Genomic DNA, 224,312 nt, shown 5'->3' with positions numbered 1-224,312 from the left:
CATCCTGGACAAGGCGGAAACGCACGCGCAAGACAAGAAAATCGACCCGAACGCCCTGCTGCAATTCCGTTTATTCCCGGACATGCTGCCGTTCGTGCGCCAGATCCAGATCGCCACCGACTTCGCCAAAGGCTGCGGCGCGCGCCTGGCCGGCGTGGCCGTGCCGCCGTATGAAGACAGCGAACAGAGCTTTGCGGAACTGAAAGCGCGCATCGTGAAAACCATCGCCTTCCTGGAAAGCCTGCCGCAAGCGGACATCGACGGCAGCGAAACGCGCGCCATCACCACCGGCAGCGGCGAAAAGACCAAGCATTTCACAGGCCAGACCTATCTGTTCCACTACGCGCTGCCGCACTTCTTCTTCCACGCGACGACGGCGTACGACATCCTGCGCCACAATGGCATCGAAGTGGGCAAGAAGGATTTTATCGGCAGTTTCTGAGACGCATAAGCAAATCTACTGCGCGGCGCGCTTTGCGGCCTGCGATGCTCGCCGTACTAAAGTACGGCTGCGCTTCTTAGCCACAAATCATCGCCGCTCGCTACGATTTGCTTAAGCGTCGACGCTTTGGAGTAATACCGCTTGATATTGCTCTATTGCGTCGCTATTTAAGTATTCCGGCGCGGATACCCCTGCGCCAGGATGCGCACCCACACCACTTCCTTCTCCTCGTCCGTCATCGACACCCAGTGGGCCACTTCCACCACGGTGCGGCCGCAGCCGCGGCAGATTTCATCGAAGGTCGTCGAGCACACAGCCACGCAGGGCGTGTCTGGACGCGGCGGCAATTCCTTGTCACCCATCAGGATACCTTCGGCAAGCCGAGTTTTTCCCAGCCTTCGACGCCCAACGCTTCCAGCGTGGCAATATTCTTGTCGAAAATTTCGGACGCTTCCGGGAATGCCTCGACGGCGCGCTCGATGCTGTCTTCGCGCAGCAAGTGCAGCGTCGGGTAGGGCGAGCGGTTGGTGTAGTTGCTGATGTCGTCCTCGAACGTCTCGGCAAACTGGTAATTCGGGTGGAAACTGGCCACCTGCAGTTCGCCGGCCAGGTGCATGTCTTCCACGGCCGCGTCGGCCACATCGAGGAACTCGTTGTAGTCGAGGAAATCGTTCAGGGTGTACGGGTGGATCAGCAGGGTCGTGTCGATCTGCTCGGGGTCCGTGTCGGCCAGGGTTTGCAGCTCGTCCATCAGCATTGCCAGCAAATCTTCCGGATTGCTCGATTCGCACACGACATAGCGGATCTGCTTCTTGACGTGCACGGCCTTGGCGAACGGGCACAGGTTCAGGCCGATCACGGCCTTTTCCAGCCAGGCGACGGTATTGGCGATGATGACGGCGTTGTCGTCGTCGTGGCGCGGCGGGGTGTTCATATACTTGACTCTCTATCAATAAGGCGGCCGGCAGCCGAATGGCCGGCCAAAGCCAAATTGTACGCACTCTTTGCGCAGTCTCATACCGGACCGCTGCCAAGCTTGCGCCAGCCTCCACGCCATGTATGCTATAACAGCGGCCGAATCACGCATTGGGCAAATTAAATTTGCAATAATGACAGCATTTGCGAATGGAAACCCAGCCGTTTCCTGCTTATTGCCGCTTATTTCCTGTCATCATGCTGACATAATTCTTGACTCCGGCATGTGGATATACGTACACTCGCAGCTTGATCATGGGTCTGTCCGATGTTTCTCCGACGACAACAATGGAACACTATGCACGAAAACTCCTTTAAATCTATCGTCCTGGCGGCGTTGGCCCTGGCGCTTGCGCCCGCCCTCAGCCAGGCGTACGAAGCCGGTGTTGAGAGCGATAACGCGCCAGTCGCCGCCACCACGCCGGCCTTGATCCCGATGACCGCCCAGGTCACGGCGAAACTCCCCACCCTCGACAACCGCCTGCAAAAGACCGACCGTCTGCTGAAAAACCTCAGCGACAATTCCGATCCGCTGCGCGAAGCCGACGTCTGGGGCCGCATCCGCAGCGGCTATGCGATTCCCGACATCAACAACCAGCTGGTCGCCAACCACGTCAACTGGTACGCCACCCGCCCCGACTACATCGCCCGCACCACGGCGCGCGCCTCGCGCTACATCTTCCACGTGGTGCAGGAACTGGAAAAGCGCGGCATGCCGACGGAGCTGGCCTTGCTGCCGTTCATCGAATCCGCCTTCAACCCGCAAGCGTTTTCCAGCGCCAATGCGGCCGGCATGTGGCAATTCGTGCCCGCCACGGGGCGCGATTTCAACCTCAAGCAAAACATGTTCAAGGACGAGCGCCGCGGCGTGCTGGCCTCGACCGATGCGGCCCTGACGTACCTGCAGCGCCTGTATGACATGTTTGGCGACTGGCAACTGGCCCTGGCCGCCTACAACTGGGGCGAAGGCTCGGTGCAGCGCGCCATCAAGAAAAACCAGGCGCTGGGCAAACCGACCGACTTCGAAAGCCTGGCCGACCTGATGCCGGCCGAAACGCGCAACTACGTGCCCAAGCTGCAAGCGGTCAAAAACATCATCGCCAATCCGGCCCAGTTCGGCCTGACCCTGCCCGTGGTCGACAACCAGCCCTACTTCACGGCCATCGACAAAACCAGCGACATCGACATCACCGTCGCCGCCCAGCTGGCCGAACTGTCGATGGATGAATTCAAGGCCTTGAATCCGCAATTTAACCGCCCCGTCATCATCGGCGGCGAAAAGACCAAGATTCTGTTGCCCCAGGAAAACGCCGCCAAGTTCACCACCAACCTGGCGCAATGGGGCCATGCATTGTCGAGCTGGACCACGCACAAGATCACCAATGCGCGTGAACGCATCGAAACCCTGGCGTCGAAATTCGGCACCACGGCCGACGTGCTGCGCCAGGCCAACAACATTCCCCAGCGCACCAGCCTGCGCGCGGGCTCGACCATCCTCGTGCCGAAAACCTCGGCCACGATGAATAACGACATCACCCAGGAAATCGCCGACAGCGCCACCATGCTGCTGGAAGCGGACCGTCCTGAACGGGCCGCCAAAGCACTGCGCCGCGCTGCCAAGGGCGGCAAGGTGCAGGCCGCGCCAATTTCCCTGGTGAAACCACGCATCCAGCGCGGCGGCAACCACCGCGCCAAGGCCCGACACTGATCGCCTGATCTGTATAGAGCTACCTCGCCGGCCGCCACAGCATTGCTGTCGCGGCCGGTTGCACATCCGCCCCACCTATCCAGACAGGAGTCGTCATGGCTTTCTTGCAAGGCAAAAAAATCCTCATCACGGGCTTGCTGTCGAACCGCTCCATCGCCTATGGCATCGCCAAGGCTTGCCACCGCGAAGGCGCGACCCTCGCCTTCACGTACGTGGGCGAACGCTTCAAGGAGCGCATCACGGAGTTTGCGGCCGAATTCGGCAGCGAACTGGTGTTCGACTGCGACGTGTCCAGCGATGAACAGATCAGCGCCGTCTTCAGCGACCTGGCCCGGCACTGGGAACATCTGGATGGCCTCGTGCACGCCATCGGTTTCGCGCCGCGCGAGGCGATCGCGGGCGACTTCCTCGACGGCTTGTCGCGCGACAGCTTCCGCATCGCGCACGACATTTCCGCCTACAGTTTTCCCGCCATGGCCAAGGCCGCCCTGCCCCTGCTGCAGCCGGGCGCGTCGATCCTGACCCTGACCTACCTGGGCGCCGTGCGCGCCGTGCCCTACTACAACACCATGGGCCTGGCCAAGGCGTCGCTGGAAGCATCCGTACGTTACCTGGCCGAGTCGCTGGGCCCGCGCGGCATCCGTGCCAACGGCATTTCCGCCGGCCCCATCAAGACCCTGGCCGCCTCCGGCATCAAGGATTTCAGCAAGTTGCTGGGCTTCGTCGCCGAGCACGCCCCGCTGCGCCGCAACGTCACCATCGAAGAAGTCGGCAACACGGCAGCCTTCCTGCTGTCCGACCTGGCGTCGGGCATCACGGGCGAGATTACCTACGTCGATGGCGGCTTTTCACAAGTGATGGCCGTCAATCCCGAAGTAGAGTAAGGCGGTGATGGCCGATATTCTTCGGTTGTCACTTGACAACCGTGAATTATCGACCTACATTGGAGGCATCACATGGCGCGCTCCCCGCATCCGAAGAAGGAAATCGAAGCGGCGCTGCGCCACGCGGAAAGCCAGGGCTGGCGCGTGGAAACGGGCGGCAGCCATGCCTGGGGCAAGATATATTGTCCCTACAACGACGGTGGCTGCCGCTGCGGCGAATTCTGCATCGCCTGCATCTGGAGCACGCCGAAAAATCCCGGCAACCACGCGCGGGCGATCCGTCGGGTGGTAGATAATTGCACTTTCAACAAGCTGATGCACGACTGCATGCAACGCAAGGGATAGCCATCATGGATTACATCTTTACGCTCAAGTACCGCCTGCCCGACCACGAAACCGACCTCGACGCGCTGGCCGAGCGCCTGGGCGGCGGCGGCTGCGACGACGCCCTGGCCGGCATCGGGCAAGCGGGACGCCTGGCGCTGGAATTCACGCGCGAGGCCAGCAATGCCAACGCAGCGCTGCTCAGCGCCCTGGCCGACGTCAAGGCCATCGTGCCCGAGGCCGTGCTGGTCGAGGCCGCGCCCGACTTCGTGGGCCTGACGGATGTGGCGCAGGTACTGGGCCTGTCCCGGCAAAACCTGCACAAGCTGATGAACAAGCACCGCCACAGCTTCCCCGTGCCCGTGCATGAGGGCAGCGCCACCATCTGGCACCTGGCCGACGTACTGGCGTGGCTGAAAGCAAAGGGAACGTATCGGCTGGAACGCAGCCTGGTCGAACTGGCGCAGGTCACCCGGCAAATCAATCTGGCCAGGGAAACGCAACAGGCGCCGCCGCTGCCCGCCGACATCGTGGCCATGCTCAACTAAACGGACGAAACCTACGTATTTATACTGATATCAGATAGGAAACACCGACAAAACGTGGTAGGACTTGCCTTACTTCCCGGTTTCTTCCCATTTAGGCCGTGCAAAACGGCGGCAAATACGGTATAGTGTCGTTGTGCGCTGCAATATGTTCCCTTGAAGCGATGGCAACACCGCAGTCATGCACTACAAACTTAGCAGCTTCGCAAGCCTTAGCGCATCCACAGGATGCCGCTTATAAAGCCCTCCCGCCTTGTGTGTCGCACCTGACACCGTCCCGGCGCAAAGCTTTTGTGCCGAAATTTCTTTCTAGTTGAGTCATTTCGTTTTGGTTGGCGTTGCTATTTTGCGTTCTGCTTTTTGCAAGAACGCTGATTTTTACGAAAGAAAAGAATGACATTTGAATCCTTAGGCCTGCATCCGTCCATCATCGCCGCTCTGACCGAATCGGGCTACACCGCGCCAACCGCGGTACAGTCGCAAGCGATTCCAGCCGCGATTGAAGGCCGTGACCTGCTGGTCTCGTCGCAGACCGGTTCGGGCAAGACCGCAGCTTTCATGCTGCCGTCGCTGCACAAACTGGCCAGCGCCGAACAAAGCGCTGCCGGCAAGACGCCAAACCAGGAAATGCAAGCATCGCGCGCCCGCGGCGAGCGTCCACGCTTCAAGGCTGCCCAGCCAAAAATGCTGGTGCTGACGCCAACGCGCGAACTGGCCCTGCAAGTGACCACCAATACCGACAAGTACAGCACCGGCATCCGCCGCATCAAGGCTGTGTCGATCCTGGGCGGCATGCCTTACCCGAAACAGATGCAATTGCTGGCCAAGAATCCTGAGATTCTGGTCGCGACCCCTGGCCGTCTGATCGACCACATGGATTCGGGCAAGATCGACTTCTCGCAACTGGAAATCCTGGTGCTGGACGAAGCCGACCGCATGCTGGACATGGGTTTCATCGACGACATCGAAAAGATCGTCGAAGCGACGCCGGAAGGCCGTCAAACGATGCTGTTCTCGGCAACGCTCGATGGCGTGGTCGGCAACATGGCCCGTCGCATCACGAAAAACCCGCTGGTCATCCAGGTGGCAAGCTCGAGCAACAAGCATGAAAACATCACCCAGCGCGTCCACTTCGTCGACGATCTGTCGCACAAGAATCGCCTGCTGGATCACCTGCTGCGCGATGAAACCCTGGACCAGGCTGTCGTGTTCACCGCCACCAAGCGTGACGCCGACACCATCGCCGACCGTCTGAACATCGCCGGTTTCTCGGCTGCGGCCTTGCACGGCGACATGCATCAGGGCGCGCGTAACCGCACCCTGGACGGCATGCGCCGCGGCCAGGTCAAGGTGCTGGTTGCCACCGACGTTGCCGCCCGCGGTATCGACGTGCCGACGATTACCCACGTGTTCAACTACGATCTGCCGAAGTTCCCGGAAGACTACGTCCACCGCATCGGCCGTACCGGCCGCGCTGGCCGCAATGGCCTGGCCATCTCGCTGGTGAACCACGCTGAAGGCATGAACGTCAAGCGTATCGAACGCTTCACCAAGCAATTGATCCCGGTCAATGTCATCGAAGGTTTCGAGCCGAAGAAAACGGCATCGGCACCACGTTCGAGCGCCCGTCCAGGCGGCTGGAAACCAGGCGACAACCGCGGCGGCGCGAAGCCAGGCCAGCGCACGTTCAGCAAGCCGGGCGCACCACGCAAGGACGGCGCACCGAGCACCGGCGGCGGCTACAAGGGTTCCAACCCGCGCAGCACCGACGGCGCACGCCGCAGCTACGGCGACCGTTAATCACGGCGCCATGCCGCCAGCAGGCGGCAGGCAATAAAAAAACGGCCACCAGAGCGATCTGGCGGCCGTTTTTTATGCCGATTGCGTTTACTTCTTCGACACTTTCTGGCGCGACAGCTTGCGCAGCTTGGCTTGCTCGAAGCGCGCATGCTGCTCCGGCGTCTCGAGCACCAGCGGCGGCACGGCCACCGGCTTGCGGTTGGCGTCCACGGCCACCATCGTGAAATAGCAGCTGTTGGCGTGGCGTACCAGGCGCTGCTGGATGTTTTCCGTTACCACGCGGATACCCACTTCCATCGACGTCGTGCCCGTGTAATTGATCGAGGCCAGGAACGTCACCAACTCGCCCACGTGGATAGGCTGCAGGAACATCACCTGGTCCACGGACAAGGTCACCACGTAGCTGCCCGAATAGCGGCTGGCGCAGGCGTAGGCGACGCTGTCGAGATATTTCAGGATGGTGCCGCCGTGCACGTTGCCGGAAAAGTTGGCCATATCGGGCGTCATCAAGACCGTCATCGTCAGTTCGTGGGCCGACCAGTTCATCGCGCTGTCCAAAGTGTTCTCCAAGGGGAAATAAAAGTGAGGGGAATGTGAAAACCGGCCACTGGGGCCGGTTACCGGGACAGGCTGTTACAGTCCCAGGGTGTCGATGTCGGCCAGCGATTCGCGGCCCTTGTCGGAAATATCGTGGCCCTCGCCTTCGGCGCGCGCCACGATGTGGGCTTTCTTGCCCAGGAAATATGCCACTTCCGTGTCCAGCTTGGTCAGCGGATCGGCGGCCACGGCGCGCAAGCCCATGATGCAGCGGCGCAGGAACAGCAGTTGTTGCGCCTTGTCGGTGATGGACAGACGGCCATCGCGTGCATAGCTGAGCAGCTTCAGGCCGGACAGGCGCTTGGCATTGCGGGCAACGCAAGCGCTGGGGCGCTCGGTCTTGATGCCGCGTGCAACTTGCTCCAGCGCGTCATATTCATCGGTTGTTAATTTCTCGTTCTTCATTGCTTTTCCATAAAAGGCCAGGTGTTCGGCCCCCATGGTACGCGCCCCGCTGCGCATCGGCAACAGGCAACGTGAATCTGCCGCCGCCCGCCATGCGGCCAGGCGGCTGAAACACGGGCAAGACGGCGCTTATTTGTAGCTGCGCAGCAGCAGCCAGGCCAGGCCGCAGCCAGCCACGGCGCCCGCCAGTGCCAGCGCTGCGAGGTTCTTGCTGGTGATCACAGGGCGACGGCCCAGGTAGATTTTGTTATGCAAGGAATTGCCCATGATGGTCTCCTGTACAAGAATTTTTATGATGTCTCATTATAAGAACAGAATCGTGACGGCCGCATGACACTCGGCAGTTCGTGCTTGATTTGTATCCACTCGGCAACATTTATTAGTGTTTTTGTTGTTTAAATGGCGTGGCGATACCGCCACGCATGGGTTCCATTTCCGACTGGAAATAAACCACACGGCGGCAGCTGGCGCGGCACGCAGCCTGCCGCTTATCCCATCTTGACGGGCGGTGGCGGCGGCGTCGGCTCCTCGACCGGCACGGGGTCGATGTGCGGCGGCTGTTCCGGCGGCGGCGCGAGAGGATCGCCTTCCGGCGGTGGCGGCATATCGGGTTCGGGCGTGCTGTGCGCACGCAGCGGGGCAAGACGGAATCGTGGCTGCATGGTGGCCTCCTTTTGCCCCACTGTAGCCGATGCCGCAAATGCCCGGCGCCCGCCTGTGGCATGCCTCGGGAACTAAACGGCGCGGCGCCGCTCCAACTTGAGAAGCATCCCCTACGATACGAGTGCAAGCGATCCCCACACGATGGCGCGCAAGAAAATCTTATTCATGGCCGAGGCAGTGACCCTGGCCCATGTTGGCCGCCCCCTGAGCCTGGCCCAGGGCCTGGCCGAGGAAGAGTACGAAGTGCATTTTGCCTGCGCCGATGGCTATGATTTTTGTTTCAAGCAAGTCGCCTTCCGGCGCTGGCGCATCGACAGCATTTCGTCGCTGCAATTCCTGCAAGCGCTGGCCCACGGCAAGCCCGTCTACACGGAAAGCACCCTGCACGCGTACGTGGAAGACGACTTGCGCCTGCTTAATGCCGTCCAGCCCGACCTGGTGATCGGCGACTTCCGCCTGTCGCTGTCCGTCAGCGCGCGCCTGCAGCGCATTCCCTACATCACCCTCAGCAACGCCTACTGGAGTCCCTGGGTGCGCCAGCACTACACGGTGCCCAGCCTGCCCCTGACGAGCGTGCTGCCCATCTGGCTGGCCGATCCCCTGTTCCGCCTGATCCGCCCGCTGGCCTTCGCCTCGCACGCCGTGCCCCTGAACCGCGTGCGCCGCCGCCATGGCCTGCCCTCACTGGGCGGCGACCTGCGGCGCATCTACACCGATGCCGACCGCACCTTGTACGCGGATATTCCGCAACTGTTCCCGCCGCACGCCATGCCGCCCACGCACGACTACCTGGGCCCCGTCATCTGGGCGCCGCCGCTCGACTTGCCGGACTGGTGGCAGCGCCCGGAACTGAGCAGCGGACGCCCCATCATCTATGTCACCCTGGGCAGCTCGGGCCAGGGGCAATTGCTGCCGCACGTGCTGCGCGCGCTGGCGCCCCTGCCCGTCACCGTGCTGGCGGCCACGGCCGGCACCATCCGCGTCGATGCCGTGCCGCCGAATGCCTATGTCGCGCCCTTTTTACCTGGCGACGCGGCCGCCCGCCGCGCCAGCCTGGTGATCTGCAACGGCGGCAGCCCCACCAGCCAGCAGGCGCTGACGGCGGGCGTGCCCGTCATTGGCATCGCCGGCAACCTCGATCAATTCCTCAACATGCACGGCATCGCGGGCGCTGGCGCAGGACTGCTGCTGCGCGCCGACCGTTTCCAGGAAACCACCCTGCGCCATGCCGCCACGCGCATGCTCGACGATGGCCGGGCCAGGCTGGCGGCGCGCCAACTGGCCACGGCCATGCGCGACTATGTGCCAGGGCAACGCCTGCTGCCCCATCTGCACGCCCTGCTGGGCTCCTTGCCGCAAGACGGGCCGCGTTGAGCGGCGGCGTCGGTTTTTCTTACACCGCATCCGGCAACACCTGCACCACGTCAACACAAGCACGCCAAGTCATTGATTTCAAAAGAACCTCATGCGTTGGCATGGAAGTCGCTAGGTACTGGCCATGAGCACCTGCCGACAGGACTCAGGCAAGACTTCCAAACTCACTCAACCACGAGGTGAATGACATGAAACTTTCTAAACTGAAACTGCTCCCGGCGGTTGCGACACTGGCCATGCTGTGCGCGGCCGGTAGCGCACAAGCGGGCGCCTACGGCTATTCCTACAACAATATCTTCGGCCTGGTGATCGCCGTGCCGACGGGCCAGATCACGGTGGCCAACAGCACCACCATCTCGCGCAGCACGGCCACCCTGAACGGCGTGAGCGTCATCAACGGCGGCGCGGGCTCGCTCGACGCGCCGCGCGCCAACGTCGGCGCCGTGACCAAGGGCGAGAACGACTTCACGCAGCAAGGCCCCGCCGGCAACTACTCGCGCGGCGATGCGCAGATCGTCAGCACGCAGTTCCCCTCGTTCCCGCCCGGCTCCACCTCCACCCAGGCCGTCAACGTCGCCGAAGCCCACCTGGACGGGCCTGCCGGCACGGCCGATGCGTCCGGGCGCAACGGTTCGACCACGGGCTTCTCCGTCGATTTCGTCGTCGGCTCACCCACGGCGACGCTGAGCTTTGACTTCCTGGCATCGCCCTTCATGCAAGTCTTCCTGCAAAGCACCGTGGGCGTGCTGTCCACGGCGACGGCCAACCTGGTGGTCACCTTCACCATCACCGATGCCAATGGCGCGACCGTCTTCAACTGGACGCCCGATGGCGTGATCGGCTCGGGCATCTTCGGCGGCACGGAAAACACCGATGGCGCCAACCTGAACACCAGCCTGGCGACCAATTTCCTGACGCGCGGCAACCTGTTCACCTATGACCCATCCGGCTGCGGCACGCCCGCGGGCACGGGCGTGGGCACGGGCTGCGGCAGCAACTTCAGCGCCGTCAGCAATGCTTTAACGGCCGGCAACTACACCTTGACCTTGAATGCGGTGGAAAGCGTGGACCTGGTGAAACAGGCGGCGACACCCGAACCGGGCACGCTCGCTTTGCTGGGCCTGGGCCTGGCTGGCCTGGGCTATGCCCGCCGCCGCAAGATTGCCGCCTGAACCAGGCAACAGGGGGGATTCACAGGCGAGGGAGTCTCCTCGCCTTTTTTATGTGGCAAGCCTGTCGGTTTTCCTTACAACGCGGCCGACCGGCAGATGAGGATTTTCATGACTACATTTTCTTGTATCCGGTTGCCAACGGTCCTGCTGGCATTGCTGTTGCTGGCAGGCAGCGGCACTGCCAGCGCCGCCGCCTATGGCTATTCGTACACCAGCGTCTTCGGCCTGGTCATCAGCAATCCCACCGGCTCCACCACCTTGATCAGCAACATCGACCTGTCGCGCACCACCGCCACGCTCAACGGCAGCAGCGTCATCCACGGCGGCAGCAACGAGATCGATGCGCCGCAAGCGACGCGCGGCGCCGTCACCAAGGGGGAAAATGATTTTACGCAGCAAGGCATGGGCACGGCCTCGTTTGCACGCGGCGAGGCGCAGATCGTCACCTCGCAAATCCCGCCCTTTCCACCGGGCTCGACCAGTACGCATACGGTGAATGCGGCGGAAACCTTCCTCGCGGGCGGCGGCAGCGCCGACGCCTCGGGACGCAACGGTTCCAGCACGGCCATGGCCGTCAATTTCGTCGTCGGCCAACCGGGCGCCACCTTGGCCTTCGACTTCCAGGCCCTGCCCTACATGCAGCTGTACCTCGATGCCCTGGCCGGCACGGGCTCGGCGGCCACCACGAATATGGCGCTGACGTTTACCATCATCGATGAACATGGCCAGATCGTCTTCAACTGGGCACCCGACGGCAGCCTGGGCTCCGGCATCCTGGGCGGCACCGAACTGGCCGACGCCGCCAGCCTCAATACGGGTTACGCGCAAACGCCGCTGACCAGCGGCAGCGTGTTCACCTATGACCCCAGCGGCTGCGGCGCGCCCACGGGCACGGGCATCGGCACGACGTGCGGCGGACAGTATGGCGCCGTCACGGACAACCTGGTGGCGGGCAGCTATACCCTGGTGTTGAACATGCTCAACAGCTCCGAACTGGCGTATGTGCCGACGGACACGCCGATACCGCTACCGGGCACCTTGCCGCTGCTGGCGGCGGGCCTGGCAGCGCTGGCCCTGGCGCCACGGCGGCGCCGCTGACGCGCAGGGAGCCACGTCTCACGGCCCAGCCGTGGGCGCCACCAGCAAGTCTTGCAGCGGACGGCGCAGCGAGCGCGCACTGGCCGCCGGCCCTGCGCCGATGCGCCCAAGGAACACGGCCCGCTCGACCGCCGCCGCCCCCAGCACGGCCTGGCATTGCACGGCCAGTTCCTGCGCCATTTCCTGCATGCCATCGGTGCGTGAAAAGGTGCGACGTTCGCGCACGTAGCGGGCAAAGATCAGCGGCGTCAGTTCCGGCTGCAATTGCAGTCCCAGCTGCGTGGCCGTCAGCCAGAAGCGCTGCATGGCGCGGCCGGCCGCCACGTAATCGTCGATATGGCGCGGCGGCGCATCGGCCAGCAGCACGAAATGCGCGGCACAATACAGGCCGGGCAGCAAGTCCATCTGCAGCCGCGGGGCAATGGTGCCGCCCAGCCAGGTATTGAAAAAATCCACGCGGCGCCAGCTCTGCATGACCCAGCGCATCAGCCGCGCCGTCATCGGGTCGACACCGAGCGCCTGCTCCGGGATGCGGTCGGCACTGAAGCGCGCGCCCCATTCGATCACGTCGCGGTGCACCTTGTGCGCTTCGGGCATGGTCAGGCGCAGCTTCGCATTGTCGGACATCAGGCGCGCGCAGGCCAGACGCGCGCGCCCGCCTTCGAACCACTGCACGCCGTAACCGGGCGGCAAGCTGGCCGCCAGCGCCGCCTTTTCGCTGGCGCGCAGGCGGCGCGTGCTGAGCCGGCGCCGCTGCACGCTGCGGCGCGGCAGGAAGGCCGCCAGCGGATCGGGCAGCATGCCGGGACTGTCAACCAGCCGTACGTCGAAGGTGGGCAGGGTCTCGGGCATGGCCGTGCGCCGGCGCGCTTCCATGCGCAAGCCGTGACAGCTGGCCGCCAGTGCCATGCTTTCAAGCAAGGCGCCCAGCGACAGCTGGCTGGGATGGCCGTCGAGGTCGTACACGCAGTGGCTGCGCGTATCGAAGCCATGCACGACCACGTGCCGTGGCTCCACGACTTCAAAGCGCCACGGCTGCGTGTTGTCGCCGCTGGGCGCCCAGCGCGCCTGTTCGAGGATATTTTCCAGCACAGAATCGATCTGCGCGATCTGCGGTACTTGCGCCATTTATGCCCCCTGCGCGGCGCGGCGCCGCTTGATGATGGCCATCGCCAGCCGTTGCAGCGGATGCCGGTTACCACCGGGACGCCAGGTATGCACGAGCTTGTTGCGGTAGGCGTCGAAATGCACGCCGTGCGGCGCCGCCATGACCTTGCCCCGTTTTAGCAAAATTTTCAAGGCTTCCGTGGCGGCCGCGCCCGCGCACAGCTGGCAGCCCATGATGGTCGACGGCCCGCGCCGCTCCTTCAGGTTGATGGCGGACGGGTCGACCAGATAGGGGCCGTGCAAGCCGGCCGGCGCCAGGCCGACGAGAAAGCGCAGGGCCTTCTCTTCCTCGGGCAAGTCGCCCCAGCCAAAGTACTCTTCGAACGTCATGCCGCCCGGCATGAAGCTGAGCACGGCCGTGCCCATGCCCAGCGGCGCGGCCGTGATGGCGGGAATGCCCAGGCGGGCGCACGTGGCGAAGGTGGCCTGGCGCGCGGGGAAGGCGAAGAAATCGAGGCCGTCCACGTACAGGTCGACGCCGGCAAAGAACTCGGCCAGGTTGCTGTCGTGTATGCCGTCGGGAAATTGTTTAATCCCCAGTTCGGGATTGATGTCCATCGCCATCTGCGCCAGCACGGCCACCTTGGGCTGCCCCAGGGTGGAAACCATGGCGCCGGCCTGGCGGTTGAAGTTGGCGATATCGAAGGTGTCGAAATCGGCGATGTGGAAGGCGCCGATGCCCAGCCGCGCCAGGGTCAGCAAGTGCACGCCGCCCACGCCGCCCATGCCCGCGATGGCCACGCGCTTGCCGCGCAAGCTGTCCTGCTCCGCCTGCGTGACCCAGCCCAGGTTGCGGGCAAATGCCGCGTGATAGGAAAAACCTTCTGTCATGCTCACCTCTTCTGTGCATCCATTGCGGACGAAAAAGTTTGGACAGGTGAGCCGGGGATAAGTTCCCCCGTGACAGAAAAAAGGCGGCTAGCGCGCCAGGCGCCGCTGCGCCGCGGCCGGCGCCACGGCGCCCACCTTGAACACGCTGACGATCTGCGCCAGCCCGGCCGCCTGCTCGTTCATCGCTTGCGCCGCCGCCGATGCCTGTTCGACCAGGGCCGAGTTTTGCTGCGTCATGTTATCCATCTCGACGATGGCCTGGTTGATCTGCTCGATGCCGGCGCTCTGCTCGGCGCTGGCGGAGGAAATCTCGGCCACGATATCGGTCACGTGCTGCACGCTGGAGACGACTTTTTCCATCGTTTCGCCCGCCAGCGCCACCAGTTTTTCACCGGCGCCCACTTGTTCGGCGGAACTGTCGATCAATTGCTTGATCTCCTTGGCGGCACTGGCTGAACGCTGGGCCAGGTTGCGCACCTCGCTGGCGACGACGGCGAAGCCACGGCCCTGCTCGCCCGCGCGCGCCGCTTCCACGGCCGCATTCAGGGCCAGGATATTCGTCTGGAAGGCGATGCCGTCGATGACGGCGATGATGTCGCCGATCTTTTTCGACGAGGCATTGATGGCGCCCATGGTGTCGACCACCTGGCTCACCACGCCGCCCGCCTGGCTCGCCACTTGCGAGGCGGAAATGGCCAGCTGGTTGGCCTGGCGCGCATTGTCCGCATTCTGGCGCACGGTCGAGGTCATTTCTTCCATGGTCGAGGCCGTTTCTTCCAAGGAACCCGCCTGCTGCTCCGTGCGCGCCGACAGGTCGTGGTTGCCGGAAGCGATCTCGCCCGATGCCGTGGAAATGGATTCCGCATCGCTGCGCACCTGGCTCACCAGGTGCGCCAGGTTGTCGCGCATGGCCTTGATCGCCATCAACAGACTGGACGTGTCGCCGGGACGCGTATCGATCTGCGTGGTCAGGTCGCCCTGGGCGATCTGCGCCACGATGGCGGCCGCATAGTCGGGTTCGCCGCCGAGCTGGGCCAGGATGCGGCGCAGCATCAGGGCCGCCAGGGCGCCCACCACCAGCATCAGCGCGCCGCCGATGGCCAGCAGCACGCCCGCCTGGGCCCAGAACTTGTGGTTGATGTCATCGATATACGTGCCCGTGCCGATCAGCCAGTCCCACGGCGCAAATTTCACCACGGCATACATCTTCGCCACCGGGTCGGGCACGCCCGGACGCGTGCCGTCCGCCTGCACCAGGCCGATGCGGCTGTTGGCCAGCGCGGCGCGGTAGCGGTCGCCCGACTGCTTCATGTTCTTTTGCGGCACGCCGATGCGCGACGCATTCGGGTGCACGTACAGCAAGTCCGTGCTGAAATCGCGCACGAAATAATACATCTCGTCCTTGACGAAGCTGCCGATGGCCAGCTTGGCCTGCTGCTGCGCCTGCTCACGCGTGAGCTTGCCCGATTGTTCCAGCGCATATGCCTTTTCCACGGATGCGTTGGCCAGTTCGACCAGCACCGTCAATTGCTCGACGCGCTCGGCCATCATGGTCTGGCGCAGCGAATACAGGGAGAAGGAAGCGATGAGGACGATGCCCAGCAAGGTGCTGAAACACAGGAGGAGAATGCGCGAACGGAGTGTCATGGGTGCCTGGAGTGAAGGAGATATTTAATTGCCCGATGGAAATCTTTTCAGAAAAGCAAAACGGGCGGCGCTACCGGGCTGTGCCCGGCAGGCACCGCCCGCTGTAAGTCGTGTTTGGAAGGTCAGGCCAAGGCTTCCTTGGCCGCCTCTTCCGGCGTCAAGCCGTCGTAGAACTGGTCGGTAAACCACTCGACCTGCTCTTCGATGTGGTCCTGCGCCTGCGCCACGGTGGCGCCGCCGGCCACGAGGAAGCCTTCGACCTCGATGCACCAGTTGATCAACTCCAGGGTTTCCGGATCGAGTTCTTCTTTCTTCGCCATCGTATTTCCTTGCTTGTTAAATTGCGATATCACATCAATTAGCAGCAGTTTAACAGCTTCGGCACGCCACCGCCCCGGCAACTCCACCATGAAGATTACTTGGTTGCAACGTTTTTACGTTCCGGATACAGCACCACCTGCACATAATTGTGCATGTCCAGGTAGCGCTGCGCCGCCAGTTTGACGGCTTGCGGCGTGATGGCGCGCACGCGCTGCTCGTACTTCAGGATGTGCGCGGGATCGCGCCCCTGCGTCACCGAACCCATCAGCTGGTTCATCCAGTAGTTGTTTTCGCGCAAGGATTTCTGCTGGCGCGTGATCCAGTTCAGCTTGACCTTTTCCAGGTCCGCCACGGATGGCCCGTCCGCCTTCATCTTGTTGATTTCGGCAAAGGCCGCGGCGATCACCTTGTCCACGTTTTCCGGTCCCGTGGGCAAGTTCAGCGCCACCGAATAATGGCCGTACGGGTGCTGGCCCATCGAGGTTTCGAAACCGCCGCCATAGATCATGCTCATCTTTTCGCGCAGCACTTCGATCACTTTCAGGTTCAGCACCTCGCCCAGCGCCTGCAGGGTCAGCTTTTGCTCGTCCGAATACGCCGCGTCGCCATTGAAGGTGATGGAAATCGTGCTTTTGGGCTCGCTGCCCATGTAGATATCCTTCTTGACGACCCCGGTCACCGGGCGCATGCCCACGTCGCGGTAGGCGTGCGCCACCTCGGCCACGGGCAAGGTGCCCAGGTAGCTGGCGATCAGCGGCTTGATCTTGTCGAGCTCGAAGCTGCCCGCAAAGATGAAGGTCATGTCGCGCGCGCTGGAAAAACGCTGGCGGAAGATGTCCAATGAGCGGTCCAGGCCCACCTTGTCGAAGTCGGCCGCGCGCGGCACGCCATCGACACGCGGGTTGTCGCCATACATGGCGTGCTGGATGGCATCGTAAAACACGGCTTCCGGCTGCGCCATGCTGTTTTTCGCCAGGTCCTGCTGCTTGCCGATGAAGGACTGGTACAGGCCCGCATCCTTGCGCACGTCATGGAAATACAGATATACCAGTTGCAGCATGGCTTCCACGTCGGCACTGCTGGCCGAGCCGCCAAAGCCTTCGCTCAGCTCGCCCAGCGAAGCGCCCACGTTGACCGTCTTGCCGGCCAGCACTTTCTGCAAGTCCAGCGGCGCCAGGTCTTTCAGGCCCATGCTGCCGACCACGGCGCTGGCATAGCGGGCGTTATAGATGTCGGCGTCGCCGAACAGCGACTGGCCGCCGAAGCGCGTCGAGCCCATCAGCACCTGGTCGTTCTTGAAATCCGTCGGTTTCAGCAACACGCGCACGCCATTGCCCAGGATCAGTTCCGTCACGCCGATAGCGCTGTTCAACTTTTCCGAGACGATGCTGCCGCCGGCCGGCGGACCGTCCATCAGTTTACTGGCAAGCACTTTTTCCGTGCGCGGCTCGACGGTTTGCCGCTCCGCTTGCGCCACGGCGTCGAGCAATTGCTGCTGCGTCGGCACAGTCGAGGCCGCATCGCCCGCTTTCGGCTCGGCGCCCATGAAAACCACCAGTTTCTTTTGCTGGTCGGGAATCACCTTGGCCACCGTCTCGTTGATTTCCTGCAGAGTTACCTGCGGCAAGAGTTCCTGCGCGTACAGCAATTCATTGGCGATGCCGGGGACGGCTTCCTGTTCCAGGAAATTGCGCGAATACTCGGCCACGAAGCCGGCCGAATCGGATTTGTCGCGTTCGCTGTACGCACGCTCGTAATTGCGCAGCATGTCCTTGCGCGCGCGGTCCAGCTCATCCTGGCTGAAACCGAAGCGGCGCGCCCGTTCGTCTTCCAGCACCAGCGCATCGACAGCCGGCTGCACGCCGCCCTTGCCCAGCAAGGCATACGCGCTGAACGATTCATAGCCGCGCACCAGCTTGCCCACGCTGCTGCCGCCCTGGATGAACGGCGGATTGGCTTGCTGCGTCAATTCCTGCATGCGCGCGCTGAGCATCTGGCCATACAGGTTTTCGATCATCTGGCGGCGGTAGTCGGCGATGGTGACGGGCTCCTGCGCGGCGCGGATCGGGTAGCGGATGAAGACGGAGTCGTCCGGCGCTTCCTTGTCCGTGATCACCAGCGCTTCCGTCTGCGAGCGCTGCGGCACTTCCGCATACAGGCGCGGACGCGGTTTTGCGGGATTTTTCAGCTTGCCGAAATGCTGCCGGATCAGCTTTTCAGCCTGTTTCGGCTCCACGTCGCCCACCACCATCACGGCCATCAGGTCGGGCCGGTACCAATCCTTGTAGAAACGCTTGATGGCTTCCGGTTTGAACGTCTTTAACACGGACTCCTTGCCGATCGGCATGCGTTCCGCATAGCGCGAACCGTTCAGCAGCTTCGGATACAGCACCTTGTTCATGCGGTCGCTGGCGCCCTTGCCCAGGCGCGCCTCTTCCAGCACGATGCCGCGCTCGCTGTTGATGTCGGCCGGATTGAATTTCAAGCCATGCGCCCAGTCTTCCAGCACGAGAAAACCCTTTTCCAGGTTTTCCTTCTTGTTCGTCGGAATCGGCAGCACGTAGACGGTTTCATCGAAGCTCGTGTAGGCGTTCAAGTCGGCGCCGAACTTCACGCCGATCGATTGCAAATAGGAAATCAGCTCATTGCGCTTGAAATGCGTGGAGCCATTGAAGGCCATGTGTTCCGTGAAATGCGCCAGGCCTTGCTGGTCGTCGTCTTCCAGGATGGAGCCGGCTTTGACCACCAGGCGCAATTCCACTTTCTGCGCGGGACGGGCATTTTTCTTGATGTAATAGGTCAAGCCGTTCGGCAATTTTCCGACGGTAACTTCTGGTGCCAGCGGCAGGGGATCGGTCAAACGGATTTCCGCCTGGGCCATGCAGGCGCACGCCAGCAAGACGGCGCCCGAGATCAGGCGTAATTTACTCAGCTTCATGTATTCTCAACGGTAAGATTCAGTAGGCATACCTTACACTGAAATCGTCTTTCCGCCATTAAAAACAGCTTAGGGAAAACTGCTTTTCCCGGGCAACTTTGCCGAATGACAAACTCAACAGTACCCTGCCAGCTTTTGTCAGTTGTGCTAAAGTATTGCCGCCGGTCATGTGGACCGGCACAACAATACGTCTTCGGGGCGGGGTGCGATTCCCCACCGGCGGTAAGACCGGCAACGGTCAAGCCCGCGAGCGCTTTCCAGGCACCGCTTGGCGAGGTCAGCAGATCCGGTGTGATTCCGGAGCCGACGGTATAGTCCGGATGAAAGAAGATGTGCAGTAGTGTGATGTCCCATCGCCACGGCGATGCGGCCAGTTGCGTCTATTCGCTTGCCCTGCAGCGTTTTTCGCCTATGCGAGGAGCGTTTCACCATGTTAGTCAACAGCTATACCCTGCTTTCCAACGACCTGGAAGGTCGCATCCAGTCCGCCCTGGCCGCCATGCGCGCCGGCATTCCCGTCATCCTGCTCGACGATTTCGACCGTGAAAACGAAGCCGACCTGATCCTGTCGGCCGAGAAACTCACGCACGAAACCATGGCTTTGCTGATCCGCGAATGCAGCGGCATCGTCTGCCTGTGCCTGCCGACGGATGTCGTCAGCGCGCTGGAATTGCCGCCCATGTCGCCCGACAACGGCAGCCGCTACGGCACGCCATTCACCGTCTCGATCGAGGCGCGCGACGGCGTCACGACGGGCGTGTCGGCCGCCGACCGGGTCACCACCATCCGCGCGGCCATCGCGCCGGACGCCAAGCCCGCCGACCTGGTGCGCCCCGGCCACGTCTTCCCCTTGCGCGCCGCGCCCGGCGGCGTGCTCGAACGCCGTGGCCACACGGAAGGCTCCGTCGACCTGTCGCGCATGGCGGGCCTGAATCCGGCCGCCGTGCTGTGCGAGCTGATGAACCCGGACGGCACCATGATGCGCGGCGACGATATCGAGCGCTTCGCCGAACTGCACGGCATGCCGATCCTCACCATCGAAGAACTGGTGGAATGGCGCAGCAAGCACGGAAAATAAGCGTACAGTAAGCGCTCACGCGGCGGCCACGGCCTTCGGCACATGCACGTGCCGGTAGACGAGGCCCGCCGCCAGGCCATACGCGGCGGCGATCGTCGCGTAGGCCAGCGGCAAGCGCAGCGACCAGTCGGGCAGCATATGCAGGATGCTGCCGATCAACGCCACGCCCACGAGGGCACCGATCTGGCGGTTGGCATTCAGGGCGGCCGCCGCGCTGTTCGCATGCCGCTTGCCGGCCACCCGCATCACGGTGGCCGTCATGGCGGGAATGGCGATGCCGATGGCCACATTCATGACGGCCGTGCCCAGCGCCAGCCAGCCATACGGCGTGCCCGGACGCAAGCCCATCAGCAGCAGGGCCATCCCGGCGCCCACCAGCAAGCCGGCCAGCATGGGCCAGCGCGTGCCATGACGCGCCGCAATACTTCCAGCCATAAAGTTCCCCACCGTATAGGCCGCCATCATGGGCAGCAGGCGCAAGCCCGACTGCAGGGCATCGGCGCCGCCCGACTGCTGCAAAAACAGGCTCAATAAAAACAGCTGGCCGAACACGCAGAAATTGATCAAAAAACCCACGCCATTGGCCGCGCCGAAACTGCTGCTGTGAAACAGTTCACGCGGCAACAGCGGATGGCTGCCGCTGCGCTCGCGCCGCAGCAATTGCCAGGCCGACAGCAGCGTCAATGCGCCCGCCGCCAGCACGCCGGGCGACAGCCAGCCCAGCACGGGCCCTTCGATCAGCACGAAACTCAGGCCCGCCAGCGCCGCCACGCCCAGCGCATGGCTGAACAGAGACAGATCGCGCGGCTGGCGCGCCGGCGCCACCAAGAGCAGTTGCGCCATGACGATGGCCAGCACGCCCAGCGGCACGTTGACCCAGAAGACGCTGCGCCAGCCGAACTGGTGCACAAGGATGCCGCCGATCAGTGGGCCGGACGCACCGGCCACGCCCACCAGCGCCGACCAGGCGCCCAGCATGCGCGTGCGTTCGCGCTCGTCGTCGAAACTGTGCGTGAGCAAACTCAGCGAACTGGGCATGAACAGGGCCGCGCCCGCGCCCTGCAGCAGGCGCGCGGCCGTCAAGAAATGCCCGTCGGGCGCGGCGCCGCACAGCACCGAGCCGAGGATGAAGATACCGAGGCCGCCCTGGTACACGGCTTTCGGCCCGTAGCGGTCGGCCAGCGCGCCGCCGGCCAGCAGCAGCGCGGCAAACGTCAGCGTGTAGCCGTCGACCACCCAGACCAGGCCCGTCAGCGGAATACGCAAGTCCAGGGCGATATCGGACAGCGCCACGTTGACGGCCGTGACGTCGAGCATGGCCATGACGAAGCCGAAGGCCAGGGTCAGCAGGATCAAGCCGCTGGCGCGGCGCGGTGGGGAAGCAGTCATCATATTTCCTTGCAGGGACAGCGGGGCCGCCATTATGCGAGCGTTGCACGATGCAGTAAACAGGCATAAACTCGGCACACTGATGCAAAAATGCATCGCCATATGCAATAGGAGAAGCAGCTTGGATTGGGATAACGCACGCATCTTTCTGGCCATCGGCCGGGCCGGCACCCTGCGCGGCGCGGCCGCCCTGCTGTGCATCGACCAGGCCACGTGCGGGCGCCGCCTGGCCGCGCTGGAAAGCTCGCTGGGCGCCACCCTGTTCCTGCGCACGCCATCGGGCTACGTGCCCACGCCCGCGGGCGAGCTGGCGCTCACGGCGGCCGAAGCGATGGAGCGGGCGGCCGACAAGCTGCAGCGCGAGATGCAGGGCGTCGACACCCGCCTGTCCGGCCTGGTGCGCGTGGCCACCACGGACACCATGGCCAGCCATTTCGTCATCCGCGCCATGCAGCAGCTGCACGCAGCCCACCCCGACATCCGCATCGTGCTCAACGTGGCGCCCGCGCTGGCCAGCCTGACGCGGCGCGAAGCGGACCTGGCCGTGCGCGGCGTGCGCCCCACCGACCCAGACCTCATTTCGCGCCACCTGGTCAAGCGCAGCCTGGGCCTGTACGCATCGAAAACCTATCTGGCGGAACGGGGCGAACCCGTGCGCGGCACGGCGCTGGCCGGCCACGACATCGTCATCTACCACCAGTCCGTGACGCCGCGCCATGGAGAGAAGATCGCCGGCGAGCCCGTCGCCAACGCCCGGGTCGCCATGGAAGTCAATTCGGCGGCCATGCTGCAGGAAGCCACGCGCGCCGGGCTGGGCGTGGCCGAGCTGGCCACCCACCTGGGCGACATCGACCCGCAGCTCGTGCGCATCTGGCCCGAGCGGGCGGAAAGCTACGACGTGTGGCTGGTCATGCATGCGGACCTGAACCGCTCGGCCCGCGTGCGCGCGGCGGCCGACGCCATCATCGCCAGCGTGGCCGTTCAATAGCGGGCCTGCCACGCACGGCTGCACTGCTGGACAATCAGTTGTATCGAACGCATCCAATGTTAAGATGCCATGATGACCCTATCCGTCTCCCTCATCATCAGCCTGCGCCGCCTGCACCGGGCCACCATGGCCTGGCTGGTCAGCTGGTGGCGCATGCTGCATTTCGCCATCCTCGTGTTTTCGCTGGCCCTGTCGCCGTCGAGCTATAACCGCGACAACCGCCCCATCCTCGCGCACCGGCTGGTGACGAACACGGCGCCCAACCTCGTGTGGTTCAGCGTCGCCTGCGCGCTCGTCAGCCTGGTGCTGATCCGCATCGTCGTCGTCAGCGCGCAAAGCTACGGCCTGTCGCGCTACGCGCTGGAAATGGTGGTGCGCGTGCTGGTGCTGGAACTGATACCGCTGACGGCCGCCCTGTTCGTGGCCCTGCGCCTGACCCTGCCCGACGGCATTGCGTTCGCGCAAATGCGCTCGTCCGGCATGCTCGATACCATGCAGCGCCAGGGCGTCGACCTGCTGCGCCGCGAATACTTTCCACGCGTCATGTCCGGCATCTTCGCCGTGTGGATGCTGGCCATCGTCAGCTGCGTCACCTCGCTGATCCTCGCCTATCTCACCATCTACGGTTTCACGCCGTGGGCGCTGCAAGGCTACACGCGGGTGGTGGGGCAAATCTTCAATCCGGCCGTGGCCCTGATCCTGATGCTCAAGGTGATCTTCTTCAGCTTTGCCGTGGCCCTGATTCCGCTGGCCTCCTCGTACTACCCGGAAGAGCCGCACGGCCGCCGCAACCGCCTGTGGGCCGCGCACGGCCTGTCCGAAATGCTGCGCCTGTTTTCCGTCATCCTGCTGGTCGAAGTGGCTTCGCTGATGGGCAATTACTACTGATGCCCCGCCCGCCACCGCCAGCGATCCCGAACCACCCATACGAGAGCCAGAAGCCATGAGCCAACCGCAAAATCCCGACCAGGTCGACGTCACGGCGCCCGCCGGTCTCACGCAAGACGCCGTATTGCCCGCGCCGCCGCCCGTGCGCCACGCCGAACTGAAGGCGGCCATCCTGCTCATCTTCATGTTCGTGCTGGTGGTCGGCTCCGTCGTCTACCTGATGTATGCGCGCGGCGCCTTCGAAGCCACGCAAACCCTGGTGCTGACGGCCGACGATTCCGACGGCGTGGGCGTCGGTGCCGACCTGACTTTTTCCGGCTTTCCCATCGGCCGCGTGCAGCGCATCGAACTGGCGCCGGACGGCCGCGCGCGCGTCATCGTCGACGTGCCGCGCAAGGATGCGCACTGGCTGCGCAGCAGCTCCATCTTCACCCTGGAGCGGGGCATCGTGGGCGGCGCCAAGCTGCGCGCCTACAGCGGCATCCTGACGGACCCGCCGCTGCCCGACGACGCCACGCGCGACTTGCTGGTGGGCGACATGGCGGCGGAAATCCCCCGCCTGCTGGCCGCCGCCAAGGATTTGCTGAACAACGTGGCCAGCCTGACGGGCAGCGATTCCGCGCTCGACGGCACCTTGCGCAACGTGCAGGCCGTGACGGGCAAGCTGAGCGGCCCGGGCGGCGCCATGGGCTTGCTGACGGGCGACGACAAGCAGTCGCGCCTGCTGGTCGAGCGGGCCAACGCCCTGCTCGTCACGGCCGACCAGCTGGCGCGCCGCACGGATGGCCTGGTGGCCAATGCCGATACGCGCGTCTTCGGCGACAAGGGCGTCATGACGGATGCGCAAGCGACCATCGTGCAGCTGAACGCGCTGCTGGCCGACACGCGCAACAGCCTGAAAAAAGTCGACGCCGTGCTGGTCGAGGCGCAAGCCGTGGGCGCCAACGCCAAGGCGGCGACCGCCGACCTGGGCCCGCTGCGCGCGGACGTGGAAAGCAATCTGCGCAAGGTCGAGCAGCTGGTCAATGACATCAACCGCAAATGGCCGTTCAAGCGCAATCCGGAGATCAAACTGCCATGAAAATGTCCCGCCCCGCCCTCGCCGCCCTGCTGTCCACCTTGCTTGCCGCCTGCTCCAGCGGCCCGCCCGTGCCCGACTGGAAGATGAATGCGCAAAGTTCCGTCGAACGCTTCCAGGCCGCCTACCTGAATGGCAACGCGCTGGTCGAGCAGACGGAATTCCGCCGCGCCCGCAGTCAGGTGGCGGGCACGGGCAAGCTCGAACTGGTGGCGCGCATCGAACTGCTGCGCTGCGCCGCGCGCGTGGCCAGCCTGGCCTTCGATGACTGCGCCGGCTTCGACGCCCTGCAGGCGGACGCGAACGACGCCGACCGCGCGTATGCGGCTTACCTGGCCGGCAAGGCGCAAGGGGCCGACGTCGCCCTGCTGCCGGAAGCGCAGCGGGAGGCAGCCGGCGCCGGCTCCGACACGGCCGCCGCCAGCGCCGTGGCGGCCATCAAGGACCCGCTGTCGCAGCTGGTGGCGGCCGGCGTGCTGCTGCGCTCGGGCCGCGCCACGCCGGAATTGCTCGACACGGCCGTGGCCACCGCCTCGGACCAGGGCTGGCGCCGTCCGCTGCTGGCGTGGCTGGGCGTGCAGCGCCTGCGCGCCGAACAGGCGGGCGACACGCAAGCGGCGCAGCGCATCGCGCGGCGCATGGCGATCGTCGAACAGCCGCTGGCCCCCTGAGCGCGCCGATGGCGGCCCAAAGCAGGCGGAATCAGGCATAGTCAGGCATAATTCAGCCAGGATGACAGCTATGCCGTGCAGGCAGCGAGGTGTGACGATGCAGTTCGAGGATTTCGACCTTTCCACCCCCGATACCGGCCGGCATGCCGGGGCGGCGCCTGATGCCGACGCGTCGGCGGACACGGCGGTGCGCCTGCAATACCTGCTCGACAATACGCCTTCCATCATCTATTGCACCGTGCCCAGCGGCGACTTCAAGATGACCTTTGTCAGCAACAATGCCTTGAATGTGCTGGGCTACCAGCCCGAGGAGATGGTGGCCGACCCCAATTTCTGGTTCGACCACATCCACCCCGACGATGCGCCCGGCATCTTTTCCAGCCTGGCGCAGATCTTCGTCGAAGGCGCGCGCGCCTATGAATACCGTTTCCGCGTGCGCGACGGCAGCTACCTGTGGATGCACGACAGCCTGCGCCTCGTGCGCGACGAGCACGGCGTGCCGTTCGAGGTGATCGGTTCGCTGACGGATATCACGGAACGCAAGCGCATGGAAGCGATGCTGCAGGCGCGCGGCGAGGAGCAGCAACTACTGATCAGCAAGTTGCAGGAGGCGCACGACCAGCTGCTGCAATCGGAAAAGATGGCCTCCATCGGCCAGCTGGCGGCCGGCATCGCGCATGAAATCAACAACCCGATCGGTTTCGTCAACTCCAACATGAGTTCGCTGCAAGGCTATGTCGGCACCCTGTTCGACGTCATCGCCCAGTATGAAGCGGCGATGCGCGAGCCGCTCGACGGCCCCGCCCTGGCCGACAGAGTGACCCAGGTGCGCGGCCAGGCCGACCTGGCCTTCCTGCAGGACGACATCGGAGACCTGGTGCGCGAGTCGATGGATGGCTTGAAGCGCGTGCGCGACATCGTGCAGGCGCTGAAGGATTTTTCCCACGTGGGCGAGACGGACTGGCAAGTGGCCAGCCTGCATGCGGGCCTGGACAGCACCCTCAATATCGTCGCCAACGAATTGAAATACAAGGCGCGCATCGAGAAGCACTATGGCGAGCTGCCGCAGATACTGTGCCTGGCCTCGCAGCTGAACCAGGTGTTCATGAACCTGCTCGTCAACGCGGGCCAGGCCATCAGCAGCGACGGCGTGATCAGCATCCGCACGGGCCACGCGGGCGACTGGGTGTGGGTGGAGATCGGCGACACGGGCGCCGGCATCGCGCCCGAGCACCTGAACCGCATCTTCGAGCCGTTCTTCACCACCAAGGCCGTGGGCAGCGGCACGGGCCTGGGCCTGTCGCTGTCATACGGCATCGTCAACAAGCACGGCGGACGCATCGAAGTGGCGTCGGAAGTGGGCCAGGGCACGCGCTTTACCGTGCACCTGCCCGTCGCGCCGCCCGCGGCCCAGGCAGCGCCCTAGGCTTCCTTCACGGGCGCGTACACGCGGATGCTCAGGCGTCCGCCATTCTTGCCTTCGAAATCGAGCAGCTGCGCGATCACGCGGGCCGTCAGCACGTGTTCGGCCGCCAGCAGCATCAGGCCGTCGCGGCTGATCAGGTCGCGCGACAGCACCATGCCCGGTTCCAGCTGGCCCGACAGCACGGTCAGGTCGCGCGACGGCGGCTCCGTCTCGTCCATGATGCTGCGGAAAGCGGCCACCACGGCCGGGTCGTAGCGCTTGCCCACGCTGTCGTAGATCAGGGTGCGGGCCTCGTCGGCGCGCAGGCTGCGCTGCACCATGGCGCCGATCTGCAAGCCGTCGTAGTCGGAAGCCAGCGCCAGGATGCGCGCGCCCATGGGAATGGCCAGGCCCACCAGGCCATCGGGAAAACCGCCGCCGTCGAAGCGCTCCAGCTGCGAGCGCAGGATGACGGAGACGGCGCGCAGCTCGTCGAGCGCCATCAGCAGCTGTTCGGCGCGCAGCGGATGCTTGCGGAACGCGGCCAGCTGCTCGCCCGTCCAGGCGCTGGCCGGCAATTCCAGTACGTCGTCGCTCAGGCTGAGCTTGCCGATATCCTTGAGCAGGGCGGCGATGAACACGTCGCGCGCTTCCTGCCCTTCCAGGCCCAGCGCCTGCGCCAACTTGCGCGACAGTTCCGCCACCCGCCGCGCATGGCCGGCCAGCTTGCCGCCGCGCATTTCAATCAGGTTGGAAAACACCTTGATCGTCGTCACGAACGTGGCCTTCAGGCGCTCGTTGGCCGCCTGCACCTCGTCGTGCGACTGTTTCAGCTGCTGCGTGCGCGTGGCCACCTTCGCTTCCAGGCTGGCGTTGAGCGCCTGCAGCTCCACGTTCTGGCTGGCCGTCAGCGCTTCCAGGCGCAGCTTTTCCTGTTCCAGCGCGCGCCGTTCCAGCGCGTGGCGCACCACCAGCACGATATCGTTCTCGTCCCACGGCTTGGTCACGTAGCGATAGATTTCGCCCTGGTTGATGGCGTCGAGGATGGACTGGATGTCGGCGTAGCCGGTCAGCAGCAGGCGTATGGTGCCGGGCCAGCGCTGGCGCACCTGCGCCAGGAACTGCGCGCCATCCATGTGCGGCATGCGCATGTCGGAAATGACCAGGTCCACCGTCTCGCTCTCGAGCAGGGCCAGGCCGGCCGCGCCGCCGTCGGCCGTCAGCACGCGGTAGCCGTGCGGGCGGAACAGCCGGCGCAGCGACGACAGGATATTCGGTTCGTCGTCGACGCACAGGATGGTGGGCGGCGCGGCCGCGGTGCTGGCGCTGGTACTTGTGCTCATGCTGTCCTGTTCGGTCATGGTGCAACGGCCTGCGCCTGGCGCACGGGCAAGGTGATGCGGAAGGTGGTGCCGCGGCCGATGATGCTGCGCACGTCGATGCGGCCATGGTGTTTTTGCACCGTCGTGTAGGCCAGCGACAGGCCCAGCCCCGTGCCCTTGCCGACGGCCTTGGTGGTGAAGAACGGATCGAAGATGCGCGACAGGTGTTCGGGCGCGATGCCGCCGCCCGTATCCTCGACCTCGATCCACACTTCCGTGGCGTTGTCGCTGCCCGTGCGCAGCGTGATGCGTCCGCGCGCCTCGCCCATGGCGTGGGCCGCGTTGACGACCAGGTTCATGATCACCTGATTCAGCTCGGAAGGCTGGCATTCGATGTCGGGAATGTCGCCATACTCGCGCACCACGTCGGCCTTGTACTTGACCTCGTTGTTCACGATGTTGAGCGTGGTATCGATGCCCTGGCGCAAGTCGGCCCAGACCCACTCCTGGTGCGCATCCGTGCGCGAAAAATCCTTCAGGTCCTGCACGATGCGGCGCACGCGCGCAATGCCTTCCTTCGACTCGCCCATCAGCATGGGAATGTCAGTGCGCAGGAAGTCCAGGTCGATCTGTTCGCGCAGCGCGCGCAGGCGCGCCGCCACCACGGGGTCGGCGACGGCCGGCTCGGCGTCCTCGTAGGCGTCGAGCATGCTGAACAGGTCATCCAGATAGCCTTCCAGGGTGCCGACATTGGAAAACACATAGCCGATGGGATTGTTGATCTCGTGCGCCACGCCGGCGGCCAGCTGCCCGATCGAGGCCAGCTTTTCCGACTGCAGCAGCTTTTGCTGGGCCAGCGACAGCTTGCTGTTCAATTCCGTCAGGGCCAGGTTGCGCTCGCGCAGTTCCAGATCGGCGATCTGGCGCTGGCGGATGTCGTCGGCCAGGCGCTCGTTCATTTCGGCAAGCTGGGCCGTGCGCTTGGCCACCAGGTGCTCCAGGTTGTCGTGCGCCTTGCGCAGCGCCAGTTCCGCCAGGCGCCGCTCGCTCACGTCGCGCAGGGTTTCGATGGCGCCCACCAGTCGGCCCTGGCGGTCGCGCAGGGGCGCCGCCGTGAAATGCAGCCAGTGGCCGTCGGGGCCGATATCGGCAAAGAAATCCTCGGCCTCGTAGGCGCCGGGGATCACGGGGGAGCGCTTCAGCTTGCCAAGGTAGAGGTCGTTTTCGCCGAGCGCGATATCGTCGGCCACCAGCAGGTCGGCCAGGCAGGCGCGCGGCTGCGGATAAAACGCCTTCCAGTGGTCGCGCGTGCCGACCATCTCGGCGGCCGTAAAGCCCAGCAGCTGTTCGCAGGCGCTGTTCCAGTGCGTCACCACGTGCTCCGTATTGATGGCGAAGGTGGCCACGGGATGGCCGTCGAAAAACGCCGATAGCGCGATGGAATCGCCCTGGCGGCGTTCCGGCATGGCGGGCAGCGCCTGTCCTGCATCTTTTTCCATGGCCTCTATCCTGTTCATGCCAGCATGATCCGCGACATTTCATCGAAGGTGTGTTCGGTTTGCGCCAGCAGCGCCAGCCAGGCCTGCTCGTCCAGGGCGATGCTGCGCCAGCCCGCCGGCGACAGGGGCGGCACCAGCGCATCGTCGACGCCGGCCAGGTCGAGCGCCAGGGCGACGGCATTGGCCATGTGCACGGCCAGCGGCAGGCCGCCCGCTTCCAGCCGGTCGATGGCGTGGTGGTCGGCCACCGCCTGCTGTATCGCCTCGGGAAACTTCCAGTAGGCGGCCAGGGCGCTGCCCACCTGCGCGTGATCGATGCCGATGACGGCCAGTTCCGCCTCGGCCATCTGGCAGTCGTGCGCCTGGCGGTAGCTGCGCACGAGCGCGTGCTCGGCCGGAAAGCGCGTCACCAGCACCAGGGTGCCCAGGTCATGCAGCAGGCCGGCCGTGAATGCCGTTTCGGGATTGACGCGCAGGTGCGGCGCCAGCAGGCGCGCGGCGATGGCCGTGGCCAGCGAATGGCGCCAGAACGCCTGGAAATCGAAGCCGCCGCTCACCGGTGCGAAGCTGCCCGTCAGGGCGCACGCCGTGACGACGGTGCGGATGCTGTGAAAGCCCAGCACGGAAACGGCTTGCGGAATGCTGGTGACCTTCGATTGCATGCCGTAGAACGAGGAATTGGCGATGCGCAGGGTCTTCGCCGCCAGGCCCTGGTCCAGCTCGATCTTTTGCGCCAGCACATGCACGTCCGTGTCGTCCTGGTCCATGCTCGACAGCAGTTCCAGCACGACCACCGGCAGCGAAGGCAGTTCCTGTATCTGGCGGATGATATGTTCAAAACTGAGCCGTGTCATGCCGCGCCCCCTTGCCGGTAGCGCTGCAGCAGCGCCAGCAGTTCGGCCCCGGCGGAATCGGGCGGCGTGGCGCGGAACAGCACGGCCAGCCGTTCCAGGCGGCGCGCCCTTTCCTGCTCGGCATGCGCCTGCGCGGCGGGGTCGGGTGCCTCGTCCATGACGACATGGCAGCGCTCCACATTGCGCCGGCGCAAGGCCGTCAGGTTCGCAGCCGTCAGGGTGGCGCCCTGGGCCAGCAGCACGGCGCCGCTGGCGTCGTTCAGCGCCTGCGCCAGCACCATGCCTTCCTGCGCCTGCTCCATGGAAATCTCACGTCCGCTTTCAATCATGTAGCCACTCCATGACGGCTCAAGGTTACCAGGCTGCCGCGCGAACGCGAATGCAGGCCCATGGGGTGGACCGCCACGGCGTAAGGCTGGCCATCGATGGCGGCCAGGCGGGGCGCGCCCTGCCCGTCGAACAGCTGCGGCAAGACGATCGCCGCCTCGTTGCCCAGCAGGGCCGCGCCCCGCTCGAACAGGTTGGCCGCCGCCGCGTTGATGAAGGCGATCATGCCGTCCTCGTCGAGCCCGATCACGGGCAGCGGCAGAAATTGCAGCAATTCGCGCGCGATGCCCAGGCTGACCTCGTCGCGGCTGATCTGGTGCTGCTGCTGGCGCACCAGCGCCTGCATGGCGGCATTGGCCGCCGCCAGCGCCTGGTTGACATCGCGCAACTGGGTATTGAGGCGCACATTGTCGTCGTCGATGCCCTTCAGGCGAAACGCTTCGGCGATATGCTCGCGCAACTGATGGTCTTCCCAGGGCTTGGTGAGGAACTTGAAGATGGCGCCCTCGTTGACTGCGTCCGTGACGGCCTGCAATTCGGTATAGCCCGACAGCATGATGCGGATGGTTTGCGGACACAGCAGCTTGGCCTTGCGCAGGAAATCGGCGCCCAGCATGCCCGGCATGCGCTGGTCCGACACGATCACGTCGACCGCATGGCTGGCCAGCACCTCCAGCCCTTCCTGGCCGCTGCCGGCCGTGAGGATATGGTAGCCATCGCGCCGCAGCAGGCGCTTGAGGGAAGCGAGGATATTCGGCTCGTCGTCGACCAGCAGCAAGGTGCGCGGCGGCGCCGCGGCCTGCTGCCCGGCGTCCGCCGCCAGCACCGCCGTACCCGGCATGCCATGCTCGTCATGCAAATCCATCGGACCACCTCTCATCGCCATGGCGATATCGGAGCTTGCCTGGAGGGAAAATCCGCCGCGCAAGTCAGTCTTGCGCGGCAGCCAGCCTGCGTTGAAATTATACGACTAAATATTCCGCCATAGAACTTATCCGCGCCGCGCCGGACAAGGCGTGTCGCGGTAAAACACAAAGCCGCCCAGGCCGATGGCTTGCGTGTCCGCCTTCACGGCGTACACCAGCGTGTTCTTGGTGGCCTCGACCCTCAGCAGGTTCTTGTGCAGCACCGTTTGCGCGTGCGACAGTTCCAATGATGGGGTCGGCGCCAGTTGCAGACGCAGTTCGGACGTGGCCGCGTCATACGTCCAGCGGCCCGGATTGAAGAAGGCAAAGCCGCCGTCGAAACGCAGGCTGCCATCCTTTAACTGGGTCAGGCAAATGCCGGGAAATTCGCTGGGCGGGTTGTACCAGGTGGCGGCCACGGCGGCATCGGCCGGCGTCTTGCCCGGCATCTGCATGCCGGTGCTGTCACTGTTGCCGCCCATGCCGGCGCAACCGGCCAGCGCCAGCGCGCCAGCCAAAGCACCCGCGCGTTTGATGAATGTCATGTGCATTCCCGTCCCCTTGCTTTATAGAAACACAATCTTAGTCCGGGAAGCGTGACTGTTCAAGCGGCTAGCGCACATAAGGCCGATTTAATTGCCTTCGGCCGCCTTCGCCGCCATGGCAGCCGCCTCGCGCGATTTGTCCTTCTTGCTCTTGCGCGCACCCTTCACGCCGCCGTTCACCGTGTCCGTGACGGGGTTCGCGGGCGCGGGCAGTTCCGTCGGCTCGAAACCGGCCACCACTTCGCGCACGATGCGCAAGTCGTTGCGGTTTTCGATCAGGCGGAAATGCGCTTCCGTGTCGGCCGTCACGAAACTGATGGCCGTGCCGCTTTCGCCGGCGCGGCCCGTGCGGCCGATGCGGTGCGTGTAGTCGACGGCCGAACGGGGCAAGTCGTAGTTGACGACGGCGGGCAGGCCGGCGATGTCGATGCCGCGCGCGGCCACGTCGGTGGCCACCAGCACCTGCAGCCGGCAAGCCTTGAAGTCGGCCAGCAGCTGGCTGCGCGTGCCCTGGCTGAATTCGCCGTGGAAGGCGCCCACGTGCAGGCCCGCGCGCTGCAGCTTGTCGGCCACGTGTTCGGCTGCGTACTTGGTGGCGACGAACACCAGCACCCGCTCCCACTGCTGCTGCAGGATCAGGTAGCGCAGCAGCTGCGTGCGGCGCGGCACGTCGACGGTGATGGCGCGCTGCACGATGTCAGGCTTGTCCTGCGGTTCGGACGCCACCTCGATGCGCACGGGGTCCGTGAGCAGGCTGTCGGCCAGCGCCTGCACGCTGTCGGGGAAGGTGGCGGAGAAAAACAGGTTTTGCCGCTGTTTGGGCAGCAGCGCCAGGATGGCGTTGATTTCCTCGCTAAAGCCCATGTCGAGCAAGCGGTCCGCTTCGTCGAGCACGCACAGCGACACACCGCCCAGCTTCACGGCATTTTGCCGCACCAGGTCCAGCAAGCGGCCCGGCGTGGCGACGACGATATCGGCGCCGCCGCGCAAGTCCATCATCTGCGGATTGATCGACACGCCGCCGAACAGCACGGAAATCTTCAGCTTGACCGGCAGCGGCTTGGCCAGCGCGTGCACCGTCTGCCCCACCTGCGCGGCCAGCTCGCGCGTGGGCACGAGGATCAGCGCGCGCACCTGGCGCGGGCCGGAAGCGGGCGCCATCAGCGCCTGCAGCAGCGGCAGCGCGTAGGCGGCCGTCTTGCCGGAACCCGTCTGCGCCGCGCCCAGCACGTCGCTGCCGCGCAGGATGGCGGGAATGGCGGCCGCCTGGATGGCCGTCGGTGCGGCATAGCCGGCCTTGTCGACGGCGCGGACCAGGGCGGGAATCAGACCCAAGGAGGAAAATGGCATAGCGGGCCTTCTTTATTCGTAAAGTGAGACCGGCCGCAATGTGCGGCCGGTCGGAATAACGACAGTATAAGGCAATGACCGTTAACGCCCAACCAAACCTGCTGCGCGTCGGCATAGGCGGCCTGAGATGCTCACTGTACTATTCGTACAGTTCCGCTTCTCGGCCACCTCTTCCTTCCGCTCGCTACGGTTTGATTGAGCGTCGTTGCGACAGTAGATCATTGCTTGGGCATTTGCAGCGCCGGAAAACCCGCGTCATCGTAGCCCGGCATGCCGCGCCGGATCGCGTGCGAAAAGTCCGCATCGTCGTTGGCGGCCCGCGCGCGCGCCGTGACGTGACCGCCATCGCGCAGCTGCTGGAAGGTCTGGCCCGGCACCAGGCCCTGGACGTCGAACAGGTAGCGGTCCAGGTAGCCCGAGGCCATCAGCCGGTAATCGAGCGGCAGGCCCGGCACGATGCGGCGCACCATCTCGAAGACGATGGTGGTGCAGTTGGCCGTCAGCGTGTTGTAGAACTGCGGCTGCGCCTTCAGCGCCTGCGCCTCGTCCAGGTAGGCGAGGAACAGCGAGCGCATGGCCGCTTTCGGCATCATCACGCGATACAGATGCATGTCCTCGCCGCGCGCATTCGTGCGCACGCGCAGGATGTCGCGCTCGTCGGCGGCGATCAGGCTCATCTCGAAATGCTTGAAAAAGCCGCCGATGGCGGAAAAGCTCTCACCCTTTTCCTTGCGGATCTCGATGGAAAACGTCAAAAAGCGCCCGTCGGCGAAGCCGAACGAGATCAGCGTATGCGCGATGTAGGGCCCCGTCCAGTACGACAGGGCCGTGTCCACCGTGCGCAGCTCGTCGAGGTCGTAGCTGCGCTGCTCCCACTTCACCGTGTAGTCGTCGTCGCTGCGCCAGTCGAAATTGCGCACATTGTCCAGGGTGACGGTGCTGCCCTTCACCGTGCCCGTCACATTGCGCGCCACGTCGTCGGCCCACACGCGCTGCTGTTTCGGCGCGATCAGGCTCCACCACACGAGCAGCAGGATAAAGCCGGCCGCATATGGCAGCAGCACGCGCGCGTCGCCGCGCGTCCACCACAGCGCGATGCTGGCCACGCCCAGCGCGCCCCACAGCAGCGCGCCGATGGCTTGCGCCGCCATGCCGCCGGACAGCTGGTACCACAGCGCCAGCGCGCCCCACAGTGCAGTCAACAGGAGAATCAGGGAAACGGCCATTTTGCCGAGGGTGCCCAGCACGGAGCGGGCACGATGTGATAAGAAAGTCATGCCTCAATTATAGAGGCAAGTGAAGATGTGCAAGTATTTCGGACGTGCCGGCCTGTCCTGGGACAGGCGCACCATATTATTTCGATGGCATAATGATTTCTTTTGCAATCAATTCTGCCTGCGCATGCAACTCCAAGGTTTTTCCATCGTCAAGGGCTGCACTAAAATCTTGCTTGAAGGGCAAGAACTTGACCTGCACAACGATTACGAATTCGCACATATCGACTACCGCATCGCCGTGCGGCAGCTGCAGCTGCATTGGGTACGCAGTAACGGCGACTGGGTCCGGCCCGGCATGCCACCTGCGCTGACGCTGGTCTGCGAAGGCGTGCATGTGCTGAAAATCCGGGAATCCGGCGACGGTGAGCACGTCAACGGAGATAAATGCCTTTCCTCCATCGGCTTCATGTGGAATGCCATGCGCGATGACATGGATGGCGTCGCGTCGCATGCACCGGGCGAAGACTGCACGGACCTCTCGTGCGTGTTCATGAGCGACCTGAGCATCAAGATTGCCGCCGCCGAGGCGCGCATCGTCGTTGGCGCCGGGCCGGCCAATCCGGCCGCAGCCATCACAACCCGGTAACAACCACGACATTCAGGTGACACCTTGCAGCATCAAGCGCTCTACGCCCTCGCCGGCAGCCTCAACTCGCTCTTCATCGTCGTCAGCCTGCTTGGCCTGTGGTCGCAGCTGAAAAAGATCTGGCAGCGCAAGCACGATGCCAGGGTCGGCGCCGGCAAGACGACGGACATCCTGTCGCTCAACCAGTTCACCGTCAGCTTCCTCGCCTACTGCGCGTTCTTTGTGTATGGCTATTCGATCACGCCGTTCAACCACTACATCGTCTGGCCGCGCCTGATCGCTTCGCTGATCGCGCTGGCCATCCTGTATGAGATCGACCGCGACCGCCGCAGCCTGGCGGCGCGCCATGCGCTGCTGGCCTGCGCGCTGCTGCTGGGCGCCGGCGTGGCGGGACTGGCCTTCGGCCCCACCTTCACGGACGAAAAGCGCGTGCTCTCACAAAGCCTGATCGTCGCCGTCACCATGCTGCTGGCGCAGGGCTATGCGCACCAGATCCGCCTGATCTGGCGCTCGGGCAGGACGGGCGCCGTGTCCCTGACGATGAGCCAGTTCATCCTGGCGATGGATGCCAGCACCATCTTCTTCGCCTGCGTCATGGGCCCGGAGACGGGCTGGCCCCTGCTGCTGCTGGCCTGCGTCAGCGCCACGACCAAGCTGATCATCATGTGGCTGTTCCGCTGGGAGAAGACCAGTCCCGCCGCACAGGTGAAGCGGCAGGCGCTGGCCTGAGGCTAGAATAGGGATCTTGCCACTTTTATGGAAAGGGCCGCCATGCAGCTGTCCCCCGCCATCCCCATCCTGCGCAGCTTTTCCGAAGCCAAGGCACGCGAGTTCTACCTCGATTTCCTCGGTTTTACCCTGGACTGGGAACACCGTTTCGAGCCCACGGCGCCGCTGTACCTGCAATTGACGCGCGGCGATCTCGTGCTGCACTTGAGCGAGCACTACGGCGACGCCACGCCCGGCGCGGCGCTGCTGATCCCCGTCGGCGACATCGCCGCCCTGCACGCGGAGCTGCAGGCCAGGGATTACCCGTATGCGCGGCCCGGCATCCGCGACGAGGACTGGGGCCGCATCCTGGAAGTGGCGGACCCGTTCGGCAACCGGCTGCGCTTCTGGCAGCGCAGCGAGTAAGGTCATTGCCCGCTCAGCGCCCGCATTTCCGCATACAGGTTCGCCTTGCCCTCGAAGCCGATGCCCACCAGGTCCGGCATGGTGATGTGACCATTTTCGACGCGTACGCCATCGGGAAAGCCGCCGAACGGCTGGAACAAATCCGGATACGATTCGTTACCGCCCAGGCCCAGGCCCGCCGCGATATTCAAGGACATCTGGTGGCCGCCGTGCGGGATGCAGCGGCTGCGCGACCAGCCGTGCTGGTGCAGCATGTCCAGCGTGCGCAAATATTCCACCAGGCCGTAGCTGAGGGCGCAGTCGAACTGCAGCCAGTCGCGGTCGGCGCGCATGCCGCCGTAGCGGATCAGGTTGCGCGCATCCTGCATGGAAAACAGGTTTTCCCCCGTCGCCATCGGCTTGTCGTAATAGCTGCGCAGGGTGGCCTGCAGCTCGAAGTCGAGCGGGTCGCCCGCCTCCTCGTACCAGAACAGGTCGTACTGGCGCAGCGCCTTGGCGTAGGCGATCGAGGTATCGAGGTCGAAGCGACCGTTGGCGTCCACGCACAGCTTCTGTCCATCCTGCAGCACCTCCATGATGGCGTCGATGCGGCGCAAGTCCTCGTCCAGCGAGGCGCCGCCGATCTTTTTCTTGACCACCGTGTAGCCGCGGTCGATATAGCTGCGCATCTCGTCCTGCAGGGCGGACAGGCTCTGGCCCGGGTAGTAATAGCCGCCCGCGGCGTACACAAAGACTTTTTTGTCGGCCACGCCCGTGCCGTGGCGCTCGGCCAGCAGCTGGAACAGCGGCTTGTTCTCGATCTTCGCCACGGCATCCCAGATGGCCATGTCGATGGTGCCGATGGCCACCGAGCGTTCGCCGTGGCCGCCCGGCTTCTCATTGGTGTACATGCAATCCCACACCTTGTGCGGGTCGAGGTTGGCGCCGTCATCCGCCACGAGGCTGGCGGGATCGGCATCGAGGATGCGGGGAATGAAACGCTCGCGCATCAGCATGCCCTGGCCGTAGCGGCCGTTCGAGTTGAAGCCGTAGCCGACGACGGGCTTGCCGTCGCGCATCACGTCGGTGACGACGGCCACCAGGCTCAAGGTCATCTTCGTGAAATCGATGTAGGCGTTGCGGATGGGGGAAGAAATGGGGATGGTTTTTTCGCGGATCTCGACGATTTTCATGCTGGTCTCCTGTGGGTGAAAAACAATGACGCCAGCTTACCCGCGATATGGAGTCATATAATCGATTCCAATTTAAACCATTATTCACTTGAGGTTAATAATGAAAAGCGATGCCACCACGGAAATGGCTTTCTTTGTGCTGCTGACCAAGCTGGGCAGCCTGTCGGCCACGGCGCGCGAACTGGGCATCACACCGCCCGCCGTCAGCAAGCGATTGGTGCTGATGGAGCAGCGCCTGGGCGTGCGCCTGCTCAACCGCAGCACGCGGCGCATCAGCCTGACGGGCGACGGGGAAAGCTATCTGCAGCAGGCGCGGCAAATCCTCGACGACATCCGCGCCATGGAAGAATCGCTGGCCAGCGGCAGCGCGGAACCGAAGGGATTACTGCGCGTCAACGCCACCCTGGGCTTCGGACGCACGGTGATCGCGCCCCTGCTGTCGCAATTCGCCCTGCGCCACCCGCAGCTGGAAGTGCAGCTGCAGCTGACGGACAGCCCCATCAACCTGGTCGAGCAGGCGTACGACCTGGGCATCCGTTTCGGCGAGCTGCCCGACACGCGTTTGTCGGCGCGCAAGATCATGTCGAACCGGCGCTTCCTGTGCGCCTCGCCCGCCTATCTGCAGGCGCACGGCACGCCGCACACCCCCGACGAGCTGGCGCGGCACCGCTGCATCGTGCACCGGCAGAATGACGACGCCTACGGCATCTGGCGTTTGAGCCGTGGCCGCGCCACCCACACGGTGAAGGTGCGCGGCACGGTGGCCAGCAACGATGGCGACGTGGTGCTGGGCTGGGCCCTGGACGGCCACGGCATCCTGCTGCGCTCGGAATGGGACCTGGCCCGCTACCTCGACAGCGGCCGCCTGCGCGTGGTGCTGGCCGACTACACGCTGGCGCCGGCCGACCTGTACGCCTACTACCCGAGCCGCCACCAGTTGCCCGCCAAAGTGCGCGCTTTTATCAATTTTCTGGGCCAGCAGCTTCAGCCGGACTCGGCCAATGCAGGCAAATCGGGTTACACTACAATATTGCGATATGGCAATATTATGAAGGAGTAGGTTTTGCTAGTCATACTCGGATTTCTCGTCGTGCTGTTTTCCGTCTTCGGCGGTTTCGCCATGCAGGGGGGCCATCTGGCGGCCCTGTTCCAGCCGCTGGAACTGCTGATGATCGGCGGCGCCGCGCTGGGCACTTTTTTTGTCGGCAATGACGCCAAGGCCATCCGCGCCACGTTCGCCGCCCTGCCCACCCTGTTCCACGGTTCGCAGTACACGAAGGCGCGCTACATGGAACTGATGGGGCTGATGTATGAAATCCTCAGCAAGATCCGCAAGGAAGGCCTGATGTCGGTCGAGGACGATATCGACGACCCTTACCGCAGCCCCATCTTCGTGAAATACCCATACACGCTCGGCGACGAGCACATCCTGGAATTCATCACCGATTATCTGCGCCTGATGGTGTCGGGCAATATGGACGCCTACCAGATCGAAAACCTGATGGATAACGAGATCGAGACGCACCATGAAGATGCGGAAATGCCGATCCAGACCATTTCGCAGCTGGCCGACGCCATGCCCGCCTTCGGCATCGTGGCCGCCGTGATGGGCGTCGTGCATACGATGGCCTCCGTCGGCTTGCCGCCGGCCGAGCTGGGCGTGCTGATCGCGCAGGCGCTGGTGGGCACCTTCATCGGCATTTTGCTGGCCTACGGCTTCATCGCCCCGCTGGCGAGCTTGCTGCGCCGCAAGCACCATGAAACGGCGAAGATGTACCAATGCGTGAAAGTGACCTTATTGGCAAGCCTGAACGGCTACGCCCCGGCGCTGGCCGTGGAATTCGGCCGCAAGGTCATTTCCGCCACGGAACGCCCCTCGTTCAGCGAGCTGGAAAACCACGTGCGCCAGGTGCGCACGAAGAACTAGGCACGATAGCTGCCCTCTCGGCCGGTGCTCAGGACGTGCCCCCGATGCCGGCGGCGGCGCTGGCGCGGGCCAGGCTTGAGCGCGCGCCAGCCACCGCCTGCAGGCGTTCTTCCAGGTAGGCGCTCACGCGCGGATGCTGGCTGAAGGCGACGTTGAAACGGATGTGCTGGTCGGGCGTGTCGTTGGCCGAAAACGCGGCGCCGCGCATCAGCAGGATCTTGTTGCGGTAGGCGTCCTGCACCAGCAAGTCCACGTCCAGCCCTTCGGGCATGGAGCCCCACAGGAAAATGCCCGCATCGCCTGGCTGCTCGAACAGCACGCCGGCCGCGCTCAGTTGCCGCGTGCTGGCGTTGCGCGCCACCATGATCTTGCGTTGCAGCCGCTCCAGGTGCTTGCGCAGGTTGCCGGCCTTGAGCACTTCCAGCAGCACGTATTCGTTCAGCGCGGGCAAAGTCATGATGGAATGGATCTTGGTGCGCATCAAGGGCTTGAGCAGGGCCGGCGCGGCAGCCAGGTAGCCCATGCGCAGGGCCGGGCTCAGCGCCTTGCACAGGCTGGAATAGTAGATCACGCCGTCCAGTCCCGACAGCGATGCCAGCCGCGTGCTGTGGCCCGGCTGGAAATGGCCGTGCACGTCGTCTTCGGCGATCAGGAAGCCATACTGCTGCGCCATGATCAGCACCTTGTGCAGGTTGGCGGCGCTGCTGCTCCACCCGGTGGGATTGTGCAAGGCCGTCTGCACGAACAGCAGGCGCGGACGGTGGGTGCGGCAGGCCGCTTCCAGCTCGTCCAGGTCGAGGCCATCGGGACGGCGCCGGATGGGCACCAGGCGCACGCCGTCCTGGCGCAACCGGCCAAACATCAGGAAGTATCCGGGGTCTTCCACCAGCACCGTATCGCCGGGCTGCAGGAAGGTGCGGCAGATCAGATCGATGGCATGGGTGCCGCCGAACGTGGTGAGGATGTGGCTGGCGTCCGCCGCGATGCCGATGCCGCGCATCAGCAGCGCGATCTGCTCGCGCAGTTCGGCCAGCCCTTGCGGCGGACAGCGCGAGGCCATGCCGGCCGCGCTGCGCGCCAGGCCGCGTTGCACGGCCGCCGCCGGCAGCGCATCCTGCAGCCAGGTGGGCGGCAAGGCGCCGCTGCTGGCCAGCAGCACGCCCGGCCGCTGGTCGTTCACTTGCTGGCTCAGCCAGACCGGCTCCTGCTCCTGGCCCGCTTCCAGCGCCACCTCGTCGGGAATGGCGCGGCTGGCGTCGGCCGGTGCACAAACGAAGAAGCCCGCCGTGCCGTGCGTATCGATGACGCCGGCGGCCACCAGCCTGTCATACGCGACCACGACGGTGTTGGTGCTGACCGCAAGCTGCGTGGCAAGCTGGCGGATCGACGGCAGCCTGGTCCCGCCAGGCAGGATGCGTTGCGCGATCTGCTGGCGCAATGCAGCCTCGATCTGCTGGAAGAGGGCGATGGGTGAGGAGCGGTCGATGGCGAACATGGCGCAAGTCTAGCGTAAAAACATCACGGCGAGGACCAGCAGGATGGCGCCCATCGTCAAATTGAAGATGCGCTGGTTGCGCGGCGCTTTCAGCACGCTGCGGATCGAGACGCCGAACAGCGCCCACATGGCGTTGCACGGCATGCCCACCACAGTGCCGATCACGGACACCAGCAGCGCGCTGGCGAGCATGTTGCCGTGCGCGGGCATGAAGACCGACGCCATGGTGATCGCCTTGAGCCAGCTCTTGGGGTTCAGCGCCTGAAACAGCGCCGCCTGCGCAAACGACACGGCCTTCGGCGCGCTGCTTCCCGCCACCGAGGCGCCGGCCAGCTTCCAGGCCAAAAACACCAGATACAGTGCGCCCGCGATCCGCAGTACCTGCTGCGCCATCGGATACGCGACGAACACGCTGCCCAACCCCACGCACATGAGCATGGTCTGCACAAAGATGCCGACCTGGATGCCGAGAATGACCGGCAGCGCCCCCCGATAGCCGAAATTGGCGCCGGTGGTGGCCAGCATGACGTTATTCGGCCCGGGCGTGGCGGACATTACAAAGCAATAGCTCATCAGGGGCAGGAGTTCGGTCATGGCAGGCAGTCGCAGCGTGGAGAAGGCCCCAGTCTAGAAGCGCGGCACGGCGGCGACAAGGCACAAGGCGGCGCGTACAGGCACATGCTGTATCAGTCGAACCACTGCTACAGCGGCGATACGAAAGTCAGGACTTTTGCGGCAACATCAGGCCGCTTTGAAACGCCAGCTTGATGTCCCTTTCGTTCGAGTAGGCGGAAGATTCCCACACCTCGCCTGCTTGAAGCCTGGTGAATGTCTGGATGATATTACGCCGCCACGGGGATGGCCTGGAAGCAACGTAGCCAGCGAAAAACCGCTGCGCCTGTTCCTGGGTCCCGAAGCACAACAAAAATGACAAAGGGGTAGGCGATGGATCGCAAATGGCGGGAAAGCCACTCCCATGCGACGCAAGATGTTCAAGCGCCCGCGCACGATCGGCGAACAAGGAGAAAAGCGGCAGGGCGCGTTCGGCAAGCAACTGGCACATCTGCTCAATCGAGGAACGCGCCGTCAAACCCGCCACCTGCCAGATCATGGCGCTGGCGTTTTTTTCGGGCCGAAGCAAGCCGCCGAACAGAATGGAGCCATCGTAACCAGCTCCGCCCCCCTTCTCCGCAAGCCATTTCTTGAGGGCTTTGCTGGCGATGGAGAGGTCGACCTTCATGCGCACATCGCTGCGGGAGTTATAGCGCTCGGACTCGAACGATACCTCAAAAACGGTGTCCTTGTCGGCAGCCGTCTTCTTCCAAACGGTTCCTGTCTTGTTGGGCTTGAAGCCATGCGGCGCGAGAAATTTCCCGACTTCCTGGCAGGCATGAAGAAACTGGGTTTTGGGATCGCGCTGCCGGTTGGCGGGATCGGCCGACCACGCTTGCCATTGGCTGTAGCGCTGGTCGAGGATGGGTTTCAGTAGATCGAATTTCTCCCAGGTATTCTCGACGTGATAGACGCTGGGATACTCAAAGCCGTGCGCGGCGGCGTGACGGTTGAATACGTCACAATAGTCTTGCAGAAAGCTCCCATGCTGCTGGGCAAATGCCGACTTTTTATCGTAATAGTCAACGGTGAAAGCATTGCCCTGATCGTTGAGATCGTCTTCCCATAGCTTGCCATCGCAGGCATCGAGCAGAAATTCAAGCCCGGTCATTTCCCGAGTTGCCAGACGCCTTAGCTCCTCGGCAGAATCTGTGCGGTGGAAATCGCCCGCCATATCCTGGTGCACCAACCAGGCCAGGAACATGCCGATATGGATGCCGCCATTCTCTTCCGGCAAATCATCGGGATATTTTCCGCCAGAATGCCAATCAATCCTGTCATACGCCATTGTGCAAACCTATAAAGATATCGAAACAATCACCTTGCGTTACTCCAGCATCATGACCAGCGTGCTTGCCAACGGCCTGACCTGGATAGCCATTCAGGGACCCGGCGCCGTCTCCTCCGGGCAGCTGAGCTCGTCCTCCTGCGTATACAAGGTCATCGGCACGCGCTGGCCATCGACTTCCAGCTCGCGCACTTTCGGCGGCACCAGCTGGAACTCGCCCGCCTGCAGTTTCTCGCGCAGGGGCTTGCAGCGCAGCGCGTCCGTGGGGATTTGCCCGCGCGCGGTCCAGCTGCCGTCGTCCTTTTCCGCCAGCAAGACCGACGAGGCGCGCGGGTCGTTGCTGATCAGCAGCACTTCCTGCTTGCCGTCGCCATCGAAATCGAGCAGGTAGGCGTCGCACTGCTGCCCTGCCCGCTTCAGGCAGGCCGGCAGGCGCCAGGCCGGGCTCACTTGCGTCCAGTCCTGGCGCAGGAAACTCTCCGGCAGCTTCGCCGTGGCCGGGCGCAGGGTCAGGTTGATCGACACGTCGCTCAGTGCGCCCGTCTCGTCGAGCCGGTTCTGGCGCTTGAGCATGGCTTCGGCGCGCGCCCGCACGATGGCCGCATCCGGTCCCGTCGTGCGTTTGCTCAATTCCTGCAGGGCCGCCTGGCCATAGCGGGCGCCCTGGAAGCGCAGGTATTCGAAATCGAACTTGTCCACGCCAACCTTGCCGCTGTCCAGGCGCGCCATCTGGCTGGCCACGGAAATGCGCGCCGGGTCGGCCAGCGGCGAGAACAGGGCGAACAGCACCAGCAGGGTGACAAAGGCGGTGGCCACGTTGACGTTGGCGATCAGGTGCAGCCAGTCGCCGTACTTGCTGGCCGCCCAGGCATAGCCGGCGGCGTAGCAGGTGGCGATCAAGAGGCAGGCGGCGGCGATCAGGCGGTCGGAAGTCCAGCCATGCGACATCACGCGCAGGGTCAGCGCATAAATGGCGATGCCGACCACCCACGGCAGCAGCAAACATGCCAGGCGCGTGCCCAGGCGGATGCCGCGCGCCACGCCATGGCCCACTTCGCCATTCTGGAAGGCGGCATTGATCAGCACCACCAGCACGCCGGCCATGCCCAGCAGCACGGAGGCCGCATGGCGCGTGGCCCACAGGCGCTCGAAGCCGATGAATGGCAGGGTCAGCAGGAAACCGGAAACGAGCACGGCGGCGATCGGCACCAGCCATGACAGCAGCACCAGCAGCAAGGTGCGGATGCCGCGCACGATGGATGGGCGCACGTCCGTGATGTGGATGGCGAACGAAAACGCGAAGCAGATGACGGGAATCACGAACCAGGCCTGGCCCAGCAGCTTTTTCAGGAAACTGAGCTTGATCAGCAGAAACAGCTGCCCGCCCAGCCACAGCACCAGCCACAGGCCCAGCACGAACAGCAGGGAAAACAGCAGCTGGATGCCCAGCTTCCAGGCGATTTCAAAGTAGGTGGGATAGCGCGCGATGCGCTGGCCATCCTGGGCGCTGGCCAGCACCAGCGCGTGGGCGATATACAAGCCCACGACGCAGAAGCCGAACAGCTGGGCGGAAATCACGCGCAGCGGCGCACCGGGCTTGTAATTACCCCAGATCACGTGTTCGGCGCCGCGCGCCACGTCGTGCCAGGCCAGCACGGCCAGCACGACGGCCGCGCCCGTCATCCACAGGGCGATGCGCTTGACCGACATGTGGCCCAGGCTGGACACCAGCAGGATGGGCAGCAGCAGGCCGATCAGCATCAATGGCGCCAGCAGGTAGGCTTCCGTCGCGGGCCACACCTTGTCTTGCGCCGTGCTGTACAGCCAGTACAGCAGCAAGCCTTGCAGCAGGCCCGCCACCAGGCGCGTTACCGCGATGCGCGGCGCCACCACCGGATCGAGCAACGCCATGTTTTTTCCTGCGGCATCCTGCTGCATAGTCATTCCTTTAATAGTCGTTTATTGCTGTAAAGCACGGCCATTATTGCATTTCGTTATATTCATCTCAACAGCGATTCGTGCGCGCGCCCTTCCCGCCCGCCTCCGGCGCCGCGCAGAGGCAGGCTTTGCGCGACGCCCCAGGCCAGTTCCGGCACGAGGAACAGCCACAGCACGGGCTGGCCCGTCACCAGCAAGGCCCACGCCATCCAGGTCGAAAACAGGTAGCGCGCCGCCGCGTCGTAGCGGCCGAAGCGCGGCTGCGGGTCAAGCATGCGTAGCACCGACCAGACCATCACCACGCTGCCAAACAAGCTGCTGATCAGCAGATGCAAGGGTTCGAAGAGCGGCAGCGGCGCGCCGCCCAGGCCCACGTTGATAACGTTCAAGTGCTCGCGCAGCTGCAAAAACGTCCACGGCGTGGTAAACGGGGCCGTCATGAGCACATCATAAATGGCGCTGGCGCGCACCACGCGGCGAAAAGCGGAAACGGACAACATGGGGGAACTCCTGTCAGTGGAAAGCGCCCATGATCGAGGCTGGAGTACACTCCAGGGTCAAGCATTTTATGAAAGAAAAAACCATGCAGATCGGCGAGATGGCACAGGCGACGGGCTTGAGCCGCGATACCCTGCGCTTCTATGAAAAACGGGGCTTGCTGCGCGCGCGGCGCGGCGCGAACGGCTACCGCGACTACCCGCCCGAGGCGGCCGACTGGCTGCGCTACCTGCGCACGGCGCAGCAGCTGGGCTTTACCCTGGCGGAAATCGAAGCCGACATGCCGCTGCTGGCGGCCGCCGGCGATCCCGCCACGGCGGACCAGCTGCGCGCGGCGCTGGCGCGCAAGCTCGGTGAAATCGATGCGCGCATCGATGGATTGACACAATTGCGCGGCGAATTGGTACGGCGTATGGGGGCGGCAGCGGCGGCGTGCCCGTTGCGTGGCGATGCCGATGCGAATCCCTGAACTGCTGCCCTGGCTATTCCTGCTGGGCGCGGGCGGCGCGCAAGACCCCTGACGTAAAAAAACCGCCTGTGCATGGCACCAGGCGGTTTGATGTCGGGCAACCCCGGCTTACTTGGCAGCCTTGCGGCGGCGCAGGAAACCCATCAGGCCCAGGCCGGCCAGCAGCATGGCGTAGGTTTCCGGTTCTGGCACGGCGCTCACCGACACGTTGTCGATGACGGCGCCCGAATAGTTGTCGAACGGCGTGCCGGCCTTGGCGGCGCTGGCGAACGACAGGGTCGCCAGGCCCGTGGAAGCGGCCGTGAAGCTCAGCGTGTTGCTGTACAAGGTGTTCGAGGCGGCAGCCGTCGAGTAGAAATTACCGGCCACGCCACCGAAAGTGACAGCCACGCCCTGGCCAGCGGGACCGCCGGAATTGCGCGCCATGTCAAAGCTCAGGTTGTACGTCTGGCCGGCAACGACATTGAAATTTTGCGACAGGAAACCAGGACCAGGCGTGCCCAGCATGTCGATGCTGTAGCCATCGATGGCATTGTACGCATTGCGGATCAGGTCGACGGAACTGGCGCCTACGGTCCAGCCCGTGATAGCCGACGAACCGTTGTTGACGACCTGGAAGCCACTGGAAAACGTGGAGCCGGGCGCAACCGTCTCAAAATTGCCATTCGTGATCAGATTGACGGGGCTGGCGCTGGCGGTGCCTGCGGCGAACAGGGCGACAACTGCTGCGATGGTGGCGATTTTCATGATCTGATTTCCTTGCCTTATAGGCATTAAAGTTACCTTAAGTGAAATCATATCTCAGCCATGATCAAAATCAAAGAACTTTGCAGAAATATATTGAATGTGGATAATTTGTAACGTTCCCTGGCGCCTTGCGCGGCACTGAGGGCATGGCGCGCCCCTCGCGCCGTCAATCGAGTTGTTGCCGCGCCACCAGAATGCCGTCCGCATCGGCGTAGATCCAGTCGCCCGGATGCACGGCCACGCCGCTGATCTGCACGCGTACGTCGCGCTGGCCGGCGCCCGTCTTGCCGCTCTTGCGCGGATGCGTGGCCAGGGCGCGCACGCCGATCTGGCAGACGTTGATTTCCTCGCTGTCGCGGATACAGCCATCGACGACGATGCCGGCCCAGCCGTTGCTTTCGGCCAGCACGCCCAGCTGGCCGCCCACCAGCGCGCGGCGCAGGCTGCCGCCGCCATCGATCACCAGCACGCGGCCCTGGCCCGGCGTTTCCAGGGTGCTGCGCACGAGGGCGTTGTCCTCGAACACTTGCAAGGTGGCGGCGGGACCGCTGAAGCGCATGCGCTGGCCGTAGGCGCGGTACACGGGCGGCAGCACGGCCAGGGTGCCATCGTCCAGCATGGCCGCATAGTCGTCGCACAGGTCGGTGGTGGCAAAGGTCATGGGGACTCCTTTCGTTGCAGATGGCAACGATTCTATGCCTTTTGCAGCGCCGCGGCACGCGTTTTGCCGCCCACGCCCACGGCCGTGGCAATCGCCAGCGCCTGGAACACGCCGATGAAGACGAACAACAGGGCCGGATGGTCGCCATCCATCAGCGCGCCAAAGAACAAAGGCCCCACGGCCAGGCCGCTGTCGAGGCCCGAATACACGACGCCATACACGCGTCCCGTGGCATTCTTAGGCGCCGCCGCGCGTATCATCAGGTCGCGCGACGGCCCCGCCACGCCCGACGTCAGGCCGATGGCACCCATCAGCACGACGGCGCCCCAGGCCGGCACGACGGCCAGGGACAGCAGCACGGCCAGCAGTGCGGCGGCGGAAAAGGCGATCGCCACGTTGCGGTCCGGCTGCTTGCTGCGCGCGCCCACCACGCCGCCGGCCAGCATCCCCACAGCCGAAGCCAGCATATAGGCCGTGTAGGCACTGGTGGCCAGCGCCAGGCTCATGTCGTACAGCTTGACGAGGGCCACGCTGGCAAAGCTCTGGATGCCGCCCAGGGCGATGGCGGTAATGAAGAAGAAGGCAAAGCACATCCACACGGCGGGCAGGCGCAGGAAATCCAGGGTGCCTTCGCCGCCAGCTTGCTGACCCGCTGCGGCCTTCTTGACCGGCTCGGGGCGGATGGCGTGGCGGTTCAGGAACAGGATCAGCAGCACGGCGAACGGCAGCACGGCCGCGCACTGCAGCGCGACCCGCCAGTCGTAATGGGTGGCGACATAGGTCATGAACAGGGGTGCCAGGGCCCAGCCGATGTTGCCGCTGATGCCATGCACGGAAAAGCCGTAGGCCACGCGGGCCGCCGAGACGCGCTGGTTGAGAATGGTATAGTCGGCCGGATGGAACACGCTGTTGCCCATGCCGGCCAGCATGGCGCCCAGCATCAGCGCCGCATAGCTGTGCGCGGTGGACAGGGCCAGCGCCGACACGCCCAGCAGGAAAATGCCGGAAAACAGCACGGCGCGGGCGCCGAAGCGGTCGACGACAAAGCCGGCCAGCGCCTGGCCCACGCCCGAGATGATGAAGAACACCGTCATCAGCAGGCCCAGTTCCGCATACGACAGGTCGAAGGCGGGTTTCAGCCAGACGAACAGGGCCGCGAGGATCAGGTGGTAGAAATGCGACACGCCATGCGCCAGCCCCACCAGGGCGATGACACGCGCATCGCCGCGCAAGGAGGGAAGTTCGGATGCCGAGTTAGTTGTTATCATGTCATACCCTGTCTTATACTGGTAAAACTCAAGTGTATGCAAAATACCATCGTCTGTTTTCCGACAGGACGACATAATTTATCGAATTAAGGCCAAGCTGATGGGTGTACCTATCCTCCACCATACCCGCATGTGTCCGCCGCGGGAAGCGCCCAGCGCGACCATCCCCGTGACGATGATCGCGCGCGACCTGCAAGCCGATGAATTCTTGTTACCGCATACCCACCCCTGGGGCCAGGTCACGATGGCGCTCGAAGGCGTGCTGCGCATTACCGCCAACAACAGCAGCTGGGTGCTGCCGCCCATGCGCGCCATCTGGATCGCGCCCAACGTGGAACATGCCGTCACGATACTGGAAAAAACCCGCTTGCGCCCCCTGTGCATCCATGCGGCGCGCGCGCCGTTCGCGGGGAACGACTGCAAGGTACTGGAAGTATCGAACCTGCTGCGCCAGCTGATCATGGCGCTGGAACAGCTGGACCCGGGCCAGGAACCGGCGCGCGAGGTCTTGCTGGCCGAACTGATCCTCGATGAATTGAAACGCTCGGCCACGCGCCCCATCCGCGTCCCCTTGCCCAGCGACAAGCGCCTGAAGACCCTGTGCGACAGCCTGATCGAGAAACCGGGCTGTAACCAGACCCTGGAACACTGGGCGCAGCTGGTCGGCGCCTCGGAGCGTACCCTGGCGCGGCTGTTCGAACGGGAGTTGGGCATGAGTTTTGGCCAGTGGCGCCAGCAGGTGCGCCTGGCGCACGCGGCGCCCCTGATCGCGCGCGGCGTGCCGCTGTCGCAGGTGGCCGAAGAACTGGGCTACGCCAGCCAGTCGGCCTTTTCCGCCATGTTCAAGAAGACTTTCGGCAGTTCACCGTCGGCGTTCTTTTCCCAGGGCGAACGCTCTTAAGCCATGAAGTCGAATAAAGAGTTCTTGCCCGTATAACCGGGAAGGGCCGAGTTCGCCCCCATCTGTTCCTGGGCCGAATACGCTTTCACCAGCGCCTGCGCCTGGGCCGTCAGCGCCTTGGCCAGCACGGCTTTCTTGTTGGTCAGCGTGGTGATCTCCTTGCCGACCGTCTGCACTTCCTTGCGGATGATGCTCGTTTCGCCCGTCAGCTCGCCGATCTTGCTGGCGAACTGGTCCGCCACGCCCTTACCGTTATTGGTAAACATCTTGCTGACGGCGTCCGGATCGGCCGCGATGGCCGCCTTGAGTTTCTTGTCGTCGAGCACCAGCTCGCCGCTCTTGCCCAAGGTCACGCCGGCGCTGCCCAGTACCGACGATGGCACGCCCGTGCTGGCCGTGCGCAGCACTTGCTCCATCTGCGAACGCACCTGGCCCAGGGCCGTGTCGGATTTCAAATCGCCCTGCTGCAGGCTCTGCAACTTGCTGTTGAGCTCATTGTAGGCCGTGACGAAGCTGGCCACGTTGGTCGCGATCTGGCTGCTGTCCTTGGCGATGACGAGGTCCGTCGTGCCCTTTTTCTTCAATTCGATGGTGACGCCCTCGACGGCCGTCGTCAGGGTATTCGTGGCGCTCTTGATCTCCTTGCCGTCGACGGTCAGCAGCGCGTCCTGCGCGGCGGCCGTCTGCTGCAGGCCCTTGCCGGCGCCGGGCGCATAGCTGAGCAGGTTGCTGACGGCCGCGTCGCCGGACACGCTGATGCGCATGCTGCTGTCGGCGCCGCTCTTGCCATTGATGGCCAGCGAGTAGCCATCGGCACCCTTGACCACGCTGGCGTCGATGCCCTGCTGCTTGAGCGCGGCGGCGATGCCGTCGAGGCTATTGTTGCTGCTGTCTATCGTCAGCGAAATGATCTTGCCGCTGCCGGGCGTAAATTGCTTGCCGTCGGCCGTGCCCACTTCGATCTTGACCAGCGCCGGCGCGCCCGTGCCGATGGCCGCGCTCGACGATTTCTGCACGCCGCTCTGCAGGGTCTGCCCCTGCGCCAGCTGCTTGACGTTCAGCTCATGGCTGCCGCTGACGGCCTTGTCGGTAGTAGTGGCGCTCAGCACATCCTTGGTGGTCGACGTGGCCGACGTGGCCAGGCCGCTGCCGGCCATGTTCTTGGCCACGGTCTGGAATTTCGCCAACGCCGATTGCAGCTGACCCAGGCCCGAGAACTTGGCCTGGTCGCGCGCCAGGCTGGCATTGAGCTTGACGACGCCCGTGTTCTGCGACTGCATCTGGCGCTCCACCTTCGCATACACATCGGCCGAGATATTGCCCTGCGTCGTCTGCTGCGTGTTGTTGGTGTAAGCCCTGCTGTTGATGGTCGAATTAAACATGGTAGGCGTTCCCGTCGGGTGTAAGGTCATGGCACACGGTTCAGGTCGTGACCGCGCGCAGCGCTCGAAACGGACCGCAGGCGCGCATGGCGCGGCAAGGTCCCTCTTCTGGTTGATAATTATGCAGTATTACCGGAATATCAAAACAGCGAACAGAACAGGTTTTTCCTGACTGCAAACCCATATGCACCATTTTAGCGCATTGTACTTGCCACTCCTCTGCGGGCATGCCTCAACGCATGAATTTCGAAATGGCGCTGCTGACAGCCATGTCCAGTTGCAGGAAAGTGAGTCCCACCTTGAAACCTGCACTGCTGAAAATGCAGTGCGAGACGGACACGCGCGCCTCGATGATGTGTGCCGAGCCGTCGTAAAACAGCTCGAACAGCACCTTGCCTTGCTTGCCTGTCGGCACCGGTTCAGCGATGACGGCCGACATGCCGCCCGGCCCCACATCGAGGGTGCGCGCCGCCACGGGGCCCGCGCCATCCATTACCAACATTGCCTTGGCACGCAATATCTTGCGTGCGCCCTGCCTTTGCTCAACTGACACTGTATTCCGCTTCTCTTTCTCTATTAATTCATTGTCGATGCGGATTCACCAGGGAATCCATCGGACAAATATTATAGTTCCAAACGGAAATTTTGTTTGACTTGTCTCAAGCTTGGCATTTAAACCATACCAACTTTTACTCCAGATCGCGCAATTTATTAAACGCTTCGTCGATGCGCTCCACGCCGATGACCTTGAGGCCTTCGATGACCTGCTTCGGCAGGTTGGACTTGGGCACCACGGCCAGGGTAAAGCCCAGCTTGGCCGCTTCGCGCAAGCGCTCCTGGCCCCGTGGCGCGGGACGGATTTCGCCAGCCAGCCCCACCTCGCCGAACACCACGAGTCCCCGCGGCAAGGGCTTGTTGCGCATCGACGAATTAATCGCCAGCAACACGGCCAGATCGGCCGCCGGTTCCGTGATCTTGACGCCGCCGACGGCGTTGATGAAGACGTCCTGGTCGAAGGCGGCGATGCCCGCGTGGCGGTGCGCCACGGCCAGCAGCATGGCCAGGCGGTTCTGTTCCAGGCCGACGGACAGCCGGCGCGCATTGGGCAAGTGGCTGGTGTCGACGAGGGCCTGGATTTCCACCAGCAAGGGGCGCGTACCTTCCTGCGTCACCATCACGCACGAGCCCGGCACCTGGTTGTCGTGCTGCGACAGGAACAGGGCCGACGGGTTCGACACCCCTTTCAAGCCCTTTTCCGTCATGGCGAACACACCCAGCTCATTGACGGCGCCGAAACGGTTCTTGATGGCGCGCACGAGGCGGAAGCTGGAATGGGCATCGCCCTCGAAATACAGCACCGTGTCGACGATGTGCTCGAGCACGCGGGGGCCGGCCAGCGCGCCCTCTTTCGTCACGTGGCCGACCAGAATGATGGTCACGCCCGTCTGCTTGGCCGCGCGCGTGAGCTGCGCCGCACATTCGCGCACTTGCGCCACGGAACCGGGCGCCGAACTGAGGGCGTCCGAATACACGGTCTGGATCGAGTCGATGACCACCACTTCCGGTTTCAGGTCATTCAAGGTGGAGAGGATCTTTTCCAGCTGGATCTCCGCCTGCAATTTGAGTTCCTTGGCATCGATGACGAGGCGCTTGGCGCGCAGGGCGATCTGCGCGCCCGATTCCTCGCCGCTGACGTACAGCACGCGCTTGTGGTGCGACATGTTGGCCAGCGCCTGCAGCAGCAGGGTCGACTTGCCGATGCCGGGGTCGCCGCCGATCAGCACCACGCCGCCCGCCACCATGCCGCCGCCCAGCACGCGGTCGAATTCCTCGATGCCCGTGCCGAAACGGGGCACGTCGATGGCGTCGATATCGTCGAGCGACAGCACGGGCGCCGTCTGCGCCAGCGACATATGCTGCGGGTTCGAATAGCGGTTGTTGCCGCCCGTCTCGGGCAGGGTTTCCACCATGGTATTCCACTGGTTGCACGAGGTGCACTGCCCCATCCATTTGTTGCTGATGGCGCCGCAATCGCTGCAGGTGTAGATGGTCTTGACTTTTGCCATGGTGTACTTTGCCCGGGTAAAATGAAACAGCTGGTTATATATACAGTATATACAAACCGCGCTTCCGCGTCACCTACGCTTCGCTCACCGGTACGCGCGGCGCCAGTGCACACATCAGCTCGTAGCCGATGGTGCCGGCGGCCAGGGCCACCTCGTCGATCGGCATGCCCTGGCCCCACAGGGTGACGGCGCTGCCGACCTTGGCGCCCGGCACGTGGGTCAGGTCGACCATCAGCATATCCATCGACACCCTGCCGATCAGCCCCGTGCGCACGCCGTCGACCAGCACGGGCGTGCCTTCGGGTGCGTGGCGCGGGTAGCCGTCCGCGTAGCCGCACGCCACCACGCCCACCTTGACATTGCCGGCCGCTTCGTAGCGGCTGCCGTAGCCCACCACGTCGCCAGCGGCGATGTCCTGGATGCCGATAATGCTGCTGCGCAAGGTCATCGTGGGCAGCAAGCCGAACGCCTGCGCGGACGTGCCACCGGGAGCGCCGCTGGGCGTGCCGCCGTACAGCATGATGCCGGGGCGCACCCAGTCGCTGTCCAGATGGTGCATCAGCAGGCCGGCCGAATTGCACAGGCTGCGCGGCAGCGGCGTACCGATGCTGGACGCGCCGGCTTCGAAACGCAACATCTGCTGGGCCAAAGGCAAGCGCGTGGGCCCCGCCTCGTCCGCATTGGCGAAATGCGTCATCAGGGTGATCGTGCCGATATGCGGCATGGCGCGCAGGCGTGCATACGCGGCGGCGATGGCGTGCGGCGTGAAGCCCAGGCGGTTCATGCCCGTATTCATTTTCAGGTGCACATCGATGGCGTGCGGCAAGCGCGCCGCTTCCAGCATGGCGATCTGTTCCTCGCAATGCACGCTGCCGTTCAAGCCATATTGGGCCATGACCGGCAAATCGCTGGCATCGAAAAACCCTTCCAGCAGCAAGATGGGCTTGCGCCAGCCCAGTTCGCGCAAGCGCACGGCATAATCGACCTCGACCAGCGCTAGGCCATCGGCCTCGGCAAAGCCCCGCATGGCCCGTTCCAGGCCGTGACCATAGGCATTTGCCTTGACGACGGCCCACACCTTGGCGCCGCGGGCGCCGGCACGGGCGCGCGCCAGATTGTGTTGCATGGCATCGAGATGGATGGTGGCGAGGAGTGGCCTGGGCATAAGCGTGACACACGGCAAGTGGGAAAGCCGTATTTTACCGGATGCGCAGTATGCGGACACTGCAGACACCCCAAGGTCGCATGCAGAGGACATCATTTATAAAATGCTCACATGTATGTGTATTTTTCTACGGCAGAATAATTAAGCTTCGCTTAGGCAAGACTATGCAAAGCAGCCCCGTCCAAACTTGGGGTTTGCCGTTTTTTCGTGGTATAAAGCAAGCCAGATATGATTTCAGGCATTCCAGAATGAATCGTGGTTTTTATACCATCATGGCGGCGCAGTTCTTTTCCTCGCTGGCCGATAACGCCCTCTTTTTTGTCGCCGTCGATTTATTGGTGTCCATGAAATCCCCGGCGTGGATCACGCCGCTACTTAAATTATCGTTCGTGCTGTTTTACGTGCTGTTGGCCGCTTTTGTCGGCGCCTTCGCGGATGCTTTGCCGAAAGGCAAGGTCATGTTCATCGCCAACATGGTCAAGATCTTTGGCTGCGCCCTCGTCTTCTTCCACGTGCATCCGCTGCTGGCCTACGCCGTCGTCGGTTTTGGCGCGGCCGTGTATTCGCCCGCCAAGTACGGCATCCTGACGGAACTGCTGCCGCCGGAAAAGCTCGTGGCGGCGAATGGCTGGATCGAAGGCTTGACCGTCACTTCCATCATCCTCGGCACCGTCATGGGCGGCGCGCTCGTCAGCGGCCACGTGTCCGACATGCTGCTCGCCATCGACATCCCCCTGATCGACACCGGCATCACCAACAAGACGGAAGCGGCCTTGTGCGTCGTGGTCGGCATCTATGCGCTGGCAACCCTGGCCAACCTGAAGATTCCCGACACAGGCTGCGTGTATCCGCACCAGGAACGCAATCCTATCAAACTGATCACCGATTTTGCCAATTGCTATTCCATCCTGTGGAAAGACAAGCTGGGCCAGATCACCCTGGCCGTGACGACCCTGTTCTGGGGCGCCGGCGCCACCTTGCAGCTGATCGTGCTGGAATGGGCCAAGCAATCGCTGAACATGCCGTTCGACAAGGCGACCAGCCTGGTGGGCGTGGTCGCCATCGGCGTGGCCGCCGGCGCCGTGCTGTCGGCGCGCTTCATACCCCTGCGCAAGTCGCTGACCGTCATTCCGCTCGGTATCGCCATGGGCGTGATCGTCATGATGATGACGCAAGTGCACTCCGTGTGGATCGCCTACCCGCTGCTGGTCCTGATCGGCGCCCTGTCCGGCTTCTTCGTCGTGCCGATGAATGCCCTGCTGCAACATCGCGGCCACGTCCTGATGAGTGCGGGCCATTCCATCGCCGTGCAGAACTTCAATGAAAACCTGTCGATTCTCACCATGCTGGCCGTGTATTCGATCATGATCCGTCTGCACCTGCCGCTCAACATCATCATCACCCTGTTCGGCCTGTTCGTCGCCGGCACCATGTACGCCATCATGCGCAAGCACAAGCTGAACCAGGCTGAGCATGACAATCTGTCGCTGATTGGCGAGCAAAAGCATTAACTTCTGGGGTCTGACCCGCCGGGTCTGACCCCAACATTACCCAGGCAGCGCGCCTGTCAGCCGCCGCGCGGCAGCCTGCTGCGTCCAGTCATGCGGCACGACAAAACCGCGCGTGCGCTCCACTTCCCAGCCTTCGACAGTATCCACGGTGGCCACCATCACCGGTTGCGCCAGATCAAACAACTGCGCGCGCAAGGCCTCCACGTCCAGCACGTCCACATCGCGGCCCTTGAACGGCGCCAGCCATTGCAGGCGCGGCAGCACGACATAGCGTTGCTGCGGCAATTGTGCGGGGGTGCACCAGAAACCATGACCATGCTCCGGGGAAATGCCGTCCATGGCGGGCGTCACGCCTGCCGCATAAAACAGCCAGCCCTTGACGAGCGCCTGCGCCGCGCGCACGGGCTGCGCCAGCAGGCTTTGCGCGGCCGGATGGCGGGACAGGGCCAGTTGCTTGTCGAGAATCTTGCGCATCTTCAAGCCCAGGGTGTCGGCCAGGTTGGGGCCGATCAAGTGGTTGAAGACGCCTGGATCGGGCGCCCCTTCCAGCAGGTAGAACTTGGTGGCAAATTCCCAGTGCAACAATTCATTCTCGTCACGCAGCAGGAAATCGAACTCGCCCACCGTGTCGTTGCGGTTCACCTGCACTTGCAAGCCATGCGCAGCCAGCAAGCCATGTTGCTCAAAATAAAAGGCCAGCAGCTTTTCAGCGTACAGGCCCAGGCGGGAATAGAATTTCGGCCCCAGCGCCGCATCGAGCGGCGACGGATCGTCCTGCAGCGCGCCCAGCCACGCCGCCACGACAGGCGTGACGGCAGGCAGACTGGCGACGCGCCCGCCCCAGTGGAGGCTGGACGGGTCCAGCAAGTCGGGCGAGTCGAGCAGCCAGGCCAGCGCACGCACGCGGGGGTGCGTCAGACGTCCCCAGCGCTGCTCGAAGCGGACCTGAAATGTCTCAACCACCGTGCGTGCTTTTCGCCAGACACAAATCGGCCCAGGCGCGCGCCTTGGCCTTGCCCGTCCCGTCCTGCAACAGTTGCTCTGGGTGGAAGGTAGCCACGACGGACGCACTGCCCAGCTGGCGCACCTTGCCCCGTACGGGCTTTTCGCCGGGATTGATGCCGGCAGCGGCCATCGAACCGAGCGTCAAAATAGTGCGCGGCTGCAGCAGGGCCAGTTCACGGTCGAAATACGGACGGCAGGCGGCGGACTCGGCCTCGGTGGGCAAGCGTTCCTGGCCCGCCTCGTCGAGCGGACGGCATTTCAGCAAGTGGGTAATATAGACATCGCTGTCCGCATCGACGGCGATGGCTTTCAGCATATTGTCGAGCAATTTGCCCTGTTCGCCCGGCAAGGCGCGCCCTTCCCGCTCTTCCAGCCGGGATGGGCTGCTGGCCAGCATCAGCCAGGCACCTTGGCGGTCGCCACGGCCCATGACGACGCCCTTGCGCGTCTTGCACAAGTCGCAGCGCGCGCATTTGGCCACGGCGGCCGTCAAGCCATCCCAGTCGAGGGCGGCGATATCGGCATCGCTGAGCTGCCTGGCGGGCGGCGGTGGCGGCGCGTCGTCGAACCAGGCAGTGTCGTCGGGCGCGGCGGCAGGCACTGGCGTAACGGCAACGGCGACGGGCGCCTCGGCCCTTAGCTCCGCGACCACCTCGGTCACTGCTTCAACGGCTTCAACGGCCTCGGCCACGGGCTCCGCCACGACGACTTCCACCTCCACGGCAGCCTCGACGACAATATCCACGACCTCGGGCGCCACGCCCTGGCGCAAGCGCCACAATGGCCCCACGCCCATTTCATCGAGGAAAACGGCGCTGCGGCTCATAAGGTATAACGCATCACGATGGCGTCCTCACGTTGCGAGTTGCTGGCCGGATAGTATCCCTTGCGCCGGCCTATCTGTTCAAATCCATAACGCTGGTAAATATCGAGTGCGCGCGTATTCGACGGGCGCACTTCCAGCAGCACCGATTCCATGCCCAGTTGGCGCGCGCAGGCGCAGGACTGGTTCAGCAGGAAGCGGCCCAGTCCCTGGCCCTGGATGGCGCCCTCGACGGCCACGTTCAGCAAGTGCGCCTCGTCGACGACCAGCATCAGCAAAAAGTAGCCGAGCAAGGTGCCGTCCACGTCGCGCAGCACCCAGGCCGGGTAGCCGCTCTGGAGGGAATCGACGAAGTTGCCGTGCGTCCAGGGATGCGGATACACGCGCCGTTCCAGCGCCAGCACTTCCTCCAAGTCCGCTTCCCGCATCGGCTGATAATCAAGGCGCAGCAAGTCCCAGCCTGCGGTCTTGTCCTTGCCCGCTTCCATCATTGCGCCGACTCCGCAGCGGCCTTGGCCTGTTGCATGTCGAGGCGCTCGGCACTGGTATAAGCGATCTTGTTGCGCAAATACAAAGGCTGCGCCTCGGCCGCCGTCACGCACTGGCCGGCGGCAAAGGCGATGCGCGCCAGCTGCGCCACTTGCACGGCGTGCGGCATGATGGCGGCATCGGCCGTGGCGGCGCACGGCAGCGCGGCCAGCGCTTCGGCATAGGCGCCAAAGCCGTTGCCGCAACCAACCACGTCGCCTTGCGGCGCCACGCCGGCCGGCGCGCTCAGGGCCGGCGGCAGGACGGCCTGTAAACCATTTTGATAGTCATATTGCGCCCAGTACACTTCGCCCATGCGGGCGTCGAGCACGGTCACGATGCGCTGCGCGCCATGCTGCTGGTGGCAGGCGAGCGCCATGGCGTCGAGCGTGACGACGGGCACGACGGGCAGCTTGGCGCCGTAGGCCAGGCCTTGCGCGATACCGCAGGCCGTGCGCACGCCCGTAAACGAGCCGGGGCCGGAGCCGTAGGCGATGGCGTCGACGTCGGCCAGGGTCACGCCCGCTTCGGCCAGCAATTCCTGCACCATCGGCAAGATCGACTGGGAATGGGTGCGCACGCCCGACGAGGCGCGGGACAGGACGACATCGCCGCACAACAAGGCGCAGGACGCGAGTTCGGACGATGTTTCAATGGCAAGCAGGGTGGGAAGTAAGGTAGACATAGCGTATTTTACCTTGCCAAGCCCGGGAGCGACATGCCGTGCAGGTCAACAACGCCCACTTGCACAGCCCGCGCCCGAGGACGGCTATAATAAAAGGCTAAGCTGATTGCTTGACCGGCGTCATTGCGCAATGCCAGGCAATCCATACGCGACACTATCACCCCACTCTTGCCCTGGTCCGCTCCGTGAATCCACTTCTTGCTAAACTGCAACCATATCCCTTCGAAAAGCTGCGCCAGCTGTTTGCCGGCGTGACGGTCAATCCCGAGTACGCGCCCATCAGCCTGGGCATGGGCGAACCCAAGCACCCGACGCCAGCCTTCATCGAGCAGGCGCTGGTCGACAATATCCACGGCCTGGCCAGCTATCCGACCACCATCGGTTCGGAAGCCTTGCGTACCGCCATCGCCGGCTGGCTCGAGCGCCGCTATGGCATCCCCAAGCTCAATCCTGCCACGCAAATCCTGCCCGTGAACGGTTCGCGCGAAGCGCTGTTTGCGCTGGCGCAAACGGTGATCGATCCGTCGGCCGGTTCGCTCGTGATCAGCCCGAATCCGTTCTACCAGATCTATGAAGGCGCGGCCTATCTGGCCGGCGCCGAACCGTATTTCGTCAATTCCGACCCGGCGCGCAATTTCGGCTGCGATTACGACAGCGTGCCCGCCTCGGTATGGGAAAAGGTCAAGCTGCTGTTCCTGTGTTCGCCGGGCAATCCGACGGGCGCCGTGCTGACCCTGACGGACTGGGAACACCTGTTCGCCCTGTCCGAGCGCTATGACTTCGTCATCGCCGCCGACGAGTGCTATTCCGAGATCTACCACGGCGACACGCCTCCGCTGGGCGCGCTGCAGGCGGCGCACATGCTGGGCCTGTCCACCATCGAGCGCCCGTATGCGCGCCTGGTGGTGTTTTCCAGCCTGTCGAAGCGCTCGAACGTGCCGGGCATGCGCTCGGGCTTTGTCGCCGGCGACGCGGAAGTACTGAAAAAATTCCTGCTCTACCGAACCTACCACGGCGGCGCCATGAGCCCCGCCGTGCAGGCGGCCTCCGTCGCGGCCTGGAACGACGAAACCCATGTCGAGGAAAATCGCGCCAAGTACCGCGCCAAGTTCGACGCCATCACGCCGCTGCTGCAATCGGTGATGGACGTGCAATTGCCGGACGCCGGCTTCTACCTGTGGGCCGACGTCAGCCGCACGGGACTGTCCGACACCGAATTCGCGCAACGCCTGTACGCCGAATATAATGTCACGGTATTGCCTGGCAGCTACCTGGCGCGCGACGCGCACGGCATCAATCCGGGCCGCAACCGCATCCGCATGGCCCTGGTGGCCGAAACGGCCGAAGGGCTGGAAGCGGCGTTGCGCATAGTAAAATTCTGCCAGCAGCTTTCCGCATCCGCATCAACCAACTAAATGAACAAGACATCATCATGAGCCAACAACTGCAAACCATCATCGACCAGGCCTGGGAAAACCGCGCCGAGATCAATCCGCGCAACGGCACGGCCGAACTGCGCGACGCCGTCTCCCACGTCATCAATGGCCTGGACAACGGCAGCATCCGCGTGGCGGAAAAAACCTCGGGCGACTGGGTCGTCAACCAGTGGGTCAAGAAAGCCGTGCTGCTGTCGTTCCGCCTGGAAGACAACGTCGTCCTGCCATCGGATGGCACGATGCAGTTCTACGACAAGGTGCCGACCAAGTTCGCCAACTACACGGCCGAAGACTTCGCCAAGGGCGGTTTCCGCGTGGTGCCGCCGGCCGTCGCCCGCCGCGGCAGCTTCATCGCCAAGAACGTCGTGCTGATGCCGTCCTACGTCAACATCGGCGCCTACGTCGATGAAGGCGCCATGGTCGACACCTGGGCCACCGTCGGTTCCTGCGCGCAGATCGGCAAGAACGTCCACCTGTCCGGCGGCGTCGGCATCGGCGGCGTGCTGGAACCGATGCAAGCGAACCCGACCATCATCGAAGACAACTGCTTCATCGGCGCCCGTTCGGAAATCGTCGAAGGCGTGATCGTCGAAGAAAACTCGGTCATCTCGATGGGCGTGTACATCGGCCAGTCGACCAAGATCTACGACCGTGCCACGGGCGAAGTGACCTACGGCCGCGTGCCGGCCGGCTCCGTCGTGGTCTCGGGCAACCTGCCTTCGGAAGACGGCAAGTACTCGCTGTACTGCGCCGTGATCGTCAAGCGCGTCGATGCAAAAACCCGCGCGAAAACGGGCATCAACGAATTGCTGCGCGGTATTTAATCAGCGTGCTGTAAGGCATTAGTAAGACCTGAATGTCCCGCTCCGGCGGGACATTTTCATTTCTAGAACACAAACTCAATCGTCGCGCAGCCCTTCCCCATCCTGTCCTATACTGGATGCATGAATACTCCTCCCGTATTGATCGTCGGCGCCGGTCCTACCGGCCTCATGCTTGCCTTGCGCCTGGCGCGCCATGGCGTCGATTGCCGCATCATCGATAAAAACAGCGGGCCGGGCCAGGCGTCGCGGGCCATGGCCGTGCATGCGCGCACCCTGGAGTTTTACCAGCAGCTGGGCTTTGCCGACGAACTGGTCAGCCTGGGCATCAAGATCAATGCCATGCACATCCATGAAGGCGGCGAGGAGCTGGTGAAACTGGCGCTGGGCGAGATCGGCGAAGGACTGAGTCCCTATCCTTTCGTGCTGAGCCTGCCCCAGGACGAGCATGAACGCTTTCTGATCAGCAAGCTGGCGGCGGCCGGCGTGCACGTGGAATGGAACGTCACGCTGGACTTGTGGACGCAGGACGATAGCGAAGTGCAAGCCATCCTGCTCAACAATGGCGAACGCCAATATTGCACGTTTGACTATATCTGCGGCTGCGACGGCGCCCGCAGCAAGGTGCGCGAGATCGCCGGCTTCGAGTTCTCGGGCGGTACCTACGACCACCTGTACTATGTGGCCGACGCGCAAGTGGCCGGCAGCAATACGGATCTGCACGCCCACCTGGGTGCGAACGCGTTCGCGCTGATGTTGCCCGTGCGCACCAGCGGCATGCAGCGCCTGATCGGCATCCTGCCCGACCGTCCCGATGGCGCGCCGGCGCCCGTCTTCGACGACGTGCGCGGCGACGTGGAAACCTTGCTGGGCATCCACGTCGAACACGTGAACTGGTTTTCCACCTATAAAGTCCATCACCGGGTGGCAGGCCAGTTCCGTGCGCGGCGCTGCTTCATCCTCGGCGACGCGGCCCATTTGCACAGCCCCGTGGGCGGCCAGGGCATGAACACGGGCCTGGGCGACGCCGTCAACCTGGCCTGGAAACTGGCGCAAAAGCTGCATGGCCAGAGCAACGACGCCCTGCTCGATACCTATGAAAGCGAGCGCATCGTGTTTGCCCGCAAGCTCGTCGCCACAACCGACCGCGCCTTCCAGGCCATCGTCGCGCAGGGCATGGCCGGGCAATTCCTGCGCCGTTGGCTGGTGCCGCACGCGCTGCCCTTCCTGTCCGGCTTCGCGCGGGCGCGCCGCTTGCTGTTCAAGACCGTGTCGCAAATCGAGATCAGCTATGAAGACAGCGCTTTGTCCGCCGGCCACGCGGAATACCTGCGCGGCGGCGACCGCCTGCCGTGGTTCTCGGACGGCACGCAAGACAATTTTATCGCCCTGCGCAGCATGGATTGGCAATTGCACATCTACGGCGAGCCTGCGCCCGAGCTGCTCGACGAGGCGCGCGTGCTGAAACTGCCCGTGCATTGCTATACCTATAACGTGGCCGCCAAGCTGGCCGGCCTGGGCCGCGACGCCGCCTACCTCGTACGCCCCGACGGCCACATCGCGCTGGCCCTGCATCTGCAGGAAAGCGGCGCCCTGCGCGCCCTGGCCTTGCGGCTGGGCCTGCATTTCGGTCCTGCCGAACCGGGCAAGGCGGCGCCACGGCCCGTGTAGGCCGCCGCACTCAAGGTTTGTGACAAGTCAAAGCGTGGATATTTAATCTCCTTGCTTTGTTTGCTTTGTTTGACTTCGTGTCCTATGCTGAAACATGCATTGCAAGGAGTTGGCCATGTCAAACACATCAAACACACGTCGCCCTGCCAGCAATGGCGACACCAGCACAATTGATGAGGCAGCCCCCGAAGCCCCGCAGGCTCCAGCCGCGCCCTCGCTGGCCAGGCAGCTGGCGGATACACTGGCTGCCAGCGCCACCGGCTTGCGCTTCAATATTGCGCAAGACACTTTCCAGGAGGCTTATGCATCGCTGCTGGACGCCGTGCCGCGTGACGACCGGCCCGCGCTGCTGGCGCAAATGCGGCGCGATCTCGATATCGTGGCCGAGCGCGAGCTGAGCATGGCTTCCGGCAACCATACGCAGACAGACCACGTCAGCACCCGGCAATTCATGCGCGGCCTGGAACAGCAGGAAAGCCAGCAGCGTGAAAAAGACGTGGCCTCGCACAGCTTGCTATCTGGCCCCGAATTGCGTGCCCGGCTGGCAGTCACGCCGCAGGCACTCAGTGCGGCACTGAAAGCCAGACGCCTGTTCGCCTTGCGCGGCGCCTCCGGCGAATATGTTTACCCGGCATTTTTCGCCGATCCCCGCCATGATCGCCACACCCTGGAAAAAATCAGCAAAATTCTCGGCGACTTGCCCGGCGCCGCCAAATGGGACTTTTTTACCGTCCCGCGCCTGTCGCTGGGCGGCAAGTCGCCGCTGGAAGCCTTGGCCAAAGGCAAACTCGATGCCGTGATGGCGGCCGCCCGCGCCTACGCTGACGAATAACAACACTACCGTGGCAACCTTGCGCCTGCCCCGTCTGCCGCAACTGCCCGCAGCGCTGCAGACGGTGCGCTGCGATCCCGCCACCTTGTACCGGGTTTCCGGCCACGCCACGGGCGAACCCTATTTTGGCAGGGCGAACACCTATCGCTTCGACGATCCCCAACCGCAAGCGGCCGCCCGCTTCGGCACTTGCTACCTGGGCGCGTCGCTGGCCGTGGCGCTGGCTGAAACACTGCTGCACGACCGCAAGCCCATCCGCAACCACTTCATCGTCGGCCTGGCCGTCATACAGGCGCGCTTTGTCATACGGTTCACGGGAGAGACACTCATCCTGGCCGACCTGACGGGTGCCGCCCTCAGGAAGCTGGGCGGCCACGCTGGACTCAGCGGCACATCATCGTATCAAACGACCCAAGCCTGGTCGGCCGCCATCCATGCGCATCCGGACGAGGTCGATGGCATGCTCTACATGTCGCGCCACAAGAATGATGAAACAGCCCTGGTGCTGTTCCACGGCGCCGCGTCCAAGCTGGCGATGGCATCGGCCACGCCGCTCCCGGTCCATCCGGACTTCGGTCAGGTGGCCACGCAACTGGGCATCCGCAGCGCCTGGCCTTGAACCTGCCCGGAACATGCAACCGTGTTGCACCGCCGCATCGACTGCGCATCGACTGTATAATGTCGGCTAACATCGCATATCGCGCCAGCGCAAGCGCCGCGATCAAGCGAACCGCATTCATTCCCCTTAGCCCTACCCATGACGACCATTACACTCTACGGTATCCCCAACTGCGATACCGTCAAAAAGGCCCGCACCTGGCTGGCCGCGCAGCAACTCGATTTCACCTTCCACGACTTCAAGAAGCAGGGCCTGGAACGCGCCACTGTGGAAGCGTGGCTCGGGCAATTGCCGTGGGATGTGCTGGTCAACAAGAAAGGCACGACCTGGCGCGCCCTGTCCGACGAACGCAAAGCCGCCACCGTCGATGCGGCCAGCGCCCTGGAACTGATGCTGGAAAACCCATCCATCATCAAGCGCCCCGTGCTGGACAAGGATGGAAAGTATAGCGTGGCGTTTTCCGATGCGCAGTACAAGACCATTTTTTCAGTTTAAACCCGATACCTGCAAGGCTGGGGTCGTACGGGGACGCCGAGTCCCAAGGGTACGCCCCCGCTCCACACCATGACCACCTCCAAAACCCTCGCCCTGACCGAAAAACTGATCGCCCTGTCCTCGGTCACGCCCGACGACAAGGGCTGCCAGCAGCACCTGATCGACCTCCTCACGCCGCTGGGCTTTGTCTGCGAGACGATACAGTCGAACGACGTCACCAATCTGTGGGCACGCCGCGGCACCACGTCCCCCGTATTCGTCTTTGCCGGCCATACGGACGTGGTGCCCACCGGCCCCGTCGAGCAATGGCGCTCGGAACCGTTCATTCCCACGCACCGCGACGGCAAGCTGTACGGCCGTGGCGCGGCCGACATGAAAACGTCCATTGCCGCCATGGTGGTGGCTTGCGAGGAATTCATCGCCGCCACGCCAGAGCACACGGGTTCCATCGCCTTTTTGATCACCAGCGACGAGGAAGGCCCGGCCACGGACGGCACCGTCATCGTCTGCGAGCAACTGAAAGCGCGCGGCGAGCAGATCGACTATTGCCTCGTGGGCGAGCCGACCTCGAGCGCGCAGTTGGGCGACATGATCAAGAACGGCCGCCGCGGTTCCCTGTCGGGCCGCCTGACGATCAAGGGCGTGCAAGGCCATATCGCCTATCCGCACCTGGCGAAAAACCCGATCCACGAAGCGGCGCAAGCGCTGGCCGACCTGGTCGAGGAAAAATGGGACGCCGGCAACGAGTATTACCTGCCGACCTCCTGGCAAATGTCGAATATCAACGCAGGCACGGGCGCCAACAATGTGATCCCGGGCGACATGGTAATCGACTTCAATTTCCGCTTTTCCACGGCCAGCACGGCCGAGGGCTTGCAGGAACGGGTCCACGCCATCCTCGACAAGCATGACTTGCAATACGATTTGCAGTGGACCCTGAGCGGCCTGCCCTTCCTCACGCCGCGCGGCACCTTGAGCGATGCGCTGTCCTCCGCCATCCTGGAGGAAACGGGCATCGCGACGGAGCTGTCGACCACGGGCGGCACCTCGGATGGCCGGTTTATCGCGCAAATCTGCCCCCAAGTGATAGAATTCGGGCCGCCCAATGCCAGTATTCACAAGATCGACGAGCACATCGAACTGCGCCACATCGATCCCCTGAAGAATATTTACCGGCGCACGCTGGAGCATTTGCTGCCCGTCTGAACCAGAATACCGAGGCCCGTCACGGCGGGCCAGAACACCGTCTTTTCGAGAATGCCATGACCCCGAACCCGTTTTCCACGCCACGCGACCTGCTGCGCTACGCCGTTACCCGTTTTAATACCGCCAAGCTGTTTTTCGGCCACGGCAGCGCCGAAGCGTTCGACGAAGCGGCCTATCTGATCCTGCACACGTTGAAGTTGCCGCTCGACAAGCTCGAACCGTTTCTCGACGCCAAATTGCTGCCGTCGGAAATCGCCAGCGTCATGACGGTCATCGACCGCCGCAGCATCGACCGCGTGCCGGCCGCCTACATCACCAAGGAAGGCTGGCTCGGCACCTACAATTTCTACGTGGACGAGCGCGTGATCGTGCCCCGCTCCTTCATCGCCGAGCTGATTCCTGAATACTTCTCGCCATGGGTGGCGGAACCGGAAGCCGTGGAAAACATCCTGGAACTGTGCACCGGTTCGGGCTGCCTGGCTATCATGATGGCCGATGCCTTCCCGAACGCCACCGTCGATGCCGTGGACATTTCCGCCGACGCGCTGGCCGTGGCCAAGCGCAACGTCGACACGTATAAACTGCAGGACCGCGTCAACCTGATCGAATCGGACCTGTACACCAACGTGCCGGCCAAGAAATATGATTTGATCATCAGCAACCCGCCGTACGTGAATTCCGCGTCGATGGGCGCCCTGCCCCAGGAATACCTGGCCGAACCGCAAATCGCCCTCGACGGCGGCAGCGACGGCATGGACCTGGTGCGCAAGATCATCGCCGGCGCGGCCGAGCGCCTGACGGACGACGGCATCCTGATGATTGAAATCGGCAACGAACGCGAATACGCGGAAGCGGCCTTCGGCGAGCTGGGCCTGACCTGGCTGACGACGAGCGCCGGCGACGACATGGTATTCCTGCTGACGGCCGAGCAGCTCAAGCTGGCATGAATGCCGGCGTAAGCGGCGCAGCGCCTTAATTTACAACACAAAGAAAAAAATGATACGTTTCCTACAAGTAAGCCTGATGCGCGGCATCAAACCGTTGCTCGAACAAGTCGATGTCACCCTCAATCCGGGCGACAAGATCGGCCTGATCGGCGCCAATGGCGCGGGCAAATCGAGCCTGTTCGCCATGATGCGCGGCGAATTGCACCCTGACCAGGGCGAGATCGATTTCCCGGCCAAATGGCGCGTGGCTTACGTGGCGCAGGAAACGCCGCCGCTGGACCGTGCGGCGCTCGACTATGCCATCGACGGCGACGTCACCCTGCGTAAACTCGAAGCGGAACTGGCGCGTCTGGAGTCCGAGCCGGCGACGTCGGAAAACGGCATCGCCATCGGCGAGATCTACAGCGCGCTGGCCGATGCCGACGCCTACACCGTGCAGTCGCGCGGCGAACAATTGCTGCTGGGCCTGGGCTTTACCCTGGACCAGATGCAGCAACCTGTGGCCAGTTTTTCCGGCGGCTGGCGCATGCGCTTGAACCTGGCGCAAGCGCTGATGTGTCCGTCCGACCTGCTGCTGCTCGATGAACCGACCAACCACCTGGATCTGGACGCCATCATCTGGCTGGAAGACTGGCTCAAGCGTTACGCCGGTACCTTGCTGATCATTTCCCATGACCGCGACTTCCTCGACGAAGTGGTCAACGTCGTCGTGCACATCGACGAGCGCAAGCTGAAGCGCTATTCGGGCAACTATTCGAGCTTCGAGCGCCAGCGCGCGGCGCAGATGATCCTGGCCGCCGGCGCGCTGGAAAAGCAGCAGCGCAAGCGCGCCCACCTGGAATCCTTCGTGAACCGCTTCAAGGCGCAAGCCTCGAAAGCGCGCCAGGCGCAAAGCCGCATGAAGGCGCTGGCGAAGATGGAAGAGCTGGCGCCGTTGCGCGCCGCCGCCGAATTCTCGTTCGAATTCCGCGAACCGCTGTCGGCCCCGAATCCGCTGCTGGTGATGGAAGACGTCGACGCGGGCTACAAGATCGAAAACGAAGCGACGGGCGAGATGACGCACAAGACCATCGTCAACGGCATCAAGTTTTCGCTGCAGATCGGCCAGCGTATCGGCTTGCTGGGCCAGAACGGCGCCGGCAAATCGACCCTGATCAAGACCATCGCCGGCGAACTGATGCCATTGACGGGCGACGCCACCATGGGCAAGGGCCTCAACATCGGCTACTTCGCCCAGCACCAGGTGGAAATGCTGCGCCACGACGAATCGCCGCTGTGGCATCTGGCCAAGATCGCCCCGACCGTGCGCGAGCAGGAATTGCGCAACTTCCTGGGCGGCTTCAACTTCCCCGGCAATATGGTCACCGCTTCCATCGCCCCGTTCTCGGGCGGCGAAAAAGCCCGCCTGGCGCTGGCCCTGATCGTCTGGCAGCGTCCGAATTTGCTGCTGCTCGATGAACCGACCAACCACCTGGACCTGGAAACGCGCGAAGCGCTGACGGAAGCGCTGGCGCAGTTCGAAGGCACGCTGGTCGTCGTATCCCATGATCGCCATTTGCTGCGCGCTACCACGGACGAATTCATCATCGTCGCCGACGGCAAGCTGCAACCGTTCGACGGCGACCTGGACGACTACAAGGATTGGCTGTTCAAGACCAAGCTGGGCAAGGGCACGGACGTGCTGCCGGCCGCCGGCAAGGCCAACAAGACAGACTTTCCTGTCGTTTCGCCGGTAGCCGCCGCCCCTGCCCCCGCCGCGCCCGTGCGCGACAAGCGCAAGGAAGCGGAAGAACGCCAGAAAACGGCCGCCCTGCGCAAGCCGATCGAAAACAAGATCAAGCGCCAGGAAGAGCAGATAGCCAAGCGCAACGCGCAAAAGGCGGAAACCGACGCCAAGCTGGGCGAGCCGACCATCTATGACGCCGCCAACAAGGCCAAGCTGAAACAGTTGCTGGCCGACCAGACCTTCTTCACCAAGGACCTGGCGCAGCTGGAAGCGGAATGGCTCGATCTGCAGGATCAGCTGGAAAAACTCGGTTAATCAAGTAGCGACAAAAGACGACCTCCGGGTCGTCTTTTTTTTAGGCGACCTGCATGGGACTGGGGCTGCGGATGGCCATCAGGCGGTCGATGTCGACGAGGATCAACCTGCGTCCCGCCACCGTGCCCAGGCCCAGCAGGTAATCGGCTTCCGCCTCGCCCAGGCCCGGTACGGCGGCGATGTCGGCGGGTGCCAGGCTGACGATATCGGTGACGCCATCGACCACCATGCCCATCACGCCGTTGCTCAGCTGCAGGATGATAACGTCGGTGGCCGGGTCGGGCGCGCCGTGGGCACTGCCGAACGCGGCGCGCATGTCGACGATGGGGATGATCACGCCGCGCGAAACGGCCACGCTGTGCAGCACTTCCCCTTCCGAGGAAAAACGGTCGAGCTCCTTCAGTGGACGCAATTCCCGCACGCAGCGGTAATCGAGGCCGTATTCCAGGCCGCCCAGCCGAAAGCTCAGATATTGGGCCGTTGCGGCGCCAGGCGTGGTCGTCGGCTGCATGGTGTTCCTTTCATCCGGTAAGCGCTGCCAGGATGCGCAGTGGCGCAACGTTGGCCCCATGCTAACCAGCATCGCCGCACCCGGCGTTGAGAAACATCAACTTTCCAGGAAGACATCATCGACTGGCTGCCCCGGCCTTGCGCCGGCGCAGCCAACTTCCCTTACAATAGCTGCATCGTTTCCCCACAGGCAGGCCATGCAACACCTCGTCAACCCCGCTGAAGTTGAATTTTCCGCCATCCGCGCCCAGGGCCCGGGCGGGCAGAACGTCAACAAGGTGTCCAGCGCCATCCATTTGCGCTTCCCCATCGCCGCCTCGTCGCTGCCGGAAGCGTACAAGGAGCGCCTGCTGGCCCTGCGCGACAGCCGCATCAGCAAGGACGGCGTGCTGGTGCTCAAGGCGCAGCAGTCGCGCAGCCAGGAGCAGAACAAGGAAGAAGCGCTGCGCCGGCTGCAGGAAATCATCGACAGCGTGACCTTCCTGCCCGCCGTGCGCCGTGCCACCAAGCCCACGCGCAGCTCGCAGCGGCGCCGCCTCGACAGCAAAAGCACGCACAGCGTGCTGAAACAGTCGCGCGGCAAGGTCACCGATTAAACGCTAGGGCGGCGGCACATACGTCCAGTCCAGGCTGCCTGTGCTGTCCGCAAACACGGCTTGCGTGGCCGGCGTGGCGCTGCGCAGCAAGGCCTTGATCTCTTTCGGCGGCCGGTCGTAGACCTTGAGCGGTCCGGGCGGCACGACCAGGGCGCGCACCGTCGTCTCGCCATCGACCAGGCCCAGGGTGCAGCGCGACTGGCCGGCCGTCGCCTGCCGCTCCTGGCGCAGTTGCTCCACCAGGACCAGCATCTGCGCGTGCAGGATTTCCGACTGCTTCACTTCCACGCGCAGGCGCGCCACTTCCTTCAGGACGGGAGCGATGCGCGCGGCCAGCTTGTCGTACTGTAACTGTTGCGTCGGCTGCAGCTGCAATTCGCCGCGCCGCAGCTGGCCCGCCAGGGTCAGGTAGTTGCGCACTTCCGGCAATTGCGCAATGGCATCGATTTCCTGCTGGCGCTTGTGCTGCAGCTGCTGGTACTGCGCGGCCTTCGCCACGCTTTCCGCGATTCTCTGCTCCAGGGCGCTCAAGTCGGGCACCAGCGGGAACAGCAGCATCTCCACCTGCCTGCGCGGGCCGGCGCTGCCGATGCGGATGGTGCGCGCCGCCACGGCGCAGCCTTCGGCCAGTTCGATGACGACTTCGTCGGCGATGATTTCGCAATTGCTGGCACTGTCGATCACCACGCGCGTACCAGCGATGACGCAGCTTTCCGCGCGCTTCACGTGCACTTCGCCGCTCAGCGCCTGCAGCACGGACCCGGAGGCGACGCCCTCGACGCGCACGTCGCCATGTTCATTCAACGCCGTGCCGCCCACCAGGTTGCGCTGTAGCCATATCAGTCCGCCATGCGAGTGCAGATGGCCGTACACATCGCCATGGATGGTGATGTCGCTGCCGTCGAGCTGGCGCTGCTCCTGCACTTCGCCATACTCCTCGTAGGCGGCGCGCAGCTTGAGGTTGCCCGTGGTGCGGCTGCTGACGCCTTCGCGGCTGACGATCCTGTTTTCGATGGAAATCTTGCCGCTCTCATCGACATTCACGTAGCCATCCTGGGTAGCCACGACGAAATCGCCATCGCTGAAGCGCTCGACCGTCGTGCCCACGCCAGCCACGGCGGCCAGATCCAGTTCCAGCGGCGCGGGCGGCGGCAGCACCGTGCCGGCCAGGTCGTAGCCGGGCAGGCCGGGGAACGATGGCAGCAGGCGCAGCAGGCGTGCATGTTTTTTCACTTGCGGAAAGCGGTTCTTGAAGCTGAGCAGGTCGAGCCGGCCATCGGGACGTTCGCGCGGCGCATCGTCGCGGTGGATGCCTTGCGACACCTCGACCAGCTGGGCGTCGCGCCCCGGCTGCGGCGCCAGCGCCCGCGCCACCGTGATGCGCTCGGCCTTGCCGCTGCCGAGAATGGCGCGCACGGCGGCACTATCAATGCCGTAGTGCACGCCTTTGCACCACAGGTCGGCCACCAGCTCGTCAAATTCGCGCCGCGCCGGCACCTGGCCATCCGCGTCGGGAAGCAATGCTTCGAAGTAAAACTCGGCGCTGTCGCCGCGGATCTTGACCTGTTTATACAGGGCGCGGCGCGGGGGCGGGAATGGCGCCGCGCGGACGGCGATGCGCAGCAAGGCGTCGCCCTTGGGCGCGGCGCGGGGCGTGGGGGCATGGAACAGGGTCAGCAGGAACAAACCGTAATCGAGTCCGGCCAGCAACTGCCCAGACTGGAACAGCTGGTCGACGGCGGCGCGCAGCTGCGCGGGCGCCAGCGACAGGTCGAGGCACACGCCCTCGTCGCGCTGGACGAGGCCATGCGGCAGGCCGCCTGCGGGCACCGCATCAGGAACGGGCGTGTCGTCGTCACTCACCACTAGCCTCCCCCCAGCAACACATTCAGAGAATTGTCTCAGTGCACTAGAACAATATCACGGGGCGTGGCCGTGTGCCTGACTGGGCAACAATGCAGGGGCCATATGCAAACAGGGCCATCTCCTGCGAGATGGCCCTGTCGGATGGGGTACGCGATGCCTAGCGGCGCGGCGGATTCGAGTAAATATCCTGGCCCACTTCGTTGATCTGGCGGCGCAGGTCGCGGCGCTCGTCGGGCGTCATGCGGCCCGTGCGGCGCGAAGCGTCGGCGCCTTCGCTGGCGCGCCGCTGCTCTTCGGCGCGCGTGTCGAAACTGCGTGCGTCACGCTGTTCGCGCAGTCGCGTATCATTGTTATTGCTGCGCTGTACCTGTTCGTACCGCTGAGCCTGCATTTGCTGCTGGTCGTCACGGCGTGGCGGCGGCTGGTTTTGCGCCAGCGCCAGGCTGGCAGCCAACACGGAACAAACGGCAAATGCGGACAGCACAGTCGTACGTGCGGCGATAGCTGCGCTGGGAGCGGCGTGAATTTTTTTAGTAAAGATATTCATTGGGTTCCTCTTCCGCGATGCCGTATAAACTTAAAGCTGATTTCCACTGTGGCCCCAGTGTATGATGCTTTACACGGTGCAGTAAGAGTAATTGGGTAAAGTTTGTAACACTTTGTAATGGGTCGCCACAGCCCCTTGCCGACGCCGCGCGAGGCGTTACTATAGCAACTAATATAAGATAACACGACACCCTAAATGACCACAACCTCCACTACCGGCAGCAATACAACAACGCAATCGATCCACGGCCACCAGGCAAAAATCATGGTGGTTGATGACGATGTGCGCCTGCGCGACCTGCTGCGGCGCTACCTGACCGAACAGGGCTTCAATGTCTTCACGGCAGAGAGCGCGACGGCCATGAACAAGCTGTGGCTGCGCGAACGCTACGACCTGCTGGTGCTCGACCTGATGCTGCCCGGCGAAGACGGTCTGTCGATCTGCCGCCGCCTGCGCGGCGCGGGCGACCAGACGCCGATCATCATGCTGACGGCCAAGGGCGAGGACGTGGACCGCATCGTGGGCCTGGAAATGGGTGCCGACGATTACCTGCCGAAGCCGTTCAACCCGCGCGAACTGGTAGCCCGCATCGGCGCCGTGCTGCGCCGCAAGGGTCCCGATGAAATCCCGGGCGCGCCGTCGGAAACGCCGCAAACCTTCGAATTCGGCGACTTCGTGCTGGACCTGGGCACGCGCACCCTGAAAAAGAATGGCGAAACGGTGCCGCTGACGACCGGTGAATTTTCCGTGCTGAAAGTGTTTGCCCGCCATGCGCGCCAGCCGCTGTCGCGCGAGAAACTGATGGAACTGGCGCGCGGACGCGAATACGAAGTGTTCGACCGCAGCCTGGACGTGCAGATCTCGCGCCTGCGCAAACTGATCGAACCAGATCCGTCGAGCCCGCTGTTCATCCAGACCGTGTGGGGCCTTGGCTACGTCTTCATCCCGGACGGACAGCCGCGCTGATCGCTGGCGAGGCATGATGAAGCTTGTTCCCGATATCAGCCTGGCGCGGCTGAAAAGCGGCCTGTTCTGGCGCACCTTTTTGCTGCTCGGCACCTTGACCACGGTCAGCATGATCACCTGGATCGGCATGATTTCCGTCATCCAACGCGAGCCGCAGGCGCAGCAGATTTCCGCCCAGATCATTTCCGTCGTCACCATCACGCATGCGGCCCTGACGCACTCGGCGCCCGAACTGCGCCGCGAGCTGCTGTTCGACCTCGTCAGCAATGAAGGCATCCGCATCTTCTCGCTGGAAGAGGACGACCGCATCGAGCCGCCGCCCGACAATTACCTGATGCCCGAGATCGAGGCGCAGGTGAAAGCCAAGCTGGGCAAGGACACGCGCTTTTCCGCGCGCGTCAACGGCGTGGCCGGCTTCTGGGTCAGCTTCAAGATCGACGACGACGAATACTGGCTGATGCTGGACCGCGAGCGCCTGCGCGGCCTGACGGGCTTCCAGTGGCTGGGCTGGGCCAGCCTGGTATCGCTGCTGTCCCTGCTGGGCGCGGCCATCATTTCCAGCCTGATCAATCTGCCGCTGTCACGTCTGACGGCGGCCGCGCGCGACATCGCCAAGGGCAAGCAGCCGGCGCCGCTGCCGGAAAAGGGCCCGATCGAAATCATCGAGGCGAACCGCAGCTTCAACCAGATGGTTGACGACCTGAAACAGGTGGAATCGGACCGCGCCGTGATCCTGGCCGGCATTTCGCACGACTTGCGCACGCCGCTGGCGCGCATGCAGCTGGAAGTGGAAATGGCCAACCTGTCGGACGAGGCGCGCGAAGGCATCCAGTCCGATATCGGGCAGATGGACGCCATCATCGGCCAATTCCTCGACTACGCCAAGCCGACGGAAGCGTCGAGCTTTACCGATGTCGACCTGAGCGGCTTGCTCAACGACATGACGCGCGAAGCGATGCGCCTGCCGGACGTGAAGATCAACGCCACCATCGCCGAGGGCGCGCATGCGCTGGGCAACCCCACCGACTTGCGCCGCGTGCTGAACAACCTGATCGAGAATGCGCGCCGCTATGGCAAGACGCCAGGCAGCGACGTGACGGAAATCGACATCGCCTGCCACGTGCGTACCAGCCACGGGGCGAAAAAGGTCATCATCGAAGTGCAGGACCACGGCACGGGCGTGCCGGCGGAAAAGATCGAGCAGCTGATGAAACCGTTCACCCGCCTCGACACGGCGCGCGGGCAAGCCAATGGCGCCGGGTTGGGCCTGGCCATCGTCGACCGCGTGCTGCTGCGCCACGGCGCCGAATTGCAAGTGCGCAACCGCGAAGGCGGCGGCCTGGCGTTTCAGATCAGTTTGCCGGCGGTATAAGCGGCGTTGGTCGGTGTAGGTCGGCTTAGCGCAAAGCGCGTAAGCCGACACCACCAGCGGCCTTGGCCAACAATGTGGTCGGATTACGCGAGGCAAGGCCTCGCTAATCCGACCTACGCCGCCCGATGCAGGCTCCGGCACCTACTGGTGTTTCAGATCAGTTTGCCGGCGGTGTAATTTATGTAGGTTGGATTAGCACGGCATCGCCGTGCGTAATCCAACGCCTACGCCGCCCGACAGCCATCAAGCCGACGCCTGCTCCTGCACCAGCAATTTACTCATCAACAATTCCGTCGCGCCATAGCCGTACAGGGAATCGCTTTCCATGCCCGGCGTGTCGAAGGGGATCGATTCCTCGCGGTCCAGCTTGGCCGGATCGGCGTCCGCATAGCTGGCGCGCCAGGCGCGCTGCAAGGATTCATTGCGGCGGATAAACGCCGGCATGGGCCACTCGTCGCGGTTCCAGTGGCGGCTGTCGCCCAACAGGGGCCAGCGCTCGTTGAGCAGGGCCATGTCGCCCGTGCGCAGGCGGCGCACGGCCTGTTCCGGCCGCAAGCCTTCGAGCTCATCGAGCTTCGGCAAGACATCGCGTCGTGGTCCGAACATATACGCCAGCATGATGCGCCCGGCAGGCGCCGTGCGCGCCACCACGCCGACGGCATAACCGCCGCCCGGCAAAGGCACGGCAAACCAGCTGCCTTCTCGGTATGGTAATGATTTCATTTCTGCAAACTCCCCCAAAATCGTGTTCGGGGCACAGTCTACGCGAAGCAAAGGCCATGTGGCGCATGGTACGCCACAACAACAAACCAATAGTTACAATATTTTCTCGTCATAGTGATATTGGGCAACAATCGGCCCCGCCTTGAACAGCGCCTCCTTCATGGCCGCGTCCAGGCGCGCGTCGCGGCGGCGCATCCATTCGAGCAGCATGGCCGCTTCCTTGCGGCTCGTGTCGCCCGCATGCGCGAGCACGCGGCGCAGTTCGGGATCCGTGCACGCCTCGAAACGCTGGCTGTTCAAGTCCAGCGCCTGCAGCGCGGCGATGGTGGCGCCGATGGCGCGGTGCATGTCGAGCGCGGTGGCCGGCAAGCCGGATTCTTCCAGTGGGACGGTGGTCATGCGCATTCCTTTTCGCGTGGTGGTGACATCGGCTGCATTCTCCACCGCGCGGGCGAAAAGCTCAAGCGTCCACGACACGATTTCACCCGTTCGGCCATAATCATGCCTCAGCAACAGCCTACACCTCGGCAGCGGGAGCCCCATGTTCAATTTCGATTTTTACAATCCGACGCAAATCCTCTTCGGCCAGGGCCAGATCGCCGCCATCGCCGGCCTGATCCCGCCCCAGGCGCGGGTCCTGATGACCTACGGCGGCGGCAGCATCAAGCAGAACGGCGTCTACGATGAAGTCAGGGCGGCGCTGGCCGGCCACACGGTGCTGGAATTTGCCGGCATCGAACCCAATCCCAGCTATGAAACCCTGATGCAGGCCGTGGCCATGGTGAAAAGCGAGCGCATCGATTTCCTGCTGGCCGTCGGCGGCGGCTCCGTGGTCGATGGCACCAAGTTCATCGCCGCCGCCGCCCTGCACGAGGGCGTAGCGTGGGACATCCTGGCGAAGGGCGGCAAGATCGTCGAGGCCGCCCTGCCCTTCGGCACGGTGCTCACTTTACCGGCCACGGGTTCCGAAATGAATGGCTCGGCCGTGATCACGCGCAAGGCCACGCAGGAAAAGCGCTCGTTCATGAGCCGCAAGGTGTATCCGAAATTCTCCGTGCTGGACCCGTCGAAGACGTTCACCTTGCCGCTGCGCCAGGTGGGCAATGGCGTCGTCGATGCGTTTGCGCATGTGATGGAACAGTATCTGACCTACCCCATGAACGCGTCCGTGCAGGACCGCTTCGCCGAAGGCATTTTATTGACCCTGATCGAGGAAGGCCCGAAAGCCCTGTCGCACCCGGACGACTACGACGTGCGCGCCAACGTGATGTGGAGCGCCACCCTGGCCTTGAACGGCCTGATCGGCGTGGGGGTACCGCAGGACTGGTCCACGCACGCCATCGGCCACGAATTGACGGCCCTGTATGAGCTCGATCATGCGCAGACGCTGGCCATCATCCTGCCCAGCATGCTGCGCGTGCGCAAGCAGGCCAAGCGCGCCAAGCTGTTGCAATACGCCGCCCGCGTGTGGGGCCTCGATGGCGGCGACGAGGATGGCCGCATCGAGGCGGCCATCGCGCGCACGGAATTTTTCTTCCGCCACATGGGCGTCAAGACGCGCCTGGCCGATTACGGCCTGAACCATGCCAGCGTGGACGCCGTCGTGGCCGCCCTGGAAGCGCACGGCATGACGGCGCTGGGCGAACAGCGCGACATCACGCCCGCCGTCAGCCGCAAGGTGCTGGAACTGAGTTTGTAGATTCGCACCACAGTGTTGTAAAACGGTCGGCCAGTGGGACAGCTGGCCGTGCTTCATGCTAAGCTGTCATTTCGCTAGGGGTCCTGGAGCAGTCATCCGGGTGAGAGATACCCTTCGTACCTGATCTGGATAATGCCAGCGAAGGAAAGCGCAAAGTACCTCCCTCCTTTGATAGCTCCTGCGTTGGCGCCAGCCGAACAAGCAGCCTGCCGTGCTCTTTCCAGAGACGGCTTGAACCACGAGCAATCTATGTCCACACCGAATTTATCTATTTCCGTCCTGACACTGGCCATCCTGCACGCGTTTGCCGCGCCTGCCTTCGCCGCGAATGACACCACCGAAGCGGCCGACCCGCAGGCGCAAAGCATGGCCGAAGTCGTCGTCACGGCCAGCAAGGCGCCGGCCGCCAAGCGCGCCTCCGTGGGCGGCTTTTCCGACGCGCCGCTGCTGCAGACGCCCGCGTCCGTTACCGTCATTTCGCAAAAGGACATGCAGGACTTGCAAATTCGCAATCTCAGCGATGCCGTCAAGCTCGACGCCAGCATCAACGATGCCTACAACGCCGTCGGCTATGCGGAACAGTTTACGATCCGCGGCTTCAAGCTCGACAACAATTCCAGCTACCGCAAGGATGGCGTAGCCATTCCTGGCGACACGCAAATTCCGCTGGAAAACAAGGAACGCATCGAAGTGCTGAAAGGCCTGGCCGGTTTGCAGGCAGGCGTGGCCGCGCCGGGCGGCGTGATCGACTTCATCGTCAAGCGCCCGACCGCCGCACCGCTGCGCACGGTGACCGTGGAAACGCGCGAACGGGGCACCCTGTACGGCGCCGTCGACCTGGGCGGACGCCTGGAAGACACGCGCTTCGGCTACCGCGTCAACGTGGCGGCCGAGCGCCTGCGCTCCTACATCAAGGGTGCGGACGGCAACCGCAAATTCATTTCCGGCGCCTTCGACTGGCAAATCTCGCCGCAAGCGCTGCTGCAGCTCGATGCTGACTACCAGGACAAGGCGCAGGCCACGGCGCCCGGCTTCCAGTTGCTGAACAATAAAACCTTGCCAACCGGTATCAGCGCCGACGCCATGCTCAACCTGCAGCCCTGGACGCGCCCCGTGGAAACCGTCACCAGCAATCTCGGCCTGCGCTTCCAGTACGCGTTCAATGACGACTGGCATGCCACCCTGTCGGCCAACCAGCACTCATTCAAGCGCGACGATTACACGGCCTTCCCGTATGGCTGTAGCGGACAGGACCTGTACCCCGGCTTCTGCGGCAATGGCGACTACGACGTGTATGACTACCGCAGCCTGGGCGAGACGAAAAAACCGCTGAGCGCGCAAGCCATGATCCAGGGCAAATTCGCCACCGGTTCCCTGCGCCATGACTTCACGGCCGGCGTCTCGACCTTCCGCCGCAAGGACCGCGCCGGCCTGTACGTGTACGATTGGGTGGGCGTGAGCAACATCTATCAGCCGCAGATCGTCGGCACGTCGCCCGGCGTCACGGGCCCCGTGCGCCTGGTGCGCAAGGATACGGAAAACTCCGTCTTCGTGCAGGATATCGTCAGCCTGGCGCCGAACTGGAAACTGCATGGCGGCTTGCGCCATATCAATGTCGACGGCTACCAGTACGTGCTCAAGGCCGACACGGAAATCCGCGCCAAGCACGACTTCCTGCTGCCGAATGTATCGCTCGTCTACACCCCGCTCGACAATGTGTCCGTGTATGCAGCATATTCGCAGGGCATGGAACATGGCGGCACGGCCGACCGCAAGGCGATGAATGCCAATGAAGAACTGTCGCCGAGCCGCTCGAAGCAGATCGAACTCGGCGCCAAGATGGATGTGACGCCGGACTTCATGCTGGCGGCCAGCCTGTTCCAGATCCGCAAGGGCCTGGAATTCCAGAACACGGCCGGCTACTTCGTGCGCGAAGGCCAGGCCCAGCACCGGGGCCTGGAATTGTCGGCCCAGGGCAAGGCATCGTCCAACCTGAGCCTGGGCGCTTCCGTGACGGCCCTGAACAGCCAGCAGTCGGGCACGGGCAATGCGGACCTCGACGGCAAGCGCGTGCCCAACGTGCCCGCCTTCAAGGCGGCCATGCATGCGGACTATGCGGTGCAACAGGTGGTGGGCTTGAGCGTGAACGGCAGCTGGGAATTTGCGGGCAAGAAAGCGTTTGAGTACAACAACACGACCTTCGTGCCGTCGTACCACGTGTTCAACCTGGGCGCCGCCTGGGCCACGCGCATCGCCGGCACGCGCGCCGTGCTGCGCGCCGCCGTCAACAACGTGGCCGACAAGTTCTACTGGCGCGACGTGACGCCGGAATCGGACGGCTATCTGTACCCGGGCGCCAGCCGCACGTTCAAAGTTTCCGCGCAGTTCGATTTTTAATTGAGGGAAATGGCAGGCGCTGCAGCAAGCGCCTGCTGCAGCAAGGGCGCCGCCTGTTCCAGGCGCGCTTCCAGGCTGTCGTGCAGCACGTGGTAGGCGATGCCGCGCGCGTCGAGCTCGTCGAGCAGGTAGCGGTAGATCAGCTGGCGCACGGCTTCCGATTCGCGCTGCAAGCCGTCGGCCACCCAGGGGCTGTCGGGCGCCGTGACCAGGGTCAGATCGTAGTGCGCGGCATCGGCCAGCGCCGCCAGTTGCGCATCGGCGCCGTGAAAATAATGACGGCTGTAGACCGCCGTCATCAGCGGCGTCGTATCGCAGAACAGATAGTTGCGGGCCTGCGCGGCGGCCGCGTCTTCGCGTTCAACTTGCGTACGCGCAATCCCATACTGGTCTTCCGCCACGGGCACCCTGCCCTGCGTGGCGACGAATTCACGTAAATACTCAGGCACCCAGACGGTGCCGTAGCGCTCGGCCAGGGCGGCCGCCAGGGTCGACTTGCCCGACGATTCCGCGCCCAGGATGGCCACGCGCACGCAAGGCGCCATCACTTGAGGACCATCGCATCGGGCGCGGCGGGCGCCGACTTTTTCCACGCCAGCAAGCCGATGACGGCCATCACGACGAAGAAGGCGTACAGCACGGCCGTCAGGGTCAGGCCCTTGTGCACATACAGCCACACATACAGCACGTCGACGATGATCCAGGCGATCCAGTTTTCCAGCTTCTTGCGCGACAACAGGAATTGCCCCACCAGGCTGCCTGCCGTGAGGAAACCATCCGCATGGGGTACGTCCGTGTCCGTCGTCGTCAGCAGCCAGGCGATGAGCAGGAAACCGGCCAGCCAGCCCGCGGCGCAGGCCAGCCAGCCGCGTCCATCGAGGCGCGTGACGGGCAAGGTCTTGCCGCCGCTGGCCGGATGCAGCCACTGATACCAGCCCCAGAACGAGACGCTGATGAACAGCAGTTGCAAGGCCATGTCGCCATACAGGCGCGACTCGAAAAACACGAAACCGTAGGCGGCAGAGGAAATGATGGCGAACAGCCACGCCCAGTGATTCTGGCGGATGTTCAGCGCAACGGTTGTCAGTGCCAGGACAAAGGAAATCAGTTCAAGCGGCGTGGTGGCAAAACCCAGCAGGAGAAGCGTATCGTTCATGGGAATCGTGATGAGGCTGGTGGTGCAGTATGCAATACCGGCCATGAATAAGCAAGATTGCCCTTGCCGTCAGACGCCCTCCCCGCCTCAGGCGAAGCCTGCCCTGGCCGCGCGCGCCAGTGAATGCCGCACGATCAGCTTGTGAAACGGCCGGATCAGCAGGATGTAGGCACGCCCCACCCGGTTATGGCAATGCACGACGCTGGAGACGGTCACGCAGCCATGCCGGCCCGCGTCGCGGTTGCGCAGCACCGACAGGCGAAAGTCCAGGTGGCTGTCATCCTCGCCCAGGATGATCTCGTCGTCGCTGACGGCATAGATGCGGAAAATGCCGATGCGCTTGCCAGGCCGCGCTTCCATCTGTTTTGCCGTCCGGATGCCGAAACGCGCCACGATGGCGTCGCGCAGCACCATCAGCTTGCGCGCCCAGCCCGGCTGCTTGCCCAGCAACTGGCGCGCCAGGCTCTGCATGTCCATCTGGCGCGCCTGCGCGGTGGGCAAATCGACGGCGTACGCGTCGGCCAGGTTGCTGCCGGGATACAGCGGGGCGATGCTGGCGCTTGGCGGCAACTCCACGGTACGGACGGCAATGTTCATCTCATGCATGTGCTCTCCATGTTTTCAGTGATAACATGCCCATCATACACGACAATGTGAACAGTGATAACATCGAATGACAACAACGAGCACCTACCATCATGGCAATCTGCGCGACACCCTGGTCGCCACCGTCATCGCGCAACTGGCGCAGCAGCACGACGCCGCCCTGTCGCTGCGCGAACTGGCGCGCACGGTGGGCGTCTCGGTCGCCGCCGTGTACCGCCACTTTCCCAGCAAGGAAGCCTTGCTGGCCGAGGTAGCGGCGGCCGGCTTCGCCAGCCTGATACAGAAATGGGAAACGCAGCTACCGCCGCCGAGCAGCTTGCCCGCCGAACAGCGCTTTCAATTGCTGGGCCAGCAATACATCGAATTCGCCCTGGCCGCGCCAGCCCACTACCGGCTGATGTTCGAGCACCAGGACGTGCGCCAGTTCCCCGCCCTGCAGGAAGCGGCGCAAGCGTGCTTTCAATATGTGCTGCAGACGGCAGGCGCGGCCGTGCGCGAAGCGGGCCTCGACCCGCGCTGGGACAAGGCCGCCGCCAGCGCCGGCTGGTCGCTGGGCCATGGCTACGTGATGCTGCTGCTGAGCGGCCGGCTGGCCATGACGGAGAGTGGCGACGAGCTGTCGCCGGCCATGGTGCCGCGCTTTTTTCAGTTGCCGGTGGAGGCGCTGATGCAGGCTGCCTTGCCAGGCGGGACAATCGCAATACGGCAACATTGAACTGGTTTTCGGCAGGCGCCACCTTCAGGAACGAATGAGTCATGCACAACACATCGCTGGACAAGCTCTCCGTGATCGCCAGGCAATGCCTTGCGCTCACGTGCCTGCAACGCTTTTGCCGGCGCTTTGATATTGACCATCCGGCGCTATCCGCGTTCGCCGGCCATGTGTGGAAAGTGGCGCAGCTCGCGCCTGGGGATTTTGCTGCGTGGGAGCGCGGCTTTGCATCCCTGGCTGTCACGGGCATGGGAGATCCCTGGCCGGACGACATCCGCATGGCGCTGCCCGGACACCTGCTTGGCGAACTGGAGGAGCTTGTACAGCATGTGCTGGAAACGAGCGCCTGTACCTGGCATGGCGACGATCTTCCGGCAAGCCGGCGGCAGCTGGAAGCCGTCCTGGCTATCTGTGCCCGGCATGGCGTGACGGCACCGCCGCTTGAACACTATGTGCAGCACAATGCGGCGCTGCGTGGCGGCTGGGGACCGATGCTGACGGACGAGGAAGTCAGGCGCTGGCAAGTCCTGACATAGCCGGCGGACGGCAAGGACAGCGGACGGTCACGCCGGAAGGCCCTGGCGCACCTGGTCGAGCAACCGCTCCTCTTCCTCCGTATCGGCATCGACTTGCGTGACCACGGTCCAGAAACGCGCGCACGTCCTGATCTGCCCGAAAGCATGGCGCGTTTCCAGCCGCACCATGGTTTTCCTCAGGCTGTGCAGATAGCCTGCCTCGATGGCGCAGAGCAGTTCCTCATCGGCGGCATCGATCAGCTCGCTTAGCGCGCCTTCGATCCTGGCGTAGCCCTCCTCCCACAGCTGGCCGATTTCCGGCACGTCGGCTTCCATGCACTCGTTCGACCAGTCCGGAGGGTAGGCATCGCGCTCCCGATTGTCGGGATCGGTGTCAAAGCTCAGCGAAAGGGAGGGAAACGATACGGCGTTGAAGGCAAAGGCTGAAAATGCCTGATCCTTGAAAGCGGACGCGCCCAGCACGGCCAGCGACGCGTTGGTCAGCCTGAACAAGGTTGCTTCGACGTCGTAGGCCGTTTCAAATGTTTGCCAATCAGGCGGCGAATCAGGAGTCAGGGGCATGGAGCGTCCGGTCGAAAATGGATAACGGTGGATAGTGAGCGGAATTATACGTGGCGCGTCCGAGACAGCCCGGGACGGCCGCGTGTACGGTGCGGACGATGCGGAGACAACAAACCGGCGAGTCAATACGGCCCTTCGCCGCCAGCGTCGCAGCAAAAAACCGCACCCGCCCGGGGGAACCCGAAGGACCAGAACCAGGTCCGTTATACGGAAACCAAACATTTCTTAGTCTGGCCTGCCAGCTGATGTTCGAATGTCACGCGCTCAAAATATGGCCAAACGCATTTAAATATCAATTGATTAATCAATCTCCTTAGGGCAACATTACCATGACATTAATTTTGTCAAAATACGTTCAAATGGCTTCTCAAATTGTAGAAAATTTAATTTCTAAGGAGTTCTATGCGTAAGTTCGTCTTCCTTGCTGCGCTGCTTGGTAGCGGTGCCGCCCATGCCGACTGGATACCGGATTTCATCCGTGAAGATAACGTTGTCACCGCCAGCATGGGTGGGGGCTCCATTACCTACCGTGAACCGCGTTATGGCGGCAATACTCGCTTGACCGGCGTGACGCAGGACATGCTGAATGTCCACACCTCATTGCAGCAGCAATTGAATACCTTGATTTCCAGAAAAGTTGCTGAGAAAGGAATTCAATTTGAAAGCGGTTCTCTGACCGGAAATTTGCGCGCAGTGATACAGCCAGATCCGTCCGGGGTCGCCTTTATCAATATCAGTGGCATCAGCTACTCAGCGCGCAATGTCTACTCGGGAACCAGACTGGGTGTTATTAGCTACAAATGCGTGAATACCACGAACATCAATAATATCGATATTTCTGGACAATATGGCGCTGTGAACGGTGTCTTGGTGCCAGGAAAATCAAAAATGAGCGCCGATGTCACCACCTCGACAGATTGTGACTCCAATCTTTCCTGGATCTTGCCCGTGCTTGGCTCATTATTCATCAACAAGGCGGAAAATATTATCGATCAGGAGGTCATTAATATTGCATCCAATACCATTGACAATATGAAGGACAAACTGCTCTTCAATCCGGCACAGAATTGGGTTACCGGCTTGAACAGCCTGATCGCTCCAGGAGATATCATATCGCAACTGGATGGGACGTCTTTCCCTCTCGGAAATTTTATCCGTGACAATTATGGATATTTAATAAGCAACAGCAATATTATCCTGGAATTTGGCCCCGGCGTTTCCGTGCGTCCAAAGATAGGCTGGGGTCCCCCGGGCGTGCGCGCTTTTGCCGCAAATGTGCTGACAATTTCCCTGAATTCACCCGCCGTCGCATTTACAGTCAAGTTAAGTCAGGATGCGCTCGTCAAATGGCAATGGCGCTGCAGCATTTCCAACCCGACGAAATCCTGTCCTGAGCCCTGAGTTCACTCTCCACGACACAGGCACGCTAGGTTTCTGGTGAAACAGAATTGGCTGCGCGCAGGCTTGCAATAAAAACGCCCGATGCAAAAATTGCATCGGGCGTTTTTGCAGGTATCCAAACCCATTAGCCGCAGGAAGTATTTCGCACTACGACGCTTCCAGAGCGAGGGCCGGGCGACGGGTGCCTGGCATGCGAGCGAAGCCGCCATCTTCCTGTACCGGATACAAGAATACCTATTACTTTGCCGCTTTGACTGCCTTCGGATACTTGATGGTCATTTCCTGCAGCAAGTTATCCGCATGGTCCACTTCCTGCATCACCCACAGCATGTAGCGGATGTCGAGGTGGATGGCGCGCGTGATGGCCGTGTCGAAGTACCAGTCCTTGGTGATCGATTCATATGTGGAATCGAAGTTCAGGCCGATCAGTTCGCCACGCTTGTTCATCACGGCCGAGCCGGAATTGCCGCCCGTGGTGTCCGCGCTGGTGAGGAAGTTGACGGGCACCGTGCCCAAGGCCGGGTCGCGGAACTGGCCGTAGCGTTTTTGCTTGACGGCGTCGAGCAGCGCTTGCGGCGCTTCGAACGGGGCCTTGCCCGTGACTTTCTCGACGATGCCTTCCACGGTCGTGAACGGCCCCTTGGTGATGCCGTCGCGCGGCGAGTATGGCGAGACCGTGCCGTAGGTGACGCGCAGGGTCGAGTTGGCGTCAGGATAGACCGGCTTGCCTTGCGATTTCTTCCACGCGATCACGGCTTGCATGTATTGCGGAATCACGCGCTCCAGGTTGCCGTCGATTTCCTTGCGGCGCTCTTCCAGCGCCAGCTCCACCGGCTGCAGCTTGACGGCCAGCTGCATGAAGGCATCGTCGGACTGGGCAACGGCAGCCTGGTCCTTTTCCAGCCAGGCCAGGCGCTTGGCCGTGTCAGCCAGCTGCGTCTGCTGGTACAGGGCCGCCACGGCGCCTGGCGCCGGCAGCAGCGCGTCCAGGCCTTGCGGATGGCTCTTCGCCGCCAGCTGGGCGTAGCGCTTCAGACCGGCCTCGAAACGCGCCTGGTCGACCTTGTTGACATACGACTGTTCCAGGCGGGCCAGACGGGCCTTGATGAAGGCCAGGTCGCGCTGCTGGAAGCCCGATTCACGCTCGGCGTCCGCTTTCTGGCGCTCCAGCGACAGGCGATAGATGGTGCGCGCGCTCTTGAGCAAATCGCTGTTGGTGGCCACGCTCCAGGCGAACTCTTCTTCGCTCAGGGCCATGTCGCTGGAGATCGCCGCGTCCAGTTCAGCCAGCAGGGTGGCCGACACGTTCGGCTGCTTGGCGTACCAGGCGCGGAACTCGGCATCCTGCACGTCCTTGATGGCGGCGATGTCCTTGCGGGCGAAACCGTCGAGCAAGCCCTGGGTTTTCTTCAGCACGTTGTTGATGCTTTTCACCACGCTCGCGTAGCGCACGGCGGAAGCGGCGTCGCCCTGCGTGGCGGCGGCCATCACGGCCAGGTCGGCCTGCAGTTCCGACACTTTCAGGGGGAAGGCCGTATCGCGCGCGAAGCGGATTTCCGCCGGCAGCTTGTAGCGGCTGGTGCGGCCGGGGTAGCCCGCCAGCAAGATGCCGTCGCCGGCCTTCAAGCCTTCGGCCGAGACCACGAGGAAATCCTTCGATTTGTACGGCACGTTGTCGGGCGACGGATCGGCCGGACGGCCATCCTTGCCCACGTAGGCGCGCAGGAACGAGTAATCGCCCGTGTGGCGCGGCCATTCGTAGTTGTCGATGTCGCCGCCGAAGTTGCCGATCTTGTCCGATGGCGCGTACACGAGGCGCACGTCGCGTATCATCATCTGGCGGATGCGGTAGTACTCGAGGCCGCGGTGGAAGGCGGGCACGGAGCAGCGGTACATCTTGTCCGTTTCGCATTCGGCGATCAGGTCCTTGATACGCTTTTCCACGGCTTCGTGGCGCGCGCGGCCGCTCATGTCGGCCGTCAAGCCTTTCAGCACGCGCTCGCTGACGTTCTCCACCTTGTCCGTCACATACACGAGGCTGTTCGGACCGCCCGGCAGCTCTGCGGCGCGCGTCTTGGCCAGGAAGCCGTCGGTGATGTAATTGTGTTCCGGCGTGGAATTGCGCTGCACGGCGCCGTAGGCGCAATGGTGGTTCGTCACCACCAGGCCCGCGTCGGAAACGAAGGCGGCCGAGCAGCCGCCCAGCGACACGATGGCGCTCATCGGGTGCTTGCTCAGGTCGGCCAGTTTTTCTGCAGGAATGTCGATGCCGACCCGTTTGAGTTCGGCCTTCAGCTGTGGCAGCTGATGTGGTTGCCACTGCCCTTCGTCGGCGTGTGCGCCGGCGAACGCGCCCAACAAGGCGACTGGTAAAACGATTGTCTTGAACAAGATATGCCCCTCCATAAAAAGCAGGCGAAAGTATAGCCTGTCCAGGCCGCCCGGGTCGCCAAAAATTAACCTATTGCAATTTCTGTATCAGGCGGCTGGCCGCCCCGCTCCCGGCAGGGGAATCTGCAGCGACAGCCGGCAACCGGCGCCCGAGGCCGGCACGCCCACCTCGAACTGTCCGCCCAGCGCCGTCACCCGCTCGGCGATGCCGATCAGGCCGAAGCACTGCTTCTTGCGCTGCTGCTGCGGCGTGATGCCGACGCCGTTGTCGCTGATGGCCACATACACGGCGCAGGCATCCGAACTGAGTTCGATCTCGACCTGGCTGGCCTGGGCATGGCGCATGACGTTGCTGAGCGCTTCCTGCACGATGCGGAACAGCACGATCTCGACCTGGCTGCCGATGGCGGAAAACAGCGCCTCGTCGCGTATCAGCAGCTGGCAAGCGACGCCGCTGCGCTTGCGGAAGTCGCCCACCTGCCATTCGATGGCGGCCTGCAAGCCCAGGTCCAGCGCCATCGGACGCAACTCGTTCATGATGCCGCGCACGCTCTTGATGGTGGTGTCAACGTTGCTGAGCACGGCGCCGACCCGACGGTGCAGGCGCGGATGCGAGCCTTCCGTGCGCGCGCTGAGCATGGAAATATCGATGCGCAGCGCCAGCAGATTTTGTCCCAGCTCATCGTGGATATCGCGCGAGATGCGCTTGCGCTCGTCTTCCTTGGCCGTTTCCAGGTGCAGCGCCAGCTGGCGCAGCTGCGCATGCGACTGGCGCAGCGCGCCATCCATCAGCTTGCGTTCGGTAATGTCCGTGTGCGCCACCACCACGCGCAGCGGCCCTTCGCCGAGGAAACGGCTGATCCTGGCCTGCGACCAGCGGGGGCCCGAGCGCGTGGCAAACTCATACTCGAGCGCAAACGTGTCCGCATTGCCGGCAATGACGGCGCGGATGCCGGCGGCCAATTCGCGTCCCGCGCTGCGCTGCCAGCGCGGGTCCGATTCGCAAAATTCCAGGTACTGCAGCTGCTGTGGCGTTTGCCCGACGAAGGCCAGGCAAGCCTGGTTGGCATGCACGACGCGGCCCGCCCGGTCCAGCACCAGCACCCGGTCCGTCAAGGAATCGATGGTGGCGTGAAAGAAACGCTCGGCATCGCGCAAGGCTTCCTGCGCCCGCTCGCGCTGGTGCACTTCCAGTTGCAGATGCTGGTTGGCGCGCAGCAATTCGGCCGTGCGGTCGACCACCCGCTGGTCCAGTTCGCGGTGCAGTTCGCGCAGGTCCGCCTCGGCCAGCTTGCGCTCGGTGATATCGGAAAACACGCCGACAAAATGGCTGATGCTGCCATCGGGCGCGCGCATGGGCGTGATCGACAGCGATTCGACGAAGCGCTCGCCATTCTTGCGCCGGTTCACCAGTTCGCCATACCAGCTGCCATCCTGGTGCAGGCTGCGCCACATGGTTTCATAGAAATGCGGCAGATGCGTGCCGCCGCCGAGGAAGGACGGATCGCGCCCGATGGCTTCCTCCGCCTGGTAGCCGGTGATGGTGGTGAAGGCGGGATTGACGGAAATGATGCGGTTGGCGCTATCGGTCACCAGCACGCCTTCGCGTATGCTGTCGAGGATGACGAAGGCGCGCCGCAAGGCCGATTCGCGCGCATGCTCGTCGCCCAGGTCCGTCACCAGCATGCGCGCCGTGGTGCTGTCAATATCGAAATTGGCTTCGATGCGCACCATGCCGCCCCGGCCGGCCGCTTCGTCGTCGAACAGCTGCGCCTCGAGCACCTGGCGCGCGCCGCTGGTGAAGACGGCGTCGAGGAAGCGCCGGAAGCCGCCCTGTGCCTGGGGCGCGATGAATTGCTCGAAACGCCGTCCCAGCAACTGGTTCTTGTCGCGCTCCAACAAGCCACAGGCTGCCACGTTGACGCGCGTGATGACGCCCTCGCGCGCCAGCGAAAAATAGCTGACGGGCGCCTGTTCATACAGCTGCGCATAACGGTCGCGGCTGCTTTCATATTCATTCTTCAGCTGCTCCAGCTCGGCCAGGGCCGCGCTCTGCATTTCCAGCTCGATCTGGCTGACCTGCAGCTCATGCAGCTGGCGCATCACGTCTTCATTCGACTGCGGCGGCGCTGCGGGCTGGCGCTGCTGCGCCGCCAATTGCTCGGCCTGCTCTCGCAACCTGGCCGGCGCGCTGCCGTCGTCGAATGGTTCGTTCATGACGCGCTCTCTCCTGCTTTCCCGTCTGCCGCGGCGCCGGACTGGATCTGGCGCAGCTGGGCCTCCAGTACCTTGGACTCGGTAATGTTAATAAAGGTCACCACCACGCCATCGATGACATTTTCCACCGTGCGGTAAGGCATGATGCGCACGTTGTACCAGCGCCCGTTCTTGGTCTGCACCTGCCGTTCGCAAAACACGAGGCTGCGGATCACTTCCAGCGCATCCGCCTCCAGATTCGGGTAGGCGAGATCGTTGACGATGTCGCTGAGCGGGCGGCGCAAGTCCGTCTGGATCAGCTTATAGATTTGCGTGGCCGGCGCCGTGAAGCGGCGGATGCGCAGCTCGCTGTCGAGGAAAATGGTGGCGATATCGGTGCTGTTGAGCAGGTTCTTCATGTCGCTGTTGACCAGCGACAAATCGTCGACCTTCGATTGCAGCTCCGCATTGACCGTGTACAGTTCTTCGTTGAGCGACTGCATTTCTTCCTTCGAGGTGGTCAACTCCTCGTTCGCCGATTGCAGTTCTTCATTGGTCGACTGCAATTCCTCGTTGGCCGACTTGAGTTCTTCACGCGAGGTCTGCATTTCATCGCGCACGGCCTGGATTTCATTGCGCGCCTGGATCAGCTGCTGCTCCAGTTCCAGCACCTTGGGATTCGGCGAGCGGCCCCGGCGCGCGGTAGCCGCCAGCGGCACGCTGGCAAACGTGACGAAGACCATGCCGCGCAACGCTTCGGGCTGAAGCAAGGCTTCCGCCGTCAAATCCACGCCCTGCGCCTGCCCAACGTGATCCTTGAGCACCAGGCCTTTCAGGCGTACCAGGCTGTCGCTTTGCAGCGCCTGCTTGATCAGGCCCGCCAGCTCGTAGCGCAAGCCTTCGCGCGCCATGGCGTGGATATTCCAGTTGGCCTTGCCTGCCGCCGGCTCCAGGAAGGCGCCCGTGCGGCCATTGATGTACAGGATGTCCCCATCCTGGCTCAGCAGCACGGCCGCAGGCGAATATTTCTGGAGCAATAATTGCTCGACATGGGATTGGATTTTTCCGGGCATGCTGACTTCTCTCGTGTCGCTGGGGGTAGGAGGAGTGGCCGACGATACCTTCGTGGGAAAGTACGTCAGCAAGCGCTGGCGCGCCAGGTTGTCGAGCCGGCGGTACATCCGGCTCGACGTGGTCAGCGGCGAAAACAGGTCGGAAAAATGACCTGGCGTGTCGGCGCTGCCCAACAGCAATATCCCGTCACGGTTCAAGGCATAATGAAACAGGGGGATCAAACGCTGCTGCAACTTGGCATTGAGGTAAATCAACAGGTTGCGGCAGCACAGGATATCGAGCTTGGTAAACGGCGGATCGGAAATGATGTTTTGCTGGGCAAAGATGATCATGTTGCGGATCTCTTTCCTGACCAGGTAATCGCTCTTGTCCTGCAAGAAAAACCGTTCCAGGCGCTCGGCCGACACATCGCTGCTGATCGTTGGCGGAAAACGGCCCTGGCGCGCGCGGTCGATGGCGTCGGCCGACAGGTCGGTGGCAAAGATCTGCAGGCTGTACTTCGCCGGTGGGTTGCTGCTGGCGACCACTTCATGGAACACCATGGCCAGCGAATACGCTTCCTCTCCCGTGGAACAGGCAGGAATCCAGGCCTTGAAGGCACGCCCTTCCGGGTGGGTTGCCAGCATTTGCGGCAAGACCACCATCTTCAGGTATTCCCACACTTTCGGGTCGCGGAAAAAATTCGTCACGCCGATCAGCAACTCCTTGAACAGCAAGTCGATTTCCGCGGGATTGTTGCGCAGATAGGAAATGTACTCTTCCATCGACGTCATCTGGTACAAGCTCATGCGGCGCTCGATGCGGCGCAGCACCGTGTTGATCTTGTAGTCGGAAAAGCTGTTGCCCGTATGTTCGGTCAGCAAGGCGACAATTTCCTGTAAGGAATTGCGTCCGCTCGCCTGCTTGCCCGGCAACTCCAGGAAGCTGCTGCGAAACAGGTAACTGACGATCTTTTCCGGCATCTTGTCGGGAAAATCGACGAGGTCCACCGCGTCGGCGGCGATGGCGCTTTGCGGCATCATGTCGAACTTGGCCGTATCGGGATGCTGGGCCAGGGTCAGGCCGCCCGCCTGCTTGATGGCCTGCAAGCCGCGCGTGCCATCGCTGCCCATGCCCGACAGGATCACGCCCACGGCCAGTTCACCCAGCTCGGCCGCCAGGCTTTCAAAGAAAGCATTGATGGGCAAGCGATGTCCGCGCAGTTGCAGCGGCTCGCTGAGCACGAAATGCCCCTTCGACAGGCCCAGGTCGGCGTTCGACGGAATCACATAAATATGGTTGGGCTGCAAAACCGCCTGTTGCGTGATTTCCGTGACGGGAATGCTGGTGGCCCGCTGCAGCAGTTCCGGCAACAAGGCTTTTTGCGTGGGATCCAGATGCTGGATCACCACATAGGCGATGCCGCTCTCCTGCGGCACATGGGTCAGAAAAGCGACAATAGGGTCGAGTCCGCCAGCGGAAGCGCCGATGGCCACCACGGGAAAACCGATGGTGGGCGCTTCAGCAGGCTGGCTGGCCGGACTGGTTTTGCTGCGTTTGCGGGTTATCATCGTCTGCAAGAAACCGGCCTCGGCAAACCTTGCCATGGCCGGCAATTGATAATCTTGCATTCTAGCACTCAAGATGCGCGGCAAAACACGAATTTGGCGCAGGACTTTTCCCTGCGCCAGGCTGCCCCTGTGCTGTCCCCTTTACTGCGCCGGCGGCACATGCCAGCCGCCGCCCAGCGACTGGATCAGGGCCACGGCCGTCGTCTGGCGGTCCGCCTGCGCCTGCACCAGCGAACGGCGCGCCGACAGGGCAGTCACCTGCGCCGTCACCACGTCCGTGTAGCCGACCTGGCCCGCGTTGTAGCGGTTCAGCATCTGCTGCTCGACCTGGTCGGCAGCCGCCGACGCCTGCTGGCGCAAGGCCAGCTGCTCGGCCAGCGCGCGCGTGGCCGACAGCTGGTCTTCCACGGCGCCGAAGGCACTCAATACCGTCTGGCGGTAGCGCGCAACGGCCGCTTCATGGCCCGCCTTGGCCGCATCCACGCTGGCCGTGGTGGCGCCCGCGTTGAACAGCGTCTGCGCGGCCGACACGCCCAGCGACCACAGGCTCGACGATGCATTGAACAGGTCGCCGACACGGCTGGCGCCGGAGCCGTAGGAACCCGTCAGGTTCAGGCTCGGGTAATACGCGGAACGGGCGATGCCGATCTGCTCATTGGCCACGGCCACCCTACGCTCGGCGGCGGCGATATCGGGACGGCGCTGCAGCAGGGTTGACGGCACGCCCAGCGGCACCTCGGGCACGGTCAGGGTCCACGGCGCCACGGCCAGGCTGAAGTCGGACGGCGCGCGGCCCAAAAGTATCGCAATCGCATGTTCGAGCTGCGCGCGTGAACGCGTCTGGCTGGACAGGTCGATCTGCGCATTGGCCAGCTGCGTCTGCGCCTGCAGCAGGTCGGACTTGGCGGCGATGCCGGAATTGAAGCGGTTGCCGGTGATCTCGAGCACGCGCTTGTAGCCATCGATGGTGGCGTTCAGCAGCGCGATCTGCGCATCGCTCTGGCGCAGCGAAAAGTAATTGGTGGCCAGCTCGCCCTGCGCCGACAGGCGCGCCGCGGCCAGGTCGGCCGCGCTGGCGGCGGCGCTGGCGTCGGCCCCCGTCACGCCGGCGCGCAGCTTGCCCCACACGTCCGGTTCCCACGAGGCGCCGATGGCGGCCTTGAAGTTATTGTTCGTCTGCTGCTCGCCCCCGCCGCCCGAACGGGCGCCGCTGCCCGTCAGGTTCACGGTGGGGAACAGCGAGGCGCGCTGTTCGCGCACCAGCGCGCGCGCCTGCTCGTACGAGGCGATGGCGGCCGCCACGTTCTGGTTCGAGATGTCGATGCCTTCGGCCAGCTGGTTCAGCTGCGCGTCGCCGAACAGGGTCCACCACGGGCCCCGTTCCAGGGTGTCGGCCGGCGCGGCAGGCTGCCAGCCGGCCGCCTCCTTGAACGTCTGCGGCGCGGCGGCCGTCGGCGTTTCATACGCGGGGCTGACGGCGCAGCCGGCCAGCAGCAGGAAAGCGGTGGCTGCGCCCAGCGCCAGCAGGTGGCGTGCGGGGACGGTCGATACGATAGGTTTTACTTGCTTCATGATTGTGTGCTCGGGTTATCTGGCCCAGGAATGCGGCTCAATTGCTGCTCGTCGGCGCTGCGCGTGCGCAGCTTGTCGAGCAGGATGTAGACCACCGGGGTGGTCAGCAATGTGAGTAACTGGCTGGCAATCAGGCCGCCGATGATGGCGACCCCCAAGGGCTGGCGTAGCTCCGACCCCTCGCCGAAACCGATCGCCAGCGGCAAGGCGCCAAGCGCCGCCGCCAGGGTGGTCATCAGAATGGGGCGGAAACGCAGCAGACAAGCCTCGCGCACCGCCTCCACCGCAGTCAGGCCGCGCGAACGCTCGGCCTCCAGCGCGAAGTCGATGATCAATATAGCATTTTTCTTGACGATACCGATCAACAGGAACACGCCGATCAGGGCGATGATGGAAAATTCCATGCGAAACAGCAGCAAGGCCAGCACGGCGCCCACCCCCGCCGACGGCAAGGTCGACAGCACGGTGACGGGGTGGATCAGGCTTTCGTACAGGATGCCCAGCACGATGTAGATCACCACGATGGCCGCCAGGATCAGCAGCGGCTGCTCCTTGTTGCTGTCCTGCGCGCTCTTGGCCGAACCCTGGAAGCTGCCGCGCACGTTGACGGGCATGCCGATTTCCGACTCCGCCTGGGCCACGGCCGCCTGGCCGTCGCTGAGCGGATAGCCGTCGGCCAGGTTGAACGACACGGTGGTGGCCAGTTCCCCGCCCTGGTGGTTGATCGAGGTCGCCGTCGCGCTTTCGGCAAAGCTGCTGAACGAGGACAGCGGCACCATGTGCGCCAGGGTCGTCGACAGGGCCGAGCCGCTGGACGGGTCGCGCGCCGCCGTCGTGTTGGACGGTGCCGCAGTGGCGGTGGCGGTGGCCGTCGTGCTGGTGGCCGCGACGGCCGCCGCATTCGACGCCGGCACGTACACGGAGCGCAGCGCTTCCGGGCTTTGCGCGTAGCGTGGCGCCACTTCCATGATCACGTGGTACTGGTTCAGCTCATCGTAGATGGTCGCCACCTGGCGCTGGCCGAAGCTGTTGTACAGCGCATTGTCGATATCCTTCACCTGCACGCCCAGCTGCGTGGCGCGGTCCTTGTCGATGCTGACAAAGGTCTCCACGCCGTTTTCCGCCTGGTCCGTGTCCACGTCGATCAGGGCCGGCTGCAGCTTCATCTGGTCGGCCAGCTTGGCCGCCCATTTCTTCAGGTCCGCCTGATTGTCGCTGATCAGGGTGTACTGGTACGTCGAATTGCTGGAACGCCCGCCCATGCGCAGATCCTGCACGGGGTTGAGGAACAGCGAAATGCCCGTCACCTTGGCCAGCTGCGGACGCAGGCGGGCGATCACGGCCTGTCCCTTGTCCGTGCGCTGCGACGCGGGTTTGAGGTCGATGAACATGAAGCCGCCCCCTGCCCTGCCGCCGCCCGTGAACCCCACGACGGTGGCGACGGCCGGATCGTCCTTGATGATGTCGACCAGCTGGCGCAATTTGCTCTGCATGGCCTGGAACGAGATGCTCTGGTCGGCCCGCATGCCGCCGTTGATCTGGCCCGTGTCCTGCTGCGGGAAGAAGCCTTTCGGCGCGGCCGCGAACAGGTACACGTTCAGACCGACGACGAAGACGAGGATGGTCATCACCAGCGCGGCGCTGGACAAGGCCCAGTCCAGGCAATGCTCGTAGACTGTCAGCATGCGCTCGAAGCCGCGCTCGAACCAGCGCGCGACCCGGCCTGGCGGCTGGTGCTGCTGGCCGCTTTTCAGCAGCCACGCGCACATCATCGGCGTGGTCGTGAGCGAGATCACCAGCGAAATCATCACGGCGGCCGACAGGGTCACGGCGAATTCGCGGAACAGGCGACCCACCTGCCCGCCCATGAACAGCAGCGGGATGAAGACGGCCACCAGCGACAGGCTGATCGACAGTACCGTAAAGCCCACTTCGCGCGCGCCCAGCAGGGCCGCCTTGAAGCGGTCCATGCCCGCTTCGATGTGGCGCTGCGTGTTTTCCAGCACGACGATGGCATCGTCGACGACAAAGCCGGTGGCCACCGTGAGCGCCATCAGCGACAGGTTATTGAGCGAAAAGCCCAGCATGTACATCACGCCGAAGGTGCCCAGCAAGGAGACGATGGTGGCCACGGCCGGAATGATGGTGGCGCGCACGCTGCGCAAAAAGGCGCTGACCACCAGCACGACGAGCACGATGGACAATATCAGCGTGAATTCGATCTCGTGCAGCGACGAGCGGATGGAATTGGTGCTGTCGGACGCGACCTGCAGCTTGATGTCGCCCGGCAGCTGCGCCTGCAGTTGCGGCAGCAGCGCGCGCACGCCGTCCACCGTGGCGATGACGTTGGCGCCGGGCTGGCGCGTGATCAGCACGATGACGGCCGGGTCGCCGTTGAACAGCCCCAGGGTATTCGTGTTTTCCACGCCGTCGACCACTTCGGCCACGTCGTCGAGGCGGATGGCGGCGCCGTCGCGCCAGGCCACCACCAGGCTGCGGTAGTCGTTTGCTGAGCGCCCGCCCGAGGCCGTCGCCGCGCCCGAATAGATCTGCAGGCTGCGCTCGTCGCCGGAGATCGCCCCTTTCGGGCGGTTGGCGTTGCTGGCCTGAATGGCCGCGCGCACGTCTTCCATCGACACGGCATAGTGATTGAGCTGGTACGGCAGCAGTTCCACGCGCACGGCCGGCAGCGAGCCGCCGCCCAGTTCCACGTCGCCCACGCCCTTGACCTGCGCCACCTTCTGCTGCACCAGGTTCGACACGGCATCGTAGATCTGCCCCGGCGTGCGCGTCTTCGACGTCAGCGCCAGAATGATCACGGGCGCATCGGACGGATTGGCCTTGCGGTAGGTGGGGTTGCTGCGCAGGGTGGCCGGCAAGTCCACGCGCGCGGCGGCAATCGCGGCCTGCACTTCGCGCGCGGCCGAATCGATCTTGCGGTTCAGGTCAAACTGCAAATTGATGCGCGCCGAGCCCGTGCCCGACGACGACGTCATCTCGTTCACGCCCGAGATCACGCCCAGGCGCCGTTCCAGCGGCGTGGCCACCGAGGTGGCCATGGTCGCGGGGCTGGCGCCGGGCAGGCTGGCGCTGACGGAAATGGTCGGATAATCGACCTGCGGCAGCGGCGAGACGGGCAGCACGAAAAACGCGCCGATACCCGCCAGCGCGATGCCGATGGTCAGCAGCACGGTGGCGATGGGACGCTTGACGAACGGTTCGGACAGATTCACGCGCCGCTCCCCGCACCCGGTTTATCGAGACTGACAGCGTTCTTCCCTTTGCCCGCAAAGCGCTGGCCCAGGCGGTCGAAGCCCAGGTAGATGACGGGCGTGGTAAACAGGGTCAGCACCTGGCTGACGATCAGGCCGCCGAAGATGGCCAGGCCCAGCGGACGGCGCAACTCGGCGCCCTCGCCCCAGCCCAGCATCAGCGGCACGGCCGCGAACAGGGCCGCCAGGGTCGTCATCAGGATGGGACGGAAACGCAGCAGCGCCGCCTGATGGATGGCTTCCTGCGGGCTTTTTCCTTCATCGCGCTCGGCCTCGATAGCGAAGTCGATCATCATGATGGCGTTCTTTTTCACAATGCCGATCAGGAGGATGATGCCGATGATGCCGATCACGCCCAGGTCCTGCCCCGAGATCATCAACGCCAGCAAGGCGCCCACGCCGGCCGACGGCAGGGTCGACAGGATCGTCAGCGGGTGGATGTAGCTTTCGTACAGCACGCCCAGCACGATGTACACGCAGACGACGGCGGCCAAAATGAGCCACAGCTGGTTCGACAGCGAGTTTTCATACGCGCCGGCCGCGCCGAGGAAGGTCAAGGTCACCGAAGGCGGCAAGGCGATGTCCTGCGCCGCCTGGCGGATGGCGTCGACGGCGCTGCCCAGCGCCACGCCCTGCGTCGTATCGAAGCCGAGGGTCGTGGCCGGGTACTGCGCCACGTGCGTGATCTGCAGCGGCGCCTGTTTTTCGCTGACGCTGGCAAAGGCGGACAGCGGCGTCGACTTGCCGGAACCCGTGCGCACCTGCAGGTCCGACAGGTCGGACGGCGTGGTGACGATGCCGGGCTGCGCCTCGAGGATCACGCGGTACTGGTTGGTTTCCGTGAAAATCGTCGAAATGATGCGCTGGCCGAAGGCGTTATATAACGCGTCGTCGACGGTGGCCGTGGTCACCGACATGCGCGCGGCGCTGTCGCGGTCGATGGCGACCGTGACGGCGACGCCCGTGGCACCCGCGTCCGTGACGACGTTGCGCAGCTGCGATTTTTCGCGCATGCGCGCGGCCAGCTTGCCCGCCCACTCGGTGACGGTGGCCGTGTCGGCCCCTTCGAGCGAGACGCGGTACTGCGTCGGGCCCGATTCCGCATCAATGGTCAGATCCTGCGTCGGCTGCAGATACAGGGTCACGCCGGCCACCTTGGCCACGCGGTTGCGCAGGCGTTCCATGATCTCGTCCTGGCTGCCGCTGCGCGGGCGCTTCAGGTTGATCAGCATGCTGCCCGTGTGCAGCATGGTGTTGTTGGCCGCATCGACACCGACGAGGGAACTGAGGGTATCGACAGCGGGGTCTTCCAGCAGCGCGCTGGCGGCGGCCTGCTGCAAGGTCGCCATGCGTGCGTACGAGACGGCTTGCGAGGTTTCGATGCGCGCCTGCAGCTGGCCCGTGTCCTGCGTGGGGAACAGGCCTTTCGGGATGGTGATGTACAGGATGACGGTCAGCAGCAAGGTGGCCAGGGCCACCAGCAGGGTCAAGCCCTGGCGTTTCAGCACCCACACCAGCGCATGGTCGTATTGATGGATGACCTTGTCGAGGAAGGCCTGGATACGCTGGCCCGTGGCGCTGATTTTTTCATCGGCATGGCTTTTCAGCCAGCGCGCCGACATCATCGGCACCAGGGTGAGCGACACGACGGCGGAAATGAGGATGGTGATGGCCAGGGTCATGGCGAATTCGCGGAACAAGCGGCCCACCACGTCGCCCATGAACAGCAGGGGAATCAGCACGGCGATCAGGGACACCGTCAGCGAGATGATGGTAAAGCCGATCTGCGACGCGCCCTTCAATGCGGCCGCCATCGGCGTTTCGCCCTCCTCGATGTAGCGGGCGATGTTTTCGATCATGACGATGGCGTCGTCGACGACAAAGCCCGTGGCGATGGTCAAGGCCATCAGCGACAGGTTGTTCAGGCTGTAGCCGAGCAAATACATGACGCCGCAGGCGCCGATCAGCGAAATCGGCACGGACAGGCTGGCGATCACCGTGGCGCGCAGGCTGTGCAAAAAGGCGAAGATCACCAGCACCACCAGCAGCACGGACAGCAGCAGTTCCATTTCCACGTGTTCGACCGAGGCGCGGATGCCCGTCGTGCGGTCGCTCAGCACGTCGAGCTTCATGGCCGCCGGCAGGCTGGCCTGCAAGTCCGGCAGCAGGGCCTTGATGGCGTCGACCGTCTTGATGACGTTGGCGCCCGGCTGGCGCTGCACGTTCAGGATGATGGCCGGCTGCTTGCCGGACCAGGCACCGAGGCGCGTATTTTCCGCGCTGTCGACGACGTTGGCCACGTCAGCCAGGCGCACCGGTGCGCCGTTTTTATACGTGATGATCAGGCGCTTGTAGTCTTCCGCCGTCACCAGCTGGTCGTTGGCGTTGATGGTAAACGAGCGCGTGGGGCCGTCGAAACTGCCCTTGGCGCTGTTGACGTTGGCCGCCGCGATGGCCGTGCGCAGGCTGTCGAGGCCCAGGCCGTACGAGGCCAGCAATTTGGTGTCGCCCTGGATGCGCACGGCGGGACGCTGGCCGCCCGACAGCGAGACGAGGCCCACGCCGTTGACCTGGCTGATCTTCAGCGCCAGACGCGTGTTGACGATATTCTGCACCTGCGTCAGCGGCATCGTGTCCGAGGTGATCGCCAGGGTCAGCACGGGCGCGTCGGCCGGATTGATCTTCGCGTACACGGGTGGCGCCGGCAAATCGGTCGGCAGCAAGGAGCCGCCCGCGTTGATGGCCGCCTGCACTTCCTGCTCGGCCACGTCCAGGGTCTGGCCCAGCGTGAATTGCAGGGTGATGAGCGAGACGCCGGCCGCGCTGGTGGAACTCATGCGCTGCAAGCCCGACATCTGGCCGAACTGGCGCTCCAGCGGCGCCGTGACGGTCTGCCCCATGACTTCGGGACTGGCGCCCGGGTACAGGGTCTGCACCTGAATGGTGGGGAAGTCCACCTGCGGCAAGGCGGCCAGCGGGAGGAACTTGAAGCCGACCAGCCCCGCCAGCACGATGGCCAGCATCAGCAGCGCCGTGGCGACGGGGCGCTGGATGAACGGCGTCGATGGACTCATTGCGCTGCGCCCTTCGCCGGCGCCGTGGCCGGCGCGGATGCCGAGGCCGAGGCGCTGGCCGCGCCATCAGGGTGCTGGCGGCGGTGGCGGCGTTCGCCACCTGCCGCGCCACCGGCGCCGCCCATGGCCGGCTTGTCGCCCGCCAGGGTGACTTTCGCGCCTTCCTTCAGGCGGTCGGCGCCTTCCGTGATGACCTGCTCTCCCGCTTCCAGGCCGGCGCGGATTTCCACCATGTCGGTGGTGGCCTGGCCCCGCGTGACCATGCGCACGGTGACGGTCTTGTCCGCTTTCAGCACATACACAAAGTCGCCATTATTGCTGTGACGCAGGGCCGTCACGGGCACCAGCACGGCGCCCGTGATGTTGCCCAGTTCCAGCCGCACGTTGACGAACTGGCTGGGGAACAGCGCCATCTTGTCGTTCGTGTAGCGGGCCTTGGCGCGCACGGTGCCCGTCTGCACGTCGACCTGGTTGTCGAGCGCCGTCAGGCTGCCCTTGTCCAGGGTATGCGTGCGCGTGCGGTCCAGCGCCAGCGCCGCCAGCGCCGAACCGCCATTCAGGCGCTCCTGGATGGTCTGCACCTTATCCTGCGGCACGGAAAACTCCACGTCGATGGGTGAGAGCTGCGTCACCACCACCACGCCGCCCGCGTCGCTGGTGCTCACCAGGTTGCCGATATCGACCACCTTCAGGCCCGCCCGGCCGCTGATCGGCGATACCACTTTGGTGTAGCCCAGGTTCAGCCTGGCCGTGCCTTCGGCCGCGCGGTCCGTCATGACGGTGCCTTCCAGCTGTTTTACCAATGCGGCCTGCGTGTCGACATCCTGGCGCGCGATGGAATCCTGGCCCAGCAGGGTTTGATAGCGCTTCAGGGTCAGGCGCGCGTTTTCCAGCTGCGCTTCGTCGCGCTGGCGCTGGCCCGTGGCCTGCATCAGCGCCATCTCGAACTGGGCCGGGTCGATCTGCGCCACCACCTGGCCCGCCTTGACCATGCCGCCCTCCTTGAATTTCAGCTCCTTCAAGATGCCCGACACTTGCGGGCGCACCGTCACGGTCGATGCGGCCGTCACGGTGCCCAGCGCATCGAGCACCACGGGCAGGTCGGACTTGACAGCCGTGGCCACGCCGACGGTGGTCGAGGGAGCGCCGCGGCGCCCGCCAGGCCCGCCCGGGCCACCGGGACCGCCAGCGCCGGCGCCCTGGGCGCTGGCGCCGGAATGGGTCAGGTACCAGGCACCTCCCCCCAGCGCCGCCATCACGGCCAGCGCGATGACGCTACCGACGATTTTCGAGCGGCGGCTGCGCCGTGGGGTAGGGGGTGTTATCTGCGAATCCATCGCTTATCCTTGTATACGCCGCTGGCACGGCGAGTCTGTGGCGCCGGCCGAGGTGGACCACACTCAGGCCGGACGACCGTTTTTCGGGGTTGATTTAGCTGCAAAGCGTCAGGGAGTCAAGAGCTGAAGATCAGCTGAAAAAGCCATACTCCCATCGTGAAACGACTCTAGCATAGTCATGTAACTGTTTCATTTCTACTTGAAACAATTACACACAGCCAGGCAGGCGGTCGCTGGCAGCCTGCGGGCGCCGCGGCATGGCCGCCAAGGGGGAACGGTGGAAAAATCAGGCTTGCGGGGCGTCGTCGCCCGGCATGCGCCAGACGCGGGCGACTCGCATGCAGATACAAACTCGCTACAAATCTCCGGCCAGCCGCCGTGACCTGGCCCCGCGCGGGGCTCAAGTGTCACAGACGGCGGCGATTCTTTACCTGGATTTACAAGGTCATGCCGAGGATGACATCCTGATAGTCGGTGCGGCCCACGCGGAAGGTGCGCCGTCCCACCTGCGCAAAGCCGCAGCGCGCATAGAACGCCAGCGCGTCGTGGTTTTCCGCGTACACGCCCAGCAGCACGCGCCCTGCCCCGCCGGCGCGTGCCTGCTCCACGGCCGCCTGCATCAGGCGTTGGCCCACGCGCTGGCCCTGGAAGCGGTGCAGCAGGTAGATGCGCTTGATTTCCAGGTCGTCCGGACGCGGGTCCGCCACCGGCAGGCTGGCGGGACTGAGCACCAGGTAGCCGACGGGCGCGCCGCCGGGCGTGGCCTCGGCCAGCCACAGCCGCATGGCCGGCAGCGCCAGCCAGTCGCGGTACAGCTGCGTGTCGTGCTGGCGCTGGCAATGGGCGATGACGTCGGCGCCATCGAGGATGCCGGCGAACGCTTCAAGAAAAGTAGCCTGTCCCACCAGCGCCAGCGCCTGTTCATCGCCCTTGATGCAAGGGCGGATGGTGATACCCGTCGGTGCACTCATGTCGCTTGCCATAGTCTGCTCCTCAAGGAAAACAAGCCGGGCGAAGCCGGCTTGGGGATGCTGTTGATGTGGGTATTACTTGCCGCCCAAAGGCACCTCGCACAGGCAGTGCGTAAGCGCCATGAACGGTTTGTGTTCACGCGTGATGCCCGACAGCCAGGAGAGGTCCTGCGCCATGCCCAGCGCCGCGTCGGCCGGCAAGCCCGTGCCGGCCAGGCCCAGTTTCACGTGCTCGCCCAGGCCCAGCGAGGCCATGGCCTTGGAGCCGAACATGCCGATCAGGCGGTCGACGTTCGACGTTTCCTGCTCCAGGTAGGTCACGCGGTAGTCGGCGCCCAGATTGGCCCGCTTGGCGGCCGAGGCCAGCGCATCGCCATAGCTGCCGATGCGATCGACCAGGTTGCGCTCTTTCGCCTGCAAGCCCGTCCAGACGCGGCCCTGCGCCACTGCATCGATCTTTTCCGGCGTCGTCTTGCGCGCCTTGGCGGCCAGGCTCAGGAAGTCGCCATACACGTGGTTGATCGAACCCTGTATCACTTGCGCGAAGCGGGGATCGAGCGGACGCAAGGGGTTGCCCGCGTCGGCCAGCCACGTGGTGGGCGAACCGGCCGTGTGGATGCCCAGCTTTTCCACCACCTTGTCGGCCGTCGGCAGGATCGCGAACACGCCGATGGAACCGGTGATGGTGGCCGCGTCGGCGATCACTTCATCGGACGAGGTGCTGATCCAGTAGCCGCCCGAAGCGGCCACGTTGCCCATCGAGACGACCACCGGCTTGCCGGCGGCGCGCGTCAGTTCCAGTTCGCGGCGGATCAGTTCCGAGCCGAAGGCGCTGCCGCCTGGCGAATCGATGCGCAGCACGACGGCCTTGATCGACTTGTCTTCGCGCGCCTGACGGATCAGGCGCGAGGTGGACAGGCCGCCGATGGCGCCCGGTGGCGCGATGCCGTCGCCGATTTCACCCGAGGCGATGACCACGCCGACGGCGTCGCCGATGTGCACGGGGCGCAAACGCGCCAGATAGTCGGTGTAGTTCACCTGGCGGAAGTTCGTGCCTTCCGTGTTCTTGGCGCCGCGCGCCATCATGAACTGGCGCAGTTCATCGCGCGTTTTCAGGCCGTCGACCAGTTTTCCATTGAGCGACAGCTTGGCAATGTCGCCGCCGGCAGCCGTCATCAGCGCGGGCAGGTTGTCGATCGTTTGCATGATGGCGCCGGCCGGCAGCTTGCGCGCCTTTTCCACATCCGCCGTGTAGGTGGTCCACAGGCCGTTGTTCAGGTAGCGGTCCGCTTCGGCCGCCGCTTCGGACGGGCCGTTGGCGATGAAAGGCTCGGCCGCGCTCTTATACGTGCCCACTTTCAGCAGGTTCACCGTCACGCCCACCTTGTCGAGCGCGTCGCGGTAGTAATTGCGGTAGCGGCCAAAGCCTTCCAGCATGACGCCGCCCATCGGGTGCAGGAACACCTCGTCAGCCTTGACCGCCACCAGGTACTGGCGCTGGTTGTAGCTGGAACCCCAGGCCGTCACTTTCTTGCCCGTGGCGCGGAAACGCTCCACGCCGGCCGCCACTTCGCGCAGCGACGCCAGGCCGCCGCCCTGCAGTTCGTCGAGCAGGATCACCATGGAACCGATGTTCTTGTCCTTGCCGGCCGTGTCGAGCACGGCCAGCACATCGCGCAGCTGCACGCTTTTCTTGACTTCGCCGCTGACATTGGCCAGCACCGCTTCGCGCACGCCGCCCGGGGTTTCCTCGACCAGCGGGCCTTGCAAGTCCAGCACCAGGGTGGTCTTCTCGCCCAGGGGCTTGGCGCCGCCACCGAAGATGGCGATCAGGATGGCGATGACGATCAGCAGGAAAATCAGGTTGATGACCGCGCGGCGGGTGGCGTCCAGCGCGCGCCAGAATGCGCCAAAGCCGCGGCGCAGCGGCGGGAAGGGGTTGAGTGACATCGATGCTCCGTGAGGTTATGTACCTAAAGGAAATCAATATAGCTGAAAATGGCCGCGATCGCCTTGGGATTCGTCTTATTTTGACAAGTATTGCGTGTCCTGGCCGCCCTGCCCTGACGGCGTGGAAATGAGGAACAGGGCAGCCAGCACGAGGGCGCCGTTCAGGATCAGCAGTTCCAGGCCGATGCGGTAATGCTCGAACAGCCGCGCCTGCTCCCCTTCGATCAGCGCGCACAGCAGTGGCCCGGCGATGGCCGCCAGCGGCACCCAGCGGTCGCGCACGCCGCGCCGGCTCAGCAGGCCGAAGGCGAACAGGCCCAGCAGCGGACCATAGGTATAGCTGGCCAGCTTCAGGATCACGCCTATCATGCTGGGATCGTCCAGCCACTTGAAGGCCATGATCAGGATCAGGAACAGGGCGGAAAAGCCCAGGTGGACACGGCGGCGCCAGCGCATCTGCGCGGCCGCGCTCAAGTCCTGCCTGCGCTGCAGGCCCAGGATGTCGATGCAGAAGGTGGACGTGAGCGCCGTGAGGGCCCCGTCCACGCTGGGAAACAGGGCGGAGATGAGGGCGATGAAGAAAATCAGCTGCACCACGGCGGGGAAGTGACCCAGCACGACGGCGGGAAACAGTTTATCGCCCGTGGCCGTCACGCCGGCCAGCGGCGCGTACAGGTGCAGCAGTCCGCCCAAAAACAGGAACAGCAGCAGCACGCCGGTCAGCACCACGGTCAGGCTGAGCATGTTCTTTTGCGAGTCGCGCAAGGTGCGCACGGAAATGTTCTTTTGCATCATTTCCTGGTCCATGCCCGTCATCGCAATCGTGATGAACATGCCGGCAAGAATGTGCTTCCACAAATAGGCGGGGCTGTCCGGGTCGACGGTGAAGATGCGCGTGAGGCCTTGCGCGCGCATGCGCTCGAGACTGTCGATGAGGGACAGGTCCATTGCGCGCAATAGAAACACGCTGCAGATGACGAGGCCGGCCAGCATGCACGCCGTTTGCAGGGTATCGGTCCAGACGATGGTCTTCACGCCGCCCTCGTACGTGTAGAGCAGGATCAGCAGCAGCACGACGCACGACGTCAGCCAGAACGGCACGCCCAGGCTGTCGAGTATGGTGGCTTGCAGGATATTGACCACCAGATACAGCCGCGCCGTGGCGCCCAGCAGCCGCGAGACGATGAAAAACGCCGCCCCGCTCTGGTAGGATCGCCGGCCCAGGCGCCATTCCAGGTAGCGGTAGATGGAGGTCAGCTGCAGCCGGTAGTACAGCGGCAGCAGGATGAAGGTGATGGCCAGGTAGCCGAGCACATAGCCGATCATCAGCTGGATGTAACCGAAGCCGTTGCTGCCCACGGCGCCCGGCACGCTGATGAAGGTCACGCCCGTCAAGGTCGTGCCCACCATGCCGAAGGCCACCAGCATCCAGTTGCTGTCCTTGTTGCCGATGAAAAAACTGTCATTGGTGGCATGGCGCGAGGTGCGCCACGCCACGCCCAGCAGGATCAGGAAATACGCGAGGACGACGGCAAACAGGATGAGGGGGGACATGGGCGATACGCTGGCGGCAAGGGGAACAGGGGCAGAAATATACAGCAAAGCCCCTGTTGACGCCGGCCTCAGCAGCCGGTCGGTTTGACTTTTTCCACTTCCAGGCCGAACCACGGGCGCAAGCGCGTGCCGATGACGTTGCCCAGGAAAGCGCAGACCAGCCACAGCCAGCCGTGCAGGCTGCCCGAGACGATGCCGCTGAAGTAGGCGCCGATGTTGCAGCCGTAGGCCAGGCGCGCGCCGTAGCCGAGCAGCAAGCCGCCGACGACGGCGGCGATGATCGAGCGGCGCGGGATGCGCCACACGGGCGCGTAACGGCCGGCCAGGGCCGCCGCCAGCATGGCGCCCAGCACGATGCCGATATCCATCACGGAAGTCTTGTCTTGCGTCAAAGGCGCGGCCAGGGCGGCCGCGTTGGCCTTGGTCGACCAATAGGCCCAGCTGGCCGTGTCGATGCCGACCACGGACGCCGCTTTCGCTCCCCACAGGGCGAACGCGGACGTCACGCCCCACGGACGGCCCGACAGCGCCAGGGTGATGAAATTGAGTACGACGAGCGCGATGGCGCCCGCCACCAGCGGCCAGGGGCCATGCAGCCAGGGCGACGCCTGCGACGGGCGCAGCGGTGTCGCGACGAGCTTGCCATGGCGGCGCTTTTCCACCAGCACCGTGATGCCGGCGATCAGCGCGAAGACGATCCAGTTCAGCGCCAGCGCGGGTACCAGGCCCAGGGTCGTGACGAGGGAAATGGGTTTCAATTGCGGCAATGCCGTCCAGAACGGCATGTGCGCCGTGCCGATCACGGAGCCGACGATGAAGGCGGCCAGGGTGATGAGCATGCGCGTGCTGCCCCCGCCCACCGTGTACAGGGTGCCGGAGGCGCAGCCGCCGCCCAGCTGCATGCCGATGCCGAAGATGAAGGCGCCGAAGATCACCGACGTGCCGGCGGGAGACACCAGGCCCGCCACGGGCGTGCCGAACAGGGTACCGGCGGACAATGCTGGAAAGAACAGCGCCACGCCCACGGCCAGCATCAGCATTTGCGCGCGCAAGCCGTCGCCGCGGCCGTCGGCAATGAAGACGCGCCAGGCGGACGTAAAACCGAAGGCCGCGTGATACAGGGTGATGCCGAGCAAGGCGCCCACCACGTACAGCGCGGACTGGGTGGCGCCCACCGTCAGCGCCAGGTACCAGGCGCCTAGCACGATGAGCAACAGGGCGATGCCCAGCGGTTTCGGGTTGATGGCGGCGCGCAGGCGCAGCGGTGACATTGCGGTATCGGACATGGGGAGTATGGGCGAGAGAAAGGGAAACACCATTGTAAACCCTGCTCTCGCCCGTGCCAGCAACTTGCCCGTAGATTAATGCCCCACCGCATGCATCGATTTCTCGCCGCCGCTGCGCACAGGAATCGGATTCAAACGGTCCATGCGGCCGCTCAGGGCCGTCAAGCCAAAGGCGCCGAGCACGACGAGCGCGCCGATCCAGCCCGTGTGCACGAGGCCCAGGTGTTCCACGATGAGGCCGCCGCCCCAGGCACCGCCAGCGATGCCAAGATTAAAAGCGGCGATATTCAGGCCGGAAGCGACGTCCACGGCGCGGGGCGTGAAGTGCTCCGCTTGCTGCACGACGTACACTTGCAAACCGGCCACGTTACCGAAGGCGACGGCACCCCACAGCAGCACGGTGATGACGACGAGCACGGGATGCGCCGCCGTGAAGGTCAACAGCAGCAAGACGGCGGACAGCAGCAAGAAGATCCGTTTCAGGGCGCGCACTGGCCCCTTCTTGTCGGCCAGCTTGCCGCCCCAGATATTGCCGAACGCCACGGAGACGCCATACACGAGCATCACCGCGCCCACGGCGCCGGCGCTGAAACCCGACACTTGCTGCAGGATCGGCGCCAGATAAGTAAAAGCGATGAAGGAGCCGCCATAGCCGACGGCCGTCATGGCATACACCAGCAGCAGCCGGGGCTGGCCCAGCACCTGCACCTGCTGCAGCAGCGAGGCGGGCTTGCTGTGCTGGATGGTCGATGGCACGTACAGCAGGCTGCCGATGAACGCCACCAGGCCCAGGGCCGAGACGGCGAGGAAGGTTTCGCGCCAGCCGAAGTGCTGGCCAATGAAGGTGCCCAGCGGCACGCCCGTCACCAGGGCCACGGTCAAGCCCGTAAACATGATGGCGATCGCGCTGGCCGCCTTGTCCTTCGGCACCAATGACGTGGCGATGGTCGAGCCGATCGAGAAGAACACGCCATGCGCCAGCCCCGTCAGGATGCGGGCGATGACGAGGGTTTCATAGCCGGGCGACTTCCAGGCCAGCAAATTGCCCAAGGTGAACAAGACCATCAGCGACAGCAGCAGGGTCTTGCGCGCAATCTTGCCCGTCAGGGCCGTCAGCACGGGCGCGCCGACGGCGACGCCCAGCGCGTACAGGCTGACCAGCAGGCCGGCCGAGGGCAGGTTGACGCCCAGGTCAGCGGCGATGGTGGGCAGCAGTCCCACGATGACAAACTCGGTGGTTCCGATGGCAAATGCGCTGAGGGTCAGCGCGAGCAAGGCAATGGGCATGACAAACTCCGATAAATGATGTTGGCATGCAGTATCGGGGTTTTCTTTATTCCGAAAAATACTTGATCGGGCAGAAGATAATTGCGCTCAACTCAACAATGTAATGGTCTGCTACACTGGCCGCATCAACACGGGGTCACCACCATGAATTCAGAAAAACTGGCGCTGCTGGTCACGCGCGAAATGCCATACGGAAAATATCAGGGACGCTTGCTGGCCGATTTACCGGGACATTACCTGGGCTGGTTCGCGCGCGAGGGCTTCCCCTCGGGGGAACTGGGCAGTTTAATCGCGCTGATGTATGAGCTCGACCACAACGATTTAAGAGGCTTGCTCGACCCCTTGCGCACGCGCAAGTCGCCGTGGCGGCCGGGCGAGTAAGGAACAGGTCAGAACTGGCGCACCTTCTTCGCCAGCATGGCGCTGAACTGGCCATTTTCCACCAGCGTCTGCAGCTCGCTGGCACCGCCAATGAGCACGCCGTTGACAAAAATCATGGGGAACGTGGGCCAGCCCGTCCACATTTTCAAGGCATTGCGGCGGTGCCACTGGCTCAAATAACTGCCGTATTGCAGGTACTGGTAAGGCGTGCCCAGCACGTCGAGGATCTTGCGCGCCTTGCGCGGGAACGGGTTGAGCGCCATGCCGACCACCACCACCTGGTGCGCGGCGATGGCCGCCTGCACCTCGCGCACGATGTCCTGGTGCTTGCTGCCGATCAAAGGGCGGGCGGCGGGATGGATCTGGGCTTCGTCGAGGATGGCGCGGGTCATGAAAGTCCTGGGGTCAATGGCACGTGGCGTGCCGATCATGCATTGTGCCACGCACACAGGCCGGCGTGCGCTACACTGCGCGTCTTCTCCCCTTCACCTGAAATATATGCAAGCAATCACTCCCATGCCGGCATGCCGCACCCGCCGCCTGCTCGGCGCGCTTCTGCTCGCCGCCACTTGCGCCAGCACCCTCGCCGCTGCCGATCCAGGCCTGGAAACGGGCTTGACGCATGCGCTGCAGCTGAAAAAGGGCACGACAGCCAGGGTGGGCACCTCTGGCAAAGCGATCCAGGCTTACATGCGCGAAGGCTACGTCGGCAAGCGCCCGGACCAGCGCTTCGACTATACCGATTACTACCTGCTGAAAAAACCGGCCAGCTTCATGGGGCATGCACTGGTGCTGATCGAGGAAGAATACATCACGCAATATATCGGCTGCTGCGTCAGCCCCGGCGTTGGCGTGACGCTCAAGGTGCAGGGCAGCACGCAGAAGCTGCAGGCGTTCGCCCGCGCCCAGCGCTGTACCTTGCGCGACCCCGTCGACATCCGGCATGAACTGAACGAGGTTGCCATCAAGACCAGGATGCCCAAGGGCCATTACGCGTCCTTGAGCTGCCGCGAACGCGATGCCGAGCGTGAAGAGCCGTAAGCCGTAACATGGCCGCCCGGCCTCCACGAGGCGCAAGCGCGGTATCGCAACGTCAGGCAATCGTTGCCGTCGAATACGGGGATTCGATTTGCCAGCCCAGGCTCGCGTACAATTTTGCCCCATCCTCGGTTGCCACCAGCACGCGGCACGCGCTGTCTGATCGCTGCCTGCTCCCCAGCGCGGCAATCAGTACTCTACCCAGCCCCCGGCGCCGATGTGCCGCTTCCGTGACGATACGGTCAAAGACAAAGACACCGGCATATTCCACGGCATGGCCGCTTGCGGCAATACCGCCACCGCCGGTCAGAATACGCGCTGTCGTGATGGCCTGTGACGTTGTCACTTCCAGCCGGTAGCCGGCAGGCAGATCTGGCGCCTGCAGACTGCCCGCATGGCGCATGAAAAAGCCGCCAGGGCAAAGTTGCCACCGAGGCGGCAACAGCCCGAGCAATTGCTGCCCGGCGCCACACATCTTGATGAAGATATGCGGACCGTGGATCGAAGCTGCCAGCGCGCTGATGCCTGGAACAGGTCCCGCAAAAACATGGCGCCGGATTTCGCCCGGCAAGCCCGTATCGACGCGCCACCCGCCATGATCGGGCACGGGCGGCGCCAGGCCGCGCGCGATCGAACGTGCCGCCAGCCAGGCGGCCAGCAGGCCGGGATCGGCCAGATGCGCCTTTTCCTGCTCCTCCATCTCACGCTCCCTCATTCGTCCCTGCTGTCCCTGCTGATTATGCCAGAGTGAAATCGGCGCCTACCCCAGCGGCACGTGCAAGCCCATCTTGAGGCAGGTCAATGCCACGGAAGTGCGGTAGCGCCGGATATTGTCGTCGCCGCCGAACAGGCGCTCCGTCAGCGCCTCGTATTCGGCCATGCTGCTGGCGGTAATGATCAGCAAATAATCGGCCTCGCCCGTGATGCCGTAGCACTGCTGGATGGCAGGTTCGGCCATGATGCGCGCGCGCATGCCGGCCGTGCGCTGCGGGTGCTCGTCGTGCAGATGCACCTCCACCGTCAATATCAAGGGGCGGCCCAAGCGGCTGGCGTCGAGCACGGCCACCTCGTTGCGGATCACCCCGCTCTCGCGCAGGCGGCGGATGCGCCGCTGCACGGCCGGCGCCGACAAATGCACGGCCTGGGCGATTTCACGCTGCGAGGTCGTGTTATCGCGCTGCAAGATGTCGAGGATGGCCAGGTCGAAGGCATCGAGGTCGGGGGAAGGCGTGAGCGAAAGTTGCGTCATGAAGGTCAAAATGCAGTGCAAATATCGGAGCAGACACAATAAACTTTCGCTATTCCGATATCAAGCCTTTTATTCCCATGCCATTACGCCGCTATTCCTCGTTCATTCCCCTGCTCGCCATCCTCGGTTCCGTCACCGCGCTGGGGCTGGGCACCTCATGGGCCAAGCACAGCCTGTTCCCGCTGGTCGGCGCGCAAGGCACGACGGCCGTGCGCGTGGGCTTTTCCGCGCTGTTGCTGCTGCTGTTCTGGCGTCCATGGCGCTGGCAGCTGAGCCGCGCCGACCTGCGCACGGTGGCCCTGTACGGCGGCGCGCTGGGCTTGACCAACCTGTGCTTCTACATGGCCTTGCGCACGATTCCGTTCGGCATCGCCGTGGCCATCGAGTTTTCCGGCCCGCTGGCCGTGGCCCTGCTGGCCTCGCGCCGTCCGCTCGACTTCGTCTGGGTGGCCCTGGCCGTGGCGGGACTGGCGCTGCTGCTGCCGCTCGGCCACGACATCAGCAATCTCGATCCCACGGGCGTGCTGTTCGCCCTGGCGGCGGCCGCCTGCTGGGCCTCGTACATCATCTTCGGCAAGCGCGCCAGCCATTTGCATGCGGGCCATTCCGTCTCGCTGGGCCTGGCCATGGCCGCGCTGGTGGTCGTGCCCGTGGGCGTGATGCACAGCGGCGCCGCCCTGCTCTCGCCCGTCGTGCTGGGCGTGGGCCTGGGCGTGGCCTTCATTTCCAGCGCCATACCGATCTCGCTGGAAATGGTCGCCCTGAAACGGCTGACGCCGCAAGCGTTCGGCATCATGAGCAGCATGGAACCGGCCGTGGCCGCCATGCTGGCCTTCATCCTGCTCGATGAACGCCTGGACGCGGCGCAATGGCTGGCCATCGCCATGATCATGGCCGCGTCCATGGGCAGTTCCTACATGGCGCAGCGCCAGAAACGGGCGCCGGCCGCCGCCGTGCATACCTGAGCCCTCCCTATCCTTAATGCACGGCCGCCCCCGCCACATGGACGGCCAGGTTCTTGCGTGCCAGCCAGGCCAGCGGCAGCAGGGCCAGCAAGGCGGCGGCCACGCCCGCCCACGGCGACGACGCCATCAGCTGGCGCGAGACCATCAGCGCACCGAGCATGGAACCGAAGGAAATGCCGAGATTAAACGCGGAAATATTCAAGCCCGAAGCGAAATCGACGGCTTGCGGCGTGTAGCGCTCGGCCGTGGCCAGCATGCCGGCCTGCAGGGCGGGCGACAGGCCGAAGGCGAACACGCCCCAGACGAACAGCATCACCGTCATCATCCACGGCGAGCTAATGCTCAATGCCACGCCCACCTGCGTGGCGGCCAGCAACAGCAGCATCAATCGCAGCGCCTTTTGCCAGCCCAGGTGGCTGGTCAGGTAGCCGCCCGCCAGGTTGCCGGCAAAGGTGGCGATGCCGAACACGATCAGCAAGGCGCTGGCCATGGTGGCGGAAAAGCCCGTCACATCCGTCAGGATGGGTGTAATAAACGTGAAGGCCGCAAAACTGCTGCCGAAGCCGAACGTGGTCACCGCCATCATGGTCAGAATGGGGCCGCTGCCCAGCGCCGCCAGCTGCGTCATGGCCTTGCCGCCTTTGCCCTGCTGCAAACCGGCCGGCAGCCAGCGCGCCATGGCGCCCAGGCCCACGGCCGCCAAGACTACCACGGCAAAGAAGGGCAGGCGCCAGCCCATCAGGTTGCCGAGGAAGCTGCCGAACGGCACGCCGATCACCATGGCCAGGGTCAGGCCCGCGAACATCACGGAAATCGCCCTGCCTGCCTGCGCCTTGCTCACCAGGCTGGCGGCCACGGTGGCGCCGATGGCAAAGAAGGTGCCGTGCGCCACGGCCGTGATGACCCGTCCCACCAGCAAGAACTCGAACGTATGCGACAAGGCGGCCAGCAGGTTACCGGCCAGGAACACGCTCATCAGCCCCAGCAGGGCCGCCTTGCGCGGCAGGCGCGACATCAGCAGCACCAGCAGCGGCGTGCCGATGGCCAGCGCCAGCGCGTACAGGCTCACCAGCGAGCCGGCCGATTCGATGGAAATGTGCAAATCTTTCGCGATGGTGGGCAGGATGCCGACGACGATGAATTCGGTCACGCCGATGGCGAAGGCGCCGACGGCCAGCGCCAGCACGCCGGGCGGCATGGTGCTGGCTGGAGGGGAAACAGGGTGTGCGGTGGTCATGATGGCTCCAACAAATAGTTCAAGCGGGCCAGTGTATCGAGATAAATACTTTTGATATAGACTCTAATAATGGAAACACCTGTGAAATGGATTCAATAATGGCCAGGCAAGACATCAACCGTGCGTTCGAGATGGCCGTGTTCGTGGCCGTGGTGGAAACGGGCGCCTTTTCCGCCGCCGCGCGCCGCCTGGCCTTGACGCCGTCGGCCGTCAGCAAGCTCGTCAATCGCCTGGAAGCGCGGCTCGGCGCGCGTTTGCTCCAGCGCAGCACGCGCCAGCTGCATACGACGCCCGAGGGCGACGCCTTCTTCGTGCAGTGCAAGCGCATCCTCGACGATATCGATGGCGCCGAGCGTGAAGCATCGCAGGGCGCGGCGCCGCGCGGACGCCTGCGCATCAACTGTTTCGTGCCGTTCGGCGTGCGCCATCTGCTGCCCATCCTGCCCGAGTTCGCGCAGCACTATCCCGACATCGTGCTCGACGTCGTCGTCAGCGACGCCATCGTCGACCTGCTGGAAGACCGCACCGACATCGCCATCCGCACGGGCCAGCTAAAGGAATCGAACCTGGTGGCGCGCAAACTGGGCGAAGACACGATGGTGGTCGTCGCCTCGCCCGCGTACGCAGCGCGCCACGGCCTGCCGCGCACGCCGCAGGAACTATCCGAACACAATTTATTGGCCTTCAACTTCCGCTGCCAGAACGAAACCTGGCCTTTCCTCGACGGGAGCGGCGGCAACTTGCAGGTGGCGCCGCAGGGCAATACCTGCGTCAGCGATGGCGAAAGCATGCGCCAGCTGGTGCTGGCGGGCATGGGGCTGGGGCGCTTTTCGCGCCAGCACGTGCAGCGCGACATCGAGCAAGGCCAACTCATACCCGTGCTGCAGGACTACAATCCGGGCGACAAGGAACTCGTGCATGCCGTCTTCGTGGGACCTGGCCTGCAGGTGCCGGCCCGGGTCAGGGTGATGCTCGATTATCTGCTGGAAAAGGTCAAGCTGAGCCTGCCTTAAACGACGGCCTCGCCCAGGCGCAGCTGCCGGCCCTCGCCCAGCATCACTTCGAATTCCGCCGCCGGCACGGCCGGGCTGAACAGATAGCCTTGCAGCTGGTCACAACCGAGTTCGCGCAGGAAGCGCATCTGCTCGGCCGTTTCCACCCCTTCGGCGACGATTTCCTGGCGCAGCTGCTGCGCCATGGTGACGATGGCGCGGGCGATGGCGCAGTCGTTTTCCTCGAAGGGCAAGCCGATGACGAAGGAGCGGTCGATTTTCAAGGTGCTGATGGGGAATTTCTTCAGGTAGGCGAGGCTGGAATAGCCGGTGCCGAAGTCGTCCAGCGCCAGCGCCAGGCCCATGGCCACCAGCTGGTTCATGATGTCGATCACCTTGTCGGCGCCCCGCATCAGCAGGCTTTCCGTGATTTCCAGCATGATCTGGTCGGGCCGCACCTGGTAGCGCTCGAGCACGGCCGCTATGCGCGCGGGCAACTGTTCATCGAACTGCCGCGCCGACAGGTTGACGGCGATGGCCGGCATGTGCAGGCCCCGGTCTTCCCAGTTGCGGATCTGGCGGCACGCCTCGTCCAGCACCCAGGTGCCCAGCTCCAGAATCAAGCTGGTTTCCTCGGCGACGGGGATGAAGACGCCGGGCGAGACCATGCCGCGCATCGGATGCTTCCAGCGCAGCAAGGCTTCCGCGCCCACGATGCGTCCGCTGGCCAGGCTCACCTTCGGCTGGTAATGCAATTCCAGCTCCTTGTCGCCCAGGGCCAAACGCATTTCGCTTTCCAGTCGCAAATGTTCCTTGGCCCTGCGGTTCATGTCTTCGCGGTAGAACAGGAAGGCCGATTCGATGGTCTGCCCCGCCTTGGCCACGGCCACGTCGGCAAAACGGAACAGGGCCGGCGCTTCCAGGCCGTCTTCCGGATACACGGTGATGCCGATGCTGGCGCCCACGTGCAGCGCGTGCGTATCGATATTGATCGGCGCCTCGAGCAGGTTGAGCAGCTTTTGCGCCACGTTCGCCGCATGTTCGCGCTTTTCGATGTGCAGCAGCGCTACGACAAATTTGCTGTTGTCGACGCGCGCCAGGATATCGGCGTCGCGCAGGGCGCCGCGGAACAGCTGGCCGATGGCGATCACCAGCTGGTCGCCCACTTCATGGCCCAGCGTGTCGCTGATGGAACCGATGCGGCTGATGTCGATGACCATCAGCGCGCCGTGCGTGCCTTGCCGTTTCGCTTCGGCCAGGCCCTGGTCGACCAATTGGTTCAGCAGGCAGCGGTTGGGCAAGCCCGTCAGGCTGTCGTAGTTGGCCATGCGCTGCATGCGCGCTTCGGCATCCTTGTGCACCGAGATATCGGAAAACAGGGAAAACACATGGCTGATTTCGCCGTACTCGTCGCGCACGACGCTGATGGTGACGTCTTGCGGGAACAGTTCGCCATTCTTGCGCTTGCCGATGATTTCGCCGCGCCAGGAACCGTGACCGCGCATGGCGGCGCGCACCTTGGCGCGGAAGTCGGGGTCGTGCACGCCCGAGCGCAGCAAGTCCGGCGTGCGGCCGATGGCTTCGGCCGGCGAATAGCCGGTGATGCGGGAAAACGAGCTGTTGATGGAGACGATGCGCTCTTCCGCGTCGGTGATCAGCACGGCTTGCTCGCTGTCTTCGATGATGCGTGCATGCAACCTGACCTTGTCCACGTCGGACAGCGGCTCGCTCATGGCCGACAGGCGCACGGCCATGCCGCAACCCTTGCCCGCCTGGTCGTGGATCACGTGGCGGTGCATGCGCAGCCACGTCACCATGCCCGACTTCTTGCGCCGGCGCACATCGGTGGCCACGTCGCCCTGGGTGAAATGCAGTTCCAGCACGCTCGCTTCGGCGTCGTCTTCCGGATACAAGAACAGGATGTGCTGGCCCAGCGCTTCCAGTTCGGAATAGCCGAACATCTGTTCGGCGCCATGGTTCCAGCCGATCAAAAAGCCGTCGGGATCGATTTCCAGCAAGGCGTCGGCCGGCGCCACGCGCACCACGGGCCGGCTGGCGCCGCGCAGCCGCTCCAGCTCTTCCTCCAGCCGCGCCAGGGTGGCGACCTGCTGCGGCCCCGCCTGTTCACGGGCATCCTGTGCCAGGCGCAGGCACAGCGCGACCTTCGCCTCAAGCATGGCAACCCCACGCTTGTGCCAGGTCAGGGGAACGTTTCAGGGGCGCTGCGGTGTGTGTAATCATCAAAATCCCACTGTGGGGCGTGGAGGTCGGGCGGAAATACTGTGAATATGGTAACTTAAAAATGTTGGCGTATGTCAACATTTTAAGACCTGCGCAGAATGACCGGTGCGGCGTCACGCCCGGCCCGGCAGATGCTGCGCCAGGCGGGCAAACACATCCGGTTCGCGCATGCGCGCCATCCACCAGCGCAGCGCGGCGCCATCCTCGCCCACGCGCCAGGCCAGGTAAAACGTTTCCGACGGTTTCGGCTCTTCCACGGCCTTTTCCACCAGCAAGCCGCGTGCGATGGCGGCGCGCGCGCATGGTCCCGGCAGGAAGCCAAAGCCCAGTCCCAGCACCTGGTAATCGAACTTCACCTGCATGTTCGGCACGCTCAAGGCATCTTGCCCCAGCAGCAGCCCCACCGTGCGCGGCGCCATCTGGCGCGCCGAATCGGCCACCACCACGGCCCGGTGCTGCTGCAGGTGGCCGCGCGACAAGGGTTCGGCCACTTGCGCCAGCGGATGCGAGGGCGCCACGGCAAAGACGAAGTCGAGCATGCCGATCGGCTGCGCGATATAGCCGCCTCCGGCCGGGCCGTCGCCGGGCGCGCCCACCAGCAAGTCGGCGCGCCGGTCCAGCAGCGCTTCCCAGGTGCCCGACAGGGTGTCTTGCGACAGGCGCAAGCGCGTCTGCTGCGCCACGTCGTAAAAGGCGCGCACGTCGTCGGCCAGGGCCACGGCGGAAAACATGGAATCGATGCCAATGGACAATTCCGTTTCCCAGCCGGACGCCACCCTGCGCACGCGGTGCTCGAGGTCCTGCGCCGCCTTCAACAGATAGCGGCCCTCTTTCAGCAACTCCTGGCCGGCCGCCGTCAGCATGACTTTCGGCCCATTGCGCTGGAACACCTGCACGCCCAGGTCGTCTTCCAGCTTGGCCACCGTATAGGAAATGGTGGACGGGACTTTATGCAACTCCTTGCCGGCCGACGAGAACGATCCACGGCGGTCGATGGCGTCGACGATTTGCAGCGCTTCCAGGCTCAGTCTTAACATTCGATTTTTTCGATCATAGGTCGCAAGATTTTCCGTTTTTCTTTCTCTTCTGACGGGCCTATACTTTGTTCATCGTACAGCGAAGGGCAGAAAAGAAGCCACGGCGTAGCGCCAGGCAACGGTCCTTCGAAATTATCGCACATTCACTTATAGAAACGGAGTCCACCATGTTACAGATTCGTCATAGCGAAGAACGCGGCGCCGCCAACCACGGCTGGCTCAATTCCCATCACAGCTTTTCTTTCGGCAGCTACCACGATCCGCTGCACATGGGCTTTGGCCCCCTGCTGGTAATCAATGAAGACCGGGTCACGCCAGGCCAGGGTTTCGGCACGCACGGCCACCGCGACATGGAAATCATTTCGTATGTGCTCGACGGCGCACTCGAACACAAGGACAGCATGGGCACCGGTTCCGTGCTGCACTACGGCGATGTCCAGCGCATGAGCGCCGGCAGCGGCGTGCGCCACAGCGAGTTCAACCATTCAAACACGGATGGCTTGCACTTCCTGCAGATCTGGATCCAGCCGAACGTGACGGGCATTCCCCCCAGCTATGAAGAGAAACACTTCACGCCGGAAAGCAAACGGGGCAAGCTGCGTTTGATCGCCTCGTCCGACGGCCGCCAGGGTTCCGTGCTGATCCACCAGGACGCGGCCATCTACGCCAGCATCCTGCAGGAAGGCGAACAGGCCGAACACGCGCTCGACGAAGGCCGCCTCGCCTATGTGCACCTGATCCGCGGCAGCCTGGTCGTCAACGGCACGCCATTGAAAGCGGGCGATGCGCTGAAACTGACGCAGGAAGCGGCCGTGATCATTACCCAGCCGGAAGACGCGGAATTCCTCGTCTTCGACTTACCGAAATAATTGATCAATATAGAGAAAGAGAAAAATCATGGAAAACAAAACCAACGTCTTGCTGCCTCTCGGCCGTGCCGCCCTTGGCGTGCTGTTCTTTGTCTCGGGCTTGCTGAAGATCGGCGCCTTCGCGGGGGTGGCCGGCTACATGGCGAGCCAGGGCTTGCCTATCGCCAATATCTTGCTGGTGGGCGTGATCGCCCTGGAAGTGGGCGGCGGCTTGCTGCTGATCACGGGGTGGCAGGCGCGCTGGGCGGCGCTGGCCCTGGCGCTGTTCCTGATCCCGACCACATTGATCTTCCACGCCTTCTGGAGCGCCGATGCGGCCCACTTCCAGGACCAGCTGACGAACTTCCTGAAGAATCTGTCCATCTTCGGCGGCATGCTCCTGCTGGTGGAACGCGGTTTTCGCCAGGCCAGGTAAGGCCAAGGCTGTCTGACTGGACGGACCCGTCGTCGACGCGGCCCGTCCGGCCGGCAGCCTGCCACCATGGTGTCACCTTTTTGTCATCAAGCTGACATGGCGCGGTCACATACGCTGACTATCATGCGGTTGCCTTTAAATCACGCAACCACAGGACATCGCAGCCCATGAACAAGCCCAACGATCTGGCCATCCGCGCCACCGATCTGAACGACATTGACAGCCAAGCGTCCCACGACAACCATTTCAACAGCATCCTGAACGCCCGCCTGAGCCGCCGCAACTGGCTGCGCGGCAGCGCCGTCACGGCCGCTACCGCCGTCATGGGATCGATGGGCCTGTCCGCCTGTGGCGGCGGCAGCGACGCGGCCGCCGTCACCCCGACGCCGACGCCGACGCCCGAAAAACTGCTGGCCTTCACGGCCGTGCCGAAAAGCCTGGCCGACGTTGTGTCGGTGCCTGCCGGCTACACGGCCACCGCCCTGTATGCGCTGGGCGACTCGCTGCGCGCGGCCACGCCAGCCTACAAGAATGACGGCAGCGATACCGATTTCGACAACCGCGCCGGCGACCACCACGACGGCATGGAATACTACGGCCTGTCCGCCGCCGGCGCGCCGCTGGCGTCCGGCGCCGAACGGGGCTTGCTGGCGATGAACCACGAAGCGACCACCGACGAAAAACTGTCCTCGCACTTCCTGCACGTGAATGGCGGCACCACGACGCTGCCGCGCCCCGCCGCCGAAGTCGACAAGGAAGTGGCCGTCCACGGCCTGAGCGTGGTGGAAGTCAGGAAAACGGGCAGCGCCTGGGCCACCGTCAACGACTCCGCCTTCAACCGCCGCGTCACGCCGCTGACGGACATAGAACTTGCCGGCCCCGTGCGCGGCAACGCCCTCGTGGTGACCAAGTATTCGCCGACCGGCACCAAGACGCGCGGCACCATTAACAACTGCGGCACCGGCAAGTCGCCCTGGGGCAGCTACCTGTCCGGCGAAGAAAACTGGGCCGGCTACTTCACGCGCTCGGCCACCGACAATGCGGCGCGCGGCGACAAGTCCGTCGCTTCGCTGAACCGCTATGGCCGCAGCCAGGGCGGCGCCTCGCGCCACGGCTGGGAAACGGGCGGCAGCGACGACAAGTACGCGCGCTGGAACCTGAGCAAGATCGGCGCCTCCGCCGACGGCAGCGACGACTACCGCAACGAGCTGAACGGCATGGGCTACATCGTCGAGATGGACCCGTACGACAAGACCCGCCCTATCCGCAAGCGCACGGCGCTGGGCCGCTACGCGCACGAAAGCGCCGCCTTCAGCGTGCCGACCGTGGGCCAGCAGCTGGCCGTCTACATGGGCGACGATTCGCGCAACGAATACATCTACAAATTCGTCACGACGGCCGTCTGGGCCGCCGCGGATGCGACGCCTGCGGACCGCATCGCCACCGGCGACAAATACCTCGATTCGGGCAAGCTGTACGTGGCCAAGCTGGCCGCCGACGGCACGGGCCAGTGGATCGAGCTGACCCTGTCGAACCCGCTGATCCAGGCCTACGGCGCCTACAGGTTCGCCGACCTGGCCGACGTGCTGGTCAATGCCCGCCTGGCGGCCGACGCCGTGGGCGCGACCAAGATGGACCGGCCGGAATGGTGCTCGGTCAACCCGGCCAATGGCGAAATCTACTACACGCTGACCAACAACTCGAACCGCACCGTCAATCCGAGCGGCTCGTCGCAGCTGGCGCCCGACAGCGCCAACCCGCGCGCCTACACGGACATGAAGGGCGGCAGCGCGCAGAACGGCAATCCGAACGGCCACATCATCCGCTTCAAGGAAGGCACGGGCGCGGCCGCGGCCACCAGCTTTACCTGGGATGTCTACCTGTTTGGCGCCGAGAGCGGCGCCGACGCCAGCAAGATCAACCTGTCGAACCTGACGGCGGACCAGGACTTCTCGAGTCCGGACGGCCTGGCCTTCAGCCCCTACACGGGCATCTGCTGGATCCAGACGGACGATGGCGCGTACACCGATGTGACCAACTGCATGATGCTGGCGGCCATCCCCGGCAAGGTGGGCGACGGCGCCAAGTCCACCCTGAACTACGCGACGGCGGCCGGCGGCAACCTGGCGGTCGACACCTTCATCGGCAAGAAACCCACGGCCGACACGCTCAAGCGCTTCCTGGTGGGACCGGTCGGCTCGGAAATCACGGGCATCAGCGAAACGCCCGATGGCAAGACCATGTTCATCAACATCCAGCACCCGGGCGAAAACACCGCGCTGGCCAATATCGGCGACCCGTCCAAATACACGAGCCAATGGCCGGCCAACGCCGGCTATGGCGCCGGCAAGCGTCCCCGCTCGGCCACCATCGTGATCACCAAGAACGACGGCGGCCGTATCGGCAGTTGATGCCCTTTGCCTGGCGGCGGCATCCGCCAGGCAAAGCCAGCCATCGACCTTGTAAAAGGAGGAAGTGCCCCTAAGTAAGGTTCATCACCAGACGTTGCAGCGACCGAATGGCAGCCAGGGAAAACGTTTCCCTGCTTTTTGGTATGATGGCAAGGCGCGCCGGCACCGGAGTGGTGTCGCGCGCCTTTTATTTTTGACAATTACTTATATGAGCACAACCATGCAAAGCGGCGCAGACCTCCTGGCGACAGGCGAATTGGATTACACGACTTCCTGCGCACTGCCGACGCCGTGGGCCCAGTTCACCCTGCACGCCTTTGTCGAGCACGCCACGGGCAAGGAACACCTGGCCATGGTGCTGGGCGATATCGGCAACGGCGAACCGGTGCTGGCGCGCGTGCATTCCGAGTGCCTGACGGGCGACGTGCTGTTTTCGCAGCGCTGCGACTGCGGCGCCCAGCTCGAGGGCGCCTTGAAACGCATCGCCGAGGAAGGCCGCGGCATCTTGCTGTACCTGCGCCAGGAAGGGCGCGGCATCGGCCTGATCAACAAGATCCGCGCCTACCGCCTGCAAGAGGCAGGCGCCGACACGGTGCAGGCGAATGAACAGCTGGGCTTCAAGGCCGACGCGCGCAACTACACCCTGTGCAAACCGATGTTTGCGCAATTCGGCATCAACAGCCTGCGTTTGATGACGAACAACCCGCGCAAGATCGCCGCCATGGAAGCGCTGGGCATCACGGTGGCCGAACGGGTGCCACTGCTGGTCAACCGCAACGCCTTCAACCAGCACTACCTGAATACCAAGCAAAGCAAGCTGGGCCACATGATGACGCCGGAAACGGCGCCGGCGCTGGAAGACGGCGCCCTGTAATTGCCGGCGGGCGCGCAGCGGCGCGTCCCCTTGGCGCCGGCCAGCGCCAGCCTCGCTCCTGCTCACGCACAAAGGATGCATGAAATTATCTAACTACGCCTGCTTGCTGGCCAGCCTGTGCGCTGCCGCAGGCGCACACGCGGCCCCGGCGCCGGCGCCAGCCGCGGCCGCCAACGCGTCGACTCCCCCCGCCAAACCGCCGCCGGCCACCGCCGCGCCCGCCGCCACCGAACACGCGGCCCTGCCGCCGCCCTCGTCGGCCGCGCAAAAACTGTACACGGCCGCGCGCGCCGACATCCTGCAAGTGCGCGTGCTGCTGAAAAACGGCCGCACGCAATCGTCGGTCGGCTCGGGCTTTTTGATCGGCACGGGCGACCTGGTGGTGAGCAACTATCACGTCGTGTCGCAATTCGCCCTCGATCCCGATACCTATGTGGGCGAATGGGTCGACACGAGCGGCCAACGGGGCAATGTGGAATTGCTGGCCGTCGACGTGCTGCACGACCTGGCCGTGCTGCGCGTCAACCGCCACGGCACGGGCTTTTTCAAGATGCCCGAACCGCTGGCACCGCTGACGCAGGGCCAGTATCTGTATTCGATGGGCAACCCGCTGGACCTGGGCTTCGCCATTTCGGAAGGCTCGTACAACGGCGTCGTCACGCGCAGCTTCTATGACCAGCTGATGTTTACGGGGCCGATCAATGCCGGCATGAGCGGCGGCCCCAGCGTCACGGCGAATGGCGACGTGGCCGGCGTGAACGTGTCGAAACGCCTTGACGGCGAACTCGTCAGTTTTCTCGTGCCCGCCCGCTATGCGCAGCAATTGCTGGCCAAGGTCGCCCTGCAAGGCAAGCCGCCGAAGGACTTCAAGCCGCTGGTGACGGCGCAGCTGCTGGCGCATCAGGAAGTCATGCTGGCGCGCCTGCTCGACACGCCCTTGAGCCTGAAAGCCATGGGCCCGTACCGCGTGCCCGTGCGCGAATCCGACCAGATGCGCTGCTGGGGCCGCTCCAACGTCAAGTCCGACAAGCCCTATATGCTCGACAACACCAGCTGCGCCATGGAATCGGCCATCTTCATTTCCGGCGCCCTGCAGACGGGACAAGTATCGATGCGCCACGAATTCTTGCGCAGCAGCGAGCTGGGCCCGCTGCGCTTTTCCGAGCTGGCCAGCGCCTCGTTCAAGAATGAAAGTTTCGGCAGCTACAAGAGCGTGAATCTGACAGGCCCCCATTGCACCGAACAGTTCGTCAAGAACAAGACTCTGCCCCTGCGCGCCGTCCTGTGCGTGCGCGCCTACCGCAAGTTTACGGGACTGTACGACTTTGCCCTGCTGGCCGCCAGCACCGACGAGCCACTCATGAGCCTGCAAAGCCGCATCGACGCGCGCGGCGTGTCCTATGCCAACGGCATGCGCGTCACGCGCACCTTCCTCGAAGCGCTGTCGCGCGCGCCCTCCACCACCGGCAGCCGCAAGCCATGAAGCCGCCCTTTTACATCGAAATCCTCGCCGAGAATGGCGAAGTACAGCGGCGCGAGCGCATAGCCGCCTTGCCGATCCGTATCGGGCGCGGCTATGACAATGACTTCATCCTCGACGATGCGCATACGGCGGCCGAGCACGCCATTGTCGAGGACGATGGCGCAGGCGGCCTGCTGCTGCGCGACCTGGGCAGCCAGAATGGCGTGATCCACCGGGGACAGCGGCAAGCGCAAGTGGCCCTGAACGGCAACAGCATCGTGCGCCTGGGCCACACGCGCCTGCGCGTGCGCGCCAGCGACCATCCGGTGGCGCCCGAACTGGGCGACACGACCAGGCACGACTGGGAAGGCTTGCGCCCGGCCGTCGCCGGCCTGGCCATGATCGGCGCCTCGGCCGCCTTCAGCAACTGGTTGAGTGATGCGGATGCCTTCGAGCCGATTTCCTACCTGATGATCATCGCCACCGCGCTGGCCGGCGGCCTCGTGTGGGCGTCGATCTGGGCCGTGGCAAACCGCCTGTTCGGCCATATGGCGCGCTTCGGCCGCCACCTGTTCATCATCGGCTGCGGCTTGCTGGCCATGGAAGTGTGGGAACTGGCCAGCAGTGTGACGGCGTATGCCTTCTCGCTCGAAGCGCTGACGCGCTACGGACGGCATATGTTCATCGTCATCGTCTGCGCGATGATCTACTACCATTTGTGCACGATCAAACCCCAGCATCCGCGCCGCTTCGGCCTTGTCGCCGTCGTGCTGGCCATCCTCGGCTCGACCCTTATCCTGCTGAGCAATCTGCAGATCAGCGGCCGCCTGGCTGACGAGGCCTACATGTCGGCGATCTACCCGCCGGCCTTGCGCCTGAGCCCGGATCACACGACGGACGCCTTCTTCCGCGATGCGGCCAGCCTGCAGCGTGCCGTCGACGCCGAACGGGGCAAGGCCGCCAAGGGCGCCGACGAAGACGAAGACAGCGGCGATTAACGCGCCGCCATGCCAAAAGCCCGCCGTGTCCTGACAGACCGGCGGGCTTTTTCATGTGCGCCGCGAGGCGCGCAGCGTATCGTCGCTTGAAACTTGTGCTTAGAACTTGGCTTCCTGCTTGCGGCGCGCCGTAAAGCCCAGCAAGCCCAGGCCGATCAGCAGCATGGCGTAGGTGGTTGGCTCAGGGACGGCCGAGATCAAGCCATCCTTGGCGCCGAAGCTGACGAAATTGCTGTTGCCCGCCTTGAACTGCGCTTGCTGGCCGCCATCGCAGCAGCCTTCCAGGCCGTAGATGCTCAGGGTATGGTTACCCGCCGACAAGGCGCTCGAACCGCTGAGGAACTGGCTGCCATTGTTGTAGTTGCCTGCCCACCACATGTCGTTCGTCTTGAAGTCCAGCGCCACGCCGTCGAGGAACAGGGCGCCGCCCTTGCCGAAGTCAACGCCGCTGCGGAAGCTCCAGGCGCCCGCATCGGCCGCGCTGACGCCAAAGTTGATGACGGATTTGAAGGCGATGTTCGAGCCGCTGCCGAACAGGCCGCTGTTGTTGACGTTATCGTAGCTGGCAATCGTCGTCGAGCCATAGCCGGCGCCTGGCGTGGCCACGGCGGCGTTCACCACGGACTGGTAAGCGGCGGCGGAAGCTTGCGCGCCAGCGGTCGAGTAACCGGTGGACAGGGTGATGGTGCTGGCGTTCGCGTGGGCAAACACACCGACGGCGATCAGGGACAGGGCGATTTTAGGCAAGTTTTTCATGATGGTATCCAGTAAGTAAGTATTCAGTGGGCGCAGCAAGGAGCGCTGGAGCTGAATACACGCTGCATTGAGGCGTGTCGGCAAAGCGCAAGGGATTGCAGGAATGAGCGGTCGGGGGCGTGAACTTCCGCGTGACAGTACGGACTTGCAGCGTGCCATGGCGGCACTGCAAGCGTCCTGGGAAGGGTTCGGGTTCCCGGAACAAGGCCAGACAATTGACGGGTCAGGTAAGACGTTGAAGCTATTCTAGCTTAAATTCCTTAGAAGAAAAGTATTTTTCTTTTAACCATGAAAGATATTTTTCTGGCAAGCAGCTGTCCAGCGGCGGAAAAACGGCATGTTCTGCTCTGACGCGGCGGCCCTGCGCGGTGCGTGGCGTGTCGCGGCGGCACCACAGACCAGCCCGCCGATGTCGCATCGCGCGCATTTCTTTTCGCATGCCGCTGCACCACGGGGCGAAACAGCATGGCAAAATGTAGTCACGCTGCTATCTGTCCGATGAGGGGGAAAGAGGAATGGTCGACCTGGAAGAACTACGCTATCTGGCACTGTCGTTTCCCGACACGAGCGAGGAAGAACACCACGACCGTCCAGCCTTCCGCGTGGGCGGGAAGATCTTTGCCACCCTGCCCGATGACGAGCACATCAACGTGCTGCTCGATGCGGAAGCGGCGCATATCGCCACCGTCATCACGCCGTCCGGCTGCGAGAAACTCTGGTGGGGCGAACGGCTGGCCGGCATCACGGTATGCCTGGCGGACGCGGAACTGGACATGCTGGCCGCCGCCCTGACGGCCGCCTGGCGGCGCAAGGCGCCCAGCGACCTGGCCAAGACCATTGCCCCGACCGGCTAGTTACATCGGCCAATTGCGCAGCAGCAAACCCACCATCTGCTGCAATTGCTCGCGCGAGACACCGGCCGCCGCCTGGATGGCCATGCCCTGCGACAGGGTCACGACAAAGCGCGCCTGCTGCTCCGGGCAGGAATCGGGCGGCAAATCCCCCTCTTCCCTGGCGCGCCGCAAGCGGTCGCGCAACTTGATTTCACCGCGCAGGCGGCGCGCGAACAATTCATCGCGGATCGGCAAGGCGTCGTCGCTGCAGGCGAGCGCCGCATTGACGCCCATGCAGCCGTGCGGGCCGTCCGGCATGGTTTGCGCGTCGACATACTGCGTCAGCAGGGCTTCCACCACCTGGCGCGCCGTCGGCTGTTCCAGCGCCGCATCGAAAAACCGCATGCGCGTGTCGCTGTAGCGCTCGAGCGCCTTGTGGAACAATTGCTCCTTGTTGCCGAAGACGGCATACAGGCTGGGCCGGTTCATGCCCATGGCCTTCGTCAATTCCGGCAGGGAACTGCCCTCATAGCCCTTTTCCCAGAACACCTTCATGGCACAATCGAGCGCCTCGTCCGCGTCGAACGTGCGGGGCCGCCCCGTTTTCGCCTTGACGACTTCCTCTTTTTTATCTTGTTTCATACCGTTCGGTAAAAAATTATTGACAACACTGTCTGCCTGCCCTGATTATATACCGACCGGTTAAAAACCTCCCGGCTTTTCAGGAACCCTATGCACACACCTTCCAACACCTCTGCCGACGATACCACCGTCGCGCCGTGGCTGGCCGTCCTATCGGTCGGCATCGGCGCCTTCGCCCTCGTCACCTCCGAATTCCTGCCCGTCGGCCTGCTGCCGGCCATGGCCGCCGAACTGGCCATCAGCAAGGGCCAGGCGGGACTGATGATCACCACGCCCGGTATCGTCGCCGCGTTTGCCGCCATCTTCGTCACCGTCGGCTCGGGCCGTCTGGACCGCCGTATCGTGCTGCTGGCGCTCACCGCCCTGCTCGTCGCTTCGAACCTGCTGGTGGCGCTGGCGCCCTCGTATGCGTGGATACTGCTGGGCCGCGCCATGCTGGGCGTAGGCGTGGGCGGCTTCTGGGCCATCGGCAGCGCCATCGGCCCGCGCCTGGTGGCGCCGCAGCATGCGTCGCGCGCCATGTCCATCATCTTCGCCGGCGTCTCGCTGGGCACGGTGGCGGGCGTGCCGGCCGGCGCGCTGGTGGGCGAGCTGGTGGGCTGGCGGGTGGCTTTCGGCGCGGCCAGCGCCATTGCCGTGCTGGTCTTCATCGGCCAATTGTTGCTGTTACCTAAGTTGCCGCCGACACAAGCCATCCGCCTGCGCCAGCTGCCGATGATTTTCGGCATCCGCAAGGCCAGGCTGGGCCTGATCGCCACGGCCATGCTCTTCACGGGCCAGTTCGCCGCCTACACGTATATCGCGCCTTTCCTCACGCAGATTTCGCACCTGGCAGCCGGCACGGTCAGCGCCATGCTGCTCGTGTATGGCGCTTCCGGCTTCATCGGCAACCTCGCAGGCGGCTGGGCCGCCGGCCGCTACGAACGGGCCGCGCTGATGGCGACGGGGGCCGTGCTGGGCCTGTCCACCCTGGCCCTGGCCGCGTTCGGCAGCCATTCGGTGACGGCCATGCTGCTGGTGGCCGTCTGGGGCTTCGGTTTCGGCGCCATGCCGATCGCCGTGCAGACGTGGATGTTCAAGGCGGCGCCCCACTTGATGGAGGGCAGCAGCGCGCTGTTTGTCGCCATCGTGCAAGTGTCGCTGGCGTCGGGCGCCCTACTCGGCGGCATGGCCGTCGACCGGCTGGGCGTGTCGAGCGCGATGGTGGTGGGCGGCCTGTTCGCGCTCGGCTGCGCCCTGACGATCGCACTCTTTGGCAAGCCGCAGGCCAGTACCAAGGCCGGCGCGGCGTGCCCGGCGTCGTAGGAAACTGCCTTCAGATGCGGCCGCGGCGGAATTCGCCGAGAAATTTCGTCACTTCGGCCGGCGTCATGGGCACGTCGGCATCGCCGTGATACGCATACAGGAAGGGCGTGCCGCCCAGGCGGTCCGTCAGCTTGGCAAAGAGTAAAAAGCGGCTGCCCAGCGGGTAGCGCTGCAGGTCCGACAGGCGGCGCGAGCACTGCACGGCCAGCTCCGGAGAGAAGGCCTGGCCCGGCACGGGGCGGATTTCCACGCGGCCATGAATCGCGCGCGATTCGACGGCAACATGCCGATATGCATAAGTATCACGGGCCATGCCGCCACCTTGAATGAAGTAAAGGCGCCATCTTAAGCGAAGTGGGCGCCCGCCGTGTTACTGCGGCACGATGCGCAGCAAACGGCCATTGTCCTCGTCCGTCAGCGCATACAGGTAGCCATCCGGTCCCTGGCGCACGTCGCGCACGCGCGCGCCGATGGCCAGGCGGTCCTGCCCCGTCACCTTGCCGTTCGCATCGACGGCGATGCGGCGGATATCCTTGGCCGCCAGGCCGCCGCTGAAGATGCTGCCGCGCCAGGCGGCGATCTTGTCGCCCGTATAGACGGCCAGCCCCGACGGGGCCGGCGACGGCACCCAGGCCACGCTGGGATTGATCATGCCCGCCACTTCATGCTTGCCGACGGGTTCATGCGTCTTGTAGTCGGCGCCATAGCTTTGCAGGGGCCAGCCGTAGTTGCCGCCCGCCACCACCAGGTTCAGCTCGTCGCCGCCATACGGACCGTGTTCCGTGGCCCACACGCGGCCGGAAACAGGATCGAGCGCCAGGCCCTGCACGTTGCGGTGGCCATACGACCAGATTTCCGGCAAGGCGCCCTTGGCGGCCAGCGGATTGCCGGGCGCCGGTTTGCCCTCTTCCGTCAGGCGCAGGATGGAGCCCTGGTGCGTGGCCAGGTTTTGCGCCTGCTCGCGCGCCAGGCGGTCGCCGATGCGCAATGGCGGATTGCCGCCATCGGCCACGCTCATCAGCAAAGTGCCATCCTGCAGCCACAGCAGGCGCGAACCGAAATGCTGGCCGCCGCTCTTGTCGGTGGCGACCTGGAACAGGGTCGCGATGCCCGTCACCTTCTTGCCGTCGAACACGCCGCGCACGAGGGTCGTGCGGTTCGCGTCATTCGTGCCCGTCGACACCGTCATGTAGACGCGCGGGTTCGGCTTGCCCGCATCCTGCGGATGCAGCACGATATCGAGCAGGCCGCCCTGCCCGCCCGTAAACACCTTGGGCATGCCCTTCAGCACCACCTCCTCGAATGTCTTGCCATTGAGCAGATGCAAGGTACCCTGCTTGCTGGTGACGAGCGCGCGTCCTTCCCCCAGCCAGGCGATGCCCCACGGCTGGCGCACGCCCTGCGCCACGGTCTCGGCCTTCCAGCCCTGTTTGGCGGCGGGCGGCTCGCCCGTGGCGGCCAATTCGGCATGGGCAGGCATGGCGCAAGCGGCGAAGGCTCCCAGCAGCAGTGCGGTGGCGAGGTGTGTACGCTTGATGATTGGCATCCCGGGTTCTCCTGTGTCGTCAATGAAAAAAGGCGGCCGGGATGGTCTGTGCCATCGCGCCGCCTTCTAAAATATCACATCTTGCACGGCGGACGCGCCGCCGTTTTCATGCCATCAACGATACACGAGGTAGTACTTGGCCCGCGCCGTGCCCTTCTGGGCGCCGCCCGTCTGCACCACAGCGAGCGACTCGCCGGCCGACGTATGGAAAACGCCGAGACCGTAGCTGGCTTCGCCGCCGATCACCGGCAGGCTGACGCTGCCTGCAGGGAACAGCAGTTCACCGCTATATTTCTTGTAGCTGGTCTGGTACGTCGTATCGTATCCCGAAGAAACGTAGTCAAGCGAGCTTTCCATCAGCAGCACTTCCGCCGTGGTGGGCGAATAGCTCATCGACAGCACGGTATTGCTCTGGCCGCTGTTGCCGATACCGAGGATGAAGCGCCCCACATATTTCAGGGTTTCGGTATTGAAATACGTACCATTTGCGGAGAACAGCAGATCTTCCTTCGGCGACAGGAAGAACGGCGACATCATGTAGTAATCGCCATAAACACTGCCGCTGGTAAGGATGGCATTCGTTTGCGGATCGAAGGTGAAATACGAGAGGCTGGAGCTGCTAGCCGGCGCAAGAAAGACCTTGCTCTTCGATACGGCGAACGCGCCGCGCAGGACGCCGTAGAAACCGCCGGCGCCGAAATCGAGCGCAGGCAAAGCCTGCCCCGTGCGGGCATTGATCACGGCGACCGCCGGCCGCGCCGAGGAAGACAGCGCCTGGCCCGAGAGGAAGACCACGCCGTCATTGGTGACGAAGACTTCCGTTTGCGTGCCGCCGGTGCCCGTCGATTTCAGGACGGTTCCCGTGACCAGGTCCACGAGGCTCACCACGCTATCATGCAACACACCGGCCAGCTTGCCATCCGGACTCAGATTGAAAGCCTTGACCGTCGTCGGCAGATCGATGCTGGTGACCGCGCCATCCACCGGATTGATGACTTTCAGGGTGTTAGGCTCGGCAGTCACGACGACCAGGCGGTCAACAGCCTGGCTATAGCGCATGTCCAGCGGCTTGAACGGCAACGAAACCACGCTCGAGGTCGAGGTGACGGCATTGAGTTTCAGGTAGGCGATCGCCGTCTGGCGGCCATTGCCCACGGTCAGCGACAGCACGTAAGCGCCGGTCACGTCCGGCGTGAACGACGGTATGGCCTCCGTGGCGGCGCCCAGCACCGCGACGGAACCGGCAGGCCGGCTGTCGACAGCCCAGGCGTAGCTCAATTTCGCGCCGCCCTCGTCGTAGCTGAGGATACCGCTGGTGACTACCGGCTGGCCGACGGGGACGGTCTGGTTGTTGCGGCTGACCACGGCCACCGTGCCCTGGATCACGCCCGTCGGCAAGCTGTTGTTGACGTCGAACTGGTACACGGTCTCGGCATAGGCTCCCTTGCCGTCCGCACCGCGGGCGCGCACCTTGTACAGGCCCAGCACGTCCGGAGAGAAACGCGCGGTTTGACCTGCGACAAACAGCACGGAAGTGCTGCTGGCCGGCTTCTGTATCAATTCCCACGTGGTGGTGACCTTGTCGCCATCCGCGTCGGTGCCGCCCGTGGCGTCGAGGACGATGCCGGAACCGACCGAAATGGCCATGGCCGGCTTGACGACCGGCTGCGCCGTGAAGGTGGCATTGACCACCACGACGGCGTTCGGCACCCGGTTATTGACCAGTACAGTCACATTTTTTTCGACCGAGCCGCCCTTGCCATTGGCCAGGCGCAGCTTGAAGACATAAGTGCCCAGCACATCGGCCTGGAAATTCAGCTTGGCTGCACTGGCAGAGTCGTCCAGCTTGAGCGCGCTGTCCGCCGGCTTGGAAACGATGCTCCACGCAAAGCTCAACGCATTGCCATCGCTATCCTTGCTGCCGCTCGCATCGAGTTCGATGGGTGCACCCATGGTGCCGATGGCGTCGGCGCCTTCGGCCGCCGCTGAAACAGCCCCGGCAAACAGGATGGCAGGCTGCGGCACGACGGCCACGGGCGGCGTCACGACGCCGCCGTCATTGTTGCTTCCACCGCCACAGCCGGCCAGCATCGACATGGCCAACACGCTGGCCCCCAGCCAGCGCAATACCGGCCCCTGCATACGACTCTTCATATGATTCCGTTCTCTTAAGATTTCCCGTGGTTATAAAGGTGACGTCTTGTCGCGTCTGAAAAAACGCACACATATTATCATGACAATAACGTTATTTTTTCACCAAATTACACTTTGGAAATATTAATTCACGAAAATCATTGAAATTCAGCAACGAAGGTTGGCGGGCACGTTCAGGCGCGCAGCAGCAGGGCCACGGCTTCGGCCGCGATGCCCTCTTCGCGCCCCAGGTAGCCCAGTTTTTCATTCGTCTTGGCCTTGATATTGACCTGGCCCACGGTCACACCGAGGTCTTCGGCTACGTTGGCGCACATGGCGGCGATGTGCGGCGCCATTTTCGGTCGCTGGGCGATGATGGTGGCGTCGATATTGCCGATGATATAACCGGTCGCCTGCACGCGGCGCACGGCTTCGCGCAGCAGGGTGCGCGAATCGGCGCCCTTGAATTGCGCGTCGGTATCGGGAAAATGGCGGCCGATGTCGCCCAGGGCGGCGGCGCCGAAGATGGCGTCGGTAATCGCGTGCAGCAGCACGTCGGCGTCGGAATGGCCGAGCAAACCGAGGTGATGGGGAATCTTCACGCCGCCGATGATCAGGTCGCGGTGCTCCACCAGCGCGTGGCAGTCATAGCCCTGGCCGATACGAAATGGGAGGTCGGGAGTCGTTGTGTGCATGCAGGTCTTTCTGAAGTCAAGGATGGGCCAAATACAGTTCGGCCGTATGGATGTCGCGCGGCAGGGTCACCTTCAGGTTGCGCGGGTGGCCCTCGACCAGTTTCGGTGCCAGGCCCAGCGCTTCGACGGCGCTGGCGTCGTCCGTGATCGCTTGCGGATCGGGCGCCTCGGACAAAGCTTGGTGCAACAAGGCATAGCTGAACATTTGCGGCGTCTGCGCCAGCCACAGGCCGTCGCGCGGCACCGTCTGCGCCGACAGGCTGCCCGGCCCGGCCCGCTTGACGGTATCGACCACGGGCAAGGCCAGCAAGCCGCCGGCCGCATGGTCGCCCACCTCAGTGATCAGCTTTTCGATCAGCGCCGGCGTCAGGCCGGGCCGCGCCGCGTCGTGCACCAGCACCTGGTCGTGGGCATCGATGCAGCCGTGCACGGCGTGCAAGCCATTCAGGATGCTTTCCATGCGCGTGGCGCCGCCGCAGCGCAGCACAGTCACGCCGTGCTCCGGCACGACCGTATCGATCACGCCATCGTCGGCGCTGACGACGACATAGGTATGCGCGATCAGGGGGCTGGCGAGAAAGGCGTCGAGCGCGTGGCGCAGCATGGGTTTGCCGGCGATGGCTAAATATTGCTTGGGACTGCCCGCTTCCATGCGCGCGCCCACGCCGGCGGCGGGGATCAGGGCAAAATAACGGGGGCGATTCGGTGCTGCTGTCATGCCATTCCTTGTCTGGTCACTGCTGGGCGGGCTGGGCCTTGCCCGCCAGGATATTCTGGATTTCTCCGTTGCACGCCTTGCCCAGGCGCGCATATTCTTGCGGAGAATCGATGGCGGCCTGCAAGGTTTCCACCTTGCGCATTTCTGCCTTGATATACGGCAACCAGCCTGTATCGATCTCGCGCGCCAGCGCCGCCTTGGCCGTGCCGCTGGGCGCATACAGGGGCCGCGCCTCGAAGCGTTTGGCCAGCGCGGCGCGCACAGTCTTTTCCACGCGCGGCAAGTGATCCATATAGGTCTTCATGTGCCGCAGCTCGTGCGCGAGTATCTCATCATACGCGCAAGTGCCAGGGGCAAACTCGCTGCCGATATAGATCACCACGGGCGCATACGTGAGGCTCACGGTAATCTGCGGCGCCACGCATTCGTAGCCGCTGGCCGGGTCTTGCAGCATGGGGCCGGCCAGGGCGATGGCCACGCGCGAATCCGTCCTGGTCAGGCCCAGCACCCAGGTATTCGCGCGCGCCGTGCCCTTCATGACGGTCAGCGCCTTGTACGGCAGATGCGTGTCGATGCTGTAGCCGTTCTGCTGCACCGTCAGCACGGACACCGTCTTGCTGATCGTGTCTTCGCAGCGCACCTGGAACGGCGTGCGCGCTGCCGCCAGCGTATCCAGGCAGGCCGACGCCAACAGCAGGAAGATCGCCGTGCGCATGCGCAGGATCAAGCCGGTTGCCAGGTGCCGCTGGTAATCTTGTCGAGCCAGAAGATGCCGATGACGGTCTTCACGTCCGTGATGGTGCCATCCTTGACCCAGTCGAGCAGCTGCGGCACGGTGGCCGTAAATGTTTCCAGGAATTCGCCCTCGTCGAGCTGGCGCTCGCCCGCCACGAGTCCGCGCGCCAGAAACAGTTCCAGGTGTTCGTCCGAGTAGGCGATGGCGTTATGGATGGTGGAGACGAATTGCCAGTCGCCGGCCGTGTAGCCCGTCTCTTCCAGCAGTTCACGCTGGGCGCAGGCCAGGTGCGACTCGCCCGCATCGATCTTGCCGGCCGGGAATTCGATGAAGACCCGGTCCAGCGGATAGCGGTACTGGCGTTCCATCAGCACCGTGCCGTCGTCGAGCAGCGGCAGGATCACGACGGCGCCCGGATGCAGGACGAATTCGCGCGCCGTGATCTTGCCATCCGGCAGTGCAACACGGTCGCGCTGCACGCGCAGGAAACCGCCCTGGTAGACGAGCTCGCCGTCGACCTTGGTTTCAATCAGATTCGTATCCATGGAATTCCTTTATTCAATAAAAAACGGCGCCAGAGGCGCCGCTTTCGGTCGTTGTTGCTAACGGCGTTTGCGCAGGTAGCGTCCGACAAAGCCGGGGAAAGCCAGCACCAGGAACAGGCAGCCGGTGATGGCGTAGAACTCCCACGTCTGCGGGAAAGCGTTGCCGATGCGCGCTTCGAGCGCGAACGCCACGGCGCCGACGATGAAGTACAGAATCACCATCTCCAGCAGGCGCAGCGCCAGCGGCTTGCGCCAGCCTTTGCTCCCCTCTGCTTGCGCCGCCTTTTTCAAGGGGACGGCGGCAAACAGTTTCTCGTTCACGAAAGGCAGGTTGGCGCCCAGGATGCCCAGGGCGATCACCAGCCAGCTCGAGACGGTGACATCCATCGGTCAGGACGCCAGGGTCTTGGTGATGGCGGTCGCACAGGCAGCCAGGATGCTCTCAGGCATCGCACCCAGCGCCAGGACGAACACGCCGTTCAGGGCCAGCACGACGCGCATGTCGCCATGCACGACCAGCGCATTGCTGTCGGTCGGCTCGTCGAACCACATCATCTTGACGACGCGCAGGTAGTAGAAAGCGCCGATCAGCGAGAACAGCACGGCGGCGATGGTCAGCCACAGCTGGCCCGTGGCCAGCACGGAAGCGAGCACCGAGTACTTGGCCATGAAGCCCATCAGCGGCGGCACGCCGGCCAGCGAGAACATGAACAGGGTCATCACCAGCGCGAAGATCGGGCTGCGTTTGCCCAGGCCCTTGAAGTCGGCCAGTTCTTCTGCTTCGAAACCATTACGTGCCAACAACATGATTACGCCAAAGGTACCCAGGGTGGTGAACACGTAGGTGATGACGTAGTACATCGAGGCGCCATAGGCGGTGGCTGCGCCAGCCGCGTTCAGGGTGTTGCCTGGACCGTCAACGGTACCGGACAGCAGACCCAGCAGAACGAAGCCCATTTGCGCAATGGTCGAGTACGCCAGCATGCGCTTCAAATTGGTTTGCGCGATGGCGGTGAAGTTACCGATGGCCAGCGACATCACAGCCAGCACCAGCAGCATTTGCTGCCAGTCATGTGCCATCGGCAGCAAGCCTTCGGCCAGCAAGCGCAAGGTGATGGCGAAAGCGGCCAGTTTCGGCGCCGCGCCCAGCAGCAGGGTCACGGCCGTCGGCGAACCTTGATACACGTCAGGCACCCACATGTGGAATGGCACGACGCCCAGTTTGAAGGCCAGGCCAGCAACGAGGAACACCAGGCCGAAGACCATGATGGTGCCGTTGGTCTTGCCGTTTTCCAGCGCTACGCGCACTTCGTTCAAATCCAGCGTGCCGGACGCGCCGTACAGCATCGAGATACCGTACAACATGAAACCGGAAGCCAGTGCGCCCAGGATGAAGTATTTCATGGCCGCTTCCGTGGCCTTGGCATTGTCACGGCGCAGGGCGATCAGCGCGTACAGCGACAGCGACATCAGTTCCAGACCCAGGTAGATGATCAGGAAGTTGTTGGCCGAGATCATGATCATCTGGCCCAGCAGTGCAAACAGGGCCAGCACGTAGAACTCGCCGCCCAGGTTACCCGACAGCATGCTGCGGTCGGTGGCATAGGCACGCGAGTAGATCAGGGTCAGCGCCACGGCGCCGTACGAGAACAGTTTCAGCAGCTGCGACATCGGGTCCGACACGAACATATTGTGGAACGTGTAGACGGTGGTGCCCGCGTTGAAGTCGCCCACGGTCAGCAAGGCGCAGCCGGCCAGGGTCAGCAGCGACAGCGCATAGGTGATCGAACGCTTCGCCGCAGGCAAGAACATATCGATCAGCAAGAGCGCCGACGTGGCGATCAGCAGAAAGATTTCCGCGTACAGCGGTACCAGATTAGGTGCATTAGTCATGTTATCGGTCTTCTATTTAAGGCAACTTGCTGATGGCGACATGCTGCAGCAGGTCGGCAACCGAAGTTTGCATCGTGTCGGTGAACGGGGCTGGGTACAGACCCATCACGAGCACGGCGATGGCCAGCACAGCAAGCATGAAGAATTCACGTTTGTTGATGTCGGTCAATTCGGCCACGTGCTTGTTCTTGATCTTGCCGAACACCACGCGCTTGGCCATCCACAGCGAGTACGCCGCGCCCCAGATCAGTGCCGTTGCAGCCAGCAGACCGATCCAGAAGTTGTATTTCACCGCGCCCAGGATCACCATGAACTCGCCGACGAAGCCGGATGTGGCTGGCAGACCGCAGTTGGCCATCGAGAACAGCACGAAGAAGGCGGCAAATTTCGGCATGCGGTTCACGACGCCGCCGTAGTCGGCGATGTTGCGGGTATGCATGCGGTCATACAGTACGCCGATGCACAGGAACATGGCGCCGGAGATGAAACCGTGCGAGACCATCTGCACGATACCGCCCTGCACCGAGATGTCGTTGAACATGAAGAAGCCCAGGGTGACGAAACCCATGTGCGCGATCGACGAATAGGCGACCAGTTTTTTCATGTCGGTTTGCACCAGGGCAACCAGACCGATGTAGATGACGGCGATCAGCGACAGGGTGATCATGAAGCCCGACAGGTAGTGGCTGGCGTCCGGCGTGATCGGCAGCGAAAAACGCAGGAAGCCATAGGCGCCCAGTTTCAGCATGATGGCGGCCAGCACGGCGGAACCGCCCGTCGGCGCTTCCACGTGGACGTCCGGCAACCACGTATGCACGGGGAACATCGGCACTTTCACGGCAAACGCCATCAGGAAGGCCAGGAAGATGAATATCTGCTCGTTCATCGTCAGCTTGAACGCGTGCCAGGCCAGGATGTCGAAGGTACCCGACACATTGCGCAGGTAGATGATGGCAACCAGAGTCAGCAGCGAACCGAAGAAGGTGTACAGGAAGAACTTGAACGACGCGTACACGCGGTTCGAACCGCCCCAGATACCGATGATGATGAACATCGGGATCAGGGTTGCTTCAAAGAAGAAGTAGAACAGCAAGCCGTCCAGCGCGCAGAACACGCCGATCATCAGGCCCGACAGGATCAGGAAGGAACCCATGTACTGGGCGATGCGCTTCTCGATCACTTGCCAAGCGGAAATGACGACGATGACCGTGATGAACGCCGTCAGTGGAATGAACCACAGCGACAGGCCGTCGATACCCAGCGAGTACCAGATATTGAAGGTTTGAATCCACGGTGCTTTTTCGACGAATTGCATGCCGTGGGCGGCGTTGTCGAAATGCTGGATCAGCGGCAAGGTGCACAGCATGCTGAGCACGGCGCCAGCCAGCGACAGCCAGCGGGTAAAGCCCGCTTTGCTGTCACGGCCGAGAGCCAGGACCAGGACGCCGCAAATGATCGGCACCCAGATCGACAGACTCAGGTAAGGAGGTAGTGTAGAAATCGTAGACTGCATCATGGTTCTCAGTATTCTTTTATCAGGTCAGCTTACTTAGCGGGCCAGAATGGCAGGAAATAGATCAGGAAGCCCAGCACGCCCAGGATCATCACGAATGCATAGTGATAGATGTAGCCGGTCTGCAGCACTCGCGACAGCGAGGACAGCCAGGCGACAACCTTGGCGCTGCCATTGACGACGAAACCGTCGATCAGCTTCTTGTCACCGAAGTTCCACAGGCCATTACCCAGCAAGCGGGCACCGCCGGCGAACACGACTTCATTGAACTTGTCCATGTAGTACTTGTTGTCCAGCAGGGTGTGGATCGCGTGGAACTTGGCAAAGAACCAGGCCGGTACGCGCGGGTTGACCATGTAGCAGTAGTAGGCTGCCACCACGCCGGACAATGCCAGCCAGAACGGTGCCGTCGACAGGCCGTGGATCGCCATCGCCATCGCGCCGTGGAATTCATGCGACAACTCTTCCATCGCTGGATGGTTTTCGCCAACGAAAATCACGCCCTTGAAGAAATCGCCATGCAGCATCGGGCCGATCGTCAGGTAACCGATCAGCAGCGACGGGATCGCCAGCATCACCAGCGGGAACCACACGACGAACGGCGATTCATGCGGCTTCTGGCCAGGTTCCAGACCGTGGTGCGCGTGGTCGTCTTCGTCTTCTTCATCGTGCGCGTCCGAATCATGCTTGGCCGCGTGATGGTCGTCATGACCGTGCGCATGCGCCTGGCCGAAACGTTCCTTGCCGTGGAAGACGAGGAAATACATGCGGAACGAGTAGAAGGCGGTGACGAACACGCCAGCGAGCACGGCGAACTGGGCAAAGCCAGCGCCCCAGATGTGCGTCGCTTCGACGGCTTCGATGATGCTGTCTTTCGAGTAGAAACCGGAGAACAGCGGCGTGCCGATCAGGGCCAGCGAACCGACCAGTGAGGTGATCCAGGTGATCGGCATGTACTTGCGCAGGCCGCCCATGTTGCGGATGTCCTGATCGTGGTGCATGCCGATGATGACGGAACCGGCGCCCAGGAACAGCAGTGCCTTGAAGAATGCGTGCGTCATCAGGTGGAACACGGCCACGGAGTACGCGGACGAACCCAGCGCCACGGTCATGTAGCCCAGCTGCGACAGGGTCGAGTAAGCGACGACGCGCTTGATGTCGTTCTGGATGATGCCAAGGAAGCCCATGAACAGCGCCGTGATGGAGCCGATCACCAGGATGAAGGACAGTGCCGTGTCGGACAGTTCGAACAGCGGCGACATGCGCGAGACCATGAAGATACCGGCCGTCACCATCGTCGCGGCGTGAATCAGAGCCGAGATCGGGGTAGGACCTTCCATCGAGTCAGGCAGCCACACGTGCAGCGGGAACTGCGCCGATTTGCCCATCGCGCCGATGAACAGGCAGATGCAGGCCACGGTCAGCAGGGCCCAGTCGGTGCCCGGCATCGTCAGCAGCGCCAGTTCGTCTTTCTTGGCGAATACTTCCTGGTAGTTCATGGTGCCGGCGAATGCCAGCAGCAGGCCGATACCGAGGATGAAGCCGAAGTCGCCCACGCGGTTGACGAGGAAAGCCTTCATGTTGGCCACGATGGCCGTCGGACGCTGGTACCAGAAACCGATCAAGAGGTAAGAAACCAGGCCCACGGCTTCCCAACCGAAGAACAGTTGCAGGAAGTTGTTGGCCATGACCAGCATCAGCATCGAGAACGTGAACAGCGAGATGTAGGCGAAGAAGCGGTTGTAGCCTTCGTCGTCCTTCATGTAGCCGATCGTGTAGATGTGCACCATCAGGGAAACGAAGGTGACCACGCACATCATCATCGCCGACAGCGAATCGATCTGGAAGCCCACTTCCATCTTCAGGGTGCCGATCGTCATCCAGTTATAGATCGTGCCATTGAATGTCGCGCCATCCATCACTGCCAGCAGTGTCTGCACGGACAGGATGAACGCAATCAGTACGCCCAGGATCGTCGCGGTATGCGACGTCTTGCGTCCGACCAAATTACCCAGGAACTGGGTGCCAAGCAAGCCTGCAATCGCGGCACCGGCCAGCGGCGCCAGCGGTACGGCAAGAAGGAGGTTAGGGTTGAGGAGTTGCCCCGCCATGATGAACCTTAATCGTTATTATTCGAGAGATCGAGTCTGAAAAACATCAGCCTTTGAGGCTGTCCAGGTCTTCGACGTTGATGGTATCCAGATTACGGAACATCACCACCAGAATAGCCAGACCGATAGCCGACTCAGCGGCGGCAACCGTCAGGATGAAGAAAACGAAGATCTGACCGGCCGCGTCGCCCATGAAATGGGAGAACGCGATGAAATTCATATTCACCGCCAGCAGCATCAATTCGATTGCCATCAGCAATACGATGATGTTCTTGCGGTTCAGGAAAATACCGACGATCGAGATTGCGAACAGGATCGCGCCCAAGACCAGAAAATGTGTGAGCGATAATGTCATGGTGCCTCCTTAACTTCCGGCTCAGCCGCAGGACGCTCGACGACCGCGTCCATCTTGATGATCTTCAGGCGGTCGTTGCGCTTGACGCGCACGGCATCGCCTGGAGCAAAATGCTTGGTGTCCTTGCGTTTGCGCAGGGTCAGCGCGACCGCGGCAACGATGGCCACCAGCAGCACGACGGCAGCGATCTCGAAGGCGAACACATATTTCGTGTAGATCAGCAGGCCCAGTTCCTTGGTGCCGCCCAGGTTGACGTTCACCGGAGCGATGCTAGGCGCAAAGTTGCGGAAACCGTGCCACAGGACGGCGGCCATTTCCAGCACGATGATCACGCCCACCGTCACGGACAGTGGCAGGTAGCCCCAGAAACCTTCGCGCATGCGGTCGATATTGATATCGAGCATCATGACCACGAACAGGAACAGCACCATCACGGCGCCGACATACACCAATACCAGCACGATGGCCAGGAATTCAGCTTGCAGCAGCATCCAGATGCCCGCTGCCGAGAAGAAGGACAGTACCAGGAACAGTACTGCGTGGACCGGATTACGGGCCGTGATGACGCGCGTCGCTGCCAGAATCAAGATCAGCGCGAAGGCGTAAAACAAAATTGTTTTAAAGTCCATAAAAAACCCAATAGACGTACAGATGAACGAGGGGCGCGCCGCAGCTTTGGGGCTGCGGCGCATCCATCAGCGATAAGGTGCGTCGGCGGCGCGCGCAGCGGCGATGTCATTTTCATAACGATCACCTACGGCCAGCAACATCTCTTTCGTGTAATACAAATCCCCGCGTTTCTCGCCGTGGTATTCCAGGATTTGCGTCTCGACGATCGAATCGACCGGGCAGGACTCTTCGCAGAAACCGCAGAAGATGCACTTGGTCAAGTCGATATCGTAACGCGTGGTACGGCGCGAACCGTCGTCACGCTGTTCCGATTCGATCGTGATGGCCATCGCCGGGCAAACCGCTTCGCACAGTTTGCAGGCGATGCAACGTTCCTCGCCGTTCGGGTAGCGGCGCAGCGCGTGCAAGCCACGGAAACGCGGCGAGATCGGTGTCTTCTCTTCCGGGAATTGCACCGTGATCTTGCGCGAAAACATGTACTTGCCTGTCAGCGCCATGCCCTTGATCAGCTCGCCTAACAAGAGGCTGCTGAAGAAATCTTTTACCTTATCCATTCGTATGCACTCTCTTACTTCCAAATATTCCAGGATGTCTGCATCCAGGCAGCGACGAAGACCAGGTAGACCAGCGTCAACGGGATAAACACTTTCCAGCCGAGGCGCATGATCTGGTCATAACGGTAGCGTGGGAAAGTACCGCGGACCCAGATGAACACCGACACGATGAAGAAGGTCTTGGCGAACAGCCAGAAGAAGCCGCCGAAACCACCCCAGAACTCAAGGAAAGCAAATGGTGCGGACCAGCCACCGAGGAACATGATCGAAGCCAGGGCGCCGATCAGGATCATGTTGGCGTATTCGGCCAGCATGAACATGGCGTAGGCCATGCCCGAGTACTCGACCATGTGGCCGGCCACGATTTCCGACTCGCCTTCGACGACGTCGAACGGGTGACGGTTGGCTTCAGCCAGGCCCGACACCAGGTAGATGACGAACATCGGCAGCAGCGGCAGCCAGTTCCACGACATGAAATTGACGCCCTTGTCGGCGAAGAAGCCGATTTGCTGGCCGCCGACGATGTCGATGAAGTTCAGGCTGCCCGAGACCATCAGCACGATGACCATCACGAAGCCCATCGGGATTTCGTACGAAATCATCTGTGCCGAAGCGCGCATGGCGCCCATGAACGAGTACTTCGAGTTCGAAGCCCAGCCGGCGATGATGATGCCGTAGACTTCCATCGAGGTAATCGCCAGCAGCATCAGCAAGCCGGCGTTGACGTTGGCCAGCACGGCTTGCGGACCGAACGGCACGACCGACCAGGCGGCCAGGGCCGGCATGATGGTCATGATCGGGCCGATCACGAACAGGCCTTTGGCGGCCTTGGACGGGATGATGATCTCTTTGAACAAGAGTTTCAGCGCATCGGCGATCGGCTGCAGCAAGCCCAGCGGACCCACGCGGTTCGGGCCCACGCGGATCTGGATCCAGCCGATCAGCTTGCGTTCCCACAAGGTCAGGTAGGCAACCAGGCCCATCAGCGGCAACAGCACGCACAGGATCTTGATCAGGGTCCAGAAGAACGGCCACGAGCCGCCCAGCAGATCCTGACCGCTGCTGTTGATGACGTTTACAAATTCAGGCAGAGCCATCAGATTTTCCCCTCTGCTGTTTCAACTGTGATGTCACCGAACATGCCGCCCAGGCTGGCCGTCGAGGCATGCGCCGCCGACACTTTGACCACATTGGCTGGCAGGCCGGCATGGAGTGCCGCCACCAGGATGGCGCTGCCGGAGCCTTGCGCCACTTTGACCTTGTCGCCCGCCTTGATGCCCAGCTTCTCGGCCAATGCCGGCGACAGATGGGCTTGCGGCGCGGCGCCGTCGACCGTGCGCAGCAGCGGTTCGGAGCGGCGGACCAGCGCGTCGGCGAAGTAGATCGGCACGTCGGCGATGCGTTGCAGCGCAGGCGATGCCGGTGCGTAGCTTGCCGCTTCCGGTGCGTTCTTGGCGATATTGTTCAGCTGTGCCGACAGATCGGTCACGCCAGCGCCGAACGCTTCGTCGCGGATCGCTTCCGAGGTGTCGTAGTCGAAACCGGCCAGGCCCAGGATGTTGCCCAGGACGCGCAGCACTTTCCAGGCTGGACGGGTTTCCGCCAGCGGTTTCACGGTGCCGTTGAAGCTTTGCGCGCGGCCTTCGCAGTTGACGAAGGTGCCCGAGGTTTCAGCGAACGGGGCGATCGGCAGCAAGACATCGGCGTAATCCATGCCGTGCTTGAAGGCCGACATCGCCACGACCATCTCGGCACCATCCAGGGCGGCGCGGGCCGCTTGTGGATTGGCGGCATCGAGTTCCGGCTCGGCGTGCAGCAGCACGTAAGCTTTCTTCGGAGCAGCAAATGCGGCTTGCACATTGGCGCGCGGCTTGGCGACCAGGTGCGCGCCGACCGTGTTGGCCGCTTCCGTCAGGTAACCGAGCTTGGCGCCAGTCTGTTCGGCGATCCATTGCGCGGCAGCATGCAATTGCGACGCTTGCGGGTGTTGCGTTGCCGCGTTACCCAGCAGTACGGCGCCATGGTCGCCGGCCATCAGGCTGGCGGCGATGGCGACGGCCACGTCCGAAGCAACAACCGCTTCAAAACCGTTTGGCGCAGCGATTTCTTTCGCTTTAGCAACAGCGACGACCACTTCCGACAAGGCTGCCAGCCAATCGCTCGGCGCGACAATCATCTTGTTGGCGATGGTGATCAGCTGATCATCGTCGGAGGCATGCAGGATCGACAGCTTGGCGCCGCCCTTGACGGACGCGCGCAAACGCGTGGCCAGCAATGGGTGATCCTTGCGCAGGAACGAGCCGATGACGAAGGCGCGCTTGATCTGGCCAAATTCGTTGATCGGCATGCCCAGCCATGGCTTCACACTGGCGTCGAGCGCGAAGTCGGTCTGGCGCAGGCGGAAGTCGACGTTCTCGGAACCGAGGCCGTGGGCGACTTTTTGCAGCAGGACCAGCTCTTCGACGGTCGAATGCGGGGTGGCCAGCGCGGCGATGGCGTCAGCGCCATGCTCGTGCTTGATATTTTTCAAACCGTGCGCCACGTATTCCAGCGCGGTCTGCCAATCGACTTCTTTCCACTCGTTGCCTTGTTTCAGCATCGGCGACGTCAGGCGTTCGGCACTGTCCAGCGCTTCGTACGAGAAACGGTCCTTGTCCGAGATCCAGCACTCGTTGACGGCTTCGTTTTCCAGCGGCAATACGCGCTTGACCTTGCCAGCTTTCACTTGCACGATCAGGTTAGCACCGAGGCCGTCATGCGGGCTGACCGATTTGCGGCGCGACAGTTCCCACGTACGGGCGCTGTAGCGGAACGGCTTCGAGGTCAGTGCGCCGACCGGGCACAGGTCGATCATGTTGCCCGACAGTTCGGAGTCGACCGTCTGGCCCACAAACGACACGATTTCCGAGTGTTCGCCGCGGCCGATCATGCCCAGCTCCATCACGCCGGCCACTTCCTGGCCAAAGCGTACGCAGCGGGTGCACTGGATGCAGCGCGACATCTCTTGCATGGAGACCAGCGGACCGGCTTCCTTCGGCGTGACGACGCGCTTGTCTTCCTTGTAGCGCGATTCGCTCTTGCCGTAACCGACGGCCAAGTCTTGCAACTGGCATTCGCCGCCCTGATCGCAGATAGGGCAATCGAGCGGGTGATTAATCAGCAAGAATTCCATGACCGACTTTTGCGCCTGCACAGCTTTATCGCTGGCGGAGCGCACGATCATGCCGGCACTGACCGGGGTCGCACAAGCGGGCAAAGGCTTCGGCGCCTTTTCCACTTCGACCAGGCACATGCGGCAGTTCGCTGCGATCGACAATTTCTTGTGATAGCAGAAGTGCGGAATGTAGGTTCCCAATTTGTTGGCGGCGTCCATCACCATGCTACCAGCAGGGACTTCGACTTTTTTGCCGTCTATTTCGATTTCAACCATGGTGATCGTTACCTGACGCAGCTTAGATATATGCGGGCACTAAGCAATGCTTGTGCTCGATATGATATTCAAATTCTTCACGGAAATTCTTAATGAAGGCCCGTACCGGCATGGCAGCCGCATCGCCCAGCGCGCAAATGGTGCGGCCCTGGATGTTGTCGGCGATCGAGTTGAGCATGTCCAGGTCGTCTGGACGACCCTGCCCCTGCTCGATGCGGTGCACCATGCGGTACATCCAGCCTGTGCCTTCACGGCAAGGCGTACACTGGCCGCACGATTCTTCAAAGTAGAAGTAGGACAGGCGTTCCAGCGCCTTCACCATGCAGCGTGTTTCGTCCATCACGATGACGGCGCCCGAACCCAACATCGAACCGGCTTTCGCGATCGAGTCGTAGTCTAGGTCGGTCTGCATCATGATGTCGCCGCGGATCACCGGCGCGGACGAGCCGCCAGGAATCACGGCCTTGATCTTTTTACCGCCGCGCATGCCGCCTGCCAGTTCCAGCAGGGTCGCAAACGGGGTGCCGAGCGGCACTTCGTAGTTGCCCGGTTTTTCCACGTCGCCCGAGATCGAGAAGATCTTCGAACCGCCGTTGTTCGGCTTGCCCATCGCCAGGTATTTCTCTGGACCGATGTTCAGCACGAAGGGCACGGCCGCGAAGGTTTCCGTGTTGTTGATCGTCGTCGGCTTGCCGTACAGGCCAAACGAGGCAGGGAAAGGCGGCTTGAAGCGCGGCTGGCCTTTCTTGCCTTCCAGCGATTCGAGCAGGGCCGTTTCTTCGCCGCAGATGTAGGCGCCATAACCATGGTGCGCATGCAACTGGAACGAGAACTCGCTACCCATGATCTTGTCGCCCAGGAAACCGGCGGCGCGCGCCTCTTCCAGCGCTTCTTCGAAACGCAGGTATTCCTGGAAGATTTCACCGTGGATATAGTTATAGCCGACGGTGATGCCCATCGCATAAGCACCAATGGCCATGCCTTCGATCAGGGCATGGGGATTGTAACGAATGATGTCGCGGTCCTTGAAAGTGCCCGGTTCGCCTTCATCTGTATTGCAGACGAGGTATTTCTGGCCCGGGAACTGGCGCGGCATGAAGCTCCACTTCAAGCCGGTAGGAAAACCCGCGCCGCCGCGGCCGCGCAAGGACGAGGCCTTGAGGTCGGCGATGATCTGTTCCGGCGTGATTTTCTCTTCCAGGATACGCCGCAGGGCGCTGTAGCCGCCGCGGTTCACATAATCTTGCAAATGCCAGTTCTTGCCATCCAGATCCTTCAGGATCAATGGATCGATATGGCGGTTGTGGAGTGACGTCATTTCTTGAGTTCCTCCAGCATGGCGTCGATTTTCTCGTTCGACATCCAGCTGCACATGGTTTTATTACTGACCAGCAAGACCGGCGCATCGCCGCAAGCACCCATGCACTCGCCTTCAACCAGGGTGAACTGGCCGTCTGCGGTGGTTTCGCGGAAATCGATACCCAGTTTCTGCTTCAGGTACTCTGCAGCGCGCACGCCGCCCGACAGGGCGCATGGCAGGTTGGTGCACACGGTGATCTTGTGCTTGCCCACGGGTTTCACGTTGTACATATTGTAGAACGTGGCCACTTCCTGCACGGCGATCGCCGGCATGCCGATGTAGTCGGCCAGTTCCTTCATGGTTTCCGGCGCCAGCCAGCCCAGTTCATCCTGGGCATGGGCCAGCGCGGCCATGACGGCCGACTGACGCTGGTCGGCCGGGTACTTGGCCAGCTCGCGGTCAATTTTCTTATAGCATTGCTCTGATAACAACATACTTTTTGCCTCTTAGCGGTCAATACTGCCGAACACGATATCTTGCGTCCCGATGATGGTCACGGCGTCGGCAAGCATGTGCCCACGCGCCATCTCGTCGAGCGACTGCAAGTGGGCGTAGTCTGGCGCGCGCAGTTTCATGCGGTACGGCTTGTTGGCGCCATCGGACACCAGATACACGCCGAACTCGCCCTTCGGATGTTCCACGGCGCTGTAGGCCTCGCCTGGCGGCACGTGGAAACCTTCCGTGAACAGCTTGAAGTGGTGAATCAGCGATTCCATGTTGGTCTTCATGTCGACGCGGCCCGGAGGCGCCACCTTGCGGTTGCTGGTCATGACAGGACCTTCATTGTTGCGCAGCCACTCCACGCATTGCTTGATGATGCGGTTCGACTGGCGCAGCTCTTCCACGCGGACCAGGTAGCGGTCGTAGCAATCGCCGTTGGTGCCGATAGGAATGTCGAAATCCATCAGGTCGTACACTTCGTACGGCTGTTTCTTGCGCAAATCCCACTGCACGCCCGAGCCGCGCAGCATGGCGCCCGTAAAGCCCATGGCCAGCGCGTCTTCCGGCGAGACCACGCCGATGCCGACGGTACGCTGTTTCCAGATACGGTTGTCGGTCAGCAAGGTTTCGTACTCGTCCACCGAGTTCGGGAAGCGGCGCGCGAAGTCTTCGATGAAGTCCAGCAGGGAACCCTGGCGGTTTTCGTTGAGCTTGCCGATGGCCTTGGCGTTGCGGATGATCGACGCCTTGTGCTGCGGCATCGCGTCCGGCAAGTCGCGGTACACGCCGCCCGGACGGTAGTAGGCCGCGTGCATGCGCGCGCCCGACACTGCCTCGTAGGCGTCGAACAAGTCTTCGCGGTCGCGGAAGCAATACAGGAACGGGCCCATGGCGCCGACGTCCAGCGCGTGGGTGCCGAGCCACATCAGGTGGTTCAGGATGCGCGTCATCTCGTCGAACATGACGCGGATGTATTGCGCGCGCAGCGGCACTTCAAGGCCCAGCATCTTTTCGATGGCCATCACGTACGCATGTTCATTGCACATCATCGACACATAGTCGAGACGGTCCATGTACGGCACGGATTGCAGGTAGGTCTTCTGCTCGGCCAGCTTTTCGGTGGCGCGGTGCAGCAGGCCGATATGCGGGTCGGCGCGCTGGATGACTTCGCCATCCATCTCCAGCACCAGGCGCAGCACACCGTGCGCGGCCGGATGCTGCGGCCCAAAGTTCAGGGTGTAGTTCTTAATCTCAGCCATTATTTCATCCCGTAATGTTCTTCGCGGATCACGCGCGGCACGTTTTCCCGCGGCTCGATCGTCACGGGCTGGTAAATCACGCGCTTTTGTTCCGGATCGTAGCGCATCTCGACATAGCCGGAGACGGGGAAATCCTTGCGGAACGGATGGCCGATGAAACCGTAGTCGGTCAGCAGGCGGCGCAAGTCGTTGTGGCCTTCGAAGAGGATGCCCAGCAGGTCGAACGCTTCGCGCTCGTACCAGTTGACGGCGCGCCAGATGCCGACCACGGAGGGCAGCAGCGGCATGTCGTCGTCCGGCGCGAACACGCGCACGCGCACGCGCCAGTTGTGCTTGACCGACAGCAAGTGCGAAACGGCCGCAAAACGCAGGCCATCCCAGCTGCCGTCGCCATAGGTCGAGTAGTCGACGCCGCACAGGTCGAGCAATTGCTCGAAATGCAGGCTCGGATCGTCGCGCAAGGTCTGCATCACGGCCAGGTAGTCCTCGGCCTTGACGACCAGGGTGACTTCGCCCAGCGCAACCGTCGTGCTAACGCGATCGCCCAGGGCAGTGCCGAGGGCGTTTTGCAATACTTCTAAATGTGTTGTCATAATCTGAAGCGGCCCGGTTAGCGTGCGATCGTGCTGGTACGCTTGATCTTGTTCTGCAACTGCATGATGCCGTACAGCAAGGCTTCAGCGGTCGGAGGACAGCCAGGCACATACACGTCGACGGGCACGATGCGGTCGCAACCGCGCACCACGGAATAGGAGTAATGGTAGTACCCGCCGCCATTGGCGCAGGAACCCATCGAGATGACCCAGCGTGGCTCAGCCATCTGGTCGTAGACCTTGCGCAGGGCCGGCGCCATCTTGTTGCACAGGGTACCGGCAACGATCATGACGTCGGACTGACGCGGCGACGGACGGAACACGACGCCGAAACGGTCCATATCGTAGCGGGCTGCGCCCACATGCATCATTTCGACCGCACAGCAGGCCAGACCGAACGTCATCGGGAACATAGACCCGGTGCGCGCCCAGTTGATCAGCTTGTCGGCCGAGGTGGTGATGAAACCTTCGCTTAATACGCCTTCAATAGCCATGGCTTATTCCCAGTCAAGGGCACCTTTCTTCCAAATGTACCAAAATCCGACCACGAATTCAGCGATAAACACCATCATCGTGACGAAACCGGCCCAGCCCAGGTCGCGCATTGCAACGCCCCATGGGAAAAAGAATGCCGTTTCCAGATCGAACAAAATAAACAGGATTGCGACCAGATAGTAGCGCACATCGAATTTCATGCGCGCGTCTTCGAATGCTTCAAAACCACATTCGTACGGGGAGAGTTTTGCTGCGTCAGGCTTGTTAGGACCTAACAGGCGCCCCAGGAGCTGGGGAGCGATACCGACACCAAGGCCGATAATAATGAACAGCAGGACGGGGAAGTAATTTTCGAGGTTCACGATTGATAAGCTTATATTGAACGATCGGTTAAATGAGGACGCTGCGATCATTTGCAGCGTATCTAACGCACGACCCCAATCAAAGCTAAGACCAGGATCGAACGACACATCCTCGTAAAAAAAGCCAGCAACTTTGTACGAGCCATGGCTCGTGCGCCGTTGCTGGCTTCTGATTTCTGGTGCCGACGACGAGACTCGAACTCGTACAGCTTTCGCCACTACCCCCTCAAGATAGCGTGTCTACCAATTTCACCACGTCGGCGGTAAGGCCCGTATTCTACTCTGCTTTGGCGCTAAAGTTAATGCACAAATGCATCAAAACACAGATAAAAACGATAAATTTTTACATCTTCCAGCACGTCACGATTTTTTCCTGCCGCACTGCTAAAACATTGAGCAATAATCTGCCCGTAATGAGAATTACTCTCGATGAGGCATCGAGCTCCGACAGAATTACTTCGGAATCGCGCCTGCCGGGGTGCTGGCAACCGGTGCCGCCGCTGCCGGAGCACTGGCCGCCGGAGCTGCCGCAGGCACCGTCGTCGGGATCGCGCCCGCGCCGGTGACTGGCACTGGCTTGACGACTTTATCCATCACGCCGCCGCCCACCGTGGTGGCGCGCTGATTGGCCATCAGCGACAGGGCCAGCGTGGCGCCGAAGAAGATCGCGGCGGCAACGCCCGTCGACTTCGACATGAAGTTCGACGAACCCGTCGCACCGAACAGGCTGCCCGAGGCGCCCGAACCGAAGGCGGCACCCATGTCGGCGCCCTTGCCGTGCTGCAGCAACACCAGCGCGATAATCGACAATGCCGAAATAACCTGTACTACCACTACCAGATTGAACATCATGTTCATTGCAATTCCATTCTTAGTTTAAATTAATTCAATCGGCGGCGTGAATAATCGCCAGGAAATCCGCCGCCTTCAATGCTGCTCCACCAATCAGACCGCCATCGATATCCGGCATCGCCATCAATTCTTTTGCGTTCTCCGGCTTCATGCTGCCGCCGTACAGGATCTGCACGCCGGCGGCCGCTACCGCATTCTTTGCCGCCAGCTGGGCGCGCAATACCTGATGCACGTCCTGTGCCATTTGCGGCGTGGCCGTCTTGCCCGTGCCGATGGCCCAGACCGGCTCGTAGGCCAGCACCAGTTTCGCCACGTCATCGGCGGAAATCGCCGCCAGCACGGCGCCCAGCTGCTGCGCCACGACCGCGTCGGTCTGGCCCGCTTCGCGCTGCGCCAGCGTCTCGCCGATGCAGACGATAGGCGTGATGCCCGCAGCCAGCGCGGCAACCGTCTTGGCCGCCACCTGCGCATCGGTCTCGCCGTGGTAGGCGCGACGCTCGGAATGCCCGATCACCACATAGCCGCAGCCAAAATCCTGCAGCATGGCGACCGAGATTTCGCCCGTGTAGGCGCCGCTGGCGTGCGCGGAAACATCCTGCGCACCCCAGCCGAGAGCCGTGCCTGCCAATTGCGCCTGGCACTGCGCCAGGTAGGGCGCAGGCACGCAGACGGCGCTGGCGGCGCCAGAAGCAGCCAGGCCAGCAACTATTTCAGACAATAACACCGCGTTCGAGGTGCGACTGCCGTTCATTTTCCAATTTCCGACGACGAGTTTGCGACGCATAGTAGCCTAAATTCTTAATAACCCGTCATTCTAACTCCGGCACCGATGCCGGTCAAACAGGCAGTGCCCCGTTTCAGGCAACTTGCAACATGATCTTGCCCACGTGCGTGCTCGCTTCCATCAAGGCATGCGCCTCGTTGGCTTTTTCTAACGGGAACGTTTGATAGATCACGGGCTTGATCTTGCCCGCCTCGATCAGCGGCCAGACGGTCGTGCGCAGGTGGTGCGCGATGGCCGCCTTGAACGCCACGGAACGGGGACGCAAGGTGGAACCTGTCACCGTCAGGCGGCGGCGCAGCAAGGCGCCCAGGTCCAGTTCCGCCTTGGTGCCGCCCTGCACGGCGATCAGGCCGATGCGGCCATCGTCGGCCAGGCAATCGATTTCGCGCGGCAAGTAGTCGCCGCCCACCATGTCGAGGATAACGTCGACGCCTTTGCCATCAGTCAATTCCTTGACGACGGCGACGAAATCTTCCGTGCGGTAATTGATACCGCGTTCGGCGCCCAGCGCCTCGCAGGCGCGCGCCTTCTCGTCGCTGCCCGCCGTGGCGAACACGCGGTGGCCGAGCGCGGCCGCCAATTGAATGGCCGCCACGCCGATGCCGGACGTGCCGCCCTGCACCAATAACGTTTCGCCGTCCGCCAGCGCGCAGCGGTCGAAGACATTGCTCCACACGGTAAAGAAGTTTTCCGGCAGGGAGGCGCCTTCCAGCGCCGTCAAGCCCTTGGGCAAGGGCAGGCACTGGCCGGCGGGGGCGGCGCAGTATTCGGCATAGCCGCCGCCCTGCACCAGCGCGCAGACCAGGTCGCCCTTCCTGAAGGCGGTATTGGTAAAGTCGCCATCGACGACTTCGCCCGCCACTTCCAGGCCAGGCAAGTCCGATGCGCCGGCTGGCGGCGCATATTTGCCCAGGCGCTGCAGCACGTCGGGGCGGTTGATGCCGGCCGCGTGCACCTTGATCAGCAGTTCGCCGGTCTTGAAGGCGGGAACGGGACGCTCAGTGATCTGCAAAACGTCGGCGGGACCTGGCTGGCTGATGGCAACTGCACGCATGGCGGGACTCTCTCAAGGGAAAACGGCGATTGTACGCCAAGCCGCCCACCCTTGCAGACCACCACTCCGTCTTAACCGGCGCCCGTTTTCGACTGGCGCGGCAAGGGCGTGCCCGGCTTCCATTTGGCCGACAGGGCCTGCCCTTCCTCGACTTGCTCATGCGTCATCTTGCGCACCACGGCGGCGCGCTGGTCGGCCGCATTCGCGTTGCCATTCGCGGCCGCCAGATTCCACAGCATGTAGGCGATGACGTTATCCTGCTGCACGCCGCCCATGTGATAGCGGTACATCAGGCCCAGCACCTGCTGCGCCTCGGCATGGTTCTGCTCGGCCGCCTTGCGGAACCAGCCCACGGCCTGCTTGTGGTCTTGCAGCACGGCGTTGCCCGTGTAATACATGGCGCCCACCACGTACTGGGCATCGGCCTTGCCCTGCTCGGCCGCCTTGCGGTGCCAGAACATGGCTTGCTTGTAATCCTGCGGCAAGCCCCGTCCCATGTAATACATCAAGCCCAGCAAATGCTGGGCATCGGGATTGCCGGTCTTAGCAAGGGGCAATATTTCCTTGTAAGCCAGCGCGTAATTCTTGTTGTTGTAGGCACTGGCGCCCTCGACGAAGCCGGCCCGCGCGGGTAGCTGTATGACACACAGCATGAGTAATGTAATGATCAGTTTTTTCATCGGAATGGGATGTGGTCTGACTGCTTATTCTTGTCCTGCCGAAGGCCTGCGGCAGAATGCGTTTACTTCCAGCTAACTTTGCCCAGGCCCTCGACGCTGATATCACGGTTGGCCGGCTTGCCGTACACCACCACCGAACCGAGTCCGCTCAGGTTCAGCTTGGCATTCGTATGGGCATTCACCGTGGCATTACCCAGGCCGCTCAATTCCAGGTTGACGGCGTCCGCTTCGAACTGCTGCGCATTCAGGCTGCCCAGGCCGCCCAGGCTGGCTTTCAGCATGCGTCCGCGTCCGCCCAGCACCACGGAACCGGCGCCCTGCAAATCCAGCTCCGCGCGCTCATTGTTGCCTATCCATATCTGCATGCTGCCCACGCCGCCCAGGCTGGCATTGAGCTTGCGGTAGTCGCCCACCAGCTTGATGCTGCCCGCCCCTTCCAGCGACAGGGTCAGCTCCTCGCCCTTGAAACCCGTGATGTCGGTGCTGCCGAAGCCTTCCGAGCTCAGTTCGCGCAAGTTCGGCAAGACCAGGTCGGCGCGGATCGATGAAGGGCCGAGCTTGAAGCCGCGCACTTCCGTTTCGATATGCAGCGTGTCGCCGCTTTGCGCCGTGCTGACATCGGCAATGTAGCGCTTGTCGGCCGTGATGCTCAGTGAAGGCACGTTGCCCTGGCGAATGCGCACTTCCATTACGCCATCGAGCTTGACTCTCACCACGCGGGCGTCGACGCTGCGCATCTCCAGCAAGCGGGTCTCGGCGGCCGCGCCGCGCACCAGGCCCAGTGTCGCCAGGAACAGCAGCGCCAGTTGCAATATCTTTTTCATGTAGTGCATCCTCGGTATCTTGTTTTTATGTGCCGCGGCGCCCTCGTGGAGCTCCCGCGCATTGCCACTGGCTGCCACTGTAGCAGCAGCAAAAATTGCTGACAATTAATTATGCGAAGCGGGCTTTTTCCAGGGCAGTCAGGCGCTTGGCCTTGACTACCACCACTTGCATGGCAGCCTTGTTCGCTGGCGCGGCCAGGGTGGCCGTGGAACTGGCCACGTGCAGGGCCGGAGCGGCCGGGGCGATGGCGTAGCAGCTGGCGCTGACCAGGATGGCGGCGGCAACGGCAATGATTTCCATGTTTTTAGCGGCGTTCATGTGGTTCTCCTCGGGTGTCTGGCAGTGGGCTTGCGGTATGGTGTCACTATAGCCATACCGCCCCCGGCAGACACGCCGATTGCGACGAACTGCGCTTTTGGCAGGCTGGCCTGACAAAAACGCGGATGAACGTGCAGATCGCTACGCTTGCAGCTTAAAACTCTTCCCACTCATCGGCGCCGGACTTGGCTGCCTTAAGCGGCTTGGCCGGCTTGGCTGGCGACAGCGCGCGGGCTGGCGCGCGCGACGCCGGAGCGGCCGGCTTTGCCTTGAGGCGCGTCACGGGCGCGGGTGCCGTACCTGCATCGCCCAGGCGGAACATGCCGACGGCTTGCGCCAGGTCCACGGCCTGCTCCTGCAGGCTTTCCGCGGCGGCAGCCGCTTGCTCGACGAGGGCGGCGTTCTGCTGTGTCATGGTATCCATATGCGTGACGGCCGTATTGATCTCGCCGATGCCGGCGCTCTGTTCGCGGCTGGCCACCGTGATCTCGCTCATGATGGTCGTCAGTTGCTGCACCGAGGCCACCACCTGATCCATGGTCTGGCCCGCTTCATCGACGAGGCGGCCGCCCGCATCGACCTTCTCCACCGAGTCGCCGATCAGTTCCTTGATTTCCTTCGCCGCGCCAGCCGAGCGTTGCGCCAGGTTGCGCACTTCGGACGCCACCACGGCAAAGCCCCTGCCCTGCTCGCCCGCGCGCGCCGCTTCGACGGCGGCGTTCAAGGCCAGGATATTCGTCTGGAAGGCGATGCCGTCGATCACGCCGATGATGTCGACGATCTTGCGCGAGCTTTCCTGGATGCCGGCCATGGTGCCCACCACCTGCTGCACCACCCGGCCGCCCTTGGCCGCCACTTCCGAAGCGGACACGGCCAGCTCGTTGGCCGCATGCGCGTTTTCCGCATTCTGTTTCACCGTCGAGGTCAGCTCATCCATCGAGCTGGCTGTTTCTTCCAGCGCGCCCGCCTGCGCTTCCGTGCGCGAGGACAGGTCGGCATTGCCGGCGGCGATATCGGCCGATTCGCTGCGCACCAGGGTGCTGATGCTGCGGATCTGCACCAGCACGGTGGCGATCTTTTCGACGAACAAATTAAAGGCCTTGGCGATCTGCGCCAGCTCGTCCGTGCCTTCCGCATCGAGGCGGCTGGTCAGGTCGCCGTCACCCGTGGCGATCGCTTCCATCGCATCGCGGACCAGGCCGAGGCGGCGCAAGGCGCGCGCCACCAGCACGCTCAAGACCGTGGCGGCCAGGGCCAGCACCAGCAAGGCCGTCAGGGCCGAAGCGCGCAGCATGGAGCTCAAGGCCTGCGTCGCTTCCGCGCGGTCGAGTACGGTGGCCAGCAGCCAGTCGCTGCCTGGAACCTTACTTACATGCAAGATGCCGTCGCGCCCGTCCAGGCGGATGGCGGCGCCGTCGCCGCTCTTTTCGATATCGGCCAGCGCCTGCGCGCTCAGGCCCGGATCGAGCTCGGCCAGCGGCTTCAGGGTCAGCTTGCCGTCCGGGTGGGCGATGATCTTGCCGCCGCCGTCGACGAGGAAGGCATAGCTGGCCGCCGTCGGCTTGATCGAGGCGACGTTTTGCACCACCGCATCCATCATCACGTCGGCCGCCATCACGCCCGTCACGCCGCCCTTGCCGCCCAGCGGCTCGGCAAACGTCACCACCAGCTTGCCCGTGCTGGCGCCGATATACGGCGCCGTGATGATGGGGCCGCCCACTTCGGACGCCAGCTTGTACCAGGGGCGTGCCGTGGGATCGTAGTCGGCGGCGCGCTTGCGCTCCTGCGAAAAGACGGCGTGCTTGTCGGCAAAGCCGATATACGCCATGTCGAACGTGCCTGCCTGCTCGGCCGCCTTCAGGGCAGGCAAGGGATCGGCCGCCGTGGCGCCCTGCTTGAGCGAGCCCACAACGGCCTGCTTGGAACGCAGCCATTCGGCGATCGCCGTGGCATGGCTGTGCGACAACTGCAGCATCTGCGTGTCGAGCGCGGCCAGGGTACTGGAGCGCGTGGTAAAGAAATTGGCGATGGCGACGGCCAGCATGGCCAGCACGACGATGGAAACGGCGATGGCGATCAGCCGCGCCTTAAGGGAGGACAACATGGTGCATCCAATAAAAAAGAGAAAATCGGGAGGGATGCGCCATGGTCGATGAATAAGATTTTGTCGTCAAGCAATACCGACTCTCAATTACCCATAAACAACAATTGATACCATATATAAATCAAATCTCGCCACGCAGCTTGCGCAGAGCCGGCGATTCGCCGCCCGTCGCTTCGATGCGGAAGCGGGCAAATGCCTGCTCCAGCTCGGGGTACTGGCGCAAGCCGCCTTCCGTAAAATAGCGCCCGCCCGGGATATCGCCCCACGGCAGGGGCACGGCCAGGGCGCCGCTGCCCGCCAGGGCCAGCAGCGGCTCGAGCGCGCTGCGCAGGTCGGCCACCTCCCCGTCGGCGGGCGCCAGGCGCCCCAGCAACTGCTCCAGTTCGGCGGCACGGGCTTGCAAACGCTGCTGATCCATCATCTGTCCTCAATTCTTGATCGTGCCGATCAGCACGGGTGCCGACCACAGGCTGCGGTTGGGCAATAAATACTGCTGCGCCCCGCCCTTGCGCCGCACCAGCCCGCCCAGCTCCTGCGTCGGCGCCACCTGGCTGACGAATACGTTGACGGTGCCCTTGGGCATGATCTGATACACATCATACAGCGGCGCCTCGCTCTTCAAGGGCAAGCCGAAACAGTCGGCCAGGGTGGCGCAGCGGCCGGACGCCAGCTGCAATTGCGCGCTGGTGGTGAAATACGGCGAATACGGCGACACATTCTGGCCATGCGGCACGATCTTCACCAGCGCGGCAGCCATCGGCTGCAGGTCCGGCACGGTGCTGCCGGAGGCGAGCTGCTCGACCGCGCGCGCATAGATGGTGTCGGCCGAGGCGGCCGGATCGGCGGCGCGCAATTCGCGCAGGAACTGCTGCCCTGGTCCGCTTTCGAGGTAGGCGTCGATCGCATCCCGCGGCAAGCCCGCCGTCCTGAAGGTGCTGAGGTCATTGATTTCGCGCGCATGCACGGCGCGCAAGGCGTCGAGGTCTTGCGCCGGCATGGCCGTGGACGCGGCGGCGATGGGGATGGGCAACGGCACCGGCGTGGGTGCGTTGTCCAGCTGTGCCCGGACCCCGGGCGCGACGGCAAGCAGAAAGGCGGCGGCCAGCCCGCAGAATGTGCGCATGCTGCATCTCCTTGGAAGACTCTCGAGGGAAAATCCCACTCCGAATCTACAAGGCGCGGCAGCGGCCGATACGCGCTGGATCAAGGCCGGTGCACGCGTCGGCACACACCTTCGATACAGCGCAAACGACGCGCATAAAAAAACCGCCAGGGCTTGCGCGCCGGCGGTTTTTGAGCATGCGGCCGAGGCCGCAGTCAGTCTGACTTAAGCGGCTGGCGCTTCGTTGCCTTCGGCAGCTTTCATCGACAGCTTCAGGCGGCCGCGGTCGTCCGTTTCCAGAACCTTGACGCGGACCAGCTGGCCTTCTTTCAGGTAGTCGGCCACGGCGTTGACGCGCTCGTTGGCGATCTGCGAGATGTGCAGCAAGCCGTCCTTGCCTGGCATGACTTGCACGATGGCGCCGAAGTCCAGCAGTTTCAGCACGGTGCCTTCGTAGGTCTTGCCCACTTCGACGGAAGCGGTCAGTTCTTCGATGCGGCGCTTGGCTTCCTGGCCGGCGGCAGCGTCAACGGAAGCGATGGTGACCACGCCTTCGTCGCTGATGTCGATCTGGGTGCCCGTCTCTTCGGTCAGCGCGCGGATCACGGCGCCGCCCTTGCCGATCACGTCACGGATTTTTTCCGGATTGATCTTGATGGTGATCAGACGCGGTGCGAAGTCGGACAGTTCGGTTTTGACGTGCGGCATGGCTTTTTGCATTTCGCCCAGGATGTGCTCGCGGCCTTCCTTGGCTTGCGCCAGTGCCACTTGCATGATTTCCTTGGTGATGCCCATGATCTTGATGTCCATCTGCAGCGCCGTGATACCGTTGCGGGTACCGGCCACCTTGAAGTCCATGTCGCCCAGGTGATCTTCGTCGCCCAGGATGTCGGACAGCACGGCAAACTTGCCGCCTTCCTTGATCAGGCCCATGGCGATACCGGCCACGTGTTCTTTCATCGGCACGCCGGCGTCCATCAGTGCCAGGCAGCCGCCGCACACGGAAGCCATCGACGAGGAACCGTTCGATTCCGTGATTTCCGATACCAGGCGCACCGAGTAGCTGAACTCTTCGGCGGCTGGCAGGGCGGCGATCAGCGCGCGCTTGGCCAGGCGGCCGTGGCCGATTTCGCGGCGTTTTGGCGTACCGACACGGCCCGTTTCGCCGGTGGCGAACGGAGGCATGTTGTAATGCAGCATGAACGAATCGGTGAACTCGCCCATCAGCGCATCGATCTTCTGGCTGTCGCGGGCGGTGCCCAGGGTAGCGACGACCAGCGCCTGCGTTTCGCCGCGCGTGAACAGGGCTGAACCGTGGGTGCGTGGCAGCACGCTGGTGCGGATCGAGATCGGACGCACGGTGCGCGTGTCGCGGCCGTCGATGCGTGGCTCGCCGTCCAGGATCTGCGTACGCACGATCTTGGCTTCGATGTCGAACAGGATGTTGTTCACTTCAGCGCTGTCGATGGACGCGCCGCCGTTGGCAGCCGCTTCGGCCGACAGGTCGGCGATCACTTCCGACGTCGCCGCCTTCAGCTTGGCCGTACGCTCTTGCTTGTCCTTGGTTTGATACGCATCATTGATCTTGGCGTTGGCGAAATGCGCGACGCGGGCGATCAATGCTTCGTTTTTCGGCGCAGGCGCCCATTCCACTTCCGGCTTGCCGCCGTCACGCACCAGGTCGTGAATCGCGTCGATGACGACTTTCATCTGGTCGTGGCCGAAGACCACGGCGCCCAGCATGATTTCTTCGGACAGCTGTTTCGCTTCCGATTCGACCATCAGCACGGCCGTTTCGGTACCGGCGACCACCAGGTCCATTTCCGACGTTTTCAGTTGCTGGACGGTCGGGTTCAGGATGTACTGGCCATTGGCGTAACCGACGCGCGCGGCGCCGATAGGACCGTTGAAAGGCACGCCCGATACGCACAGGGCGGCGGAAGCGCCGATCATGGCGGCGATGTCCGGATCGATTTCAGGGTTGACCGACAACACGTGAATGATGACTTGCACTTCATTCAGGTAGCCTTCCGGGAACAGCGGACGGATAGGACGGTCGATCAGACGGGATGTCAGTGTTTCTTTTTCAGAAGGACGGCCTTCGCGCTTGAAAAAACCGCCCGGGATTTTACCGGCAGCATAGGTTTTCTCGACATAATCAACCGTCAAAGGGAAGAAATCCTGGCCTGGCTTGGCATCTTTGCGTGCCACCACCGTTGCCAGAACGACGGTATCTTCGATCGACACCAGCACTGCGCCGGATGCCTGACGTGCGATTTCGCCGGTTTCCAGGGTCACTTGGTGTTGACCGTACTGGAAGGTTTTCGTAACTTTGTTAAACATGGGGTATCCCTTTTCTAATTGCCGACAGATTTTCAGGGGCTGTCGTTCACCTCACCACAGGCGGCGTAAAAATGCTGCCTTTACTTGTTGCCACCTTTGCTACTTTACTTTTAAAACATGATATCGATAGAGAATACTGTACTTCTCGACATAAATCCGGAATTCAAATGACAAAATGCCCGCGTCAGCGAACTGGCGCAGGCATTTCTGTATAAACCTTGTACGGCAAAAATTACTTGCGCAGACCAAGTTTAGCGATCAGGTCGCGATAACGGGTAGCGTCTTTAGCCTTCAGGTAGGACAACAGGCTCTTACGACGGTTGACCATCATGATCAGGCCGCGGCGGGAGTGGTGATCTTTCGAGTGGGCTTTGAAGTGGCCGTTCAGTTCGTTGATACGAGCTGTCAGCAGTGCAACTTGCACTTCAGGGGAGCCGGTGTCGTTTTGACCACGTGCGTTGTCCGCGATGATAGCGGCTTTGTTGATGTTTTCTACTGTCATGATAAACCTTTCACATGCGGTGCACAGAGTCTGAACCCTATCCACCGTGAACTACGATTATTAAAATACTGGCCTATGCTTCCAACCAGACGCGCAAGTATATCGGAAAAATGCCCGCCTGTATCCTGCCGTGCGCGCTTTTCTCGGTGCATGATAGGGTTTTCCTGCATTTCAGGAGGTCAAACATGAAAAAACTGCTCAAATTAGCAACGCCGCTGCTGTTTGCCGCGCTGGCCGGCTGCGCCAGCTGGAACGTCCCGCCGCCGCAGCCGGGCGAGCCGCGCGCCGCCGTGGAAGCGCGCCTGGGCCGGCCCACGGCCATCTACCAGCTGCCCACGGGGCCGGAACTCGAATACGCGACGGGCCCGTACGGCCAGTACACGTACATGGCCCGCTTCGGTCCCGACGACAAGCTCATTTCCTACGAGCAGGTGCTCGACACGCCAGGCTTTGCCCGCATCAAGGTAGGCGTGTCAACCCAGCAAGACGTGCTGCACACCCTGGGCCGCCCGACGGAAAAATCCTACCTGCCACTGCCCAAGCTCTACGTCTGGTCCTACCGCTACAAGGAATCGGGCGTATGGGATTCCATGATGCACGTGCACTTCGACCACGACGGCATCGTGCGCATGATGATGAACGGGCCCGATCCGGACAAGGAAGAGCGGCGGTTTTTCTGGTGACAGATTGCTAGCGCCCTTTTACGGCTGCGGGTCGATGCGTTCATCCTTGGCGTGGAGCTTATTTAGCGCCGACAAATACGCCTTGGCCGACGCGACGATGATGTCGGGGTCGGCGCCCACGCCGTTGACGATGCGCCCGTCGCGCGACAATCGCATCGTCACTTCGCCTTGCGACTGCGTGCCCGTGCTGATGGCATTGACGGAGAATAAGACCAGTTCCGCGCCGCTGGCGGCCGCGCTTTCGATGGCGTTGACGGTGGCGTCGACGGGGCCGTCGCCCCGCCCTTCGCAGCTGATCTGCTTGCCGCCGACGAGAAACTCCACGCGCGCATGCGGCACGGCCCCCGTCGTCGATTGCTGCGCCAGGGAAATGAAACGGTAGTGCTCACTCTCCTGCGCCTGCTGCTCCTCGCTGACGAGGGCCATGATGTCTTCGTCGAAAATCTCGGATTTGCGGTCGGCCAGCTCCTTGAAGCGGAGAAAAGCCGCGTTGACTTCCGCCTCGGAGTCGAGCGCAATGCCCAGCTCGTGCAGCCGCTGCTTGAAGGCGTTGCGGCCCGACAATTTACCGAGGACGATCTTGTTGGCCGTCCAACCCACGTCTTCGGCGCGCATGATTTCATACGTCTCGCGCGCCTTTAAAATGCCGTCCTGGTGGATGCCGGACGCGTGCGCAAAGGCGTTCGCACCGACGACGGCCTTGTTCGGCTGCACGGCAAAGCCCGTGATCTGCGACACCATTTTCGAGGCGGCGACGATTTGCGTCGTATCGATACCCACCGTCAAGTTGTAATAGGCGGCCCGCGTGCGCAGCGCCATCACCACTTCTTCCAGCGCCGTGTTGCCGGCCCGCTCGCCCAGGCCATTGACGGTACACTCGATCTGCCGCGCGCCGCCGATCATGACGCCGGCCAGCGAATTGGCCACAGCCAGGCCCAGGTCGTTATGACAATGGACAGACCAGATGGCTTTATCGGAATTCGGTATGCGTTCGCGCAAGCGCTTGATGGTATTGCCGAAGATTTCAGGCACGGCATAGCCCACCGTATCGGGGAAATTGATGGTGGTGGCGCCCTCGGCGATCACGCCCTCCAGCACGCGGCAGAGGAAATCCTCGTCGGAGCGGCTGCCGTCTTCGGGGCTGAATTCGATGTCGTCCGTGAACTGGCGCGCGTAGCGCACGGCGTTCTGCGCCTGCAACAAGACTTCCTCGGGCGTCATGCGCAGCTTCATCTGCATGTGCAGCGGTGACGTGGCGATAAACGTGTGGATGCGCTTGCGCTCGGCTGGCGCCAGCGCTTCGGCGGCGCGGGCGATGTCGCGGTCGTTGGCGCGCGACAGCGAGCAGATGGTCGATTCGCGCACGGCGCCGGCAATCGCCCGTATCGACTCGAAGTCGCCTTGCGAAGCGGCGGCGAAGCCCGCTTCGATGACGTCGACCTTCATGCGCTCGAGCTGCTTGGCGATGCGCAGCTTTTCCTCGCGCGTCATGGAAGCGCCCGGCGATTGCTCGCCGTCGCGCAAGGTGGTGTCAAAAATGATGAGTCGGTTGCTGGTGTTCATGGCTGCTCCTGGCTGGCTGAAGACTGGCGACGCTACCGACCCAGCGCATCAATGCTCGGGGTCGGTCTGGATGATGCTGACTGGCTTGCCCTTCGCCATGCGCCAGAAAAACACGGCGTAGCCGGACAGGCCATAGGCGACGAAAATCGGGAACAGCACTTTCGGCGGGTCGATGGAAATGAGCGCGAAGAACAATGCCAGCAGGAATACCACGATGAAAGGCACGGACTTGCGGAAATTCACATCCTTGAAGCTGTAGAACGGCACATTGGTGACCATGGTCAGGCCCGAGAACAGGGCGATCGTCCACGACACCCAGGCCAGCTGATTGCCGGCAAATTCCAGGTCGTTCATCAGCAGGATGAAGCCGGCCACCATGGCGGCCGCCGCCGGGCTGGGCAAGCCCTGGAAGAAGCGCTTGTCGACCACGGCGATGTTCGTGTTGAAGCGGGCCAGGCGCAGGGCGGCGCCGGCGCAATACACGAAGGCGGCCAGCCAGCCCAGCTTGCCCATGCCGCGCAGCGACCATTCGTAGATCACCAGCGCCGGCGCGGCGCCGAACGACACCATGTCGGACAGGCTGTCGTATTGGGCGCCGAATTCGCTCTGCGTATTCGTCAGGCGCGCGATGCGGCCATCGAGGCCGTCGAGGATCATGGCGATGAAGATGGCCCAGGCCGCGTGTTCGAATTTCTGGTTCATGGCCATGACGATGGCGTAGAAGCCGCAAAACAGGGCTGCCGTCGTGAAGGCGTTCGGCAACAGATAGATGCCGCGGCGGCGCAAGGTTTTCTTGCCAGTGCCATCGGTCACCGGCTGGCGCACGAATTTGCTGAAGCGGGACGCTTTGGATACTGCGGGAGTGCCGTTCTTGCCTCTACGACGGGGGAAGTTTGCCATGTTGTTCCATATCTTGTGTACTGCAGGGGATTCGGTGCCAGATGGCAGGCGCAAGACTGTCACGGCGTGCGCCTGCCGATGTTGCCATTATAGAGGAGCCGCCGCCAAAGAAAAGCGCGGCGGCGTCAAGCCGGCAATATTGACACCAATACTAGCCTTATTTGAACTTGACCTTGGCCACCAAGCCCATGTTGAGGGTCGTTTCGCCCGGCTCGAAGCTCGGTTCGGCCACCTGGCTGCCGCCATAACCCATGGAGTCGGCGCTCATGTTGCGCGCGCCGGCCACGCTGACGCGCTGCGCATAGTTGCCCGAACCTTCGAAATCGATGGTGTCGATCACGGCGTCATTGACATTGCGGCCCATGGCGCCGGCGATGGCGGCCACGCGTTCGTTGAGGTTCTTGTACGCGGCGGCGATGCGCTGGTCGTCGAGTTTGCGCACGGTGGCGGGCGCCAGGCCAAAGTTCAGGCGGTTCAGGGTCAGCACGCCTTGCGCTGCGGAAACGGTTTTCGGCAAGGCGGCCAGGTTGGTCGTCGTCACCTGCAGGTACTGGCCCACGCGCCAGCCCGTCGGCACCCTTGGCTTGGCGGCGACGCCCGGCGGCAAGGGCGCCGTTTCCGGGTACACGGCATACGTGTAATAGCCCTGGGTCTTCAGCACGGCTTGCGGGTCGGCCTTCTTGACGATGGCCGTGCCCTGGTTCATCTTCTGGTTCACGCGCGAGGCGGCGGCGGCCTTGTCCTTGTCCTGCTCTTCGATGGCCAGGGTGACGGTCACCTGGTCGTTCGCATGCACCACCTCGCCATTGGCGGGCACCACCACGAGGGTGCCGGAAGTGGGCAAGGTCTGGGCGTGTGCGCCCAGGGCAACGGTAGCGGCGGCTGCGGCCAGCAGCGATTTCATGACGGTCATGGTGTTCTCCTGAAAATAATGGGGCAAAAACGACCATGGGGCCAACAGCCCCATGATTTTTAAAACATGCTGACGCGGACATCTTCCCGCGTTGATCAGCCTACTTCAGCTTACTTGAACTTGACCTTGCCGACGACACGCATGTCGAGCGTGGTTTCGCCCGGCTCGAAGCTCGGTTCGGCGACGACGCTGCTGTCTTCGACCATCTTGGCGCTGCGCATCATCATCGGCGCGGCCGCAGGACGGCTTTCGGTGGCGTAGTTGCCCGAACCTTCGAAGTCCACCGTATCGAGCACGGCGTCCGAGACGTTGCGGCCCATGGCCTTGGCGATGGCGGCCACGCGCTCGTTCAGGTTTTTATAGGTGGCGGCGATGCGCTGGTCGTCCAGCAAGCGGATGGTTTCCGGCTTCAGGCCGAAATTCAAGCCATTCAGGGTCAGCACGCCTTGCGCCGCCGACACGGTTTTCGGCAGGGACGCCAGATTGGCCGTCGTCACTTCCAGGTACTGGCCGACACGCCAGGCCGTCGGCAAACGTGGCTTGGCCACGGCGCCGGCTGGCAACGGGCGCTCTTCCGGATACACGGGATAGGTGTAGTAGCCGTACGATTTCAGCGCTGCCGACGGATCGGCCTGCTTGACGATGGCGATACCCTTGTTCATCTTCTGGTTGACTCTCGACGCTGCGGCAGCCTTGTCCTTGTCCTGTTCTTCGACGGCCAGGGTAGCGACCACCTGGTCATTGACATGCTTGACTTCGCCAAATGCGGGTACGACCACCAGGGTGCCGTTGGTCGGCAAAGATTGGGCTTGCGCGCTCAGGGCAACGGTGGCTGCGGCGGCAACAAGGACGGATTTCATCACGGTCATGGGGGTACTCCTAGGTAGTTAATGTGGCTGACAGCCCGCGAAAGGGATGCTTTTGCCATCCCTTTCGCCTGAGAAACTTGTCAAACTGTGTAGATTCTAACGCCTCATTCATTCCTGTGGCGCAAATTAACAAATCGTCACAAAATGTGCTTGCCAGTCACATTTGATCACATTTCAATACACTGTTATTCAAAATAACAGTGTATTAGTGACCCAGCACCGCGCCGCCGCTGCGCCGGCCCGGCTTGAAACTGTGGCGGTGCGCGCCCCAGGCGATGGTCAACGCCACCAGCAGCAAGGCCAGCATGGCCCAAGGGAACGACGCCGCGCCATAGCCGTCGAGCAGCATGCCGCCCGCCAGGCCGCCGCCCGCGATGGCCACGTTCCAGATGGTCGCCACCATCGCTTGCGCCACGTCCATGCCGTCGCCGGCCGCGTCCGCCGACGCCGTCTGCAGCAAGGTGCCGGCGCCGCCAAAGGTGATGCCCCAGATGGCCATGCTGACATAGATCACGGCGGGCGAGTCCATCGCCAGCCCCAGCGCGACCACCACCAGGGCAAAGGCGGCGATGCAGCCCAGCACGAGCGGGCGCAGCCAGCGATCGATCAGCTGGCTGACCAGCCAGATGCCGGCCAGGGAACCGACGCCATACACGAGCAGCACCAGATCGACGCGGGGGCGCAAGCCGGACGGCGCCAGGAACGGCGCGATATACGTATATAAAATGTTATGCGCCAGCATCCAGGCGACGATCACCGCCAGAATCGGCCGCACGCCCGGCGTCATGAACACCTGGCGGATCGACAGACGCTCGCCCTGCTTTTGCCCCGGATAATCGGGCACGACCAGCAACACCCACGCGACCAGCACCACGGCCAGGCCGGACATGATGCCGAAGATGCTGCGCCAGCCCAGCACGCCGCCCATCAGGGTGCCCAGCGGCACGCCCAGCGACAGGGCCAGCGGCGTGCCGATCATGGCGATGGCCATCGCCCTGCCCTGCTGCTCGACGCTCACCATGCGGCGCGCGTAGCCGGCCATCAAGCCCCAGGCCAGGCCGGCGGCCATGCCCGTCACGAAGCGCGAAACCAGAGCGACGAGGTAGTTGGGCGCCAGGGCCGTCGCCGTATTGAAGATCAAAAAGCCGATGATGGCCAGCAGCAAGACATTGCGCCGGCGCCAGCTGCTCGTCAGCGCCGTCAGGGGAATCGCCGTCAGGATGGAACCGATGGCGTACACGGTGACCAGCTGGCCCGTCATGACTTCGGAAATGCCGAGGTCCCGGGCAATCTGCGGCAGCAAGCCAGCCGGCAAGGTTTCCGACAGGAGGGCGAGAAACGCCGTCATGGCCAGGGCCAGCAAGGCGAGGATAGGAAGCCGCTCGGAAATGGAAGAGTCTGCAGTGCCCGGCATGGGCACTGCGGCGGTAATACGGTCGGTCATAGGGGTCCTTCAGATTGCGCAAGCGGCTAATCAGCTAGCGCCTGGCGTGCTACAAAAGCGGTGATGCGCGTTGCGGTCGGCAGATACCGAAACAGATGCAGTCCATGGGAAACTGCAAAGGAAGGGCGGAATTGTAAAGCAAACGCACCAAAAGCGTGCGCACAAAAACAACCGAGCTCAAGCTGGCGTCATGCAGGCGTCATTGGCCGCCTTGCGCGGCGAAAACCAGGCATTCGATTTCGGGCTGTACAGGAAGGCGCAGATGACGGCGAACAGGAGCGCGCCAGGCAAGACGTTCATCTTGACCGGCAAGGTCGCCAGGCAAAGCGCAATGTCGATCACGCCCCACACCAGATACACCGTGCGTGCGCCACGCTGCCTTTGCAGCATGGCCAGCGCTGTCACCAGGCTAAGGCCCAGGCTGAAGAGCATCATCGCGTATTGCACTTCCGCGGGAATCGCGCCATGCGCCATCCCGGCCAGCATGGCGGAATCGTTGCGGCCGAGGTAAACCGAGGCCAGCGATAACAACGAGTTGAGGATCAGAAACCAGCAGCTGAGGGCAACCGAGACGGGACGCTTGACGACATGAAGATTCCCTACAAAAACTTTAGAAAAAACAAGCATGGTGCTGACGGTATGGTTGAATGGGCCTGATTGTAACGGATGTTGCCGGCCAAACGCCTGCGCATAAAAAAGCCGGCTTGCGCCGGCTTTTTTTGAAGAACGATGATTACTTAGTTTTTCGACTGGTCAACCATCTTGTTCTTGGCGATCCAAGGCATCATGGCGCGCAGTTTCGCGCCCACTTCTTCGATCTGGTGCTCGGACGTCAGGCGGCGGCGCGAGATCAGGGTCGGTGCGCCTGCCTTGTTTTCCAGGATGAAGCTCTTCGCGTATTCGCCCGTTTGAATGTCTTTCAGGCATTGACGCATCGCATCCTTGGTGGCCGAGGTGACGACTTTAGGGCCGGTCACGTATTCGCCGTATTCGGCGTTGTTCGAGATCGAGTAGTTCATGTTGGCGATGCCGCCTTCATAGATCAGGTCGACGATCAGCTTCAGTTCGTGCAAGCACTCGAAGTAGGCCATTTCAGGCGCGTAGCCCGCTTCCGTCAGGGTTTCGAAGCCGGCCTTGATCAGTTCCACGGCACCGCCGCACAGCACGGCTTGCTCGCCGAACAAGTCGGTTTCGGTTTCTTCACGGAAATTCGTTTCGATGATGCCAGCACGGCCGCCGCCGTTGGCCGAGGCGTACGACAGGGCGATATCGCGGGCGATGCCCGATTTGTCCTGGTACACGGCGATCAGGTGGGGCACGCCGCCACCTTGGGTGTAGGTGGCGCGCACGGTGTGGCCCGGGGCTTTCGGCGCGACCATGATCACGTCCAGGTCGGCGCGTGGCACGACTTGGCCGTAATGCACGTTGAAACCGTGGGCGAAGGCCAGCACGGCGCCTTGCTTGGCGAACGGCGCGATGTTTTCGTTGTAGACCTGGGCGATGTTTTCATCCGGCAGCAAGATCATGATGACGTCGGCCGCTTTCACGGCGTCGTTGACTTCCGCTACTTTCAGGCCCGCTTGCTCGACCTTGGTCCACGAAGCGCCGCCCTTGCGCAGGCCGACGGTGACGTTGACGCCCGAATCGTTCAGGTTTTGCGCGTGCGCGTGGCCTTGCGAACCGTAGCCGATGATGGCGACGTTTTTGCCTTTGATCAAGGAGAGGTCAGCGTCTTTGTCGTAAAAAACTTTCATGGTATTTCCTATAATTTGATGATGCGTTGTTGTTTTAAATGCGGCGCCAGGGCCGCGTAGTGCTGCTTATATTTTTATACTTTGAGGATGCGTTCGCCGCGGCCGATGCCGGAACCACCCGTACGGACGGTTTCCAGGATGGCGGCACGGTCGATCGAATCGATGAACGCGTCGAGCTTGACCTTGTTGCCGGTCAGTTCGATCGTGTACGTCTTTTCGGTGACATCGATGATGCGGCCACGGAAGATATCGGCGGTGCGCTTCATTTCCTCGCGCTCCTTGCCCACGGCACGAACCTTGATCAGCATCAACTCGCGTTCGATATGCTGGCCTTCGGTCAGGTCCACCACCTTGACTACCTCGATGAGGCGATTCAGGTGCTTGGTGATCTGCTCGATGATGTCGTCCGAGCCGCTGGTGACGATGGTCATGCGCGACAGGGTCGAGTCTTCCGTCGGCGCCACGGTCAGTGTTTCGATGTTGTAGCCGCGTGCCGAGAACAGGCCCACCACGCGCGACAGGGCGCCCGCTTCGTTTTCCAGCAAGACAGAAATAATATGGCGCATGATTAGAGATCCTCCGAACCGAGCATCATTTCGGACAGGCCCTTGCCGGCTTTCACCATTGGCCACACGTTTTCGGACTGGTCGGTAATGAAGTTCATGAATACCAGCCTGTCTTTCATGCCGAACGCCTCTTTCAGGGCGCCGTCGACGTCGCCCGGTTTTTCAATTTTCATGCCCACGTGGCCATACGCTTCGGCCAGTCTCTCGAAGTCGGGCAGCGAATCCATGTACGACTCGGAATAGCGCGAACCGTAATCGATTTCCTGCCACTGGCGCACCATGCCGAGGAAACGGTTGTTGAGCATGATGATCTTCGGCGTCAGGTGATACTGCTTGCACGTGGCGAGCTCCTGGATGCACATCTGGATCGAGCCTTCGCCCGTGATGCAGGCAACGGTGGCGTCCGGATTGGCCATCTGCACGCCCATGGCGTACGGCAAGCCGACGCCCATGGTGCCCAGGCCGCCGGAATTGATCCAGCGGCGCGGCTTGTCGAAGCCATAATATTGCGCGGCCCACATCTGGTGCTGGCCCACGTCGGACGTAATGAACGCGTCGCCCTTGGTGATCTGGAACACTTTTTCCACCACCGCTTGCGGCTTGATGACCAGGTCGGACGTCGGGTATTTCAGGCATTCGCGGCCACGCCATTCGGCGATCTGCTTCCACCAGTTGCTCAAGGCATTGACATTCGGCTTGGCTTCGGCCGCGTCAAGTTGCGCGAGGAACTCGATCAGCACGTCCTTGACGTTGCCGACGATGGGGATATCGACCTTGACGCGCTTGGAAATCGACGATGGATCGATGTCCACGTGGATGATCTTGCGCGGATGCGAGGCGAAATGTTTCGGGTTGCCGATCACGCGGTCGTCGAAACGGGCGCCGATGGCGATCAGGACGTCGCAATTTTGCATCGCCATGTTCGCTTCATAGGTGCCGTGCATGCCGGGCATGCCGACATACTGCTCGCTCGAGGCGCGGTAGCCGCCCAGGCCCATCAAGGTGTTGGTGCACGGGAAACCCAGGCGGTCGACCAGCTTGTTCAGCTCGGCCGAGGCGTTCGCCAGGATGACGCCGCCGCCCGTGTAGATCATCGGGCGTTCGGCTTGCAGCAGCAGCTGCACGGCCTTGCGGATCTGGCCCGAATGGCCCTTGTCGACGGGACGGTAGGAACGCATCTCGACTTCCTTCGGATAGTCAAAGTTGCATTTGTGCATGCTGATATCCTTGGGGATATCGACCAGCACGGGTCCCGGACGGCCGGTACGGGCGATGAAGAAGGCTTTCTTGATCGTCGCTGCCAGGTCCTTGACGTCCTTGACGAGGAAGTTGTGCTTGACGACGGGGCGCGTGATGCCGACCGTGTCGCATTCCTGGAACGCATCCTGGCCGATGGCGTGGCTCGGCACCTGGCCGGAGATCACCACCATGGGAATCGAGTCCATGTACGCGGTGGACAGGCCCGTGACCGCATTCGTGACGCCCGGACCGGACGTGACGATGGCGACACCGACTTTGTTCGAGCTGCGCGAATAGGCATCGGCGGCGTGGATCGCGGCCTGCTCGTGGCGTACCAGGATATGCTGGAATTTGTTTTGCTGGAAGATGGCGTCGTAGATGTAGAGTACGGCTCCGCCCGGATATCCAAAGACGTGCTCTACGCCCTCTTCAGCCAGACAGCGCACGACAATTTCTGCGCCGGTGATAGGTCCTGCTGCTGCTTCGGTATTCATGAAACATTCCTTTCAAGGTCCATTGGAGATTGATCGGATGTTCTTTCCTGACGAGGTACGCCTAACGCAACAGTGCTCCTGCTTCCCTTTTCATGCGGTCACGCCATTTCTTTGGGCACCCATAGATACCTTACAAAACAACGCTTAACGCAACTCGTTTGGCCGGAGTTTCTGTGGCGCCTGTACGAACCGCTCGCGCTTGTGGCGCGGGTTAGAACAAACTGCCTACAAATGAAAGCGCGTCTTGCCGCTGCTGGCCTTGTGTGCCGGTCGCGACCTGACCATAGAGCTTTGGGGTGTTCAAAGCGTCCCATACGTTATCGCGTTGCACCATGATGGTCAAGGAAAATGTCGGCCTCGCTGCATTTTTGCTCGCACAACGTGCAAAAACCCTGCGGAAACGCACATTTTTTGCTAGCATGCACGGGGTTGCAAAAAGCATACCCGCCCCCATTTCGCCCACAGCACCCCGCAGCCGCTAAGATCCCCATACCGCATGGCAACAGACAAAGAATTATCCGACTTTCTAGAAAATGTCGAGCGGCGCGCTTTCAAGCAGGCCGCCTACGCGGTCCGCAAGGAAGAATCGGCACTCGACATCGTGCAGGATGCCATGATCAAGCTGGCCGAGAAATACGGCGACAAGCCGGCCGCCGAGCTGCCGATGCTGTTCCAGCGCATCTTGCAGAACACCATCCTTGATTATTTCCGCCGAGAAAAAGTTCGCAACACCTGGGTCAGCCTGTTTTCCGGCATGAAGCCCTCGGGCGACGAACATGAGGATTTTGATATACTTGACACCTATGAATCGGAACAGGGCTCCAGCGCCGCCGAATCGTCGGCCGACCAGGTCGAACGCGCGCAAATCCTTGATTTGATTGATGCAGAGGTACAAAAACTGCCCTCACGTCAACGCGAAGCCTTCCTCATGCGTTATTGGCAGGACATGGATGTGGCTGAAACAGCGGAAGCGATGGGTTGCTCCGAAGGTAGCGTGAAAACACATTGCTCTAGAGCTACCCACACGCTCGCCGAATCGCTGAAAGCCAAGGGAATAAAATTATGAACACCGACGATCTCAATTTCGCTTACAAAGTGCGCCATGCACTGAACGAAAAACTCGACGACCTGCCCGCATCGGCCACCGATCGCCTGGCAGCGGCACGCAAGCTGGCCCTGTCCCGCAAGAAGGCGGACGCGCCCGCCGCCGTTGCCGTGCGCAAGAACGTGTTCGCCGGCGTGGCCAGCAGCCTGTTCGTCGAGCCGCTGTCGTGGCTGGGTCGCATGAGCGTGATCATCCCCCTGCTGCTGCTGGTCGGCGGCCTGGTGGGCATCTATCAGTTTGAGCAGGAACAACATATTGCCGAACTGGCAGAAATCGACGCCGCCGTGCTGTCCGACGAATTGCCGCTTTCCGCCTATATGGACCATGGCTTCAACGCCTACCTGACGAAACGCGAGCAATAATGGCACGCACGAGCGTACGCAAAGGCTGGCTGGCCGGCGGCATCGGCCTGGGCGCCTGCGCCCTGGCGGGCGCCGCCTGGGTAGGCGCGCAGCAACATCCCGCACCCGCCGCCCCTCCCGTTACGCCAGCGCCCGTGGTGGCGCCGGCACCGGCCGTCAAGCCCGGCTCGCCGCGCACGGCCGGCAAGGGCGGCACGCCGCCCAAGGCCAGCGAGAATCCATCGTGGAACAAGCTGTCGCGCGCGCAGCAGGAAGCCCTGCAGCCGCTGGCCGGCGAATGGAACAAGCTGGAAGCCTTGCGCAAGCAGAAATGGCTCGACATCGCCAGCCGCTTTGCCTCGATGACGCCCGACGAGCAAACCCGCGTGCATGAACGCATGCGCGAATGGATCAAGCTGACGCCGGAACAGCGCCGCCTGGTGCGCGAAAACTATACGCGCACGAAGAAGATTGATCCGGGTCAGAAAACCGCGCAATGGGAGCAATACCAGCAATTGCCGGAAGATCAAAAGAAAAAGCTGGCGACGGAACTCGTGCCGAAAAAACCGCTGGGCAAGGTGCCGGCGATCAATTCGAATACGAGCAAGCCGCCCGTGATCGTGCCGCCCGCCATGCCGGCAGCGCCTGCCGCCGTCGTACCCGTCGTGCCGCCTGCCACCACGCCTGCAGCGGCCGTGCCGCTCACGGATCCTGCCGCGGCGCCCGCCACCGTGCCCGTCACGCCACCTGTCACGCCTGCCCCACTGCCAACCAATGCCAAATAGCACGCCCGCCGCCAGCCTCACTTCCCATCCCACGATCAAGCGCCGCCTGATTTCCATGGTGTACGAGTCGCTGCTGGCCCTGGCCGTGCTGTTTCTGCCCTTCCTGCTGTTCGAACTGGCCGTGCAGGGCGCGCATACGCCCCTGACGGAACACATGCGCCAATGCCTGGCCTTCCTCGTGATGGGCGCGTATTTTATCCATCAGTGGAGCCGCGAAGGGCAAACCCTGGCCATGAAGACGTGGCGCCTGAAAGTCGTGCTGCCGGGCCACGCCCACGTGCCGCTGCGCGTGGCTGCCTACCGCTACATGCTGTCATGGATGTGGCTGCTGCCGGCCCTGCTGGTGTCGTATGTATTCGGTTTGCAGCACTGGAGCGCCTTGGGCGCCATCGGCGTGGGCATCCTGGCATGGTCGGCCACGGCCCTGTTCACGGGCAATGGCCAGTTCCTGCACGACAAACTGGCGGGCACGCAGATCGTGCAATTGCCGGCCCCGGCGAAGAAGTCGAAGAAAGTCGCCGCCTGAGTTTTGATGCGGCTTGACCTGCGTCATTGAAGCGCCATGGGCGCTCTGCGATCATGGCATGCCATGAATAATACCGCCCCCCTCCCCCACACGCGCTTCGCCCCCTACCGCGAGGAAGTCTGCAGCGAAGACGACGTCAAGCATCTCGTCCACACCTTTTATGCGGCCGCGCGCGACGACGCCATGCTGGGTCCCATCTTTGCCGCCGAGGTCAAGGATTGGGACGCCCACTTGGCAACATTGGTCGATTTCTGGTCAGGCTTGCTGCGCGGCACCATGCGCTACCACGGCAAGCCGCTGGCCCAGCACGCGCAAATGGAACACCTGACGCCCTGCATGTTCCGCCGCTGGCTGACGCTGTTCTTCGCCACGACGGAAAGCATGGGCAATGCGGCCTTGCAGGAAAAGGCCGATACCATCGCCTTGAATATTGCCGAACGGCTATGGAAAAGCTTTGCGGAAAACCACGCCATCGTGGCGCCGCAGCTTTAGAACCGCTCGTAACCCTGCAGATAGCGCCATTGCCCCACGGGCATGGCGCCCATCGGGATGCGGCCGATGCGCAAGCGCTTCATGGCGACGACGTCCAGTCCCACCATCTTGCACATGTGGGCGATCTGGCCCGGCTGCACGTTTTTCAGGGCGAAGCGCAATCGCGTCTCGTTCTGCCAGCTGACCTTGATCGGCGGCAAAGGCTTGCCATTGAAAGGCAAGCCGTGATTGAGCAGCGCCAGGCCGTTTTCCATGATGTCGCCCGACACTTCCACGATGAATTCCTGCTCCACCGTTTTCGCTTCGTCGACCAGCTTGCGGGCCACGCGGAAATCCTGCGTGAACACCAGCAGGCCGGAAGCCATGGTGTCGAGCGGATTGGTGATGGTCAAGCCGATCAAATGGCGCTTGAGGAAGCGCGTGACGGAGCTGGGCGCCACGTTTTCCGGCGTGAAAATCTCTTCGGGATGCAAACAGCTCAATGCCGGCTTGCCTTCGCTGCCGATACCGCCATTGATGCCGGCCGGCTTGTGCAGCAGGATCGTCACGGGCGGCATTTCTTCCAAGGTCGCGTTCGGCAACAGCACCACCGCTTGATTGTCGGCCACGCGCGCGCCCGACTCTTCCACCAGCACGCCATCGACCGTGACCCAGCCGCCCTCGATATACAGCTCGGCCTCGCGGCGCGAGCAGGGCACGTCTTCAGACAGGCGCTTGGCCAGGCGGACGGTGGGCATTTCAATAGGTGTGGTCATGGGGGAGGCGCAAAAAGCAAGAGGAGGAGAAAGCCGGTATTGTAACCGACCCGCTCCTCCCCTCGTTTGGCAATGCGGAAGTCTTACGCGCTGGCCTTGGCCAATTCCTCGGCAAAGAAACGGTGGCCCATCTCTTCCAGGCCCAGGGTCTGCAGCACTTCCTGCAGGCGCTCCGTCGGACGCTGGCGCGGCAGGTTTTTATAGCTGGCGATGATCAGTTCATTCTTCATCGAATGCTCCCAGCCCACCAGTTCCGTCACGCTGACCTGGTAGCCATGCGCTTCCAGCTGCAGACAGCGCAGCACGTTGGTGATCTGGCTGCCGAACTCGCGCGTGTGCAGCGGGTGGCGCCACAACTCCGTCAAGACGTTCTTGCCCAAGCTTTTGCCCTTGTTCTTCTTCAGGACGGAAGCGACTTCCGCCTGGCAGCACGGCACCAGCACCATGAACTTCGCCTTTTTCTTCAGGGCGAAGTGGATGGCGTCGTCGGTGGCCGTGTTGCACGCATGCAGGGCCGTGACGATGTCGATCTGCTGCGGCAGCAAGTTCGATTCCGTCGATTCGGCCACGGACAGCGGTAAAAACGACATGCCGGGGAACTTGAATTTCTTCGCCAGCTCTTGCGAACGCTGCACCAGCTCTTCGCGCGTCTCGATGCCGTAGATGTGCGAACCGTCGTTGCCGTTCTTGAAGAACAGGTCGTACAGGATGAAGCCGAGATACGACTTGCCGGCGCCATGATCGACCAGCGACACGCCGGGATGGTCCAGCTGCACTTCGCGCAGCAGCGGCTCGATGAATTGGGTCAGGTGGTAGACCTGCTTGAGCTTGCGGCGGCTGTCCTGGTTCATCTTGCCGTCGCGCGTCAGGATGTGCAATTCCTGCAGCAAGGCGACCGACTGGCCATCCTTGATCTCGGGCATGTTGCTGGCGGCCGTGATGACGTCTTTCGGCGCAGCGGCTGCGGTGGCGGCGGGTGCCGCGCCCTTAGCGCGCTTCATCGATCCACGCCATCTGTATCGCTTCGAGCACTTTTTCGCCGCCGCGCGTGTGGTCATCGTCGAAGCCCTCCAGTTCCACCACCCAGTTGTGCAGGTCGGTGAAACGCACGGTCAGCGGGTCGATGTCCGGATGCGCGTCGTACAGCGCCTCGGCGATCGCGTGAATGTCGGACCATTTCATCTTAGTGGCTGCCTTCGCTGACTTGGTTGATCGTGTATTTCGGGATTTCGACGACGAGGTCGGCGTCGGCCACGATGGACTGGCACGACAGGCGCGACACGGCTTCCAGGCCCCAGGCCTTGTCCAGCATGTCTTCTTCCAGTTCCGTCGCTTCGTTCAGGGATTCGATACCTTCGCGCACCAGTACGTGGCAGGTGGTGCAGGCGCACGATTTTTCGCAGGCGTGCTCGATGTCGATGTCGTTTTCCAGCAGGATGTCGCAGATGGACTTGCCGGCCGGGGCTTCGATGACGGCGCCGTCCGGGCAAAGCTTGGCGTGCGGCAGGATAACGATTTGTGGCATGGTTTCTTCTTTCAGTCTGTCATTCGGAGCGCGGCCGCGGCGAGTGCCTGCGGCGCGCATTTCAATTTTTACACCACTTGGTCCAGCGTTTTGCCGGTCAGCGCCGTGCGCACGCTGCGGTCCATGCGGCGCGAGGCGAAATCCTCGGTGCCGTCGGCCAGCGCCTCGATCGCCAGTTTTAATGCCTGGTGGTCGATGGCGCCGCTTTGCGATTGCGCAATGGCGTCGCGCACCTTCTGCATCAGGCCATCGACAGCCACGCGCTCGGCGTCGTCCAGCAAGCCGCCGTCTTCATCGAGCGCCGACTGCGTGGCCAGCAGGATGCGTTCCGCTTCCACCTGCTCTTCGCGCAGCGCGCGCGCCACCATGTCGGTGTCGGCCGAGGTGTAGGAATCCTGCAGCATGCGGGCGATGTCGTCGTCGCCCAGGCCGTAGGCCGGCTTGACGCTGATCGACGCTTCCACGCCCGAGCGCAGTTCGCGCGCCGAGACGGACAGCAAGCCGTCCGCATCGACCTGATAGGTGATGCGGATGCGCGCGGCGCCCGCCACCATCGGCGGAATGCCGCGCAGCTCAAAACGCGCCAACGAGCGGCAGTCGCTGACCAGTTCGCGCTCGCCCTGCAGCACATGCACGGCCAGGGCCGTCTGGCCATCTTTAAAGGTCGTGAATTCCTGGGCGCGCGCGCACGGTATCGTCGAGTTGCGCGGGATGATCTTTTCCACCAGGCCGCCCATGGTTTCGATGCCGAGCGACAGCGGGATCACGTCCAGCAGCAGCCAGTCGTCGCCGGCGGCGCGATTACCTGCCAGCAAATTCGCCTGGATGGCCGCGCCCAGCGCCACCACTTTGTCCGGGTCGATATTCGCGTGCGGCGTCGTGTGGAAGAATTCACTGACTGCGCGCTGCACGTGCGGCATGCGCGTGGCGCCGCCCACCATCACCACGCCGTCGACGTCGTCCGCATCCACGTTCGCGTCGCGCAGGGCTTTCTTGATGGCGTTCATGGTCTTGGCCACCAGGTGCTGCGTCATGGCGGCAAAATCGGCTGCAGTGATGCGCAGGTGGATCTCTTCGCCCGAGTTCAGGGCCGCGTCGATCATCGTTTCCGGCTTGGTCGACAGCGTTTCCTTGATTTCGCGCGCTTTCACCATCAGGATGGCCGTGTCTTCGTCCGACAGCGGCGCCAGCTTGGCCTGCTCGCTGATCCAGCAGAACAGGCGGCGGTCGAAATCGTCGCCGCCCAGGGCCGAGTCGCCGCCCGTGGACAGCACTTCGAAGACGCCCTTGCTCAGCTTCAGGATCGAGATGTCGAAGGTGCCGCCGCCCAAGTCATACACGGCGTACACGCCTTCGGAGGCGTTGTCGAGGCCGTAGGCGATGGCGGCGGCCGTCGGCTCGCTCAGCAGGCGCAAGACATTGATGCCGGCCAGCTGCGCCGCGTCTTTCGTCGCCTGGCGCTGTGCGTCGTCAAAATACGCTGGCACGGTGATGACGGCGCCCACCAGGTCGTCGCCCAGCGAGTCTTCCGCGCGCTGGCGCAGGGTGGCGAGGATTTGCGCCGACACTTCGACGGGACTCTTCACGCCGGCCACGGTTTTCAGCTGCACCATGCCAGGCGTATCCTGGAAATCGTAGGGCAGGTTTTCCGCGTAGGCGATGTCGGCCAGGCCGCGGCCCATGAAGCGCTTGACGGAGACGATGGTGTTCTTCGGGTCGGTGGTTTGCGCGGACAGGGCCTTGTAGCCGATGTTGGCGTGGCCGTTCGGCAGGTAGCGCACGACGGAGGGCAGCAGGGAGTGCCCTTCTTCGTCGTTGAGCACCTCGGGAATGCTGTTGCGCACGGTCGCGACCAGGGAATTGGTGGTGCCAAGATCGATGCCGACGGCCAGGCGGTGCTGGTGCGGCGCGGTCGACATGCCTGGTTCGGAAATTTGCAGAAGTGCCATTGTATTCGTGCCTCGATTAATTTTTTGCGTGATGCAGCTGATGCCTGTCGCGCATTATAAGACGCGCGCCGGACTGGCGCTTGGTCAGTCAGGCTTCCATGGCCTCGTATGCAAAACGCACTTCCTCGCCGAATTTGTCGAGGAACATCAGGGCGCGCACGCTTTGCGCGGCATTTGCATAGTCGCCTGCGTCGAGCTGGGCCGCTACCTGGGCCAGCAGTGCCTTGCGTTCGCCGCGCAGTTGACGGTCGAGGGCGTCGAGCGCCTCGGCGTCCTTGCCGGCGCGCGCATCGCCCAGTTCCTCGCGCCATTCCATCTGCTGCATCAAAAAGCTGACGGGCATGGCCGTGTTCGATTCCGTCTGCAGGTCGACGCCATTGAGCTCGCACAGGTATTGCGCGCGCTTTTGCGGGCTTTTCAGGGTTTGATAGGCTTCATTGGCGCGCGTGGCCCATTGCATCGCCACGCGCTTTTCAGCGCTGCTGGCGTTGATGAAACGGTCCGGGTGGACCTTGCCCTGCACGTCGCGGTAGGCCGCGTCGAGCGCGCTCATGTCGAGCCCGAACTGCGCCGGCAACTGGAATAATTCGAAGTGGTTTTGCATAATTGTCAGTGGTCGCTGTACCGCAATCGATGGGTACAGCGCACCGACCGGGGTCTTGCCAGCTGTTTAAATCCTGAAGGACTCGCCGCAGCCGCAGGCGTCTTTTTCGTTCGGATTGTGGAACTTGAAGCCTTCATTCAAGCCTTCGCGCGCGAAATCGAGTTCCGTGCCGTCGATGTAAGGCAAGCTTTTCGGGTCGACGAAGACTTTCACGCCGTGCGATTCGAAGACGCTGTCTTCGGCCGCCACTTCATCGACATATTCGAGCTTGTAGGCCAGGCCCGAGCAGCCCGTGGTACGCACGCCAAAGCGCAGGCCCATGCCCTTGCCGCGCCGTTCGATATAACGGTTGATGTGTTTCGCCGCTTTTTCGGTCAGTGTGATCATGTATTTCTCCGCGCCCGCCCCGCGCCTTGCGGCGCCGGGCAGGATGCAAACTTAGGCCGCAGCCGGATGGCGGGTCTGGTAGTCCAATACCGCCGCCTTGATGGCATCTTCCGCCAGGATGGAGCAGTGGATCTTCACTGGCGGCAGGGCCAGTTCTTCGGCGATCTGCGTATTCTTGATGGCCAGCGCCTGGTCCAGGGTCTTGCCCTTGACCCATTCCGTCACCAGCGAGCTCGACGCGATGGCCGAACCGCAGCCATAAGTCTTGAATTTCGCGTCTTCGATCAGGCCATCGGCGCCGACCTTGATCTGCAGTTTCATCACGTCGCCGCAGGCAGGCGCGCCCACCATGCCGGTGCCGATGGTTTCATCACCCTTGTCGAAAGCGCCCACGTTGCGCGGGTTTTCGTAGTGATCGAGTACTTTGTCCGAGTAAGCCATTTTGATGCTCCTTTAATATTCTTGCCGACCCCATTCGCGGGGCCTGATTAGCGTAAAGTGCCTGGAAAACCGTAGCGAGCGGCAGTGAGTTGTGGCCGAGAAGCGGAACTGTGCTGTAGCACAGTGAGCATCGCAGGCCGCAAATCGCGACGCGCAGTAGGTTTAACAGATACTTTTAGTGGGCTGCCCATTGAATCGAATTAATGTCGATCCCTTCCTTGAACATGTCCCACAGCGGCGACAGCTCACGCAATTTGTGCACTTTCGATTTCAGCAGGTTCACGGCGAAGTCGATGTCTTCCTCGGTCGAGAAGCGGCCGATGGTGAAGCGGATCGAGCTGTGCGCCAGTTCGTCGCTGCGGCCCAGGGCGCGCAGCACGTACGATGGCTCCAGGCTGGCCGAGGTGCAGGCCGAACCGGACGACACGGCGATATCCTTGATCGCCATGATCAGCGACTCGCCTTCGACGTAGTTGAAGCTGACGTTCAGGTTGTGCGGCACGCGGTGCTCCATGTCGCCGTTGATATAGACTTCTTCGATCTCTTGCAGGCCCTTGGCCAGGCGGTCGCGCAAGGCCTTGATGCGGCCGATTTCGCTGTCCATTTCTTCCTTGGCGATGCGGAAGCTCTCGCCCATGCCCACGATCTGGTGCGTCGGCAGGGTGCCCGAGCGCAGGCCGCGCTCATGGCCGCCACCGTGCATCTGCGCTTCCAGGCGCACGCGCGGCTTGCGGCAGACGTACAGGGCGCCCACGCCTTTCGGACCGTAGGTTTTGTGCGCCGTGAAGGTCATCAGGTCGACCTTGGTCTTTTGCAGGTCGATGACGACCTTGCCCGTCGCTTGCGCGGCGTCGCAATGGAAGATGATGCCTTTCGAGCGGCAGAACGCGCCGATCTCGTCGATTGGCTGGATCACGCCGATTTCGTTGTTCACCAGCATCACCGACACGAGGATGGTGTCCGGGCGCACGGCCGCGGCCAGCTGCTCGACGGTGATCAGGCCGTTGTCCTGCGGTTCCAGGTAGGTCGCTTCGAAGCCGATGCGTTCCAGTTCGCGCACCGTGTCGAGCACCGATTTATGCTCGGTCTTGACGGTGATGATGTGCTTGCCCTTGGTCTTGTAGAACTGTGCCGCGCCCTTGATGGCCAGGTTGTTGCTTTCCGTCGCGCCGGACGTCCAGATGATTTCGCGCGGATCGGCGTTCACCAGGGCCGCCACGTGGCCGCGTGCCTCTTCCACGGCTTTTTCCGCCGTCCAGCCGTACATGTGGCTGCGCGAGGCCGGATTGCCGAACTGCTCGCGCAGGTAGGGAATCATCTTGTCGGCGACGCGTGGATCGATCGGCGTGGTGGCCGAGTAATCCATGTAGATCGGGAAATGCGGTGCGGTTTCAAAGTGCACTTGGCCTACGTTTTTTTCTGGGGCGTTCATCAATAACTCCTGCAATCAGCAACTTGGTATTTTGTTATGTTCAACCGAGGGCGGCGTGGTTACGGTGCATCACCATCACGCTTTGTTCGGCAATCTTTTGTCTCTGCTGGTCGACCAGGTCCTGCAAGGACACAGAATCCAGATAATCGACCATTTTTTCGTTGAGTGTGGACCACAATTCATGCGTCATGCAGCGCGCCCCCGTGGCCGCGTCGGCGCCGTGGCAATGTTCCTTGCCGCCGCACTGCGTGGCATCGAGCGGCTCGTCGACGGCGATGATGATGTCGGCCACCGTCACCTTGTCGGCACGGCGCGCCAGGCTGTAACCGCCGCCCGGGCCGCGGATCGATTCGACGATCTCATGGCGGCGCAGCTTGCCGAACAGCTGTTCCAGGTAGGACAGGGAAATCGACTGGCGCTGGCTGATGCCGGACAAGGTGACCGGTCCCTTGCCCTGGCGCAGGGCAAGATCGATCATCGCTGTCACGGCAAAACGGCCTTTTGTAGTCAGACGCATACATCCTCGGTTCAACTAGTTTAAAATATTGCGGTTTTTCAACTTCTCAAACCCTGAGTAGTTGAATGATTTAGTCAAGTATAACAAATTCGGCGGGGTTTGTCAGAGCGCCCCTCGATGACCACAGGGCTGGCAGGGGCATGGCCGGCCGCGCCAGGCGCGGCGGCATCAGGAAAACAACAATACTGCTCAGGCACGTAAGGCGCTGCGCACTTTCATTAACTCAAACCCCAGCAGATTCAAGCCGTCCCAGGTGGCGGGATCCAGGATGCGCGGATTGTCCGACGCCAGGCCCACGCCCCAGATGCGGTCGACGGGACTGGCTTCGACGATGACGCGCTCGCCCGTGCCCAGCAAGAACTTGCGCAGCGCGGCTTTTTGCGAGAACTTGGCAAAGTTGCCATCGAAGACGATACCCGCGCGCGCCGCTTCCCAGACCTTGGCGTCAAAATTGGCCACTTCGCGCCCCAGCTTCTTGACTTCCGACGGCCGCGCGGCCGCCACGATGCGCGCCTGCACGGCCGTGTCGCCAAACAGGGCCGCCTTTTGCGCCATCATGTAGTGCTCGGCCGTGGCATACGTCACGCCGGCCAGGCTGAACGGTGACGGAAACCACTGGCTGAAGCAGCTTTTGTCGGGCACCTGCGGCTGCGCCGGCGTGTGGCCCCAGAAATACAGATAGTCGGGCTCGCCGCCCGCCGCGATCCACGCCTTCAATTCTTCCACATTACTGATTTGCATATTCCCCGCACTTCCGCCGGACAGGCGATGATTCAAGCTCAAGCACGCAACAGCTGCATCGGCCCAAACAGGGCCTGCATGTCGCCGTTGCCGATAAAGGACAGATTATACGGATGTTCCGCCGTCACCTGCGGCAACGATGCCGCCACCGGCAGGCGTTTGATGAGCTCGGCAATCTTGCCCCATAGCACCAATTGCGGCAAGGCCGCCCCGCCCTGCTGCGCCAGCGCTTCCAGCACCACCTGCAGGAAGGGCAGCCAGCCGCGCGCATCCTGCACGGGCGGCACGTTGGAACGGAATACCAGCGCCGCGTTGAGCAGCAAGAAACCCTGCTCCGTCATCTTGCGCTGCAAGTCGGGCAGGGTCTGGATCACGCCGCTGCCGGCTTGCAGCGCGGCCGCCGCCACGGGCGCCATGGCCACGCCCGAGGTGTCGCCAGCCTGCAGCTGGCCATCGGCCACGAGCAGCATCTTCATGAAGTTGCGCAGGGATGTGGCGCGGTTGACGGGCTTCGACAGGCCCGTCGCCGACCACAGGCTGCCCACGGCGCCATCCATGAAGCACACCCCCGTGGCACTGTCGGCGCGCGGATACGGCCCCTCGCCCACCAGCACGTAGCGCACCTGCGCCAGCGGCAAGGCAAAGGCGGCGAACAGCCGGCCCTGCGTGGGCAGGTAATCGTCGGCGGCCAGCGCCGGCAGATAGGCGGGATCGGCCGCCATCACGGCCTGCAAGCCGCGCAGCAGGATGGGTCGCCAGGAAGCATGCGCCAGGGACAGGGCATCGGTGATGCTGGCAGGAATGGTGGTTGCGGTCATGGCGCGTCAGTAAAATATTTGGGCAAACGCAAATTGTAGCCTAACGGCAAGCGGGTATTGACTGCCCAAATCAAGCACGCATAAAAAAACCCCGCCTGTTGCCCGGCGGGGTGTTCTGGCTCGCGCCTTTAAAAACTATTCGGCGTCGGGCTGCTGCGACGGATGGGCGGCGGCAAAGGCCGGCAAGCCGGCGCAATGCACATGGATGCGCGCCACGCGCGGGTAAGGCGCCAGGTCGATGGCGAAGCGCTGCGCATTGAACACTTGCGGCACCAGGCAGCAATCGGCCATCGTCGGGCTGTCGCCATGGCAGAACAGGCCAACTCCGGCCGGATCGCCCTGCGCCAGCAGCGCTTCCACGGCCGCCAGTCCTTCGGCCATCCAGTGGCGGTACCACTCCTGCTTGGCCTCGTCCGACAGTCCCAGCGTGTTTTTCAGGTATTTCAGGACGCGCAGGTTCGTCAGCGGATGGGCGTCGCAGGCGATCGCCAGCGCCAGCGCACGCACGCGGGCCCGTCCCAGCGCGTCCGCCGGCAGCAGCGGCACGGCTGGCCGCGTCTCGTCAAGATACTCGAGCATCGCCAGCGACTGCGTCAGGATGGCGCCCTCGTCGTCGAGCGCCGGCACCAGGGCCGACGGATTGACGGCGCGGTAGGCCGGCAGCAGTTGCTGTCCGCCGTCCTGCAGCAGGTGCACGGGGATGCTGTCGTAGGCGATGCCCTTCAAATTGAGGGCAATGCGCACGCGGTAGGCGGCCGAACTGCGAAAATAGGTGTACAGCTTCATGGGGCGCCCTCCCCTCAGGCGCGGCCGGCATACAGCGCGACCGTCTGCTCGATGCTGCCGAAGATGCTGGCGCCCGCCGCGTCGCGCATTTCGATGCGCACCGTGTCGCCGAACTTCAGGTACGCCGTCTTGGGTGCGCCGTGTTCGATGGTTTCATACATGCGTACTTCAGCCAGGCAGCAGTAACCCACGCCGCCATTTTCGATGCTGGAACCGAACAGGTTGCCCTGCTTGTTCGACACGGTGCCCGAGCCGACGATGCTGCCGGCGCCCAGTTCGCGCGTCTTTGCCGCATGGGCGACGAGCTGCGCAAAATTGAAGGTCATGTCTTCGCCCGCATTTGGTTTACCGAACGGCTTGTCGTTCAAGTCCACCAGCAGCGGCAGGTGCAGCTTGCTGTCCGCCCAGTCGGCCCCCAGCTCATCGGGCGTGACGGCAACGGGCGAAAACGCGCTGGCCGCCTTCGACTGGAAGAAACCGAAACCCTTGGCCAGTTCGCCCGGGATCAGGTTGCGCAAGGATACATCGTTGACCAGCATCACCAGGCGGATCGCTTTCGCCGCGTCGTCCTCGCTGGCGCCCATGGCCACGTCGCCCGTGACGACGGCCACTTCCGCTTCCAGGTCGATGCCCCACTCTTCCGACAGGGCGAAGATGGGGTCGCGCGGGCCGATAAAACTGTCCGAGCCGCCCTGGTACATCAGCGGGTCCGTGTAGAACGAGGCCGGCACTTCCGCGTTGCGCGCCTTGCGCACCAGTTCCACGTGGTTGATGTAGGCGGAACCGTCGGCCCACTGATAGGCGCGCGGCAGCGGCGAGTGGCACAGATTGGCGTCAAACGGCTGCGCATCCGGCGCCTGGCCCGCGTTCAGGGCCGCGTAGGCCTGTTCCAGTTTCGGCGCCACGGCGTCCCAGTTGTCGAGCGCCGCCTGCAGGGTGGGGGCGATGGCGGCCACGCGCTGGTATTGGCGCAGGTCGCGGCTGACGAGGATCAGGGCGCCGTCGCGGCTGCCGTTTTTCAGGGTTGCGAGTTTCATGGAGTGTGTTCCTTGTTAGGCGTAGTGTTCAGATGGATGTCGTGTGCGGCGCTCAGGCGTCGGCCGGCGCATGCATCCAGGCGGCGTGCTTCGGTGCGCGGCGCGTCTGCGACCATTCTTCCAGCATTTCCCATTTGACGGCGTCCAGTTTGGCCATCATCTCGGGCGTGCCCACGTTGGCCGCCAGTTCCAGGCGGTGGCCGTTGGGGTCGAAGAAATAGATCGACTGGAAGATGGCGTGATTGACGGGACCCAGCACCTCGATGCCGCCGGCCACCAGGCGCTCCTTGGCGGCCAGCAGTTCCTCCATGCTGCCCACTTCCAGCGCCAGGTGCTGCACCCAGGCCGGGGTATTGCGGTCGCGGTCCATCGGCGGCTGCGTCGGCAGTTCAAAAAAGGCCAGCACATTGCCCTGGCCCGCGTCGAGGAAGACGTGCATGTACGGGTCCGGCGCCTTGGTCGACGGCACCAGGTCCTCGGCGATGGCGAGGACGAAATTCATGTTCAAATGCTTGACGTACCACTCGACGGTCTGCTTCGCGTCGATGCAGCGGTAGGCGACGTGGTGGATTTGCTTGATCTTCATGTGCTTGTCTCCAATGGATGGCGCCGTGGGCGCGATGGCTGGCCTGTTTTTCAGCTTTTCACCATTAGAATCGACTTACAGCTATCATACAAACAATTTTTAACCATCGATTTATCGGATTATCTTATGAGTCCCAGCCTGCGACAGATGCGCGCCTTCGTGGCGCTGGCCAAGACCGGCAGTTTTACCCTGGCCGCCGAATACCTGCACGTGACGCAATCGGCCTTGAGCGGCTTGATCAAGGAACTGGAAAGTGTGCTGGGCGTGCGCGTGGTCGAACGCAGCACGCGCAAGACGCAGCTGTCGGAAATCGGCCGCGAACTGTATCCGCTGTTTGAAAAGATGATCGAGGACCTCGACGGCGCCATGGCCGGCATCGCCCAGCGCAAGGCCCTGAAGACGGGCCTGGTGCGCATCGCCGCGCCGCAGATGATGGCGTGCACCCTGCTGCCGGAAGTGATCGCCGCCTACCGCCAGGCGCACCCGGACGTGCAGCTGCGCCTCGTCGATTGCCCCGTGGAAAACGTGTCGGCGCGCGTCTTCAGCGGCGAAGTCGATTTCGGCATCGGCCCCGAGCGCGACCCGACGGCGGAAATCGCCGCGCAAGTGCTGTTCGAAATGCCCTTCGTGCTGGTCTTCCCCGAGCAGCATCCGCTGCAGCAGAAAGAGCGCGTCACCTGGGCCGACGTGGGCGACTACCCGTTCATCTCGCTGCAGGGCCAGTTCACGGAACGCCTGCTGCGCGACATGCACGGCGCGTTTCGCGAGCTGTCGCTCAACCCCTACAATGAAGTGACGTTCATGACGACGGCGCTGGCCATGGTCAGTGCCAACCTGGGCATCACGGTCTGCCTGCCGTACGCGGAACCGATGGTCAAACTGTACCAACTGCAGATGCGCGCCCTGCACGAGCCGGAACTGACGCGGCGCTTTTTCGTCTACACGAAGACGGGGCGTTCGCTGTCGCCGGCCGCCGAAAGCTTCATGGCCTTCCTGTTCCGCTTTGTAGAGACGCACGAGTGGAATGTGGGTGCGGGCGGCCCCGCCGCCCGCGAGGCGCTGCCGGCCGGCGGCCCGGCCGGCGCCCCTTTATAATGGTGCATCGCCCCTTCTCCGCTTGCACCATGACCCAGCCTGACCAGAACGCCCTGTCGCCCACCGACGCCGCCACCATCGCCATCAACCAGCGCATGAACAAATTCGACGGCCATGAGCAGGTCTGGCTGTTCGGCTACGGCTCGCTGATCTACAAGGCGGACTTCCCCTATATCGAACGGCGCCCAGCCAGCATCGAAGGCTGGACGCGGCGCTTCTGGCAAGGTTCGCACGACCACCGGGGCACGCCGATGGCGCCGGGCCGGGTCGCCACCATCGTGCCGCAGGCGGGCGCCGTGTGCGACGGCATGGCGTATCTGATCACGCCCGAAGTCTTCGCCCACCTCGACCACCGCGAAAAAAACGGCTACCTGCGCTTGGCCACCGACATCACTTTCGAGGATGGCAGCAAGGTCGAAGGCCTGGTGTACATCGCCAACGAGGAAAACGCCGCCTTCCTCGGCGCCGCGCCGGAACTCGATATCGCGCGCCAGATCGCCCGATCAAACGGCCCCAGCGGCCCGAACAGCGAATACCTGCTGCACCTGGCCAGCGCCCTGCGCGAACTGGGCAAGAGCGATCCGCATGTCTTTGCCATTGAGCAACATCTGGCGCAGATGCAGGAACAGGATAATGCCGCACGATAGCGCCGCAGCACACCCCTGCGGCATCAGCGCTGACGCTGGTTTAACTTAAAACAAATCCAGCTGCCCCGCATTGCCTTTTTTTACTTTTGCGCCCAACGGCGGCACCACCAGTGGCCGGCGGAACTGCGTGCAATCGAGCTGCTTGAAGCGCCCTCCCTTGCCGTGCAGCCCCAGCCGGTGCACGGCCTTTTCAAAGCGCTGGCGGATGAGGTCAGCCCACACGCCTTCGCCCCGCATGCGCGCGCCGAACGCGCTGTCGTAATCCTTGCCGCCACGCATTTCGCGCACCCGGTTCATCACGCGCTGTGCCCGTTCCGGATAGTGCGCTTCCAGCCATTGCTGGAACAAGGGACTCACTTCCCACGGCAGGCGCAGCACCACGTAATGGGCGTGGATGGCGCCCGCGTCGCGCACGGCTTCGAGCAGCTGCTCGATTTCCGGCTCCGTCACGAAAGGAATGATGGGTGCGATGCTCACGCCCACGGGGATGCCCGCCTCCGTCAGGGTGCGGATGGTGCGCAGGCGCCGCGCCGGTGCGGCCGCGCGCGGTTCCAGCGTGCGCGCGATGGCCGGGTCCAGCGTCGTGACAGTGACGGCCACGGCGGCCAGGCGCCTGGCCGCCATGGGTGCCAGGATGTCGATATCGCGCTCGATCAGCGACGATTTCGTGATCAGCGCCACGGGGTGATCGCACTCGTGCAGCACTTCCAGCACGCGCCGCGTCAGCTGTCGTTCCCGTTCGCACGGCTGATACGCATCCGTGTTGACACCGAGGGCGATCGGTTCGGGCACGTACGACGGCCTGGCCAGTTCGCGCCGCAACAGTTCGGGGGCGTTCACCTTGGCGTAGATGCGGCTTTCGAAGTCCAGGCCCGGCGACAGTCCCAAATAGCTGTGCGTAGGGCGGGCAAAGCAATAAATACAGCCATGTTCGCAACCCCGGTAGGGGTTCAGCGACACATTGAACGGCAAATCGGGCGAAGCGTTGCGCGTGAGGATGGTGCGCGCCTGCTCGTCGCTGACCTGCGTCTTCCAGGTCGGCGCCGCCTCCACATCCGCCTCGTCCAGGCCACCCACGCTCCAGCCATCATCGAAACCGGCGCGCGCATGCGCCTCGTAGCGCCCTTGCAGGTTCGAGACGGCCCCACGGCCCTTGTGCGCTTTCAGCGATTGCGGCGGCAGCATGGCTTGCCCGGCGAAGCTGTCATCGTGCTCTGGAATGATTGCTTTCATGAACGGCCCCATCAACTGTATATACGTACAGTATACTATGCCGCTGTGCGGCCAAGATCAAGGGCTACCGTACTGCCGTTTCAAGCTTTTTCGCCGTGCGGCATGACATAACTCAACTGCTGCGCGACAAAGCCGTCAAATGCCGTGATCAGGGGAACGAAGCGGGACGCGTCCTGCTCCAACTGCATCAGGGCATAGCACGTCGCTTCGAGGGTCGATAACTGGTCTGGCGCATGCGCCTTGCGGATCAGGTAATGGGAGGCAGGCGTATCGCGCAGCGGCAGGCGCGGCAGCTGTTGCAATGCAGGATTCAGGTACAGCATCTTGCGGCTCTTGCGCCAGGTGGCGTCCAGCACCACCAGCCGCAATTGGCTCGCCAACCGGGCCGGATCGAGCAGGATGGCGGGGTCGAGCGCTGGCGGCGGCGCGATGCCCAGCGAACGGTCGCCGGGCGTATCCGGGTACAGCAGCACATTGTGCTTGCCGGCCAGCAGTTCGGCGAGCGCGTCCGGGGCAAACTGTTCGCCCGTCAGCAAGCGGCTGTTGGGCAAGCTCAGGTGCAGCAGGCGGGCACTGCCCTTGGCGTTGTGGACTTCCAGCGGATGCTGGAGGATCAGCACTTCCACGGCGTGGGCAACGGGAACGATCCAGCGGCAGATGCAGCTGGCTGCGGCGCGCAGGCAGACCGGGCAGCGTGCGCGTTTGGCGGGTTCAGCCTGGAAGGAGGATGCGGCGCCAGGGCTGGAGGTAGCGCTGGGAATATGGCTGGGAATAGGGCTGGTGGTACGGCGGGTGGTCATGGCGGAGCGCGTTCGCGGCTGTCTTCAAGCCGCGATTGTAGCGCCCACGCCATGCCACGGGAAATCTGCGCTTAAAACTCTTCCCAGTCGTCGGTCCCGGATGCCACCGGGGCCTTCGGCGTGCGTGCGCGCATAGCTTCCGCTGGAGCCGCCTTGCCCGGCGTGGGCGCGGCCATGGCTGGTGCCGGCGCGCGCCGCATGGCGGGCCGCATGGCAGGTCGCGTGGCGGCATTGATTGGCGCAGAGGCCGCCGCAGACGGAGCCGCACTGGCAGAAACATATTGCTGCGTTGCATCGAGCTTGAACAGGCCCACCACGTCGGCCAGCTTGGCCGCCTGTTCCTGCATGGATTCGGCAGCCGCGGCCGCCTCTTCCACCAGGGCCGCGTTTTGCTGCGTCACCTGGTCCATCTGGCCGATGGCCTGATTGACTTGTTCGATGCCGGTGCGCTGCTCATCGCTGGCGTCGGTGATCTGGTTCATGATCTGCGTCACATGGCTGATGCTTTGCACAATTTCGTCCATGGTGCGGCCAGCCTTGTCCACCAGTTGCGAACCGGCCTCGACCTTTTGCACGGAATCGTCGATCAAGCCCTTGATTTCCTTGGCTGCCGCGCTCGAGCGCTGCGCCAGGTTGCGCACCTCGGAGGCCACGACGGCAAAGCCACGGCCCTGCTCGCCGGCCCGGGCCGCTTCCACGGCAGCGTTCAGGGCCAGGATATTCGTCTGGAAGGCGATGGCGTCGATGACGCTGATGATGTCGACGATCTTGCGCGAGGAATCGTTGATCGAGCCCATGGTGCTGACCACTTCCGATACCACCACGCCACCCTTGCTGGCGATCTGCGAGGCGTCGATGGCCAGCTGATTGGCGCTGCGCGCATTGTCGGCATTGAGTTTCACGGTGGAAGTGAGCTCTTCCATGGAGGACGCCGTCTCCTCCAGCGAACTGGCCTGCTCTTCCGTGCGCGAGGACAAATCCAGGTTGCCGGCCGCAATTTCGCTCGACGCCGTGCTGATGGACTCGGTACCGGCGCGCACTTGGCCGACAATACTGACCAGTTTATCGTTCATCTCTTTCAGCGCGTGCATCAATTGCCCCGTCTCATCGCGGCTTTCCACCACGATATGGCTGGTCAGGTCACCAGCGGAAACGGCTTGCGCCACCTCGACGGCGCGCGTGATGGGACGCGTGATCGAGCGCGTGATCCAGTAGGCGCAGGCAATACCCAGCAAGATGGCAACTACGCCCAGCGAGATCAGCAGCAAGCGGCCGTTTTCGTAGCGCGAACGGATTTGCGCGGCCGTTTCATCGAGCAATCTGGCTTCCAGCACTTCCAGCTTCTTCAGCGCTGCCAGGTAGACGTCGCGCTTGGCGGCCATGTCGCCTTCGTACAGGCGCTTGCCCAGTTCCAGGTCGCCCGCATTCTTGGCCTTGAACACATTCTTGCGCACTTCCGTGTAGGCCTTGCGCGTGCTCAGCACCTCCTGGTACAGCGATTGCTCTTCGGCGTTCAGCTCGCTCTTGCCGATCGCATCCTGGATTTCCGTGGCGCGCGACGACGAGACCGCCATTTCCTTTTCAAACTGCTTCTGGTGTTCGGGATCGCTGACTTTCCAGGCGGCCGCCGTGCGCGCCGCGTTCACCTCGATGACCTTGGTCCATTCACCGATCAGGCGCTCGTTGCGCACCTTGACGTTGACGAGCGCATCTGTTTCCTTGCTGGCGCTTTGCATCTGCACGATGCCCACCACGGTCAGGGTCGTCAACAGGAGCAGGACGGCGGCAAAACCGCCACCGAGACGTACGCCGATTTTGAGGTTTTTCATTGCGTGATTCCTATCTGAAGAAAACAATGCACAGACGCCACGAAACCGACTTACTGCTACAAATCACTATAGCAGGCATCTGCCGTGCGGCAATCACGGGCGGTGGCGCAACGGTATGCGCGTCACCAGAACGGCAGCACGCCGCAGCGCACTACTTTGGAGCAGATTGTGAGTGAATCAGGATGCTATTGCAAGAAATAACATGCAGAAAAGCAACAACCAGAAGGCGCTATGCCGCCACGAACGGGCGGCAGGCAAGCAAGGTCAGTTTTGCTTCACATAGATCAATTTTGATGTATCGAAACCCAGCCCGCGGGCTTTCTCGATCAGGCGCTGCTGCAAGGCGGGGTCCATGGTAGGCGTGCGCGACAGCAACCAGAAGTAGGACTTGTCGGGGCCGCTGATCATGGAATAGCTGTAATCTTGCTGGTCCAAATCAAACACGATGTAGGAACCATAGAAGGGGCCGAAAAACGACACTTTCAGGTAGCCCACGTCTTTCTTGTCGACAAAATACGCCTTGCCTTCCGCGTCCTTCCACTTCGCGTCCGCATCCTTGTAGCCACGGTTGAGCACTTTCAGGCCGCCATCCTGACGCAGGCTGTAGTCGGCCGTCACATGGCTCAGGCCCCGTTCGAACGAATGGTCGAGGCGCGCGATCTCATACCATTTGCCCAGATAGCGGGTCGTGTCGAAATTGCTGACAGGTACAATATTCTCGGGCCGGCCTACACAGCCGGCCAGCACGAGCACACACAGGAACAACAGTTTTTTCATGGTCTTCTCCAACGAGTGAAATCAAGGCAGTAGTATCAGGGTAGCAATGCACGGTCGACGATGCGGCGGATCGCGCCGCTGGTTTGCATGCGCACGATGGCGGCATTGAATTGTTCGATAAAATCATCGCGGTACGGGTAAGCGGCGGGCCGGCGCTCCGTCACACCCAGGTGCCCCTGCTGGCTGGCCAGCTGCGCGGTTTCCTGTATCGCCTGGATCGCCTGCACCGGTGTCCCGGGCGCACCCTCGCGCCGGATGCGCTGCAATTCCCACTGCGCCGACAGGCGGTCGCTGACATAGCAATCGATACGCCCGCGCATCAGCTTGAGCAGATTCGTGCGCGTGCCCTTGGCCGTATCGAACACGATCTTGGCCGCCTGCAGGGCTGCCGTCTGCTTCGCATCGCCCAGCAGAAAACCCGCGTTCACGCCGATGTGCAGGCCGCCGTAATCGGCGGGCCACTGCCGCAGCGTGCGTTTCGCCAGCACGTCCCGGTTACACAGCACCACCAGCTGCTCCATCAGCAGCGGCACGGAATAGCGCACGTACGGCCGCTCGCTGCGCCACGAATACGGCGGATACAGGGCAAACGCCTCGCCCGTCTGCAGCATCAGCACGCCCCGTTTCCAGGGCACGGGACGCAGCTGCACCGCGTACTGCGGCATCGATTGCACGGCTTCGCGCACGATCTCCGTGTAGATGCCTTTCAGCTGGCCATGCTCGACGTAGGAGTACGGCGGGTAATCGTCGTCGCCATAGATCACCAGCGGCGTCGCAGCCTCGGCCCGCGCGCTGGCGGCGATGAACAGACATAGCGCGGCAGGCAGGATGAACATTCTGGACATGCCGGAAGATTAGCATGGAAGCGCAAAAACCGATCATCCGTTCGCGCCGTTCGTGCCCAGCATTTCGTCGAGCTGCGCCAGCGTGCCGGAATCCTTCACGACGGCGCGCAGCCACAGGTGCAGCGGCAGCTCGCCCCAGCTGGCGGCCTTGTCGGCCAGGTAGGCGACGGGGCTGTGCGGCTCAGTGCGGCGGAAGAAATCGGCCACCTGGCGCAGCTGGGCCAGCGCCTGCTGGCGCTGCACGATGGCGCCCCCGCCTCCGCCCGCGTTGGCGCCCTGGCCAGCAGCCCCCGGCGCATCGGCAAAGTCCGAGCCGGGCGACAGCGGCGCGATGAAATGAATGGCGTTTTCCAGCGCTTCGCGCGCGGCGCGAAAACTCGGGCCATCGACGCCGAAACGCGCGTCGACGCTGCGCTCGAAGGCCAGCAGCGACTGCATGCAGTACTGGGCATCGGCCAGCAAGGCGTCGGAAAAGGTGCGCGTGTTCCTTTGCCGCGCCGCCTCCATCTGCGCCAGGGTCACCCCTTCGTCGTGGCGCGTATCGCCCCAGTCCTGATCCGATGCGCCCTGCGCCAGGCTGGCGGCCGCGCGCTGGCGCGCCGCATCGAAATCCTGCAGCGAAAACAGGCCGTCGCTGCCTTCGGTCAGCGGGATCTCGCGCAGCAGCTGCGGCGTGCGCGAGAGCAGCCAGAAGACGTTGCCGATGCGCTGTTCCTGGTCGCCCTCTTCCGCCGGCGGATACAGGCCATCCCAATAGCGCTCGCACAAGCCGGCCAGCAGCGCGTAGCCGTCGCCCAGGCCGCGGAAATGGCGCGTCTTCGCGTGCGCCTCGGCCAGCCAGACGGCCACGCGCAAATCCTTGCTGTGCGTGGCGATCAGCTGTTCGCAGCGCGTCGCCACGAAAGGCCAGTCGGCTTCCTTCAGCGCCGTCACCCACTCGCCCTGGTCCAGGCTCGGGTCGTCGTACTGGCGCGCGCGCGCGATGGCGTCGAGCTCCTGGCTGAAGGTGATGTCTTCGCCGCAGGGGCTGACGGCGCTGACGGGGTGCAGCAACTGCTCCAGGTTGAACATGGCGCTCTCCGGAAGGTGGATTATCGGATCGTGTACTTGAACTGCCCCTGCTTATTTGCAGTGACGCGTATCGATGCGACCGGCTCGCCTGCAGCCATGCGCGCCAGCACCGCTTCGGCGATCGCCGGCAGCAGGCTGCCGTCGAGTATCTGATCGACATTGCGCGCGCCCGAATCGACCTCGGTGCAGCGCGCCAGCACAGCATCGACCAGGCCAGCATCGTGACTGAACTGCGCCTGGTGGTTGCGCGCGATGCGCGCGCCTATCCTCGCCAGCTTCAGGGCGATGATCTCGGCCAGCACCGCGTCGTTCAAGGGATAGAACGGCAACACCTTCAGGCGGCCCAGCAGGGCCGGCTTGAAGTGCGCCACCAGCTGCGGGCGCACCAGTTCTTCCAGCGCGGCCGGCGTGGGCAAGTCTTGCGCTGTGCGGTTCAGGCAGGCCGCCATCATGGCGCCGGAACCCAGGTTCGAGGTGGCGATGATGATGGTGTTGCGAAAATCGACCTCGCGCCCTTCCGCGTCATCGAGCACGCCCTTGTCGAAGACCTGGAAGAACAGTTCGAGCACGTCGGGATGGGCTTTTTCCGCCTCGTCGAGCAGTACCACGCTGTAGGGCTGGCGCCGCACGGCTTCCGTCAGCACGCCGCCCTCGCCGTAACCGACATAGCCGGGCGGCGAGCCTTTCAGGCCGGCCACGCTGTGCGCCTCCTGGTATTCGCTCATGTTGATGGTAATGAGCTTGCGCTCGCCGCCATACAGCAGGTCGGCCAGCGCCAGCGCCGTTTCCGTCTTGCCCGTGCCGGACGGCCCCGTAAACAAAAACACGGCTTGCGGCTTGTTCGGGTCGTCCAGGCTGGCGCGCGCCGTGCGCACGCGCTGCGCCACCGCGTCGATGACGTGGTCCTGTCCCAGCACCCGTTCGCGCAGCGCGCCATCCAGGGCCAGCACCGTGCGGATCTCGTCCTTGAGCATTTTCCCCAGCGGGATGCCGGTCCAGCCGGCGACGATGCCGGCCACCACCTGGGCATCGACTTCCAGCGGCGACAACGGCGCTTCTCCCTGCAGGGTCGCCAGCTCTTCCTTCAGCGTCAGCAGGCGCGCCGCGCCCACTTCGCCCGGCCGCTCGCCGCGCAGCTGCGCGCGCAAGTCGCCGATCTGCGCCACCAGCGTTTTTTCGCGCTCCCAGCGCTGCGCCAGCGCCGCGACCGCCGCCTGGCCTTCGTCATGTTCGCGCCGCAGCTGCGCCAGGCGCGCGGCGCCGGCCTTGTCGGGCGCTTCGCCGTCAGCCGCCTCGCGGGTCAGGGCGGCGATTTCCGCGCCGATGCGTTCCTGCCGCCGGTGCGCGTTTTCCAGCTGCGCCGGCGTGGCGCACTGGCCCAGCGCCACCTTGGCGCACGCCGTATCGAGCACGCTGATGGCCTTGTCCGGCAGCTGGCGCCCGCTGATGTAGCGGTGCGACAGGCGCACCGCCTCGACGATGGCGGCGTCGCGCACGCGGATGCCGAAATGGCGTTCCATCAGCGGCGCCATGGCACGCAGCATGGCGCAGGCGATGTCTTCGCTCGGTTCTTCCACCTTCACCACCTGGAAGCGCCGCGCCAGCGCCGCATCCTTTTCAAAATATTTTTTGTACTCGCTCCAGGTGGTGGCAGCGATGGTGCGCAAGGCGCCGCGCGCCAGCGCCGGTTTCAGCAGGTTGGCCGCGTCGTTCTGCCCCGTCTGGCCGCCGGCGCCGATCATGGTGTGCGCCTCGTCGATGAAGAGGATGACGGGATGCGGGCTTTTCGTCACTTCGTCGATGACATTTTTCAAACGGCTTTCGAATTCGCCCTTCACGCTGGCGCCGGCCTGCAGCAAGCCCATGTCGAGCGCGTGGATGTGCGCGCCCTGCAGCACCACGGGCACGTCGCCGGCGGCGATGCGCAAGGCCAGGCCTTCCACCACGGCCGTCTTGCCCACGCCCGCCTCGCCCGTGAGTATCGGATTGTTCTGGCGCCGGCGCAGCAGGATGTCGACGGCCTGGCGTATCTCCGCCTCGCGGCCGATCACGGGATCGAGCTTGCCATCGCGCGCCAGCTGCGTCAGGTCGGTGGTGAACTGGTCCAGCGCCGGAGTCTTGCTGGCCAGGACGGCAACAGGATCGTCGGGCAGGTCGGCAAGCTGCGGCGCTGCCGCAGCTTCCTCCTCGCCGGAGCCGGCCGTGAGTTTATCCGGATGATGTTTCAACTGCTCGACGCTAAAGCGCGCGAACAGCTTCGAGCCGCGGTACGCGAGCTGCGACAGTTCCGGCTCCGTCAGCAACGCCAGCAGCAGGTGGCGGCTGCGGATGGGGCCCGGCTGCGTCGTATCGAGCGAGGCGACCAGCCAGGCATGCTCGAACAGCAGCGGCAAGTGGCGCGAAAACACGGGCGTGCGTGCGCTGCCCGTCCGAAAGCCGCCGACTTCGCGGCGCAGGTCCGCCTCCAGCGCCGTCAGGCTGATTTCGCTGCGCCGCGCGATGGTGACGAAATCGCTGCGCTCCTGTTCCAGCAGCGCCAGGAACAGGTGTTCGATATCGACTTCGTACTGGCCCAGCCCCACGCAGATGCTGGCGGCGCGGGTGGCGGCCGTGCGCGACGTGTCATTGAGTTTGGCGATCAGGGTTTTCAAATTATTGCTCATGCGGCGGCTCCCTTCCGGTTGATCGAATAGCGCAGCGACGATGGCTGCAGCACGGCGTCGAAATTGACCGTCTCGCCGGCCATCACGGCCAGGGTGCCGCTGATGACGAAGCCGACGCGGTTGATGGCGCCCGCTTCACGCTCCAGTCGCGCACGTACATTGCGCAGGCGCGGTTCGTGACGTTCGATGGCCGCCTTGAGCGCGGCGCAGATGCGGGCGCGGTCATCGCTGCTGGACAAGCACATGCCGGCGAAATCGATCAAGCCATAGTTGACGATGGACGCCGCGCATTCCGGATAGGCGTCCAGCGCGCCGGGCGGCAGGGCCACGCGCGTGTTGAGCAGCTCTTCCAGGTCGCGCGCCACCGCATCCTTCAATTGATCGAGCGACAGGCGCGCCGCCACGCCGCCCGCCGCACCGCCATCGCCCATCAGGCGGTCGAACAGGCCAGGTACATAACTGTCCATGCGCTCTCCTGAAAAGTCGGCGCGGCGCGGGCGGAGGTGGCCGCCGCGCGCCGCGCACCATGGATCAAGCCACGCGGTTCGCGGCCAGGTCCCAGCCGCCCGAGGTATTGCCGCCGGCGCCGCCCGTCACTTTTTGCTGCGTGTATTTCCACTTCACTTTGGAGAACTTGAAGCCGACGTGTTCACCGAGGATGTCGCCTTCTTCCACGTTCGGCGTGACGGCGCCGATCAGCACATTTTCGATTTCGATCTCAAAATACTTGACGCGTTCGCCCTGGCCGTCGGCGCGCATGAATTCGAAGCGCGCCTTGGGGATGGTCTTGCCGGCCGAGCAGGTCTGCAGCAGCACCGGCGAGGCCAGGTCGGCCAGCTTGGAGATGACGATGTCCTTGTGCTCGCAGCGTTCGGCCGTGTGGCCGCCGCCCGTCGAGGCGGTGGCGGACTTCGGCTGCTCGACGCTCCAGCTGACCGATTTGCACTCGATCCAGTCCTTGTGCTTGTCATCGGTGGACTCGCCCTTGATGCCGTCTATCTGCAGATATACATCGATTGCCATGGTGTGCTCCTCTGGTTGAAAGATGGGTGAATCATGAATTGGTCGACTTCGGCAACTCCGCGACCAGTCGGAGCGAAACGGATAATTCATCGAGCTGGAAATGGGGACGCAGGAAGGACACGGCGCGGTACACGCCGGGCCGGCCCGGCACTTCATGCACCTGCACGGACGCCTCGCGCAGCGGAAACTGGGCTTTCTGTTCCTGGCTGGCGTTATCGTCGAGCAGCACGTACTGCATCAGCCAGCGGTTCAAAAAATCTTCCACGTTCGAGGCGGCGGCAAAGCTGCCGATCTTGTCGCGCATCATGGCCTTCATGTAGTGGGCGATGCGCGAGACGGCGAAGATGTACTGCAACTGCGACGACAGCACCGCGTTGGCGTTGGCCGCGTCGCTGTTGTACTTGCGGCTTTTCTGCGCCGACTGCGCGCCGAAGAATGCCGCATACGCCGTGTTCTTGCAATGCACCAGCGAGATGAAGCCCAGGTCCGACAATTCCTTTTCGCGGCGGTCCGTGATCGCCACTTCGGCCGGGCATTTCAGGGCCACGTCGCCCTCGTCCGTCTTGAAGGTGTGGGTCGGCAGGTCGTCCACCAGGCCGCCGCCTTCCACGCCGCGGATGGCGGCGCACCAGCCGTAGTCGGCAAAGGCCTGCGTGAGCTTGCTGCCGAACGCATACGCGGCGTTACACCACAGGTATTTGTGATGGTCGCTGCCGTCGACTTCCTCGACGAAGTTGAAACCCTCAACGGTGGTGCCATCGACGGGATTGAACGGCAGCCGGCCCAGGAAGCGGGGCAAGGTCAGGCCGACGTAGCGCGCATCCTCGGATTCGCGGAAGGCTTTCCATTTCGCGTATTCGATGGTGTCGAACACCTTGGCCAGGTCGCGCGGCTTGCCCAGGTCGCCGTAGCTTTCCAGACCAAACAGTTCCGGCGCGGCCGAGGCGATGAACGGCGCATGCGCGGCGGCGGCCACGTGCGACATCTGCTCGACGAAATACATGTCTTCCGGCTGGCGCGAGATGGCGAAATCGCCCAGCAGCGCGGCAAACGGCGCGCCGCCGAAGGTGCCGAATTCCTCTTCATACACCTTCTTGAACATGCTGCTCTGGTCGAACTCCAGCGCGGCCTGGAAATCCTTCACCAGTTCGCGCCTGGTGGCGTTGAACATGCGGATCTGCAGGCGCGCGCCCGTATCGGAATTGCCGACCAGGTAGCGCAGCCCCGTCCAGCTTTGTTCGAGCTGCTGGAACGGCGCCGCATGCATGATTTCGCTGAGCTGGGCGGAGATCAAACGGTCGATTTCCGCCACGCGCGCGTCCAAGGTGGCCGACAGGCTGCTGGACATCAGCACCGTGCCGTCGAGCACCTGCGCCACCAGTTCCGAGATCAGATCGCGCGCGCGCGCATGCTCGGCGCCGGACTTGGCGACGCGGCTCTGCTCGACGATCTGGTCCAGCAAATCGGTCGCCACCGGCGCATCGGCGGTGGATACTGCTAGGGCTTCTGCCTGGGCATTCATCTCAATCCTCCTGCGCTGGGGACTGCGGTTTCAGGGTGGCCATGCTGTCCGTGTTGTTCAGCACTTCCGTCAGCAAGTCTTCCAGCTTGTCGTTGCCGGCCAGTTTGTTGCGCAAGTCGGCCAGCTTGGTGCGCGCCTCGAGCAACTTGCGCAAGGGATCGACCTGGCGTACCACCGATTCCGGGCGGAAGTCTTCCATCGAGCGGAAATGCAGGTCGACGGCGAAGGTGCCGCCCGCCTCGCTGATGCGGTTCGGCACGGCGAAACGGGCGACCGGCTCCACGCCGGCCAGCACTTCGTCGAAGTTGTCGCTGTCGATGGCGACGAACTTGCGGTCCTTCAGGCGTTTTTTCTCGCTGTCAGGGTTGCCGCCAAAGTCGCCCAGCACGCCGACCACGAAGGGCAGCTCCTTGTTTTCAATCGCGTCGCCAATCTCGACGTCATAGGTCATTTGCACGCGCGGCGCGCGTATCTTTTGCAGGCGTTTTTGCACGCTGTCGGACTTGGGCATGTCGCTTCCTTTGCAAGGGGATGGTGGGGATGCTCGCTTATTTCAGGCCGCTGAACGGGTCGGCCGCGCTGCCTGGCGCCGCCGCGCCCTTCGCCGCCGGCGTGCCGGAACCGGCGGCGCGCTTGCCGGCCGCCGGCGGGCGCTTGGCCGGCGGCACCAGCACGTCTTCGCCGATGCTCGCGCGCAGCAGCTTGGCCAGGTCCTGCGCTTCCGAGCGCAGCGAGCCATTCAGGTTGTTTTGCCGCGACAGGTCGGCCAGCGCCTTGCCGGACAGGCGCAAGCCGCTGACGGCGACGATGCTGTTGGCCACCTTGTCGTCCGGGTCGCGTTCCAGCGCTTCGAGCGCATGGCCGATGGCGTCGCCGTACTGGCCGCGGTCGAACTTCATCTGCGCCATCTGCAGCCACGGCGCCTTGTCGGCCGGGTAGCTCGTGCCGCCACCTTTGAGCAAAGTCATGGCCCGTTCGTACTGGCCGGCGCGCGCGGCCGCATCGGCGTCGCTCATCACTTGCGCCAGGGTCGGCGCGGCAGGTTTGGGGGGCGCCGGCTGCTCTGGCGTGGCGCAGGCGGCCAGCAGCAAGACGCTGGCGAGGCAGGCAATACGGGGCAACATGGTGGCTGGCTTCATCGGGGGCACTCCTTCACGTGGAGGACGCTACCGCTGGGAAAGATGGGCGGCGCCTTGGTGGAGGCCATTATTGATCGGCAATTTTTTTGCCAGATTGAGATTAATCAGCAAAGAAGAAGTTCCACATCACAGCCGCGTACAGCGACATGAATCCTGATCTGGCGCAGGAACTGCGTTGATCGCGGGCGGATTTTGCGCCAACGCAAGCAGGTCGCCCGTGCATGCGTTTAAATGACTGCAGCACTTTTATTTCCTCCATTCACCTTACAAAGATAGTCCAGCCCATGCCACCTGACATCCGGTTCCGCCGCCCGGTCCGCGCCACCGCGCTAATGCTGCTGGCCCTGCTGCAGGCCGGCTGTGCGGGCGGTGCCATCGGCACCCTGGCCAACGCGGCGCTGCAGATGGCGGGCGTGACCAAGCCGCCGCCGGAACTGCCCGATGCGCAACAGCCGCCGCGCAATATCAGCATCCGCCTGCACGCGGCGCAACGCCTCAACACGGATGCAGACGGCCGGCCGCTGGCGCTGGTGGCGCGCATCTACAAGCTGCGCCAGAGTGCCGCCTTCGAGCAGGCGCCATACGACAGTTTCCTCGACGCGCAGCGCGAAAAGGCGGCGCTGGGCGCCGACCTGATGGAAGTCAAAGAAGTGCTGCTGGTGCCGGGCCAGCGCTACGAAGTGCAGGAAAAAGTCAGCAAGGAAGCGTATTTCATCGGCGTCGTGGCCCTGTTCCGCGCGCCTGCGGCGCAGCGCTGGCGCGCCACCTTTGCCGCCGCCGACGCGGAACGCGGCGGCATCACCGTCGGCCTGCATGCCTGCGCGCTCAGCGTCAGCGGCACGTCCACGCTGTCGGCCCCGCGCTGCCAGTAGCACGAACAGATACGCCACACATACACAAGGAGAAGCGAGATGGGCATGGCAGCGAAAGTCTTGTGGGGAGAAGGCCTGTTTCTGCGGCCGCAGCATTTCCAGCGCCAGGATCAGTATCACGAAGCGCGCCTGCATCACACGGCCAGCGCGCTGCATCCCTACCTGTGGGGCGTGGCGCACATGGAGTGGGACCTGGCCGCGCTGAAGACGGGCACCCTGCGCCTGCACGCCCTGTCGGCCATCTTCCGCGACGGCGAAGTGTTCGAGGCGCTGGGCGACGGCGCGCCCGGCAGCGACACCCTGCCCCCGCCGGTGGACCTGGAAGCGCTGCCGCCAGCGGTGCAGGAAGTGACGTATTACGCGGCGCTGCCCATCCTCAACCGCGAAGGCATGAATTACACGGCGCAGGCGCCAAATGCGGGTACGCCGGCGGCCACGCGCTTTGCACACGCCATGCGCGCCACGCCGGACCTGTTTACGGAGTCCGCCGTGGCCGACGTGGCGTACCTGAAGAAAACCGTGCGCCTGATTCCCGACAGCGAGGCGCGCGGCTCCTACGACTGCCTGCCGCTGATCGCCCTGCGGCGCACGGTATCGGGCGGCTTCGAACCCGTGCCCTCGTTCATGGCGCCCAGCCTGGCGATCGCCGGCGCGCCGCGCCTGCAGGGCGTGCTGGAACACCTGCTCGACGCCTTGCAGGCGAAAGTGAGCGCGCTGCACGGCCACCACCGCGAACCGAGCCGCAACGTGATCGAGTTCCGCTCGGGCGACGTCTCCTCGTTCTGGCTGCTGCACACGGTCAGCACGGCCGCCGCCGCGCTGATGCACTATGTGCGCCATCCGGCCCTGCATCCGGAGCGCCTGTACGAGGCGCTGCTGGGCCTGGCGGGCGGCTTGCTCAGCTACTCCAAGCACTACACCCTGGCCAGCCTGCCCGCCTACGACCACGCGCAGCCGGGCGCCTGCTTCGACGCCATCGACGCGATCATCCGCGAACTGCTCGACACCGTCATCTCGTCGAAGTATTTTTCCATCGCCCTGCTGGAAGACCAGCCCTCGTACTACCTGGGCAAGCTCGATTCGGGCAAGATCGACCAGCACACCACCTTGTACCTGGCGATACGCGCCGCCATGCCCGCCATCGAGCTGGTGGAGGTGGTGCCCGTGCGGGTGAAAGTGGGCGCGCCCGACGACGTGGAAAAATGCGTGCTCACGGCCATGCCCGGCCTGAAGCTGTCGCATGCGCCGCAAGTGCCGGCGGCCATCCCCGTGCGCCCCGACACCTATTATTTTGCGATTGAAAACCGGGGCGCGCTGTACGAGCAGATGCTCAAGGCGCAGTCGATTTCCGTCTACGTGCCGGCCGGCATACGCGACCTGCAGCTGGAACTGATCGCGGTGACGGCATGAGCCAGCTCATCGAACGGCGCGCGGCGCCCTCCCTGCTGGGACCACGCGGTGCCGCCCCGGCAGGCAGCAGCCGGCATGCGGGCAGCGCCCTGCTGGACCTGATGCACGAAGGCTTTTACATGCTGTTCATGCTGAAGCACGGCTCGGCGCCCGGCGACGAGCAAAGCTTCATGGACCGCATCACGGCCTTCCTCGACGACTTCGAACGCGAAGCGAAGAAGATCCGCGCCGATGGCGACGATATCGAGGCGGCCAAGTATGCGTTTTGCGCGGCCGTCGATGAAATCATCCTCGCCTCGCCGTTCGCCCTGCGCAAGCAGTGGGAACGGCGCCCGCTGCAGCTGCTGATCTTCGGCGACCAGCTGGCCGGCGAACACTTCTTCGACCGCCTCGACGCCTTGCGCGGCAAGGGCGCCATGCGCGTGCAGGCGCTGCAGGTGTTCCACATGTGTTTGTTGCTGGGCTTCCAGGGCAAGTATGCGATCGACGGCGGCGAAAAACTCAGCTACCTGACGGCGCGCCTGGGCGACGAGATCGCCCACATCAAGGGCAAGAGCCGCGGCTTCGCGCCGCGCGCGGAACGTCCGGACCAGGTGGTCAACAAACGCGGCAGCGACGTGCCGCTGTGGGCCCTGTCGAGCTTTTTTGCCCTGCTGGCCATCTGCGCCTACCTGGGCCTGAAAACGCATCTGACGCGCGGCACGCAAACGACCCTGGCCGCATATGCGGACCTGGTCAAGCTGGCGCCACGCCCGGCGCACCTGACCATTACCTTACCCTGATCATTGCGCATGTCCCATTACGCGTGCTTCATTGAGCAATGCGGAACTCGATACGCCGGTTCCTCGCCCGGCCATCGGCCGTGGCGTTGCTGGCCACGGGACGGTCCGGCCCCTGGCCCGACACCAGCACGGTATCGGCCGCGATGCCCTTGCCGGACAGATAGGCGCGCACGGCTTCGGCGCGCGCCTGGCTCAGGGCGACGTTGCTGGCGCGCAGGCCCGTGTCGTCCGTGTGGCCGATCACCTCCACCTTGCGGCCCCGCAGCTTGAACATGGCGGCCGCCATCTCGTCGAGGATGGCCAGGCCGGCCGGCGTGATGGTGGCCTTGCCGCTGTCGAATTCGATGATGCGTTTATCGAGCGCCGCATCGAGCAAGCCCTGCTCGGCCTCGGGCGCCTTGACCCGCAAGCCATTGTTGACGATGTAGGTGGGATTGAGGCTGGTGGCGATGTCGCTGGCGATCTGCTGGCGCTGCGCCTCGTTCGCCACTTCGCCGCGCACGCTGACGTTGTTGCCGTCGACGCTGATCTGCCCCCGTGAAATGAGCTTCAGGTTCGGCGCGATCAGCTTTTGCACGTAGCCGTTCCAGTTGGCCGGCACGGCCACGTTGCCGATGCTGATCTGGTCGACCACGCGCTCGGCGCCGTACAGTTCGCGCAGACGGGCCAGCACGGCGGCCTTGCCCGCCTCGTCGGCCAGGGTGCCCGTGACGAGGATCTGCCCCGGCATCGGTGTCTGCGGCGCTTGCGCCTGCGTCTGGGCGATGCAGGGAATGGCGGCGGCAAGCAGCAGGAAGAAAACGGTTGGTTTCATCGCAATCCTTCAGGCAAAGGTATCCGTGAACATGGCACAGGCCGAGCGCAGCGACAGCTGCTCCTGCTGCAGGCAGGCGGAAAACCGGCGCAGCGCCGCATCGCGTCCCAGCTGCTCCTCGACCCAGTCGAGCTGGTCGAACACGATCAGCCGTTCGCTGCCGGCCTGCGGATCGATCAGCGCGCGCAAGCCATGCGGGTCGGCGCCGCAAAAACCGATCACCAGCACGGGCGCCTCGTCGAGGTGGGAAAAGAACAGCGCCAGTTCGAAATCGGCCTGGCGCAGGAAAGGCGCGATCAGGTGCAGCCAGAAGCTGGCCACCAGTTCGCGCAGCGGCGCCTCTTGCGGCAGCGGCAGCACCAGGCTTTTCTCCAGGCGCGGCAAACCGCTCCGGCGCACTGGCTGCAGCAGCAGGCCCAGGCCCAGCAGCAATTCGCGCACCGTCACGGGGAACGCGGGCGAAGCGAGCAGCGTTTGCAAGCCATGCACGGTCTGCGCCTGCAGGAAGGCGGCCAGCCGCGCCGCGTGGCACGGTGCGGCCGGTTCCACTTCCACCACGTTGCCGGCCAGCGCCAGCAGCGCCGGCCCCGGTTCGGCGCTGGCCACGATTCCCTGCGACAACTGCTCCACGCGCTGCCACAGGGGCGCCAGCGCCAGCGGGCTGCAGCCGACAAAGGCTTCGGCGTCGTCGACTTCCAGCGCGCCCATGGCCATGAAGGGAAAGCGCCGCAGCGACTGGTCATTGCTCGCTTCCAGGCGCCCGGCGATGGCGCGCCGGCTGCGCGTGCCGACGAAGGCAAAGCGCAGCGGCGGCAAGGCGTCGTAATTGAGTTTCCAGCGCGGCTCCACCGTCAGCGCAGTCATGACCTGCGCCAGCCAGTCGTCGAGCAGCTGCACCAGCGCGTGGTTGTCGCAAGCCTTGATGAAGTCGCCGCGCGCGGGGATCTTGCCGAAGTAGCCGAGGCGCACCTGCTGTTGCGCGCGCATCATGGCGACACTCCCGCTGCTGCGGCGATGACCGGTACGGGGGCCGGAGCACCGACGATGGTCTCGGGCAGCTGCATGCCGCGAAAGCCCTGCTCCTGCACCGCCGCAGTCCCGCCCGCACCCGTCGCCGTCGTTTCCGCGCTGCTGGTGATTTTCAGGTCGACCGCCACGGCCACCTCGCCGCGCGTCCAGCGCAGTTCGAACACGCCGCCGTCCTTGCGCTTCTTGGCCGCCGCATCGATCATGCGCTTCAAGCCGAACTGTCCCGGCTCGTTGAACAGTTCCACCGTGCGCCCGTCGAAGGTGACGGCCGTGATGCGCGCCCCCTGCATGCCCGCCGCGCCCTGCGGGCCCGGATGCACCATGTTCGTCCACTGCGCCGGCGTGTTGCGGTAGCGCAGCTGCTGGCCGTCGATCTCCACCGTGTATTCCAGCGTTCCCGGCGCGGGCGACGGCTGGATCTGGAACACGGTTTGCGCCGCCGTCGAAGTGGCCGCCACGCCGCCCGCGCCCAGCGGCGCGATCCAGCCGGGGAAGCGCGCCACCACCTGCGGCGACAGGCTGATGCCCATGTCGGCCCAGGTGCGCGGCGCCAGCACGTCGCCGCGCCGCACTACCAGGGGGCCCATCGATGTCGTGACGAATTTCGCCACCAGGCCTTCCGGGCCGAAGAACTGGCCGATCTCCAGGTTGCTCGCCTCGATGCGCGCCGTGGGCGCAAACGGATATTTGTTGGCCAGCGATTTCTGGAACGGCTCATACACCTGCGCCGCCCAGGTCTTGTTGATATCGAGTTCGGCCGGCGCGACGATGACGGCAAAGGTCTGCATCAGCGGGCGCACGAGGATGGGGCGTATCGCCTGTTTTTGCGCGTCGCTCATCCCCGTGAGCAGCTGCTCGTCGACCAGCTTCAAGGCGTCGGCCAGTTCGGAACCGCTGCCCTCCAGGGTCTGCTGCATGAACTGGCGCGCGCCCGGCCCCGCGTCGCCCTGGTTCTTCAGCAGATTCAAGCGGCTGCGCAGTTTCGACAGCGCTTCCAGGTAGGCGCGCATCAGCGAGGCATTGTTGTCCCTGGCCGCCACCAGCTTGCCCACGCCGGCAAATTCGCGCCCCACGGGGCCCATCGGTTTGTCCAGGCGGGCCAGGTCGAGCTGCGCATTGACGCCGGGACTGGCCGTCAGCTGCGACGGCGCGCGGCGCAGCACGGTTTCCTTGAACCAGGCGACGATGCCCCGCTCGGCCTTGCGCAATTGGGCATTTTGCAGCGCCGGGTTGTCCCACGAGGTTTCCTCATAAATGGTCGTCAGCAGCCTGGCGACCGGCGACGATTGCGGGTCGCCCAGGCGGTTCATCGCCTGCACGGCGCCGTCAAAACCCTTCAGGTCGGCGACGGCCACGCCCTGCACGAATTTCTGCCACTCGCGCGCATAGTCGGCCTTGTACATGGCCACCAGGTTTTTCTCGATCTGCTCCGGGCTGCCTTCCAGGGTCAGGTCGTCGGTCGAGGCGCTTTTCAGCACCCAGTCGGCGCTTTGCAGCTCGCGGTTGGCGGCGTCGCGAAACGCGCCCTCGACGAACTTTTCCCAGGCCTGGCGCGTAAAAGCGCCGGAGACGGCGTAGCTGCCCGCCAGCAGGGCCTGATCCTGTTCGCCGACGATGCGCGCCACCGTCATGCCGGGAAAGCGTGTCGAGGCGCGCGCCTTGATGTCGGCATACACGCGCTCGCGCGCCGGCATGCCGCGCACCACGCGGCGCAGGTTTTCGCGCGCCTGGTCGACCATTGCCAGCTTCTGCTCGATGCGCGGCCAGGACGGGTCGCCGATCTGCGCCAGGTAAAACGTCAGCAGCCGTTCTGCGCTGCGTATCATCTGCTCGCGCGGCAGGGCGCCCCGGTTGCCCTCCAGCCAGCCGCGCCAGAAGCGCGTCATCTGGTCGTTCAGGTGGCTGCTCTCCGCATGCGTCTTGTCGGCCAGCATCAGATAGGTTTTCAGCGCGTTGTAGGCGTCTTCCACATTCGTCGCGCTGGCCGCCTGGTACTGCACGCTGCGCGGCGCGGCGGACGCCGCAGCGGGCGATGCGGCGGACGGCGTCTGCGGCGTGCGCGCCGTGGGCTGCAGCTGGTCGGCGCTGGCGTTCATTTCGAACAGCAAGGCTTCCAGCGCGCCCGCCACGGGGGCCAGCATGACCTGGCGCGCGCCGGCGAAATATTCCTCGCGCAGCTTGCGCTCCAGTAAATCGCCCTGGTACAGGCCCAGGCGCAAGGACCACGGCCGTTGCGTGCGGTACGCTTCCAGCTGCTCGATGCGGTCCTGCAAGATCTCGAGCGCTTCCAGGCGCGACTGCAAGTCCAGGCGCTTCTCCTGCAGCTTCACCACCTTGTTTAAATCGGCCTCGACGTTGGCCACCAGTTGCCGGTTGCCCAGGTAGGACCAGCTCCAGCCGCCCAGGCAGGCGCCCAGCGACACGGTGGCGGCAAAGAACACGGCATATTTGAAGCGCAGCCTGGCGCGGTTGGCATAGTTGGCCACCAGATGCTTGTCGGCAAAAATGACCTTGCGGAACAGCTCCAGCAGGAAATAGCCGTGCTGGCGCGCGCCCGATGGCACGGCGGCCGGGGCCGGCGCGAAGGCCAGGTCGAAGCGGCGCGCCACCTGCTGCGAGGAGGCACTGACGGGCTCGCCCTCCTGCAGTGCGCTGGTCAAGTAAAAGCCGCGGAACACGGGCTGGAACTGGAACGGGTTTTCCTCGAACAAGGTGGCGATGAAGGCGCGCAGGGCCGGCTTGATGGCGGCAAATTCCAGCGGAAACGTAAACACGCCCGGAGCCATCGTCTTGCGTTGCCGGTGCGCCATGTTGGCCAGGCTCAGCTCCGTCAAGCCATCGTGCAATTCATCGAAACTCTGGTCGAAAAAACTCAGCAAGTCGGCCGTGGGCAGCTTGCGCTGATACGGCATGGTGGCGCCCCAGACGCGCTCGCGCTCGCTGCGTTCGGCGTCGGCGAAAAACTCCGTGAAGCCGGCGATCAGGTCCGCCTTGGTAAATACGATGTACAGGGGCGCGAACACTTCCAGGCGCTCGATGACGTCCTGCACGCGCTTGCGCAGGCTGCGTGCCAGCTGCATGCCGACGTCGGGGTCGCCCTTCAGTTCGGCGATGCTGACGGCGATGAGGATGCCGTTGACGGGCGCCTTGCGCCGGTATTTTTTCAGCAGATCGAGAAAGCCGAACCACTCGCCCCGGTGCTCGTCGACGACGGAGTAGCGCCCTGCCGTGTCGAGCACGATGCCGTCCGTGGTGAAAAACCAGTCGCAGTTGCGCGTGCCGCCCACGCCTTGCACGACCTTGCCGTCGGCGAAAGGGAACTGCAGGCCCGAATGCAGGATGGCGCTGCTCTTGCCGGCGGCCGGATTGCCGATGATCATGTACCACGGCAATTCGTACAGGGCGGCGGCGCCCGACTTGAGACCGAGCTTGGACGTCTTGATGGTCTCGATGGCGGCCAGCATGCCCGTGCGCACGGCGTCGAGTTCGCCCTGCTGCGTGTTGCTGACCGTCGAGGCCGAGGCCGCTTGCGCGGCAGCGATCTCGGCCTCGTTGAGGATGGCCTGGCCCAGCGCCTGGGCATTGCGCCGCGCGCGGCGCCGGCGCCACAGCCACAGGCCCAGCCAGGCAAGAAAAGCCAGCAGCAGCAAGGCCAGCGCCCAGATCAGCGCCACTTCCAGCACCTCGGCGCCCAGATACAGGGATACGGCCAGCGCCACGAAGCCGAAGATGGTCAGATTGCGGCTGTCGGTGAGGAAATGCCAGAGTCGTCGCAGCATGATGAGCCCAGGGTGAGGTCGCAAAGCAGGATGAATGCCGCCGCGCAGCAAGGCGGACTCGGTCCATGCTGACAGCAATGCGGCGCGCCTTTGTTGACATATGACAAGTACCAGGCGCCAGCGCGCGGCAGGCGCCGGTATGCCATTGACGCTGCGCAAGCAAGCTTGCAGCGGTGAAATTCGGGCCGGTACGCGGCGCTAGAATGGCTGGCGCGGCTTACTTGCCCAGCACGCGCGGTTGCGGCAATTCCGTGTGGCCAAAATCCATCATGGTCCAGCGCCCACCCCAGCGCAGGCCCACCGATTCGGCCGTCACGCCATATAAACGGTAGCCGCGCATGGCCCAGGCATTTTTTTCAGAAATGATGAGCTTTCCTTCATGCATGAATGCGCAATCGGCGGCCAGGCCGTACTGGTGATAGCTTTGAAACGCCCGGGCGTTGGTCACGTTCGGGCCGGCCGCCGCCAGTTGATCCTGGCGCGCGGGACTGCGGTAGCCTTCCAGCAAGACCATGTCGTAACCATGCACATCCTTCATGATCTTGAAGACCAGCAGCAGGCGCTGCGCGTAATCGTGGTCGAGCAATTGCCAGTTGCGGCTGGCGCCGCCCAGCAGCGGACGCAGCTGCGTCACCTCCGCCGTGGAAAACAGCAGCGGTGGCAAGGTCGGTGGCGGCACCAGCTGCTCGCCTTTCAGCAGGTCGCTGACCTGGTCATTGATGACGTGTTGCTGGTCGGCATAACCGCGCAGGGCGATGCGGTCGCTGGACAGCCAGGCCAGCAGCGGCGGCACGATGACCAGCACGCTTCCTGCCAGGCTCAGCCAACGATGCCGCCACAGCAACCGACAGGCGCGCGCCATGCCCGAGCCCGTGTGCCGCTGCACGCGCTGCCACTGCGCGCCGCCGCCCCGCTGCAGCCCCTGCGCGCGCCGCTGCATGCGCCAGCCCAGGTTGACGAGCGTGTGCAGCACGATGGCGCGGCCGCCGGGAAACAGCAGCAGCCAGCAGGCGAAACAGGCGAGCAGGAAATACATCAGGATCAGGGCAACGAACATGGGGCGCTCCGTGACGGGAATCGGCGGGGCCGGGCAAGTAATTGCTCGGCGGTATCGCTAGATCGTAGGCGTCCGCGGCCCGCATGAGCGCGGTTTACATCAAGGTCAGTCGAATTTGATCCACTGCGGAGGTGATATTTTGTCTTTACTGAAAACCGGGGATGGCCAGACACGCGGTCCTGACCTGCTAAGCAAGGCCGGCGCGGCTGGCGCACGCGTCGAAGGCAAGGGCATCCTGTCGCAGCTCGAACACGGCGTCGCCGCACCTGCGGCCATGCCGGCCCTGCGCTGGCGCCCCGGGTGGCGGCACTGGGCCGCCGGCGCGCTGTGCCTGGCGGTGCTGATCACGGCCGTGCTCGCTTATGACACAGAGGCCATCCACCTGCCGCCGGCGCCCGTCGCCGCGATGGCCACGGCGGCGCCCGCACTGCCCGCGCCGCCAGCGCCGCCAGCGCCAACGATGCTGCCGCACGCGGCGCAGGCGGCCATCATCGTCAATACGGCGGGACCGCCCTTGCCTGCGGCGGCGGCTCCGACCGCAAGCGCGCCGCCCAAGACGCTGGCGCCCGCGCGCCAGGCGGCCACCCGTCCACAGGGTGCGAAGCCGGCTGCCGTGCCCGGCGACAGCGACGTCGCCTTGCTGACGGCGATGGTCGCCCATGCACACCGGCAAGAAGGCTCGGTGCCGCCCGTGCGCGACGTCGTGCTGCGCCAGCAGGAGCAGGGAAAGGAACAGGGACAGGAACAGGACACGGCGGAACTGTTGCGGCGCTGTCAGCAGCTGGGCCTGATCGAAGGCATGCTGTGCCGTTCGCGCATCTGCTCGGGCCGCTGGGACAGCGATCCCGCCTGCCATTGAGTGCCGATGCACACGGCGGGACGTCAGACCCGCTTGTCGCGGGTGGTCTCTCAGGTGGTTCTCGGGTGAGCGGCCGCGTCCATGCGGCCTTGCAAAAAGCCTTCCATCAGCGCCAGCAATGCCTGCGGCTGCTCCTGGTGCGGCGTATGGCCGCACTGCTCGACCATGGCGGGCATGGCGTTGAGCGCCTGCGCCACGATCGTGTCGACCTGCGCGACGCTGCCGTACTGGTCCTCGCTGCCCTGCACCACCAGCGCCGGACATTCGACGGAGGGCAGCAGGTACTCGATATTCCAGAACTGGAAGCCATAGCTGAGCCAAGTCTCCGACCAGGCCTTGAAGATGGTGTCCGTCTTGTCGCCATGGTATTTCGCCAGCGCGCGCAGCTTGCCCGCGCCAAACGCCGCGTCGGCCACGCGGATGCCATCGAGCGTGATGCCTTCGACAAACACGTGCGCCGCTTCGGTGATGATGCCGCGCAAGCGCGGCGGCTGCTGCGCCGCATAGATCAGGGCGATGCTGCCCCCATCGGAGTGGCCGATGAGAAAATGGTCCTGTCCCGGCAGCAGTGCGGCGAGCACTTGCGGCAGCTCGCACAGCGCGTAGTCGTGCAGATAATGGAGCTGGCGGCGCGCCGCCAGCGGCGACGACTGTCCATAGCCATGACGGTCATACAGCAAGCCGCGGCAACCCGTCGCCTGGCATAGCTGCGCGGGAAAATCTTTCCACATTGCACAGCAACCGAGTCCCTCGTGCAGGAAAATCAGCCAGGGCTTGGCGGGGTCGCCGTCGATCAGTTCGTAATAGATATCGGTTTCGGCACTCAGGTTCAGTATCGGCATGGGCTAGGCTCGCAACGGGTTGCGCATCGACAGGTCGGCTGGGCCTATTGTGCCATTGTCCTGCGCGGCATGCGTGGCGTCCCCGTAAAAATAGCCTGCCGGAAAAGATCTAGCCCCCTGCCTGCAAGGTGTTTGCGCCAGCACAAGTTCGCACCGTTTTTCCGCCGGCGCCGCGCACTTTCCGCCCCCGTGTATGCCTAGAATGGCTTACTCCAACAGCATGGAGCAGGCGGCTACCTTATCAGCCAGGACGTGACACTGGCCGTCACGGCAACAGATAGGGCGTCTTGCCGCACGACGACAGGCGCGGCGTCCAAACTATCGATCAGGAGTACATCATGGAAATGAAAGTAGAACATCGCACCGGCAGCAACCTGGCACTGGATGAAACCGATGCGCCGATGGAACAGGAAGGCCAAAGCGCCAAAGGCGCGGCCGCACAGGACTTGAACCTGAGCCCCGCCGCCTTCACCACCTACTACACGTGGACGGCCAATGGCGTACATCCTTCGGTCAACTTCGTCAACGCCAATGTGCACGCCAATTCGCGCGTATTTCTCAACATCAGCGAATATAGCGCGAATCCCCAGGACCGTTTCATTGGCGCCGCCCGCATGGCCGTGTACAACATCGCACCATACAACGGCGGCTTCCGGGCCTGGGTGGAAATCTCCTGGGGCAGCCCGCTCAAGGTGCGTTTCGACGTGTTTGTCGATCCCTGATCAGGGAAACATTGCGCGTGTCCCCGCCACCAGCGGGCCGGCATCGCGCAAGCCGTTGATGCACTGACGGGATGGCAAGCATGGATGAAAACCGTGCGCGCATGACAAAAGGGCCGCGTGTTGCCACGCGGCCCTTTGCTACTGCTTGTTCTGGCTCCCCGACCTGGACTCGAACCAGGGACCTGCGGATTAACAGTCCGTCGCTCTACCAACTGAGCTATCAGGGAAAGGAGGCCGAATTATATACGTCAAAATTTCCCATGTCCAGTTGTTGCTGCATGGCCCGCAAAAACAGGCCCTTACGCCAGCAAGCGTGCGGGCGTCAACCACGCCGCCGCGCGGATATGCGCTTGCCAGGCGCACCTTGCCCTTGGCTGACTGCTCGCCCCCGACATGACAGAATCAAGCCCCCCGGGTGAACAAGCCCGGCAGCAGCGGCAGTTCGGAGGACATTGCCGGGCAGATGGCGGCCGCCATCGTGGCGCGCCTGATGGCCGAACACTTGGCGCATGGGGAAGCGGCCGTGCGCTTCGACGGCAGCGCCCAAAGAAAAAGCCGCCCTGCTGGTGCACGGGCGGCCTTGTCATTGCAACGGCAACTGCTTGCTGGCAAACTTGCTATTCGCCCAGGTAAATGAACTTGAACAGGAAGATGGCGGCGATGATGTAAGCCACCACGGAGACTTGCTTGCCCTTGCCCGTCAACAGTTTCAATACCGCATAGGTGATGAAGCCGAAGGCCACGCCGCTGGCCACCGAATAGGTAAACGGCATCATCAGCGCCGTGATGGCGGCCGGGATGCTTTCCGTGCTGTCATCCCAGTCGATGAAGGTCAGTTCGCGCAGCATCAGGCACGCCACGTACAGCAGCGCGGGCGCCGTCGCGTACGGCGGCACCGTGTGCGCCAGCGGGGCGAAGAACAGGCTGCCCAGGAACAGCAGCGCCACGGCGACGGCCGTCAAGCCCGTGCGGCCACCCGCTTGCACACCGGCAGCGCTTTCCACGAAGGCTGTGGTGCTGGACGTGCCCAGGCAGGCGCCGGCGGCAATCGCCGTGCTGTCGGCCAGCAAGGCCTTGTTCATGCGCTCCATCTTGCCGTCTTTCAACAAGCCGGCACGGTTGGCCACACCCATCAGGGTGCCCGTCGCATCGAATAATTCAACCAGGAAAAACACCAGCACCACGTTGACGATGCCGATCGACAATGCGCCCATGATATCGAGCTTGAACAGGGTCGGTTCGATGGCAGGCGGTGCCGAAACAATGCCGTTGAACTGGTTGCCGCCGAAGAAGAAGCTGGCGACGGTGATGGTGAGGATGCCGATCAGGATGGCGCCCGGCACTTTCAGGCGGTCCAGCGCGACGATGATGAAGAAACCGAGGATGGCCAGGATGGGCGCCGCCTGGTGCAAGTCGCCCAGCGCGATGATGGTGGCGGGGTTCGACACCACCACGCCGGCGCTTTTCAGCGAAATGATGGCCAGGAACAGGCCGATACCCACCGTGATCGCCGTGCGCAGCGCGGGCGGGATGCTGTTGATGATCATCTCGCGTATCTTGAACAGGCTGACCAGGATGAACAGGCAGCCGGAAATGAAGACGGCGCCCAGCGCCACTTCCCAGCTCATGCCCATGCCCTTGACTACCGTGTACGAGAAATACGCATTCAAGCCCATGCCCGGCGCCAGCGCGATCGGGTAGTTCGCGTACAGGCCCATGATCAGGGTGCCGATGGCGGCCGCCAGGCAGGTGGCGACAAACACGGCGTCTTTCGGCATGCCCGCGTCGCCGAGGATGGACGGGTTGACGAAGATGATGTAGGCCATCGTCAGGAACGTGGTCAGGCCGGCCAGCAGCTCCGTGCGCACATTGGTCCCGTTGTCCTTCAGTTTGAAATAGCGTTCCAGGAACTGCATGATTAACCCCTTGTTTTGGTAAAACCGCGCGCCTGGTCTTGGACTATGCGCATCTTTTTTTCTTGCAACAACTACTTACTGGATTACTTGCCTGGCGCGCCGGCCGGCTTGAAGGCCCACCAGCGGCTGCCCGCGAAATTCCAGACCAGCCCGATACCCGTCGCCAGCACCTGCGCCAGCCAGTAATACCAGCCCAGCTGGTGTACCAGCAGCCACATCAGCCCCGTATTGATGCACCAGCCGATGCCCAGCAAGGTGAAATACTTGCTGGCCGCCTCGCCATGACCCTTGTCGCTTTTAAACGTGAAAAAGTAATTGAGGAGATAGTTGACGACGGAACCGAGGATGTAGCCGATGCCGGATGCAAAGGCGGCGCTGATGCCGGCCCATTCCACGCCGCCCCACAGCACGCTGTATTGCACGGCCGTGCCGGAAGCGCCGACGGCGGCGAAACGCAAGAATTGGTGATGCAGGGAATGGGACATTGTCAATTTTTAAATGAACGAAAGCAGGATCGGACCAGAATAAAAAATGGCTACGATTGCTCGTAACCATTTTTCAGCCTGCATTTTACTGCAAGTTGCGCCCAACGTTCATATTCGCCGCTGTTCTGGCATTCAGGCGTTGCGCTGGCGGCGCCGGCGCAGCCACACGAACAAGGCAATCAGCAGCAAGATGCCGGCAATGCCACCGGGCAGCATGAACGGCTGCGCACGCGCCAGCACGGGCTTCTCGCCGCCGCTGCGCGCCTGCGCCACATACGCGGGCGTCACCGACACGTCCGGATTGCCATATTGTTTCAGCACGTAATTGGCGATCGAGGCGATCTGCTCGTCCGTCAACGGCTGTACGTAGGAGCGCTGGTCGAAACGGGGCATGAACGCTTCATGCTCTTCCCCTTCGATCTTGCGCTCGACGCCAAACAGGATGGCCGAGACCAGGTTGGCCGGCGTGTTGCCGCCCGTCGCCGTATTGTTGAACAGGGCCGGATAACTTTGCCCCGTGCTGCCGGCGCCGCTGGCCGAATGGCAGCTGGCACAATAGCCGGAAAACAGCACGGCGCCGCTATTCAAGGAATGGCGCTCGGTGGCGCCGGCCATGCCGCGCAATGCCGCTTCCTCGCTGGCGGCGCTGCCGTGACTGAAGGCAGCCTTGGTCTGGCCCGGCGCGCGCACGGGCGGCACCGTGCGCAGCCAGGCCACGATGGCGGCCACGTCGTCGTCGCGCAAGAATTGCAGGCTGTTCTGGATGGCTTCGGCCATGCCGCCCGCCGCCTGCCCCTTGCCTTCCACGTGACCCGTCTTCAGGTAAGCCGTGAGTTCCGCATCCGTCCACGCGCCGATGCCGCTGACCTTGTCCGACGTGATGTTCGGCGCATGCCAGGAACCGAGCGAGGCGCCCGCCAGGGTCTGGCTGCCGATTTCGGCCATCAGCGCGTTGCGCGGCGTGTGGCAGGCGCTGCAGTGCGCCAGGCCTTCGGCCAGGTAGGCGCCGCGGTTGATCTGCGCGCTCTTCGCCGGATCGGGCACGAAGCGTTTATTGTCGAGGAACAAGGTATTCCAGCCCAGCATCGACAGGCGCACATTGAACGGGAATGGCAGGGTCGTCTGGCGCGCCGGCGCGTCGACCGGTTTCACCGCCTGCATGAAGTAGTAATACAGGTCGCCCACGTCCGCATCCGTCAGCTGCGCATAGCTGGTGTAGGGCATGGCCGGATACAAATGGCTACCGTCGGCGCGCACGCCTGCGCGCAGGGCGCGCGCAAAGTCGGCTTCCGTGTAGTGGCCGATGCCGCCTTGTTTCGATGGCGTGATATTCGTCGCGTAGATCGTGCCCAGCGGCGAATCGATGGCATAGCCGCCCGCGTACGGCTTGCCGCCGGCCGCCGTATGACACGCCATGCAGTCGGCCGCGATGGCCAGGTAGCGGCCCCGCTCCAGCCGTGCGTCGGGCTTGGCGGCTGTGCTTGCGGCCGGCGCGGCCGGGCGGTCCGGTGTCAGGGTGACGGGCGGCGCCGGCGGCACAGGTGGTACAGCACGCGCGGCCAGCGGCAAGCCGGCCGCCAGGGTCAGACCCAGCAAGAAACGGCGCATCATGCGGCCTCCCTTGCCAGGGTGCGGGCGATGTCGTCGGCCGCGCGCAAGCCGAGCGCGGCCATGCTGAGGGTGGTGTTGACCACGCTGGCCGACGGCATGGCGCCGCCGCCCGGCAGCCACAGGTTGGCGTGGTCGTGGGCGCGGCAATTGCCATCGACGACGGAATCGGCACGATTCGAACCCATGATGACGCCGCCCATGATGTGGTTATTCGCGTTCAGGCTGTCGGTGATATGGAATTCCACGGCGCCGAACAGCTTGCCGATGTGTTCCAGTTGCGCATGCGCGGCCTTCGCGCCATCGCGCACGTAATCGCCCACGTCATAGTAAATGTCGGGACAGGCCAGGCCCAGCGGGTCCTTGCGCGTCTTGCTCAAGGTTAAGCGGTTGTGTGCTTCGGGCAGCGGTTCCAGACTGATCGACAAGTCGACGCCGAACGCGGCGCGGCGGCGGATCTCGTCGTCGAGATCCTTGCCCACCAGGCCCAGCTTCAACGACTGCTGGGTGGCGGGTCCGACGCGGGTGATATTGTTCAGGATCATCTTGTTGGCCGAATACTGCGAGCGGAAGGCGCCGTCGCGCGGGCCCACGAGGCAGCTGCTCTGCGCGGGACCACGGCCCGTCCAGATCGGTTCATTGGCGAGGAAGGTACAGTGGAAACCCGAGTGGTCCATCATGTTGCGGCCCACCTGGTCGGAACTGTTGGCGATGCCGTTCGGATTGTTCTGGTTGGCCGCCAGGAGCAGCAAACGGGGCGTCTCGATGCCGTTGCAGGCAATCACGAAGGCCTTGCCCGTCGCCATGTGCGACTGTTTCTTGGCGTCATACCAATGCACGGCGGTGACGCGGTTATTCTGGTCCGTGTCGATGCGGTAGACGACGGCCTCGGCCAGCACGCCCGCGCCTTTCAGCTCGGCCCGCTCTACATGGTGGATGCCGTTGTACATGGCGCCGATCGGGCAGATCGGCTGGCAATTGTTATTGCCGCAGCAGGTGGGACGGCCCTGCCATGGGCGCGTCGAGCGCCCTTGCGGAATCGGCACGGAACGGTAGCCGTGCGGGTTGACCACTTCGGCGAAGCGCTTGTCGCCATAGCCCCAGGGCACCATGTCCATCGGGTACGGCGCGCTGCGCTCGCTGGGCGACTGCAAGGCGGGATCGTTGGGACCGGCCACGCCCATTTCCTGCTCGGCGCGGCAATAGTACGGCTCCAGCTCATCGTAGGAAATGGCCCAGTCGCGCCCGACACCGTAATCGCTTTTCATGCGCATGTCGGACGGCAGATGGCGCCAGCACGACGCGGCCCAGTGCCAGGTCGTGCCGCCCACCGTGCGCAGATAGCCTTGCTGGAAACTGCTGCCGCTGGGGCCGGACAATTCCACGTAATTATTCTTTGGGAAATACAGCGGCGCGGGCGCATTGTCCGCCTGCGGATACAGGCCCTGGAAGTCGGAGCCGACGCGGTTCTCGAACGGCATGTTGCGCCAGTTTTCCACGGCTTGCCCCCGCTCGATGCGCAGGCCCGCTTCCAGCATGATCACGGAATGGCCTTGCGCGGCCAGCTGGTCGGCCATCATGGCGCCGACGACACCCGTGCCGACGATGACGACATCGGCGACGACGTCGCCATTACTCTTGAATTGCGGTGATTTCATTTTGCTTGCTTGCCTTTCGGTTCGGGAGTGCCGGTGGTGGCCGGGGCCGGTACGGGTTTGGGCGCCACGGGCGCGGAGACGCGCACGGCCGGCGGCGCCTTCAGCCACCACAGGGGGCCGTAATTGCAATAGGTCGGCACGACCTGGCCATCGGCCACGGTGCGATACATCAAGGCTTCCGCATACGCGACAACGATGGACTTCGTGCCCTGCTCAGCATGGCCGGCGACGGTGCCCGTGTACCAGGCGGCAACGATGGCCAGCGCCAGCTCGCGCAAGCTCGCATCGGCGGCGGTGGCGGCCGCCAGCAGCGCCTTGGCTTCCTGGCCCGTGACGAGCAGCGCGCCCAGTTGCGGCAAGCGCTCGGCGAAGCCGGGCACGTTCGTGCGCATGGCTTGCTCGATGCGCGCCGCCGTCGCGGCGGACAGATCGCGGTGGCCCGTGATCGTTTGCGACAAGGTGTAGAACAGCATGGTGGCAGGCGCCAGGCCGGGCGCCGCAGCGCTGGCCGGCGCCTGCATGGCGGCCGACAGGGGATTGCTCCAGAAACCGGCCTGCGCCAGCAAGGCGGCCAGGCCGATCAGGGCGTGGCGGCGGCTGATGCGGGGAAGGGATGAAACGGATGTTGCAGATGGTTCGCTGCCTGGATAGTTCATGAGACTCCCGCAAGACTTGTTGTTTTGTTGACTTCGATGATTGCGTTACATTGCATTTGCGCATATGGAACCGGTTCCATATTATCCTACAGAAGTAAATTGTCTGCCAATGTAGTATTACTATTGAGGATTTTCCTTGTGCAATGCTGGCGTTTCGCTCAGACAAAACGCCAGTCCCGGCTGGCTCCCCAGCCGGTAATGGAAATCGAGCACGCTGCCGCCCGCCAGGGTCGGCTTGCCCGGCAAAGGCAATGGGAGGTTCAGGCTGCAATCATGGTCGCCCAGGACGATGTCGCCATGCACGCGGATGCGCGTGAGCAATCGCGGCGCCTGCTCCAGCACGTCGGGCAGGCGGATGCTGGCGGCCGGCAAGCGGTCGCCCCGCCCGTCCTGTGCCTCCTGCCAGGCGCGCAAGGCGTCACCATCGAGGGCAAACACGCGGCCCCAGTCGGTGCACGGCGCATCCGGGGCACGCCGGTCCAGCCCCAGGTGCACGGTGACGGACGCCGGCAGCAGCGCCGCCGCGGGCGCCTGCGCGTGCAGATTGCGCAGGATGGCCACCTGCGGCTCCTTGCCCAGCGCCGTATTCATGGTTTCGCTGACGATCACGTCCGGCATGGCGCCGGCGGGAATGCGCCAGGCGGCCGCGTCGGCGCAAATGTATTCGGCAACGTGACCGTCCAGGCCCAGGGCCGCAATCAGCTCGCGCGCATACGCCAGGGTCTGCGTGTGCACGTCAAGGATGGCGAACCGCACCAGGCTGGCATCGAGCAGCGCCATCACGGGCAAGGCCAGCAGGGCAAACGGGCCGCAGCCCGCATACAGCACGCGCACGGGCCGCCCTTTGCTCGCGTCCAGGCGCTCGCGCACGGCCAGCGCCAGACCCTGGATGAAGGCGGCGCTGCGGTACGGTTCGCGCGCGCACAGTCCCGCCTGCACGGGCGAGATGGCCCAGCCGCTGGGCAGGAAACTTTCGCCATCGCGCAAGCCGTCCGGCCCGTCCATGGACAGGCGCGAGTGGCGTTCCACGAGCTGGCGCAGCTGCACCGTTTCGCCGACCAGGCTGGCCAGGGAGCGCTGCGGATCGCACAGCGCCGCCGCGATGGCGGCCAGTTCCGCGCGTGCCGGATTCACGCGCGACGCCACGGGCAAGGCAGGATACAGACAGAATGCATGCGGCTTCCTTGAAATGATTGCAAGTACGGGGAAAAATTGGCAGCATAGCAAATAAATAAACGTCTGCGCATTTTCCGCCATCCGCAACGACCTACCGGAGCACCGATGCACGCCTTGCCGCTTTCCGCCCCCTACCAGTTGCGCGCCCAGCGCGACGACGACGCTGGCTTTGTCGCCGCGCTGTACAGCTCCACGCGCGACGACCTGCGCCAGATGCCGGCCGAGCCCGCCGTCATCGAACAGCTGATCGCCATGCAGCAGCGCATGCAAAGCCACGGCTATCGCCAGGCATATCCGCACGCCGCGTATCTGGTGCTGCAGCGCGGCGACACGCCCATCGGCCGCCTGATCCTGGACCGCCAGGACCAGGTGCTGCACCTGGTCGATATCGCCATCCTGCCCGCCGCGCAAGGCCAGGGCGCCGGCAGCGCCGTGCTGCGCGGCCTGCAGGCGCAAGCGGGCGCGCAGCAGCGGAATATCCACCTTGCCGTCAATAAAAGCAACACCGCCGCGCGCGCGCTGTACCAGCGGCTGGGTTTTCGCCTGCGCGGGGAAAATGAGGTGCAGGAACAACTGGAATGGAGCGCGCCATAGTGCCGGCGCCGAATCCACCCAGCACCTGGCTGCAGCTGCCGCTGCACGTCGACGTGGCGCGCATGCAGCGCGACAGCGACCAGTTCGCCGCAGGCGAGTGGATCAGCCATTTCAACAAGGGCGCCTACGACCAGGGCTGGAGCTGCGTGCCGCTGCGCTCGCCCGGCGGAGCAACGGACCACATCATGCCCGTCGATGGGGCCGCCTATGCCGGCACGCCGCAACTGGCGCGCTGCCCCGGCCTGCGCGAGGTGCTCGCCAGCTTTGCCTGCGAGATCAACTCTGCGCGCCTGCTGGCGCTGGCGCCGGGCGCCCTCATCCGCGCGCACCGCGACGCCGGCACGTCGCTGGCCGATGGCTTGATCCGCATCCACATCCCCATCCACACCTCGCCGCAAGTACTGTTCACCATCGATGGCGAGACCGTGCATTTTACTGCCGGACACGCCTGGTACATGGATGCCAGCTGCCTGCACGCCGTGCACAACCAGGGAAGCACGCCGCGCATCCACCTCGTGCTCGACTGCGTCACCAATGCCTGGCTGGAAGCGCTGTTTGCCGCCGCCGGCTTCGTGCCGAAGGCGCGGCCCAAGTATGGCGACGCCAACATCCATGATGGCAATGTGCAAGCCATCATTGCCCAGCTGCGCGCCGTCCCGACACCCGCCTCGCTGGCGCTGGCCAGCGAACTGGCGGCACGGGCCCGGGGAGCGGCGGCATGACAGCCACGTACGGTCTTGCCCAGCAGGAGCAATATCTGGCCAGGGGAGAAGCGCTGGCCTGGCAGGCCGGCATGGCGATGCGGCACTGGTTTCCCGTGTACGCCGAACGCGATGCGCAAACGGGCGACATATCCGTCTGCTGGCGCGATCTGGGGCAGCGGCGCTTCACCGACGCCTTCTTTGTCAATACGCTCAAGTGCCAGCAGCCCGACGAGCGCCGCTACTGCCGCACGCCCACCTCGGCGCTAGCCAGCATCGACGATTGCCTGGCACCCGACGCCTTCATCTTCCACGTCTCGCGCTGCGGCTCAACCTTGCTGAGCCAGCTGCTGGCGTCGTTGCCGCAATGCATAGTCATGTCCGAGCCGTCCATCGTCGACTCGCTGCTGCGCCTGCATCACGACGGTGCGGACCCTGCCGCCAGCCTTGCCCTGCTGCGCCAGGCCATCCTGGCCCTGGGCCAGCGCCGCTCCGGCGACGAGACGCACTTTGTCGTCAAGTTCGACTGCTGGCACATTCACAGCCTGGACTTGCTGCGCCAGGCGTTCCCCGGCACGCCCTGCTTGTTCGTCTACCGCGAACCGTTGGCCGTGCTGGCTTCGCACCAGCGCCAGCGCGGCCCGCAAATGGTGCCTGGCATGCTGCACCCGGCCCAGCTGCCGCTGCCCGCGCGCCGGCTGGCGCATGGCGACCTCGACGGCTATGCGGGCCTGGTGCTGGCCAGCCTGTTCGACGCCGCCCGGCCCCATGCCGCCGCCGGCCAGTTGAAGTTAGTCAACTACAGCCAACTGCCGGACATCCTGTTCAGCGACTTGCTGCCCCGCTTCGGCATCGCCCCCACGGCCGCGCAGTGGCAAGCAATGCGCGCGCGCGGCGGCGTGCATGCGAAATACGGCACGGCCTACCACGGCGATGCGCCAGTGTCCGCGGCACACGGCCTGGCCGCCATCGCCGCGCAGTTGCAGCCGGCCTATCAAGCCCTGGAGGCATTAAGGCTGCATGCCGGGCAAGGCCAATGATTTCCATAAATTAACTTTCTAACAAGGAGGCATGTCGACGTATCCGATGAAGACCATGCGGTAGATAGCTGCTCAACTGCGGCGTGCAGTGCGCCCGCGCAACCAACCTGAAACTGATCCTGACACAATGATAAAAAAAATGACATTGGCAGTGTTCCTTACCGCCCTGCTTCCCTTCCATGCATGCCAGGCGCAAGCCACGGCAGACACGCCCCCCGCCGCCGCCGAAGTCACCACCACCCTGACGCCCGACATTGGCGGCATAAAACAGGTGGTGGAAATCAAGACGGACGACGCGAACAAGCCCGTCCTGCTGTTTTTATCGGGCGGCCCGGGAAGCTCCATGATCAAGGGGGCGGATGCCTTTACCAATCTCCTGAAAAGCAAGTTTACGATTGTCCAATGGGACCAGCGGGACGCCGGAAAAACATTGAAACTGAATCCTTCGCCCACGCAGCCCTCCGTCGAGCAGATGGAGAAAGATACGTATCAAGTCATACAATTCCTGCGAAAAGAGTTAAAGCAGGAAAAAATATACTTGCTGGGCAGTTCCTGGGGCAACGTCCTGGGCTTTTATATCGTCAAGCATCACCCGGAACTGCTGCATGCCTATTTCGCGTCGAATCCTGTCGTGAGCCAGCTGGAAAGCGAGAAAGAATTGCTGAAAACCTTGAAAGTGCACTTCAAGGACAATGCCGTCGCCAGCCGGGAACTGGACAGCGTCATTTTCCCGTTTACTAGTGACGAAAGCATGTTTTATTTAAGGAAATGGCTTTTTTACAAAGACGGCAAGGAATTCGCCACCAGCGAGGGTTTCAAGACGGGCTTTCTTCAATGGTCGAAAACCTGGTCGCCAGTCTGGAACAAGGTCATGGACATCGATCTGTCCAGGACCTTGAAGAGCGTTGACTGCCCCGTGTATTTCTTCGTAGGCAAAAACGATATCCAGACCTCGACCAGGATCACGCAAGCGTATTTTGAGACATTGAAGGCGCCAAAGAAGGGGTTGTTTTTCTTTGACCATTCCGGGCATCAAATTCACCAGGATGAACCGGTGCAATTTCAAGAAACCATCATCAAGACGCTGGATGCGGCGACAAAGTCCTGATACACGGCGTCACGCGACGCCACTCCCGCAAGCCCACAGGCCGGCCAGCGCCCTGCTGGCCTAGTCGCTGGCAATGCCGGCAGCGGCCATGCGGATTTCAGCCTCTCCTGGAAGTTGACGGCGATGACAGGCCCGCCAGCGCCTTGTCGCCTCCAGCATGGCGCCGGATGCCTGGCGGTCTGTGCGCTGGATCAAGCGCGATGACACGGATGAAGCATGCAGGTTCTGAAATGCAAAAAGCCCAACCATTGAAGGCTGGGCTTTTCGATACTGCTGATGTTCTGGCTCCCCGACCTGGACTCGAACCAGGGACCTGCGGATTAACAGTCCGTCGCTCTACCAACTGAGCTATCAGGGAAAAGAGGCCGCATTCTATAGGGTAAATTTTACGGTGTCCAGATTTCCCTCTGAAAAATGCATATTTCCCCTGCGTCACCGTGCCCGGCGGTCAGCCGGGATGCTCTTGCGGGTAGTAATCAAATACCAGCACGCGGCCCAGCCATGGCTTGAGCTGCTCGACAAAGGCCAGGTGGGCCGGATGGGTCAGATACACGTCGCGCGCACCGGCGTCATCGAAGGTCAGGGTAAAGCAATCGGTAAAGCCATCATCGAGGCCTTCCGGACTGACGTTCGGCCCCCATTCGAATTGCCGCACGCCAGGAATGCGATGTTTTAGCTGGGAAAACTCATAGACGAGTTCGGCATGCTTGGCGGAAGTGATGCCATCGAGAAAGTCGCACAGGACGATATGGCGCAAGGCGGAGGTACAAGTCATGGGAAGGTGCTCCTGAAGTGATGCCCTCAGGATAGCGCAAAACGCGACAACGCACAGGCCAGCCATGCTGGCTGTGGCGGAAAACAAAAAAGGCCATGTTTTTCAACATGGCCTTCCGAATTCTGGCTCCCCGACCTGGACTCGAACCAGGGACCTGCGGATTAACAGTCCGTCGCTCTACCAACTGAGCTATCAGGGAAAAGAGGCCGTATTATATAGGCCAAACTTGGCACTGTCCAGATTTCCACAGGGAAAATCTTATTTTGCCATGGCGCCCGCGCCGGCGGCGCAAAAACAAAAAAGGCCACGTTTTTCAACGTGGCCTTCCGAATTCTGGCTCCCCGACCTGGACTCGAACCAGGGACCTGCGGATTAACAGTCCGTCGCTCTACCAACTGAGCTATCAGGGAAAAGAGGCAATATTATATGTCGCTTGTTCCATATTTGCAAGACCGATACTGCATCCCGACAAACACGGCCATCGCCGACTTTCTACTGCCATCCGCGCCGCACTTGCATGCAGCGCCGAAGAAGCAAGATCTTAAAGCACTTTGGCGATCGCGTCAATAACGATGTCGATGTTGCGCGAATTCAATGCTGCCACGCAGATACGGCCCGTGTCGACGGCGTAGATCGATTGCTCGCGCAGGGACGCCACTTGTTCCTTGCTCAGGCCCGAGTACGAGAACATGCCGATTTGCTGGCGCACGAATTCGAAGTCGTGGCCTGGTGCCTTGGCTTTCAGCTTTTCCACGAAGGCATTGCGCATTTCGCGGATGCGCACGCGCATGCCGGCCAGTTCCTCTTCCCACAGCTGGCGCAATTCCGGCGTGGCCAGGACGGTGGCAACGACTTTGCCGCCGTGGACTGGCGGGTTCGAGTAGTTGGTGCGCACGACACGCTTCAGCTGCGACAACAGACGGGCCGCTTCATCGGCGCTCGATGCGACGACGCTCAGCGCGCCCACGCGCTCGCCGTACAGCGAGAACGATTTCGAGAACGAGTTCGACACCAGCAGCGGGCCGCCCGCGTCGGCAAAGCGGCGCACCACGGCGCCGTCTTCGGCGATGCCGTTGGCGAAGCCCTGGTAGGCCATATCCAGGAACGGCACCAGGCCGCGCGCGGTGACCACACTGATGATCTGGTCCCACTGGGCCACGCTCAGGTCGGCGCCGGTCGGGTTGTGGCAGCAGGCGTGCAGCACGACGATGGAGCCGGCCGGCATGGCGTTCAGGCTGGCCAGCATGCCGTCGAAGTTCACGCCATGGGTGGCGGCATCGTAGTAGGTGTAGTTATTCACGACAAAACCGGCGTTCTCGAACAGCGCGCGGTGGTTT

Annotated in this window: 219 protein-coding genes, 5 tRNA genes and 2 riboswitches (2 of these 226 cut by a window edge); of the genes, 70 read left to right on the top strand and 154 right to left on the bottom strand. The window is 63.4% G+C overall.

The window, feature by feature from the left end:
• Nucleotides 1–442, top strand: partial view of a DUF1993 domain-containing protein gene (locus ACQ4WQ_RS04780; protein WP_071322895.1) — the 3' portion only. The gene continues 65 nt to the left of window position 1, outside the view; only the last 442 of its 507 coding nucleotides appear in the window; the start codon falls outside the window, past its left edge; it ends in the stop codon at nt 440–442.
• Between the two features lie 167 nt (nt 443–609).
• Here ACQ4WQ_RS04780 and ACQ4WQ_RS04775 read toward each other — a convergent pair whose 3' ends face one another.
• On the bottom strand, nt 610–804 hold the full coding sequence (locus ACQ4WQ_RS04775) for a DUF1289 domain-containing protein (protein WP_070223900.1): 195 nt from the start codon (nt 802–804) through the stop codon (nt 610–612).
• Nucleotides 804–1,376, bottom strand: coding sequence for a DUF1415 domain-containing protein (locus ACQ4WQ_RS04770; protein WP_101484633.1), 573 nt, complete (start codon nt 1,374–1,376; stop codon nt 804–806). Before ACQ4WQ_RS04770 ends, ACQ4WQ_RS04775 begins: the two co-directional genes overlap by 1 nt.
• A 339-nt stretch (nt 1,377–1,715) precedes the next feature.
• On the opposite strand from ACQ4WQ_RS04770, the gene ACQ4WQ_RS04765 reads away from it, so the two are divergent.
• The 5 genes from ACQ4WQ_RS04765 to ACQ4WQ_RS04745 all read left to right on the top strand — a co-directional run bounded on the left by ACQ4WQ_RS04765 (nt 1,716) and on the right by ACQ4WQ_RS04745 (nt 6,678).
• On the top strand, nt 1,716–3,125 hold the full coding sequence (locus tag ACQ4WQ_RS04765; RefSeq protein WP_326459402.1) for a transglycosylase SLT domain-containing protein: 1,410 nt from the start codon (nt 1,716–1,718) through the stop codon (nt 3,123–3,125).
• 95 nt (nt 3,126–3,220) lie between these two features.
• Nucleotides 3,221–4,009, top strand: coding sequence for an enoyl-ACP reductase FabI (gene fabI / locus ACQ4WQ_RS04760; RefSeq protein WP_436495018.1), 789 nt, complete (start codon nt 3,221–3,223; stop codon nt 4,007–4,009).
• Between the two features lie 72 nt (nt 4,010–4,081).
• Nucleotides 4,082–4,354 (top strand): hypothetical protein, encoded by a 273-nt coding sequence (locus tag ACQ4WQ_RS04755; protein ID WP_326459404.1) that lies wholly within the window; start codon nt 4,082–4,084, stop codon nt 4,352–4,354.
• A 5-nt stretch (nt 4,355–4,359) separates the two neighbouring features.
• Nucleotides 4,360–4,881 carry a helix-turn-helix transcriptional regulator gene (locus tag ACQ4WQ_RS04750; RefSeq protein WP_326459405.1) on the top strand — a complete coding sequence of 174 codons (522 nt, stop codon included), beginning with the start codon at nt 4,360–4,362 and terminating at the stop codon, nt 4,879–4,881.
• 390 nt (nt 4,882–5,271) lie between these two features.
• Nucleotides 5,272–6,678 (top strand): DEAD/DEAH box helicase, encoded by a 1,407-nt coding sequence (locus ACQ4WQ_RS04745; protein WP_077406752.1) that lies wholly within the window; start codon nt 5,272–5,274, stop codon nt 6,676–6,678.
• Between the two features lie 87 nt (nt 6,679–6,765).
• On the opposite strand, the gene ACQ4WQ_RS04740 is transcribed toward ACQ4WQ_RS04745, so the two are convergent.
• The 4 genes from ACQ4WQ_RS04740 to ACQ4WQ_RS04725 all read right to left on the bottom strand — a co-directional run bounded on the left by ACQ4WQ_RS04740 (nt 6,766) and on the right by ACQ4WQ_RS04725 (nt 8,342).
• Nucleotides 6,766–7,224 (bottom strand): acyl-CoA thioesterase, encoded by a 459-nt coding sequence (locus tag ACQ4WQ_RS04740; protein ID WP_034750191.1) that lies wholly within the window; start codon nt 7,222–7,224, stop codon nt 6,766–6,768.
• An 87-nt stretch (nt 7,225–7,311) separates the two neighbouring features.
• Nucleotides 7,312–7,680 (bottom strand): hypothetical protein, encoded by a 369-nt coding sequence (locus tag ACQ4WQ_RS04735; RefSeq protein WP_070223908.1) that lies wholly within the window; start codon nt 7,678–7,680, stop codon nt 7,312–7,314.
• Between the two features lie 129 nt (nt 7,681–7,809).
• Nucleotides 7,810–7,947 (bottom strand): hypothetical protein, encoded by a 138-nt coding sequence (locus tag ACQ4WQ_RS04730; protein ID WP_170840448.1) that lies wholly within the window; start codon nt 7,945–7,947, stop codon nt 7,810–7,812.
• A 221-nt stretch (nt 7,948–8,168) separates the two neighbouring features.
• Nucleotides 8,169–8,342 carry a hypothetical protein gene (locus ACQ4WQ_RS04725; RefSeq protein WP_436495015.1) on the bottom strand — a complete coding sequence of 58 codons (174 nt, stop codon included), beginning with the start codon at nt 8,340–8,342 and terminating at the stop codon, nt 8,169–8,171.
• A 166-nt stretch (nt 8,343–8,508) separates the two neighbouring features.
• On the opposite strand from ACQ4WQ_RS04725, the gene ACQ4WQ_RS04720 reads away from it, so the two are divergent.
• From ACQ4WQ_RS04720 to ACQ4WQ_RS04710, 3 genes are all read left to right on the top strand, one after another.
• Complete coding sequence (locus ACQ4WQ_RS04720) at nt 8,509–9,717, top strand: glycosyltransferase (RefSeq protein ID WP_436495013.1); 1,209 nt, start codon at nt 8,509–8,511, stop codon at nt 9,715–9,717.
• A 188-nt stretch (nt 9,718–9,905) separates the two neighbouring features.
• Nucleotides 9,906–10,889, top strand: a complete 984-nt coding sequence (locus ACQ4WQ_RS04715) for an EDSAP-1 family PEP-CTERM protein (RefSeq protein ID WP_326459409.1) — start codon at nt 9,906–9,908, stop codon at nt 10,887–10,889.
• 108 nt (nt 10,890–10,997) lie between these two features.
• On the top strand, nt 10,998–11,987 hold the full coding sequence (locus ACQ4WQ_RS04710) for an EDSAP-1 family PEP-CTERM protein (RefSeq protein WP_436495010.1): 990 nt from the start codon (nt 10,998–11,000) through the stop codon (nt 11,985–11,987).
• An 18-nt stretch (nt 11,988–12,005) separates the two neighbouring features.
• On the opposite strand, the gene ACQ4WQ_RS04705 is transcribed toward ACQ4WQ_RS04710, so the two are convergent.
• The 5 genes from ACQ4WQ_RS04705 to ACQ4WQ_RS04685 all read right to left on the bottom strand — a co-directional run bounded on the left by ACQ4WQ_RS04705 (nt 12,006) and on the right by ACQ4WQ_RS04685 (nt 18,891).
• Nucleotides 12,006–13,115 (bottom strand): nitroreductase family protein, encoded by a 1,110-nt coding sequence (locus ACQ4WQ_RS04705; protein ID WP_326459411.1) that lies wholly within the window; start codon nt 13,113–13,115, stop codon nt 12,006–12,008.
• On the bottom strand, nt 13,116–13,985 hold the full coding sequence (locus tag ACQ4WQ_RS04700) for a ThiF family adenylyltransferase (protein WP_436495008.1): 870 nt from the start codon (nt 13,983–13,985) through the stop codon (nt 13,116–13,118).
• An 87-nt stretch (nt 13,986–14,072) separates the two neighbouring features.
• Nucleotides 14,073–15,632, bottom strand: coding sequence for a methyl-accepting chemotaxis protein (locus tag ACQ4WQ_RS04695; protein ID WP_326459413.1), 1,560 nt, complete (start codon nt 15,630–15,632; stop codon nt 14,073–14,075).
• Between the two features lie 122 nt (nt 15,633–15,754).
• The gene (locus tag ACQ4WQ_RS04690) at nt 15,755–15,952 is read right to left on the bottom strand and encodes a hypothetical protein (RefSeq protein ID WP_010399555.1); all 198 of its coding nucleotides are present in this window, start codon (nt 15,950–15,952) and stop codon (nt 15,755–15,757) included.
• Between the two features lie 95 nt (nt 15,953–16,047).
• Nucleotides 16,048–18,891 carry a M16 family metallopeptidase gene (locus ACQ4WQ_RS04685; protein WP_326459414.1) on the bottom strand — a complete coding sequence of 948 codons (2,844 nt, stop codon included), beginning with the start codon at nt 18,889–18,891 and terminating at the stop codon, nt 16,048–16,050.
• A gap of 185 nt (nt 18,892–19,076) precedes the next feature.
• Nucleotides 19,077–19,227, top strand: a riboswitch (FMN riboswitch).
• A gap of 94 nt (nt 19,228–19,321) precedes the next feature.
• Between ACQ4WQ_RS04685 and ribB the strand changes: the two genes are divergently transcribed.
• Nucleotides 19,322–19,969: a 3,4-dihydroxy-2-butanone-4-phosphate synthase gene (gene ribB / locus ACQ4WQ_RS04680; protein ID WP_326459415.1), complete on the top strand. Its 648-nt coding sequence runs from the start codon at nt 19,322–19,324 to the stop codon at nt 19,967–19,969.
• Nucleotides 19,970–19,984: 15 nt separating this feature from the next.
• Here ribB and ACQ4WQ_RS04675 read toward each other — a convergent pair whose 3' ends face one another.
• Nucleotides 19,985–21,361: an MFS transporter gene (locus ACQ4WQ_RS04675; protein ID WP_436495005.1), complete on the bottom strand. Its 1,377-nt coding sequence runs from the start codon at nt 21,359–21,361 to the stop codon at nt 19,985–19,987.
• Between the two features lie 118 nt (nt 21,362–21,479).
• Here ACQ4WQ_RS04675 and ACQ4WQ_RS04670 point away from each other — a divergent pair, with 118 nt between their 5' ends.
• The 5 genes from ACQ4WQ_RS04670 to ACQ4WQ_RS04650 all read left to right on the top strand — a co-directional run bounded on the left by ACQ4WQ_RS04670 (nt 21,480) and on the right by ACQ4WQ_RS04650 (nt 26,409).
• The gene (locus ACQ4WQ_RS04670) at nt 21,480–22,346 is read left to right on the top strand and encodes a LysR family transcriptional regulator (RefSeq protein WP_326459417.1); all 867 of its coding nucleotides are present in this window, start codon (nt 21,480–21,482) and stop codon (nt 22,344–22,346) included.
• Nucleotides 22,347–22,418: 72 nt separating this feature from the next.
• Nucleotides 22,419–23,234, top strand: a complete 816-nt coding sequence (locus tag ACQ4WQ_RS04665) for an MlaE family ABC transporter permease (RefSeq protein ID WP_326459428.1) — start codon at nt 22,419–22,421, stop codon at nt 23,232–23,234.
• 55 nt (nt 23,235–23,289) lie between these two features.
• Nucleotides 23,290–24,315: an MlaD family protein gene (locus ACQ4WQ_RS04660; RefSeq protein ID WP_326459418.1), complete on the top strand. Its 1,026-nt coding sequence runs from the start codon at nt 23,290–23,292 to the stop codon at nt 24,313–24,315.
• Nucleotides 24,312–24,983, top strand: a complete 672-nt coding sequence (locus tag ACQ4WQ_RS04655; protein WP_436495003.1) for a hypothetical protein — start codon at nt 24,312–24,314, stop codon at nt 24,981–24,983. The genes ACQ4WQ_RS04660 and ACQ4WQ_RS04655 overlap by 4 nt, the downstream gene beginning before the upstream one ends.
• 97 nt (nt 24,984–25,080) lie before the next feature.
• On the top strand, nt 25,081–26,409 hold the full coding sequence (locus ACQ4WQ_RS04650) for an ATP-binding protein (RefSeq protein WP_326459429.1): 1,329 nt from the start codon (nt 25,081–25,083) through the stop codon (nt 26,407–26,409).
• On the opposite strand, the gene nosR is transcribed toward ACQ4WQ_RS04650, so the two are convergent.
• The 8 genes from nosR to ACQ4WQ_RS04610 all read right to left on the bottom strand — a co-directional run bounded on the left by nosR (nt 26,406) and on the right by ACQ4WQ_RS04610 (nt 34,467).
• Entirely contained in the window at nt 26,406–27,731 is a 1,326-nt protein-coding gene (nosR, locus tag ACQ4WQ_RS04645; protein ID WP_436495001.1) for a response regulator c-di-GMP phosphodiesterase, NosR family, read from the bottom strand. The genes ACQ4WQ_RS04650 and nosR overlap by 4 nt on opposite strands.
• Before the next feature lie 14 nt (nt 27,732–27,745).
• Nucleotides 27,746–29,209, bottom strand: coding sequence for an ATP-binding protein (locus tag ACQ4WQ_RS04640; protein ID WP_326459421.1), 1,464 nt, complete (start codon nt 29,207–29,209; stop codon nt 27,746–27,748).
• 14 nt (nt 29,210–29,223) lie between these two features.
• Nucleotides 29,224–30,063: an HDOD domain-containing protein gene (locus ACQ4WQ_RS04635; RefSeq protein ID WP_326459422.1), complete on the bottom strand. Its 840-nt coding sequence runs from the start codon at nt 30,061–30,063 to the stop codon at nt 29,224–29,226.
• The gene (locus ACQ4WQ_RS04630; RefSeq protein ID WP_326459423.1) at nt 30,060–30,392 is read right to left on the bottom strand and encodes a hypothetical protein; all 333 of its coding nucleotides are present in this window, start codon (nt 30,390–30,392) and stop codon (nt 30,060–30,062) included. Before ACQ4WQ_RS04630 ends, ACQ4WQ_RS04635 begins: the two co-directional genes overlap by 4 nt.
• Nucleotides 30,389–31,255 (bottom strand): response regulator, encoded by an 867-nt coding sequence (locus ACQ4WQ_RS04625; RefSeq protein ID WP_436494998.1) that lies wholly within the window; start codon nt 31,253–31,255, stop codon nt 30,389–30,391. Before ACQ4WQ_RS04625 ends, ACQ4WQ_RS04630 begins: the two co-directional genes overlap by 4 nt.
• Nucleotides 31,256–31,381: 126 nt before the next feature.
• Complete coding sequence (locus tag ACQ4WQ_RS04620) at nt 31,382–31,840, bottom strand: hypothetical protein (RefSeq protein ID WP_436494996.1); 459 nt, start codon at nt 31,838–31,840, stop codon at nt 31,382–31,384.
• An 87-nt stretch (nt 31,841–31,927) separates the two neighbouring features.
• Complete coding sequence (locus ACQ4WQ_RS04615) at nt 31,928–33,190, bottom strand: DEAD/DEAH box helicase (RefSeq protein ID WP_436494994.1); 1,263 nt, start codon at nt 33,188–33,190, stop codon at nt 31,928–31,930.
• A gap of 218 nt (nt 33,191–33,408) precedes the next feature.
• Nucleotides 33,409–34,467 carry an Lnb N-terminal periplasmic domain-containing protein gene (locus ACQ4WQ_RS04610; RefSeq protein WP_436494992.1) on the bottom strand — a complete coding sequence of 353 codons (1,059 nt, stop codon included), beginning with the start codon at nt 34,465–34,467 and terminating at the stop codon, nt 33,409–33,411.
• Nucleotides 34,468–34,492: 25 nt separating this feature from the next.
• On the opposite strand from ACQ4WQ_RS04610, the gene ACQ4WQ_RS04605 reads away from it, so the two are divergent.
• Genes ACQ4WQ_RS04605 through ACQ4WQ_RS04595 form a run of 3 tightly spaced genes read left to right on the top strand, consistent with a single transcriptional unit; the run spans nt 34,493 to nt 36,187 of the window.
• Nucleotides 34,493–35,053, top strand: coding sequence for a hypothetical protein (locus tag ACQ4WQ_RS04605; protein WP_436494990.1), 561 nt, complete (start codon nt 34,493–34,495; stop codon nt 35,051–35,053).
• 24 nt (nt 35,054–35,077) lie between these two features.
• Nucleotides 35,078–35,782 carry a hypothetical protein gene (locus ACQ4WQ_RS04600; RefSeq protein WP_436494988.1) on the top strand — a complete coding sequence of 235 codons (705 nt, stop codon included), beginning with the start codon at nt 35,078–35,080 and terminating at the stop codon, nt 35,780–35,782.
• Nucleotides 35,783–35,824: 42 nt separating this feature from the next.
• Nucleotides 35,825–36,187: a glyoxalase superfamily protein gene (locus tag ACQ4WQ_RS04595; RefSeq protein WP_436494986.1), complete on the top strand. Its 363-nt coding sequence runs from the start codon at nt 35,825–35,827 to the stop codon at nt 36,185–36,187.
• Nucleotides 36,188–36,189: 2 nt separating this feature from the next.
• On the opposite strand, the gene ACQ4WQ_RS04590 is transcribed toward ACQ4WQ_RS04595, so the two are convergent.
• Nucleotides 36,190–37,359 (bottom strand): mandelate racemase/muconate lactonizing enzyme family protein, encoded by a 1,170-nt coding sequence (locus ACQ4WQ_RS04590; protein ID WP_436494984.1) that lies wholly within the window; start codon nt 37,357–37,359, stop codon nt 36,190–36,192.
• A 100-nt stretch (nt 37,360–37,459) separates the two neighbouring features.
• Here ACQ4WQ_RS04590 and ACQ4WQ_RS04585 point away from each other — a divergent pair, with 100 nt between their 5' ends.
• Nucleotides 37,460–38,419: a LysR family transcriptional regulator gene (locus ACQ4WQ_RS04585; protein ID WP_436494982.1), complete on the top strand. Its 960-nt coding sequence runs from the start codon at nt 37,460–37,462 to the stop codon at nt 38,417–38,419.
• Nucleotides 38,420–38,422: 3 nt separating this feature from the next.
• Nucleotides 38,423–39,286 carry a flagellar motor stator protein MotA gene (gene motA, locus ACQ4WQ_RS04580; protein ID WP_070255446.1) on the top strand — a complete coding sequence of 288 codons (864 nt, stop codon included), beginning with the start codon at nt 38,423–38,425 and terminating at the stop codon, nt 39,284–39,286.
• 28 nt (nt 39,287–39,314) lie between these two features.
• On the opposite strand, the gene ACQ4WQ_RS04575 is transcribed toward motA, so the two are convergent.
• From ACQ4WQ_RS04575 to ACQ4WQ_RS04555, 5 genes are all read right to left on the bottom strand, one after another.
• Entirely contained in the window at nt 39,315–40,781 is a 1,467-nt protein-coding gene (locus ACQ4WQ_RS04575; protein ID WP_436494980.1) for an aminotransferase-like domain-containing protein, read from the bottom strand.
• 9 nt (nt 40,782–40,790) lie between these two features.
• Entirely contained in the window at nt 40,791–41,336 is a 546-nt protein-coding gene (locus ACQ4WQ_RS04570) for a LysE family translocator (protein ID WP_436495960.1), read from the bottom strand.
• Nucleotides 41,337–41,502: 166 nt separating this feature from the next.
• Nucleotides 41,503–42,681: a DUF7832 domain-containing protein gene (locus tag ACQ4WQ_RS04565; protein ID WP_436494978.1), complete on the bottom strand. Its 1,179-nt coding sequence runs from the start codon at nt 42,679–42,681 to the stop codon at nt 41,503–41,505.
• Between the two features lie 93 nt (nt 42,682–42,774).
• Nucleotides 42,775–44,592 carry a DUF4153 domain-containing protein gene (locus tag ACQ4WQ_RS04560; RefSeq protein ID WP_436494976.1) on the bottom strand — a complete coding sequence of 606 codons (1,818 nt, stop codon included), beginning with the start codon at nt 44,590–44,592 and terminating at the stop codon, nt 42,775–42,777.
• An 89-nt stretch (nt 44,593–44,681) separates the two neighbouring features.
• The gene (locus ACQ4WQ_RS04555; RefSeq protein ID WP_436494974.1) at nt 44,682–45,119 is read right to left on the bottom strand and encodes a hypothetical protein; all 438 of its coding nucleotides are present in this window, start codon (nt 45,117–45,119) and stop codon (nt 44,682–44,684) included.
• An 83-nt stretch (nt 45,120–45,202) separates the two neighbouring features.
• On the opposite strand from ACQ4WQ_RS04555, the gene ACQ4WQ_RS04550 reads away from it, so the two are divergent.
• Complete coding sequence (locus ACQ4WQ_RS04550) at nt 45,203–45,586, top strand: MerR family transcriptional regulator (RefSeq protein WP_436495958.1); 384 nt, start codon at nt 45,203–45,205, stop codon at nt 45,584–45,586.
• Between the two features lie 108 nt (nt 45,587–45,694).
• Here ACQ4WQ_RS04550 and ACQ4WQ_RS04545 read toward each other — a convergent pair whose 3' ends face one another.
• The 3 genes from ACQ4WQ_RS04545 to ACQ4WQ_RS04535 form a co-directional block, all read right to left on the bottom strand.
• A complete protein-coding gene (locus ACQ4WQ_RS04545; RefSeq protein ID WP_326457893.1) occupies nt 45,695–46,333 on the bottom strand; it encodes a choice-of-anchor C family PEP-CTERM protein in 639 nt (212 codons plus the stop codon).
• 166 nt (nt 46,334–46,499) lie between these two features.
• A complete protein-coding gene (rraA, locus tag ACQ4WQ_RS04540; protein ID WP_436494971.1) occupies nt 46,500–46,994 on the bottom strand; it encodes a ribonuclease E activity regulator RraA in 495 nt (164 codons plus the stop codon).
• Nucleotides 46,995–47,026: 32 nt separating this feature from the next.
• Entirely contained in the window at nt 47,027–48,262 is a 1,236-nt protein-coding gene (locus ACQ4WQ_RS04535) for an MFS transporter (protein WP_436494969.1), read from the bottom strand.
• Nucleotides 48,263–48,362: 100 nt separating this feature from the next.
• On the opposite strand from ACQ4WQ_RS04535, the gene ACQ4WQ_RS04530 reads away from it, so the two are divergent.
• Complete coding sequence (locus ACQ4WQ_RS04530) at nt 48,363–49,163, top strand: AraC family transcriptional regulator (protein WP_436494967.1); 801 nt, start codon at nt 48,363–48,365, stop codon at nt 49,161–49,163.
• Here the strand turns inward: ACQ4WQ_RS04530 and fliD are convergent.
• The 4 genes from fliD to alr all read right to left on the bottom strand — a co-directional run bounded on the left by fliD (nt 49,160) and on the right by alr (nt 53,776).
• Entirely contained in the window at nt 49,160–50,545 is a 1,386-nt protein-coding gene (fliD, locus tag ACQ4WQ_RS04525) for a flagellar filament capping protein FliD (RefSeq protein WP_436494965.1), read from the bottom strand. The two genes, ACQ4WQ_RS04530 and fliD, sit on opposite strands and share 4 nt — an antisense overlap.
• Nucleotides 50,546–50,777: 232 nt before the next feature.
• Nucleotides 50,778–51,098, bottom strand: a complete 321-nt coding sequence (locus ACQ4WQ_RS04520; RefSeq protein ID WP_436494963.1) for a PilZ domain-containing protein — start codon at nt 51,096–51,098, stop codon at nt 50,778–50,780.
• A gap of 136 nt (nt 51,099–51,234) precedes the next feature.
• Complete coding sequence (gene radA / locus ACQ4WQ_RS04515; protein ID WP_046683923.1) at nt 51,235–52,611, bottom strand: DNA repair protein RadA; 1,377 nt, start codon at nt 52,609–52,611, stop codon at nt 51,235–51,237.
• Nucleotides 52,612–52,684: 73 nt separating this feature from the next.
• Complete coding sequence (alr, locus tag ACQ4WQ_RS04510) at nt 52,685–53,776, bottom strand: alanine racemase (protein ID WP_436494961.1); 1,092 nt, start codon at nt 53,774–53,776, stop codon at nt 52,685–52,687.
• A gap of 248 nt (nt 53,777–54,024) precedes the next feature.
• On the opposite strand from alr, the gene lplT reads away from it, so the two are divergent.
• Nucleotides 54,025–55,287 carry a lysophospholipid transporter LplT gene (gene lplT / locus ACQ4WQ_RS04505; protein WP_326457901.1) on the top strand — a complete coding sequence of 421 codons (1,263 nt, stop codon included), beginning with the start codon at nt 54,025–54,027 and terminating at the stop codon, nt 55,285–55,287.
• A gap of 36 nt (nt 55,288–55,323) precedes the next feature.
• On the opposite strand, the gene ACQ4WQ_RS04500 is transcribed toward lplT, so the two are convergent.
• The 4 genes from ACQ4WQ_RS04500 to tsaB are packed head-to-tail and all read right to left on the bottom strand — an operon-like array spanning nt 55,324 to nt 58,328.
• On the bottom strand, nt 55,324–56,250 hold the full coding sequence (locus tag ACQ4WQ_RS04500; protein WP_436494959.1) for a DUF1853 family protein: 927 nt from the start codon (nt 56,248–56,250) through the stop codon (nt 55,324–55,326).
• Entirely contained in the window at nt 56,243–57,118 is an 876-nt protein-coding gene (locus tag ACQ4WQ_RS04495) for a uracil-DNA glycosylase (protein WP_436494957.1), read from the bottom strand. Before ACQ4WQ_RS04495 ends, ACQ4WQ_RS04500 begins: the two co-directional genes overlap by 8 nt.
• Nucleotides 57,115–57,603 carry a ribosomal protein S18-alanine N-acetyltransferase gene (gene rimI / locus ACQ4WQ_RS04490; RefSeq protein WP_436495956.1) on the bottom strand — a complete coding sequence of 163 codons (489 nt, stop codon included), beginning with the start codon at nt 57,601–57,603 and terminating at the stop codon, nt 57,115–57,117. The genes ACQ4WQ_RS04495 and rimI overlap by 4 nt, the downstream gene beginning before the upstream one ends.
• Nucleotides 57,603–58,328, bottom strand: a complete 726-nt coding sequence (gene tsaB, locus ACQ4WQ_RS04485) for a tRNA (adenosine(37)-N6)-threonylcarbamoyltransferase complex dimerization subunit type 1 TsaB (RefSeq protein WP_436494955.1) — start codon at nt 58,326–58,328, stop codon at nt 57,603–57,605. Before tsaB ends, rimI begins: the two co-directional genes overlap by 1 nt.
• 185 nt (nt 58,329–58,513) lie before the next feature.
• On the opposite strand from tsaB, the gene dapC reads away from it, so the two are divergent.
• From dapC to ACQ4WQ_RS04440, 9 genes are all read left to right on the top strand, one after another.
• Complete coding sequence (gene dapC / locus ACQ4WQ_RS04480; RefSeq protein ID WP_436494953.1) at nt 58,514–59,743, top strand: succinyldiaminopimelate transaminase; 1,230 nt, start codon at nt 58,514–58,516, stop codon at nt 59,741–59,743.
• A 17-nt stretch (nt 59,744–59,760) separates the two neighbouring features.
• Nucleotides 59,761–60,588 (top strand): 2,3,4,5-tetrahydropyridine-2,6-dicarboxylate N-succinyltransferase, encoded by an 828-nt coding sequence (dapD, locus tag ACQ4WQ_RS04475; RefSeq protein ID WP_070223998.1) that lies wholly within the window; start codon nt 59,761–59,763, stop codon nt 60,586–60,588.
• Between the two features lie 120 nt (nt 60,589–60,708).
• Nucleotides 60,709–62,256 (top strand): FAD-dependent oxidoreductase, encoded by a 1,548-nt coding sequence (locus tag ACQ4WQ_RS04470; RefSeq protein ID WP_436494951.1) that lies wholly within the window; start codon nt 60,709–60,711, stop codon nt 62,254–62,256.
• Between the two features lie 115 nt (nt 62,257–62,371).
• Entirely contained in the window at nt 62,372–63,088 is a 717-nt protein-coding gene (locus tag ACQ4WQ_RS04465) for a hypothetical protein (protein WP_436494949.1), read from the top strand.
• Between the two features lie 10 nt (nt 63,089–63,098).
• Complete coding sequence (locus ACQ4WQ_RS04460) at nt 63,099–63,707, top strand: RES family NAD+ phosphorylase (protein WP_436494947.1); 609 nt, start codon at nt 63,099–63,101, stop codon at nt 63,705–63,707.
• 138 nt (nt 63,708–63,845) lie between these two features.
• Nucleotides 63,846–64,202 carry an ArsC family reductase gene (locus tag ACQ4WQ_RS04455; RefSeq protein WP_326457517.1) on the top strand — a complete coding sequence of 119 codons (357 nt, stop codon included), beginning with the start codon at nt 63,846–63,848 and terminating at the stop codon, nt 64,200–64,202.
• 69 nt (nt 64,203–64,271) lie between these two features.
• Nucleotides 64,272–65,408, top strand: a complete 1,137-nt coding sequence (dapE, locus tag ACQ4WQ_RS04450) for a succinyl-diaminopimelate desuccinylase (protein ID WP_436494945.1) — start codon at nt 64,272–64,274, stop codon at nt 65,406–65,408.
• Between the two features lie 56 nt (nt 65,409–65,464).
• Nucleotides 65,465–66,355, top strand: a complete 891-nt coding sequence (gene prmB / locus ACQ4WQ_RS04445; protein ID WP_436494943.1) for a 50S ribosomal protein L3 N(5)-glutamine methyltransferase — start codon at nt 65,465–65,467, stop codon at nt 66,353–66,355.
• A 49-nt stretch (nt 66,356–66,404) separates the two neighbouring features.
• Nucleotides 66,405–68,396 carry an ATP-binding cassette domain-containing protein gene (locus ACQ4WQ_RS04440; protein WP_436494941.1) on the top strand — a complete coding sequence of 664 codons (1,992 nt, stop codon included), beginning with the start codon at nt 66,405–66,407 and terminating at the stop codon, nt 68,394–68,396.
• Between the two features lie 40 nt (nt 68,397–68,436).
• On the opposite strand, the gene ACQ4WQ_RS04435 is transcribed toward ACQ4WQ_RS04440, so the two are convergent.
• Complete coding sequence (locus ACQ4WQ_RS04435; RefSeq protein WP_326457513.1) at nt 68,437–68,907, bottom strand: chemotaxis protein CheW; 471 nt, start codon at nt 68,905–68,907, stop codon at nt 68,437–68,439.
• Nucleotides 68,908–69,103: 196 nt separating this feature from the next.
• On the opposite strand from ACQ4WQ_RS04435, the gene arfB reads away from it, so the two are divergent.
• Nucleotides 69,104–69,502, top strand: coding sequence for an alternative ribosome rescue aminoacyl-tRNA hydrolase ArfB (arfB, locus tag ACQ4WQ_RS04430; protein ID WP_034749850.1), 399 nt, complete (start codon nt 69,104–69,106; stop codon nt 69,500–69,502).
• A 3-nt stretch (nt 69,503–69,505) separates the two neighbouring features.
• Here the strand turns inward: arfB and ACQ4WQ_RS04425 are convergent, their stop codons facing one another.
• Nucleotides 69,506–71,365 carry a flagellar assembly protein A gene (locus tag ACQ4WQ_RS04425; RefSeq protein ID WP_436494939.1) on the bottom strand — a complete coding sequence of 620 codons (1,860 nt, stop codon included), beginning with the start codon at nt 71,363–71,365 and terminating at the stop codon, nt 69,506–69,508.
• 160 nt (nt 71,366–71,525) lie between these two features.
• Entirely contained in the window at nt 71,526–71,915 is a 390-nt protein-coding gene (locus ACQ4WQ_RS04420) for a hypothetical protein (protein ID WP_436494937.1), read from the bottom strand.
• A 264-nt stretch (nt 71,916–72,179) separates the two neighbouring features.
• Here ACQ4WQ_RS04420 and ompR point away from each other — a divergent pair, with 264 nt between their 5' ends.
• Nucleotides 72,180–72,881, top strand: a complete 702-nt coding sequence (gene ompR / locus ACQ4WQ_RS04415; protein WP_223278807.1) for an osmolarity response regulator transcription factor OmpR — start codon at nt 72,180–72,182, stop codon at nt 72,879–72,881.
• 13 nt (nt 72,882–72,894) lie between these two features.
• The gene (locus ACQ4WQ_RS04410) at nt 72,895–74,253 is read left to right on the top strand and encodes a sensor histidine kinase family protein (protein WP_436494935.1); all 1,359 of its coding nucleotides are present in this window, start codon (nt 72,895–72,897) and stop codon (nt 74,251–74,253) included.
• Nucleotides 74,254–74,496: 243 nt separating this feature from the next.
• On the opposite strand, the gene ACQ4WQ_RS04405 is transcribed toward ACQ4WQ_RS04410, so the two are convergent.
• Nucleotides 74,497–74,976, bottom strand: coding sequence for an Imm26 family immunity protein (locus ACQ4WQ_RS04405; RefSeq protein WP_326457509.1), 480 nt, complete (start codon nt 74,974–74,976; stop codon nt 74,497–74,499).
• Between the two features lie 93 nt (nt 74,977–75,069).
• On the bottom strand, nt 75,070–75,375 hold the full coding sequence (locus ACQ4WQ_RS04400; RefSeq protein WP_070224179.1) for a ferritin family protein: 306 nt from the start codon (nt 75,373–75,375) through the stop codon (nt 75,070–75,072).
• Nucleotides 75,376–75,517: 142 nt separating this feature from the next.
• On the opposite strand from ACQ4WQ_RS04400, the gene ACQ4WQ_RS04395 reads away from it, so the two are divergent.
• Entirely contained in the window at nt 75,518–76,675 is a 1,158-nt protein-coding gene (locus ACQ4WQ_RS04395) for an iron-containing alcohol dehydrogenase (protein WP_436494933.1), read from the top strand.
• A 66-nt stretch (nt 76,676–76,741) separates the two neighbouring features.
• A riboswitch (TPP riboswitch) is annotated at nt 76,742–76,839 on the top strand.
• An 85-nt stretch (nt 76,840–76,924) separates the two neighbouring features.
• Complete coding sequence (locus tag ACQ4WQ_RS04390) at nt 76,925–79,072, top strand: TonB-dependent siderophore receptor (protein ID WP_436494931.1); 2,148 nt, start codon at nt 76,925–76,927, stop codon at nt 79,070–79,072.
• Here the strand turns inward: ACQ4WQ_RS04390 and ACQ4WQ_RS04385 are convergent.
• From ACQ4WQ_RS04385 to ACQ4WQ_RS04375, 3 genes are all read right to left on the bottom strand, one after another.
• Nucleotides 79,069–79,617, bottom strand: a complete 549-nt coding sequence (locus ACQ4WQ_RS04385) for an AAA family ATPase (protein ID WP_436495954.1) — start codon at nt 79,615–79,617, stop codon at nt 79,069–79,071. The two genes, ACQ4WQ_RS04390 and ACQ4WQ_RS04385, sit on opposite strands and share 4 nt — an antisense overlap.
• Complete coding sequence (gene pnuC / locus ACQ4WQ_RS04380; RefSeq protein WP_436494929.1) at nt 79,617–80,228, bottom strand: nicotinamide riboside transporter PnuC; 612 nt, start codon at nt 80,226–80,228, stop codon at nt 79,617–79,619. The genes ACQ4WQ_RS04385 and pnuC overlap by 1 nt, the downstream gene beginning before the upstream one ends.
• Nucleotides 80,229–80,315: 87 nt before the next feature.
• Nucleotides 80,316–80,834: a DUF2867 domain-containing protein gene (locus tag ACQ4WQ_RS04375; RefSeq protein ID WP_436494927.1), complete on the bottom strand. Its 519-nt coding sequence runs from the start codon at nt 80,832–80,834 to the stop codon at nt 80,316–80,318.
• 67 nt (nt 80,835–80,901) lie between these two features.
• Between ACQ4WQ_RS04375 and ACQ4WQ_RS04370 the strand changes: the two genes are divergently transcribed.
• Nucleotides 80,902–81,549 carry a TetR/AcrR family transcriptional regulator gene (locus ACQ4WQ_RS04370; protein WP_436494925.1) on the top strand — a complete coding sequence of 216 codons (648 nt, stop codon included), beginning with the start codon at nt 80,902–80,904 and terminating at the stop codon, nt 81,547–81,549.
• 41 nt (nt 81,550–81,590) lie between these two features.
• On the top strand, nt 81,591–82,082 hold the full coding sequence (locus ACQ4WQ_RS04365; RefSeq protein ID WP_436494923.1) for a hypothetical protein: 492 nt from the start codon (nt 81,591–81,593) through the stop codon (nt 82,080–82,082).
• A gap of 27 nt (nt 82,083–82,109) precedes the next feature.
• Here ACQ4WQ_RS04365 and ACQ4WQ_RS04360 read toward each other — a convergent pair whose 3' ends face one another.
• Entirely contained in the window at nt 82,110–82,643 is a 534-nt protein-coding gene (locus ACQ4WQ_RS04360; RefSeq protein WP_436494921.1) for a hypothetical protein, read from the bottom strand.
• Nucleotides 82,644–83,045: 402 nt separating this feature from the next.
• On the opposite strand from ACQ4WQ_RS04360, the gene ACQ4WQ_RS04355 reads away from it, so the two are divergent.
• Nucleotides 83,046–84,044, top strand: coding sequence for a hypothetical protein (locus ACQ4WQ_RS04355; RefSeq protein ID WP_436494919.1), 999 nt, complete (start codon nt 83,046–83,048; stop codon nt 84,042–84,044).
• 237 nt (nt 84,045–84,281) lie between these two features.
• Here ACQ4WQ_RS04355 and ACQ4WQ_RS04350 read toward each other — a convergent pair whose 3' ends face one another.
• From ACQ4WQ_RS04350 to ACQ4WQ_RS04295, 12 genes are all read right to left on the bottom strand, one after another.
• Nucleotides 84,282–86,435, bottom strand: coding sequence for a S46 family peptidase (locus ACQ4WQ_RS04350; RefSeq protein WP_436494917.1), 2,154 nt, complete (start codon nt 86,433–86,435; stop codon nt 84,282–84,284).
• A gap of 87 nt (nt 86,436–86,522) precedes the next feature.
• Nucleotides 86,523–88,652, bottom strand: coding sequence for a sensor histidine kinase (locus tag ACQ4WQ_RS04345; RefSeq protein ID WP_436494915.1), 2,130 nt, complete (start codon nt 88,650–88,652; stop codon nt 86,523–86,525).
• Entirely contained in the window at nt 88,649–91,315 is a 2,667-nt protein-coding gene (locus ACQ4WQ_RS04340) for a chemotaxis protein CheB (protein ID WP_436494913.1), read from the bottom strand. Before ACQ4WQ_RS04340 ends, ACQ4WQ_RS04345 begins: the two co-directional genes overlap by 4 nt.
• Before the next feature lie 81 nt (nt 91,316–91,396).
• Nucleotides 91,397–92,827: an efflux transporter outer membrane subunit gene (locus tag ACQ4WQ_RS04335; RefSeq protein WP_436494911.1), complete on the bottom strand. Its 1,431-nt coding sequence runs from the start codon at nt 92,825–92,827 to the stop codon at nt 91,397–91,399.
• Nucleotides 92,824–96,060 carry an efflux RND transporter permease subunit gene (locus ACQ4WQ_RS04330; protein WP_436494909.1) on the bottom strand — a complete coding sequence of 1,079 codons (3,237 nt, stop codon included), beginning with the start codon at nt 96,058–96,060 and terminating at the stop codon, nt 92,824–92,826. Before ACQ4WQ_RS04330 ends, ACQ4WQ_RS04335 begins: the two co-directional genes overlap by 4 nt.
• The gene (locus ACQ4WQ_RS04325; RefSeq protein WP_436494907.1) at nt 96,057–99,173 is read right to left on the bottom strand and encodes an efflux RND transporter permease subunit; all 3,117 of its coding nucleotides are present in this window, start codon (nt 99,171–99,173) and stop codon (nt 96,057–96,059) included. Before ACQ4WQ_RS04325 ends, ACQ4WQ_RS04330 begins: the two co-directional genes overlap by 4 nt.
• Nucleotides 99,170–100,510 carry an efflux RND transporter periplasmic adaptor subunit gene (locus ACQ4WQ_RS04320; protein WP_436494905.1) on the bottom strand — a complete coding sequence of 447 codons (1,341 nt, stop codon included), beginning with the start codon at nt 100,508–100,510 and terminating at the stop codon, nt 99,170–99,172. Before ACQ4WQ_RS04320 ends, ACQ4WQ_RS04325 begins: the two co-directional genes overlap by 4 nt.
• 437 nt (nt 100,511–100,947) lie before the next feature.
• Entirely contained in the window at nt 100,948–101,493 is a 546-nt protein-coding gene (locus ACQ4WQ_RS04315) for a GNAT family N-acetyltransferase (RefSeq protein ID WP_436494903.1), read from the bottom strand.
• 63 nt (nt 101,494–101,556) lie between these two features.
• Nucleotides 101,557–103,431, bottom strand: coding sequence for a signal peptide peptidase SppA (gene sppA, locus ACQ4WQ_RS04310; protein WP_436494901.1), 1,875 nt, complete (start codon nt 103,429–103,431; stop codon nt 101,557–101,559).
• Nucleotides 103,432–103,506: 75 nt separating this feature from the next.
• Nucleotides 103,507–104,985: a sodium:solute symporter gene (locus tag ACQ4WQ_RS04305; protein WP_436494899.1), complete on the bottom strand. Its 1,479-nt coding sequence runs from the start codon at nt 104,983–104,985 to the stop codon at nt 103,507–103,509.
• A 68-nt stretch (nt 104,986–105,053) separates the two neighbouring features.
• The gene (locus ACQ4WQ_RS04300; RefSeq protein ID WP_436494897.1) at nt 105,054–106,271 is read right to left on the bottom strand and encodes a YeeE/YedE family protein; all 1,218 of its coding nucleotides are present in this window, start codon (nt 106,269–106,271) and stop codon (nt 105,054–105,056) included.
• A gap of 75 nt (nt 106,272–106,346) precedes the next feature.
• Nucleotides 106,347–107,558, bottom strand: a complete 1,212-nt coding sequence (locus ACQ4WQ_RS04295) for an MFS transporter (protein ID WP_436494895.1) — start codon at nt 107,556–107,558, stop codon at nt 106,347–106,349.
• A gap of 144 nt (nt 107,559–107,702) precedes the next feature.
• Here ACQ4WQ_RS04295 and ACQ4WQ_RS04290 point away from each other — a divergent pair, with 144 nt between their 5' ends.
• Nucleotides 107,703–107,939, top strand: coding sequence for a DUF3820 family protein (locus ACQ4WQ_RS04290; protein WP_071076391.1), 237 nt, complete (start codon nt 107,703–107,705; stop codon nt 107,937–107,939).
• Nucleotides 107,940–107,947: 8 nt separating this feature from the next.
• Here ACQ4WQ_RS04290 and ACQ4WQ_RS04285 read toward each other — a convergent pair whose 3' ends face one another.
• A complete protein-coding gene (locus ACQ4WQ_RS04285; RefSeq protein WP_436494893.1) occupies nt 107,948–108,331 on the bottom strand; it encodes a glutaredoxin domain-containing protein in 384 nt (127 codons plus the stop codon).
• A 106-nt stretch (nt 108,332–108,437) separates the two neighbouring features.
• On the opposite strand from ACQ4WQ_RS04285, the gene ACQ4WQ_RS04280 reads away from it, so the two are divergent.
• Complete coding sequence (locus ACQ4WQ_RS04280; RefSeq protein WP_436494891.1) at nt 108,438–108,980, top strand: hypothetical protein; 543 nt, start codon at nt 108,438–108,440, stop codon at nt 108,978–108,980.
• A 52-nt stretch (nt 108,981–109,032) separates the two neighbouring features.
• Here the strand turns inward: ACQ4WQ_RS04280 and ACQ4WQ_RS04275 are convergent, their stop codons facing one another.
• Together ACQ4WQ_RS04275 and ACQ4WQ_RS04270 are read right to left on the bottom strand one after the other, a co-directional pair.
• Nucleotides 109,033–109,677 carry a GNAT family N-acetyltransferase gene (locus ACQ4WQ_RS04275; RefSeq protein WP_436494889.1) on the bottom strand — a complete coding sequence of 215 codons (645 nt, stop codon included), beginning with the start codon at nt 109,675–109,677 and terminating at the stop codon, nt 109,033–109,035.
• 60 nt (nt 109,678–109,737) lie between these two features.
• Nucleotides 109,738–110,226 (bottom strand): Lrp/AsnC family transcriptional regulator, encoded by a 489-nt coding sequence (locus ACQ4WQ_RS04270; RefSeq protein WP_436494887.1) that lies wholly within the window; start codon nt 110,224–110,226, stop codon nt 109,738–109,740.
• A gap of 77 nt (nt 110,227–110,303) precedes the next feature.
• Here ACQ4WQ_RS04270 and ACQ4WQ_RS04265 point away from each other — a divergent pair, with 77 nt between their 5' ends.
• On the top strand, nt 110,304–111,191 hold the full coding sequence (locus ACQ4WQ_RS04265) for an EamA family transporter (RefSeq protein WP_326456918.1): 888 nt from the start codon (nt 110,304–110,306) through the stop codon (nt 111,189–111,191).
• Nucleotides 111,192–111,204: 13 nt separating this feature from the next.
• Here the strand turns inward: ACQ4WQ_RS04265 and ACQ4WQ_RS04260 are convergent, their stop codons facing one another.
• The gene (locus ACQ4WQ_RS04260) at nt 111,205–112,428 is read right to left on the bottom strand and encodes an MFS transporter (RefSeq protein ID WP_436494885.1); all 1,224 of its coding nucleotides are present in this window, start codon (nt 112,426–112,428) and stop codon (nt 111,205–111,207) included.
• A gap of 98 nt (nt 112,429–112,526) precedes the next feature.
• Here ACQ4WQ_RS04260 and ACQ4WQ_RS04255 point away from each other — a divergent pair, with 98 nt between their 5' ends.
• On the top strand, nt 112,527–113,441 hold the full coding sequence (locus ACQ4WQ_RS04255) for a LysR family transcriptional regulator (RefSeq protein ID WP_436494883.1): 915 nt from the start codon (nt 112,527–112,529) through the stop codon (nt 113,439–113,441).
• Here the strand turns inward: ACQ4WQ_RS04255 and ACQ4WQ_RS04250 are convergent.
• On the bottom strand, nt 113,438–115,597 hold the full coding sequence (locus tag ACQ4WQ_RS04250; protein ID WP_436494881.1) for a putative bifunctional diguanylate cyclase/phosphodiesterase: 2,160 nt from the start codon (nt 115,595–115,597) through the stop codon (nt 113,438–113,440). The genes ACQ4WQ_RS04255 and ACQ4WQ_RS04250 overlap by 4 nt on opposite strands.
• Nucleotides 115,598–115,774: 177 nt before the next feature.
• Nucleotides 115,775–116,698 carry a LysR family transcriptional regulator gene (locus tag ACQ4WQ_RS04245; protein WP_436494879.1) on the bottom strand — a complete coding sequence of 308 codons (924 nt, stop codon included), beginning with the start codon at nt 116,696–116,698 and terminating at the stop codon, nt 115,775–115,777.
• A 167-nt stretch (nt 116,699–116,865) separates the two neighbouring features.
• On the opposite strand from ACQ4WQ_RS04245, the gene ACQ4WQ_RS04240 reads away from it, so the two are divergent.
• The 6 genes from ACQ4WQ_RS04240 to ACQ4WQ_RS04215 all read left to right on the top strand — a co-directional run bounded on the left by ACQ4WQ_RS04240 (nt 116,866) and on the right by ACQ4WQ_RS04215 (nt 123,727).
• Nucleotides 116,866–117,567, top strand: coding sequence for a pirin family protein (locus ACQ4WQ_RS04240; protein WP_326456913.1), 702 nt, complete (start codon nt 116,866–116,868; stop codon nt 117,565–117,567).
• Nucleotides 117,568–117,595: 28 nt separating this feature from the next.
• Entirely contained in the window at nt 117,596–117,982 is a 387-nt protein-coding gene (locus ACQ4WQ_RS04235; RefSeq protein ID WP_436494877.1) for a DoxX family protein, read from the top strand.
• A 167-nt stretch (nt 117,983–118,149) separates the two neighbouring features.
• On the top strand, nt 118,150–120,393 hold the full coding sequence (locus ACQ4WQ_RS04230) for a PhoX family protein (RefSeq protein WP_436494875.1): 2,244 nt from the start codon (nt 118,150–118,152) through the stop codon (nt 120,391–120,393).
• A gap of 220 nt (nt 120,394–120,613) precedes the next feature.
• Entirely contained in the window at nt 120,614–121,267 is a 654-nt protein-coding gene (ribA, locus tag ACQ4WQ_RS04225) for a GTP cyclohydrolase II (protein WP_099378311.1), read from the top strand.
• A gap of 79 nt (nt 121,268–121,346) precedes the next feature.
• Nucleotides 121,347–122,750 carry a S1 family peptidase gene (locus ACQ4WQ_RS04220; protein WP_436494873.1) on the top strand — a complete coding sequence of 468 codons (1,404 nt, stop codon included), beginning with the start codon at nt 121,347–121,349 and terminating at the stop codon, nt 122,748–122,750.
• Nucleotides 122,747–123,727, top strand: coding sequence for an FHA domain-containing protein (locus ACQ4WQ_RS04215; protein WP_436494871.1), 981 nt, complete (start codon nt 122,747–122,749; stop codon nt 123,725–123,727). Before ACQ4WQ_RS04220 ends, ACQ4WQ_RS04215 begins: the two co-directional genes overlap by 4 nt.
• 99 nt (nt 123,728–123,826) lie before the next feature.
• Here the strand turns inward: ACQ4WQ_RS04215 and ACQ4WQ_RS04210 are convergent, their stop codons facing one another.
• The gene (locus ACQ4WQ_RS04210) at nt 123,827–124,483 is read right to left on the bottom strand and encodes a CCXG family PEP-CTERM protein (RefSeq protein ID WP_436494869.1); all 657 of its coding nucleotides are present in this window, start codon (nt 124,481–124,483) and stop codon (nt 123,827–123,829) included.
• Nucleotides 124,484–124,724: 241 nt separating this feature from the next.
• On the bottom strand, nt 124,725–124,922 hold the full coding sequence (locus ACQ4WQ_RS04205) for a hypothetical protein (protein WP_436494867.1): 198 nt from the start codon (nt 124,920–124,922) through the stop codon (nt 124,725–124,727).
• A gap of 76 nt (nt 124,923–124,998) precedes the next feature.
• Here ACQ4WQ_RS04205 and ACQ4WQ_RS04200 point away from each other — a divergent pair, with 76 nt between their 5' ends.
• Entirely contained in the window at nt 124,999–125,337 is a 339-nt protein-coding gene (locus ACQ4WQ_RS04200) for an MmcQ/YjbR family DNA-binding protein (RefSeq protein WP_046683867.1), read from the top strand.
• Here ACQ4WQ_RS04200 and ACQ4WQ_RS04195 read toward each other — a convergent pair whose 3' ends face one another.
• On the bottom strand, nt 125,338–125,958 hold the full coding sequence (locus ACQ4WQ_RS04195; protein WP_436494865.1) for a TetR/AcrR family transcriptional regulator: 621 nt from the start codon (nt 125,956–125,958) through the stop codon (nt 125,338–125,340).
• A gap of 90 nt (nt 125,959–126,048) precedes the next feature.
• Here ACQ4WQ_RS04195 and ACQ4WQ_RS04190 point away from each other — a divergent pair, with 90 nt between their 5' ends.
• Complete coding sequence (locus ACQ4WQ_RS04190; RefSeq protein WP_436494863.1) at nt 126,049–127,263, top strand: MFS transporter; 1,215 nt, start codon at nt 126,049–126,051, stop codon at nt 127,261–127,263.
• A 10-nt stretch (nt 127,264–127,273) separates the two neighbouring features.
• On the opposite strand, the gene ACQ4WQ_RS04185 is transcribed toward ACQ4WQ_RS04190, so the two are convergent.
• The 34 genes from ACQ4WQ_RS04185 to rpsO form a co-directional block, all read right to left on the bottom strand.
• Nucleotides 127,274–127,576: a hypothetical protein gene (locus ACQ4WQ_RS04185; protein WP_436494861.1), complete on the bottom strand. Its 303-nt coding sequence runs from the start codon at nt 127,574–127,576 to the stop codon at nt 127,274–127,276.
• Between the two features lie 57 nt (nt 127,577–127,633).
• Nucleotides 127,634–128,809, bottom strand: a complete 1,176-nt coding sequence (locus tag ACQ4WQ_RS04180) for a PQQ-dependent sugar dehydrogenase (protein WP_436494859.1) — start codon at nt 128,807–128,809, stop codon at nt 127,634–127,636.
• Between the two features lie 114 nt (nt 128,810–128,923).
• Entirely contained in the window at nt 128,924–130,963 is a 2,040-nt protein-coding gene (locus tag ACQ4WQ_RS04175) for a YncE family protein (RefSeq protein ID WP_436494857.1), read from the bottom strand.
• Between the two features lie 173 nt (nt 130,964–131,136).
• Nucleotides 131,137–131,637 carry a 2-C-methyl-D-erythritol 2,4-cyclodiphosphate synthase gene (gene ispF / locus ACQ4WQ_RS04170; protein WP_070224100.1) on the bottom strand — a complete coding sequence of 167 codons (501 nt, stop codon included), beginning with the start codon at nt 131,635–131,637 and terminating at the stop codon, nt 131,137–131,139.
• 16 nt (nt 131,638–131,653) lie between these two features.
• The gene (ispD, locus tag ACQ4WQ_RS04165) at nt 131,654–132,355 is read right to left on the bottom strand and encodes a 2-C-methyl-D-erythritol 4-phosphate cytidylyltransferase (RefSeq protein ID WP_436494854.1); all 702 of its coding nucleotides are present in this window, start codon (nt 132,353–132,355) and stop codon (nt 131,654–131,656) included.
• A gap of 16 nt (nt 132,356–132,371) precedes the next feature.
• On the bottom strand, nt 132,372–133,082 hold the full coding sequence (locus tag ACQ4WQ_RS04160) for a hypothetical protein (protein ID WP_436494852.1): 711 nt from the start codon (nt 133,080–133,082) through the stop codon (nt 132,372–132,374).
• A complete protein-coding gene (locus ACQ4WQ_RS04155; protein WP_436494850.1) occupies nt 133,079–133,636 on the bottom strand; it encodes an NUDIX domain-containing protein in 558 nt (185 codons plus the stop codon). Before ACQ4WQ_RS04155 ends, ACQ4WQ_RS04160 begins: the two co-directional genes overlap by 4 nt.
• A gap of 57 nt (nt 133,637–133,693) precedes the next feature.
• A complete protein-coding gene (locus ACQ4WQ_RS04150) occupies nt 133,694–134,023 on the bottom strand; it encodes a DUF2818 family protein (RefSeq protein ID WP_436494848.1) in 330 nt (109 codons plus the stop codon).
• A gap of 3 nt (nt 134,024–134,026) precedes the next feature.
• Entirely contained in the window at nt 134,027–135,529 is a 1,503-nt protein-coding gene (gene nuoN / locus ACQ4WQ_RS04145) for an NADH-quinone oxidoreductase subunit NuoN (RefSeq protein ID WP_436494846.1), read from the bottom strand.
• A gap of 16 nt (nt 135,530–135,545) precedes the next feature.
• Complete coding sequence (locus tag ACQ4WQ_RS04140) at nt 135,546–137,045, bottom strand: NADH-quinone oxidoreductase subunit M (RefSeq protein WP_436494844.1); 1,500 nt, start codon at nt 137,043–137,045, stop codon at nt 135,546–135,548.
• A 29-nt stretch (nt 137,046–137,074) separates the two neighbouring features.
• Nucleotides 137,075–139,153 carry an NADH-quinone oxidoreductase subunit L gene (gene nuoL / locus ACQ4WQ_RS04135; RefSeq protein ID WP_436494842.1) on the bottom strand — a complete coding sequence of 693 codons (2,079 nt, stop codon included), beginning with the start codon at nt 139,151–139,153 and terminating at the stop codon, nt 137,075–137,077.
• Nucleotides 139,154–139,199: 46 nt separating this feature from the next.
• Nucleotides 139,200–139,508, bottom strand: a complete 309-nt coding sequence (nuoK, locus tag ACQ4WQ_RS04130) for an NADH-quinone oxidoreductase subunit NuoK (RefSeq protein ID WP_010399724.1) — start codon at nt 139,506–139,508, stop codon at nt 139,200–139,202.
• Nucleotides 139,505–140,137 carry an NADH-quinone oxidoreductase subunit J gene (locus ACQ4WQ_RS04125; protein ID WP_034779507.1) on the bottom strand — a complete coding sequence of 211 codons (633 nt, stop codon included), beginning with the start codon at nt 140,135–140,137 and terminating at the stop codon, nt 139,505–139,507. Before ACQ4WQ_RS04125 ends, nuoK begins: the two co-directional genes overlap by 4 nt.
• Before the next feature lie 66 nt (nt 140,138–140,203).
• Nucleotides 140,204–140,692 (bottom strand): NADH-quinone oxidoreductase subunit NuoI, encoded by a 489-nt coding sequence (nuoI, locus tag ACQ4WQ_RS04120; RefSeq protein ID WP_010399726.1) that lies wholly within the window; start codon nt 140,690–140,692, stop codon nt 140,204–140,206.
• A gap of 14 nt (nt 140,693–140,706) precedes the next feature.
• On the bottom strand, nt 140,707–141,789 hold the full coding sequence (gene nuoH, locus ACQ4WQ_RS04115) for an NADH-quinone oxidoreductase subunit NuoH (RefSeq protein ID WP_070224109.1): 1,083 nt from the start codon (nt 141,787–141,789) through the stop codon (nt 140,707–140,709).
• Nucleotides 141,789–144,122, bottom strand: coding sequence for an NADH-quinone oxidoreductase subunit NuoG (gene nuoG / locus ACQ4WQ_RS04110; RefSeq protein WP_436494840.1), 2,334 nt, complete (start codon nt 144,120–144,122; stop codon nt 141,789–141,791). The genes nuoH and nuoG overlap by 1 nt, the downstream gene beginning before the upstream one ends.
• A gap of 22 nt (nt 144,123–144,144) precedes the next feature.
• Complete coding sequence (nuoF, locus tag ACQ4WQ_RS04105; protein ID WP_010399729.1) at nt 144,145–145,440, bottom strand: NADH-quinone oxidoreductase subunit NuoF; 1,296 nt, start codon at nt 145,438–145,440, stop codon at nt 144,145–144,147.
• Nucleotides 145,437–145,916, bottom strand: coding sequence for an NADH-quinone oxidoreductase subunit NuoE (nuoE, locus tag ACQ4WQ_RS04100; protein ID WP_035820520.1), 480 nt, complete (start codon nt 145,914–145,916; stop codon nt 145,437–145,439). Before nuoE ends, nuoF begins: the two co-directional genes overlap by 4 nt.
• A gap of 12 nt (nt 145,917–145,928) precedes the next feature.
• A complete protein-coding gene (locus tag ACQ4WQ_RS04095; RefSeq protein WP_034749992.1) occupies nt 145,929–147,182 on the bottom strand; it encodes an NADH-quinone oxidoreductase subunit D in 1,254 nt (417 codons plus the stop codon).
• Nucleotides 147,182–147,775, bottom strand: a complete 594-nt coding sequence (locus ACQ4WQ_RS04090) for an NADH-quinone oxidoreductase subunit C (protein WP_436494838.1) — start codon at nt 147,773–147,775, stop codon at nt 147,182–147,184. Before ACQ4WQ_RS04090 ends, ACQ4WQ_RS04095 begins: the two co-directional genes overlap by 1 nt.
• 17 nt (nt 147,776–147,792) lie before the next feature.
• Entirely contained in the window at nt 147,793–148,269 is a 477-nt protein-coding gene (locus tag ACQ4WQ_RS04085) for a NuoB/complex I 20 kDa subunit family protein (protein WP_010399733.1), read from the bottom strand.
• A gap of 3 nt (nt 148,270–148,272) precedes the next feature.
• Nucleotides 148,273–148,632, bottom strand: coding sequence for an NADH-quinone oxidoreductase subunit A (locus ACQ4WQ_RS04080; protein WP_010399734.1), 360 nt, complete (start codon nt 148,630–148,632; stop codon nt 148,273–148,275).
• Between the two features lie 177 nt (nt 148,633–148,809).
• Nucleotides 148,810–148,894: transfer RNA gene (locus tag ACQ4WQ_RS04075), tRNA-Leu, on the bottom strand.
• Nucleotides 148,895–149,085: 191 nt separating this feature from the next.
• On the bottom strand, nt 149,086–149,490 hold the full coding sequence (gene secG, locus ACQ4WQ_RS04070; protein WP_034749996.1) for a preprotein translocase subunit SecG: 405 nt from the start codon (nt 149,488–149,490) through the stop codon (nt 149,086–149,088).
• Nucleotides 149,491–149,518: 28 nt separating this feature from the next.
• Nucleotides 149,519–150,268, bottom strand: a complete 750-nt coding sequence (gene tpiA, locus ACQ4WQ_RS04065) for a triose-phosphate isomerase (RefSeq protein WP_436494836.1) — start codon at nt 150,266–150,268, stop codon at nt 149,519–149,521.
• 73 nt (nt 150,269–150,341) lie between these two features.
• Nucleotides 150,342–151,322, bottom strand: a complete 981-nt coding sequence (locus ACQ4WQ_RS04060) for an NAD(P)H-quinone oxidoreductase (protein WP_436494834.1) — start codon at nt 151,320–151,322, stop codon at nt 150,342–150,344.
• 71 nt (nt 151,323–151,393) lie between these two features.
• Complete coding sequence (locus ACQ4WQ_RS04055) at nt 151,394–152,002, bottom strand: tetratricopeptide repeat protein (protein WP_436494832.1); 609 nt, start codon at nt 152,000–152,002, stop codon at nt 151,394–151,396.
• A 62-nt stretch (nt 152,003–152,064) separates the two neighbouring features.
• Nucleotides 152,065–152,826: a GIN domain-containing protein gene (locus ACQ4WQ_RS04050; protein ID WP_436494830.1), complete on the bottom strand. Its 762-nt coding sequence runs from the start codon at nt 152,824–152,826 to the stop codon at nt 152,065–152,067.
• A gap of 109 nt (nt 152,827–152,935) precedes the next feature.
• Nucleotides 152,936–153,145, bottom strand: coding sequence for a hypothetical protein (locus ACQ4WQ_RS04045; RefSeq protein WP_436494828.1), 210 nt, complete (start codon nt 153,143–153,145; stop codon nt 152,936–152,938).
• Nucleotides 153,146–153,299: 154 nt separating this feature from the next.
• The gene (locus tag ACQ4WQ_RS04040; RefSeq protein WP_436494826.1) at nt 153,300–155,249 is read right to left on the bottom strand and encodes a methyl-accepting chemotaxis protein; all 1,950 of its coding nucleotides are present in this window, start codon (nt 155,247–155,249) and stop codon (nt 153,300–153,302) included.
• A 121-nt stretch (nt 155,250–155,370) separates the two neighbouring features.
• On the bottom strand, nt 155,371–155,670 hold the full coding sequence (locus tag ACQ4WQ_RS04035) for a hypothetical protein (RefSeq protein ID WP_326458485.1): 300 nt from the start codon (nt 155,668–155,670) through the stop codon (nt 155,371–155,373).
• A gap of 6 nt (nt 155,671–155,676) precedes the next feature.
• Nucleotides 155,677–156,372, bottom strand: coding sequence for a hypothetical protein (locus ACQ4WQ_RS04030; protein WP_326458484.1), 696 nt, complete (start codon nt 156,370–156,372; stop codon nt 155,677–155,679).
• 204 nt (nt 156,373–156,576) lie between these two features.
• The gene (gene pnp, locus ACQ4WQ_RS04025; protein WP_070224120.1) at nt 156,577–158,694 is read right to left on the bottom strand and encodes a polyribonucleotide nucleotidyltransferase; all 2,118 of its coding nucleotides are present in this window, start codon (nt 158,692–158,694) and stop codon (nt 156,577–156,579) included.
• Between the two features lie 232 nt (nt 158,695–158,926).
• Nucleotides 158,927–159,196 carry a 30S ribosomal protein S15 gene (gene rpsO / locus ACQ4WQ_RS04020; protein ID WP_010399743.1) on the bottom strand — a complete coding sequence of 90 codons (270 nt, stop codon included), beginning with the start codon at nt 159,194–159,196 and terminating at the stop codon, nt 158,927–158,929.
• 185 nt (nt 159,197–159,381) lie between these two features.
• Between rpsO and bamE the strand changes: the two genes are divergently transcribed.
• Complete coding sequence (bamE, locus tag ACQ4WQ_RS04015) at nt 159,382–159,879, top strand: outer membrane protein assembly factor BamE domain-containing protein (RefSeq protein WP_326458483.1); 498 nt, start codon at nt 159,382–159,384, stop codon at nt 159,877–159,879.
• 18 nt (nt 159,880–159,897) lie between these two features.
• On the opposite strand, the gene ACQ4WQ_RS04010 is transcribed toward bamE, so the two are convergent.
• The 9 genes from ACQ4WQ_RS04010 to ACQ4WQ_RS03970 all read right to left on the bottom strand — a co-directional run bounded on the left by ACQ4WQ_RS04010 (nt 159,898) and on the right by ACQ4WQ_RS03970 (nt 169,621).
• Nucleotides 159,898–161,442: a 2-isopropylmalate synthase gene (locus ACQ4WQ_RS04010; protein WP_326458482.1), complete on the bottom strand. Its 1,545-nt coding sequence runs from the start codon at nt 161,440–161,442 to the stop codon at nt 159,898–159,900.
• A 48-nt stretch (nt 161,443–161,490) separates the two neighbouring features.
• On the bottom strand, nt 161,491–162,342 hold the full coding sequence (pssA, locus tag ACQ4WQ_RS04005) for a CDP-diacylglycerol--serine O-phosphatidyltransferase (RefSeq protein WP_034779546.1): 852 nt from the start codon (nt 162,340–162,342) through the stop codon (nt 161,491–161,493).
• 157 nt (nt 162,343–162,499) lie between these two features.
• Nucleotides 162,500–163,255 (bottom strand): SIMPL domain-containing protein, encoded by a 756-nt coding sequence (locus ACQ4WQ_RS04000; RefSeq protein WP_326458481.1) that lies wholly within the window; start codon nt 163,253–163,255, stop codon nt 162,500–162,502.
• A gap of 110 nt (nt 163,256–163,365) precedes the next feature.
• Nucleotides 163,366–164,124, bottom strand: a complete 759-nt coding sequence (locus tag ACQ4WQ_RS03995) for an SIMPL domain-containing protein (protein ID WP_099410972.1) — start codon at nt 164,122–164,124, stop codon at nt 163,366–163,368.
• A 205-nt stretch (nt 164,125–164,329) separates the two neighbouring features.
• Entirely contained in the window at nt 164,330–165,538 is a 1,209-nt protein-coding gene (locus tag ACQ4WQ_RS03990; RefSeq protein WP_436494821.1) for an MFS transporter, read from the bottom strand.
• A 207-nt stretch (nt 165,539–165,745) separates the two neighbouring features.
• A complete protein-coding gene (locus tag ACQ4WQ_RS03985) occupies nt 165,746–166,054 on the bottom strand; it encodes a hypothetical protein (protein ID WP_436494819.1) in 309 nt (102 codons plus the stop codon).
• A gap of 251 nt (nt 166,055–166,305) precedes the next feature.
• Nucleotides 166,306–167,322 carry a ketol-acid reductoisomerase gene (gene ilvC, locus ACQ4WQ_RS03980; RefSeq protein WP_034750044.1) on the bottom strand — a complete coding sequence of 339 codons (1,017 nt, stop codon included), beginning with the start codon at nt 167,320–167,322 and terminating at the stop codon, nt 166,306–166,308.
• Nucleotides 167,323–167,396: 74 nt separating this feature from the next.
• On the bottom strand, nt 167,397–167,888 hold the full coding sequence (ilvN, locus tag ACQ4WQ_RS03975; RefSeq protein ID WP_010399754.1) for an acetolactate synthase small subunit: 492 nt from the start codon (nt 167,886–167,888) through the stop codon (nt 167,397–167,399).
• A gap of 2 nt (nt 167,889–167,890) precedes the next feature.
• On the bottom strand, nt 167,891–169,621 hold the full coding sequence (locus ACQ4WQ_RS03970) for an acetolactate synthase 3 catalytic subunit (RefSeq protein WP_326458477.1): 1,731 nt from the start codon (nt 169,619–169,621) through the stop codon (nt 167,891–167,893).
• A gap of 496 nt (nt 169,622–170,117) precedes the next feature.
• On the opposite strand from ACQ4WQ_RS03970, the gene ACQ4WQ_RS03965 reads away from it, so the two are divergent.
• The 5 genes from ACQ4WQ_RS03965 (at nt 170,118) to ACQ4WQ_RS03945 (ending at nt 172,870) form a co-directional block, all read left to right on the top strand.
• On the top strand, nt 170,118–170,687 hold the full coding sequence (locus tag ACQ4WQ_RS03965; protein ID WP_034779551.1) for an RNA polymerase sigma factor: 570 nt from the start codon (nt 170,118–170,120) through the stop codon (nt 170,685–170,687).
• On the top strand, nt 170,684–171,088 hold the full coding sequence (locus ACQ4WQ_RS03960; RefSeq protein ID WP_152249911.1) for a DUF3619 family protein: 405 nt from the start codon (nt 170,684–170,686) through the stop codon (nt 171,086–171,088). The genes ACQ4WQ_RS03965 and ACQ4WQ_RS03960 overlap by 4 nt, the downstream gene beginning before the upstream one ends.
• Nucleotides 171,088–171,852 (top strand): DUF3106 domain-containing protein, encoded by a 765-nt coding sequence (locus ACQ4WQ_RS03955; protein ID WP_436494816.1) that lies wholly within the window; start codon nt 171,088–171,090, stop codon nt 171,850–171,852. Before ACQ4WQ_RS03960 ends, ACQ4WQ_RS03955 begins: the two co-directional genes overlap by 1 nt.
• Nucleotides 171,842–172,378, top strand: coding sequence for an RDD family protein (locus ACQ4WQ_RS03950; RefSeq protein WP_326458475.1), 537 nt, complete (start codon nt 171,842–171,844; stop codon nt 172,376–172,378). Before ACQ4WQ_RS03955 ends, ACQ4WQ_RS03950 begins: the two co-directional genes overlap by 11 nt.
• A 63-nt stretch (nt 172,379–172,441) precedes the next feature.
• A complete protein-coding gene (locus ACQ4WQ_RS03945) occupies nt 172,442–172,870 on the top strand; it encodes a group III truncated hemoglobin (protein ID WP_436494814.1) in 429 nt (142 codons plus the stop codon).
• On the opposite strand, the gene ACQ4WQ_RS03940 is transcribed toward ACQ4WQ_RS03945, so the two are convergent.
• The 15 genes from ACQ4WQ_RS03940 to ACQ4WQ_RS03870 form a co-directional block, all read right to left on the bottom strand.
• Nucleotides 172,867–173,625 (bottom strand): rRNA pseudouridine synthase, encoded by a 759-nt coding sequence (locus ACQ4WQ_RS03940; protein ID WP_436494812.1) that lies wholly within the window; start codon nt 173,623–173,625, stop codon nt 172,867–172,869. The two genes, ACQ4WQ_RS03945 and ACQ4WQ_RS03940, sit on opposite strands and share 4 nt — an antisense overlap.
• An 83-nt stretch (nt 173,626–173,708) precedes the next feature.
• Nucleotides 173,709–174,626, bottom strand: a complete 918-nt coding sequence (locus ACQ4WQ_RS03935; protein WP_436494810.1) for a class I SAM-dependent methyltransferase — start codon at nt 174,624–174,626, stop codon at nt 173,709–173,711.
• Nucleotides 174,613–174,807: a Fe-S cluster assembly protein IscX gene (gene iscX / locus ACQ4WQ_RS03930; RefSeq protein WP_436494808.1), complete on the bottom strand. Its 195-nt coding sequence runs from the start codon at nt 174,805–174,807 to the stop codon at nt 174,613–174,615. Before iscX ends, ACQ4WQ_RS03935 begins: the two co-directional genes overlap by 14 nt.
• Before the next feature lies 1 nt (nt 174,808).
• On the bottom strand, nt 174,809–175,150 hold the full coding sequence (gene fdx, locus ACQ4WQ_RS03925) for an ISC system 2Fe-2S type ferredoxin (RefSeq protein WP_035820570.1): 342 nt from the start codon (nt 175,148–175,150) through the stop codon (nt 174,809–174,811).
• Nucleotides 175,151–175,218: 68 nt separating this feature from the next.
• Nucleotides 175,219–177,099 (bottom strand): Fe-S protein assembly chaperone HscA, encoded by a 1,881-nt coding sequence (gene hscA / locus ACQ4WQ_RS03920; RefSeq protein ID WP_326458472.1) that lies wholly within the window; start codon nt 177,097–177,099, stop codon nt 175,219–175,221.
• Between the two features lie 88 nt (nt 177,100–177,187).
• The gene (gene hscB, locus ACQ4WQ_RS03915; RefSeq protein WP_436494805.1) at nt 177,188–177,703 is read right to left on the bottom strand and encodes a Fe-S protein assembly co-chaperone HscB; all 516 of its coding nucleotides are present in this window, start codon (nt 177,701–177,703) and stop codon (nt 177,188–177,190) included.
• Between the two features lie 66 nt (nt 177,704–177,769).
• Complete coding sequence (iscA, locus tag ACQ4WQ_RS03910; protein ID WP_010399774.1) at nt 177,770–178,090, bottom strand: iron-sulfur cluster assembly protein IscA; 321 nt, start codon at nt 178,088–178,090, stop codon at nt 177,770–177,772.
• A gap of 51 nt (nt 178,091–178,141) precedes the next feature.
• Nucleotides 178,142–178,531 (bottom strand): Fe-S cluster assembly scaffold IscU, encoded by a 390-nt coding sequence (gene iscU, locus ACQ4WQ_RS03905; protein WP_034779562.1) that lies wholly within the window; start codon nt 178,529–178,531, stop codon nt 178,142–178,144.
• A 175-nt stretch (nt 178,532–178,706) separates the two neighbouring features.
• On the bottom strand, nt 178,707–179,963 hold the full coding sequence (locus ACQ4WQ_RS03900; protein WP_436494803.1) for an IscS subfamily cysteine desulfurase: 1,257 nt from the start codon (nt 179,961–179,963) through the stop codon (nt 178,707–178,709).
• A gap of 40 nt (nt 179,964–180,003) precedes the next feature.
• Nucleotides 180,004–180,480, bottom strand: coding sequence for a Fe-S cluster assembly transcriptional regulator IscR (gene iscR, locus ACQ4WQ_RS03895; RefSeq protein WP_034779566.1), 477 nt, complete (start codon nt 180,478–180,480; stop codon nt 180,004–180,006).
• Between the two features lie 189 nt (nt 180,481–180,669).
• Nucleotides 180,670–181,221, bottom strand: a complete 552-nt coding sequence (gene ybiA / locus ACQ4WQ_RS03890; protein WP_326458470.1) for a riboflavin biosynthesis intermediates N-glycosidase — start codon at nt 181,219–181,221, stop codon at nt 180,670–180,672.
• Between the two features lie 38 nt (nt 181,222–181,259).
• Complete coding sequence (locus tag ACQ4WQ_RS03885; RefSeq protein ID WP_436494801.1) at nt 181,260–182,039, bottom strand: uracil-DNA glycosylase family protein; 780 nt, start codon at nt 182,037–182,039, stop codon at nt 181,260–181,262.
• Between the two features lie 135 nt (nt 182,040–182,174).
• Entirely contained in the window at nt 182,175–182,825 is a 651-nt protein-coding gene (maiA, locus tag ACQ4WQ_RS03880; protein WP_436494799.1) for a maleylacetoacetate isomerase, read from the bottom strand.
• A 14-nt stretch (nt 182,826–182,839) separates the two neighbouring features.
• A complete protein-coding gene (locus tag ACQ4WQ_RS03875; protein WP_436494797.1) occupies nt 182,840–183,862 on the bottom strand; it encodes a fumarylacetoacetate hydrolase family protein in 1,023 nt (340 codons plus the stop codon).
• A gap of 52 nt (nt 183,863–183,914) precedes the next feature.
• Entirely contained in the window at nt 183,915–184,448 is a 534-nt protein-coding gene (locus ACQ4WQ_RS03870; RefSeq protein WP_326458466.1) for a VOC family protein, read from the bottom strand.
• A gap of 126 nt (nt 184,449–184,574) precedes the next feature.
• Between ACQ4WQ_RS03870 and ACQ4WQ_RS03865 the strand changes: the two genes are divergently transcribed.
• Both ACQ4WQ_RS03865 and ACQ4WQ_RS03860 read left to right on the top strand, forming a co-directional pair.
• Nucleotides 184,575–185,543, top strand: coding sequence for a LysR family transcriptional regulator (locus ACQ4WQ_RS03865; RefSeq protein WP_326458465.1), 969 nt, complete (start codon nt 184,575–184,577; stop codon nt 185,541–185,543).
• A gap of 29 nt (nt 185,544–185,572) precedes the next feature.
• A complete protein-coding gene (locus ACQ4WQ_RS03860) occupies nt 185,573–186,190 on the top strand; it encodes a gamma-glutamylcyclotransferase (RefSeq protein ID WP_436494795.1) in 618 nt (205 codons plus the stop codon).
• 45 nt (nt 186,191–186,235) lie between these two features.
• Here ACQ4WQ_RS03860 and ACQ4WQ_RS03855 read toward each other — a convergent pair whose 3' ends face one another.
• The 12 genes from ACQ4WQ_RS03855 to ACQ4WQ_RS03800 all read right to left on the bottom strand — a co-directional run bounded on the left by ACQ4WQ_RS03855 (nt 186,236) and on the right by ACQ4WQ_RS03800 (nt 199,092).
• Complete coding sequence (locus ACQ4WQ_RS03855; protein ID WP_436495952.1) at nt 186,236–187,375, bottom strand: PA0069 family radical SAM protein; 1,140 nt, start codon at nt 187,373–187,375, stop codon at nt 186,236–186,238.
• A 128-nt stretch (nt 187,376–187,503) separates the two neighbouring features.
• The gene (locus tag ACQ4WQ_RS03850) at nt 187,504–188,223 is read right to left on the bottom strand and encodes a tRNA-uridine aminocarboxypropyltransferase (protein ID WP_436494793.1); all 720 of its coding nucleotides are present in this window, start codon (nt 188,221–188,223) and stop codon (nt 187,504–187,506) included.
• A gap of 71 nt (nt 188,224–188,294) precedes the next feature.
• The gene (locus tag ACQ4WQ_RS03845; RefSeq protein ID WP_436494791.1) at nt 188,295–190,052 is read right to left on the bottom strand and encodes a methyl-accepting chemotaxis protein; all 1,758 of its coding nucleotides are present in this window, start codon (nt 190,050–190,052) and stop codon (nt 188,295–188,297) included.
• A gap of 264 nt (nt 190,053–190,316) precedes the next feature.
• The gene (locus tag ACQ4WQ_RS03840; protein WP_326458461.1) at nt 190,317–190,829 is read right to left on the bottom strand and encodes a lipocalin family protein; all 513 of its coding nucleotides are present in this window, start codon (nt 190,827–190,829) and stop codon (nt 190,317–190,319) included.
• 35 nt (nt 190,830–190,864) lie between these two features.
• On the bottom strand, nt 190,865–191,674 hold the full coding sequence (locus ACQ4WQ_RS03835; RefSeq protein WP_436494788.1) for a substrate-binding periplasmic protein: 810 nt from the start codon (nt 191,672–191,674) through the stop codon (nt 190,865–190,867).
• 33 nt (nt 191,675–191,707) lie between these two features.
• On the bottom strand, nt 191,708–192,745 hold the full coding sequence (tssA, locus tag ACQ4WQ_RS03830; protein WP_436494786.1) for a type VI secretion system protein TssA: 1,038 nt from the start codon (nt 192,743–192,745) through the stop codon (nt 191,708–191,710).
• Nucleotides 192,746–192,765: 20 nt separating this feature from the next.
• Complete coding sequence (gene tssH / locus ACQ4WQ_RS03825; RefSeq protein WP_436494784.1) at nt 192,766–195,408, bottom strand: type VI secretion system ATPase TssH; 2,643 nt, start codon at nt 195,406–195,408, stop codon at nt 192,766–192,768.
• Nucleotides 195,405–195,875 carry a type VI secretion system baseplate subunit TssE gene (tssE, locus tag ACQ4WQ_RS03820; protein WP_326458457.1) on the bottom strand — a complete coding sequence of 157 codons (471 nt, stop codon included), beginning with the start codon at nt 195,873–195,875 and terminating at the stop codon, nt 195,405–195,407. Before tssE ends, tssH begins: the two co-directional genes overlap by 4 nt.
• A gap of 64 nt (nt 195,876–195,939) precedes the next feature.
• On the bottom strand, nt 195,940–196,431 hold the full coding sequence (locus ACQ4WQ_RS03815; RefSeq protein WP_034750126.1) for an Hcp family type VI secretion system effector: 492 nt from the start codon (nt 196,429–196,431) through the stop codon (nt 195,940–195,942).
• Between the two features lie 31 nt (nt 196,432–196,462).
• Nucleotides 196,463–197,953: a type VI secretion system contractile sheath large subunit gene (tssC, locus tag ACQ4WQ_RS03810; RefSeq protein ID WP_326458456.1), complete on the bottom strand. Its 1,491-nt coding sequence runs from the start codon at nt 197,951–197,953 to the stop codon at nt 196,463–196,465.
• Nucleotide 197,954: 1 nt separating this feature from the next.
• Nucleotides 197,955–198,464, bottom strand: a complete 510-nt coding sequence (gene tssB, locus ACQ4WQ_RS03805; RefSeq protein ID WP_436494781.1) for a type VI secretion system contractile sheath small subunit — start codon at nt 198,462–198,464, stop codon at nt 197,955–197,957.
• A 37-nt stretch (nt 198,465–198,501) separates the two neighbouring features.
• Nucleotides 198,502–199,092, bottom strand: coding sequence for a hypothetical protein (locus ACQ4WQ_RS03800; protein ID WP_326458454.1), 591 nt, complete (start codon nt 199,090–199,092; stop codon nt 198,502–198,504).
• Between the two features lie 284 nt (nt 199,093–199,376).
• Between ACQ4WQ_RS03800 and tssJ the strand changes: the two genes are divergently transcribed.
• Genes tssJ through icmH form a run of 3 tightly spaced genes read left to right on the top strand, consistent with a single transcriptional unit; the run spans nt 199,377 to nt 202,156 of the window.
• Nucleotides 199,377–199,964 carry a type VI secretion system lipoprotein TssJ gene (tssJ, locus tag ACQ4WQ_RS03795; RefSeq protein ID WP_436494779.1) on the top strand — a complete coding sequence of 196 codons (588 nt, stop codon included), beginning with the start codon at nt 199,377–199,379 and terminating at the stop codon, nt 199,962–199,964.
• A 39-nt stretch (nt 199,965–200,003) separates the two neighbouring features.
• Nucleotides 200,004–201,374 carry a type VI secretion system baseplate subunit TssK gene (gene tssK, locus ACQ4WQ_RS03790; protein WP_436494777.1) on the top strand — a complete coding sequence of 457 codons (1,371 nt, stop codon included), beginning with the start codon at nt 200,004–200,006 and terminating at the stop codon, nt 201,372–201,374.
• The gene (gene icmH, locus ACQ4WQ_RS03785) at nt 201,371–202,156 is read left to right on the top strand and encodes a type IVB secretion system protein IcmH/DotU (protein WP_070224157.1); all 786 of its coding nucleotides are present in this window, start codon (nt 201,371–201,373) and stop codon (nt 202,154–202,156) included. Before tssK ends, icmH begins: the two co-directional genes overlap by 4 nt.
• A gap of 28 nt (nt 202,157–202,184) precedes the next feature.
• Here icmH and ACQ4WQ_RS03780 read toward each other — a convergent pair whose 3' ends face one another.
• The 4 genes from ACQ4WQ_RS03780 to ACQ4WQ_RS03765 form a co-directional block, all read right to left on the bottom strand.
• Nucleotides 202,185–202,970 (bottom strand): OmpA family protein, encoded by a 786-nt coding sequence (locus tag ACQ4WQ_RS03780; RefSeq protein WP_436494775.1) that lies wholly within the window; start codon nt 202,968–202,970, stop codon nt 202,185–202,187.
• Nucleotides 202,971–202,979: 9 nt separating this feature from the next.
• On the bottom strand, nt 202,980–203,960 hold the full coding sequence (gene tagF, locus ACQ4WQ_RS03775) for a type VI secretion system-associated protein TagF (RefSeq protein ID WP_326458449.1): 981 nt from the start codon (nt 203,958–203,960) through the stop codon (nt 202,980–202,982).
• Nucleotides 203,957–207,778: a type VI secretion system membrane subunit TssM gene (gene tssM / locus ACQ4WQ_RS03770; RefSeq protein ID WP_436494772.1), complete on the bottom strand. Its 3,822-nt coding sequence runs from the start codon at nt 207,776–207,778 to the stop codon at nt 203,957–203,959. Before tssM ends, tagF begins: the two co-directional genes overlap by 4 nt.
• Before the next feature lie 217 nt (nt 207,779–207,995).
• Nucleotides 207,996–208,835 (bottom strand): M15 family metallopeptidase, encoded by an 840-nt coding sequence (locus ACQ4WQ_RS03765; RefSeq protein ID WP_326458447.1) that lies wholly within the window; start codon nt 208,833–208,835, stop codon nt 207,996–207,998.
• Nucleotides 208,836–208,974: 139 nt separating this feature from the next.
• Between ACQ4WQ_RS03765 and ACQ4WQ_RS03760 the strand changes: the two genes are divergently transcribed.
• A complete protein-coding gene (locus tag ACQ4WQ_RS03760; protein WP_436494770.1) occupies nt 208,975–209,694 on the top strand; it encodes a hypothetical protein in 720 nt (239 codons plus the stop codon).
• 50 nt (nt 209,695–209,744) lie between these two features.
• Here the strand turns inward: ACQ4WQ_RS03760 and ACQ4WQ_RS03755 are convergent, their stop codons facing one another.
• Complete coding sequence (locus ACQ4WQ_RS03755; protein ID WP_326458445.1) at nt 209,745–210,536, bottom strand: alpha/beta fold hydrolase; 792 nt, start codon at nt 210,534–210,536, stop codon at nt 209,745–209,747.
• Between the two features lie 338 nt (nt 210,537–210,874).
• Here ACQ4WQ_RS03755 and ACQ4WQ_RS03750 point away from each other — a divergent pair, with 338 nt between their 5' ends.
• Nucleotides 210,875–211,258, top strand: coding sequence for a hypothetical protein (locus ACQ4WQ_RS03750; RefSeq protein WP_436494768.1), 384 nt, complete (start codon nt 210,875–210,877; stop codon nt 211,256–211,258).
• A gap of 151 nt (nt 211,259–211,409) precedes the next feature.
• Here the strand turns inward: ACQ4WQ_RS03750 and ACQ4WQ_RS03745 are convergent.
• Nucleotides 211,410–211,485, bottom strand: a tRNA-Asn gene (locus ACQ4WQ_RS03745).
• Between the two features lie 188 nt (nt 211,486–211,673).
• Here ACQ4WQ_RS03745 and ACQ4WQ_RS03740 point away from each other — a divergent pair.
• Nucleotides 211,674–211,895, top strand: a complete 222-nt coding sequence (locus ACQ4WQ_RS03740; protein ID WP_436494766.1) for a hypothetical protein — start codon at nt 211,674–211,676, stop codon at nt 211,893–211,895.
• Here ACQ4WQ_RS03740 and ACQ4WQ_RS03735 read toward each other — a convergent pair.
• From ACQ4WQ_RS03735 to ACQ4WQ_RS03710, 6 genes are all read right to left on the bottom strand, one after another.
• Nucleotides 211,876–213,174 carry an NCS2 family permease gene (locus tag ACQ4WQ_RS03735; protein WP_326458442.1) on the bottom strand — a complete coding sequence of 433 codons (1,299 nt, stop codon included), beginning with the start codon at nt 213,172–213,174 and terminating at the stop codon, nt 211,876–211,878. The genes ACQ4WQ_RS03740 and ACQ4WQ_RS03735 overlap by 20 nt on opposite strands.
• An 83-nt stretch (nt 213,175–213,257) precedes the next feature.
• On the bottom strand, nt 213,258–213,659 hold the full coding sequence (locus ACQ4WQ_RS03730) for a GtrA family protein (RefSeq protein WP_436494764.1): 402 nt from the start codon (nt 213,657–213,659) through the stop codon (nt 213,258–213,260).
• A 132-nt stretch (nt 213,660–213,791) separates the two neighbouring features.
• Nucleotides 213,792–215,270, bottom strand: a complete 1,479-nt coding sequence (locus ACQ4WQ_RS03725) for a c-type cytochrome (RefSeq protein ID WP_436494762.1) — start codon at nt 215,268–215,270, stop codon at nt 213,792–213,794.
• Nucleotides 215,267–216,925: a GMC family oxidoreductase gene (locus ACQ4WQ_RS03720; RefSeq protein WP_436494760.1), complete on the bottom strand. Its 1,659-nt coding sequence runs from the start codon at nt 216,923–216,925 to the stop codon at nt 215,267–215,269. The genes ACQ4WQ_RS03725 and ACQ4WQ_RS03720 overlap by 4 nt, the downstream gene beginning before the upstream one ends.
• Nucleotides 216,922–217,581: a sugar dehydrogenase complex small subunit gene (locus tag ACQ4WQ_RS03715; RefSeq protein WP_436494758.1), complete on the bottom strand. Its 660-nt coding sequence runs from the start codon at nt 217,579–217,581 to the stop codon at nt 216,922–216,924. Before ACQ4WQ_RS03715 ends, ACQ4WQ_RS03720 begins: the two co-directional genes overlap by 4 nt.
• A gap of 120 nt (nt 217,582–217,701) precedes the next feature.
• A complete protein-coding gene (locus ACQ4WQ_RS03710; RefSeq protein ID WP_436494756.1) occupies nt 217,702–218,715 on the bottom strand; it encodes an SAM-dependent methyltransferase in 1,014 nt (337 codons plus the stop codon).
• Between the two features lie 147 nt (nt 218,716–218,862).
• On the opposite strand from ACQ4WQ_RS03710, the gene ACQ4WQ_RS03705 reads away from it, so the two are divergent.
• The 4 genes from ACQ4WQ_RS03705 (at nt 218,863) to ACQ4WQ_RS03690 (ending at nt 222,200) form a co-directional block, all read left to right on the top strand.
• Entirely contained in the window at nt 218,863–219,351 is a 489-nt protein-coding gene (locus tag ACQ4WQ_RS03705) for a GNAT family N-acetyltransferase (protein WP_436494754.1), read from the top strand.
• The gene (locus tag ACQ4WQ_RS03700) at nt 219,336–220,073 is read left to right on the top strand and encodes an aspartyl/asparaginyl beta-hydroxylase domain-containing protein (RefSeq protein ID WP_436494752.1); all 738 of its coding nucleotides are present in this window, start codon (nt 219,336–219,338) and stop codon (nt 220,071–220,073) included. Before ACQ4WQ_RS03705 ends, ACQ4WQ_RS03700 begins: the two co-directional genes overlap by 16 nt.
• Nucleotides 220,070–221,092 (top strand): sulfotransferase, encoded by a 1,023-nt coding sequence (locus ACQ4WQ_RS03695; RefSeq protein WP_436494750.1) that lies wholly within the window; start codon nt 220,070–220,072, stop codon nt 221,090–221,092. Before ACQ4WQ_RS03700 ends, ACQ4WQ_RS03695 begins: the two co-directional genes overlap by 4 nt.
• A 139-nt stretch (nt 221,093–221,231) precedes the next feature.
• Nucleotides 221,232–222,200 carry an alpha/beta fold hydrolase gene (locus ACQ4WQ_RS03690; RefSeq protein WP_436494748.1) on the top strand — a complete coding sequence of 323 codons (969 nt, stop codon included), beginning with the start codon at nt 221,232–221,234 and terminating at the stop codon, nt 222,198–222,200.
• Between the two features lie 282 nt (nt 222,201–222,482).
• On the opposite strand, the gene ACQ4WQ_RS03685 is transcribed toward ACQ4WQ_RS03690, so the two are convergent.
• The 5 genes from ACQ4WQ_RS03685 to ACQ4WQ_RS03665 all read right to left on the bottom strand — a co-directional run.
• Nucleotides 222,483–222,558, bottom strand: a tRNA-Asn gene (locus ACQ4WQ_RS03685).
• 90 nt (nt 222,559–222,648) lie between these two features.
• Complete coding sequence (locus tag ACQ4WQ_RS03680) at nt 222,649–222,975, bottom strand: Dabb family protein (RefSeq protein WP_116745121.1); 327 nt, start codon at nt 222,973–222,975, stop codon at nt 222,649–222,651.
• 123 nt (nt 222,976–223,098) lie between these two features.
• Nucleotides 223,099–223,174 (bottom strand) — tRNA-Asn (locus tag ACQ4WQ_RS03675).
• Between the two features lie 135 nt (nt 223,175–223,309).
• Nucleotides 223,310–223,385 (bottom strand) — tRNA-Asn (locus ACQ4WQ_RS03670).
• Between the two features lie 131 nt (nt 223,386–223,516).
• On the bottom strand, nt 223,517–224,312 hold the 3' portion of the coding sequence (locus ACQ4WQ_RS03665) for an amino acid aminotransferase (protein WP_326458431.1). It continues 419 nt past the right edge of the window; only the last 796 of its 1,215 coding nucleotides appear in the window; its start codon lies beyond the right edge, outside the window; the stop codon is at nt 223,517–223,519.

Source organism: Janthinobacterium goodfellowi, from assembly GCF_051380695.1.
GTDB lineage: Bacteria > Pseudomonadota > Gammaproteobacteria > Burkholderiales > Burkholderiaceae_D > Janthinobacterium.
The sequence above is the reverse complement of the archived record's forward strand: the minus strand, read 5'-3'. Positions and strand labels throughout refer to the sequence as shown.

Coding starts and splice junctions, on each gene's coding strand:
- ACQ4WQ_RS04775 (WP_070223900.1), bottom strand. CDS start 804: ATGGGTGACAAGGAATTGCCGCCGCGTCCAGACACGCCCTGCGTGGCT.
- ACQ4WQ_RS04770 (WP_101484633.1), bottom strand. CDS start 1,376: ATGAACACCCCGCCGCGCCACGACGACGACAACGCCGTCATCATCGCC.
- ACQ4WQ_RS04765 (WP_326459402.1), top strand. CDS start 1,716: ATGCACGAAAACTCCTTTAAATCTATCGTCCTGGCGGCGTTGGCCCTG.
- fabI (WP_436495018.1), top strand. CDS start 3,221: ATGGCTTTCTTGCAAGGCAAAAAAATCCTCATCACGGGCTTGCTGTCG.
- ACQ4WQ_RS04755 (WP_326459404.1), top strand. CDS start 4,082: ATGGCGCGCTCCCCGCATCCGAAGAAGGAAATCGAAGCGGCGCTGCGC.
- ACQ4WQ_RS04750 (WP_326459405.1), top strand. CDS start 4,360: ATGGATTACATCTTTACGCTCAAGTACCGCCTGCCCGACCACGAAACC.
- ACQ4WQ_RS04745 (WP_077406752.1), top strand. CDS start 5,272: ATGACATTTGAATCCTTAGGCCTGCATCCGTCCATCATCGCCGCTCTG.
- ACQ4WQ_RS04740 (WP_034750191.1), bottom strand. CDS start 7,224: ATGAACTGGTCGGCCCACGAACTGACGATGACGGTCTTGATGACGCCC.
- ACQ4WQ_RS04735 (WP_070223908.1), bottom strand. CDS start 7,680: ATGAAGAACGAGAAATTAACAACCGATGAATATGACGCGCTGGAGCAA.
- ACQ4WQ_RS04730 (WP_170840448.1), bottom strand. CDS start 7,947: ATGGGCAATTCCTTGCATAACAAAATCTACCTGGGCCGTCGCCCTGTG.
- ACQ4WQ_RS04725 (WP_436495015.1), bottom strand. CDS start 8,342: ATGCAGCCACGATTCCGTCTTGCCCCGCTGCGTGCGCACAGCACGCCC.
- ACQ4WQ_RS04720 (WP_436495013.1), top strand. CDS start 8,509: ATGGCCGAGGCAGTGACCCTGGCCCATGTTGGCCGCCCCCTGAGCCTG.
- ACQ4WQ_RS04715 (WP_326459409.1), top strand. CDS start 9,906: ATGAAACTTTCTAAACTGAAACTGCTCCCGGCGGTTGCGACACTGGCC.
- ACQ4WQ_RS04710 (WP_436495010.1), top strand. CDS start 10,998: ATGACTACATTTTCTTGTATCCGGTTGCCAACGGTCCTGCTGGCATTG.
- ACQ4WQ_RS04705 (WP_326459411.1), bottom strand. CDS start 13,115: ATGGCGCAAGTACCGCAGATCGCGCAGATCGATTCTGTGCTGGAAAAT.
- ACQ4WQ_RS04700 (WP_436495008.1), bottom strand. CDS start 13,985: ATGACAGAAGGTTTTTCCTATCACGCGGCATTTGCCCGCAACCTGGGC.
- ACQ4WQ_RS04695 (WP_326459413.1), bottom strand. CDS start 15,632: ATGACACTCCGTTCGCGCATTCTCCTCCTGTGTTTCAGCACCTTGCTG.
- ACQ4WQ_RS04690 (WP_010399555.1), bottom strand. CDS start 15,952: ATGGCGAAGAAAGAAGAACTCGATCCGGAAACCCTGGAGTTGATCAAC.
- ACQ4WQ_RS04685 (WP_326459414.1), bottom strand. CDS start 18,891: ATGAAGCTGAGTAAATTACGCCTGATCTCGGGCGCCGTCTTGCTGGCG.
- ribB (WP_326459415.1), top strand. CDS start 19,322: ATGTTAGTCAACAGCTATACCCTGCTTTCCAACGACCTGGAAGGTCGC.
- ACQ4WQ_RS04675 (WP_436495005.1), bottom strand. CDS start 21,361: ATGATGACTGCTTCCCCACCGCGCCGCGCCAGCGGCTTGATCCTGCTG.
- ACQ4WQ_RS04665 (WP_326459428.1), top strand. CDS start 22,419: ATGACCCTATCCGTCTCCCTCATCATCAGCCTGCGCCGCCTGCACCGG.
- ACQ4WQ_RS04660 (WP_326459418.1), top strand. CDS start 23,290: ATGAGCCAACCGCAAAATCCCGACCAGGTCGACGTCACGGCGCCCGCC.
- ACQ4WQ_RS04655 (WP_436495003.1), top strand. CDS start 24,312: ATGAAAATGTCCCGCCCCGCCCTCGCCGCCCTGCTGTCCACCTTGCTT.
- ACQ4WQ_RS04650 (WP_326459429.1), top strand. CDS start 25,081: ATGCAGTTCGAGGATTTCGACCTTTCCACCCCCGATACCGGCCGGCAT.
- nosR (WP_436495001.1), bottom strand. CDS start 27,731: ATGAGCACAAGTACCAGCGCCAGCACCGCGGCCGCGCCGCCCACCATC.
- ACQ4WQ_RS04640 (WP_326459421.1), bottom strand. CDS start 29,209: ATGGAAAAAGATGCAGGACAGGCGCTGCCCGCCATGCCGGAACGCCGC.
- ACQ4WQ_RS04635 (WP_326459422.1), bottom strand. CDS start 30,063: ATGACACGGCTCAGTTTTGAACATATCATCCGCCAGATACAGGAACTG.
- ACQ4WQ_RS04630 (WP_326459423.1), bottom strand. CDS start 30,392: ATGATTGAAAGCGGACGTGAGATTTCCATGGAGCAGGCGCAGGAAGGC.
- ACQ4WQ_RS04625 (WP_436494998.1), bottom strand. CDS start 31,255: ATGGATTTGCATGACGAGCATGGCATGCCGGGTACGGCGGTGCTGGCG.
- ACQ4WQ_RS04620 (WP_436494996.1), bottom strand. CDS start 31,840: ATGACATTCATCAAACGCGCGGGTGCTTTGGCTGGCGCGCTGGCGCTG.
- ACQ4WQ_RS04615 (WP_436494994.1), bottom strand. CDS start 33,190: ATGCCATTTTCCTCCTTGGGTCTGATTCCCGCCCTGGTCCGCGCCGTC.
- ACQ4WQ_RS04610 (WP_436494992.1), bottom strand. CDS start 34,467: ATGACTTTCTTATCACATCGTGCCCGCTCCGTGCTGGGCACCCTCGGC.
- ACQ4WQ_RS04605 (WP_436494990.1), top strand. CDS start 34,493: ATGTGCAAGTATTTCGGACGTGCCGGCCTGTCCTGGGACAGGCGCACC.
- ACQ4WQ_RS04595 (WP_436494986.1), top strand. CDS start 35,825: ATGCAGCTGTCCCCCGCCATCCCCATCCTGCGCAGCTTTTCCGAAGCC.
- ACQ4WQ_RS04590 (WP_436494984.1), bottom strand. CDS start 37,359: ATGAAAATCGTCGAGATCCGCGAAAAAACCATCCCCATTTCTTCCCCC.
- ACQ4WQ_RS04585 (WP_436494982.1), top strand. CDS start 37,460: ATGAAAAGCGATGCCACCACGGAAATGGCTTTCTTTGTGCTGCTGACC.
- ACQ4WQ_RS04575 (WP_436494980.1), bottom strand. CDS start 40,781: ATGTTCGCCATCGACCGCTCCTCACCCATCGCCCTCTTCCAGCAGATC.
- ACQ4WQ_RS04570 (WP_436495960.1), bottom strand. CDS start 41,336: ATGTCCGCCACGCCCGGGCCGAATAACGTCATGCTGGCCACCACCGGC.
- ACQ4WQ_RS04565 (WP_436494978.1), bottom strand. CDS start 42,681: ATGGCGTATGACAGGATTGATTGGCATTCTGGCGGAAAATATCCCGAT.
- ACQ4WQ_RS04560 (WP_436494976.1), bottom strand. CDS start 44,592: ATGGCGTTGCTCGATCCGGTGGTGGCGCCGCGCATCGCGGTAACGCGC.
- ACQ4WQ_RS04555 (WP_436494974.1), bottom strand. CDS start 45,119: ATGTTGTCCGTTTCCGCTTTTCGCCGCGTGGTGCGCGCCAGCGCCATT.
- ACQ4WQ_RS04550 (WP_436495958.1), top strand. CDS start 45,203: ATGCAGATCGGCGAGATGGCACAGGCGACGGGCTTGAGCCGCGATACC.
- ACQ4WQ_RS04545 (WP_326457893.1), bottom strand. CDS start 46,333: ATGAAAATCGCCACCATCGCAGCAGTTGTCGCCCTGTTCGCCGCAGGC.
- rraA (WP_436494971.1), bottom strand. CDS start 46,994: ATGACCTTTGCCACCACCGACCTGTGCGACGACTATGCGGCCATGCTG.
- ACQ4WQ_RS04535 (WP_436494969.1), bottom strand. CDS start 48,262: ATGATAACAACTAACTCGGCATCCGAACTTCCCTCCTTGCGCGGCGAT.
- ACQ4WQ_RS04530 (WP_436494967.1), top strand. CDS start 48,363: ATGGGTGTACCTATCCTCCACCATACCCGCATGTGTCCGCCGCGGGAA.
- fliD (WP_436494965.1), bottom strand. CDS start 50,545: ATGTTTAATTCGACCATCAACAGCAGGGCTTACACCAACAACACGCAG.
- radA (WP_046683923.1), bottom strand. CDS start 52,611: ATGGCAAAAGTCAAGACCATCTACACCTGCAGCGATTGCGGCGCCATC.
- alr (WP_436494961.1), bottom strand. CDS start 53,776: ATGCCCAGGCCACTCCTCGCCACCATCCATCTCGATGCCATGCAACAC.
- lplT (WP_326457901.1), top strand. CDS start 54,025: ATGAATCGTGGTTTTTATACCATCATGGCGGCGCAGTTCTTTTCCTCG.
- ACQ4WQ_RS04495 (WP_436494957.1), bottom strand. CDS start 57,118: ATGAGCCGCAGCGCCGTTTTCCTCGATGAAATGGGCGTGGGGCCATTG.
- rimI (WP_436495956.1), bottom strand. CDS start 57,603: ATGGAAGCGGGCAAGGACAAGACCGCAGGCTGGGACTTGCTGCGCCTT.
- tsaB (WP_436494955.1), bottom strand. CDS start 58,328: ATGTCTACCTTACTTCCCACCCTGCTTGCCATTGAAACATCGTCCGAA.
- dapD (WP_070223998.1), top strand. CDS start 59,761: ATGAGCCAACAACTGCAAACCATCATCGACCAGGCCTGGGAAAACCGC.
- ACQ4WQ_RS04470 (WP_436494951.1), top strand. CDS start 60,709: ATGAATACTCCTCCCGTATTGATCGTCGGCGCCGGTCCTACCGGCCTC.
- ACQ4WQ_RS04465 (WP_436494949.1), top strand. CDS start 62,372: ATGTCAAACACATCAAACACACGTCGCCCTGCCAGCAATGGCGACACC.
- ACQ4WQ_RS04455 (WP_326457517.1), top strand. CDS start 63,846: ATGACGACCATTACACTCTACGGTATCCCCAACTGCGATACCGTCAAA.
- dapE (WP_436494945.1), top strand. CDS start 64,272: ATGACCACCTCCAAAACCCTCGCCCTGACCGAAAAACTGATCGCCCTG.
- prmB (WP_436494943.1), top strand. CDS start 65,465: ATGACCCCGAACCCGTTTTCCACGCCACGCGACCTGCTGCGCTACGCC.
- ACQ4WQ_RS04440 (WP_436494941.1), top strand. CDS start 66,405: ATGATACGTTTCCTACAAGTAAGCCTGATGCGCGGCATCAAACCGTTG.
- ACQ4WQ_RS04435 (WP_326457513.1), bottom strand. CDS start 68,907: ATGCAGCCGACGACCACGCCTGGCGCCGCAACGGCCCAATATCTGAGC.
- arfB (WP_034749850.1), top strand. CDS start 69,104: ATGCAACACCTCGTCAACCCCGCTGAAGTTGAATTTTCCGCCATCCGC.
- ACQ4WQ_RS04420 (WP_436494937.1), bottom strand. CDS start 71,915: ATGAATATCTTTACTAAAAAAATTCACGCCGCTCCCAGCGCAGCTATC.
- ompR (WP_223278807.1), top strand. CDS start 72,180: ATGGTGGTTGATGACGATGTGCGCCTGCGCGACCTGCTGCGGCGCTAC.
- ACQ4WQ_RS04410 (WP_436494935.1), top strand. CDS start 72,895: ATGATGAAGCTTGTTCCCGATATCAGCCTGGCGCGGCTGAAAAGCGGC.
- ACQ4WQ_RS04405 (WP_326457509.1), bottom strand. CDS start 74,976: ATGAAATCATTACCATACCGAGAAGGCAGCTGGTTTGCCGTGCCTTTG.
- ACQ4WQ_RS04400 (WP_070224179.1), bottom strand. CDS start 75,375: ATGACCACCGTCCCACTGGAAGAATCCGGCTTGCCGGCCACCGCGCTC.
- ACQ4WQ_RS04395 (WP_436494933.1), top strand. CDS start 75,518: ATGTTCAATTTCGATTTTTACAATCCGACGCAAATCCTCTTCGGCCAG.
- ACQ4WQ_RS04390 (WP_436494931.1), top strand. CDS start 76,925: ATGTCCACACCGAATTTATCTATTTCCGTCCTGACACTGGCCATCCTG.
- ACQ4WQ_RS04385 (WP_436495954.1), bottom strand. CDS start 79,617: ATGGCGCCTTGCGTGCGCGTGGCCATCCTGGGCGCGGAATCGTCGGGC.
- pnuC (WP_436494929.1), bottom strand. CDS start 80,228: ATGAACGATACGCTTCTCCTGCTGGGTTTTGCCACCACGCCGCTTGAA.
- ACQ4WQ_RS04375 (WP_436494927.1), bottom strand. CDS start 80,834: ATGCATGAGATGAACATTGCCGTCCGTACCGTGGAGTTGCCGCCAAGC.
- ACQ4WQ_RS04370 (WP_436494925.1), top strand. CDS start 80,902: ATGACAACAACGAGCACCTACCATCATGGCAATCTGCGCGACACCCTG.
- ACQ4WQ_RS04365 (WP_436494923.1), top strand. CDS start 81,591: ATGCACAACACATCGCTGGACAAGCTCTCCGTGATCGCCAGGCAATGC.
- ACQ4WQ_RS04360 (WP_436494921.1), bottom strand. CDS start 82,643: ATGCCCCTGACTCCTGATTCGCCGCCTGATTGGCAAACATTTGAAACG.
- ACQ4WQ_RS04355 (WP_436494919.1), top strand. CDS start 83,046: ATGCGTAAGTTCGTCTTCCTTGCTGCGCTGCTTGGTAGCGGTGCCGCC.
- ACQ4WQ_RS04345 (WP_436494915.1), bottom strand. CDS start 88,652: ATGAACGAACCATTCGACGACGGCAGCGCGCCGGCCAGGTTGCGAGAG.
- ACQ4WQ_RS04340 (WP_436494913.1), bottom strand. CDS start 91,315: ATGCAAGATTATCAATTGCCGGCCATGGCAAGGTTTGCCGAGGCCGGT.
- ACQ4WQ_RS04335 (WP_436494911.1), bottom strand. CDS start 92,827: ATGAAGCAAGTAAAACCTATCGTATCGACCGTCCCCGCACGCCACCTG.
- ACQ4WQ_RS04325 (WP_436494907.1), bottom strand. CDS start 99,173: ATGAGTCCATCGACGCCGTTCATCCAGCGCCCCGTCGCCACGGCGCTG.
- ACQ4WQ_RS04320 (WP_436494905.1), bottom strand. CDS start 100,510: ATGGATTCGCAGATAACACCCCCTACCCCACGGCGCAGCCGCCGCTCG.
- ACQ4WQ_RS04315 (WP_436494903.1), bottom strand. CDS start 101,493: ATGGCAAGCGACATGAGTGCACCGACGGGTATCACCATCCGCCCTTGC.
- sppA (WP_436494901.1), bottom strand. CDS start 103,431: ATGTCACTCAACCCCTTCCCGCCGCTGCGCCGCGGCTTTGGCGCATTC.
- ACQ4WQ_RS04305 (WP_436494899.1), bottom strand. CDS start 104,985: ATGTCCCCCCTCATCCTGTTTGCCGTCGTCCTCGCGTATTTCCTGATC.
- ACQ4WQ_RS04300 (WP_436494897.1), bottom strand. CDS start 106,271: ATGTCCGATACCGCAATGTCACCGCTGCGCCTGCGCGCCGCCATCAAC.
- ACQ4WQ_RS04295 (WP_436494895.1), bottom strand. CDS start 107,558: ATGCCCATTGCCTTGCTCGCGCTGACCCTCAGCGCATTTGCCATCGGA.
- ACQ4WQ_RS04290 (WP_071076391.1), top strand. CDS start 107,703: ATGAATTCAGAAAAACTGGCGCTGCTGGTCACGCGCGAAATGCCATAC.
- ACQ4WQ_RS04285 (WP_436494893.1), bottom strand. CDS start 108,331: ATGACCCGCGCCATCCTCGACGAAGCCCAGATCCATCCCGCCGCCCGC.
- ACQ4WQ_RS04280 (WP_436494891.1), top strand. CDS start 108,438: ATGCAAGCAATCACTCCCATGCCGGCATGCCGCACCCGCCGCCTGCTC.
- ACQ4WQ_RS04275 (WP_436494889.1), bottom strand. CDS start 109,677: ATGGAGGAGCAGGAAAAGGCGCATCTGGCCGATCCCGGCCTGCTGGCC.
- ACQ4WQ_RS04270 (WP_436494887.1), bottom strand. CDS start 110,226: ATGACGCAACTTTCGCTCACGCCTTCCCCCGACCTCGATGCCTTCGAC.
- ACQ4WQ_RS04265 (WP_326456918.1), top strand. CDS start 110,304: ATGCCATTACGCCGCTATTCCTCGTTCATTCCCCTGCTCGCCATCCTC.
- ACQ4WQ_RS04260 (WP_436494885.1), bottom strand. CDS start 112,428: ATGACCACCGCACACCCTGTTTCCCCTCCAGCCAGCACCATGCCGCCC.
- ACQ4WQ_RS04255 (WP_436494883.1), top strand. CDS start 112,527: ATGGCCAGGCAAGACATCAACCGTGCGTTCGAGATGGCCGTGTTCGTG.
- ACQ4WQ_RS04250 (WP_436494881.1), bottom strand. CDS start 115,597: ATGCTTGAGGCGAAGGTCGCGCTGTGCCTGCGCCTGGCACAGGATGCC.
- ACQ4WQ_RS04245 (WP_436494879.1), bottom strand. CDS start 116,698: ATGTTAAGACTGAGCCTGGAAGCGCTGCAAATCGTCGACGCCATCGAC.
- ACQ4WQ_RS04240 (WP_326456913.1), top strand. CDS start 116,866: ATGTTACAGATTCGTCATAGCGAAGAACGCGGCGCCGCCAACCACGGC.
- ACQ4WQ_RS04235 (WP_436494877.1), top strand. CDS start 117,596: ATGGAAAACAAAACCAACGTCTTGCTGCCTCTCGGCCGTGCCGCCCTT.
- ACQ4WQ_RS04230 (WP_436494875.1), top strand. CDS start 118,150: ATGAACAAGCCCAACGATCTGGCCATCCGCGCCACCGATCTGAACGAC.
- ribA (WP_099378311.1), top strand. CDS start 120,614: ATGCAAAGCGGCGCAGACCTCCTGGCGACAGGCGAATTGGATTACACG.
- ACQ4WQ_RS04220 (WP_436494873.1), top strand. CDS start 121,347: ATGAAATTATCTAACTACGCCTGCTTGCTGGCCAGCCTGTGCGCTGCC.
- ACQ4WQ_RS04215 (WP_436494871.1), top strand. CDS start 122,747: ATGAAGCCGCCCTTTTACATCGAAATCCTCGCCGAGAATGGCGAAGTA.
- ACQ4WQ_RS04210 (WP_436494869.1), bottom strand. CDS start 124,483: ATGAAAAACTTGCCTAAAATCGCCCTGTCCCTGATCGCCGTCGGTGTG.
- ACQ4WQ_RS04205 (WP_436494867.1), bottom strand. CDS start 124,922: ATGCGAAAAGAAATGCGCGCGATGCGACATCGGCGGGCTGGTCTGTGG.
- ACQ4WQ_RS04200 (WP_046683867.1), top strand. CDS start 124,999: ATGGTCGACCTGGAAGAACTACGCTATCTGGCACTGTCGTTTCCCGAC.
- ACQ4WQ_RS04195 (WP_436494865.1), bottom strand. CDS start 125,958: ATGAAACAAGATAAAAAAGAGGAAGTCGTCAAGGCGAAAACGGGGCGG.
- ACQ4WQ_RS04190 (WP_436494863.1), top strand. CDS start 126,049: ATGCACACACCTTCCAACACCTCTGCCGACGATACCACCGTCGCGCCG.
- ACQ4WQ_RS04185 (WP_436494861.1), bottom strand. CDS start 127,576: ATGGCCCGTGATACTTATGCATATCGGCATGTTGCCGTCGAATCGCGC.
- ACQ4WQ_RS04180 (WP_436494859.1), bottom strand. CDS start 128,809: ATGCCAATCATCAAGCGTACACACCTCGCCACCGCACTGCTGCTGGGA.
- ACQ4WQ_RS04175 (WP_436494857.1), bottom strand. CDS start 130,963: ATGAAGAGTCGTATGCAGGGGCCGGTATTGCGCTGGCTGGGGGCCAGC.
- ispF (WP_070224100.1), bottom strand. CDS start 131,637: ATGCACACAACGACTCCCGACCTCCCATTTCGTATCGGCCAGGGCTAT.
- ispD (WP_436494854.1), bottom strand. CDS start 132,355: ATGACAGCAGCACCGAATCGCCCCCGTTATTTTGCCCTGATCCCCGCC.
- ACQ4WQ_RS04155 (WP_436494850.1), bottom strand. CDS start 133,636: ATGGATACGAATCTGATTGAAACCAAGGTCGACGGCGAGCTCGTCTAC.
- ACQ4WQ_RS04150 (WP_436494848.1), bottom strand. CDS start 134,023: ATGGATGTCACCGTCTCGAGCTGGCTGGTGATCGCCCTGGGCATCCTG.
- nuoN (WP_436494846.1), bottom strand. CDS start 135,529: ATGACTAATGCACCTAATCTGGTACCGCTGTACGCGGAAATCTTTCTG.
- ACQ4WQ_RS04140 (WP_436494844.1), bottom strand. CDS start 137,045: ATGATGCAGTCTACGATTTCTACACTACCTCCTTACCTGAGTCTGTCG.
- nuoL (WP_436494842.1), bottom strand. CDS start 139,153: ATGGCGGGGCAACTCCTCAACCCTAACCTCCTTCTTGCCGTACCGCTG.
- nuoK (WP_010399724.1), bottom strand. CDS start 139,508: ATGACATTATCGCTCACACATTTTCTGGTCTTGGGCGCGATCCTGTTC.
- ACQ4WQ_RS04125 (WP_034779507.1), bottom strand. CDS start 140,137: ATGGACTTTAAAACAATTTTGTTTTACGCCTTCGCGCTGATCTTGATT.
- nuoI (WP_010399726.1), bottom strand. CDS start 140,692: ATGGATAAGGTAAAAGATTTCTTCAGCAGCCTCTTGTTAGGCGAGCTG.
- nuoH (WP_070224109.1), bottom strand. CDS start 141,789: ATGGCTCTGCCTGAATTTGTAAACGTCATCAACAGCAGCGGTCAGGAT.
- nuoG (WP_436494840.1), bottom strand. CDS start 144,122: ATGGTTGAAATCGAAATAGACGGCAAAAAAGTCGAAGTCCCTGCTGGT.
- nuoF (WP_010399729.1), bottom strand. CDS start 145,440: ATGACGTCACTCCACAACCGCCATATCGATCCATTGATCCTGAAGGAT.
- nuoE (WP_035820520.1), bottom strand. CDS start 145,916: ATGTTGTTATCAGAGCAATGCTATAAGAAAATTGACCGCGAGCTGGCC.
- ACQ4WQ_RS04095 (WP_034749992.1), bottom strand. CDS start 147,182: ATGGCTGAGATTAAGAACTACACCCTGAACTTTGGGCCGCAGCATCCG.
- ACQ4WQ_RS04090 (WP_436494838.1), bottom strand. CDS start 147,775: ATGACAACACATTTAGAAGTATTGCAAAACGCCCTCGGCACTGCCCTG.
- ACQ4WQ_RS04085 (WP_010399733.1), bottom strand. CDS start 148,269: ATGGCTATTGAAGGCGTATTAAGCGAAGGTTTCATCACCACCTCGGCC.
- secG (WP_034749996.1), bottom strand. CDS start 149,490: ATGAACATGATGTTCAATCTGGTAGTGGTAGTACAGGTTATTTCGGCA.
- tpiA (WP_436494836.1), bottom strand. CDS start 150,268: ATGCGTCGCAAACTCGTCGTCGGAAATTGGAAAATGAACGGCAGTCGC.
- ACQ4WQ_RS04060 (WP_436494834.1), bottom strand. CDS start 151,322: ATGCGTGCAGTTGCCATCAGCCAGCCAGGTCCCGCCGACGTTTTGCAG.
- ACQ4WQ_RS04055 (WP_436494832.1), bottom strand. CDS start 152,002: ATGAAAAAACTGATCATTACATTACTCATGCTGTGTGTCATACAGCTA.
- ACQ4WQ_RS04050 (WP_436494830.1), bottom strand. CDS start 152,826: ATGAAAAAGATATTGCAACTGGCGCTGCTGTTCCTGGCGACACTGGGC.
- ACQ4WQ_RS04045 (WP_436494828.1), bottom strand. CDS start 153,145: ATGAACGCCGCTAAAAACATGGAAATCATTGCCGTTGCCGCCGCCATC.
- ACQ4WQ_RS04040 (WP_436494826.1), bottom strand. CDS start 155,249: ATGTTGTCCTCCCTTAAGGCGCGGCTGATCGCCATCGCCGTTTCCATC.
- ACQ4WQ_RS04035 (WP_326458485.1), bottom strand. CDS start 155,670: ATGATGGATCAGCAGCGTTTGCAAGCCCGTGCCGCCGAACTGGAGCAG.
- ACQ4WQ_RS04030 (WP_326458484.1), bottom strand. CDS start 156,372: ATGCGCACATTCTGCGGGCTGGCCGCCGCCTTTCTGCTTGCCGTCGCG.
- pnp (WP_070224120.1), bottom strand. CDS start 158,694: ATGTTTAACAAAGTTACGAAAACCTTCCAGTACGGTCAACACCAAGTG.
- rpsO (WP_010399743.1), bottom strand. CDS start 159,196: ATGACAGTAGAAAACATCAACAAAGCCGCTATCATCGCGGACAACGCA.
- bamE (WP_326458483.1), top strand. CDS start 159,382: ATGAAAAAACTGCTCAAATTAGCAACGCCGCTGCTGTTTGCCGCGCTG.
- ACQ4WQ_RS04010 (WP_326458482.1), bottom strand. CDS start 161,442: ATGAACACCAGCAACCGACTCATCATTTTTGACACCACCTTGCGCGAC.
- pssA (WP_034779546.1), bottom strand. CDS start 162,342: ATGGCAAACTTCCCCCGTCGTAGAGGCAAGAACGGCACTCCCGCAGTA.
- ACQ4WQ_RS04000 (WP_326458481.1), bottom strand. CDS start 163,255: ATGACCGTCATGAAATCGCTGCTGGCCGCAGCCGCCGCTACCGTTGCC.
- ACQ4WQ_RS03995 (WP_099410972.1), bottom strand. CDS start 164,124: ATGACCGTGATGAAATCCGTCCTTGTTGCCGCCGCAGCCACCGTTGCC.
- ACQ4WQ_RS03990 (WP_436494821.1), bottom strand. CDS start 165,538: ATGCCGGGCACTGCAGACTCTTCCATTTCCGAGCGGCTTCCTATCCTC.
- ACQ4WQ_RS03985 (WP_436494819.1), bottom strand. CDS start 166,054: ATGCTGGCCGGGATGGCGCATGGCGCGATTCCCGCGGAAGTGCAATAC.
- ilvC (WP_034750044.1), bottom strand. CDS start 167,322: ATGAAAGTTTTTTACGACAAAGACGCTGACCTCTCCTTGATCAAAGGC.
- ilvN (WP_010399754.1), bottom strand. CDS start 167,888: ATGCGCCATATTATTTCTGTCTTGCTGGAAAACGAAGCGGGCGCCCTG.
- ACQ4WQ_RS03970 (WP_326458477.1), bottom strand. CDS start 169,621: ATGAATACCGAAGCAGCAGCAGGACCTATCACCGGCGCAGAAATTGTC.
- ACQ4WQ_RS03965 (WP_034779551.1), top strand. CDS start 170,118: ATGGCAACAGACAAAGAATTATCCGACTTTCTAGAAAATGTCGAGCGG.
- ACQ4WQ_RS03960 (WP_152249911.1), top strand. CDS start 170,684: ATGAACACCGACGATCTCAATTTCGCTTACAAAGTGCGCCATGCACTG.
- ACQ4WQ_RS03955 (WP_436494816.1), top strand. CDS start 171,088: ATGGCACGCACGAGCGTACGCAAAGGCTGGCTGGCCGGCGGCATCGGC.
- ACQ4WQ_RS03950 (WP_326458475.1), top strand. CDS start 171,842: ATGCCAAATAGCACGCCCGCCGCCAGCCTCACTTCCCATCCCACGATC.
- ACQ4WQ_RS03945 (WP_436494814.1), top strand. CDS start 172,442: ATGAATAATACCGCCCCCCTCCCCCACACGCGCTTCGCCCCCTACCGC.
- ACQ4WQ_RS03940 (WP_436494812.1), bottom strand. CDS start 173,625: ATGACCACACCTATTGAAATGCCCACCGTCCGCCTGGCCAAGCGCCTG.
- ACQ4WQ_RS03935 (WP_436494810.1), bottom strand. CDS start 174,626: ATGAAGCGCGCTAAGGGCGCGGCACCCGCCGCCACCGCAGCCGCTGCG.
- iscX (WP_436494808.1), bottom strand. CDS start 174,807: ATGAAATGGTCCGACATTCACGCGATCGCCGAGGCGCTGTACGACGCG.
- fdx (WP_035820570.1), bottom strand. CDS start 175,150: ATGCCACAAATCGTTATCCTGCCGCACGCCAAGCTTTGCCCGGACGGC.
- hscA (WP_326458472.1), bottom strand. CDS start 177,099: ATGGCACTTCTGCAAATTTCCGAACCAGGCATGTCGACCGCGCCGCAC.
- hscB (WP_436494805.1), bottom strand. CDS start 177,703: ATGCAAAACCACTTCGAATTATTCCAGTTGCCGGCGCAGTTCGGGCTC.
- iscA (WP_010399774.1), bottom strand. CDS start 178,090: ATGATCACACTGACCGAAAAAGCGGCGAAACACATCAACCGTTATATC.
- iscU (WP_034779562.1), bottom strand. CDS start 178,531: ATGGCTTACTCGGACAAAGTACTCGATCACTACGAAAACCCGCGCAAC.
- ACQ4WQ_RS03900 (WP_436494803.1), bottom strand. CDS start 179,963: ATGAACGCCCCAGAAAAAAACGTAGGCCAAGTGCACTTTGAAACCGCA.
- iscR (WP_034779566.1), bottom strand. CDS start 180,480: ATGCGTCTGACTACAAAAGGCCGTTTTGCCGTGACAGCGATGATCGAT.
- ybiA (WP_326458470.1), bottom strand. CDS start 181,221: ATGCAAATCAGTAATGTGGAAGAATTGAAGGCGTGGATCGCGGCGGGC.
- ACQ4WQ_RS03885 (WP_436494801.1), bottom strand. CDS start 182,039: ATGACCGCAACCACCATTCCTGCCAGCATCACCGATGCCCTGTCCCTG.
- maiA (WP_436494799.1), bottom strand. CDS start 182,825: ATGAAGCTGTACACCTATTTTCGCAGTTCGGCCGCCTACCGCGTGCGC.
- ACQ4WQ_RS03875 (WP_436494797.1), bottom strand. CDS start 183,862: ATGAAACTCGCAACCCTGAAAAACGGCAGCCGCGACGGCGCCCTGATC.
- ACQ4WQ_RS03870 (WP_326458466.1), bottom strand. CDS start 184,448: ATGAAGATCAAGCAAATCCACCACGTCGCCTACCGCTGCATCGACGCG.
- ACQ4WQ_RS03865 (WP_326458465.1), top strand. CDS start 184,575: ATGAGTCCCAGCCTGCGACAGATGCGCGCCTTCGTGGCGCTGGCCAAG.
- ACQ4WQ_RS03860 (WP_436494795.1), top strand. CDS start 185,573: ATGACCCAGCCTGACCAGAACGCCCTGTCGCCCACCGACGCCGCCACC.
- ACQ4WQ_RS03855 (WP_436495952.1), bottom strand. CDS start 187,375: ATGCTGCCGCCGCAATCGCTGAAAGCGCACAAGGGCCGTGGGGCCGTC.
- ACQ4WQ_RS03850 (WP_436494793.1), bottom strand. CDS start 188,223: ATGACCACCCGCCGTACCACCAGCCCTATTCCCAGCCATATTCCCAGC.
- ACQ4WQ_RS03845 (WP_436494791.1), bottom strand. CDS start 190,052: ATGAAAAACCTCAAAATCGGCGTACGTCTCGGTGGCGGTTTTGCCGCC.
- ACQ4WQ_RS03840 (WP_326458461.1), bottom strand. CDS start 190,829: ATGAAAAAACTGTTGTTCCTGTGTGTGCTCGTGCTGGCCGGCTGTGTA.
- ACQ4WQ_RS03835 (WP_436494788.1), bottom strand. CDS start 191,674: ATGTCCAGAATGTTCATCCTGCCTGCCGCGCTATGTCTGTTCATCGCC.
- tssA (WP_436494786.1), bottom strand. CDS start 192,745: ATGTTCAACCTGGAGCAGTTGCTGCACCCCGTCAGCGCCGTCAGCCCC.
- tssH (WP_436494784.1), bottom strand. CDS start 195,408: ATGAGCAATAATTTGAAAACCCTGATCGCCAAACTCAATGACACGTCG.
- tssE (WP_326458457.1), bottom strand. CDS start 195,875: ATGGACAGTTATGTACCTGGCCTGTTCGACCGCCTGATGGGCGATGGC.
- ACQ4WQ_RS03815 (WP_034750126.1), bottom strand. CDS start 196,431: ATGGCAATCGATGTATATCTGCAGATAGACGGCATCAAGGGCGAGTCC.
- tssC (WP_326458456.1), bottom strand. CDS start 197,953: ATGAATGCCCAGGCAGAAGCCCTAGCAGTATCCACCGCCGATGCGCCG.
- tssB (WP_436494781.1), bottom strand. CDS start 198,464: ATGCCCAAGTCCGACAGCGTGCAAAAACGCCTGCAAAAGATACGCGCG.
- ACQ4WQ_RS03800 (WP_326458454.1), bottom strand. CDS start 199,092: ATGAAGCCAGCCACCATGTTGCCCCGTATTGCCTGCCTCGCCAGCGTC.
- tssJ (WP_436494779.1), top strand. CDS start 199,377: ATGCCACCTGACATCCGGTTCCGCCGCCCGGTCCGCGCCACCGCGCTA.
- tssK (WP_436494777.1), top strand. CDS start 200,004: ATGGGCATGGCAGCGAAAGTCTTGTGGGGAGAAGGCCTGTTTCTGCGG.
- icmH (WP_070224157.1), top strand. CDS start 201,371: ATGAGCCAGCTCATCGAACGGCGCGCGGCGCCCTCCCTGCTGGGACCA.
- ACQ4WQ_RS03780 (WP_436494775.1), bottom strand. CDS start 202,970: ATGAAACCAACCGTTTTCTTCCTGCTGCTTGCCGCCGCCATTCCCTGC.
- tagF (WP_326458449.1), bottom strand. CDS start 203,960: ATGATGCGCGCGCAACAGCAGGTGCGCCTCGGCTACTTCGGCAAGATC.
- tssM (WP_436494772.1), bottom strand. CDS start 207,778: ATGCTGCGACGACTCTGGCATTTCCTCACCGACAGCCGCAATCTGACC.
- ACQ4WQ_RS03765 (WP_326458447.1), bottom strand. CDS start 208,835: ATGTTCGTTGCCCTGATCCTGATGTATTTCCTGCTCGCCTGTTTCGCC.
- ACQ4WQ_RS03755 (WP_326458445.1), bottom strand. CDS start 210,536: ATGCCGATACTGAACCTGAGTGCCGAAACCGATATCTATTACGAACTG.
- ACQ4WQ_RS03750 (WP_436494768.1), top strand. CDS start 210,875: ATGGAAATGAAAGTAGAACATCGCACCGGCAGCAACCTGGCACTGGAT.
- ACQ4WQ_RS03735 (WP_326458442.1), bottom strand. CDS start 213,174: ATGCAGTTCCTGGAACGCTATTTCAAACTGAAGGACAACGGGACCAAT.
- ACQ4WQ_RS03730 (WP_436494764.1), bottom strand. CDS start 213,659: ATGTCCCATTCCCTGCATCACCAATTCTTGCGTTTCGCCGCCGTCGGC.
- ACQ4WQ_RS03725 (WP_436494762.1), bottom strand. CDS start 215,270: ATGATGCGCCGTTTCTTGCTGGGTCTGACCCTGGCGGCCGGCTTGCCG.
- ACQ4WQ_RS03720 (WP_436494760.1), bottom strand. CDS start 216,925: ATGAAATCACCGCAATTCAAGAGTAATGGCGACGTCGTCGCCGATGTC.
- ACQ4WQ_RS03715 (WP_436494758.1), bottom strand. CDS start 217,581: ATGAACTATCCAGGCAGCGAACCATCTGCAACATCCGTTTCATCCCTT.
- ACQ4WQ_RS03705 (WP_436494754.1), top strand. CDS start 218,863: ATGCACGCCTTGCCGCTTTCCGCCCCCTACCAGTTGCGCGCCCAGCGC.
- ACQ4WQ_RS03700 (WP_436494752.1), top strand. CDS start 219,336: ATGGAGCGCGCCATAGTGCCGGCGCCGAATCCACCCAGCACCTGGCTG.
- ACQ4WQ_RS03695 (WP_436494750.1), top strand. CDS start 220,070: ATGACAGCCACGTACGGTCTTGCCCAGCAGGAGCAATATCTGGCCAGG.
- ACQ4WQ_RS03690 (WP_436494748.1), top strand. CDS start 221,232: ATGACATTGGCAGTGTTCCTTACCGCCCTGCTTCCCTTCCATGCATGC.
- ACQ4WQ_RS03680 (WP_116745121.1), bottom strand. CDS start 222,975: ATGACTTGTACCTCCGCCTTGCGCCATATCGTCCTGTGCGACTTTCTC.